Consider the following 230,686-nt stretch of genomic DNA (forward strand, 5'->3'; position numbering starts at 1 on the left):
CCGTGCGGCTGTGGGACATGACCGTGCCCCATGCCATGCACAGCATCTGTGCCATCACGGGGAACACACTCACTCGCGAAATGTGGGACAAGTTCGTGTCGGCTGAGCTGCCGTACAGTCCGCCGTGTTCCTGAGGCAGGGGTAAACCTGGCTCAACTCCAGCGGTCACGGAGCGCGAGACCGACCACGTTTGCTCGCGATCCGCGCCGACCGGGCGCGTCTGCTGGGAAGTCTTCCTGACATTGGCGTGCACCGCATTCGAACCGAAGGCGCAGGCGTGGCCGAGGGTTCTGTGGTGCTGGCGAGCGGGCTCGGTGATCCGGAAGATCGTTCGTCTCGCTCTTCCCTGATCCGCCTCGTTGCTAATGTGGCCGAATGGGAATTCTGGACCGGATGCGCCGTACCCGAACGCGATCGGCCGCGGCCGGCACCACGAGTCCGTCGCCGTCGAGTCCGGCCGAACCGTCGATCGACGACCTGTATCTGACCCTGCGGGCTCCCGTCTTCCGTGACCCTCACAGCGGCGACCCCGGCCCGCTCGACCCGCACGGCGACCTCATCAGGACCGCGGTGCTCGGGGGCGACACCGCGGCGGCTTGGCGGTTCCGGCCGGAACTCGATCTTTTCCAGCCGTGGCTGGTCTTCGAGGAACCGACCGGTGAGAACCATGTCGTCATGCCGGAACTGCTGGAGAAACTGGGCGCGGACCGGGAGACCGTGATCGAGCGGGCGCGGGCCACCACCGCCGGACTGCTCGGCGGAACCGGCGGGGCCGAGGTGAAGATCGGTGACGGCGGTCCGGCGAAGAGCTTCGCCGTGCGGTCCGTGCGAAGTTCCCGTCGCACCATTCCGCTCGTGGCCCCGGCCCTGCTGGAGCCGTGGCGGAATCGGGTGCCGGGTGAACTCCTCGTCCTGCCCGCCTGCGACGACGACATCATGATCATCGGTGCGGACGGCGAGTATCTCGAAATCATGGTGAGCAGCGCGATCGACCACTTCCGGTCTTCAGGAAACCGGCGGCTGTCTCCCGCGCCCTACGCGATCGTCGACGGCGCACTCAGCCCTTGGCGGCCACCGGAGGATTCACCGGCGTACCCGACGGTGCGCGAAGCCGAGGTGATCCAGCGGGTCGTCGCATACGCCGACTTCCTCGAATACCTCCGTGAGCACCTGCACGGTGTCGAAGCGGACGTCGCGGCGGCGCAACGGGGCGAGAACGCGAAGACCTCGCTCCCGTTCAGTTACAGCTCCACGACCCTGGTCGGCCCGACCCAGTACCTTCCGTTCGTCGAGTACGTCGGGTTCGAAAACCTGGACCCCCAGCAGGACGACTGGGCCTGGATCCCCTTCGACAGGCTTCGCGACCTTCCCGGCGCGACGATGACGCCCGCCTGGCAGTACGGCCTGCCGGTCGTCCGCTTCGAGCCACCCGCGGACCCCGGTACCCGGCGGCAGATTTCGGCCGCGCTTCGCGAGTACGCCGAAAATCCTTGGTGACGCCGGAGGTTCATGCCAGTTCGTTGATCGTTTTGCCGTCCCCGTCAAGGATCTTGATGGTCGGCCGGTCGTTCTCGTCGACCTGGAGCACGATTCTCGGACGTCCTTGTGAATCGCACAACGCCAGTTGCGCGCCGAAGGTGGTGTGGCAGCCGAAGAGCGCGCGCGGCGTGGCACGGACGCCGGGCCCGGCGTCGGGATCCGGGATGCCGTTGATGGTCAGGCCCGCGCCACCCACGCCGTCCTTCGCGGACAGGCTGAGATTGATCCCGTCCACCGCGTGCGGATAGTCGAAGGCGATGCGGCCGCCGGTGGGGTGGACGAGCAGGCCGCCTTTTTCGTCACCGGTCTCGTCGTTGAAAATCAGATAGGAGCCGTTCTCCGGCCCGGAGCGTCGCTCGGGCGGGAAGGTCTGACCGTCGATGATCAACGGCGGCTTACGGCTGTCGAGCAGGAACCGCTGACGCCCTCTCTTGTCCACCACGGTGAACGACGGGCTCACCTGCTTGCCGTTCACCGTGGACTCCGCCGCGCCCGCGGTGCCACCGGCCAGCAACGCGCCACCCGCAGATGCCGCCACCCCAAAGGCGGCCCGCCGCCCGAGATCCCCTGCCATCGTCCAGCCTCCTCAAGTCGATTTCCCGGACGCTAGCAAAGATCATCAAAGAGTGTGACAGATCGAGGTAATATGTCACTCTGCTGGAGCAGTGCGGTCTGTCTTGCGGCCAAGCGCTACACCAGTGCGAAAACTCCAGCCCGTAGCAAACGCCCTCTCATGCCGCAGAGCGGTCGTTCCTGTGAACGCCCGCTCATGACGATGAGCTGACGGCCGCCGAGCTCATGGAGCAACGTTGGTCGATGAGCTGTATCCGTCGACGTCGACGGAGGACGTTCGTGGCGAAGAGCCGTGACTCCAGGACGGGATCAGAGCCACTTAACCTTGATCCCCCTGCCTGCGCCCACGATTCTGTGTCGGTTCGGATAGGCGCGAACCGTCAGTTTGACGTCGCCCAAACCGGACAGGTCGATATCCCGCGGACCGTCGAGACCCGACAGGATCACCAGCGTCGTCAACCGGGTCAGTCGGCTGATCTGCGCCAGATGTTCTGAATTGACTGGAGTCACCATTTCGAGACGTCGGAGGCTTCTCGCAGTGGCGAGCGGAGTGAGACTTTCGACGTGACAATGACGGATCGACAGCTTCTCCAATGCAGCGAAGTGCGCGAACTGGTCAAGGTCCTCCAATGGGCGGACGTAGAGGAACCCCAACTCCCTTACTCCAGGAATGGCTGCAGCCAATTGGCGCAAGCCGCCGCGGACACCGAGCCCAGCCCCGTCCGGTGTACGTCCGATGTCCAATTCCTTAAGGTCCGCGAGGTTGCCGAGAAGCCCGAGGTCGGTGCCATCCGGGTAGCCGTAGAGGCTCAATCGAGTCAGCGCCTGCATATCGCCGAGCGGAGAAAAGTCGTCCACCTCCCCGAGCCCTTCCAGCCCCAACGAGACCAGTCCTGTCATGGATTTGAAAATCCCGAGATCCGTCACGGACACGATGCGGGGGTAGAAGAACAGATACCTCAGAGCGGGCAGACGGACCAGGACGCTCGGATCGACCGCGCCACGTGGCGCCAATAGCAACGATTCCAGTTCGGCACAGTGCGCCAGCGGAGCAAGATCTTCGAAGTCGCCAGCGAGCTGAGCACCGCGCAGACATGGAAGTCCCGTGAGGAACTCCAACTCTGTGAGATCACGGAGATCGAGTCTTAATTCGCTAAGGTTGCGCAGTCTGCTAACAGCGGGCAGGAGTGCCTGGTCATCGATGGTCGCGCGCCCGTCGAGCAGAGGCGCGTCGGCAAGCACACGTGCGGCGTACTCGTCGGGATCGAAGTACCGCCATGCCTCGATCAGCTCCTTCTGCACACCGGGTCGTGGATCTCGGCTGAACTTCTCCAGTACCGGCCAGGCTTCCGGGCCGTTGATCAGTGCAGCTGTCCGCACAGTGGCCGCCGCTGCGGCTTCCGAAAGGTTCGCGGTCTCCTGAAGACGTGGCAGCAAGAGTTCTCCACCACCGGCAAGGGACCGCGCTTCTGCTATCTGCCTTGGCGGAATCAGGGCAGCTATCGCGCGTTCCATGCGTTCAGCAAGTTCCACCGTCAGGGCGGGCGCGGACTCCATGGCCGCGGCGGCGAGCAAGTGGAGCTTTCGTCGTGTCCTCGGTTCTGCATCAGCTCGGTCGAACAGGCCCTTGAACAGCTCCTGCCGCAGTGGCGCGTTGGCCAGGCCCGCGGCCATCACCACGATGTCCCGCCACTGGTCCAGATGCGCGTTCTGTACTAGCAGGCCGATATCGCCCTGATCCGCCGCCTCCTCCGCCGTTAGAAACTCCTGGAACGTGCGGTGGACGAAATCGATCCTGCCCGTCGTCGGCTCGCGCACGATCCCGCTGCGCTGCACCAGGTGCTCGAGCAGACGCTCGGCCGTGTGATCGACTCGCGGCATTGCCGCGAGCCGCTCGACGAGGCGCCGGATTGCTTCCTCCCTGCTCAGCTCGGACCGGCCGTTCACGGACAGCCGCCACGCGAGGTGTCGGAGCAGCTGGCGGCCGTCCTGGCTGGCGAGTTTGAGCGAGTGCGGAATGCGCCGCTCAGCGTCGCGGCGTTCCAGCAGCACCGACAGCGCAGTGACGTAGAGTTCGAGCCGGTTGCGCGGGAGGAACGATGCGTGGTCGAGGTTCAATGCGCACAACATCGCACACAACAGCGGTGTCGTCGCGAGCGCTCTCAGGTGGGGGCTGCCGTCCAGACGACCGAGCAGCACACCTTCGTAGCGGGGCAGATCCTCCTCGGCACAGGGCAAACTTCCGGCATCACGTGCGGCCTTGTGCCAGTGTCGGATCAGAGCCCGCACGTCAGTCTGGGTCATGTGCTCGATCCACGCGGAGCTGAACCCTTCCACGCTTAACCACGTCTCGGCGGCTCCCGCTGGCCTGGAGGTGATGACCAGCCGAATGTCCGGAAAGGCGCGCGACAGGTCACCGAGCCAGGTCCGGACCGCGCCACGCTCGTCAACTGGGAGTTCGTCGACTCCGTCGACCAGCACGAGCGCGCGCCCCGAAGCGAGTTGGCGGTGGACATAGGCGGACGGCATCAAGGCGGTCACTGGCTGGGCTGTCCCGTCGAGGAACTCTTCTGGCGAGGGAAGCGCGCGACCGGAGTAGCTGCGCAGCTTGATAAGAAAGGGGATGTGCCCGTTGAGAGCGGTCAGCTCATCACGGAACGTCCCTCTGGCGGCGTTGACCGCAAGCCAACGCAAGAGTGTCGACTTGCCCGAGCCTGCCTCACCGCGGATCAGGATGCGACCGGATCCCGCTAACGCTCGCTCTACCCGGACGGCGCTATCCTGACTCTGCACCGAGTCTGCCCGCCACGAGAGCATCTCGTGAGCAGGTCCAGTGGAATGAACACCGGTGTGTCGGCTGCGGACTGTCAGGCTCACGTAGGCGACGCTCAGTGTCGTCCGTGGGCGGTAGCGGGTGCCCACTCCGAACAACTCGATGTCGTCCAAGGTCTCACTGACCAGACGCAGGTATTGCGAACGAAACGCCGTGTCCGATCCCGTGCCATCGGGAGCCATCAACGTCGGCGCAGGCATCCTGTTGAGCACTCGTTCAAGTTGTTCAGACAGACCGGAGACCCGACCGAGCAGTTCCGCGCTGGCCCTGGCCGCGAATGGAGTCAGGTGCACGACCAGCCGGACATAGTAGACGCAGCATTCCTCGAGGACGCGACGGTAGAACCAAGTCGCGGCATCACCAAGGCCGGCACGTTCTGGCACATCCGGCAGGTTGGCGCGCAGCCGACGAGCTAGTTTCGACGCGTCGACGTCGACCTCGAACAGATCGGCATCAGCAAGATTTGCCCGCTCGAAAGCGGACGCGACCTCCGCCAGCGCGGCCAGCCGTTCCCCCTCGTCGAGATCTGGAATCTCCTGTCGGCACAACAGCACGAGCCGCTCGGAGACCACGTCGACCAGAGCTTCGACCTCACGATCGAAGCGCCTCCGCGAGAAGCCGACGCCCATACGTGTCTGGACCAACTCCGCCAAGGAACTGTCCTGCTCGGCCGTAGCCCGGCGGTTGGTCAGCCACGATTTCACAGCGGAACTGACAACCGCCGTGCCCACCCGCAGGACTATCGGTTCCATACATGGCGAGTCGCCCCGGCACTACCGACCGTTACGGACGACAGAGGCCGGAAGTCCACCACCCAGAACGGGACTGATTCCGGAGAGACCGTGACAGCTCGGAGCGTCCGCTCATGCCGAATAGCGGACACGCCCGCGAAGAGTCATGCATCTTAGCGCACGCGATGGTGGCTGTATGGCCTCTTGTGACAGATTAAGCGGGGCTTCACGAAGATCGTCTAGGTGACGGTCACCGGGGACATCACGGACCCCCAACGGCGTGAGAAGCCGCAGCGGGCTGGATGTCTCACCGAGGCAGGCAGTACGCGGCTCGATACCTTCAAACAGATGCGGACCGCCGCGCTCCCTCAATTACCGGCTGGCGCTCATTTCAACGGGCGTTGCCGGTCTAGGGCGTTGACGATCCCGCCTGCGGGGAACGACAGCCTGCCGACCGCGACCACCCATTCCGCCCAGGCGCCGATCGGCTCAGCCAGCGGCAGGTCCCGAAGAGCTGCTTCCTTTCCGGCCGCGCGCAGACCGTCGAGCATCGCCTGCCACTGCTGCGCTCGAGGATGCTTCATCACCGGTTCCGCAGGGTTCTCCCACGCCGTCGTCCGGACCGGTCGCAGCGTGTCGAGGAACGCTGGCCACGACATGCCGGGCCGCTCGGCTGCGGTGTGATGTAGGTGTACGAGGAACGATGGACCGAGCGCCGGGTACGCGACGAGCACGGCCAGCAGCACGAGCCCCACCCGGTAGGGACGGTAGGCCACCCCGTCAATCGTCGTTTCAGCTAGGTCTGTGTGTCGGTGGTCCCGGCGGATGGCGGTCAGCAGGCCGTAGCTGTTGGCGAGCCGCTTGACGGCGCGGGGCGTTGCTACAAGCAGCGGCGGGCCGAGGATGTCCAGCAATGTCAGCTCTTCGGGCTCCAGGGTGAGCGGGTCGACGCGTTCCACCGGCCGTGCGGCGGGCAATTCCGCCACGGCGGCAGCGAGCACATCGTCGTTGTCGGCGATCTCGGTGTGCTGTGGAAAGATGCCGGTCCGGGCGGACTGCTCGGGCTCGACAGTTGCCGGCCGGTCGGCGCGCGTTCCGACGAGCGTGCGCAGGAGCCGCTGGTAGCCGGCGGTCTCCATGGGTGGCAGGGTCAGCACGACCTGGAAGATCTTCTCGAGATACTGCGCGGGCGAGGACTGCCGAAGCGCCTCGTCGTCCGAGTCGGCACCAGGCTCGTCGAGCAGGTCCCGGTAGTGGGACGTTATCGCCCGCAGTAGCCATCGGGGGTCCACAGCGACAACGACCACGAACAGGTCGACGGCGAGCAGAAGGTGAATCGCCTCCAGCATCTCCACCACGCGCTGCGGTGGGCATCGGTCGAGGTCATCGATATAGATGATGATCCGGTCGATGCGCGGCAGCGTGTCGCCCGCCTCGTCGCGGTCTGCTTCCTCGTCGTCGGCGGACTGGGTCAGAAGGGTGGCCATGCGGTGGAAGTCCTCACGGATCCGCGTCATCACCCCGAGCCTGCCGCGGTAGTCGGTGTCTTCGGCTCGATCTGTAACCAACCCGGCCAGCTGGCCTGCCGCGGTCAGGTTCTGCTCCTCCCGCGCCAGTTTGGTGACCTCGGCCGCCGCTCGATCAACCGCGGTACGCAACCGATTCTGCTGGGCCTCGGCGGCGCGCACCGCGAAGCTCCATGCCGGCGCGGCCCTGGTCTTCGCCGTCGTGCGCAGCGCCACCAGCAGGGCGACCACGGTAGACACTGCGGGCAGTCCGGCTACCACAGGCAACAGGACGAGCACGGCTGCGGTCACCAGGAGCCCGAGTACCAGCACCGCCCAGGTCACCGGCCGCAGGCTACGCAGGAACCGTTGCCACCTCTTGGTGCTATCCCCCGCGAAGGCGATGGTCCGGGCCGCGTCCCGGTACACCGACTCCGCCCGGTCACCCGCCAGGATCTGTAGCTCCGTGCGCTGCTCGTCGGACAACCCGGCCCACGACCGCTGGTCGTCGCGTTCCGCCTTGGCAAGCTGCGCTCGGAGCGCCTCGTAGCGGGCACGGGCTTCCTGGTGCCGGGCCCGCACCCCATGATCGGCCACTAACTCAGCGGCCAGCCGTGAGTGGCGACGCTGTTCCGCAGGCGCGTCACCGTCCGGCGGCGATGCCAGCTGTGCGAATAGTTCAGCCACGAGGCTCGCCCACAGGTCGGTCTCGGCGTAGTGCCAGGCGTTGAACCGGATCTGGCGTACCGCGCTGTGCGCGAGAGGGTTGCCTGACCTCGCGGTCGCGTCCACTTCCTGCCACAGCAGCGACAGGAAATGGCTCTTGCCCGCACCCCAGTCGCCGAACAAACCGACCGCGAGCGGCGGCTGCGCCGTGCGTGCGGTGATCAGCTCGGCGAGCGCGGTCGCGTCGGTGTCGCGGGACAACTCGTCTGCGGCGTGGGCGGAGTCGGACTGGTAGGCCGGGAGCCTGGGCACCGGCCGATCGGTAACGATCTCCCACAGCCGCACCGTCGGCTCGAACCCGCCCGACGCCAGCACTGGTTTCCCGTCCACCGCCTGCCAGCCCAGCCACTCTACGGCGTGGGTGTGTCCGGTGAACGGCTTCGCGATCTCGGTGTGCGTGAACGGATCCCAGAGCCGCACGGTTCCGCCGGCGTCGCCGGTGGCGAGCACGAGCCTGCCGTCAATCCGTGCCCACGCCCCGCACCGAACGGCGCTGGTGTGCCCGGACAAGGTAGCGAGGAGATCACCCGTCTCGCCCTCGATCAGCACCACCTTGCCGTCCGCGCCACCGGTAGCGAGTATCGGCAGCCCTGCGACGGTCGTCCAGGCACCCCACCACGACGAACCCTCGACAACGACCCTCGACAGCGTTGTGCCGTCCGGCCGCCACAATGTCACGGAACCGCTCTCGTCACCAACAGCGAGCACCGGCGATCCTGGTTCCGGGGCCCACACGCCCCACCGGACAGCCGCGCCAAGGTCCACAGACACGGGGTCGGAACCCGCGCCCCGGAACCACAGGCGTGCCACCTCGTTGTTCCCGCCGGTCGCGAGAACCGGCTGCCCGTCGACTCGTCCCCACGCTCCCCACCGGACACCCAAACTGTTGGTCTGCAGCGGTGTCTGCCTCGATGGCGTGGCGGGGTCCCACAGCCGCACGGATCCAGTACTGCTCCCGGTCGCCAGGAGGGCCCGGCCGTCGGCCTCGCCCCAGGCGCCCCACCAGACCTGCCCGTTGTGGCCGGTCAGTGGTGAGCCAATCGCCGTGCCTGTTACTGGGTTCCAGAGGATCACCGTGGCGTCGTGCGAACCCGTGGCCAGCACCGGCTCGCCGTCGACCTCACCCCACTCGCCCCAGGACACCCAGTCCGTGTGCCCGGAGAGGATCGTGGCTTCCCCAGTGTGGGGGTCCCACAGCCGCACCTGTTCGTCGTCTCCGCCGGTCGCCAGCACCGGGCTGCCGCCGACCACACCCCACCGGCCCCACCACACCCTGCCCTGGTGGCCAGTGAGCGGAGCACCGAGTGGCAGGCCGCGCAGGTCCGCCCACTGCGGGGCGGGCTCGGGCACGGACAGCCACGCCGTCGCCGCTCCGTTCCCGATCTCGACGGAGTCCCACGCCGACTCGTCGCGTGCCCACGGCAGTCGGAATGTAGCGGCCGACACGATCACGCTGAGCCCGCCCTCGATCGTGTGCGATTCACCTGCGGCGGACAGCCATGTCATCAACGCGTCCGCCTCATCGGTGTCTTGCTCAACGTGGACCGCGACGACTACCCCGGATCGTCTGGAGCGCGTTTCCGTGCGGTACGCCCGCGCCAGTGCCTCGGGGAGCAAGCCAACGAGCACGCCGAGATCCTCCGGCGCGGGCACCGCGATGAAACCCGGCGCGCTGCCGTTGTCCCGTACCGTGTGCAAAGGCAGCCCCGCCTCGTCGAAGGCGCGCAGCACCGCCCGCCACGAGACTCCCGGCATTGACCCGGCTCTGCGCCCGACGACGCTGACAGCAACATAGGCCGTCGAGGTTGGTGCCACGCTCGCGTTCCTCTCCTGGACCAGGCATCACCAGCGGTTGTGCGGTTGGTCTGTGGAATTGTAGAACTGGATTTCCTCGTCGGGCAGGAACGACGGTGGTGACGACTCATACCAGCCTTCACCATCCCCGGATCCTGAAACGGGTTCGAAGTACCACGTATTGCCGGAGTGGCGGACACAGACGAAGATTCCGTCGCTTTTCACCCGGGTGAATCGGGCGCCCTGCCGGACGAGTTCCGTGAGCATGCCGAGGTCCTCGCCGAGGGAGACGTTCTGGTAGCCGGCTGACCGCTGCCATGCGGATCTGGTAAACGCCAGCGTGCCGCACACCACGCTGTCAAGGTAGTTCAACCGAAGCCGGACTGCCTTGCGCCAAAACCGGCGGGCTGGCACGTCGTACAGGTAGTCCCAGAGCAGCGCCGACACCTCGGCGTCACCGCAAGCGATCGGTTCGATCTGTCGTCGTAGCCGGTGGCTGCCGTACCAGTCGTCGTCATCCCACTGCACGAGGATCTCACCACCCGCAATCTCGCAGGCGAACTGCCTTGTCCAGCCGATGCTTCTGCGGACGTCCAGCCGGTGGTACCGGACGAGATCACCGGCAGGAATCAGATCGGCGATCGGGTCTGTCCCGCTATCGACGACGATCAGCTCGCGGTTGCAGTAGTCCTGATTGAGGAAGTGGTCGATGGCACGCCGGGCGAGCTGCCGCCTGTCAGCAGTCGGCATTAAGCAGGAAACTGCCGGGAGCCGGTTCCCAGACTGGCCCGGGGCGCCTGCGGTCTGCACAGTGGTACTCCGCTCGTTCGCGCAGCGTCGACAACCGCCATCGTGGGCTCGGCATCTGGAACTTGACGGGCGCCGAGTTGTTCATGCAAACCAACCCAGTGCGGAGTTGCTTGCCGAGATTTTCGGGTCCTCGTCCGTCCTTGCCTGGACAAGCTCGGCTACTGCTTGCCCCCCTATCGATTTGAGCTGACCCGCCGCGATCTTGGCTTGGTGAATTGTCGCTTGGTGCCGCAACCTTGTTACACGCTCGGTCTACGACCGCAAACGTCCGCTCATGCCGTCGAGCGCACATTTCGGCTGGTCCACTGGCGTGCCGATGATCGAGCACATGCGAGGATCTACGTCTGTGGAGGCAGAGAGCGTTTCCCGTGCGATGGCTGCGGCGACGGCACTGGCCAGAGAGCTGCGTCTGCGGGTCGACGACGCCGTCGTGATTCATAATTCGAACAGGCTCGCCCTGCATCTGTTGCCGTGTGACGTTCTCGCCCGAGTAGCACCGGCGGAACATGAGGTAGCCGCGCTTGAGGTCGAAGTCGCTCTGCGACTCGGTGACACCGCGAGCCCCGTCGCGGCGCTGGAGCCTGGGGTTGAGCCGCGGGTCTACGAACGTGACGGTTTCGCCGTGACCTTGTGGACTTACTACGAGGTCGTGCGTCCTGACCTGGACTTCCCAGGCGCATACGCAGGCGTACTCCACCGTCTGCACACCGGCATGCGCAGCGTCGAGATCGCAACCACGCACTTCCTGGACCGGGCCGCAGAAGCTGAACGGCTGGTCATGCACCGAGACAAAACCCCGGCGCTCGCCGAGGCCGACCGGCATCTCCTCCTCAGCACGCTGCAGAGTGCTCGTGAACAGATCAGCAGCCGTGGTACTGCCGAGCAGTTGCTGCACGGCGAACCGCATCCAGGCAACCTTCTCAGCACCCGTGACGGCCTGCTGTTCATCGACTTCGAAACCTGCTGCAGCGGACCCATCGAGTTTGATGTGGCTCACGTGCCAGAGGAGGTCAGCACGCGTTACCCGGACATCGACCAAGTTCTGCTCGCGGAGTGCCGGCGGCTCGTGCTAGCGATGGTTGCCGCCTGGCGCTGGGACATCCGCGATGAATTCCCGGATGGACATCAGCACGGCCGACACATTCTGTCCTTGCTCCGCCAAGGACCGCCGTGGCCCGCACTCGGTCCTCTCATCGCCAAGTAGCGAAACGCACTCTCATGCCGCGAGGCGGTCGTTGTGCGGCGACCGGGCGCGCGGTCAACCGAGGAGCGGACGTCCGCCGTGAATCAGCTGGGCCAGCGGGCGCGGACGATTCCGTCGTCGTCCGGTCGCACGGCCACCAGCAGCGGGTTGTGGTCGTCGGTGGTGAGCGACAGGAGGCTGGCCGCGCGGGCGCCGGCGAACGCTTCGGCCAGGCCCGCCCGGTCATGGCCGTCGGCGTGGAAGCCCTGGATGCGGCCGTCCGCGTGCTCGATGACGGCCCAGCCGAGGAATTCCGGCGACATCGTGCGCAGCACTGCTGGGACATCGGTGGACAGGTCCGGCCACACGTTCAGCAGGGCGCGTGGGCCCAAGGTCGGCACGGTGCCGGCGGTGAGCCGATGCCAACGGGAATGGTTGCCGACGACCTGCTCTTCCAATAGGACCCCGCCGCGCTGCGCCACGAGTGCCGCCACCTCGGTCCAGAACGCCGCGTCCGCCGGACGCGATTCCCACGGCTCGCCGTCATCCGGGTCGTAGGGCGAGCCGTCCACCGGATCGGCGAACAAACCGTCCGCGATGGTCAGCGCGACCGCACGTCCGCACGGTTGGTCGCTTCCGATGTACATGTATTGGTCGTAGCCGACATGGACGAAGAACCGGTCTTCGGCCTCGAGCCGGCACCAGGCGCCGTTGTCACGCAGCATGGCGCGCACCAGTTCACGCCCGACGTCCAGGGTGATCTGTGCGCCGTCGTGGTAGCCGGTGAGGTCGGAGGGGAAGAGCCCGTGCAGTCCGTGGCCGTCGATGGGCGGCTCTACTCCGAAGTGGACGAATCCAGTGACCGCGGGGTCGCGGATATTTAGCAGGGTCACGCCGGTGTCCTCGGCGAAGGCCGTCACGGCGGCGAGGTAGGCGCCCTCCACCGGACCATGGTCGCTCGACACGTCCTCGGACCCGCGGTACACGCCCCGGTCGTCGCGATCGGCTGGGTCGTATTTGGTGATCCGGTGGACGTACGACGTGCTCATGATCGGCTGGGCCGTCCTTCGAAGCGCGGATGATCGATTCGGCCACGTTAGCCGCGCCACCACGCCGACAGCGACCCGATAAACAGCAAGCTCCGAGTCCTGTCGTGCCGACGAGTCACAGCCGGGTGGGAAGAAGAAACCGGCCGACGGCGAAGTGGTGGTGAAAGCTGACCGTCGACGGGAAGGATCCACATGTCAGAGGCGGACATATGACAGCGGGAACGGGCGAGCAGGTGACCGATGCCGACCTGGCCGCCCGGTTGCCTCAGGACCCGGAACTGTTCACCGAAGTGCACGATCGCTACTTCGCGGCCATCTACCGGTATGTGGCCGGCCGGCTGGACGCGCAGACGGCGGAGGACATCGCCGCGGAGACGTTCCTCGTCGCGTTCGACCGGCGCGGCACGTTCGACGCCGAACGCGGTGAGGTGCGGGTCTGGCTGTTCGGCATCGCCACGAATCTGGTGGCCAGGCACCGCCGCAGGGAGGCTCGCCACTATCGGGCGCTGGCACGGGTGAGCGTCGCACCGGTGGTCGAGGGGCACGAGAGCAGGGTGGTCGCGTCGGTGGCCGCCCGGCGGCTGCTTCCTCAGCTCGCGAACGCGCTGTCGCGGCTGTCGGCCGGGGAACGGGACGTGCTGCTGCTCGTGGCGCTCGGCCAGCTCGGGTACGAGGAAGTGGCCACGGCGCTCGGTATCTCCTCCGGCACGGTCGGTTCCCGGCTCAACCGTGCACGCAAGAAGCTCAACTTCATCCTCACTCCGGAGGCACTCGATGAATGACCTGCAGATGCTGCGCGCCGCGCTGGCCCCGGAAGAGCCGTCCCAGGACGTGGTCGACCGCAGCAGGCACCGGCTCCAGAACCGGATCAGCGGCGGCCGGGTCTCCCGGCGGCGGACCGGATGGCTGATCGCGGGGGCCGGACTCACCGCCGCCGCTGCCGCCGTGGCGATCGCGGTCATGCCGGCCGCACCGGTCGACGGTCCGCCGGTGCGAACGGTCAGTGGGCAGGAGATCCTGCTCGCGGCCGCCACCGCCGCCGAGCGTTCTCCCGAGGGGTCTGGCACCTACTGGCACGTGAAGGTGACCGGGGTGGACGGCGCCGCTGCTCCGGGTGGGTACGAGTACTGGATCAAGCCGGACGGTCAGTCGTGGACGCGGGGAGCGAAGACGGGAGGCAGGGTCTCGCCGATCGGGGCGCCTTCGGCCACCCCGTTCTCGCTGGGCGCCGTCGATCTGACCCTCGAGCAGCTGCGTGCCCTGCCGGCGGACCCGGACGCGTTGAAGGCCTGGATCGCCGAGGCCCTCGAGCGCAGCGACGCCAGGACGAGCGCGGGCAGCTTTACCGCGAGCGACCGGGAACAAGCCGGCTTCCAGTCGTTGATCTCACTGGTGTCCACCCTGCCGGCCACGCCGGAGGTCCGGGCCACGGCCTTCCGCTTGATCGCCGGCTATCCCGGTGTCCAAAACCTCGGCACGGTGCCGGGCGGGCATGGCCTGTTGCTGCCCGAGGGTGAGCGGCTCGTCGTCGATCCGGCGACCGGACGGGTGAACGGGACGTCGGTCTTCATCACCATGGACGGTGCGGCGTACGTGGTGGCCAACCCCGACGGCGCCAGGATCAACGCGGAGTGGACCGACATCCTGCCCGCGTAGCGGATCGGTGGCCGGGAGCGTGTCCCGCTCCCGGCCACTTCCGTGCCCCATATGCGAAATGAGTTTCCTCCCCGCGACGCGGTAAGTGAAAATGGTCGCTGTTGTTGTACTTTCTCATCATGGACCTCATAAAGTCGTAGGCGAAATGCCGTAGTAGAGGTTCGAGAAGTTGGCCCATCAAAGATGCTTCTCCTGTCGAAGTATGATGCGCCAGAGTGAACTTTCTCGACAGTAGACCGGCCATGACGGACAATCGGATCCGCGCGGCACCCTGCGGCAAGATCTTGTTGCGCTCAGTTCCCGCTCCCATCATTCGGCGAAAAGGAAATGTATGCATGACGATGATGAGCCGGTAGGCCGCGTGCTCGGTCGGCGGCAGGCGTTGATTCTGCTCGGCGCCGCTGGTGCGACACTCGCCGCCGCTGGATCCGCGACGGCCAGTGCCACCACCTCCACCACGGGCGCACCCGAGATCTGCACGCTGGACTGCGTGGTCAAGCCAGAGCAGATGGAGGGCCCGTACTTCGTGGACGAGCGGCTCAACCGCTCCGATATCCGCAGCGAGCCGTCCACTGGACAACTGGTTCCCGGCACCGCGCTGGCAATCAACTTCACCATTCAGCAAATTCGCCAGCAGGTGTGCACGCCACTGCCGGGAGCGATGATCGACCTCTGGCAGTGCGACGCGTTCGGGCTGTATTCGGACATTCCGTCGCAGGGGAGTTCCGGTCGTCGATTCCTGCGCGGCTACCAGAATACCGACCAATCGGGGGTTGCCCGGTTCACCACCATTCTGCCAGGCTGGTATACGGGACGTACGCTGCATATCCACGTCAAAATTCGCACCGTCGGAACCAACGGCCGGCCGTACGAGTTCACGTCGCAGCTTTACTTCACGCCCGAGTTCGGCGCGGCCTATCTGCGGACCGAACCGTACCGGCGGAAAGGTCCGGCCGACACGACCAACAGCCGCGACTCGATCTACCGCAGCGGCGGAGCTCAAATGCTGTTGCGTCCACAGCAGGTCGGAACCGGCTATACGGCGGACTTCGCGATCGGTCTCGACCTGGCGAACACCCAGGTCGGCCGTCCCGACTAGCGCAAGTCCTGCTGCTCTGCGCCTGAGAGAATGCCGTCCGCCGCGTCAGCCGGTGGCTGCGTGGCGGACGGCATCGGACGAGACTAGGCGAGGGCTGAGCGTCGCACCGGCTCGAACAAGGCGGTGACCGTCGAGGCGAGGTGGTCGACGTCGACCGCGTCCGGGTCCTCCAGCAGCAGGCGGCCGAAGTATTCACCGATCGCGACGAGGGAGTGTGCGACGACTCCCGCGTCGATCTTCGATCCGGCCTTCCGCTCGGCGACGGACATCTCGACGATGGTCTGGATCCGCTCGCGGACGAGGTTCCGGTTGCGGTCGATCCGCTCCCGGACGACCGCCGGTGCCTCCACCGAGATCAGGAAGACCGGCTTCCAGGTGAGCGGATCCGAGGTGACCATCGTGGCCAGGGCGGTGATCGTCCGGTTCAGGTAAGCGGCCGGATCGAGCAGGTCGACCTCGGTCGAGATCGTGGACAGCAGTTGCTTGACCACCCGCCGCTCTTGGCGTTCGAGCAAAGCCCTCAGCAGGGCGTCGAGCCCGTCGAACGCGTTGTAGACGACCGGCCTGGTGACGTCCAGGTCGCGTGCGATGCGGTCGATCGACACCGCCCGGTACCCCTCGCCCGCGATGATCCGCAAGGCCGCGTCGAGCACCTGCGTCCGCCGCTCTTCGATCGGCATCCGCGCCGTGTACGGCCGCCTGCCGCTCATGTGAGGGACCCGAGGATCGGTTCCGACTCGACGAGGCCGGCGTCGCTCGGCTTTTGCTTGGCGCCGAAGACCTTTTCGTGTTGCTTGGCGCGCCACTCGAGATGCGCGTCCGCGGGTTTCGGGTAGCCGTACTTCTCCCGCGCTTCCGCCGGGGTGAGCGTGACCGGGTTCAGCGGCGGGATCCCGAGCAGGACGGGGGCCGCGACGGGCACGGTGGCGGGGGAAAGCCGTTTGAGCAGCGCCACCTTCAGCCGGCGGTTGAACTGGGGGAGCCGGAAGGCGATCTTCATGACCGGGGTGATCAGCACGTCGAGCAGACGCCCTTGGCGCAGCCCTGACATCTCCCTCATCCACCCGGGCATGGTCGCGATCGTACCGATCCGCAGCGCCCGCGCCACGAGCCAGGTGATCGGCCGGAACACCGCGGGTGTCGGCGGGAGCATGACCTCCGCGTGCAGCAGATGGTCCATCGTCGACCGCGCGACGTCGGAACCGGCCAGCCGCGGCCGCATGTGGTCGAAGTACGCCTGAATCCCGGCGCGGTCACGCGGGATGTCGGCGACGTCGCAGGTCTGGAACTCCGCGGCGACAGCGCATTCCCGCCAGTACTGCTCCTCCTCGGCATCGCTGAGCCTGCCCGGCCCGTACTTCTCGTAGGCGTAGAGGATGGAATGCCAGGCCGTCAGGTGGATCCACAGCTGCGACTTCGGATCGTTGGCGTCATAGGGTTCGCCGGAGAGCGGCTCGATCCCGATCCCCTTGGAATGCACCTTCACCAGGATGTCCGCGGCCTTCATCATGTCGCGCGAACCGGCGAAGACGACCATCGCGAAGTACCGGAGGGTCCGGTCGTAGCGGGTCCGCGGCCGGTCGCGGATCGCCCGCGTTTCGTCGACCGACGCGACGAGTGCCGGATCCAGTTCCTCGATCACCACGGCACGCTGGAAGCCGACCGTCAGCGAGGTCGGATAGCCCCACACCTTCCAGGAAACCGAATCCGGACCGAAGAACCCGTAGTCCTCGTGCGGTGCGATCTCCGCCGACCCGCGCTTCCCGACCTCTTGCCCGACCGCCATCGTCGCCTCCGAGTCAATGTACAGGACTGTAGTAATCAATATACAGAGCTGTAGTAATTGGGCAAGCCCTTGCCGGAAGGCGGTTTCCGGGGCTGTCAGGGTTTGGGGGAGAGGGTGGCCAGGTGTTCGGTCAGCATTCGCCGCGACCGCCGTCGGACGTCGCCGAGCAGTTGCGGGGCGCCGCCCGCCATGAGCCCGAGCCCGCCGATCATGACCTGCATCCGGTCGCTCTCGTAGCGCGGATCGAGATCCGGCGGCAGTTCACCGGTGGCCACGGCGTCGGTGAACGCCTGGACGAGCCAACCGCTCATCGCGCCGTATCCGGCGGCGGCCCCTTCGCGGGTGACGAGCCGATGGGCTTCGTGCTGTCCCCAGAACGCGAGCCAGACCGTCCACGACTTCAGCCTGTCTTCGTCGAGCGGCAGCATCGCCTTCGCGAACTGGTCGATGGCCTTCAGCCCGCTCTTGCCCGCGGTGGCTTCGAGCACCCGGTTCGCGGCGAGCTTGTTGTTGTACCGCAGGACCGAGGCCATGACCTCGGCCTTGTCCTCGAAGTAGTGGGTCACCGAACCGGTGGTCACCCCGGCCTCGGTGGCGATGCCCCGCATGGTCGTCGCGTGCACTCCCTGCGCGGCGACGAGCCGCCAGGCCGCGGCGATGACGCGCTGGCGGCTTTCGGGGTCTCGGATCCGGCGGGCCACGAATTCATCCTAGCTTCCGTAACGCGTGTTGCGTAACCTGCGTTACGTTCACTCGTTTCTTACCGACAGGTAGGTAGCCGGACGCAGGCAAGGGGGCCGCATGACCGCACCGGCGCGGTGGCGTACCGGCTCGGTGGCCGAAATCGGGATGCTGTTCGGTTTCGCCGCCGACACCCTGGCCGCGAGCTGGTCGTCGGTGGTCCGCCGCCGGTTCAACGTCCGCGAGACCCTGAACCAGATGTGGTTCCTGGCCGGGGTCACCGCGCTGCCCGCGGTGCTGGTGATGATCCCGTTCGGTGTGGTGGTCGCCGCCCAGGTCGGCTCGCTGACCGCGCAGATCGGCGCGCAGAACTACAGCGGCGCCGTGGTCGGGCTGCTGATCGTCGGGCAGGCCGCGCCGCTGGTCTGCGCGCTGATGATCGCCGGGGTCGGTGGTTCGGCGATGTGCGCCGACCTCGGCGCCCGCACCATCCGGGAGGAGACCGACGCGCTCGAGGTGATGGGGCTGCCGGTACTCGAACGCCTGGTGGTCCCGCGGATCGCCGCCGCCGTGGTGATCACGATGCTGCTGGACAGCCTGGTGATGGCTGTCGGGATCACCGCGAGCTTCCTCTTCCAGATCGCCGTCCTGAACGTGAGCGCCGGCAGCTTCCTGACCACTCTGACCGACTTCGCGCATCTCTCGGACTTCCTGGTCTCCCAGCTCAAGTCCGCGGTGTTCGCGGTGCTGGCCGCCGGGGTCGCCTGTTTCAAGGGAATCACCGTGAAGGGTGGTCCGGCCGGGGTGGGCAACGCGGTGAACGAGGCGGTGGTGCTCGCGTTCCTGCTGGTGTTCCTGGCCAACGTCGGGATCGGCGAGCTCTACGCCCTGGTCTCTCCTCCGGACGGGGGTTTCTGATGTCCGTCCCGTTCGTCGGCTCGCTCGGCCGCAGGCTGGTGCCCTGGTGGCACCGCGGGATCGCGGGCTTCGCCGAGGCAGGCGCGCAGTTCACCTTCTGCCTCCGGGTGCTGATGGAACTGCCCGGCGCCGTGGCCAAGCATGGACGGCACATCGTCCGCCTGGTCGCCGAGATCAGCTTCGGCTCGGCCACGCTGCTCGCCGGGGGCGGCAGTGTCGGCGTCGTCTTCGCGATGAGTTTCGTGACCGGATCGCAGATCGGGTTCGAGGGTTTCCGCGGTCTCGACCTCGTCGGCCTGTCGCCGTTGTCCGGTGCGATGTCGGGGCTCGTGAACACCCGCGAGCTGGCCCCCGTCGTGGCCGGGATCGCGCTCGCCGCCAAGGTGGGCACCGGGTTCACCGCCCAGCTGGGCGCGATGCGGATCGCCGAGGAGATCGACGCGCTGGACGCGATGTCCATCCGTTCGCTGCGGTTCCTGGTGGCGACGCGGATGATCGCCGCGTTCATCGCGGTCGTCCCGCTCTATCTGGTCGGCCTGTTCGCCTCGTACGTGGCCACCCGGCTGATCGTGGTGAACGCGAACGGCCAGTCCGGCGGCAACTACGACTACTACTTCCACCTGGTGCTGCCGCCCCAGGACATCCTGCTGTCCCTGGCGAAGGCCTTGGTGCTGGCGATGATCGTGACGATGATCCACTGCTACTACGGCTACACCGCGAGCGGCGGTCCGGAAGGCGTCGGCAGGGCGGCAGGCCGCGCGCTGCGGACCAGCATCGTGCTGATCATGGTGGCCGACATCCTGCTGTCGTTCGCCTTCTGGGGTGTCTTTCCCACCCTGCCCGGCACCGGAGCGAGCCGATGACCCGCCCCGCGGTACTCGCTTGGCGCGGTGTCGCCGGTCTGGTCGCCGGGGCGGTGGTGATCGTACTCGTGATCGCTTACGGCGCCGGGACACTCAGCGGCGACCCGTCGGTGACGTCGGAGGTGCCGGGGCAGAGCGTCGGCATCATGGAACGGTCCACAGTGGAGTATCGCGGGGCGGTGGTCGGCACCGTCGAGGAGGTGCGCGGCGATCAGCACGCCACCCGGCTGACCCTCCGGATGTTCCCGGAGCAACTGGAGAACATCCCCGCCGGAGTGCGGACCCGGATCCTGCCGCGCACGCTGTTCGGCGACCAGTACGTCGACCTCGTCCCGCCCGGACATCCCGGCGGGGGACGGCTGGACACCGATCGGCCCATCCCGGCGGACACCTCCGGCGAGACCATCGAGCTGTACACGGCCTTCAAGCGGCTGTTCACCGTGCTCCAGGCCGTGCAGCCGGCGAAAATCAACGCCGCGCTGACAGCGGTGAGCCAGGCGCTCTCCGGCCGGGGACAGCAACTCGGCGAACTGATCGACCAGGCTTACGACCTCACCTCGGACGCGCCGGGACTGCTCGGCACCTTCAGCGACACCCTCGGTTTCGTCGCGAACCTCAGTCAGCAACTCGGCGATGTCGCGCCGGAAGGCATCCAGGCGCTCAAGAACGCGATCGTCCTTTCGCAGGATCTCGTGCGGCAGCGGGGGAACATCGAAGCGCTGCTGAGCGGTGGACTCGACCTGATGGGGCAGGGGCGGCAACTGCTCGGTGACAACTCCGATCGCGTCATCAGGCTCGTCGGGAGCGGGGAGAAGGTCACCGGCGCGCTGGCAGGCAACGCGAAGGGCATCACCGACCTCTACGGGAGCTTCGGCATGCTGATGAAGAACATCGCCGGGGTGGTCGGTGACGGCCGCACCCTGCCGGTGGAACTCGACGTGACCCTGGACGGGACGCGTCCCTACACCTCGGCCGACTGCCCGCGTTACGGCGAACTGGGCGGCCCCAACTGCGGCCCGGCCCCGGAACGACGGCAGGAACAGCCCGCCCCGGCGGCGGTCGTCGCCCCGCCGTCCTTCGGCGGCACTTCCGGGCCGGTGGGCAGCGACGCCGAAGCGAGTGCGCTCGACCGGTTCGCGGACGGGCTGGCGGGACAGCCCAGGCCGAACCCGGGGAGGGGCGCGGGGATCCTGGGCGTGCTCGCCGGTCCGATCCTGCGCGGCGCCGAGGTGCTGACGCGATGAGGGCGCTGCGCGGGATGACGCCGACCTTGGTCAAACTCGGCGTGTTCGTCACGGTCTGCGCGCTGTGCACCGCGCTGGTGTCGAACACCCTTCACCGTCCTTTCGGGACACCGACCGCCGGATTCGGCGCGGTCTTCACCGACGCGCTCGGTGTCAAACCCGGGAGCGACGTCCGGATCGCCGGTGTCCGGGTCGGCAAGGTCGACGCCGTCGAACTGCGTGAAGGCAAGGCGATGGTGTCCTTCGAGGTGACCACGGACCAGAAACTGCCGTCCGGCACCGGAGCCGCGGTGCGCTACGCCGATCTGCTCGGCGCGCGGTACATCGCGCTGACCACCGGCGGGGGTGGCACGCTCGCCGAGGGGGCCACGATCCCGGTCGAGCGCACGACTCCGGCCCTCGACCTCACCAAGCTGTTCAACGGCTTCAAACCGATCTTCGACGTCCTCCAGCCCGCCGACGTCAATCAGCTCGCCAAGGAGATCGTCGCGGTCTTCCAGGGCGAGGGGCCGACGATCAACGCGCTGCTGACCAGGATCGTCTCCCTGACCGACACGTTCGCCGGGCAGGACAAGGTGATCGGGCAGGTACTGGCCAACCTTCAGCCCGTGCTCGACAGCACCATCGCGCACGGGCAGGACTTCAAGGACCTCGTCGCCGGTCTCGGCGCGCTGGCGAGCGGGCTGGCGGGGAACCGCGGGCTCGTCACGGACGCGCTCGACAGCGGCGCCCGGCTGGCCGGGACCGTCGCCGACGTCGTGCGGCGAACCCAGCCCTCGATCGACCGTGACCTGCGTTCGCTGTTCGAGCTGTCCGGAAAGCTCGACGCGAACCGGAAACCGCTCGTGGAGGCGCTGCACGATCTGCCCAAGGTGCTCGGCAAGGTCGACACCATCCTCGGGTACGGCGGCTGGGTCAACATCTACTTCTGCAACCTCGGCCTCGAAATCGCCGGTCCGCCGATCGACATCGGGAACGGCCCGCATTCGGCGGTGTGCCGATGAGGAGGCGCTTCCGCGACCGCGACCCGGTCAAACTCGCCGCCGCCGGCACGGTCGTGCTGCTCGGCATGGTCGGGTTCGCGATCGGCCTGCCGCAGGTGGTGTTCTACCAGCGCACCACCGACTACGCGGTCGAACTGGCCAACGCCTCCGGGCTCCGGCCGGACGACCAGGTGTTCATCGCGGGGGTGCCGTCGGGGCGGGTGCGCACCGTCGACCTCGCCGTGGACCGGGTGCGGGTCGGGCTCCGGCTCGACCACGACCAGGCGCTGGGGGAGGAGTCGACGGCGGGGGTCAAGGTGCAGACCGTCCTCGGGAAGCGGTACCTCGACGTCCAGCCCCGGGGCGGTGGCCGGATTCCCGCCGGTGGCACGATCCCGCTCGCCCGTACCTCGGTGCCGTTCTCGCTGGACGACCTCGGCCGTTCGGCGGCCAAGACCACCGAACAACTCGACCTCGGCGCACTCAAGCAGATGATCGAAACCCTGCGGGCGAACACCCCCGACGCGAACCTGGCCGCGCAAGCGCTGCGCGGGGTCGGGGCGGCGACCAGCGTGTTCGACAAGTACAGCGAACAGCTCAAGGGGCTCCTGGAGGGGGCCCGATCGGTGACCGCGACCCTGGCGAGCCAGCAGGACAGCCTGGTCAGGCTGCTCGGGGAGACCGATCTGATCGCCAAGGCCCTCGTCGAACGCAAGGCCACGCTGGAGAAGCTCATCACCGATCTGGCCACCCTGAGCTCGCAGGTCCGGTCCTTTTCGGACACCAACCGGCCCCTGGTGAAGCCGTTGCTCGACAGGCTGCAGACGGTCGCCAAGACGTTGGCGGACAACAAGGACCAACTCGGCAAGACCCTCGACCTGCTGGCTCCGACCGGCCGGTACCTCGCGAACGCGGGAGGCAACGGGCCCTGGCTGGACGTCGTCGGCCCGGCGGGTCCGGTGCCGGACGACCTGCTCTGCCTGTTCGGCGTCGTGAAGGGGTGCAAATGAACGCCGCCGCCCGGGTGCTGTCCCTGCTCTGCGTCGCCACCCTCCTGGTGGCCGGTGCGTTCCTCGTCCTGCGCCCGGCGCCCGCCTACACCGTGGTCGCGGAATTCCCGCAGGCGGAAGGCATCTACCCCGGCAGCAAGGTCGGGGTGCTCGGCGTGCCCCTCGGCGAGGTCACCGCCGTGGAACCGATCGGCGCCAAGGTCCGGGTCAGCCTCTCGCTCCCCGAAGGCACCAAGGTGCCCGCCGACGCGCAGGCCTGGGTGATGTCGCCCGCGGTGATCAGCGACCAGTACGTCGAGCTGACCCCGCCGTACACCACGGGACCCGCCCTCGGCGACGGCGGCGTGATCCCGGTCGGGCGGGCACACGCCCCGGTGAAGTGGGACAAGCTGATGGCGTCGCTGAACACCCTGCTCACCACCTTCGGGCCGGAACCCGGGAAGACGGACGCGCCGCTCGGCGATCTGCTGAACTCGGTGGCCGATCTGCTGCACGGCAACGGTCCCGCGTTCAAGGACGCGGTCACCCGCGTGGCGCAGGCCAGCGGGTTCGTCGCCGGGGAGCTGCCGGACGTGGCCGCCTTCCTGGAGACGCTCAAAGGGCTGGTGAGCACGCTGGCGAAGAACAAGAACACGGTCGACTCGGTGACCGGTTCGGTGAACCTGGCCGCGGCCGAACTCGGGAAACAGCAGGACACCATCGCCGCCACGATGTCGGATCTCTCGGTGATCCTCACCGACGTCGCCCAGTTGGTGAAGGACAGCGGCGGCACCTTGAACACCACGTTGTCCCAGCTGAATTCCGTGGTCGCCGAGATCGCCGCGCGCGGGCCGCAGATCGCGGAAACCCTCGACACCCTGCCGTTGGGCGCGCAGAACATCAGCAGGGCGGTGTCCGAGGACGACCGCCTCCGTGTCCGGCTGGACGTGTCGACGAATCTGTCCCAGTTCGCCGCCGGGCAGAAACTGTGCGAACGGTTCCCGATCCCGTTGTGCTCGGGTGCCGGGCTGATCAACCCGGTCCGGTTCCCGCCCTCGGTGAACGATCCGCTCGGGTTTCCGACCACCGTCGTACCGAAGGGAGGCAAGTGATGCGTAAAGGAGCCGTCGCCTCGGTCCTGGCGGTGGGGCTGCTCGGCGGCTGCGGGGTGAGCCTCCAGAACCTCGACGTCGCCGGGGTCGAAGGCCCGTCCTACCGCGTCACCGCCGTCTTCACGGAGGTGTCCGGCCTGCCCGTCGGCGGCGAGGTCAAACTCGGGCCCGCCGCCGTCGGCAAGGTGGTCTCGGCGAGGTCCGAGAACTTCCAGGCCCACGTGCTGCTCGAACTCCGCGACGACGTCCGGCTGCCGAAGGGCACACGCGCCGAGCTGAAACTGAGCACGGCGCTCGGCGACCAGTACATCGACCTTCAGCCGCCCGCGCGTACGGGAGGCGAGACGCTGGCCCCCGGCGCCGTCATCCCCGCCGCGGACACCACGCGCGGACCGGATATCGAGACCACCCTCGCCCTCCTCGGCACCGTGCTGGAGAACAGCGGATTCGAGCAGGCGAGGACGATCATCACCGAGCTCGACACCATGCTCGGCGGCCGTGAGAGGAAGATCCGGGACCTGTTGTCCCGCATCGACGGCATTCTGTCCACATTGGACTCACGGACCGCCGACTTCAAGCGCACCCTGGATTCGCTCGGCAAACTGAGTAAGACCGCCGCCGACAACAAAGCGCTGCTGGACACCGCGTTCACACAGATCGGGCCCGCGGTCACCCTGCTGCGCGATCAGCAGGGCTCGCTCAACGCCATGCTCGCCGCTGTCGCTCCGCTCGCGAACGCCGCGGACGACACCCTGGGCCGTAGCAAGGACTCGATCACCCGGATGACGCGTGATCTCGGCCCGATCCTCGACGCGTTCAACGGGTTCGCCGGCGACCTCGGCCGGACCCTCGGCGCGCTGAAGACCGTCGGGGGAGTGCTGGACAGGACGATTCCGGGCGACTACCTGAACACCGACCTCGTCGTGAACGTCCCGGCGTCGCTGGCGTCGTTGTTCACCTCGTTCCTCGGCGGCCCGGCGGCGCCACCGGGTGCTCCCGTGCCGGGTGGCGCGGGCGGACCTCTGCTGGGAGGGACCCGATGAGGAACGGCCGCAGGCTACCCGTGGTGCAACTCGCGCTGTTCCTGGCGATCGGTGTCGGCTGCTCCGTCTACCTCGGCGTGACCGCGGTCGGCCCGGCCGAGTTCCGGGACGCGACGCGGGTGACCGTCCAGATGCCCGACGCCGGCGGTATCGCCCCCGGAGCCGCGGTGACCTATCTCGGGGTGCGCGCCGGGGACGTGGACGCCGTGCGGCTGCGCCCGGACGGGGCCGGAGTGGACATCGACTTCAGCTTCGACGGCCGGTTGCGGGTCCCGGCCGACACCGCGGTGGCCGTGGCACAGGACACCGCCGTCGCACTCAAACATCTGGACCTGCGCCCGGCCGCGGACAAGGCGCCCTACCTGGCCGACGGGGCGATCATCCGGTCCGGACAGACGGAGAAGGTGCTGCCGCTGCAGACGTTGCTGGTGAACCTGATGCGGCTCACCGACAGCGTCGACCTCGGCAAGGTCTCCGCGATCGCGGACGACCTGTCCGCCGGACTCGACGGGACCACCCGGCAGTTGCAAGACCTCATCGCCAGTGGTGGTCAGGTCGTCGAAGGCCTGAACGCGATGCGGCCCACCATCACCAGCCTGCTCGTCGACGCCGAGGACTTCCTCGGTCAGGGCACCTCGGCTCGGCTGCCCCAAGTGGTCAGCTCGCTCAACCGGATGACCGGCGTGCTGCGCGGTCTGGTGCCCGAGGTGACGCCGCTCTTGGAGAAGGCACCCGACCTGGCGGCACAACTGGTCCCGTTGCTGCGGACGAACCAACCGCAGATCAGCGCGCTGCTGGCCAACCTGGTGTCCCCGCTCGAAGTCACCGCCGACCGGATCCCGGCCCTGCGAGCCCTGTTCACGGCCGGGCCGGAAGGACTCGGAGACCTGGCGAGCGCCGCCAGGGACGGACATGCCGAATTCACTTTGGTGCTGGCACAGGGCGGGATCTGCTACTACCCGGTGGAGCGCCGCACGCCGACGGACACCAAGGCGCGGGAGCCGGGGCTCGACTTCCATTGCCCGGGCGGCCAGCGGGACGACTCCGGGGTGCGCGGCGCGGCGAACGCGCCCAGACCGGGCACCGGCTCAAGAGACCCCGCCGTGCCCCCGCCCACCGGCGCGCCGGATTCGTCAGCCGGTCGTGCTTCCTGGTCGTCCCTGTATCTGCAAGGAGCGCGATGATGAAGAACACGCAGGTCAAAACTGTTACCCGGCGGGTGGCGGGTCGCCCGTCCACCACCAAGAAGAGCGACCGCCTCGTTCCGTCGCCGGTGCCGAGGACGCCTCCGCCGGTCGAAGAGAAGCCCGAACCGGTCGTGGCGGCCGAAGATCCCGAGCGCCCGCGAAAAGTGGTCCTGCGTCCGCGTCGGATCCTCGCCGGAGTCTTGGTACTGCTTCTGATCGGCGCCGCCGCGTTCGCGGGCTGGCAGTGGTACCGGCACGAGCGGCTGGACAGCGCGCGGGACGAGGCTTCGGCAGCCGCGGGGAAGTACGCCGTCGAGCTGACCAGTTACGACTTCGGCAAGCTCGACGAGAACTTCAAGACCGTCGCGGGGAACTCCACCGCCGCCTTCGCCCAGCAGTACCAGGAAACCACGAACGGCATCAAACCCCTTCTCCAGCAGTACAAAGCGGTCTCGAAGAGCACCGTGCTGCAGAACGGGATCGTCGACGCGACGACCGACCGGGTGGTCGCCGTGCTGTTCGTCGACCAGACGATCACCAACACCAACAGCCCACAAGCCCGTGTCGACCGGAACCGCGTCGAACTCACCCTGGTCCACCAGGACGGCCGATGGCTCATCGACGGGCTTCAACTGCGGTGATACCGAGGTCGATCGCGGCAGAGGCCTGGAACCCCCTGACGCAGGCGTCCGGTCTGCGTGTTTTGGGACCGGGGCGTAGCGAAAGCCACTTTCGGGACGTCTGATGTCCCGAAAGTGGCTTTCACGACACGAGCGTTCAGCATCGGACGCGACGAAGGGGACCTTCGCCCGTCACCGGCCTCGCCCACGAACACGACCCGACGCGGTCTGGAGCGTCACGTGTGGACAAGCAGAGTGCGGCCGGCTTTCGCCTGCCGGTCCGATCGAGCGTGGACCGGGGCCTCGTGGGAAGGGCTGGCTCAGAACCAGTGAGCGCGGCCGCCCACCTTGCGTCCCGTGCCGCCGAGGATCGCGAGAACGACACCCACGACGGCGAGTACGGCGCCGATGGTGGTCAGCACGGGAATGCCGACGATCAGGCCGATCACGAGGATGATGACTCCGAGCACGATCATGGTGACTCTCTCTTTTCTTTGCGCGGCCGAAACGAATCTGCCGGCACGATTGGGGACCGTTGCCTACCTGTTCCCCTGCCTGTGCCGCGCCAAACATCGAAGTAGGAGGTTTCATCCGTCCGCCGATGGGTACGTGGCGAGGAGTCGTTGTGAAGGCTCGCTGGAGGAATCTTGTTGTCGTTTCGCAGGAAAGCGCTCGTACCCGTTGGTGATGTCGAGCGGGCGATCGCCGTGCTGGTCGCCCGTGGGGTCAGTCGTGGGCGGGCGGGTGCCGAGTTGAGGGAGATGGCGCGCCGGCGGCACATCTCGCTGTCACGTTGTGCGGCCTTGGTGGCGCGATCCTCGTGTGCGGTTTGAACCACTCGTCCCCGTGGTACTGAAGGAGATCATCGCTGTCTTCCTGCGGAGGGGTGCTCGTGCAGATCCAAGTCAACACCGACCACAACGTCCACGGCGGCGAACGCCTGGCCACCTACGTGAAGACGGATCTGGAGAGCAACCTGTCCAGGTTCGTAGGGTGGTTGACCCGGGTGGAGGTGCACCTCAGCGACAACGGGGGTGCGAAGTCGGAAGACAAGAAGTGCGTGATCGAAGCGCGCCCCGGGGGCAAACAACCCGTCGTGGTCACCCATCACGCGGCGACGGTGGACGACGCGTACGCCGGTGCGGCGCACAAACTGAGGAGCCTGCTGGATTCCCAGTATTCCCGCGCCCACGACCACAAGGGCAGCGAAAGCATTCGCCACATGGCCGCTCCCGAGGATCCTGAACAGGTCGGCGTGATCGAGAGCGAAACGCAGGCTACGACCACCAACTGACTTCACTGTTCACCGAGCGGGTGTGCCGGGATCCGGCGCACCCGCTCGGTCGTCCTCGGCTACCCATCTGAACCAGCCGCCCTGACGACGGCCCAGTGTCAGCGACTTCACCGATCAGAAATCCTCCGCCGCATCGTCGGTTCTGGTGGCTCTGTCACACCGGTGGAAGGATCGATGACCATGACCGACGCTGGACCGCTGGGCGCCGACGAGGCCACGTTCATCGCGGTGGCCCGCTCAGGCGATGCGGCGCGGTTCGCGCTCATCACGGAGCGCCACCGGCGTGAGCTGCAGGTGCACTGCTACCGGATGCTCGCGAACTACGAAGACGCCCAGGACATGACGCAGGAGACGTTCCTGCGAGCGTGGAACAAGCGAGAGTCGTTCAAGGGGCGCGCCGCGCTGCGGACCTGGCTGTACCGGATCGCGACGAACGTCTGTCTCGACTTCCTGGAGAAGCGCAACGACCGCACACCCGTACCGGCCGGGCTGTCGGACCCCGGCTCCGAACTGCTGTACCTGCAGCCGTACCCCGACCGGATGCTCCCCGCGGACCCGCAGGAATCGGCGGTGGCGCGGGAGACGATCGAACTGGCGTTCATCGTCGCCGTCCAGCACCTGCCGCCGCGGCAGCGGGCGGTGTTCATCCTGCGCGACGTCCTCGGCTGGCCGACGTCGAAGGCCGCCGACGCCCTCGAGCTGACCGTCGCCTCCGTGACCAGCGCCCTGCAGCGGGCGCGCGTGACGATGCGCGAACAGCTGCCCGACCGCCGCCTCGACTGGCGGAGCCCCGCCACCCACGAGCTGTCGGGTGACGAGCGCGGCGTGGTGAAGTCCTACATCGACGCCCACGAGCGCAACGACCTCGACGGGCTGATGTCCCTGCTGCGCGACGAACTGCGATTCGCGATGCTGCCCGAGTCGGGCACCGTGCTCATGACGGCCAAGGACGCGGTGGACGGCTGGGTCTCCGGTGGGCTCTTCCAGCGCGGCCACGACGACTGGCGCGGTATCGCCACGACCGTCAACCGCATGCCCGCCGCCGTGCTGTACCTGCGCACCCCCGACGAGCCGGAGCACCGGCTGTTCGCCATCGCGGTCCTGCGCATCGTCGACGGGAAGATCGCCGACCTCACCGGATTCGACGCCGCCGGCAAACCATGGCTGGGCTTGCCGCGGACACTGTGATCACCCGAGTCCTATCAGTGCCTCGTCTCGTATCGGGTCAACAGCACGCCGCCGGGAAACGTCCGGGTCTCCACCAGGTTCAGGTTCACCCAGCTGTCCAGCGCCGTGAAGAACGGCGTGCCGCCGCCCACCAAGACCGGCACGGTGACCAGCACGTACTCGTCGATCAGCCCGGCTCGCATGGCCGCCCCGGCGAGCGTCGCGCCGCCGATGTCCATCGGGCCGTCGTCCTCGGCCTTGAGCCGGGTGATCTCGGTGACCGCGTCGCCGGTGACCAGGCGGGTGTTCCCGTCGACCGTGCCGGTCGTCGAGGAGAACACCACCTTCGGCATGTCCCGCCAGCGGCGGGCGTACTCGATCACCGCCGGTGTGGCGCCGGGCTGCCGGTCGGCGGTCGGCCAGTGGGAACTCATCGCCTCCCACAGCTTGCGCCCGTACAGCGCCAGGCCCGTCGCCGCCACCCGGTCGGACCACCACCGGAACAGCTCGTCGCTCGGCGACGAGTCCGGGCCCTCACCCCCGCTCCAGCCGAGGTCGTCGCCGGGCGCGGCGATGTACCCGTCCAGGGTCACGTTCATGCCAAAGGTCAATTTCCGCATGCGTCAGCCTCCGTGAGTCGATCTCACCTGTACAGACGGGCGCGGCGCGAAAACCTGATCGGTTCTGCGGCGGAGATCCGGGAGGTGGGACTAGCGTAGAAGGCATGGCCGAGGTTCGTGTTGGTGTGGTGTTCCGTCCGCAGTTGCCGCCGGAGGAGCTGCGGGAGACCGTCGTGGCGGCCGACAAAGCCGGTATCGACGAGCTGTGGCTGTGGGAGGACTGTTTCCTCGAAGGTGGTCCCACCAGTGCCGCGGCCGCGCTGGCCTGGAGCGAGCGGCTCACCGTCGGGATCGGGCTGATGCCGGTGCCACTGCGCAACCCGGCCGTCGCCGCCATGGAGATCGCGACGCTGGCGCGGCTGTTCCCGGGCCGGTTCATCCCGGCCGTCGGGCACGGGGTGCTCGACTGGATGGCGCAGGTCGGCGCCCGGGCCGCGTCGCCGATGACGTTACTGCGCGAGCACGCCGACGCCGTCCGGCGGCTGCTGCACGGCGAGACCGTCAGCGTGACCGGGCGCTATGTGACCCTCGACGCGGTGTCACTGGACTGGCCGCCGGTGCAGGTCCCACCCCTGATCATCGGCGCGCGGGGGCCGAAGACCGTCGCGCTGGCCGGAGAGGTGGGCGACGGCGTGCTCCTCGACTCCCCGCTCGCCACTCCCGAGTACGTCGCGTCGGAGAAAGCCCGTGCCACGGAGGCGGCACGGGCCGCGGGACGGCCGGCGCCGCAGGTCGTCACCTTCGCGGAGATCGAGCAGGACGCGCCCGCCCTCGGCGACCGGGCACGCGCCCTGATCGCCGAGCTGGGCGCGGCCGGCGCCACCTCCGTCATCCTGCAAGGCACGTCGGAGCACCCCGACCCGGGCCCGCTCATCGCCGCACTGTCCCGCTGACAACCGACCCGCTGGGCGGGCGCACTCGTCGGTCACGGGTTTGCGCCGGCGGCCAACTCGCGGAGTGAGGGTGCGAGCCGCTCGGCGTAGTCCGGATCGACCTGCTGGGCCTCGGTCAGCAAAGCCTCGCACGCGGCGGTGAACGCCCGGCTCAGCTCGGCGGGGTCCAACGAGCGCACCAGCGCGTCCATGATCGGGTCGGCCGTTTCAGCAGGGAGATCGTCGATGCCCCGGCCTTGTGTGGCAGGCACGTCGTGGCGCAGACAAGCGAGATTGAACACCTCATCGCGCATTCCGCTGATCATGTGTTCCGCCTGCCGGACTCGACGCCTGGCGATGCTCGACCTGGCATGCAGCGCGTAGAGCCAAGCCCAGTCGATGAGGTCCCTCGCCACCGGCGGCCTTGTTTTCTCGACGTCATTCGCTTCACCGAAAAGCACTTCGAAGCGCGGACCGGTCGGGCCGAAGTCTTCGTCGTGCCAGAACGCGATATCGACTTGAAGAGTGCCGGGCAGCAAGAACACCCTGAACAACGTGTTTCCCGCCTGGACATCCAGATGGGTGATCGCATGGTGGTTCCGATAGAGCGATTCGGTCCATAGCGCGACGAATTCGTCGTAGTCGACGTCGGGAGCCAATCGCAGCGCCAGGTCGATGTCGGACCAGCGGTCTTCTTTGCCGTGTGCACTTGATCCGGCGAATCCCGCCGCCGTGATCCTTGGTTCGGCCTTCGCCGCCGCCACCAGCTCGTCACGGACACGGTCTCGCTCGGCTGTTGTGAACACGACACCGTACGTTACCAGTGACTTGCGAACAAACCATCCTGTCCTTGACGTGTCTTCCCTGATAACCAGAGAAAGACACGTCAAGGGTGGGATCCTGCTCGTTCAGGACTTCTTGCGGGGTAAGGGTTTCACTCCGCGACCGAACGCTATTGGCCGGTTTTCTCTTCCAGCGCACGGCGTCGAGCGGTCACCTCGTCGGGGTCGTCCCCGAGGACCAGTAGTTGCAAGGTGCTTTGCCGGATCGGATTGTCCGTGTGGCCGGTGTCATGACCGGCCACGACGAGCAGGCCACCGGCGGCCAAGGCCGGGCGTATCTCGGCGAGCAGGTCGGTGAGTGCGCCGGCGACGGTCAGCTTCACGGATTCGGCGGGGTGGTCAAGGGTGTCGGGGCGGGCGGACTGCATCGCCAGCAAAGGGATCGAGCCACTGGTGATCCGGAAGTTCAGATCGAGCACGACCTGCTGGCCGTCCCGGGTTTCGGCGCAGTCGAGGCTGCACAGGCCGCGGTAGCCGACATCGGCCGCGCGCTGGGTGATCGCCAGGCATTCGGCGAGCAGTTCGGCAGGAGGAGTGGTGACCGCACCGAATCTGCCGCCGGCATAGACCCCGATCGCGTCGACGCGTTGTTCGGTCACGGCCAGCAGGCGGGCCCGCGCGTCCGCTGCCACGTAGAACTGCAGGCCCCAGTTGCGCTGGATCTGCAGGTACTCCTCGACGACGAACTCGTTGAGAACATCGGTGAACGCCGGCAGCGTGATCTGCTCGTCGGCCTGGTGCAGATAGACATCGAGGCTGCCGCCGTGCGCGTCGTTGGTCGCGGCCTTGAGCACCCACGACTTCTCCGCCGGTGCCGCCTCCGCGAGTTGCCCGCGGGTCACGACGCTGCGGTGCGCTTGGAAACGCGGATCGACCAAGGTGGTGATGCTGGCTTTGTTGTTCAAATAGCCGACGAGTTGCGCGCTTTTGAGCGCGCGTTCGTCCGGGCACAGCGTGGTCGGCTGCGGGTATTCCATCGACATCAGCAGGCCGTCGGATATCGCTTCGGTCACGCGCGCGGCGAATTCCCTTTCGGTTCGGAACTCGCGCAGGTCGGTGCCGACAGGCAGGCCGCTGTCACGCAGGTGTGCCAGCAAATCCGGGTCCGTGCCACCGGCACTGCAGATTACGGGCATGTCGGCCGCGACAGCGATCGGTCGCGCGGAAACCACGTCGCGGGTGTGGCGGTGCCTGTTCACAGGTTCGGTGGCGGCCAGTTCGGGGCGTGCGCAGACGGCGATGCCGGGACCGTACACATCGGTGAGGGAACGAGGAGCGCTGACGGCGTACGGCAGAACGACGGGAACAGTGATGGAGGGTCTCCTGTGGAGTGAGTCGGACCGGTCAGAACCGGCTGTGGCATGCGAGGAGAACCGAAGAAGGATGACAGCGGCGGCCGATCGACCGCCGCCGCCTGATCACCATGCTACGTCTTGACCTGGTGTAGTGGGCAGGAGCGCGATGGGCACAAGTGGGGCTCGATCTGTCGAGCCGGTGTTCTCATGCCGCGGCCTTCTTGCGCAGCACGGTCAGTGCGATGGCCGCGCTGATCGCGGAGACGACGGCGCAGGCGAGGGCGATCGCGTTGAGTCCGCTGGTGTAGGCCTCCCCGGCGGCGGTCAGCAGCCCGGCGGCGGCATCGCCGGGCAGGGACTGGGCGGTCGTGACGGCGTTCTCCATGCTTTCCACGGCGGGCCCGCCGCCGGGTATCTCGACGACACCGCGGTAGACGGCGTTACCGAGGCTGCCGAACAAGGCGATGCCGAGCGCGGTGCCCAGGTCACCGCCGATGGACGAGAGGGCCGCGGCGGATCCGCCCCGCTCCGGTGGGGCGGATCCGACGACCAGGTCGGTGCCGAGCGCGCCGAGGGTGCCGACGCCGACGAAGACGATCACGAAACCGGTCACCAGCAGCGGCATCCCGCCCGGTTCGACGAAGGCGAGCAGCAGGTAGCCGACTACGCCGACGAGCAGGCCCGCCCCGAGGACGGTCCCGAGTGGATACCGCTTGGCGACGATCGGGGCCAGTTGCGCGGCGAGGATCGACGCGAGGGCCGCGGGCACCAGCCACAGGCCCGCGTCCAGCGGCGAGAGCCCTTCGACCATCTGGAGGAACCCGGTGACGAAGAGGTACGCCCCGCCGGTGCCGATCATCGTGACGACCAGGATCACCAATGCCGCGGCGAACGCGCTGATCTTGAACAGGCCCAGGTCCAGCAGCGGGTCCGCCAGTTTGCGTTGCCGCCTCACGAACACCGCGCCGAGGACGATGCCTGCGACGAGCGCGGCGACCGGTGTGGTCGCCAGGCCGTGGCGTGCCAGCTCCTTCAGCCCGTAGATGGTCAGCAGGATCGACGCCAGCGACAACACGACGCTGACCAGATCGAGTCGTTCGGCGTCGGGGTCCTTGTACTCCGGCAGCACGAGCGGGGCGACGATCAGCAGGATCACCATGACCGGCACGCCGATCAGGAACACCGAGCCCCACCAGAAGAACTCGAGCAGCGCGCCGCCGATCACCGGTCCGAGCGCGGTGCCTCCCATGAAGCATCCGGCCCAGACCGCGATGGCGCGGCCGCGCTGGGCCGGGTCGTGGAACAGGGTGCCGATCAGCGCGAGAGTGGAGGGCATCAGCGTCGCGGCGGCGATACCGAGCAGCGCGCGGGTGACGATGAGCTGCTCGGCACTGCCGGAGAAGGCGGCCAGCACCGAGGTGACGCCGACGGCCGCGGCGCCGATCATCAGCAGCTTGCGGCGGCCGACCCGGTCCCCGAGCCTGCCCATGGTGATGAGAAAGCCGGCGATCATGAAGCCGTAGATGTCCATGATCCACAGCGTCTGGGTGCCGGTGGGACGCAATCCCTCGGCGAGATGCGGCAACGCCAGGTACAGGACGCTCTGGTCAAGGGCGATCAGCAGGGTGGGCAGGGCCAGCGCGGCGAGCCCCAGCCATTCCCGGGTCCCGGCTTTCCGGATGCCGGTTTCCTCGGTGTTCGATGACATGCCCGAACGGTGCGCCGTGCCGCTCCTGAGCCGCTCTCGGTTCGCTCTCGGTCCGGGGGTTAGCCTGGCCGTATGCGTTTCGGAGTGCTCGGGCCACTCGTGGTGTGGGCGGCCGGCGGGGCGACGGTGGCGGTCCCCGGACGGAAGGTCCGTGCGCTGCTGGCCTGTCTCCTGGCGCACGCCGGACACCCGGTCTCCGCCGACCGGCTCGTCGAGTTCCTGTGGGGCGCCAAGCGGCCGGGTGATCCGCTCGCCGTGCTGCAGACCAAGGTGTGGCAGCTGCGGCGAGCGCTGGAGGACGCCGAGCCGGGCGCGCGCTCCCTGGTGGTGTCGGGGCCGCTCGGCTACGAACTGCGAGGTGGCACGGACGCGGACCACTTCCAGGAGCTGCTGACCCGGGCCCGTAAGGCCGTCGAGCCACGCGAACGGGCGGTTCTGCTCGCGGGCGCGCTGGCCGTCTGGCGCGGGCCCGCGTTCGCCGGCTTCGCCGACGAGGAGTTCGCGCGGGCCGTGGCCGCCCGGTGGGACGAGCAGCGCCTGACCGCGATCGAGGAAGCGGCCGAGACTCGGGTCGAGCTGGGCGAACACGCGCTGGTGGCCGACGAACTGGGAGACCTCGTCGCCTCGCATCCGCTGCGGGAGCGGTTGCGCGCGGTCCACGTCCGGGCGCTGTACCTGGCCGGACGGCAGAGCGCCGCGCTCGGCAGCTACACCGATCTGCGCACCCGGCTGGTCGAGGAACTGGGGGTGGACCCCGGCGTCGAACTCACCGCGCTGTACCAGGCGATCCTCACCCAGGATCCGGCGCTGGCCGCCCCGCCCGTCCCCGCGACCACCGTGGCCCGCCCGCCGGCCGCCCTGCCCGCTCCGCTGACCGGCCTCGTCGGCCGTGACGAGGCGATCGAGGAACTGCTTCCCCTGCTGAGCGCGCATCGGCTGGTGACGCTGACCGGGCCCGGCGGTGTCGGCAAGACGAGGCTGGCGCTGGCTGTCGCCGCGCGGCTCGGCACGGTGTTTCCCGGCGGCGTCCACCTGGCGGAGTTCTCCGCGCTCGATCCGTCGCCGGGGCGGACCGAGGTGACCGCGGTGGTCGACGCGGCACTCGGGGTCCGCGACGATTCCGGGAAGCCGTTGCCGTGGGCCGAACGCGTCGCACACGCCGCGGGTGACCGGCCCACCCTGCTGATCTTGGACAACTGCGAGCACGTCGCCACACCCGTCGCGGACCTCGCCGAGCAGTTGCTGAAGGTGGCGCCTGCCCTGCATTTCCTGGCCACCAGCCAGCTCCCGCTCGGTGTCGCCGGTGAACGGCTCAGTGAAGTGCCCCCGCTGGTACGACCGGCGGCCGAGGCGGGCCTGAGCGTCGAGGAAGTACGCGGGTTCAGTGCCGTGGAGCTGTTCGTGGCGCGGGCGGCCGCGGCCGCGCCACGGTTCGTCCTCGACGAGACCACCGTCGACGCCGTCGTCTCCCTCTGCCGCCGCCTCGACGGGCTTCCCCTGGCGTTGGAGATGGCCGCGACCCGGGTCCGGACCCTGGGCGTGCACGAACTGGCCGCCCGGCTGGACGACCGTTTCCGCCTGCTGGTGAGCACGCGAGGCGTCCCGGCACGCCAGCGGACGCTGCGGGCGGTCATCGACTGGACCTGGGAGCTGCTGGGCGAACCGGAGCGGGTGGTGCTGCGGCGCCTGGCCGTGCACGCCGACGGGTGCACGCTCGCCGCGGCCGAGGAGGTCTGCGCGGGGGACGGCGTGGACCGGGCGGAGGTTCTCGACCTCCTCGCCAGGCTGGTGGACTGCTCACTGGTCGTCCTGATCGACACCCACGACGGCGCCCGGTACCGGATGCTGGAGTCGGTCACCGCCTACTGCCTCGAACGGCTGACCGAAGCCGGCGAACTCGACGGGCTGCAGCTCAGGCATCGCGCGTACTACACGGAGCTGGCCGAGCGGGCCGAGCCGCGGCTGCGGGGGCACGGGCAGCACCGGTGGCTTCGCCTGCTGGACGCCGAGGCCGCGAATCTGCGGACCGCGTTGGAAGGCGCAGTGCGGGCCGAAGACGCCGGACACGCCCTGCGCCTGGTCAACGCGATGGCCTGGTACTGGTATCTGCGCGGGCGGAACGGCGAGGCCGAGCGGTCGCTGGCGCTGGCGCTGTCGGTCGGCGCCGACGCGCCGCCCGCGCTGGTGGCCGGTGCCACGGGCAGGTTGGGCGGCGTCCGGCTGCTGCTCGGCGGAAGCGCCGACCCGGTCGCGAAATGCCGCGAAGCGCTGCGGCCGTACGAGGAGATCGACGATCCGCTCGGCAAGGCCCGCGCCGAATGGTTCCTGGGGCTGAACCTGTTCGCCATCAGCGATGTGTCGCCGAGCCGGAAGCTGGCCGAATCGGCGCTCGCGACTTTCCGGTCGCTCGACGACCGATGGGGCACAGCCGCCGCGCTGAGCAGCCTGGCGTTCTACGCCATGCTGGTAGGGGACTTCGACGCGCTGCGGCGCCACGGTGAGCAGAGCTTGGAGCTCTTTCGCGAGCTGGGTGATCAGTGGGGGCAAGTGAAGGCCATGGAGCCGCTCCAGGCACTGGCCGAATCGACCGGCGACTACGAACGCGCCGCGCGGCTGTGCCGTGAGGGATTGCGCATGGCCGAGGAACTCGGGCTGTGGACGGAGGTGTCCTTCCGGCTTTCGGGGCTGGGCCGGATCGCCTTGCTCACCAGGGACTATCCGCGAGCCCGGGAGTTCCACGAGCGCGGGAGGCTGCTCGCGGTCGAGCTGTCGAACGTGGTCGCCGAGTTGTTCGCCGAGATCGGGCTCGGGATGGGGGCGCGCCGGGAAGGCGACCTCGATGCCGCGGAGACACACCTGCGGAACGTGCTCGACCTGCACCGGAAGATGGCCCACGAAACCGGTCTGCCCGCGTTGATCCTCGCCGAACTGGGATTCGTCGCCGAGCTGAGGGGTGAGGCGGCTTCCGCGCTGAAGCTCCAGCAGGAAGGCCTGTCTGTCGCTCGCAGTGCCGGGGATCCCCGCACGATCGCCCTGGCGCTGGAGGGCCTGGCCGGTGCACACGGACTGGCGGGCCACGCCGGGCAGGCGGCGAGGCTGCTCGGACAGGCCGAGGCGGCCCGGCGTTCGGTCGGGATGCCCCTGCCCGCCGGTGAACGGGACGACGTCGACCGCATCGCGGCGCGGGCGCGCGATGCCCTGGGCGAAGCCGCGTACGCCGCCGAATTCGCCCGGGGCGCCGACGAACATTCCTCGTGGTCGAGCGTGTGAGCCGATGACGTCGGCGGTTCGAACCGGCGGTAACAGGGCGCGGGCTGGGTGCGACTGGGGGAGGGGATCGTGTCGGGGAGGGGTGGCTGTGTATGGGCCTGGCTGTCGGGGGTGTCGGCGGTTGGCTGGTCCAAGCTTTGCCCGACATCTCCAGCAATCTGATCGCGGCGGCCATCGGGGGCGTCCTGGTCTGGTTGTCGACGAATGCGAGACGGCGCCTCGGCCTGGTCCGTGCGCGCAGGTTCTGGCGGGCGCTGGGTGGCCGTCATCCGTTGATCGTCCTGGGGGCTCATGACCTGGGGCAGCAACGGCGGTGGGCCAGGGCGGGTGTGGTGGGGATGGGGGATATCGGGGCGCTGGTGGAAATCGAGGCCCAGCTTCGGAAGCTGGGGTTCGCCGGCAGGATCGCGGAGTCGAGGCAGCTGTCGCCGCGTGAGCTGAGTTCGGACCTGGTCCTGATCGGCGGGCCGGTGGCGAATGCCGTGGCGAGGACGATGATGGAGAAGCTGAGCGGAGTGATCTCCTACGGTTTCGCTGAAGATCGGGACCATGAGGCGGCCGTGGTGCACGATTTGCGCACCGGCCGCGTGTTCGCGCCGCAGTACGACGAGTCAGGGTATCCGGTCAGTGACCACGCTTTGATCATCCGGACGCGAAATCCCTTGGCACCGGACACCTCGGAGATCGTCATCGTGGCGGGGTGCTGGGAACACGGCACCGCCGCTGCGGCGGAAAAGCTCGGAGACCGGAAGTTTCTTCGCACGATGAAGAAGATGGAGCACTTCGAGGTTCTTCTCGAGACCACGGTCGTGAACGGTGCCCACTACAACGCCAAGGTCGTCGAAACCCGGCGGATCCCGGCAGGGTGACGCCAGAGCCTCCGACAAAGCCGGGCCCGCCGTTGGTAGGGCCTGCACCAGTGGGATGACGGGGGTGTTCCCGATGGTCTTCGTCTCGCTCGGCCGACAGGCTGGCCGCATGTCGTTCTCTCCTTCTCGTCGCGGTTTCCTCACCATGAGCGCCACGGCCGCCATCGGTGTGGCGTCCCTGGGCATCGCGGGCACCGCGCAAGCCGCCGAGCCGGCGCGGATCAAACCGCTGCGGATCCCCACTTCTGCCGGGACCTTCGACGCGGTGGCCGCCGGTCCGCGACACGGCCGGAAAGTACTGTTATTGCACGGATTCCCGGAGTTCGGCATCGAGTGGGAGCATCAGTTGAGCGCACTCGCCGCCGCCGGTTACCGGGCGGTGGCCCCCGACCAACGGGGCTACTCGCCGGGCGTACGTCCTCTCGGGATCGAGAACTACCACCTGGATCACGCCGTCCGGGACGTCCGGGCGATGGCCGATTCCCTTGGCTGGCACCGGTTCGACCTGGTCGGACACGACTGGGGCGCGGCGGTCGCCTGGGTCGCCGCGGCGAAGTACGCACGCCGGGTGCGGTCGCTGACCGCTGTCTCCGTGCCGCACCTCGGCGCCTTCGCCGAGGCGCTGCGGACCGATCCGGTGCAGCAGGAGGCGTCCAAGTACATGGACGACTTCCGGGCGCCGACCCCGATCCCGGAGAACTGGATTCTCTCGGGCGGGCCGCCCAAGATCCCGGGCGCGTCGCCGGAGAAGTGTGCGGAGTACTTCCGTCGGCTTTCCGAGCCGGGCGCCCTGACCGCCGCGTTGAACTGGTACCGGGCCAACGATTTCACGGGGTACGAGCAGCGGGTCACGGTGCCGACGCTCTTCATCGCGAGTACGAAGGATCGCATGGTCGCCCCCTCGGGTGTGGCGGCGACCAAGAACTGGGTCACCGGGCCGTACCGCCTGGAGAATCTCGAGGGGATCGGGCACAACATCCCCGAAGAGGCAGCCGAGACCACGACGGCGCTGCTCCTCGCACATCTCGCTTCGGTGTGTTCCTAGGAAGGCCAAGGACTGCTGGCTGGATGTTCTATTGAGGGGAAGTCAAAGGTGGCGAGCCCGGTGACGGGATGAAGGTGTCCTTCGCCGCGTCCGATGCCGTGCGGCCGTGCCGCGAAAGCCACTTTCGGGACATCAGACGTCCCGAAAGTGGCTTTCGCGACACGGCCCGGAAAGACTGGTGTGGCGTTGGACTGAAGCCCGTGAAAACTCATACCGCCCGAGCACTACACTTTTGACCTTCCCCTCAATAACTCGCTTTGCCACTCACGACCCCCTTTGTGAAGCGTATAGGCATCAAGCAGACATTTAACCGTCTGGAAGTATCCCATGTGGACAGTCATGGTGTGGCCGGTTCAGATCCGCGACGCCGAAGGCTTCCTTCGCTGCATCGGACGCGATGAAGGGGCCTTCGATCCGGCACGCCCCGCCCGCGAAGCACGACACGTTCGCCCTTCTCCGCAATAGGTCAGTCGAAGTCGGCGTCGCCGTCATCGTCGAAGCCGATGTCACGGTCGGAGCGTTCGTTGCTGTCGTGCGGCCCTTCGGGGAATCCGGTGATGGCGCCGGCCACGGTCGTCAGCCCCAAGATGGTGTAGACCAGCCCGACCAGTATGCGGGTGATATCGGTGGTGGGCTCGCCCGCGCCGTTCAGGACGTCGATGTCGCCCTTCACGGTCAGCACGGCCAAGACTGTCATGCCGATACCGAACAGGGACCCGGCCACACGGCCCACCAGTCCCCAGAAGCTCAGAGCGGGCTTCTGTCCCTTGGACATGGTGACGACGCTACGTCGACTTCGACGCCTGGTGCACCGCTGACCGGAGTCCGAAACTGGGTGACCGAGTCGCGCTCATCCTGTGCTGCGCACGGCGACCGTTCGGTTTGGGGCATGATCGGTGACGCCGAACGAAGGGCGGTCATGGTTCAGAGCAAAGCAACGGCTCGAGGTCTGCGGCTCAGGGTGCTGGGGCCGTTCGAGGTCGAGACGGCCGCGGGGCCGGTGGACGTGGGCGGGCGGCAGCGGGCGTTGCTGGCATCGCTGGCGTTCTCGGCGAATCAGGTGGTCCCGCTGTGGAAGCTGATCGGTCACGTGTGGGACGAGGAGTCCCCGCTGGACGTGCGCAACGGCCTGCAGACCCTGGTGAGCAGGTTGCGGCGCACCCTCGGAGCCGATGTCATCGAGACGACCGAGGGCGGGTACCTGCTGCGTGCCACCGCCACCGAGCTCGACCTGCTCGCACTGCGCGAGCTGGTCGAGTCGGCGGCCGTCGCGGCGAGGGAAGGGGACACCGGCCGGGAATACGCGTCGCTGGCGTCGGCGGTCCGGCTGTGGCGTGGAGATCCGCTGGAGGACGTCGCGTCGCCGGGGCTGCGGGCGGAGGCGGGACCGCAGGTCGCCGAGCTGTGGTTCGCCGCCCGCGAGCGGATGCTGGACGTCGATCTGGAGCGAGGTCACGGGCAGGAGGTGATCGCCGACCTGCGGGACCTCACCGCGCGGCACCCGCTGCGCGAGTCGCTGTGGGCCAGGTTGATGCTGGCGCTGCACCGGTCGGGGCGGCGGGCCGAGGCGCTGGACGCCTATCGCCAGGTCACCGGCCTGGTGCGGGAGCAACTCGGCCTCGACGTGGGGCGCGCCGTCGCCGATCTGCATCAGGCGATCCTGCTCGACGACGAAGCGCTCGTGGTCGCGCAGCCCGCCAGGGCGCAGGTGCCTCGTCAGTTGCCGGGGGACGTGCGCGGGTTCGTGGGGCGCTGTGACGAGATGGCGGGTTTGGATCGGCTGGTGAACAAGGCCGACGGTCAACCGGTCGTGATCTCCGCCGTCGACGGGGCCGCCGGGATCGGGAAGACGAGCCTGGCCGTGCACTGGGCACATCAGGTCGTGCCGCGGTTCCCGGACGGGCAGCTGTACCTGAACCTGCGTGGTTACGGTCCCAGCGTGCCGGTCGAGCCGGCGGACGCGCTGGACATGCTTCTGCGTTCGCTCGGGGTGTCGCCGGAGCGCGTCCCGGCCGATGTCGAGGAGCGGGCGGCGCTCTGGCGCACCGAGTCCGCCGCGCGCGGGATGCTCGTCGTGCTGGACAACGCCCGTGACAGCGCCCAAGTACGGCCGTTGCTGCCCGGTGGGGGTTCGGTCGTGGTGACCAGCCGCCGCAAGTTACGCGGCCTGTCCGCCAGGGAAGGAGCGCGCCACATCACCCTGGGCCTGCTCTCCCCGGCCGAGGGGCTGGAGCTGTTCACCGATCAGGTCGGCCGGGACCGGGTGGCGGCCGAGCCGCACGCGGCGGCGGCGATCGTGGAGTTGTGCGCCCGGCTGCCGCTGGCGTTGCGGCTGGCCGCGGACCACGCGGCCCGGCATCCGGAGTGGCCGCTGTCTTCGTTGCGGGACGAGTTGGCCGACCAGCGTGGGCTCGAGGTGCTGTCGGTCGACGACGACCGCGACAGCGACCTGCGTTCACTGTTCGACTGGTCCTACGACGCGCTCGACGCGCAGGCGGCGGCGGTGTTCGACGTGCTCGGCCTGTTTCCCGGCGACAGCATCGGGAGGCACGCGGTCGCCGCATTGGCCGGGATCCCGCCGGCGGACGCGGGTGCCGCGCTGGGGCGGTTGGCGGAGGTCAGCATGCTCCAGCAGCGGCTGCCCGACCGGTTCGAGCTGCACGACCTGCTTCGGCAGTACGCGCGCGACAAGGCGGCGGTTCTGCCCGGTGCGACGGCGGCGGTCGAGAGGCTGGCGGCGCACTACGCGCACACCGCGGAACGGGCACGCGAGCAGCTCAGCGGCCTTCCGCACCGGATGCCGCTCCCCGTGGCCGGGCCCGATGTTCCGGTCGTCGACTTCGCTGACCACCATTCCGCGGTCGCCTGGTTCGACCGGGAGATCGACACGATCGCCAGGCTGGTCCTCGGCGCGGACGAGCACGGCCTGCACGCCCAAGCCGCAGCGCTGTTCCAGCTGTCCTGGCACTACCTCAACCTGCGCGGATACTGGCAACGGATAGTCGACATGGGCGAAGCCGCCGTCCTCAGCGCGACCGCCACGGGCGACCGGTTCCTCCAGGGCAAGTGCTTGAACGGCGCGAGCACCGGCTACGGCCGAGCCGCCGACCGCGACAAGCAAATCACCTACTGTCGCGCGGCGCTGGAGATCTTTCGCGAACTGGGCGACCTCGCCGAACAGGGCACGGCGCTGCTCAACCTCGGGTCGGCCCTCAACTGGCTGTGCCTGTTCGACGAGGCTGTCGAGCCGCTGCGCGAAGCGGTCCGGTTGTACGAGTCGGTCGGTGACGACCTGTCCGCGGCGATGGCACTCAACAACCTCGCGGACACGTTCGTCGGGCTCGGCCGCTACGAAGAGGCGAGCGGACCAGCCCAGCGAGCCCTCGACACCTTTCGCGACGGGACGGAACCCTCGCGGATCGTCGCCGGTTTGGAGACCATCGCCGCGGTACAGGCGGGGTCGGGTGATCATCGCAGGGCCGCCGCGACGTACCGGGAAGCCGTCGATCTCGTCGAGGAGTTCCACGTGACCAGGTTGGCAGTGCCGCTCCGGGTCGGTCTGGGGCACGCGCTACTCGCGGACGGCGACGTCGATCAAGCGCACCGAGTATGGCGGGAGGCGTACGACAGGTGCCTTCACGACGGCGATGAGACCGTCGCCGTCGAGATCCGGGCACTGCTTTCCGCGCACGGGTAGCCGGAGCCGCCTGCTCGCCCGGACGACAGCGCCGTGCAAGCGCGACGACAGAGGCCGTCGCGTTTCTCGCCTACGGTCCTGTTCGAGCGACGCGTCCCGCCCACGCAGGCGGGAGCACACGGTCGCACTTTCGCCGCTCCCGGACCGGGGAGGACGAGGACGGCGATGCGAAGAACGATCGTGCCGTTCATGGTGGCCGCGGTGGTGCCGGGTTTCGTGCAAGGGGGTGGCGCCACCGCGGCCGCGGCGCGCCCGGACCACGACGCACAAGCAGGGTTCCGGTGTCTCCGGCAAGTCCCGCGTGATCGGGAATCGTATTCCTGAATCGATTTCGACGAATTCGCCTGCCGGTTGTTTGTAGAAGCATTTCTCGCATGGTGTCGGTTAATATCCGACGCATTACCGGGTGTAGTCGATCAAGTGTCCATAGTGGTCGGAAAGTCGAGCGCGAAATGGCGCCTTGGCCGCCGATTGGGCTGGAAGACATGTGAAGCTGCAACATCTGGTCCAAGATCGGTAGGCCATCCGAACCAAATCGGAGGAATTCGTATTCCTTGGCGCGACAGGTCGCCTTAACCTTGCGTAATTCTTCACCTGAATGGTCACTGGGGAGCAAGATGAAGTCCACGCCGTTGTTGTCGCGCGCCCGAAAAACCTCGGAGCGACTGCTCGACGCCCGATGACACAAACCGGCTGCGTCAGCCGATTCGATGTGCACGCCCGGCAGTCGCCCGACCGGATCGCGGTCATCGAACACGGCACCAGGCTCACCTATGCCCGGCTCGCCGGACTCGCGGGAGGCCGCGCGCTGCGGTTGCGCGACGCCGGTGTCCTGCCGGGGGAGCGGGTCGGGCTCGTCACCGGGCACGGCAGCGCCGCGATCGCGGCGATCTTCGGCACCCTCGCCGCGGGCTGCACCTACGTCCCGCTGGACCCGACCTTCCCCCGGGAGCGTCTCGAATACCAGCTGGCCGCCGCGCGGGTGACCGCAGTGCTCGCGGACCCGGAGTACGTCGAACTGGCGGAATTCTTGTGCCGTAACGGATCCGCGCGGCTCGTGCGTTCGGGTACGGAGACCGCGCCGCTCCCGGTGCCCGAATCCGACCCGGACAGCCCGGCGTACGTGCTGTTCACCTCCGGGTCCACCGGCAGGCCGAAGGCCGTCGCGCAGACCCACCGCAACCTCCTGCACGTCGTCGACAACCAGATCGCCGCGCTCGGCATCACCGCGGCCGACCGGCTCAGCCTGCTCGCGTCGTTCGGCTTCGACGCGGCGATCCCGGACCTGTACCCGGCACTGCTCAGCGGCGCCGCGCTCGTGCCGGTCGACCTGCGCGCGCACGGTCTCGCCCACGCCGCGCGCGAGCTGGCCCGGCACGAGGTGACCGTCTACCACTCGACGCCCACGGTCTACCGGCACCTGCTCGACGTTCTCGATGAGACCGGCCTCCCGTCCGTGCGGACCGTGCTGCTCGGCGGCGAGCAGGCGACCCACGCCGACGTCCGCCGCGGCCGGTTCGCGCCGGATTGTGTGTTCGTCAACGGCTACGGCGCCACCGAGGTGACTTTCGCCGCGCAGTACCGGACGACCGCCGCCGACCTGGGCCCGGACGCCGACGGACCACTGCCGATCGGGCGCGCGCTGCCCGGGTTCACGCTCACCGTGCTGGACAGCGGCGAACTCGAAGTGCGCGGACGGCACCTCGTCGACGGCTACCTCGGCCAGCCGAGCCCGGCGTTCGGGGTGACGGCCGACGGCGGCCGTCGCTATCGGACCGGCGACCTCGGCAGGCTGCTGCCGGACGGGAACCTCGTCTGCCTCGGCAGGCTCGACCGGCAGGTCAAGGTCCGCGGTTTCCGGGTGGAGCTGACCGAGATCGAGGCCCGGCTCGCCGAACAGCCCGGCGTGGCCGAAGCCCGCGCGATCGTCCGCGACGGCGACCTGCTCGCCTACGTGACCGCGACCGGCCCCCGTCCGGACGGCCGGGTGCTGCGGGCCGCGCTGGCGGACGTCCTGCCCGGCTACTCGGTACCCGCGGCCGTCACGGTGCTGGACGGTTTTCCGCTGACCGTCACCGGAAAACTCGACGAACGGGCACTTCCGGAACCGCGGGCGGCCGCGACCGTCCCGGCCGAGCGGCTGACCCCGGCCGAGGAACGCGTGCACCGGATCTGGTGCGCGGTGCTCGGCCGTGACCGGGTCGGGCGCACCGAGGCGTTCTTCGACGCCGGCGGCGACTCGCTGCGGCTCGGCCGGGTGCAGGCGCGGCTGGCCGACGAGTTCGGGGTGGACGTCCCGCTGCTCGCCCTGTTCGAGCACACGACGATCGCCGGGCAGGCGGCCTGGTCCACGGAGTCCACTTCGGACACCCGGTCGCCTGTCACCGCGGAGGATCAGGCAGGGGATCTCATCGCCGTCGTCGGACTGGCCTGCCGGTTCCCCGGCGCGCCGGACGCCGCCTCGTTCTGGTGGAACCTCTGCGCGGGCGTCGACTCGATCCACGACTACGCCGACGACGAGCTGGCGGCGCTGGGCATCGGGCCGGGCCTGCGTGCCGATCCGGCGTACGTGCGGGCGGGTGGCCGGATCGAGGGTGTCGAGGAGTTCGACGCCGGGTTCTTCGGGTTCACCGCCGACGAGGCCGCGCGGACCGACCCGCAGCACCGGCTGTTCCTCGAAACGGCGTGGCGGGCACTCGAGGACGCCGGACGCGATCCCGCCGCCGAGACCGGGCCGGTCGGGGTCTTCACGGCCGCCTCTGTGAACCGCTACTTCCTGTTCCACCTGTTCGGCAATCCGGCGGTGACCGGCGACGTCGACCCGGACGACTGGGAGGGGCGGCTGACCGGCCGCCACCTGGCCGACCACCTGCCCGGCCAGGTCGCCTACCGGCTCGGGCTGACCGGGCCCGCGGTGGCCGTGCAGAGCGCGTGCTCCAGCTCGCTCGCGGCGGTGGCGCTGGCCGCGCAGAGTCTCATGGACTACCGGTGCGACGTCGCGCTGGCAGGCGGGGCGAACGTGACCTGGCCGCGGTACCGCTCGGGTGGGCTTGCCTCGCCGGACGGCCGGTGCCGCGCGTTCGACGTCGCCGCGGCGGGCGCCGGGTTCAGTTCGGGCGCCGGGGTCGTCGTGCTGCGGCGGCTGGCGGACGCGCTCGCTGACCGCGATCACGTCTACGCCGTGCTGCCCGGCTGGGCGATCACGAACGACGGCCCGGACCGCGCGGGCTACGCCGTGCCGGGACCGGCCGGGCAGGCGGCCGCGGTGGCCGAGGCACTGGCCGTCGCGGAGGTCGCCCCGGACGAGGTCGCGCTGCTCGAAGCCCACGGCAGCGGCACCCCGCTGGGCGACGCGATCGAGGTGGCCGCGCTCAACCGTGTCTACCGGGGCGCGCCAGCGGAAACGTGCGCGCTGGGCTCGGTGAAGACGAACATCGGGCATCTCGACGCGGCGGCAGGCGTCGCCGGGTTGATCAAGGCCGTGTTGTCCGTGCGGCACGGCGTCATCCCGCCGAGCCTGCACTTCACGTCCCCGCACCCGGAGGTCGACCTGGCGGGCGGCCCCTGGTACGTCCCGGCGAAGGCCGCCGACTGGCCCGCCCGTGAGCGGCGGGTGGCCGGGGTCAGCTCGTTCGGCCTGGGCGGCACGAACGTGCACGTGATCGTGGAGGAGGCCCCGGCCGCCCCACCACGGCAGGCGGCGAGCGGTCCGTTCGTCCTGCCGGTGTCCGCGCGTGACGCGAAAGCGTTGCGAGAGGCGGTGTCCCGGCTGCGCGAGCGGCTCGCCACGGACGCGCCGGACCTCGGGGACGCGGCGTACACGCTTTCGGTCCGGCGGGCGTTCGCGTGCCGGGCCGCCGTGGTGGCGGACTCGGTCCCGTCGGCGGTCGCCGCGCTCGATGCGCTGCTGGAGAACGGAACCGACGTCGAGGGCCCGGCCGGGGCGGTGCGGGACCTGGCTGTCCACTGGGCCGGGGGCGGCGACGTCGAGTGGGCCGCGCGGTTCGCGGGCGGTGCACCGGGCCGCGTCCCGTTGCCGGGTTATCCGTTCCAGCGGGAGCGGCACTGGATCGACCCACCGTCTCATCACACATCCGACCAGGGGAGCCTTCGGTGACCGACACCTTGCCCGTCGTGGGCGGCCATGGCCCGCCACTGTCCTATCCGGACACCACGATCACCGGGCTGATCCTCGCCCAGGCCACGCGCACCCCGGACGCCGTCGCCGTCCGGCAGGGTGACGCCCGGCTCACCTACCGCGAACTGGTCGCCGCGGCGACCGGCGTCGCCCGGCTGCTGTGGGCACGCGGCGCGGGGCCCGGCACCCGCGTCGGCATTTGCGCCGACCGGCGGCCGGAACTGATCTCGACCGTCGTGGGCGTGCTGCTGTCCGGGGCCGCCTACGTGCCGCTCGAACCCGGCGGCCCGAAAGCGAGGCTGGCCGAAATCGCCGCGGACGCCGGGCTCTCCCTCGTCGTCGGCAATTGCGCCCGGACCGAATTCGGTGCCACGGAAGGCATCGAGGCGCTCGACGTGCCCCCGCCCGCGGACGGGCCCGCCGAATGCCCCGCCGGACCGGACGACCTCGCCCACCTCCTCTACACCTCCGGCTCCACCGGCCGCCCCAAGGGCGTGCTGACCAGTCACCGCAATGTCGTCGCGTTCGTCACCGGGTTCGCCGCCGCCCTCGGGATCCGGCCCGGCACCCGGACGCTCGGCCTCTCCTCACTCGCCTTCGACGCCTTCACCATGGACGTGTTCGTCCCGCTGGCGTACGGCGGTTCGGTCCAGCTCGCCGGGGCCGCCGACCGGGCCGACCCCGAGCGGCTGCGTCGGTTCCTCGTCGAGCACGACGTCGAGTGGGGCTTCGCCACGCCGACGCTGCTGTCCATGGTGGACCCCGCGGCCGTTCCCGGCTGGCGCGTCGTCGCCTGCGGTGGTGAGCCGGTGCCCGCGGAGCTCGCCGCGCGCTGGCTGCCGGGCCGTCGCTTCTTCAACGCCTACGGCCCGACCGAGACCACCGTGGCGGTCGTCATCGACGAGGTCACCGGCATCCCCGCCGACCCACTGCCGCTCGGCCGCCCGTCGCCGAACCACCGGGCGTACATCGTGGACGCCGAGCTGCGGCCGGTCACGCCCGGCGAGATCGGCGAGCTGCTCATCGGCGGGCCGGGCCTCGCGCAGGGCTACCTCGGCAGCCCGGAGCTGACCGCCGAGAAGTTCATCGACGACCCGATCACGCCGGGGGAGCGGCTCTACCGCACCGGCGACCTGGTCCGCGAGCTGCCCGACGGCCGTCTCGGGTTCGCCGGCCGCGCAGACCGGCAGGTGAAGGTCCGCGGCCAGCGAATCGAACTGGGCGAGGTGGAGGCCGCGCTCACGGCCCACCCGGACGTCGACGCCGCGGCCGTGACGGCCGTCCCCGGGCCGGGCGGCACCCGGCTGGTGGCCTTCCTGGCACCGGCGTCCGCACCGTCCGATGTGGACGTACTCGGCCGGGACCGGCTCACCGCGGCGATGCGCCCGGCCGCGGTCCGGGTGCTCGACCGCCTGCCGGTCAATCCGGTCACCGGCAAGATCGACCGGCCCGCCCTGCGCGACCTGGCCGAAGCGACGCTCGCGGGACAGCGGGAGGACCTCGGCCCGCTCGGCACCCCGGCCGAACGCGCGGTCGCGGCCATCTGGCGGCGGGTGCTCGGCGACGGCGCGGGGACGGATTTCCTGGCCTCGGGCGGGAACTCGATCGCCGCGATGCGCCTGGTCGCGGCCCTGCGGGCGGAGCTGGCCGCGGACGTCGCCACGGAGGACGTGTTCGCGGGCGGCACGCTCGACGGGCTCACCCGGCGGGTCGCGGCCGCGCCGCCACTGACCGGACCGGGGCTGACCACCGGGCACGCGCCAGCGCTGTCCCCGCCGCAGCGGCGGCTGTGGTTCCTCGACCAGCTCGCCCCGGACGCCGCGCCGTACAACATCGCGATGGCGTTCCGGCTGTCCGGCGCGCTGGACGTCGACGCGCTGCGCCACGCGTTGCGCGCGGTCGCCGAGCGGCACGACGTGCTCCGCTGGCGCATCCGGTCCGTCGACGGCGCGCCACTGGCGGATCGCCTGCCGACGGCGGACGTTCCGCTGCCGATGGCGCCGGTGACCGAGGACGGCCTGCGGGCCCGGCTGGCCGCCGACGCCGCGACGCCCGTGCACCTCGACCGTGAGGCTCCCTGGCGCGTACGGCTCTACCGGCTCGGCGAGACGGAGCACGTTCTCGGCTTCACGCTGCATCACGCGGTGTTCGACGGCTGGTCGCAGGACCTGCTCTGCGCTGACCTCTCGGCGGCCTACCGGGGCGAGCCACTGCCGCCACAGGTGGCGTCCTACGCGGACTACGCGGTGTGGCGGGCCGGACGCGACGAACGCCGGGAGGCCGTTGATGTCGCCTGGTGGACCGGACATCTCGCCGGTGCACCCTCCACAGTGGACCTTCCGAGGGACCGGCCGCGCCCGGCCGTGCAGACCTACCGGGGCGCGAGCCTGCGCCAGTCCTTTCCGGACGGTGCCGCCGAGTCGGTCCGGGCACTGGCCGCCCGCACCGGCACGACGCGCGCCGGGGTGCTGCTCGCCGCGTTCGGCCAGCTGCTGCGGCGGCTCACCGGCGCGGCCGACCACCTGGTCGCCACGGTCGTCGCGGACCGGCAGCTCGCCGAGTTCCAGGAGGTCGCCGGGTTCTTCGTGGACATCGTGCCGGTGCGGCTGCGGGCCGACGACTCCGCAGACTTCGCGACGCACGTCCGCGGCGGCGGCGCGGAACTCCTCGCCGCGACCGCGCATCCGGCCGCGCCGGTCGAGCGGCTCGTCGAGGCGCTCGGCGTGCCCCGCGATCCCGCGCACGCCCCGCTCGTGCAGGTGATGTTCAACGTCCTGAACTTCACCGAGCCGCGGCTGGACCTGCCCGGTGTGCGGTCGGGGTGGCTGCCGGTGGACAAGCCTGGGTCGCCGTTCGACCTCACGGTGTACGTCCACGACGACGGCGTCGAACTGCTGTACAACCCGGACCTGTTCGACCACGCGCGGATGACCGGGCTCGCCGAGGACTACGTCGCCCTGCTCGCCGCGCTGACCGCGGCGCCGGACGCGCCGGTCGGGACGAGCGTGCCGGAACTGCCGCGGGCGGGCGTCCGCACCGCCGCGCCGGACGCGATGAGCCGCGCACTGCCACCGCCACCGACGGCCGCGGCCGCGGACCCGGTGGCGCTCGCCGCGACCGAGGCCGTGATCGCCCGTGCCTGGTGCGACGTCCTCGGCGTCGCCGAAGTCGGGCACACCGACAACTTCTTCGACGTCGGCGGGCATTCGCTCGCGCTGGCCAGGGTGCACGCCCAGGTCACCGCCCGGCTCGGCCGCCGGATCCCGATGGTCGACCTGCTCAGCCATCCCACCGTCCGCGCCCTCGCCGCGCACCTGCACTCCGGCGGCGGAGCCAGCCCGGAGCTGGCCCGCGCGGCCGAGCGCGTCGCCGCCCGCCGCGGCCGCACCCAGACCAGAAGACCCCGCAGCACCGCCGGCCCGGCCGGCCTCGGATAGGAGCACCACCGTGACCCACCTTCCCGAAACCGGCGCCGGCGATCCCGGAGCCGAACCGATCGCGATCGTCGGACTGGACGTGCGCGTGCCCGGCGCGCGTGACGCGCGGCAGTTCTGGCGCAACCTCGTCGACGGCGTCGAGTCGATCGTGCCCGCCACCCGCGAGGAGATGATCGCCCGCGGCGCCGAAGAGGCCACTGTGGACGATCCGAGCTGGGTGAACGCCACCACCGTGGTCGACGGCTTCGACGAGTTCGACGCGGAACTGTTCGGCATGACCAGCCGCGAGGCCGAGATCACCGACCCGCAGCATCGGCTGTTCCTGCAGTCGTGCCACGCCGCGCTGACCGACGCGGGCTACGACCCGGCCCGCTTCGACGGCGCGATCGGCGTTTACGGCGGGTCGGGGGGCACCGGCTACCTGAAGGAGAACCTGCTGCGCAACGAGCGGATTCTCGCCTCGCAGCACGGCGGTATCGGCATTTCGACCGGCAACCAGCCGAGCTACCTGACGACCTCGGTGTCGTACAAGCTCGACCTGCGCGGCCCGAGTCTCGCGGTGTTCACCGCCTGCTCGACGTCCCTGGTCGCGGTGCACCTGGCCTGTGAGGCGCTGCGCAACGGTGAGTGCGACATGGCGCTGGCGGGCGGGGTCAACCTGGAGATGCCGCACGGCATCGGCTACCTGGGCGTCGACGGTTTCACCTCGCCGGACGGCCACGTGCGCGCGTTCGACGAAGGCGCCAACGGCACGGTCTGGAGCAGTGGCGCCGGGGTCGTGCTGGTGAAGCGGCTGTCGCAGGCGATCGAGGACGGCGACCACATCCGCGGCGTCGTGCTGGGCAACGCGATCAACAACGACGGCGCCACCAAGGTCGGCTTCTCCGCGCCCAGCGTGGCCGGGCAGACCGAGGCGATCGCGCAGGCCGTCGGCATGGCCGGTGTCGACCCGCGCACCATCGGCTACGTCGAGGCGCACGGCACCGGCACCGCGCTGGGCGACCCGATGGAGATCGCCGCACTGTCCACTGTGTACGGAAACGGGGTCGCGGACACCGGCTGGTGCGCGATCGGCTCGGTGAAGTCCAACATCGGTCACCTGTCGCAGGCGGCGGGCGTGGTCTCGCTGATCAAGGCCGTGCTCGTCATGGAGCACAGGCTGATCCCGCCGACCATCAACTACCACGAACCCAACCCGGGCATCGACTTCCCGGCGAGCCCGTTCTACCCGGCGCAAGGGGTGACGAAGTGGGAGGCGGCCGCGGCACCGCGGCGGGCGGGCGTCAGCTCGTTCGGCGTCGGCGGTACCAACGCGCACGTCGTGCTGGAGGAGGCGCCCGCCCCGCAGTGGAGCAGGGCGCCGCACCCGGCGCATCTGCTGCGGGTGTCGGCCAATACCGCGGAAGCTCTCACGGCCGCCGTCGACGGGCTGGCCGAGCGGCTGGCCGGAGACGTCGATCTCGACCTCGCCGACGTGGCCCACACCCTGGCCGCCGGGCGCACCGAGTACCCGCACCGCGCGGTCGTCGTCGCCCGTGACTCCGAGGACGCGGTCGACGGGCTGCGGGATTCCCGGCGCCTCGTGTCCGCACAGGCCGGGGAGCCGAACGTGGCCTTCCTCTTCCCCGGGCAGGGTTCGCAGTACGCCGGGATGGGCGCCGAGCTGTACGAGGCCGAGCCGGTGTTCGCCGCGGCCGTCGACGAGTGCCTGCGGCTGCTCGAATCCGAGCTGCCGGAGCTGCGCGACCTGATCTTCTCATCCGGTGGCGAGCAGGCGCTGCGGGAAACCCGCGTGACCCAGCCCGCGCTGTTCGTCGTCGAGTACGCGCTGGCGAAGCTGTGGCAGAGCTGGGGTGTGCTGCCCTCGGCGATGATCGGTCACTCGGTCGGCGAGTACGTCGCCGCCACCGTCGCCGGGGTCTTCACCCTGCCGGACGCGCTGAACCTGGTCGCCACCCGCGGCCGTCTGATGCAGTCGATGCCCGCCGGGGCGATGCTCGCCGTCCAGCTCGACGAGGAGAGCGTCACCACGCGGCTGCCGGGCACCCTCGCTATCGCCGGGGTGAACGGGCCCGGCACGTGCGTCGTGGCCGGTCCGCCGGACGCCGTCGCGGACTTCGCGGCGACGCTCAAGGCCAGCGGCGTGCAGTGCCGCGAGCTGGTGACCTCGCACGCGTTCCACTCGCCGATGATGGACCCGGTACTGGCCGAGTTCACCGCCGCCGTCACCGCCGTCGTCCGTACCGCGCCCGCGCTGCCGTTCCTGTCGAACGTCACCGGCGACTGGATCACCGACGCCCAGGCCACCGACCCCGCCTACTGGGCCTCTCACCTGCGCCAGGCCGTCCGGTTCGGCGACTGTGTCAAGAATCTGTTCGCGCGCGGTGGCCGCTGGGCGCTCGTCGAATGCGGCCCCGGTCACCAGCTTGCCGGGCTGGCCCGCGGCCAGGTCCCGAAGGGCATGCCCGCGCCGCAGCCGAGCCTGCCGGGCCGGACCGAGCGCATCGGCGACGTCGAAACGCTGTACGGCGCCGCCGGTCTCTTGTGGACGAACGGGGTTTCCCTGGATTCGCGGACGTTCGGCGCGCCCGGCCACCGGGTACCGCTGCCCGGCTACCCGTATGCGCGCACGCGGTACTGGGTCGATCCGGACCCGGTCACGGACGCCCGGCCCGCGCGGCGGAGCGGCCCGCTGCCCCTGTCCGAGTGGTTCGCGGTCCCGGCGTGGCGGCAGGCGGAACCGGACCTGAGACGCGAACCCTTCGCGAACGCGCTCGTCTTCGCCGCCGAGGACGTCCTGCCGAGACTGCTGCGTGACGCGGGTGTGACGGTCACCGAAGTGCGTCCCGGCAACGGGTTCGCCGTGACGGAAACCGGATTCACCGTCCGGCCCGGGGTGCGCGAGGACTACGACGCCCTCGTGGCCGCGCTGCCCGCCCGGCCCGAGCGGGTCGTGCACGCCTGGACGCTGACCGGGGACGAGCGCGGCATGGCCGCCCAGGATCACGGGTTCTTCAGCGTGCTCAACCTCGTCCAGGCCTGGGGCGAGCCGATGCGGATCGACGTGCTGAGCGCCGGCGCCGCCGACGTCACCGGTACCGACCTGACCCGCCCCGAGCACGCGACCCTCGCGGGTATCGCCAGGGTGGTGCCGCTGGAGGTCCCGGGCACGGTGGTGCGCCGGATCGATGTCGACGCGGACCACCCGCAGGACGCCGTCGCCGAGCTGTTCCGCCCGGCCGACGCGGCGGCCGAGGTCGCGCTGCGGACAGGCCGCCGCTGGGTGCTGGACCACACCCAGATCGAACTGCCCCCGGCCGCCGAGCCGGTGCTGCGCGACGGCGGCCGGTACCTGATCACCGGCGGGACCGGCGGCATCGGCATCACGCTCGCCGAGGACCTCGCCCGCCGGGTGCGGGCGAAGCTCGTGCTGCTCGCCCGCACCGCACTGCCGCCGCGGGCGGAGTGGGACGCGCATCTCGCCGCGCACGGCGGCACCGACCGCACCGGGCGCGCGATCCTCGCCGTGCGGCGGATGGAGGCCGCGGGCGCGGTGGTACACGTCGTGGCCGCCGACGTCACCGACGCGGCGCGCCTGCGCGAGGTGCGTGAGCTGGCCGAGCGCGAGTTCGGTGGCCTCGACGGGATCGTGCACGCCGCCGGGATGCCCGGCGGGGGCGTCGCCGAGGTGAAGGAGCGGGCCGCGGCCGAGGCCGTGCTGGCCCCGAAGATCGCCGGGACGCTGGCTCTGGCCGAGGCGTTCGCCGATCTGCCGATGGACTTCGTCGCGCTGTGCTCGTCGATCACCGCGGTGGTCGGCGGCATCGGGCAGGTCGACTACTGCGCCGCCAACAACTTCCTCGACGCCTACGCGCGGGGGGACCACGGCTGGCGGGCGCGGCTGGTCTCGCATGCCTGGGGTGGCTGGGACGAGGTCGGCATGGCCGCGGAAGTGGCCGCTCCGACCACGATCCGCACCGCCCGGTCGCGGGCACTCGGCCCGGTCGAACACCCCGTGCTCACCACGCGCTCCGAAGACGGCGCGCACGGGCTCGTCTCGGCGGCCACGCACTGGCTGCTCGACGAGCACCGGATCGCCGGGGTACCGGTGGTGCCGGGTACCGGGCACCTGGAGACCGTCCGCGCGGCGGTGGCCGCGGCGCTGCCGAAGCCCGGTGACGGGCACGTCGTCGAGCTGCGGGACGTCGTGTTCCTGGAGCCGTTCGGCGTCCCGGACGGCGCCACCGCGGAGTACCGCGTGGAGTTCGACCGCGACGAATTCACCGTGACCAGCCATGTCGCCGGTGCGAGCCGGACCCACGTGCGCGGATCCGCCGGCTGGGTCGCGGCCGTGCCGACGTCCACTGTGGACATCGAGGCGGTGACCGGGCGGACCGAACCGATCGACGACGGGCACGGCTTCGGCACCGGCCGCACCAGCATGGTCACCTTCGGCCCGCGCTGGGCGGCGCTGCGCGAACACCGCATCGGCGCGCAGGAGGAGCTGGCCACGATCACGGCTCCAGACGCGGCGGCGGGTGACGTCGGTACGTGGGGGCTGCACCCGGCACTGCTGGACGTCGCGACCGCCTTCGGCCGAGGCCGGGGGAGCGGCGCCTACCTGCCGATGAGCTACGGCCGGATCGTCGTGCACGACGCGCTCCCGGCGAGTTTCCGCAGTCACCTGCGCTACCGCGACTCCGGCGGCGACCAGGTGGTGGCGGCCGACCTCGCGCTGTGCGACGAGACCGGCCGCGTGCTCGTCACGATCGAGGACTTCGTGCTGCGCCAGGTCGATCAGGACGCCGTCGGCGGCGGCCTGACTTCGACGTCCACGGGATCCCAAGTGTCCACTGTGTCCGATTCGGACAAGACGTCGACCGGGATCCGGCCGGTGGACGGCGCCGAGGCGTTCGTCCGGGCGCTGGCCCCCGGCCTCGGCGGGCAGGTGGTGATCAGCACGCTCCCGGTGCGGGAGCTGATCGAGCACCGGGTCAGCGCCGAGGAGCTGGACGAACCCGGCGAAACACTGGTGAGGGTGTCGGAGGACGACTACGTCGCCCCGCGCACCGACCTGGAGGCCGAGATCGTCCGCCAGTGGACCGAGCTGCTCGGCGTGGAGAAGATCGGCGTGCACGACGACTTCTTCGCCCTCGGCGGCAATTCGCTGGTCGCGATCCAGCTCATCGCCCAGGTACGCAAGGCCACCGGCACCCGGCTGGCGATGAAGACGCTGTTCGAAGCGTCCACAGTGGCCACTCTGGTCGAGCGGATCGAGGAGCTGCGCGACGGCAAGGCCGAGGCGACGGCCGAACCCGCCCGGACCACCATCCCGAAGCTCGAGCGCTGAGAGGCCGTGACTGCCGTCATCCACCGGCAGGGGGTCGTGAGTGGCAATGGTCGTTCTAACCCTCTTTATCACTCACGACCCCCACGCCTCCTTGACTTACCCCAGAACAGGAAATCATGAGCGACACGAAGGAATGGACGTTCCCGGCCTCGTTCGGCCAGGAACGGATCTGGCTGTCCGGCCAGCTCGACCCGGCGTCCCCGGTGTACAACCTGCATTGCCGGGCCCGGCTGGATCGCCCGCTGACCGCCGCGCAGTGGCGCACCGCGCTCAGCGTCGTCGTCGGGCGGCACGAGGCGCTGCGCACGTCGTTCCGCATGGACGGCGGCGCGCTCATGCAGGTGGTGCACACCGAGGTGCCGATCGAGCCCGAAGTACACGACCTGCGGGACCTGCCCGCCGAGACTCGCGGTGACCGGCTCGCCGAACTCGTCGGCACTGTCGTACGCGGCGCCATCCCGCTCGACTCGCCGCCGCCGTGGCGGGCACAGGTGTGCCGGATGGCCGACGACGAGTGGGTCCTCACGTTCGTCGTGCACCACACCGTGTTCGACGCCCGCTCGGTGCTGGTGCTGGAGGCGGAGCTGAGCGAGGCGTGCGACGCCGTCTTCGAGGGCCGCGAGCCGAAGCTGCCCGAGCTGGCCATCCAGTACCCGGACTACTCGGCCTGGCAGCGCGGGCAGCTCGAAACCTCCCGCGAACAGCTGGACTACTGGCGGACGCAGCTCGCCGGGCTGCCGCCGGTACACGGCCTGCCCACCGACCGGCCGCGGCCGTCGGAGCTGACGTTCGCCGGTGACCAGGTGGACTTCGCCCTCCCGGACGGACTGATCAACCGGGTCGGCGAGCTGAGCCGGGAGCTCTCGGCGTCGCCGTTCATGGTGCTGCTGGCCGGCTACGCGGCACTCGTGGCACGATTGTCCCGAGTGGACGACGTCGTCGTCGGCGTCCCGGTCGCCGGCCGCGACCTGCCGGAGCTGGCCGACCTGATCGGCATGTTCGTCAACCAGATGGCCGTACGCGTCGACTGTTCGGGCGCGCCCGCGTTCACCGAACTGGTCGGCCGGGTCCGGATCACGCTGCTGGAGGCGATCGACCACAGCCAGGTGCCGTTCCAGGTGGTCGCCGAGGCGGCCGGGGCCGAGCGCGACCCCGGCGTGCAGACGCTGTACCAGCTCGGGTTCAACTTCCTGCCCGACTCGGGGCTGGAGCCGGTCCGCTCGGCCACCGCGAAGGACGACATCGCGATCGACCTGACCGCCGTGGACGGCAGGCTCGTCTACCGCACCGACCTGTTCGACCGCGAGACCGCCGAAGCCGTGGCCGAGCGGTACCTGCGGCTGCTGACTTCGGCGCTGGCCGATCCGGCACAGTCGATCGCGGACCTGTCGCTGCTTTCGGAGGTCGAGCGTGAGCTGGTCCTGACCGAGTGGAACACGACGGAACCGTCCACAGTGTCTAATTCGGACGCCACGACCGTGCCCGCCCGGTTCGAGGACCAGGTGCGGCGGACCCCGGACGCACCCGCCGTCGACTTCGGCGGGGTTCGGCTGACCTACGCCGAGCTGAACGAGCGGGCCAACCGCGTCGCACACCGGTTGCGCGAGCTGGGCGCCGGTTCCGGCACCGTCGTCGGGGTGTGCGTGCCGAACTCGGCGGACCTGCTGACCGGTCTGCTCGGGGTGCTGAAGAGCGGCGCGGCCTACGTCCCGCTCGACCCGGCCAACCCGGCCCCGCGGCAGGCGCTGATCCTCGCCGACGCGGGTGTCCCGGTCGTGCTGGTCGCCGGGGAGTCCACTTTGGATACCAAGACGCTGGCGCTGGACGACCCGGCCGAGTGGTCCACCGCGGCCACCGGGAACCCGGAACCGGCGGCCGGGCCGGGCGACGTCGCCTACGTGATCTACACGTCGGGCTCGACCGGGCGGCCCAAGGGCGTCGAGGTCGAGCACCGGGCCGTCGACACGTACCTGGCGTGGGCGCGTGAGGCGTACCCCGGTCTGGCCGGACGGGCGCTGCTGCACACGTCGCCGTCGTTCGACCTCACCGTGACGACGCTGCTCGGCACCCTCACCGCCGGGGGCGCGGTGGTCGACGGCGGCAGGCCGACGTTCGTCAAGGCGACCCCGACACACCTCGCCGTCCTCGCCGAGGAGCTGTTCCCGACGGGTGAATTGGTGCTCGGTGGCGAAGCGCTGACCGCGGAAGCCGTTCAGCCGTGGCGGGAGCGGCACCCAGGCACGCTCGTCGTCAACGAGTACGGCCCGACCGAGGCCACGGTCGGCTGTGTCGTGCACCGGATCGAACCCGGGGACGAGCTGCCGTCGGGACCCGTCCTGATCGGCCGTCCGGTGCCTGGTACCCGCGTGTACGTCCTCGACGAGCGGCGGCAGCCGGTGCCGCCGGGTGTCCCGGGCGAGCTGTTCGTCGCCGGGCCGCAGCTCGCCCGCGGCTACCTCGGGCTGCCGGACCTGACCGCCGAAAAGTTCACCGAGGGTCCGTCCGGCCGCATGTACGCGACCGGCGACCTCGTCCGCTGGCGCCGCGACGGCACGCTCGATTACCTCGGCCGCATCGACGAGCAGGTGAAACTGCGCGGCTACCGCATCGAGCCCGGCGAGGTCGAAGCTGCGCTGCGCGAGCTGCCGGAGGTGCGGGACGCGGCGGTGGCGGTGCGCGGCGACACGCTCGTCGGCTATGTCGTCGGCAGCTCCGAGGGAGCGGCCGAGACTCTGCGCAAGACGTTGCCGGAGTACCTGGTGCCGACCCGGTTCGTGACGCTCGACGTGCTGCCGATGGCGGCCAGCGGCAAGCTCGACCGGGCCGCGCTGCCGGATCCCGATCCCGGTGAGGCGGCGGCGTACGTCGCACCCCGGACCGCGGCCGAAGAACTCGTCACCGAGGTGCTCGGCGAGCTGCTCGACATCGGTGACCTCGGCGTGCACGACGACTTCTTCGCCCGCGGCGGCAACTCGCTGCTGGCGATCCGCGCGATGTCCCGGCTCCGCAAGCAGCTCGAAGTCGACATTCCGGTGCGGGGACTGTTCTCCTTCACCACCGTCGCCGAACTCGCCGCCGAGATCGAGCGGCGGCTCGCCGAGGACCTCGACCAGCTCAGTGACGAAGAGGTCCAGCGTCAGCTGGCCGAAGGTGAGCTCTCATGACCACGATCGACGAAACCAGTGGCGCGGCCGCGCGCCGCGCCCTGCTCGAACGACGGCTGCGACGGCGCACGGAGCCTGCCGCGACCATCACGCCGCGCCCCGGCGACGCCGTCGTCCCGCTGTCCTACCAGCAGGAACGCGTCTGGTTCATGGAGCAGTTCGCACCGGGCACCGGGTCCTACCACATTCCGGTGCCGATCCGGCTGACCGGACGGCTCGACGTCACCGCGCTTCAGTCCGCTTTGGACACCCTGCCGGTGCGGCACGAGGCGCTGCGGATGCGCTTCCCGGCAGGCGACGACGGACAGCCGACCGTCCACATCGAACCCTCGGTCACGGTCGGACTGTCCATAGTGGATGCCGGAAGCGAGGAGGCGGCCCGCGCCGCCGTCGACGCCGCCGCGGCCGAGACGTTCGACCTGGCCACGGGCCCGCTGCTGCGCGCGACCCTGGCCCGGGTGTCCGACGAGGAGCACCTGCTGGTCCTGTGCACGCACCACATCGTGGGCGACGGCTGGTCGGTCGACCTGCTACTGCGTGACCTCGCCGCGCAGTACCACGCCCTGAGCTCAGGCGGCACGGCCGAGCTGCCCGCGCTGAGCATCGGGTACGGCGACTTCGCGCATTGGCAGCGCCGCACGCTCACCGGTGACGAACTCGACCGGCAGCTGGAGCACTGGCGGGCACAGCTCGCCGGGGTCGAGCCCCTGGAGCTGCCCACCGACCGGCCCCGGCCCGCCAAACAGAGCTTCGACGGCGCGATCCACGAGTTCTTCGTCGAGCGCGAACTCGCCCGGGCTCTCGGCGAGCTGAGCCGCGGGCACGGTGTCACGCTTTTCATGACCTTGCTGGCCGCCTACCAGGTGCTGCTGGCGCGGTACTCGGGCCAGGACGACTTCGCGATCGGCTCGTCGTCGGCCGGGCGCGGCCTGCCCGAGCTCGAGGGCGTGGCAGGCATGTTCATCAACATGCTGCCCCTGCGGGCCCAGCTGGAGGGTGACCCGACGTTCGTCGAGCTGCTCGACCGCACCCGGCGGCACGTGCTGGACGCGTTCGACCACGCCGACGTCCCGTTCGAGCGGCTGGTGAACGCGCTCGGCGTGCCCCGCGACGTGAGCCGTTCGCCGGTGTTCCAGGCGATGTTCGTACTGCAGAACTACGAGATGGGCCGGATGGGTGCGGCCGGGCAGTCCGCTGTGGACTTCCGCTGGCTGCCGATGGACCTGCCCGCGACCCGGTTCGACTTCGAGTTCCACGCGATCGAGATCGAGAGCGGGCTGATCGGCAAGTTCGTGCACAACACGGCGCTGTTCACCACGGACACCATCGAAGGGATGGCCGGGCGGCTGGTCACGCTGCTGCGCTCGATCGTCGCCGATCCGGACCGGAGACTGTCCGAATTGGACATTCTCGACGCCGGGCAGCGTGAACTCGTCCTGGAGCGCTGGAACGCCACGACGGCCGAGTTCCCGCAGACCACGCTGCACGCGCTCGTCGAGGAGCAGGCCGCCCGGACGCCGGACGCGCCCGCGGTGACCTTCCGCGGCGCGTCGCTGACCTACCGCGAGCTGGACGAGCGGGCCAACCGGCTCGCGCACCGGCTGCGTGGCCTCGGCGTCGGACCGGGCGTGCTCACCGGGGTGTTCGCGGAGCGGTCGTTCGAGCTGGTCGTCGCACTCCTCGGCGTGCTGAAGGCCGGTGGCGCGTACGTCCCGCTCGACCCGGAGTACCCGGCCGACCGGCTGGCGTTCATGCTGCGGGACGCGGCCGCACCCGTCGTGGTGACGCAGTCGGCATTACGCGAAACGCTGCCGCCGGGCGACGCGACCGTCATAGTGCTAGACGACCCTGCCGAGACGGCGGAGCAGCCGGGCACCCCGCCCGAGCCGCTCGCCGGACCGGAAGATCCGGCGTACGTCATCTACACCTCGGGCTCGACCGGCCAGCCGAAAGGCGTGCCCAACGGTCACCGCGGCATCGTCAACCGGCTCGACTGGATGCAGCGCGCGTACCGCCTCGACGGCACGGATTCGGTGCTGCAGAAGACCCCGGCCGGTTTCGACGTGTCGGTCTGGGAGTTCTTCTGGCCGCTGATCACCGGTGCGCGGCTCGTGCTCGCCGAACCCGGGGGCCACAAGGACGCCGCGTACCTGCGTGAACTGCTCGCGTCCGAAGGCATCACCACCGCGCACTTCGTGCCGTCGATGCTCACGCTTTTCTTGGCCGAGCAAGGCGTCGAGAGCTGCACGGCGCTGCGGCGAGTCGTGTGCAGCGGCGAGGAACTGCCGCTCGACGCCGCCCGCGAGTTCACCCGGCGGCTGCCGGACTGCGAGCTGCACAACCTCTACGGCCCGACCGAAGCCGCCATCGACGTCACCGCCTGGCACTGCACGCCCGCCGCGCTCGCCGAGGTCGCGTCGGTGCCGATCGGGGCGCCGATCCAGAACATCCGGATCTACGTCCTCGACAGCTCGGGGCGGCCCTGCCCGGTCGGCGTGCCCGGCGAACTGCACATCGCCGGGGTCGGCCTCGCCCTCGGGTACCACAACCGCACGGAGCTCACGGCCGAGCGGTTCGTGCCCGACCCGTTCCACAGTGGACGGATGTACCGCACCGGGGATCTCGCGCACTGGCGCCCGGACGGGACGATCGCGTTCCTCGGCCGGATCGACCACCAGGTCAAGCTGCGCGGCCTGCGCATCGAGCTGGGGGAGATCGAGACGACCTTGCGCGCCCAGCCGGGTGTGCGCGACGCCGCCGTGATCGTCCGCGAGGACACACCGGGGGACAAGCGGCTGGTCGGGTACGTCGTCGGTGACGTCGAGCCCGCCGCGCTGCGGACGGCGCTCAAGCAGAGCCTCCCGGACTACATGGTGCCCCCGTCGTTCGTCCCGCTCGGCGAGCTGCCGCTCACCCCGAACGGCAAGCTCGACCGCAAGGCACTGCCCGCTCCGGTCGCGTCCCGGGACGCGACCAAGGAACTGGTCGCCCCGTCGACCCCGGTCGAGATCCTGCTGGCCGGGATCTGGCGGGACGTGCTCAAGGTGGACGAACTGGGCGTCGACGACGATTTCTTCGACCTCGGCGGTCACTCGATGCTGGCCACCCAGGTGGTGGCGCGGATCGGCAAGGCGGACGCCGGTCAGGTCGGCGTCATGGACCTGTTCCAGCACCGCACGATCCGCGAGCTGGCGTCCTTCATGGACGGTGACACCGCCGACCGGCCGCGCCACCTGCTGTACGAGCTGACCAAGCCGACGGCGCAGCGGACGCTGACCTATGTCTGCTTCCCCTATGGCGGCGGCAGCGCGATCGTCTACCAACCGCTGGCCGACGCGCTCCCGGAGGGCCACTCGCTCTACTCGGTCGCCATCCCCGGCCACGACGTCGGACTGACCGAGGAGGCCCTGCCCTTCGACGATCTGGTCGAGCGGCTGGCCGACGAGATCCTCGACCGTGTCGACGGTCCGCTGGCCATCTACGGTCACTGTGGTGTCGGCAACGCGCTCGCCGTCGGTGTCGCCCGGCTGCTCGAAGAGCGCGGCCGCGAACTGGAGGTCGTCTACATCGGCGCGATCTTCCCGTTCGCCCGGATGAAGGGGCCGGTGGGCACGCTGCGCACCCGGCTGGAGAAGCTGCGCAGCAACCGGTACTACTCGAACTGGCTCAAGGGCATGGGCGTCGACACCGACGACCTCGACCCGGCGCAGGCCGACCGGATCATCACGAACATGCGCGCCGACAGCCGTGCTGCCGAGGAGTACTTCAGCGGCCTGCTCGACGCCCGCGTGGCCAAGCTGCGCGCGCCGATCGTGTCGGTGGTCGGTTCCGAGGACCCGGTCACCGACTACTACACCGAGCGGTACCAGGAGTGGGAGTTCCTCACCGACACCACCGCGCTCGTGGTGCTCGACCGGGCCGGGCACTTCTTCCTGCGCTACCGGGCCGAAGAACTCGCGGAGATCGTCACGCGCGTGCACCCGGCGCTGGACGATCCCGGCGAGCTCGACGTCCGGGCCCGCGGCGAGGACGCGGCCTGGGCGGTGCACGAGACCCATCGGGCGGAGGTGGACGACAAACCCACGGTGCGGCCGAGCATGGCCCGGTTCCTCACGATCACGGTCGGGCAGCTGGTGTCCTCGACCGGCTCGGCGCTGACGTCGTTCGCGGTGCCGATCTGGCTCTACACCCGCACGGGCTCCGTCGCCGACCTCGGCCTGCTGTGGGCGCTCGCGCTGCTGTTCGGCGTGCTCGTCCTGCCGGTGGCCGGAGCCCTGGTCGACCGCGGCGACCGGCGGCGGATCATGATCGCGGCCAGCAGTGTCGCCGGCGGGATCCAGCTGGTCCTGGCGTTGCTGCTGATCACCGGGCACGTCCAGCTGTGGCTGTTCTACGTGCTGATCCCGCTCGGGTCGGTGGCCTCTTCGTTCCAGCGCATCGCCTATCAGTCTTCGGTGGCGCAGCTGGTGCCGAAGCAGTATCTCGGTCACGCGATGGGCCTCGCGCAGCTGTCCACCGGTTTCGCCCAGCTGCTGATGCCGGTGCTCGCGGCCGGGCTGCTGGCGGCGATCCAGCTGTCCGGGATCCTGATCCTGGACATGGTGAGCTACGCGTTCGCGATCGTGGGCCTGCTGTTGGTGCGGTTCCCGGATCTGCTGGGCTGGCGCCCGCGCGAGCCGCTGCTGACGGCGATCGCGGGCGGGCTGCGGTACTCGTGGAACCACCGCGGCTTCCGCACGATGCTGCTGTACTTCGCGCTGGCGAACGTCTTCCTCGCACCCGCGCTGGTGCTGGTCTCGCCGCTCGTGCTGTCGTTCGGCTCGGTCACCGACGTCGCGCAGGTGGCGCTGGCCGAGGCCCTCGGCGCGGTGGCGGGCGGGATCGGGATGGCCCTGTGGGGCGGTCCGCGGCACCGGCGGATGGTCGGCGTGCTCGCCGGCAACGTCGGGATCGCGCTCGGCAGCCTGGTGATGGGCCTGCGGCCGTCGCTGATCGTCGTCGCGGCCGGGGTGTTCCTCCTGGCCGCCGCGATGGCCGTGTCCCAGGGCATCTACGCGACACTGGTGCAGGTCAAGGTGCCGCAGCGGTTCCACGGCCGGGTGTTCGCGATCAACCAGACGATCACGTGGTCGACGCTGCCGATCGGGTTCGCCGTGCTGGCGCCGCTGGCCGTCGGCTGGTTCTCGCCGCTGCTGGCGCCGGGCGGCGCACTGACCGGGTCGGTCGGTTCCGTGCTCGGCACCGGCGAAACACGGGGTATCGGGCTCGCTTATGTCGTCTTCGCGCTGATCCTCCTGCTGATCAACGTGGGCGGGTTCTCGCTGCGGCTGCTGCGCCGGTTCGACACCGAGGTGCCCGATTCGCTGCCCGACGACCTGGTCGGGGCGCAGGAACGGGAGCGCAAGCTCGCAGGGAAGGAGGCCGCGTGAGCACGGCGGTGCTGGTCAGGGAGGCCCGCGGGCACTGGGTCGGCGAGGTCGCGCCAGCGATGCGGGCGGCCGGGCACCGGGTGGTGCTGCTCGCCCCGCCGATGGACGCGGCCGAGCGGGCCGCGCTGGCCGGCGTGGTGGACGACGTCGTCGCGCTCGACGACGTCCACGACCCGGAAGCCGTCGCGGCGAAGGTCCGGGAGATCGACGGCGGCGCGCTGGCCGGCATCTTCACCGGTTCGGACGGCGCCATCGCGAGCACCGCCCGCGCCGCGGAGCTGCTCGGCGTGGCGCGCTGCCCGGCGTCGGTGTTCGCCTTGTGCGCGAACAAGTTCGCCGTCCGGGAGGCCCTCGCCGCGGCGGGGCTGCCCGGGCCTGCTCACGCCTTGATCTCGTCGGCCGCCGAGGCGGCGTCGGTGGCTTCGGCGGTCGGGCTCCCGGCGATCGTCAAGCCGGTCAACGGGGCGGGCAGCAACCTCGTCCGCGTGGTGTCCACTGTGGACGAACTCGCGGCCGCGTACGAGCTGCTGGCCGCGCGACTGCCCGCGTCCGCGGATCCGCGCTACCACCGTCCACTGGGGACACTGAACCCTTCGAGGTCGTTCCTCGTCGAAGGGTTCCTGCGTGGCCCGGAGTACGCGGTGGACGTGCTGGTCCGCGATGGAGTGGCCGAGCCGGTCGAGATCCTCGACAAGCCGCTGATCGACGAGCGGAAGTTCGAGCTGGCGCTGTCGTGCCCGCCCGCCGGGCTCACCGGAGACCGGGCCGGACTGGTCACCGCGGCGGCGGTCGCCGCGGTCCGCGCGCTGGGGCTCGACAACACCTGCGCCCACGTCGAGCTGATCGACGACGTCGACCGCGGTCCGACGATCGTCGAGGTCAACGCGGGCAGGCCTGCCGGGTCGATCATGCCGCTGCTGGCGAAGCTGCGCACCGGCATCGACGTGTTCGCCGAGCTGGCGGCGCTCGCGGTGGGCGCTCCGCCGCCGGTACGGGAACCCGCGAAACTGCCGATCCCGCTGGGCATGCTGATCCTCTACGCCGCCGGTTCGGGCCGGTTGACCGGGATCGGCGGACTCGACGAGATCGCCGAGTTGCCCGAGGTGATCGACGTCGTCACCACCGTCTCGCCGGGCCAGATACTCACCGACGAGCAGGAGACCTACGCGGTCAACCTCGTCGTGGCGGGGTTCGCCGATCACGACGACCTCGCCGCCCTGCACGCGGAGGCGAGCAAGCTCGTCCAGCTGGAACTGGAGGACGTGTGAACACCGTGTTCGTGGTCCGGGAGACCGCCGGGCAGTGGATCGCCGACGTCGTGGCGGCCGTGCGCGCGACCGGGCTGGGGGTCGAGCTGGTCACCCAGCCTCTGGAACCGGCCGAGCAGGCACAGCTGACGGAACTGGTGGACGGCTTCGTCGTCGTCGACGACGTCCGTGACGCCGAATCCGTGGCCGAGGCGATCCGGGCGCGGACCGCGAGTCCGGCCGGGGTGGTGACCGCCGCCGAGGGGATCATCGCGAACGTCGCCCGCGCGGCCGAGCTGCTCGGCGTGGCACGCTGCCCGGCGTCGGTGTTCACCGTGACGCACAACAAGTTCGCGGTCCGGCAGGCGCTGGCCGCGGCCGGGTTGCCAGGGCCGCGCTGTGCCCTGATCTCCGCCGAGTCCGAGGCGGCGTCGGTGGCATCGGCGGTCGGGCTCCCGGCGATCGTCAAGCCGGTCAACGGCGCGGCGAGCAATCTCGTGCGCACGGTGTCCACTGTGGACGAACTGGTGGCGGCGTACCGGCTGCTGGCCGAGCGGTTGCCGCTGTCGGAGGACGCCCGGTACCACCGGCTCATCGGTGGCGGGCCGTCGCCGATCGACCCGGTGAAGGTGTTCCTCGTGGAAGGCCTGCTGTGCGGCCCGGAGTACGCGGTCGACGTCCTGGTGCGCGACGGCGTCGCGGAGCCGGTGGCCGTGGTGGAGAAGCCGCTGATCGACGAGCGCAAGTTCGAGCTGGGCATGGTCTGCCCGCCGCTCGAACTGTCCGATGAGGACAGTGAACGGCTGTTCGCGGCGGCGACGGCCGCCGCGCTCGCACTGGGCCTGGACAACACCTGCGCGCACGTGGAGCTGATCGACGACGCCGAACTGGGCCCGGCGATCGTCGAGGTGAACGCGGGCCGCCCGGCGGGCGGCGCCCAGCCGGTGCTGCTGAAGCTCGCGACCGGCATCGACGTCATCGCCGAGGCCGTTTCGCTGGCACTGGGCACGCCACCGCCCGCGCGAGGTGCGGGGCTGCCGGTGCCGGTGGGCTACCTGATCTTCTACGCCGAGGGCACCGGGCGGCTGGTCCGCGTCGAGGGCACCGACGAGGTCGCCGACCTGCCCGAGGTCCTGGAGGTCGTCACGATCGTGCGCCCCGGCCAACTGCTCACCGACGACCAGGAGATCTACGCGGTGAACGTGCTCGCCGCGGGGTTCGCCGACACCGAAGACCTCGCCGCGCTGCACGCCGAGGCCGCCAAGCTGATCCGATTCGAACTGGAGGAGTCATGACCGCCGAACTCGCGGCGAACCTCGGTCACATCGAGGGGAACGACCACACGAAGCTCACCGTGTACGCGGCCACAGGCCTGGACTGGGTGCGCGCGCACCGCGAAGTGCTGCAGGACCGGCTGCGCGAGGACGGCGCGATCCTGCTGCGCGGGATGCCTGCCGACCTGGCGGTGTTCAACCAGGTCACCGAGGAGATCGGCGGTTCGCTGCTGACCTACACGGAACGGTCGACGCCGCGGTCGGCGGTCTCGGGCAACATCTACACCTCGACGGAGTACCCGCCGGGCGAGTCGATCCCGATGCACAATGAGAACTCCTACTCGGCGAACTGGCCGGACCGCCTGTTCTTCCTGTGCGACACGGCGGCCGAAACCGGCGGCGCGACGCCGATCGCGGACAGCCGGGCGATGTACCGCCTGCTGCCTGCGGACCTGCGCGAGCGGTTCGCGGGCGGCGTCACCTACACGCGGGCGTTCCGCGAAGGTCTCGGGCTGACCTGGCAGGAGGCGTTCCAGACCGACGACCGCCAGGCGGTGGAGGACTACTGCACCGGCAACGGGCAGACCTACGAGTGGACCGACGAGGGCCTGCGCACGCGGCACGTGCGTCCGTCCTTCGTCACGGAACCGCACACCGGCGCGACGGTGTGGTTCAACCAGGCCAACCTGTTCCACGTCTCGAGCCTGGGGGAGGAGGTCAGCGAGGCGCTGCTGGACCTGTACCCCGAGGAGGACCTGCCCCGCAACGCGTCCTTCGCCGACGGCTCGCCGATCCCGCAGGCGGACCTGAGCACGATCAAGGCGACCTACGACGAGGTCAGCTACGCGTTCCCGTGGCAACCGGGCGACATCATGGTGATCAACAACATGCTGATGGCCCACGGTCGCGAGCCGTTCACGGGCAAGCGGCGGACCCTGGTCGCGATGACGTGACCCGGCTCGAGCTCGACGACCTCGGACTCGTTTAGCCCATTGTCCGGTGAGCCTGGGGACGCTGGTGGCCTCGGTTGATCCAGCTGCGCATGATTTCGGCGGCGAGCCAGTGCCCTCGGATCTCTGCCTCCTCGACGACCGGGATGCCGTTGCGGCGCCGGAGCGGGTTGGCGCCGCGAGCAAGCAGGAACGCTGTGGTGTCGGCGTGCAGCGGTATGCCGGTCTGGACGTGACCGTCGTATTCGACGTCGATCGCGTGACGCAGAAGGGTCAAGCCGTCGCCGTTGTCGTCCTCGATGTCGTGACCGGCATCGAGGAGGTCTCGGAGCCGGGGCAGGTCTTCGAGTTCGACGGCGTGGTGAGCTGGCGTCCAGGACATGGTCTTCCTCTGCAAGATCGATGCTGGTTTGTCGCCCGGCACGGTGACCGGTGTGGATTGGTCCGCTGGAACGCGTCGTCGCCAGGTTCCAGCGCAGGCACCGTGCGAGCGAGACCTGTCTGGCCGATGACCCGTCGAGTGACTGTCTGCTGTACTGAATCATGACGCTGCGAAAGCCACGCCGAGTGCCTCGGATTCGCCTCTGGAAGAGGACATCGAGACGATCCAACCCCCGGGGCGTTAACGACTCAGGCGGGGACAATGAGAGTCAGACGGTCGAGTACTGGCGACAGCGCAACAACGAGTACTTCGCTCGTCAGCGGCAGAGCAGGACGACTCCGCCGCCCTTACCGCCATCCGACTGCTGACCTCGAGCAGCGGAAACCAGAGGGTTTGAACCGGACGATCCGAGGTACTTCCTGCTCATGGGCGATGAAGTCGGGGTATCGACGGCCGAAGCGGCGATGACCGGGGCCGTGGACGAATCACTCTGGATCAGGCGTGTTCTCCTGGCCGTCGGGGCGGGCGGGGTGGTCGCCTTGCTCGCTTGGCTGGCGCTGTGGCTGGCCATCAACCTCTGACTCAGCGTGGTCGAGCCGCTGGTGGTCAATAGCTAAGGATCCTCATCTATCGCTTCCGGCCTGGCTGAGGCACCGCTGCCCGGCAAAGCTGGGATCGTGTCGAAGCGATTCGAGGATCCCGCGACCGTTGCCACCCTCGGGCCACATTACTTACGAGACCGCATGGTGGCCGGCGTGCTTCACCGGATGGCGGGCATGGCGGATGTTGCCCCCTACCTGCGAGGGCCGTCGCGCGTGGCGGCGGTCCGGCTGACTGGCGAGGTCCTTTCGCGCTGCCTCGACGCGCTCGAGCCGGAAGGAAGGCTCAGTGGCGGTGACGACGCGCTGCGGCCTCGTGCGGGGGAACCCGCCGCGGTCAGGACAGTGCTGGCCAGGGTGCTGGGCCGGTTCGCCTGGGAACAGCTGACCGAGATCATCGGCCCGTTCGAGGTGCCGCCGCTCGCCGTGTGCCGGTCCGCGGAGGTGCTGTTCGACAGTCTCGTCGAGCTGGCCCGCCCGGCGTCGCATTAAATGAGGGCCCTTAGAGAAATCGCGAACAAGAGGTTCGCGCTTAGAGTCGTTTCATGAACGGCGCGACAGCGGATTTCGTCGCAGGGACCGCGCGGGTGATCGCCCGGTGTCCCGCCTTCGCCGTGGTCGAGGGCGAACCGGGTGCCGGGCGGACGCGGCTGCTCGACGAGCTCACCCGGCGCGAGACCGAGGACAGTGCCCTGGTCCGGGTTCGCTGCGCCCGGCGCCGGCGGCCCGTCCCGCTCGGCCCGGTGCTCGAAGCGCTGAGCGCCGATCTCCGCCGGTGGAGCACGGTCGCTCCGCTCCTGTCGCCGCTCGCCGGTGTTCTCCGGCCGTTCCTGCCGGAACTGAGCCAGGTGCTCCCCGAGGTGCCTGCCGACACGACCGGTCGTCACCTGGTGTTCCGGGCGCTGCGGGAACTGCTGACCGCGCACGACCGCACCGTGCTGCTCGTCGATGACGCCGACGAGGCCGACGAGGAAACCCAAGACTTCCTCAGATTCCTGGCGGACCACCCCTCTCCGCGGCTGGCTGTCGTCGCCACCACGACGATCCGGGCGCATCGGGCCGTGGCGGGGGAGTCCTGGTGGCCCCCGAGGTCGGGAGTGACCGCGAGACTCACGCTGGCGCCGCTGGAGCCCGACGAGGTCGTATCACTGGCAGGTTCGCGGGAGCTCGGCGAACTGGTCCATCGCCGGACCGGTGGCGTGCGCGGTGCCGTGCACGCGGTCCTCGAAGCGCCTGGCACGCCCGTGCCCCCGGCCTGGGCCGCCGCTCTCGCGGCCAGGTTCGCGAAGGCGGAGCCGGGGTGTGCCGCGATCGCCGAGGCGGCCGTGGTCTTCGGCCGCCCGGCCGGAGGCGTCGAGCTGGCCGCCGTGTCCGGTCTGGCCCCTGACGCCGTCGACGACGCGCTGCTCTCCGCTCTCGACGAGGGATTCCTGCGAGACCTGGGAAGGGGCCGGTACACCGCACGCAGCCCCCTGGTGGCGGAGGTCATCCGCACCGCCGTCCCCGGCCCCCGCCGATGCCGCCTGCACGGTCGCGCCGCACGTTTCCTTTCCGGTTCGAGGGAACCGGACGCGCCGAAGATCGCACAGCACCATCGGGCGGCCGGAGAACTCGGCGAATGGGTGCGCTGGACCTCGGAAGCGGTCGACAGAGCGGTGGCCGAGGGCAAACCGGACGAAGCCTCTCGCCTGCTCGAAACCGCGCTCGGAGACGAGGGACTTTCCCGCGCGGACCGGGAAAACTTCGCGGTCAGGCTCAGCAGGGGGACGGCCTACGAGCTGATCAAGGAACCGACGGTCCGGTTGCTCCGCACGGCGGTGCGGGAGTGGCCGATGAGCAAGACCGCCCGCGGCGAGATCCGGATCAACCTCGGCCGGGTGCTGATCAACCAAGCCGGGCAGATCGACGCCGGCCGCTCGGAGATCCAGCTCGCCGTCGCCGACCTCTCCGACCACCGCGCGCTCCTCGCGCGCGGCCTGGTCACGCTGGCGCTTCCGCACCTCGGCGCGATCCCGGTCGAAGAGAACCTGCGCTGGCTCGATCAGGCCGAGCGCGCCAGCCAAGGCCTCCGTGACGTCGAACTGCTCGCCGCGGTCACCGCGAACCGGATGTCCAGCCGGATGCAGGTCGCCGATCCCGGTGTCTGGCAGGACGTCGGCACACTTCCGGACTCGCCGCGGTCGGCCGATGTGCGCCGTCAGGTCAGCCGGACCTACATCAACCTCGCCGACGCGGCCGCGTGGAACGGCTACTACCCGGTGGCCAGGTCGTATCTCGCGACGGCACGGCGGCTGATCCAGGACGAGCACCAGCCGTACCTGGAGGCCTTGGCCGCGGGCACGGATCTGCGGCTCGACGTCGTCATGGGCCTGTGGGCGGGAGTGGACACCGAAGCCCGTGAGCTGGTCGCACGAGTGGGCGAAGACAGTTCCCTGGCGGCCGAACCGTTGCTGGCACTGGGCTGGTACCACCTCGGCCGCGGGCGGCGGGCGGCGGCACTGCGCGATTTCGACGCCGCTTTCGGCCTTTCGGCGGGCAGTGTTCCCCTCCAGGCCTCGTCGTTCGCGGGACGGGCGGCGGTCCGGTTGGCCGCCAAGGATCTCCCCGGGGCGCGTCGTCTCGTCGAGTACGGGTTGGAGAACGTCCGCCGCAAGAACAACTGGGTGTGGGCGGCGGAACTGCTTCCGCTGGCGGTCCGGATCCTGCTCGGGCAGCACGAGACCGAAGCCGCCGAAGCGTGGCTGGCCGAATACCAGGAAGGGATCGCCGGTCGCGACGCGCCGCTCGCCCACGCGGCGGACCTGTTCTGCCAAGGTCTGCTCGCCCGGCCCCGCCCCGCCGAAGCCGCCGAACTGTTCAGTCGCTCGGCCCGGTCGTATCAAGCCTTGCCGCGGCCTTACGCGGCCGCGGGCGCGGAGGAACTCGCCGGGGAGTGCTACGCCGAACTCGGCGAGCACGAACGGGTCCTGGGTGCGCTCACCCATGCCGAGACGACCTACCGGGCGCTGGACTCCCTCGTCGACGCGCAGCGATGCCGGCGGGCTCTCGCGGCTCACGATCCGGACGTGCCGCGGCGTGGCCGTCGCGGCTACGGCAAAGCGTTGTCACCCCGTGAACTCGAGGTCGTCGTCCTGGCCGCGCAGAACCTCACCAATCGTGAGATCGCCGAACGCCTTTTCCTCTCCGCGCGGACTGTCGAGGTCCATCTCGGCCGGGCGTTGTGCAAACTCGATCTGCCCTCGCGTGCCGTCCTGAGTGAAGAATTGTTGCGCGACCGGATCGCCGCGTCGAAAACCGCCTGAATTGTGTGGTTCAATCAGGCTCGGTCTTTTCATGTCCGCGCCGATTGATGAGGGCCCGTACTTTTTCGGCATACGGGTCGAATTAATTCGAGCTTGTTCGTCCTGTCGCGACTTTCGGCAAAAGCGCAGGTGGCGGGCCTGTGAATTTAATGGGTAGTCCATCGTGGACGACCACTATTGTTCTCGCCCCCCGAAAAATTCACTGTTGTCACAGCGCCGTGGTCGCCCTCGCTCTCTCCCCGCCCGGCGCCGATTCCCCACCTTCAGGAGTATGCCGATGCGTGAACGTTTCCGTCCCCGGCGGACCTTGGCCTTGGCCACGGCCCTGTCCGCCGCCGTCCTCGTCCTCCCTGCCACCGCCTCCGCGGGCGAACAGGCCGTGCTGAAAGGTGGCCCGGACGCCATCCCGGGCGCCTACCTCGTCACGTTCGAACCCGGCCGGGCCGGCGCCGCCGACGCCCACTCGCTGGCCTCCGGCTACGGCGCACAGGTCACCCGCACCTACGACGCGGCCCTGCGAGGCTTCGCCGGTCGCATGACGGAGGCACAGGCCCGCAAACTCGCGGCGGACCCGGCCGTCGCGTCGGTCGAGCAGGACTCGACGGCCCGTGCCACCGACACCCAGAACGACCCCACCTGGGGCCTGGACCGGATCGACCAGAAGGACCTGCCGCTGGACAAGAAGTACGACTACGCCAACAAGGGCGACGGTGCCACCGTCTACGTCCTGGACACCGGGACCGACTACCGGCAGTCCGAGTTCGGTGGCCGCGCGAGCAGTGGCTACGACTTCGTCGACAGCGACAACGACGCCTCCGACTGCCACGGCCACGGCACACACGTCGCGGGCACCGTCGGCAGCACGACCTATGGCGTCGCCAAGGGCGTGAAGATCGTCGCCGTCCGCGTGCTCGGCTGCAACTCCAGCGCGCCGTGGTCGACGATCGTCTCCGGTATCGACTGGGTCACCAAGAACGCCAAGAAACCCGCGGTGCTCACGATGAGCATCGGCGGCGGCGCGACGTCCACTGTGGACCAGGCGGTGCAGGGCGCGGTCCGGGCTGGGATCACCGTCACGGTCGCCGCGGGCAACGAAGGGCAGGACGCCTGCAACGTCTCGCCCGCCCGCACGCCGGAGGCGATCACGGTCGCGGCCAGCGACGCGCAGGACAAGCGGTCGATCTTCAACTCGTCCCAGTCGTCGAACTACGGGACCTGCACCGACCTGTTCGGGCCGGGCAGCAACATCACCTCCACCCGCAACGGCGGCGGCACGCAGCAGATGAGCGGCACGTCGATGGCCACCCCGCATGTCGCCGGCGCGGCCGCGCTCTACCTGACCGCGAATCCGTCGGCCACCCCGGCGCAGGTCACCAAGGCGCTGCTCGACAACACCACCCCCGGCAAGATCTCCGACGTCAAGGGCTCGCCGAACAAGCTGCTGTACACCGGTTTCCTCGGCGGCGGCACGCCGAACCCGCCGTCCTGCGCGGGTGGCAGCAGCACCGACAACGTCGCCATCCCGGACGCCGGTGACGCCGTGTCCAGCACCGTGACCATCGGCTCCTGCGATGCCAAGGGCACGTCGGGCACCTCGGTCGCCGTGGGGATCAAGCACGCGTACTCGGGTGACTTGAAGATCGACCTCGTGACGCCGAGCGGCAAGGTCGTCAACCTCAAGCAGGCCGGTGGCGAAAGCACGATCGACCTGTCCAAGACCTACACCGTCGACACGTCGGGCGAGAACCGTTCCGGCGACTGGAAGCTGCGTGTCCAGGACGTCTACCGCTTCGACGCGGGCGTCATCGACAGCTTCGGCCTGACCTTCTGATTTCCCTCCCTGTGAAAGGAACCACCGTGCAGAGAAAAAGAATCCTGGGCCTGCTGGCGCTGGGTGTGACGGCGCTGTCGATCCCCATCGCCGGCGGAACCGCCGGGGCGGCACCCCAGCGGACCGCGTCGGCGATCGCTCCGACCGGCGACGTCCGGATCCCCGACGGCGCCCACGCCCAGGGCATCGGCGGCGTGCCCGCCTCGGTGAAGGACTACCCGTTCGCCATCGCGGCCCTGCGTGAAGGCGGTTCGCGCCCCAAGGGGCAGAGCTGCAGCGGCTCGGTCGTGGCACCCCGCAAGGTGATGGTCGCCGCGCACTGCAAGGAACTGGTGGGCGAGAAGTCCGTCCTTTATGGACTCGACGACCTGAAGAGCACCGGCGGCACGCAGCTCAAGGCCGTCGACTACAAGCTCCACCCGCGGTTCACCCAGCCCTGGAACGGTTACGACGTCGCGATCATCACCACCGACGCCGACATCCCCGTCCCCGCGGGCGGCTACGCCAAGGTCGCGACCTCGGCCGACACCGGCCTGGAGACCCCGGGCAAGGACGGTTTCAGCCTGGGCTACGGCAAGAAGACCCAGAGTGACAGCCCCGCCGACGTCACCCTGCAGAAGCTGACCCTGCCGATCGTCAACGCGAACCAGTGCACCGGGGTGGAGAACGGTGTCGACCCGGCGACGATGATCTGCGCGGGCTACTCCGACGGCCGCAAGACCGTCCTGCCCGGCGACAGCGGCGGCCCGTTCATCGTCAACGGTGTCGTCGTCGGCATCACGTCGTGGAGCCGCAGCGACTTCAAGTGGTACAGCGTCTACAGCCGCCTGAACAACGAGATGGGCGACTGGGTCAAGGAACAGATCGGCGAAGCCCCCAGCGCGGACAAGTTCACCCTGGCCGCGTCGCCGGGTTCGGCGAAGGTCGACCCCGGCAAGTACGTCTCGACGTCGATCACGAGCAAGCCGGGCAAGAACGGCGCCGAGGACGTCGCGCTGACCGCGTCCGGACTGCCCGATGGCGCCAAGGCGACCTTCCAGCCGTCGACCATCAAGTCCGGTGACACGGCGAAGCTGACGATCGAGACCGCGGCGAACACGCCCGAGCGGGACTACACGATCACCGTCTCCGGCAAGGGGAACACCGACACCGCGACCACCACGCTGACGCTGACCGTCGGCAAGGGCGGCAGCGAGCCGGGCGACCTCAAGGTGACGCTCAACCCCGCGTCGGGCACCGCGCGGCCGGGTTCCATGGTCAGCACGAAGGTCTCCGCGACCGGCGGCAGCGGCTCGATCACGCTTTCGGCTTCCGGTTCCGGCCTGCCGTTCGCACCGTTCTTCAACCCGCAGACCATCTCCAGTGGCGGTACGTCGACGATGCAGGTCTTCCCGCCGTTCCAGGCCGGGACGTACCCGATCACCGTGACGGCGAAGGACGGCTCCGGCAAGACCTCGACCGCCACGTACACGCTCACCGTCCAGTGACCACCAAGACCACGGAGGTGATCCACCATGCGTAACTCTCGAAAACTCCTGCTGGCACTGGGTGCCCTGACGCCGCTGCTGGCGCTCGGCGCCGGGAACGCCGTCGCCGCGGAAGCCGAAGGTGTTGTGGTGCAGGCGAAACAGCACTACGGCGACCAGTACATCGTGGTGCTCAAGGACGGCCTCGCGACCGCGCAGGCGTCGTCCGCCTCGCTGACCCAGCGCTTCGGCGGCGAGGTCCGGTCCACCTGGTCGGCCGCGCTGAACGGTTTCTCGGTCAAGAAGATGACCGAGAAGCAGGCGCGGCGGCTCGCGGCCGATCCGTCGGTCAAGGCCGTCTACCAGGACGGCACGGCCCGCGGCACCGAAACGCAGGCCAACCCGACCTGGGGTCTGGACCGCGTCGACCAGAAATCCCTGCCACTGGACAAGAAGTACACCTACAACAACAGCGGTGAGGGCGTCACCGCGTACGACCTCGACAGCGGCATCAACCCGGCCAACCCGGAGTACGAAGGCCGGGCGAGCCTCGGCAAGGACTTCATGGGCGGCGACGGCAAGGACTGCCACGGCCACGGCAGTCACACCGCCGGCACCCTCGGCAGCAAGACCTACGGGGTCGCCAAGAAGGTCAAGATCGTCGGGCTGAAGGTGCTGGGCTGCGACAACTCCGGGCCCGACTCGGGCATCATCGACGCCGTCGACTGGGTGACGGCCAACGCGGTGAAGCCGGCCGTGGCGAACATGAGCCTCGGCATGGACGCACCGGGGGTCGGCGACGACGCGGTCAAGAAGTCGATCGCGTCGGGCGTCGTCTACGGCGTCGCGGCGGGCAACGCCTCGACCGACGCCTGCAACACCAGCCCCGCGCGGGTGCCGGAAGCCATCACGGTGAACGCGACGGACTCCAGCGACAACCGTTCGTCGTTCTCGAACTACGGAAGCTGCACGGACATCTTCGCCCCGGGCACCAACATCACCTCGTTGAGCCCGAGCAACGGCGGGTCCGCCGGGATGAGCGGGACCTCGATGGCGACACCGCACGTCGTCGGCGCGGCCGCGCTCTACCTGGCGGCCAACCCGTCCGCGACACCGAAGCAGGTCCGGGACGCGCTGGTGAACAACGCTTCCGACGGTGTCGTCAAGAACCCGGGCAGCGGTTCGCTGAACAAACTGCTCAACGTCTCGTTCATCGGCGGCGGTGGCCCGGGGCCGAAGTGCGGTGCGAAGTCGAACACCACCCCGGTCAGCATCCCGGACGCCGGTGCCGCCGTGACGAGCGCGGTGACGCAGGACGGCTGTGACGGCAGGGCGTCCTCGTCGCTGCCGGTCAAGGTGGACGTCTCGCACACCTACACCGCGGACCTGGTGCTCGACCTGATCGGACCGAGCGGGAAGGCGTACCGGCTCAAGGGCTCCGGTGGAGTCGGTGCGGCGGGCGGTGTCCACGAGACGTACACGGTGGACGCCTCCGGCGAGAACGCCAACGGCACCTGGAAGCTGAGCGCCCAGGACGTCTACCGGTTCGACACCGGCTCGATCGACGGGTTCACCGTCACGTTCTGACCCGGGGGCGAGGAAAACGAGGTGGGACCGGACTTGGCGACCGGTCCCACCTCCCTGGGCACAGCCTTACCGCTTGTTCTCGGGCTACGACGCAGGTGTCCTTTCGCGGGTAGCGCCGGGTGAGGGGAACTTTGAGGGACCCAGAGTCCCTCAAGGAGTCCTTCACGGACTCCGCGGCCCGCTGGTCACAGGGGTGAGGAAGTGGGCTCGTCACCCGTGACCGGACACGCTCCTCGAATGTCCACAGAGGACACTTCCGGCGCATCTTTGCCCGATTTGGGTGGTTCGCGGGGAGGTCGTGAGCGTTAAAGGTCGTTCTAACGCTCCTTATCACTCACGACCCCCGCGCGGAACCCGCGTGAAGCACTCAAATCGGGCATCAGGACCCGTCCTGCAGCCCCCTGCGGACGGTCGCACCCCGCCAGGCGACAACCAGCCCGCTGGAAGCGTTCGAAACCTGACACGGGCGGAAAGCCGACTTTGCCGAGACCCTGGTGCTAGGCGCAATGAAGGGGCCTTCACGTACTGAGCAGCCGCGAGATCAGAAGATGACCTCACCGCGTCAGGCGCGGCGGAAGCTGTGCACCACGAACTGGGTCTTGGCGACCTGCTTGCCAGGTCCGAGCACGAACGACGGGCCGTTGCACGAGGAGCCGTTGTACATCCGGATGCTGTAGCCGGTGCGGCTGACCGCGGAGTTGTAGTGCTTGTCCGGGTAGCAGTGGGTGTTCTTGTCGAAGTACCCCGCCGAGCTCTTCGTGCCGGTGTAGTTGAGCCCCGACCACAGGCACAGATCCGAGGTGCAACTCGGCGCGGCCATCGCGGTCGCGGGCGCGACCACCGTTCCCACGAGCGCGATGCCGGCGGCCAGCAGGGTCGTCAGGCGATACTTGCGACTCATCGTCGTCCCTCCTGAGCGGGCACTTTGCCCGGTTCGGCAGGAGCGTAGCCGCGGCATCGCCCGGCGGGGCGGCGTAGTTGCCCAACGGTGACCTTCTCGAAGTTGTCAGCCGATCCGTCCCGGTACCGGTGGGCCGGTGAAGTCCACGTCGAGGTGGGTGATCAGGCCGTCCACACCGGACAGGTAGGTGGCCCGCATCGCGACGTCGGCGGTGTCGCCCGCCCGTGCGGTGCCGGGTCCGGGAATGAAGTCCGTGTCGTCCAAGGCGACGAAGCGCACGGCGAGGTCCGCCACGGTCTCGCTGCCGTCCGGGGAGATACGAACACCCTTCGGCACCAGCACCTCGAACAGTGCCTCGTGGGCGGTCCGGAACCAGGCGAGCGATTCGGCCTTGCCGGTGAGAGTGGCCACCGGGAACCGGACACGGATGTCGTCGGCGTAGAACTCACGGTGCACCAGGTCCCAGTCCTGGCCGTTGAAAGCCGCGACATAGCGTAGATACCGGGCAAGGTCCATCATGGCCTCCAGCCACTGTCCGGGATCCGCACGGTGAACGCGCCACAGCTGAAACTCAGCCCGAAGGCGACGACCAGTCCCGTCCCCGGCTCGCGGTGGACCGGGTCGGCGAACATCAGGGGCACCGAACAACCGAGAGTGTTCCCGTAGTCGCGCAGAATCCGGTAAGAGGACGCGGCTTCCGGCCCGTCCGGGGCGACGCCGAATTCGGTGCAGAGACCGTCCAGGATGCGGCGGCTGCCGGTGTGCAGGAGCATCAGTCCCGCCTCCGACGGCGAGGAGAGCCCGCTGGAGCCTCCGGCCAGCAAAGACCGCACGGTGCTGACCGCGTAGTGCGTCCCGCGCGGGGTGACCTGCTGGCTGAGCGTGTAGAGACGCCGCCCGTGCACGACCGGGATGTCCGAGCCCCCGTCCGGCATGGTGCCGAGTTCCGCGTCGTCCGGCTGTTCGTTCGTCAGATGCGCCACCGGCCCGAACGTCGGCCCCGCACCTTCGCCGCCCAGCAGCATCGCCACCGCGGCGTCACCGAAGAGGAAGCCGTGCATCGCGTTCACCGTGTCCTGGCGGTCCGTCACCTCGCTGAAGTGCCCGTACTCCCCGGGAAGCGGAGGGGAGAGCGGGGTGATCGCGTCCATGAAGCAGACCAGGACGCGCTTGCCGGGCTCGGCGTTGAGAAACCACCGCGCGGTGTCCACCACTTTCGCCACCGCAGAACAGCCCAGGTACTCGAGGCTGAGAGCGACAGCCTCGCGGGGGATCTCCGGGACCGAAGCGAACAGGTCGCAGACCAGGCTCGGCAGCAACCTCCCAGGGCTGCTGGTGACACCGAGCACCAGGCCGATGGTGGTGGGATCGATGTCCGCTTTCGCCAGGCAGTCCCGCACCGCGCGGGTGGCCAGTCCCGACGCGGTGATCTCGAATTCGGGTTCGGCCCCGGCGAAGAGCACGTCGGGGTAGTTCGCCAGCACCGAGTGCCGGGTCCGCACACCCAGGTCGCTCAGCATCGCGACCAGCCGGGGGCTGAAACGGTCACCCGCCGAGGCCAGCAGGTCGGCCGTGGACCACCGGGAGGACGGCAGTTCGGCCGAGACGGCCAGCAGGCACGGGTCGGGCATCGGGCGCCTCCACGAACAGCGGTGGATCATGGTCGGTCTCCGGGTCATGATGGACGATCCGGACGCGAGGACACGGCGCCTCACGCGATCGGGGCACTAATGGACACGGATTTCCTGTCCGCTGGTGCCTTCGGCGCGGGGGATCCGCGGTCCCGGTGAACGTGCTTCGATGTGGGCGATGAGGCGGATGGCGGGCGACGGTGAGGGCCGGCGGCGGGCACTGACGAGCTACGTCGGCCGCGCGGCGGACGAGGACGAAGTGCGGCGGCTGCTCGGCTTGGGCCGGTTGGTCACGTTGACCGGTGCCGGCGGCGTGGGCAAGACCCGGCTGGCCGCCCAGGTGGCCAGTTCGCTCACCCGGGGCTTCCCCGACGGCGTGGCCGTCGCGGAACTGGGCGAATTGCGGGACGAACGACTGGTCGCGCGCGCCGTCGCCGACAGCCTCGGGCTGCACGACACCGCGGGCCGGACGGACCTGGAGGCCGTGGTGTCGTACCTCCGTCCCCGGCGATCGCTGGTGTTGCTGGACAACTGCGAGCATCTGCCCGCCGGTTGTGCCGACCTGGTCGCCGCGCTGCTTCGCGACTGCCGGAATCTGGTGGTCCTGGCCACCAGCCGGTGCTCGCTGGGGCTCGACGGCGAGCACATTCTGGCGATCCAGCCCCTTCCCGTTCCACCCGAGGAGGCCCGCACGCCCCAGGAGGCACTCACGTTCGACGCGGTGCGGTTGTTCGAGGAACGGGCCATGAGCGTTCTTCCCTCGTTCGAGGTCACCGAAAGCAATGCCGCGTCCGTTGTCCGACTCTGCCGTCGACTGGACGGCCTGCCGCTGGCGATCGAACTGGCCGCGGCCCGCGTTCGCGTCCTGTCGCCGTCGCAGATCGCCGACCTGGTCGACCAGGGGTCGGGGGTGCTGGTCACCGGTCTCCGGCTCCCCGTGGAGCGGCATCGGACGCTGCGTGCCACGCTCGAGTGGAGTCATTCCCTGTGCACCGCCGACGAGCGGGCCGCCTGGGCTTGCTGCTCGGTGTTCGCCGGACACTTCGATCTGTCCGCGGCCGAGGCCGTCTGCGGCCGGTCCGGGAACGAGGTACTGGACGCCGTCGCCGGTCTCGTCGACAAGTCGGTGCTGATCCGCGTCGACGGGACGGACAAGGTCCACTATCGAATGCTCCGGCTGCTTCGTGAATTCGGTGGCGGGCTGCTCGCCGAATCCGGCGAGGAGCCAGCGGTGGCCGGCAGGCATCGTGATCACTACGCCGGGTTGATCGAGCAGGCCGCCGGCGCCTGGTTCGGGCCGGGGCAGGACGAGGCGTTCGAGCGGATGACCGCGGCGCACGCCGACGTCCGGGAAGCGTTGTCGTGGTCGTTGCGAACGCCCGGCGAAGGGAACGCGGCGCTGACGATGGCGACCGCCATGATCGAGTACTGGGTCGCCCGCGGAGCCGCGTGGGAGGTACGCGACTGGATCGATCGTGCGCTCGACGTGCTCCCTCCGGAGGCCCCGGGTCGTGCCCGCGGTTTGGCGATCGCCTCTCTCTGCGCCGCGCTGCACGCGAACCTCCCGCTCGCCAAGGAGCGGCTGACCGCGGCCGAGGCGGTCGAGGACGACGAGGCGGCGCCGTACATCGCCCACGCCCGGGCGTTCGTGCTGATGCTGTCGGCCGAGCCGGATTCGAGCGTCCACGCCGCGGCCGCGGTCCGGATCTTCCGCGAGCGGGGCGACGCACGACGTCAGATGCACCCCCTGTTCATCCAGGGTGTCGCTCTGGCCTATCGCGGGGAACTGCCAGGAGCGCGGGAACTGCTGGGTTCGATGCGCAGGCAGTGCGAGGAGGCGGGGGAGGACCGCTACCGTTCGATGGCCCTGTTCGGCATCGGTGTCGCGGAGGTCTGCTTCGGCGGCGACGTCGACGAAGGCGAACGATCCATCCGCACGGCACTGGAGATCGACCTTCGCGGGTCGGACGTGCTGTCCGCGGCATACCGGGTGGACGGTCTGGCCTGGGTTTCCGCACGACGCGGGGAGTGGACCCGGGCGGCGGGCCTGTTCGGAACGGCCGCGACACTCTGGGATCGCTGCGGCGCCGAGCCCGATGTGGCCGTGTCGACGGCTCACCGGGAGTTCCGCGAAGCCACCAGGAAAGCTCTGGGGGACGACAAGTTCGACGCCGCCTTCAGTGAAGGGCGGCAGCGGAGTCCGCACGACGCGCTGAGCGGAACGAGCACGCGCCGGGACGACGGCACCGAGGACGTCCTGCCGCCGCTGACACCGCGCGAGTCGGAGATCGCGCGGCTGGTCGCGGCCGGGATGAGCAACCGGGAGATCGCGGCACGGCTGGTCATCGCCCGCCGCACCGTGGAGACGCATCTGCAGCACATCTCGAACAAACTCGACTTCGCCAACCGGACCCAGCTGGCCGTCTGGGTCGAGAACCGGGCCCGTGGCGGGCCGCGGTGACCCGGAGGCCACCGCGGCCGGGGTGCTCAGGTGAGTGGGCACGTTCCCTGGTAGGCGGCGATCTTCGGGTCGTTCGCCGGGAGGGGGCACAGGAACTGGTCGTACCTGGTGTCTTCGTCCACGAAGCGTTTCAGCCACGAAATGCTGTATTTGGCGATGGTCACGTTCGGTTTCGTCGGCACCATGTGCCCGGCGCCCGAGAGCAGCATGTACGCCTTGTTCAACGACGCGGGAAGGCTTTGGTAGAACGGGCGGGAATGCGCACCGTCCGGCGCGATGAAATCGTTCTGGGCACTGACGACGAAGGTGGGGACCTTCAGGTCGGAGAAGATCGTGTTCGGATTCCAGCCCGTCAAGGGAATGGCCGCCTTCAGGGTGGGGGCCTTCTGCGCGGCGATCAGGGAACCGCCGCCGCCCATCGAATGCCCCATGACGGCCAGCCGGTTCGGATCCACCCGGCTCCTGGCCTGGCTCTTGTCCGTGACGTAGCGCAGGGCCGCGAGCAGCTGCTCCGATCGGACGTCCGGGGTGTCCCAGGTGCTCGTGGTCGAGAACGTGATGACCACGAAGCCCTGTGACGCCAGCCGCGGGCCGTACCAGGCGACGGCGGCCTCGGTTTCGAGAAAGCCGGGTGCGATCGCGATCGCACCGAAAGTGCCTTGGCCGGTGTCGGTCGGATAATGGATCGTCCCGCCGCCGAACCCCTGCCCGGACGGGACCTTCTCGGTCGCGATCCGGAACGACCCGAGGGCCGCCTCGACAGTGGCTTTCGTCGGAGCAGGCCCTCGAGCGTAAGGACTTTCCTCGGCGGTCGCCGCCGACGCGACTCCGCCGACGGGCAGACCCGATGTTCCCGGCACGGCCACCAGCAGTGCGATCACCGCACCGGCGATCGCGGCGGTCCATTGTGGTCGACGCTTCATTGCGCATGTCCTCTCGGAAGAACCGCTCCGACGCCGGAACGGAGTTCCAGGTATAGAGGAACGCATTCGCCTGAACGTCGTGGAAAACACGTACCGGCGGAAATCGGGTTCTCACGGTGGGGAATCGCGCGTCCGAGTGACAGTCCGCCCGGGAGGAATTGGCATTCAGGCGCGGTGTCCGCCCGGGTCGTTCACCTCGCCGTTCCTGTCGCCGTGATGGACGGCAACGCGCGGTCGGTTTCGGCGACCCTGGTGAACCTCGCCATCAGGGGTGCCAGTGCCGGTGTCATGAGTGCTTTGTCGGCCGCTCTGCGCAACGTCAGGCCGAACCGGGTCCGGGGGAAGGCGAAGGGTTTGATCCAGCGGGGGAGTCCCTGGACGTCGTCGACGAGTGGCCGCATCCAGTTCTCGTAGGCCGTGAGCCCGGGGGAGAGGGAGCCGGATCCGGTGCCGGACAGGCAGGCGGCGAGGACGTAGCCGCTGACGAGCGCGAGCGAGGCGCCGCCGCCACCCATCGGGGTCACGCACCAGGCGGCGTCACCGGCCAGGCACACCCGCCCGCGGTGCCAGACCGGCATGCGGATCTGGGTGAGATGGTCGAAGTAGACGTCGTCGGAGGCGTCGAACCCGTCCAGGATCCGGGGCGCTTCCCAGCCCACGCCGGAGAAGCGGTCGCGGAGCCGGGTCAGGGCCTCGGCCCGGTCGAGCCGGGTCGGGTCTTCGGCCTCCGTGCAGGCGAGGATGGCGCGCGTGGTGCCGTGGTGGTCCGGGCGCAGGTGGACCTGCCGTCCGCCGACCGTGGTGTACCAGCGCCATCGGCTGTCGTCGCCGGTGGTGCGCGGGATGGTGCCGAAGACCATGGTGATGCCCAGCGCGCGGCGGTCGACCTGGCCCTCGAAGAGCAGGTCGCGGGTGGTGGAGCGGACCCCTTCGGCGACGACCAGCAGGTCGGCCCGCAGGACCCGGCCGGCGCTCGTGGTCACGGTGACCGCGTCGGCCTCTTCCCGGACCGAGGCGATGGGGTCGCCGTACCCGATCTCGACTCCCTCGGGCAGTTGCCGCAGGATCGTGCCGGCGAGATCGCCGCGCAGGATTTCGAGTTCGGCGGTCGCGCCGTCGGAGGGCAGTTCCACCCGCACTTCGCCGGAAGCGTCCACGAAGACGGTGCCGGTCTCGGTGGTGTTCTGCGCTTTCACCGCGTCGGTCAGGCCCATCCTGGCGAGCACCTCGCGGCCGACACCGCGGACGTCGACGTTCTGCCCGCCGTCGCGAAACGCCGTCGCCCGTTCCAGCACGGTCACCTCCCAGCCGGTGCGCCGCAGCCAGAAAGCGGCTGAGAGTCCGGCGATGCTCGCGCCGGACACCACGGCATGTCGAGTGGTCATCCGAGTTCCCCTGTCAGTAGTGGTCGTAGTAGCTTTACTGCAAAGCTACTATGGTGCAAAAGGAGGTCGCATGGCCGAGGCCGACCCGTTGACCGAGAACTGGACACTGCTCCAGATCGAGGTGATGCAGCGGCTTCGAGACTGGGCGGTCGGCTTCGGTGAGATGCACCGGCATCTCGCCGTCTGGATGCGGCTGCCCGTTTCGGACGCCAACGCACTGGGCCAGATCACCTGGGCCGCCGAAGCGGGCACACCGCTCTCGCCGGCGGAGCTGTCCCGGCGGATCGCCATGACCACCGGGGCCACCACGATTCTGCTGAACCGGCTCGAAAGCGCCGGTCACGTCCAGCGCAGCCGTGAGAGCAGCGACCGTCGCCGAGTCACCCTGCGCCCGACCCCCGCCGCGCGAGAGCACGCCCGCCGGTTCCTCGCCTTCGCCGGGACCGAGATCGCGGCCACGCTCCGCACCGCCGACCCCGAGGAACTCCGTGTCGTCACCGCGTTCCTGTCGAAGATCACCGAGGCGACGGAGAACGCCAACCGGCGATTGGGGACATGAACGAGGGCCCCGTCAAGCCGCGGTTGGCGCCGGTGTCCTTCCGCGCCGTACTGTGAAAGTGCCGTTCGACCGAAGTGAGGGGACAAGATGTTCTGGACCATCCTGGGCTGGATTCTGTTCGGCCTGATCGCCGGGTTCATCGCGCGAGCACTGGTCCCGGGCAAGGACGACATCGGCCTGCTGCGGACCATCGTGCTGGGTGTGGTCGGCTCGGTCGTGGGCGGTCTGTTGTTCGGCCTGCTGACGGTCGGCATCCGCGGTTTCCAGCCCGCCGGGTGGATCGGGTCGGTCATCGGCGCGGTGATCGTGCTGGTCATTTACAACAAGGTGACCGGCCGCAAGAGCCGTCGCTCCTGACTGTCCTTAAGGGACACTGCTCGGTGCAGGTGCCTGGTTCAGGTGCTTCAGGGGCGGGTCGTGCCGGACTGAAGGCTCCCTTAGCCGCGTACGATGTGGTGAGGGGAGCCTTCGGCGTCGCGGATCTGGACCGTCCGACGAGAGTCGGCTACATCTCGAGCGTCCACAAGGGACAGTTTCAGTCGGGTAAATGTCTGATTGATGCCCATATGCACGCTTTGTGGTCGGGGTTGTGAGTGGCGATTTGGGTTCTGGTGGTCCGGTATTTGCCTGCCCGCTGGATCCTGATGTCATCTCGGTGAGCTTGTAGAGCTTGTTCTGGATGCTGTTGTGGGCGAGTGGGGAGGATTTGGGACGTTGAACGTCTCAAATCCTCCCCACTCGGCTGTCGTTCGCCGGGGTTGCGGGGGTGGCACGGTCTTGATCGACGGAGGATCGGGGACGTTGAGTGTCCCCGGTCCTCCGTTGATCAAGTGCCAAGACCGGAGCGCCCCCCGACGATGAAGGAATCGGGACGTTCAACGTCCCCATTCCTTCATCGTCAACGCCTGGCACACGCGTGAGCGCCACCCCGTCGAGTGTGGAGGATTCAGGACGTTGAACGTCCCAAATCCTCCACACTCGAACCTGCCGCGATGAGATTCCGGTGTCATCGAACTCCGAGACCGGACCGACCCCCTCGAAAACCGCACATCCAGCCATCAACCGGACATTCAGCTACCAGAACCACGCCACCAAGGCCACCTCCCGACCTTGAAGCCAGCGAAGGGATGGCGCGGCCCGCTTTCGTCGGCCGGTCCAGGCTGGCGCGTTGCACGACCGGACACTCTTCGGTGTCCGACAGGGCACCTGGCGGCGGCGGTCGTGCCGGAAGGTCGACGGTGACCTGCGATGTCCGGAGTGGACGTACGGCCGGTGTCGAGGTTGCGCGGAAAGCGCGCCTTCGCGAAAGTTCCCGGTGTCGGTGAGAATAGGACGATCCCACCGTTCCACAAAGGACCGAGGAGAACGCACGATTAAGCTTCGTACTTCGGCCAAGTTGGTCATGCTTCCCGCGCTGGTGGCGCTCGGTGCGGTCGTCCCCGCCCCCGCCGCCTCCGCGGTGATCGGCGGTTCGGTCAGCTCCTATGCGCCATGGGCGGTCCGGATGGTGGTCGACGAGACGCCGTTCTGCACCGCGACCGCGATCAGTCGTGAGTGGATCCTCAGTGCCTCGCACTGCTTCTTCGACGCGGGACAGCAGATCGACGATTCCCGCATCAGTTTCCGGGTGGGCGATCTGGACCAGCGCAAGGGCACGACCGTGCGGCCGGTGCCCGGCAGCACCCACGGCGTCGGGATCGCGGACATGATGCTGATCAGGGTGCCGCCGATGGACGTCAAGCCCGCCCGGCTCCCCGCTCCGGATTCCGTGCGTCCTGGGCAGATCGTGCGGCAGTACGGGTGGGGCGCGACGTGTCAGGAGGACGAGACCACCTGTCAGTCCGATGTGCTCAAAGAGGCCGTTCAGCGGGTGCTTCCCCCGGGCCAAGCGCGCTGTGAACGGTTCACCCCGCCGGGCGGCGGAGACGGCCGGGACCTCTGCCTCGGCCGGGTCACCGGCATCCCCGGTGGCGGCGACTCCGGTGGCCCGATCATGGCCACCGGACCGGGGCAGCGGGACACCATCGTCGCGGTGGAGAACGATTCGGACCGCGACCGCACCGCGGGTGCGGGCAACGTCTCGCTGGTGCTGGACGAAATCCACCAGGTGATCGGCGCCTGATCCGGACCGGGGGCCGCCTATCGCCGGCTTGTTCCGTCACAGCCAGCCGGCGCGGGCGGCGTTCAAGGCGAGTTCGAAGCGGCTGGTCGAGCCCGTGGCGGCCATCAGCCGTTCGACGCTGCGGGTCACGCTGCGCCTGCTGATGCCGAGGTTCCGGGCGGCGACCTCGTCGGTGGCGCCACCGGCCAGCAGGCCGAGCAGGCGCAGGTCCTCCTCGCGCAGGCCGTCCACCTTCTCGCCGTGTTCCGACAGCAGGCTCGCGCGATCCCAGACGGAGGAGAACAGCGCGCACAACGCGGGGAGCAGGCCACACTCGCGGACGAGGATCGCGTTGCGGTGCCGGTCGGCGCTCGCGGCGGTCAGGGAGACCAGGGCCGCGCGGTCGTCGACGATCATCATCTTGGCCGGGACCGTGCCCACCACGCGCGCCTGTTCGCCGGCCGCCATGCACGGGGCGATGTTGTCACGGAAGTATCGGGCGTCCTGGACCGATGCCCGCGCGTACACCACCTGGTAGCGGACGCCTCGTCGGAGGTTCGCCAGTTCGATCGGGTTGTCGATCGTAGGTGCGCCGTAGGGCGGGGTGTCCAGGAGGCGGATCCGCTCCGCGGCGCTGTGTTCCAGTTCGCACACCTTGTCCTGCAGGATCTCGTCGGAGATGAACTCGATGGCGTCCGGGCCCGCCGGTGCGGGGGAGTGCCTGAGATAACGCTGGTAGGTCTGCAGGGTGTCCTGCCCCGCCGCCGTCAGTTCGGCTTCGCGCCGCGCGGTCAAGAGTTTGACGGCGGCGGCAGGGTCGAGGGGCGCGACGGTTTCGCTGTCCTCGCCCAGCGCGCGGGTCGTCATGCCGAGTGCGGTCAGAGAGGTGAGCGCGGCTTCGGTCTTGGCGTGGTTCAAGTCCACCTGGGACGCCAGATCGGCGATCGTGGACGGGCCGTTTCGCAGCAGCGCGCCGTAAATCCGCGCCTGAGCCTTGCGCAGTCCGAGGCTGCGCAAACGTTCGTAGAGCGGATCGGTGTTCGGCATCGTCGCCTCCTCGGACAAGGGTGCCATGCACCGTAGCCGAGGAAAGGCGTTCGTGCGCCAGTGGCGCACAAACGCCGATCCGATTCGACTTTAGTCGGTTGATCGAGGGGAAGGGTCGGCCGAAACTAGGCGAACCGCGGTGCTCATTCCTCGAAATCCCTTATGGAGAAAAGAATGAAGGCGATTCGTCGTGCCGTCACCGGCACGTTCCTGATGGTGCCCGCGCTCGCCGCGGTGGTCGTGCTCGCCCCCGTCGCGCAGGCGAAGGACACCGGGCACCCCGGCGGCGTCGAAAGTTCCAAGGTCGCGGACAACACCCACCTGAAGATCGCGAGCGGCGCGGCGAAGGACGCCGTCGCGGCCAAGCGGGTCCTGCGCTACACCCAGCTGGAACAGAAGTACGACATGTGGTGCTGGGCCGCGGACGGCGCGGGCATCGAACAGGCGCTCGGTGCTTCGATCAGCCAGGACGAGTTCTGTGCCGAGACCAAGGGAACCGCGGTCGGATACTGTCCGAACGAAACGGCCTACATGACCGAGATCGCCCAGGGCTTCCGCAACACCGGGTTCCAGGCCACCTATGTGGACAGTGCGCTGTCGTGGAACGAGGTGCGGCGCCAGATCGACGCGGGGCAGCCGATCATGGCGGACATCAACTGGTCGAACGGCGGCTACCACGCCCAGACGATCTACGGCTACGACGCCGGGAACTCCACGATCAACTACGGCGACCCGTGGCCGTCGTATCAGCGCTACCAGACCCGTACCTACAACAGCTATCTGAGCAACAGCTCGTTCAGCTGGGCCGACACCATCAGCGGCATCAGGAAGGGCTGACCCGTCATGGCCCGTCCTGTTCGAGCGATCTCCCTGTCGGCGGCGATCCTGCTCGCCGTCGTGGCGTTCTCGCCCGCCGCCGGTGCCCGAAGCGACGAAGTACCGCGTCTCGACGCGGCCCGGCTCTCGGCCGCCGTCGCCGCCGCACACACCCCGGCTGCGGCGAGCATCGCCAGAACGAACCTCGAACAGGGCGGGCTTTCCGCACCGGGAGTGCTTGGGATCGCGGGAACGGGCATACCCGCCTACGCGATCAATCCGGATTTCGTCCGGGGGATTCCCGGTGCGCCCGCCGGAAGACTCGCCTATGTCGCCGTCGTGGTCACGGCTGCCGACGGCCGGAAGGCGACGCTTCAGGTCGCGCCACAGGGCGCTGACGGTTGGACGGCCGAGGCGGCGTTGTCGGGCGAGGACGAACGCGAGCTCGCGGAGACCCTCCCGCCGGGAGCCGCGCTACTCGGTGAGCCCCAGATCAACGGCTGGTACGCCCTCGAACCGGGCAAGGTCACGTTGTTGCGGGCGAGCCTGCCGCAGAACGCCGTCGGCGAGCCCGTCCCCCTCGCCGACTACCAGCGGCAGGTCGCGAAACGGTACGGTGACCGGCTTCCCGGTGGCCCGGCCGATCGGAAGGGGGAGCTCGGGTTCGTCCGCGACGATCCGAACGAGATGCCCGTTCCCGGTGTCGTCTGGGTGGCCGCTGGCATGCTCCTGCTCTGTGCGGCCGCGGTGGTCCTGGTGCTACGACGGCGCGCACGCGAATCTGGTATCGGCCGGCCCGGCACCGAGCGGGGCGCGGCCTAGCCCCACCCTTCGATGAGCCGGGCGAGCACCAAGGTCGCGATGGGAACCGGGCAAGGGCATCCACATCATGGACTCGTAGGCGCGCAGATCGTCCGAGCAAAGCCATGGATGTCACGATGCTCGCCGTTTGGAAGGCAGGGAACGCACCGAAGGCCGATACCGGGCGTTGCTCGACAGCGCCGGTTTCACTATCGACCGGATCGTGCCGACCCCCAGCCCTTTCGTCGTCCTGGAAGCGACACGGCTGTGATACCGGTGGCTGCCGGGCGGGGCCGGCAGCCACCGGACAAGGCGGTACTCAGGCATGCGGGATCCGGGGCAGGAGCAGGTACGGCCGCTGCTTCTCGTTGCTGTGCAGCGTGGTCCGGCCGTGGAAGGCCGGCCGGTCCCGGTCGCCGGGGAGCTCGTGCCAGTAGGCGCCGCTCCCGCGGATTTCACGACCGTAGACGATCTCGTGCGGCCCGGGGAGGTGGTGTTCATAGTCTTGGCCGCGCACGGACACCCCGAGGGTGTATCCGGCCGGGACGACGATCGACAGTGGCCAGATCTCGACGTCCACTTCGTACACCTGCCCGTGGACCAGCGGGGAGATCTCGGTGTGCCGCTGCCATGGCCGATACGGTCGCGACAGGTCCGGGTCGAGTTCGCGGTGCGAGACGCGCAGCCAGCCCTGGCCGACGGGGCCGTGGGGCTCGAAGGCGGTCGGGAAAAGCACTTCGGTGCCCTCGGGGTCGAACAGGTGCACCGTGGCGAACAGGTCAGCGTCCTCGGTGGTGGACGAGACGAAGAGTTTCAGCGCCGCGGGACCGGTGTACTCCATCTTCTGGTCGGCGGGCGGCAAGGTGAACATCAGTCCTTCCGACCGTGCGACGAACTCCGAGTGCTGCGCGCCGGCCGGAGCGCGGTCGATCAAGGTACCGGCGTCGAGGTCGAGGTGCAGTTCGGTCCATTCCGTGCGCGCGAGAGGCCATTCCCACTCGTGTCGCGGGAAGAAGCCATCGGGCGTGCGCACCTGCAGCTGAACCGGCGGCTGGTCGTCCCACCCGTTGGCCTCGCCTTTGAGGAAGTGGTCGAAGAAGCGCCGCTGCACATCGAGGCCGTAGTCGGTGTAGAACTCCGTCCAGTGTTCGAGCCCGTGCACTTCCAGCCACTTCCGCTCGGACGAAACGCGTTGGTAGCCCTCGAAGTTCCCTCGCGAGTGCAGGCCCATACCGCCCCAGTTGGCGGCGGTGAGCACGGGCACGGAGATCTTCTCCAGAACCGCGGTGCGGTCCCGGTAGTAGTCGTCGATGACGGGCCGGTCGAGCAGCACCTCGGAGATCCGGATCGCGGCCGCCCGCAGTTCCTCCTCCGTGCGCACCGGTTTGCCCGACACCTTGCGGCCGGTGTTCGGATTGACCGGCGCCTCCGCGCGGCCGTGCTGGATGCGCAGCACCTGGTGCGGCGCCCAGCCGGGCATGAACTCCGAGGGGATCCCGCCGTGGTGGGTGTACTCACGGAAGAAGTCGGACGCGCCTTCCCAGGGGCAGATGGCCTTGAGGTGTGGCGGGGACAGTGCGGCGGCCTGCCACTGGTTGGTCGCGAGGTACGAGATACCGAGCATGCCGACGTTGCCGTTGCTCCACGGCTGGACGCCTGCCCATTCGATCGCTTCGTAAAGGTCCTGTGTCTCACGCGGGGAGAAGAAGTCGATCTCACCCTCGCTGCCGCCCGTACCGCGCACGTCGATCCGCACGCAGACGTAGCCATCCGGGACCCACCGTTCCGGGTCCGGGTATTCCCAGACCTGGTACGCGCTGGTCGATTTCTCCGTCACTTCGGGGTGTTCACGCACGAGAGCGGAGAACGCGGACGCGAACCCCTCCGCGAACGCGAGTCCCTTGCCGTACGGGCTGGCCGCCAGCAGCACCGGGTGCGGCTCGTCGTCGTCCGGCCGGAAGATGTCGACGGCGAGCGTCGCCCCGTCGCTCATCGTGATCCGCACATCCCAGTCGATCCGCATGCCGTCACGCACTTCACTGTAGGGCTCGTAGTGCTGTGTCATGGCTTCCTTTCTTCTTCTGTCCTTTGTGGTCAGTCGCGCGCCTTGCCCATCGCGGCCATGGCGACGAGGCCGACGACCGGGATGGCGCACAACTGGATGACCCCGGCGGTTTGCCAGCCGAAGGCGGTTTTGGTGGCCGCGAAGAAATAGCCGGAGAAACTCGCCGGGATGTACATGGCCGCGACGAACAGGCCCGTCGCCCGGCCGACCTTCGCGCTGGGCACCGAACGCTGGATGAGCGCGCTGGTGTTGGTGTAGACGACCCCGGTGAAGGCGACCCCCAGCAGCAGGGAGAACACGAGCTGCGCGGGATAGGTCGTGCCGAGGACGAAGATCCCGGCCCCGCATCCGGCGATCGCGGCGAATCCGGCCACGTTGACCAGCCGCTGGTCGAACCGGTCGGCGAAGATGCCGCAGAAGACCGCCGTGAGCGCGCCGAGCCCGAACATACCGGCGGCGAGCGCGGTCTGGTCGGACGCGTAGCCGTGCGTCTCGCGGAGATAGGTGGGATACAGCCCGAGGTAGCCGTAGATGGTGAAGCCCGCGGCGACGGTGGCGATGGTGCAGCAGACGACGCGCCGGTTGAAGAATCGGACGGCATCGCCCGGTGCCGACGTGGTGCGCGGCTCCTCGTGGCGGCCGATCTCCGTCACCGACCGCGGCACCGCGAAGATGAGGACGACGAGGATCACGAGGCCGATCGCGCCGAACACGTAGAGCGGGACGCGCCAGTCGCCCGTCGAAGACAGGAGCGCGCCGCCGAAGAGCGGACCGGCGAACGCGCCGAGCCCGAACGCGGCGTTGATCGACCCGATCGCCACCGCGCGGTTGCGGTGAAAGTACGCGCCGACAGCGGCGTATAGCGCCGCGTTCTGGGCTCCTTCGCCGACACCGGACAGGATCCGCCACACGGTCAGGTCGACGAGCCCGGCTGCCGTCGCCTGGAGCGCGCAGGTGATCGAGAACAGCAGAAGGCTCGCAATGATGATCCGTTTCCGGCCGATCCGGTCGGCCAGATAACCGGCCGGGATACCGGCCAGGCCCATGCCGAGGGTGAAGATCGTCGACAGCGTCCCGGCCTGGTTGCCGGTGAGCGCGTAGGCCTGCTTGATATCGGGCAGCAGGATGGCGAACACCTGCCGGTCCATCGCGTTGACGAGGTAGGTCAGGTCGAGGACGAGCAGGATGAGCAGGGTCCGGAAGGTCCACTTGGCGGCGCCGGACGCCGGGGTTCTGCCGGTCAGCGTGGAGCCGGCGAGATCGGGGGTGGTCATGGCGGTGCTCCTCGGAGCAGGGGAGGGGTACGGAAAGTCGACGGCACGCGGGCACGTGCGGGCTGGCGAACGGGGGTTCGCGCCGTCCTCCGGGACGGCCGGATGGTGCCGGAACGGGATTCAGTACAGGGAGAGCAGCCGCAGGCCGTGCCGCACCTGTTTGAGCCGCTGGTGACGCTCGTGGCGGGCGGTGACCGCCTGGTCGAGTGACACCGGCACGAAGTCGACCGTGTCCGGTGCCTTGAGCTGGGCGAGCACGTCGAGGTCGGCGCTCACGACCGTGCCGATCGTCGCGTAGCCGCCTCCCGTCACGGCGTCGCGCAGCAGGCAGATGGCCTCCTCGCCGTTGGGTACCTGCACCGACCCCACCGGGTAGCCCAGGTCGACCACGTTGCTGGGGTTGTCGCCCGCGCCGAACGGGGCTTCACGGTCGACGAACCGCAGTGCCGGTCCGATCAGGCGGCGACCGGTGCGGTCGGATTCGGGCGAGACGGTGAACGTCGAGGAGAAGAACTCGCGGACGCTTTCGTCGGTGAACCGGTGACGGCACAGTCCTTCGACGAGCCGGAGGCGCTGATGCCCGCCCAGGACGGGACGCAGCCGGGGATCGACGGTGCTGCCCGCGCCGGGACGGAACATCCCGGTCTCGTCGCCGACCGGCAGGACGTCGCCGGAGACGAGCGCCCGGCCGTCGTGCCCGCCGATCGCCGAACTCTGGTAGGTGGACCGGCTCCCGAGGAACGGCTCGGTCCCGATCCCGCCGCGCACCGCGAGGTAGGCGTGGCAACCGGTGCGCAGCGCGCCGATCCGCAGCACCTGGCCGGGTTCCACGAACAGCGTCCGCCAGCACGACACGGTCACGCCGTCGATGTCGACGTCGGCTTCGCCGCCGGTGACCGCCACGGTCGCCGGTTCGGTGAAGTGCACTGCCGGTCCGATCATGGTGATTTCCAGCGTCGCCGCGTTCTCGTGGTTGCCGGCGAGCAGGTTGGCGCAGCGGTGCGAGTACTGGTCGAGCGCTCCAGAAGGGGGCAGTCCGATGGCGTATTGCCCGTCGCGGCCGAGATCCTGGACGAGGGTGCGGGCGCCGGGGGAGAGGACCGTCAGCATGACAACGCCGCCTCCAAAGTGCGCGGATAGCCTGCGGGGTCGGCGAGGAACTCGGCGAGTGCGAAGCGCACTGGTGCGCGCCGATACCGGTACCGGCCTTCGCGTGAGTCGGTGCGCAACTGCTCGTACTCCTCGCCGGAGACGGGCCGGAAGCGCAGCAGCGTCGAGATCGTGGCGAGCACCTTCGATGTCTCGAACCCGGGAGTCCGCTGGGTGAGGTCGGCGACCGGGACGGGGGAGCGGCCGAGCAGCTGGTAGCCACCGACCCCCGCGGTCGGGTACACGACGGTGAACGCGCCGCCGTGCGCGACCGCCCTGGCCGGGGTTTCCGTCCTCGGGCGTAGATACTTGGGCGCCTGGATCTGCCGCTCGCGCGGCACGAGCTGGACGCATTCGGTGTTGCCCGGCTTGAAACACGGGAAGGTGACGATGAACGGCGCCGACGTGTGCGCGGCGACGAGGTCGGCCACCGAGGCCAGCCCGTTGATGCGCGCGGTGTAGGCGATGTCCGTCTCCGTCGGCGATTGGTGCCGGTCCCGGAACTTCAGGCAGGTCCGCTCGGTCTCCGGATCCGCGTACCAGACCGGGATCTCGACGATCTCCGTGTCCAGCGCCACCGAGCCCGCCTCCTCGAACCGGTCGTGCAAACGGGCCAGCGTGCGCACGAGTTCGCGCGGGTGCAGCACGTCCGGGTCGGCGCGCACGAGATAGCTCGCGTTGGCCGGGGCGACGTCGAGGACGCCGGGCAGCTCGCGCCGGGCCAGCTCCCCGGTGATCGCCTGGATCCGCAGCGCTTGCGCGAGGTCCATCCCTTCGCACACTTCGACGAACACGAACTCGTCGCCACCGAAGCTGGCTCGTGCGCCGTCGGCGAAGAACTCGTAGGCGCTCATGGCGCCTGCTCGGGGGCGCGCAGGAGGAATCCCGCCGCTTCGAGGCGCCGTCGCACGGCCGCCGCGATCGCGACCGCGTTCGGCCGGTCACCGTGCACACAGATCGAGCGCACCGGCATCGGGATCACCGTCCCGCCGGCCGTGCGGACGGTGCCGCGCGCCATGTCCAGCGCACGATCGGCGATCGCCTCCGGGTCCTTGGCCCGCGGGACCGGCTCGACGATGTTGATCCCGTCCTGGTCGAAGTCGAGGTCGGCCGCGTTCTCCGGAATGACCGGCAAGCCCGCCGCGGCGACCGCGCGCATCGCCTCGGTGGGCGCGAACATCAGCGGCACACCCGGGAGGACCGGTTGGAGCGCTCGCGCGACCCTGGTCGCCAGCTCGGGCGAACGGCAGATCCGCCCCATGAGCGCGCCGTGCGGTTTGACATGGGTGAGGGGCACGTTCTCGACCGCGGCGAGCCCGGCGAGCGCGCCGACCTGGTAGAGGATGTAGTCGACCACGTCGGAGTCGGTCGCGGGCAGCGCCCGGCGGCCGAAGCCGAGCAGGTCCGGGTAGCCGGGGTGGGCGCCCGCGGCGATCCCCGCCTCCCGTGCGCGGATCAGGGACGACCGCATGGTCGCCGGATCGCCGGCGTGATAGCCGCAGGCGATGTTGGCGGTCGTGATGTGCCGGAACAAGGCTTCGTCGTCGCCGAGCGTCCACCGGCCGAAGCTTTCGCCGGCGTCCGCGTTCAGGTCGATCGTCGGTGCGGTCATGATCACCTCAGGAGGGAAGGATTCGGGCGGCCGAATCGGCGAAGCGTTCGAGCAGCAGTGCGGCGTCGGAGGCGTCGAACACCAGCGGCGGCCGGATCTTGATGACGTTGCCGTGCGGCCCGGACGCCGACACGAGCACGAAGTGTTCACGCAGATCGTCCACAAGGGACTGGGCGAGGACCCGGTCCGGCTTCGTGCCTTCCGGTGCGGTCACCTCGATTCCGAGGAACAACCCGGCGCCGCGTACGTCGGCGAGGCGAGGGTGGTCCGAGACGATGCGGGCGAACCCCTGCTTCAGCTGTGCGCCGATCTTGTGGGCGTTGTCGATGAGACCTTCGCCTTCGATGGTGCGGAGCACTGCCGCGGCCGCGGCGATCGGTACGTTGCTGCCGCCGAAAGTGTTGAAGTAGCGCACTTTCCGGCCGAATTCCTGGCCGACCTCGTGCCGCAGCACCGTCGCGGCCACCGGGATCCCGTTGCCCATCGGCTTTCCCAAGGTCACCAGATCGGGCACGACCGCATGCCTGCCGAAACCCCACCATCCCGTTCCCGTGCGGCCGAACCCCGCTTGCACCTCGTCCGCGAAGTAGACCCCGCCCGCCGCACGGACCTCGGCGGCGAGTACGCCGAGCAGATCCGTCGGAACCGGCTGCACGCCGTCGGAGGAGAAGATGCTGTCCACCACGAGCGCGCAGACCCCGAATCCGTGCCGCCGGAGATCGTCGATGGCCGCCCGGATCTCGGTGCGCAGTTCGGCCACCACCGAGGCGCCGTGCCGCAGGGGGTCCGGCGCGCTGATGGTGCGCACGTGCGGTCCCAAAGGCGAGGTCGGGCCGAGGGACGGGGAGAACGCCGCCACCTCGGCGGTCACCCCGTGGTAGGCGTTGCGCGTGACGATGATCCCGGTGTTGCCTGTGTGCGCCCGCGCGATGCGCAGGGCGAGGTCGTTCGCTTCCGAGCCGGTGCAGGTGTAGGTGACCCGGTCGAGTTCCGCGGGGAACGTCTCGAGCAACCGTTCGGAGAAGTCGAGCAGATCGGCCTGCAGGTAGCGGGTGTTCGTGGTGAGCTTCGACAGCTGCCGGGTGACCGCCTCGACGACGGCGGGATGGCAGTGTCCGAGCGAGACGACGTTGTTGTAGGCGTCGAGGTACTCGTTGCCCACGGAGTCGTAGAGGTGCACGCCCTCGCCGCGAACGACCTCGACCGGGTTCGTGTAGAACAGCTGGTATCCCGGCCCGAGCACCTTCTCGCGCCGGACGAGGAGCTCCCGGATGTGCGGCGGCTGCGCGGCCAAGGACGCGCCGGTGAAGCCGTTGACCATTTCCGGCCCGCGCGGGCGGCTCATCGCCGCGACTCCGCGAGTACCCGTTCGGCGGCGGCGTCCAGACCGGCGAACGTCACACGGGCCGTCGTCCAATCGCGGGAGGCGTGCGAGAGCACATACGCCGCGCGTGCCGGATCCCGCCGGGCCCGCCACGACGAGATGAGCGCCCGCTGTACCAGTCGTGCCGTCGCCAGCAGCGGAAGAAGCTTGAGTTCTTCTTCGGCGACCGGCCTGATCCGGAGATAGTGGCGTAGCCACGCGAGCGGGACCGCCCACGGGTCGGCGGCGTCCACCTCGAGAAGGTTCGACAACGCGATCGCGAGGTCGAAGACCACCGCCGTGCGCACCACGTCGCCGAAATCGAGGATCCCGGTCAAGGCTCCACGAGTGCCGACAAGGAGGTTGTGCGGGCTCAAGTCGTTGTGCACCACCTGGGTGTCCAGTCCGGCGGGCCGGACATGGAGCGCGAACTCGGCGAGTACGTCGCGCGCGAGCATCCGGTCCGCACTGTCCACTGTGTCCAGTACGGGAGCGAGAGCGCCGAGATGGCGCAGATCCCAGATCAAGGTCCGTTCCTGGTTCTCACCGCGGAAGCCGGCGAGCGCGCGGACGAGCTGTGCGTGGTAGCCCCCGAAGGGTGCCGGATCGGCCTCACTCCCGCTCAGCGGTTCGCCAGGGAGGTACGACAGGACCCGCAGCAGCCTCGGCCCGCTCGCGTCCAGTGGCGCGATGTCGTGCACGTCCGCTCCGTCCACACCGGACCGGACGACCGGGATCGGCAGACCGGGCGCGGTGCGCGCGAGGTGGCGCAGCACCGCCGTCTGCAGCGTGAGATCCTCGGCCGATTCGCCCTCGCCACCCACCTTCACCAGGTGGCGGGTGTCGGCCGTGTGCAGGACGAAGGTCTCGTCCTTCTCCGAGGCGACGCGTTCGAGCCTGCCGGACAGGCCGTGCACGTCTCGCAGCGCGGCGAGCACCAGCGTTTCGTCGAGGTGCTCCGTGACGGCGTCGAGACCGCTCGCCGTCACGAGTTCGCGGAAGCCGGGCATGGCGGGGCTCCTCACGAAGCCACCCAGCCGCCGTCGATCAGCAGGCTGGAACCGTGGATGTAGGAGGCGGCGGGGGAGGCGAGGAAGGCGACCGCCGGCGCGATGTCACCGACCTCGCCGACCCGTCCGGCGGGGGTGGACTCGAGCATCTGGCGCTCGTAGTCGGAGTCTTCGAGCAGGTGTGCGTTGATGCTCGTCCGCACGTTGCCGGGAGCGACGGCGTTGACCCGGACGCCCCGCGGGGCGAACTCGGCGGTCAGTGACTTGACCAGCAGCTCCACCGCGCCTTTGGTCGCGCAGTAGGCGCTGGAGTTCGGAAACCCGACGTGCCCGCAGATGGAGGAGACGAAGATGACGCTGCTGCCGTCACCGAGATGTCCGGCGGCCGCCCTGGTCAGCCGGAACGGCGCCCGGACGTTGGTCGCCCACTGGTCGTCGAGCTGCTCGTCGGTGGTGTCGGCGAACGGCGTCGGCAGGAAGATCCCGGCAGCGTGCACGAGCACGTCGATGCCCCCGAAGCGCGCGAGCGTGCGGTCGACGACCTTCCCGGGACCGGCGCCGGTCGTGAGGTCGGCGGCGATCGGCTCGGCCTCCGCGCCCGCCGCCCTCAGCTCCGCGGCGACCGTCTCGAGACGCCGCGCGTCCCGTCCCACCAGGGCGACCCGGGCACCGGTGGCACCGAGTTCACGCGCGATCTGCGCCCCGATGCCCGAACTCGCGCCCGTGACGATGGCGACCCGGTCGCGAAGCGTCTGTGTGCTGCCAGCCATGAATACTCCCTGGGCCGCTTAATGTAAGAAAACTTACGTTAACGAGGAGTATGCGCCAGGGGAACAGCTAATGCAAGATTTCCTGCGGTAAGGCTCAGGCCGTGCGCAGCGCCCGGTCCACCAGGGCGTCCAGGTCCTGGTCAGGGGACTCATAGCCGAAGACCGCGCGCAGGTAGATAGGTGCGAGCACGACATCGAAGATGTGGGCGACCGTCGGCGGCTTGCCCCCCGCCGCCTCGACCCGGTCCAACGCCCGCTGCATCTGAGTGGTGCGCTGCCGCAGATACCGGGCGGCGTCGTCAGCGGTCGGAGCGGGCTTGCCACCGGCGAGCGGGGAAGTGGCCGCGGCGAGCGCGTGGAACAGCGCGAACCCCTCACGCGTCTTCACCTGTCCGGCGACCGCGTGTGCCCAGTCGAGCAGATCACGGCGCAGGTCGCCGCTGTCCGGGAACGGCGACTCCTCGTTGAGCTGCGTGACCGCGACGTCGAGCACCAGCGACTCGATCCGCCCCCAGCGCCGGTAGATCGTCACCTCGTGCACACCCGACCGCTCGGACACTTCCCGCACCGACGGCTGGTCATGCCCCTCGGCGAACAACTCGCGCACCGCGGTGTGCACCGCGGCGCGCGTACGGGCCGTACGGCCTCCAGGGCGAGTGTCTGCCATAGAGCCAGGCTAACGCCCGCTGGCGGGGCTGTCGTTGGAGCCACGTCGTCTCCGATTGGGCTCCGTTGCCGACGTAGAGTGGTTCAGCGGCTGCCGAGTTCTCCCTTGGTGAACCCGTGTTTGCGTGCCACGAGCACAGTGGCGAGTGCAGGGACGAGCAGTGCGAGCGCGACCCAACTCAGCCAGGACGCATCCAATCCGCCGAGGACGAGGCCTCCGATGATGCCACTGCCGGCGATTCCGATGTTCCATCCGGTGGTGAGGAGTGCTTGGGCGACATCGCCGGCGTCACCTGCCGCTTCGGCGACCGCGGTCTGCAGCAGGGTGGAGGTGCCGCCGAACGCGAGCCCCCAGAGCGCTGCGCCGGCGTAGACGAGCGTAGGCACGCCGGAGAAGATGCCGAGCAGCAGCGTGCATGTCGCGAAGAGCGCACACGCGAGGATCATGAGGAGGCGCAGGTGCCGATGGAGGAGCGCTCCGGTGATCCAGATGCTCACCAGCGACACCAGGCCGAAGGTGAGCAGCACGGCGTCGACTTGACTTGCCATGCCGAGTGGCGTGAGGAACGGGGCGATGTACGTGTAGAGGATGCTGTGGGCGAGTACGAACGTGAGGGTCACGAAAAGCACGGGCGCTACACCGGGAATGCGGAAGGTGCGGGTGAGCGGGAGCCGTGAGCCCTTCGCCTGTCCGGGAAAGTTCGGCACCGCCGCGATGACCCACACGATCAACGCGAGCGTCAGGACGGTCATGATCCCGAACGCGTATCGCCACTCGATGAGCTTGGCCAGAAGCGCCGCGGCAGGAACTCCGATGGACAGGGCGACGATCGCGCCCGACATCGCGATCGCCATTGCCTTGCCGCGCTGATGTGAGGGAACCATCCGTACCGCGTACCCGGCCAGCAGCGCCCAGAGCAACCCGCCGACGATGCCGCCGAGGAACCGGGCGGCCAGCGTAAGCGCGAAGCTCTCGGAGAACGCGGTGACGGTGTTGGCGATCGCGAATCCTGTGATCGCCACCAGCAGCAGGTGTCGGCGCGGCCAGCCGATCGTCGCCTTGGTGAGCGGGATCGCGGCGAGGATCGCCCCGATCGCGAAGACGGTCACGCTCTGCCCAGCGGCACTCTCGCTCACACCCAGGTCTCGGCTCATCGCGGGAAGCACCCCGGCGGGCATCGTCTCGGTCAGGAGCGTGATGAACCCGGTGGTGGCCAACGCCAGAAGAGCCGCCAGCGGGAGCCGGGCGTTCGTCGTCGAGTGAGTTGGCAGAGTCTGTGGTCGTGTCATGGCCCTATGGTCAATGAGTGACATTAGTGTGAAGGTCAAATGCGGTATCCGCCGAGCCACAGAGAAACCAGCCCACAGAGGCGAGGAGAGGGACATGCGGATCGGTGAGCTGTCGACGCGCACACGGACTCCGATGAGGTTGTTGCGCTACTACGAGGAGCAGGGACTGATCGAGTCAGATCGACTGCCCAACGGATACCGGGACTATGAGGAGTACGTCGTCGACCGGGTTCTCCAGGTGCGAGGCCTGCTCGACGCGGGGCTGCCCACACGGATCATCAAGCAGATCCTGCCCTGTCTGAACACCCCGCGCACGATCCACATGCCCTACGTCACGCCGGACATGGTCGCCACGCTCGAACACGAACGCGACCGCATGGCCGAAAAGATCGAATGTTTCACCAAGAACCACCGAGCCATCACCGACTACCTCGACGCCGTACGCGGCGATATCCGAGTCTCCTGACCGATATCGGGCCCCCTGGTCAACTGCGGTCAGGTTCCCTCGTCCGGAGCGCCTCGTCAGAGGTGGACGTCGTGGCGGGAGGAGACGTTCAGTTTGCGGCGAACCTTGACCACATACTCCTCGACCGTGCGACGGGACAGGAACAGGGCCTGTGCGATTTCCTGGTTGGTGTGGCCGCCTGCCAGGAGGCGGGCGACGTCCTGTTCTCGCGGAGAGAGTTCGCTGCCGTATCCGCGTCTGCCACGAGGCGATGGGGTGGCCGTGCCGGTACTGCGGGCGCGATGGCGGCAGCGGGCGGCGTCGACCGTGGCACCCAAGGCGTCGTAGGACTGGGTCAGGGCTTCGAGCACTGCGGCGTCGGTGAAGGTTTCGCCCTCGGCCTGCTCGGCGAGTTGGGTGGCCCGGTAGGACAAGCCCAGGTCCCAGTGCTGGTCGATTGCTTCCCGGTAGAGCCGGCCTGCTTCTTGATGGTCGTTCGTGGCCGCGGTCAGCCGCGCGCGGCAGGCGGTCAGTCCCGCCTGGGCCAGTGGGGCGTCGACTCCTCGTAGACCATGGGCTGTTTCCGAGACGAGCAGCCGTGCCGAGTCGACGTCGTCGACTGCCAGGTGGTAGTCGACGGCCTGGGGCAGGATGTCGCCCGACCACATCCACGCGCCCTTGCTCCGCAGCATCATCACGCCGCATCTCACGTGTTCCTCCGCTGCGGCGGTCTCGCCCCGGCTGAGGAGCATGCCGGCCATACCGCCTGCCGCCGAGATGCCCACCGGGAAGACCTGCGCCGTCGGGTGCGGACCCGTCGCCGCCTGGAAAGCTTTCTCCGCCCGCACCCACTCGCCCCGTGCCGTGGCCAGCCAGCCTCGTGTGAGGTGCAGGTCCGTGGTCAGCAGCAGGTCTTCATAGCTTTCGATCAAGCGGTCGAGGCGCTGTTCCAGTCCCTGCCATCGTCCACTGAGCCAGTCGAGCCGGGCCGCCGTGGCCTCGGCGGTGCCGACGACGTAAGAGGACCCACTCCGCTTGGCCAAGGTGATCCCGCCGCGCAGGAACTCCCGGGCCTTGGAGTAGTGCCCGATCCACGAGCAGGCATCCGCCAGGTTGCAGTGGGCCCGAGCCAGATGGTGGAGTTCGTCGGGGTCGTGCACATCCGATGGCGACGGCAGCTGGGAGATGCGCCCCCAGGTGCTCGGGTCTCCGACGATCAGCCGCCCGCCGAGCGTCGTGGCCAGCAGTGCGGTGCACAGTGCCCGGGTGGGCAGGTGGTCGAGGGTCGCCTCGACCCGGTCGAGCGACTTCCGGTGCTCGGCGATGGACGCGGACCCCAGATACGGCCCGGCCATCGCCGCCATGCCGCGCACCGTGCATTCCGGCTGGTCGCCGAGCAGGCCGAGGGCGAGGGCGATCTCCTCGGCGCCGCGGTCGAGCGACCCGGTCTCCCGCTGCAGCAACAGCCCGAACCACAAATGGACCTGGGCTCGGACGTCCGGGGCTAGGCGCGGGTCCACGAGCAGGTTTTCGACTCGCGCGGTCATCATCCCGCCGGGTAGTCCCGTCAGGGCGTAGTCACAGAGCTTGGTCGCCAGCCGGTTCGCGACCTCGGGGCTGGTCTCGGCATCGCCCAGGACCTCGACCAGCACGTCGACCGCGGTGGACACGTCGTTCGCGTCCTCCGCGACCTTGGCGGCGAGTTCGCTGTAGCGCAGCCACTCGGCTTTCATACCTGCCGCTTTGGCGTGGGCGGACAGGCGGGCGACGGGTGCGTGGTCGAGGGCGGACAGCGCCGCCAAGGCGCGTACGTGCAGCTCCCGCTTTCGCGGACCCGGCAGCGACGCGTACACCGCGCGTCTGGCGATGTCGTACCGGAAACCGTATCTGTCGGCCGTTTCCTCCACGAGCACACCGGACTCCAGCGACGCGATCAGGTGCGTCGCGGTCACCTCTCCCGCCACGGCGCCCATCACCTCGGGCGTCTCCGGGACACCCAGCACCGCGGCGGCCTCGGTGAGGGTCCGCGCGGCGTCGGGCAAGGCACCCAGCCGCTCCTCGATCGCCTCCGCCACCGAGGCAGGCACGTCCATTCCCTCGAGGACCCGCCAAGCCAAGTCACCTTCGGCGCGCACGTCCCGCACCGGGTCGCGCAGTGCCCGCACCGTTTCCTCGACCACGAAAGGGATCCCCGCCGTCTCGTGCAGGACGGCTTCGGCGAACCGACGCGACGTCACGGTGGTTCCCACCAGGGCGTCGATCATGGCGCGCACGTCCGCCGCACCGAAGGGGCGCAGGACCAGATCGAGCCCCGTCACTCCGTGCGGCAGGTGGAAGGAGTGGCCGAGTGGTGCCACTGACGGCAGATCCTCGCGACGGTAGGTGGCCACGATCGACAAGTCCGGCGGCGGGTTCGCCAGCACGAAGCGCAACACCCGGCGGGTCTTTTCGTCCGCCCACTGCAGATCCTCGAGCACGAGCACGACCGGTCCCAGCGAACGCAGGAGATCGCGCACGGCGCGGAAGACCCGGTGCCGCTCGGCGCCGGGATCATCGAGGGCGCGCGGGGCCGGTGGCAGGCGGTCGGCGAGTTCGGGCAGATGGTCCCGCAGCGCACCGGTCACCGGGCCGGGCTCGACCAGCAGGTCGCCGCACTGGCTGAGGCAGTCGAGGAGCACTCCGTACGGGAACGGGTCGGGCAGCGGCTGGCACGAGCCCGTGATCACTCGCGGGGCACCGTCGCGGGCGGCCGCGGCGGCGAACTCGGTGACCAGCCTGGACTTGCCCACCCCGGCCTGGCCTTCCACGAAAACGGCCGACGGCGGGTGCCGCACCGCGGTGAGCAGGGCGGCGAGTTCCGCGTCCCGGCCGATCATCGGCGGGGAGCGGAATCGGCCGGAGAGAGGATCCGCGCGCCCGTCGACCATGCTCGCTCCTGTCGGTGATCCGTCCGCTGAGGAATGTCCGACATGGTAGGTCGGCGGGCACCGGTGCCATAACCCCGCGAGCTACGGCACTTGCGTCCACACGGGATCAGGTACCGGTACGGGTCGCGACCACACTTGTTCCCCCGCCCGCCAGGCCGAACTCTGATTCCCCGAGCGGCTCGATGTCACAACCCCCTACGGCCGCTCGAACGCGCGATGGAGGAATCGATGCGACAAAGCAGAACGAGCTGGATGACGAACCTGTTCACCGTCGCGGTCGCCGCCGCGGCAGTGGTGACGACCGCGGGCGTGGCCGTGGCGCAGGACACGGACGCGGCTGTCGTCCAGGCCGACCGGCCTTACCCCGGGCAGTACATCGTGGTGCTCGAAAGTGGCGCCCGTGCCGCGGCAGAAGGCCAGGCCTCGACACTCACCCGGCGCTACGGCGGAGAGGTGACCGACACGTACTCGGTCACACTGAACGGGTTTTCGGTCCGAGGCCTTTCCGAGCGGCAGGCGCGGCGACTGGCCACCGACCCGTCGGTCAAGGCAGTGCACCAGGACGGCACGACCAGGGCGGAGGGGGAGCAGCCGAACCCGCCGTCGTGGGGCCTGGACCAGATCGACCAGCGAACCGCCACCCTGGACAAGAAGTACACCTTCCCGAATTCGGGCGAGGGGGTGACCGCCTATGTCATCGACTCCGGGGTGCAGGCCCAGCATCCCGAGTTCGAAGGCAGGGCGAGCCACGGCTACGACTTCCTCGACAACGACACTGACGCCGGTGACTGCTACTGGCACGGCTCGCACGTGGCGGGGACGATCGCGGGCAAAACCGTCGGTGTGGCGAAGAAGGCCAAGGTCGTGGCCGTGCGCTCACTCGACTGCAAAGGCTCCGGCCCGGACTCGGCCACGGTCAGCGCGATGGAATGGGTGGCCAAGAACGCCGTCAAACCCGCTGTAGTGAACCTGAGCCTGGGCATGGATGTGCCCGGTGTCGGTGACGAACAGGTCAAAGCCTTGGTAGCCAAGGGAATCGTCGTCGCGGTCTCCGCAGGCAACGACGGCAAGGACGCCTGCGGCGTGAGCCCGGCGCGGGTCCCGGAGGCGCTCACCGTCGGCTGGTTCAACAAGGACCGCACCCGCGGCGGGAACCACGGCCGCTGCATCGACCTCTTCGCGCCGGGCGGCAACATCCACTCCAGTGACAACACCGGAAGGTTCCGTACCGCCAGCGGTACGTCCATGGCCTCCCCGCACGTCGCCGGCGGTGCGGCGCTCTATCTCGCCGCGAACCCCGGTGCGACCCCGCAGCAGGTCAGCGACGCGCTGGTGCGCGGCGCCACCCCGGACCTGATCACCAACCCCGGGACCGACTCGCCGAACAAGGTGCTCTACGTCGGTGACCTGGGTGGCGGCACGCCGCCCAGATGCGGGATCAAGGGCAACGACCAGGATGTGGCGATCCCCGACGCGGACGCCGCGGTGGGGAGCTCCGTGAGCCAGGATTCCTGCGATGGCAAGGCATCGGCCACGCTCGCGGTGCGAGTGGACATCGATCACGGCTATACCGGGGATCTCGCCATCGACCTGGTCGGGCCGAGCGGAACGTCCTATCCGCTCAAACGCGCGGGCGGTGTCGGCGAATCGGGCGGCGTGCACCAGAGCTTCACCGTCGACGCCTCCCGTGAGGACGCGAACGGCACGTGGCGACTCTCGGTTCGCGACACCTACCGATTCGACGTCGGCACGCTCACCGGCTGGTCGATCACATTCTGACCACTGTGGACGGACAGCGCCGCCCACTTTTCGGACTTCGAAGGAGAGAACGATGAGAACATCACGCTTCGCCGTAGCCCTCACCCTCGCGCTGGCCACGGCGCCCTCGCTCATCATGAGCACGGCGGCCGCCTCGCCGGCCGGCGAGATCAGCATCGCGGCGACCCCGACCGATCAGCTCCGCACGACGGGCGCGGGAACCCGGATCGTCAACGGGGAACGCACCACGGTCAAGGAAAACCCGTCCGTCATCGCGGGCATGCGTGTCGGGGGCGGAGGCCCGCAGGGACAGTCCTGCACCGCCTCCGTGGTCGGCAAGCGCAAGATCTTGACCGCGGCACACTGCATGATCGACACCACCGGCGCCAAGAGCTACCTCTACGGCGACGACGACCTGAACACTCCTGGCGACGAGACGTTCCGCACGGCCGTCGCCTCGTTCAAGGCCCACCCCCAGTACACCGGTTCCGGCGGCTGGAGGACGGGTTACGACGTCGCGGTGGTCACCACTGTCGACGACCTCCCGGTGCCGGAAAACCAGTGGGCCAAGGTGGCGGGCTCGGGAGACAGCGCGCTCACGCAGCCGGGCAAGTCCGGCACTTCTCTCGGCTACGGCAAGACGTCGGCGAGCGGCGGCTCCGGCGAGCTCCGCAAGACCACCATGCCGGTCAACGACCCCGCGGGGTGCCAGGTCTTCGACATCCGGGTCAACGGTGATCTGATGGTGTGCACGGGCTACAACGACGGGCGCACCGCCGACTGCTCGGGTGACAGCGGCGGTCCGTTCATCGTGGACGGTGTGATCGTCGGTGTCTCGTCGTGGGGCTCCAGCGCCTGCGACCGTTACAGCATCATGGCGCGCCTGACCAACGGGATGGGCGACTGGGCCCGCGCCGAGATCGGCGGAACCCAACCCGGCGACGGGAAGTTCGGCATGGCGTTGTCACCCTCCTCCGGCAAGGCCGAGTCCGGCAAGCACGTCTCCACCAGCGTCACCACCACGGCGGGCGACCAGGGCCCGGAAAAGCTGGAGCTGAGCGCGTCCGCGCTGCCCACCGGAACGACCGCCACCTTCCAGCCCTCGTCGGCCGTCGACTCCGGGCAAGTCGCCAAACTGACCCTGCAGACCGCGGCGAGCACCCCGGCGGGCATCTACAAGGTCACCGTCGCGGCCAAGGGCGCCTCCGGATCCAAGACCGCCGAGTTCACGCTCACGGTCGGCGACGGCGGTACCGGCGACGGCCCGAAGCCGTCCGTCTCGCCCGGCACCGGGACCGTCCCGCCCGGTGGCTACGCCAACGCGACGATCACCGTCACCGGCGGTACGGGTCCCATCCGGCTCAGCGGCGCCGGACTGTCCCACCCGCCGATGTTCTCACCGCAGACCGTCAATGCCGGCGGCACTTCGCGAATGACGGTCATGGGCCCGTACCAGCGCGGTACCCACAAGGTGACCATCACCGCGACGGACAGTACCGGGAAGTCCGGAACCACGGAGTACACCCTCACCGTCCGATGATCCACGGTCCAGCGGGTCCCTGATCCGGACTCTTCCCGACCCTCTGGAGCCCGTGACCGCCGATGCGGTCGCGAGCTTCAGAGGGTCGCTCCTCATGCGAGAAGGTGGGCTGGTCACGCCGTCCTCGCGGTTCCCGTTTGCTGCTCCGCCGCCCCGGCGGCGCCAGTGGCTGAGGTGCGGAAGCTGCTGGCAGAGCTACCGGTAGCGGTTCGCGGCGTTCTGGATGGCTGTGACCGGACAAGTTTCCGCATTGGAAGACGGAGTCCGGCAGCTGACAGGATCGCCCTCAGCGAAGCACACGTACCTTTTGAAAGGGTTGGTGCGCTGCGACATCTGCGCCTGGAAGATGCAGGGTGCGGCGATTCGGAAGGGCATCTACTACCGGTGCATCGCGCGGACGATGGCGCCGGAATCGCCGGTGCTGACCGATGATCCGAAGACGGTGAACCTTCGCGAGGACGTCGTGATTCCACCGCTCAATGCTTGGCTGTGCCAGGTCTTCGACCCGGACCGCCGCCCCGAGACCGTGGCCGCGATGGTCGGGGCCCGGCCGGGTGGGTCGGGAACGGGATGCGAGGCCGTTGAGAAGCGGTTGAAGGCCGCGGAGGCGCGGTTGCGGCGGCATCAGGCGGCGATTGAGGCTGGCGTGGATCCGGCGGCGCTCGTGGATGCGATGAACCTTGCTCAGGCGGAGCGCCAGGCGGCACGAGAGGAACTGGGGAACCTGCCCGAGTCCGCCACGATCGACGCGGCAGAGGTCTACGCCATGCTCGACTCGCTGGGCGATGTCGAAAGAGCGCTCAACTAGCGGAACCCGGACCGAGTCACGCAGGTCAACCGCGATCTCGGGCTGCAAGTGCTCTACGACAACAAAAAAGAGGCGGTCGTAGTGACCGCCTCTCCGCGTGTGGATAACGTGTGTGTCCGAGGGGCGAGTTGCTCACTAACCACACGCTTGAAGTTGTGATAGGTCAGTCGCTCGAGTCCGGGCACGGTCCGCGAGGCTTCGTATGGAAACCTCGCGGAATGGAACTGCTCGTGCTAGCGCGCGAAGTGCCGCAGGAATTCGTTGGTCTCCGCGTCCACGGAGTGCAGGCAGACGCCCTGCATCCCCCTGGTCATCAGGACCTTATAGGTGTTGCGGACCAGTCGGTCGAAGAAGCTGAGGGAAGTCCTCGACAGAGCGGGGTCTTTGGTCTTCCCCTGCTGCGCGCACCAGCCGTGCTCCTTCCGGAATACGAGGTCTTCGCCGAAGATGACTCCGGCCCAGTCGTACTCGAATCCTTGAGCCGTGTAGACGCAGCCGACCTGCCCGAACCCGCGCGGGTCGGATGCCCACAGTGAGGCGGGTGGTGCGTCGGGAACCGACACGCCGGGACGCGTGTTCCACGGGCGGCGCCACTCCGGGATGTCGATGTCCGCGGTTAGCACGAGTTTCCCGTTGTGCCGCTCCGGCTGGCTCCACTTCCAGCAGTAGCCGGCCGCGATCCTCGCTGATCCGCCGAACATCGACGACCGTTGAAGCAGCCAACTCTCCAAGGAGTTGGCTGTTGGCGCGGCGTGCACCACGTACTCGTCGCGAGTGCTCGCCACCAGGTCGGACCAGCGGATCGGCTCTTCTTCGCCGGGCAGCCCGAGCAAACGCACGACCCATTCGTCGAACAGCTTCGAACCCCCACATCGAAACTGGCCTTCGAGGTTAATGGTGTGGACCACGTACCCGCGTTCTTCCGCTGCGGCTTGGATGTTCCCAGGCGTTCCCCGTTCGTCCGGGCGCACGACCTGGTGCTCGTCGAGCAGGAAGACGGGTACCTTCGCGGCATCGATCAGCGAGTTGATCTGCCGGCGTTCGTACTCCGGCAATACGCGCCCGTCCGGCAATCCGCCGCGGATGCGGTGGGCTTCGTCGCACACCAGGACGTCGAGTTCGTTCTTCCGCCCTGAGACAGTGTTGAAGTAGCCGAACATGTTGCTGATGCGCGCATCGCCTTGAGCGACCCGGTGCCGAAGGGTTTCGGTGAACGCTCTGGAGCCGGTGGCGTGGAGGACCCGCTTGTCGCGTCGGGCCAGCCGGGCGAGCAAGGTAGTCGCGAGCGCGCTCTTCCCCGATCCGGGGCCGCCCCGGACGATGACCACGGTCTTGTCCTCGGGAGCCCAGTTGTCGCCAGCCTGCTCGGCTTTTGAGACGGCGTCCAACACGAGGTTCAACGCCACTTGCTGTTCGTCGAGGAGCACAAAGTCGTCGCGACGTTCGAACGCGTCCGCTGCGGTTCTAAGCAACGTCCTCGCAGGTGCCCGCTCGGCCGCAAGCAGATCATCGGCCGCCTTCACGGCCGCTGGGCGCGCATGCGAACTCGGATCTAGCAGCGACCTGAGGTGCGCGACCAGTTCTCCTTGCTCGTCCGCAGAGTAGAGGCGTGCCAATCCGTGCGGATCGTAGTTGTACAGGCTGTCGACGTCCGAGTGCCGGGCGTTGTGGAGGTATGCGATCGCCTGCACCGGCTCCGCCCTCCTTACGAGTGAAGGGGTGAAGTCGAGCAGGTGCTGGCAGTAGCGGCGGACCTGCGCGACGGGAGGCAGCTGGGGTTTCGTGACTCCCATGACCTGCACCAGCCCGTTGCCCACGGCCTTTGCCTTGCTCCACTGCTTCAACTCGATCAGGACGTACGAAGGCTCGCCCGACTCGGGGTGGCGGCCGCACAGCAGTGCGTCGACCCGCTTCGGACTGTAGGGGAGCCGGTGCTCGAGCAGCACTTCGACGTGACCGAGTCCGGCGTTGCACAGCAGCCTAAGCAGTACCGGAAGGCTGTTGCGCCATGCCCCGACTTCGCCGTAGTCGGCATTCAGGTCGTACTTGCCGCCAACGGCAGCGGCGAGTTCTTTCAGCAACAGTCCCTGCTCGGCTTTGGCGAGCAAGTTTGTTGCGCTGCTGCGAACGTGCCGCAAATGACCCCCAGCAAGATCACTCCAACGTGACGGTAGAGGTGATGATCTTACGCAGGGGTGGGTTCGGCACGTACTGGAACTCCTAGCGCTCGCTAACGGCTTCGTCCGTGTAGGCAAGCAGCGAGTCGACCGTGGACCGCCACTTCGCTGATGACGCGCAGAGCGACCGCAGCTATCCGGATCGATGTCGGCCGCCCACACGGTGGTGGTGGCGGACGCGGGCGGGACCCTCGGCGCGGTGCCGTCGAAAGTCCCGGCCAGCCCGTGGGTCCCGCAATTAACCTCTGCTGTCGCGTGTTGACACGGTGCTGTGCTACGCGGAGCACAAGACCTTTGGCACGGCCTTCCGCTGGTGGTCGCGACGATCCGCGACGGCCAGCCCAGCGCGACCTGTATCGCGGAGCCGATGGAGGAGGTTCTGACGAAGCCGTCATACCGGCGATCGGCCGAGAGAGCGGTGGAGTCGTTCCGCACAGCGGTGCGGCGGCCGCAGAGCACCTGGAGCGGCTCGCCTTGGCAACGTCGTTCACTCTTGGCCCTGCTTGACCGACTACCTGTGGAAAGCGCATTGGACAACGGAGAACCCCAGGTGCATCACGAAGTGCGGAGCTTCCGCCTAGATTGTGCGCCAAGCGGAGGCTCAGCAGTTCGAGAGATCTGTAGCCCATTCGGCCCATGACAGTCGACCGACAGAGCGGGAAGAATCCGCCTCTGTGTGTCCAGATGATCGTAATGCGGGGGAAAGGCACCTATTCTCACCGGACGAAGTCGAGGAGCCTGGAGAGGCGTTCCTCGAGCGCCTAGGGGCGTTCATCGCGCCAGTGGCTGACAACCAAGGTGCAGTGATCAGGAACCCCGCTTTGCTTGCTTTTGCACAGGCGGTCTATGAGGTTTTCGGCGATCTTGACGGAACCGGCGAAGGGCTGACTGTCGAGCAGATCCAGGCTGGCTGCCCGACGACGGATCCCACCATGTTCGACAATCGGATCGCCTTGTTCAAGCAACTCAAACTACTCCGTCGTCCACACGGGCATGCGTACCAGCGCCGGTTGCTGTTCAATACGACGAGCGTCGCCGGATTGTTGGTGTTCGACAAGCTTCGCCGGGGCACCGGTATCCAGGAAATCCTGTTCCTGCTCGATGAGACGCGTCGAGAGATCCAGGCCGGACTGGTTACCCGTGAAGAGGTGAGCGAGCGGTTGACCACTTTACGCCGAGCACTCTCGATCAGCGCTGGCGAGTTGGTCCAGCTCCGTGATCGTCCCGTGGAGGAACTCATCCGGGAGCGGCGGAACCACCGCGCTGCGGACCGCCTACTGACAGAGGCCAAGGAACTCGTCCACGTCGTCGAGCGCAGGTTTCTCGAACTGAGCTCCGCGGGTGCGAAGCTCATCACTCAGGCGCTGCGCTATTCCGGGGCAGCCAACGACCTGGTGGACCGTCTGTTGCGAGCAGTCACCGCCGAGCGAGACTTCTCGATGCTACTGCCCGAGCAGTACCGGACAGCGGCGTTGCAGTCAGCGCCGGAAGCGTTGGCCTTGGTGTTCGCGAACATGGTCTTCGATCCGCCCGCAGCCTCCATCACCCCCGACGAGATCCTCGCGACCGTAGAACAGTATCGACCACGGGGGCCGCTTAGGCGCGCACCCCGTTCACCTGATCTGCCAGCCGATCACGATCCCCTGCGCCGGGCCCGCGAACAGCAAGATCGGCAACGGGAACGGCGGGAGGCTTCCTTGAGGTTGCACTTGCGGGGACGCTCCGAGATGGACTTGACCACGCACATCGAGTCGCTGTGCTGGCCGGAGGCGGCCAGGTTCGTGGCAGAGGTGCTCGCGGCATCGAGCGATCCGGAAATTCCCTTTACGGTGCGGCTGTCCGACGAACTGAGGGTGAATGCCGATGGTTCGGTAAGCTACGTCACCCCTGTACAGCTCATCGAGGATGGCCGGCGCGCTCGATGACTAACCCATTAATCGTTGCCCAGTTGCGGGTCTGGCGTCTGATGCGGATGCCGGAGGAGGAGACCGCTGTGGCCGCGCTACGCGCCGCCGCGACGGCAGCCGGGCGCAGATTGGTCGAAGTGCGCGGGTCAGCGGGTGTGCACGGGCTGACCCTCGCCTGGCAGCAGGAGAGCCCCTTGACGTCGAAGGACCCCGGCGGGCCACCCGGCGGTACCGAACGCGACATCATCGCCTTCGCCGCGTGCCTTCGGCTTTGCTGGCCCGACCCGGACGAACCGCTGCTGCCGGGCGTGGCCAGCACGGTGGGAGCTGTGCGAGATGCGCTGAAACCGTTGGGAGTTCAGCAGGTAGTGTCGGCAGTCAACCGCCTGAGCGCTTGGGGCTTCCTCGAGATGGACCTCGGCGACGGGACGATCAGGCTGGGACCGGCGGTGGCCACTTGGCCCGACGCGGAGATCGCGCAGCTGCGTCGGCAGCATGCCACATTGCCTGGCAACGGGGATGCGTGCCGTGAATGACGACTTGCTTGCTTCACTGCCAGCCGCGCGTCGTGGTGACGTGCTTGTGGCGATCGCTGCGGTCGAGGCTGCGAAACTCCCAGTGCCCGCGCAGGAGTTTCGCGCGCTCTTGGACCCGACCTTGCGACACGTCGTCGAGCAGGTGCTCGCTGCCGCCGGCCGGGTGTTGATCAAGGTGGGGTCCGGATACCTCACCGGGTATGCCGACGACATCCGGGGACAACTCGCCGATCTCGGCGTCGGAGTGCTCTCGCCGGAGGTGCGAGCAGTTTTGACCATGATCCTGATGTTCTCGGTCGCGATTCCCCGTGCAGAAGGACGGCTGGCCGCCCATGACTCGTGGACGGAGGGTGATCCGGTGCCGACGGCGTTACTGAAAAGTGGGCGGATCGAGCGCAAGAGCACCGTCGACGACGCCCTCAAGGAGCTGCGCCTCCATGATCTCGTCCAGCAGCGGCAAGGTGGCGTCGTACCAGGCCCGCAGTTTCTCCGGCTGACCGGGCGGGCTTGTTCCGAGCTCTTCGAGGAGCTCGTTCTGCTGGCTGAACCGCACGGCGATCTGGCGCTAGGCATCCGACGGCAACGCGAGATGACCGCGAAGAGCGAGAGTGGCCGGCACGATGACTGAACCGCCGGAAGTGCCGCGGGTGAGTAGCCGGGGGGCGATCGGCAGCAGGCACCTGATCGCTGTCCAGACGTTCGACGTCGCTCGCCTAACGACCCACCCTGTGCCGATCGTGCCGGGCACCTTCGTCGCGGTTTCCGGTGAAGGGCCGCGTGGAGACTCCAACGGATCCGGTAAGACGAGTTTTCTCGTCGCCGTCTCGATACTGCTGGGAGACCCACAGTGGCGGTTCGACACGGCGGGAGGCAAGGCTGCCGCAGGTGTCCTGTTCCGGCCCGATTCCGCCGGTGTCGACGTCAAGAAGGCCACCGCTGCCAGGAGTGGCTACATAGTCGGCGTCTTCGCCCATGAAGAACGACCACGCGAGTCAGCCATCACGGTGTGGGTTCACCTCGAAACTTCCAAGCCGTACCTCGAGGCGGTGTGGGCCGAAGGTGTTCATTTGGCTGACCATGACGACCTCGACGAGCGTGACCTGCAGGCCGATGCGATCTGGAAGTCACTCAAGCGGCGCGGCACACTGTCGGCCCGCCGCATGGCGGAGGTGCTCTATGGCGACGCACCACGTTGCCTCACTTACCTGGACACGCCGCTTCGGTCGCCTGTGCCATCGTTGCTGAGCCAGCAGATGACCGAGATGGAGCCGAAAGACATCGGTGAATCGCTCATCGCGTTGTCCGGGTCGAAGGCGCATCTCGACGCTGAACGTAAACAGCGCGGAGACGTGCTGGTGCAACGACGCCAACGAGACGATTCGCTGGAGCGGGCGGCCGTGCGTGAGCGTGAGGTGGCCGCCGAGCTCAGGGCGATCGAGCAACGCGATGCGGCGCGCGAAGCACTCACTGCGGCGGAAGCATGCTGGGACAGCTATGTCACAGCTCAGTACAAAAAGGTACTGGAGGCCGACGTCGTGGTCGCACATGAGATTCGTGTGTTAGAGGAAGACTACGAGGAAGCGAGCGGTCGCGCCAAAGCTGCGAAGGATGACCTTGACGGACTGGTCAGCGCCACGGATCTCGAGGCAGCCGAACGACGGGCTCACGAGCAGTGGCAGAAGGCACGAGAGCGAACGTCGAAGTTCCGAGAGCGGCGTGCCGCTCACAGCGCGACACAGAACGCCCTTGTCCTGGAGCGCAACGACCTGCGTCCCCGGGCGGACGGCTGGGATGGAAACAGCACTGCTACCACGTCCGACGCCGTGATCGCGGCCGAACGAGACTTACATCGGATCGAAGCTGATCGTGAAGCGGCCGACGCTGCTGTGAAATCCGGACGTGACGCTGCCGAACGGGCCGAAAAGGGCCGAGTCGGCCTCGCTGGCCTAGCTCTCGACGTCTTGGCAGATGCGGAGATCGCCGGTGCGGCGCTGTTCGACGTTCTCGAGCTGGACGAGCTCGCACGCGTTGCCTGGGAGCCCCGGATCAATCAGTACGAACACGCCGTTGTCGTCCATCACAGTCGAGTGTCCCAGGCCCGTGCTGCCTTGGCGACCCTGCCCGGGGTCGTCCTAATCGGGACGGACCAGGCGAGAACCTCTTTGCCGGAGGGCGTCCGGTGCTCGTGGGACGTCGCCTCGTTCCTTCATAAACTGGCGGAACGTCTGGAGCACCGCGCGGCCCCTGACCGCGTTCACGACTCTGCTCTGGCTGTCACGATCGTCGGCGGCTTCCCAGACCCGATTGCTGGTCGTGATGCCCTGCTCGCACAGCTGCGAAAACAACTGGCCGAGGCCGAGCGGAACGCTGCCGACGTCAGAGCCAAGCTGATGCTGGCTCAGTCCGCTGCCGCGCTCGCGACGAATCGGCACGAGTGTGCCGTCGCGGCCGAGCGACTTCGCACGGTGAACAAGCAGGAGCGCCATGTGACGGAAGAGATCTCGATGCTCGATGGGGAGATCCGCGCGGCGACCACACGGGAGGCGGAGACTCAAGGCGAATGGGAGCGCGCGCGGGACGCCGTGTCCCTGCGAGCCGGCCAGATCGAACTTCTGAAGGCTCAGTTCGCTAGATTTCGTGACACCGAACGGAGCCAGCAGGGAAAACTGAAGAACCGTAAGACGGAGCGCACGAACCTCGACGTGGAGCGATGGGGGATGCTTGCAGCCGCTTGCGTCCCAGCTGACGAAGCTGGCGAACAGACTGAGGTCCTCCAACTGAGCGGTCTCGGAGCCACACGGATCAAAGCCACCGAACACCTGGCCCACGCCATGCGGCTCTTCGGTTTCGACGAGGGGCAGGAGTCCCTGCCCAGCGAAATCCGCGAATCGATTCGTGCGCGGCAACAACTGGCTGCTGACTCAGGGAACAGTGCACCTCGGCTAGGGCTTCGCGAGATCGCCGACCCGTTGAGATCCAGGCTTGAATCGATGGCAGGACCGGATCGGGTGACCAAGAAACGGATCATCGAGGAACGCGTCGAGCAAGCCCTCATCCACGCGGGTCTTGAGGAGGAACTGCGGGATTCCGAACTGCGTCTCGAGGTGCTCCAGCACATGATCTCGCAGCGCATTGAGGGTGTCCTCGACCGGATCAGCGCCCGGTTCAGCCAGCTCGACTCCGATCGTGCAGGGAACGGTGCGGAACTGCATTTCACGCCGTCCCTTCCCCACGGAGCCGCTGAGTGGGTTTGGGACGTCACGCCGAGGTGGAAGCGGTCGCGCAGCGGTGGCATGGTGTCCTACCGGGAGATCGCCAACGGTGCGCAGGTCAAGGTTTATGCTGTGCAGCTCGTGCTGGCAGCGGTGCTGGCTGACGCGGAGACTCATGGGCGGGTGCTGATCCTGGACGAGCTGGGCAACAGCCTCGGCGAGGTCAACCGCAAGGACGTTTTGGGTGCGCTCAACCGGGTTGCCGAGAGTACGCAGGTCACCATCCTCGGAACCTGCCAGGACAGCGTGGTCGTGGATGCCGCCGATGTCTGCGGCGAGTTACTGTGGTTCGCTCATACGAGTGAGAGCGAGGCGTACAACCGGCCGACTCGAGTGTGGGGTTTCACGGAGAGCGGTGACCAAGTGGAGCTGACCGCCGACCAGATGCTGTCCGGCAGGCGGCCGCGAAGCCGTGACACATGACCGGCCGGTCGGTCGAATTTCTGTTCGGCGAGAGCGCGGGTCGCATCGAAGTGCCGCTGCCGGATCTTCCGAGCGGAGTCAAGGCTTACACGGTCCCAAAGCCACGTCCGGACGACGATCTCGAGTTCTCAGACGACATCGACCGTGTGCCACGAGACCGTCGAGGGCGAGTCAAGCCGAGGCAGGTCGACCTGCTCCCGGCGGCGCGCGCGGTCCCCTTCTGTCTACCCTCCACGCTGTCGAAGAGTGACCTGAAATGGGTTCTTCGAACCAAGAGCGGACGGTTGTGGACAGGTGTAGTCGCGCAGTTTGGCGACCGAGCCTGGGAGGCCGCAGCTGAGCTGGTGCGGAGCGGAGTCGCCGTGCTGCGGTGCAGCGTCGACGGCTTCGACTACCGGCCACACGTCCTGCGCCTCACCGAAGGATGGCAGGCAGCCCGCCTCGATCACCTGAACGAACTCACCGGCCGCCAAGATCCCGAGGTCGCCCGTGCAACCCTCGCCGAACTTCTCGAAGGTGTGCGAGAACTGTCCGACGAGTTGGGCCGCCTGAAGGACATCGAGCTCGGAGCCGCCTTACGAGCACCCGTGGGCTCCCGGACTGGAACAACCGTCTGGTCGGTGTTCGAGGACGCCGTACGAGGCGCCTGCTACTGGTACTCGCATGACGGCGCCAATACCGAGTTGACGGCGAAACAGGTCGCCAGTGAAGCCTTCCGTGACTCCAAACGATGGACACCGGAACGTGAAACGGCTTTTGCCAACCTCGTCGGCAGGTCGTTCACCGAAGCGGTGAAGGTCACCGACGTCGAGATCCTGATGCGCGGGCCGCTTCGTTGGCACGTTGGCAGCGTCATAGCCGACGCGCACTCGACCTGCCCGTGGATCGGCCTACCCGCAGGGGGAATCGAGCTTCTGGGCACCGTAGATCAGTCGGATGTTCGGGGTGTGTTCGTCATTGAGAATAAAGACGCTTTCGAGCAGGTGTGCACCAATACGGACATTTACCACCGTTGGCTGTGCGTGTGGGGTGCGGGCTATGCCAGCCGGCCACTCGTCACGTTCCTTTCCGCGTTCGACCAACTGCCGATCGCTGCGTGGTGCGACCTCGACGCCGATGGCATTGGCATCATCAACAACCTGTCGGTCCGGCTCGGCCGGGAGATTCACCCTGTCGCCATGGATGTCGAATGGTGGGCCGCTGGCCCGCATCGGCGGCAGACGCCGAGCGAACTGGAACGAGGACGGGCCAGGGCCGCTCGGCTTGCCATCGATGGGCCCGTTGCGCTGAGATCTCTGGCTGCTGCCATCGCCCCGACCGGCGACGGCCGGGAACAGGAGTCGCAGTACCGGGAGGTGCTGCCGATCTTGGGACCCGCGGTGATGAGGTGGGAGCCGTAACGCTCAACCCCGGATGCTTCACCGCACGTATTCCACCCGGAAATTCTGTAAGTGCTCGCCACCTTCTGTCATGGGATTCACTCAGCTCTTTCTGATCATTGGCTGGATGCCGCATCTCGGGCTGAGGTTGCTGGGGATGCAAATTCGGCTATGTTCATACGCGAATTGCTCAATATCTACACGTCACTTGATCATGTGACGTGTAGTGGTTGGTCGGAAGTGTCTGGGGATGAGCACTTGAGTGGCAGTGAAGGTCAAGCTAGGCCTTGACCAGGTTTTCCTCGGTTCAGGTGAAGTCAAGTCAACTTTATTGTAATTATCTTTCAATTCATGGCACTACCTTCCCTGCTGGCAGATGTTAGCATTTCCTTCGATTCTCAATCGCCTGTTTCTGTGGGAGTCCTTTCGGAAATAACGAAGATTGATGCGCCACCCGAGTTGGGCAGGTGGTATCTTACCCCTAGAGGGCTTGATGAATTAGGATCTTTCGCGCGCCGATTCATTAGTATGCGGGCGATGGGCCGTGATATTTTCGTATGCCACGGATGATCTGGTCGGGGAATCTTCCACTGCGCGCGGTAGAATCGGAACCAACGTGCGCGTTGAGGTAGAGATTTTCCGTCGGGTACTATCTGCCATCTTCGACCAATGTGGTCGACCAGGTGAACAAACTCAATCTTTATATGTGCCTCGTAATGAAGTCTTGCGTCATCCTGCGGCGGGTCCTCCAGCATGAGTCCACCTAATGGCACTGTTCGCTCCTCCTCTGCTTGAAGAAACTTCAGGTCTTGAATCCAGGAGAATCTTCGCCCGTCCCGCACTCTGAGTCGAGTAGCGGTGAGGGCCTCGTAGGCACTTCCACTCGGATCGGGAATCTGCCATAAGCAATTGGCGGAATATCCAACCTGAATAATCCGGAGATGCTTCTTTGAATCATTCTTTATGGTAACCTCAGGTTCGAGGTAATTGCCCTGTCCTGGACCTTCTTCTAAGCTTGAAATCTTTAAGGTTGCCCAAATCGAAAAGTTATCGACCTGTTCACGCTTCTTTTCGTGGTTTGCGCGAACAAATGTCACAAGCGCTAAAACTAGGGCTCCGGTAGACGCCCATGAGGGAACGTTGCCCCAATCTGGCCAACCCATGATTGATTGAGTTTCCTTTTGTCGTGTAACTGTGAATCCGATCTCGCCTTGAGGGTCAAGTCGAACTGATGGACGCTTCCGTTACAGTTGCCATGAACCGTGATCAGATTGTAACTTTCTCGGCGAGTGAGTAAGACATCGCAGTGCGTAGAAATATTGCCGGATGTGTACCTCACGTCGATCGTCGATCGCTCCTATCGCTCCTATCGCTCCTATCGCTCCTATCGGTGCTGGCCTTGCTGGCCGCGATCCGGCAGTTGTCACTGCGTGGCGCCTCTGCTGAGGTGATTCGGCCAACGGGCCGCCTGCTGCTGTTCTCGAGTCTTGTCACGCTGGCGTTGAACGTGGCTGAACCGCTCATTGCTGAAAAGATCCGTCGGGTACTGTTCGATGCAGCCAGCCCGCACCTGCTTATCGTGTGGGCAGATCTTTAGGGGGCGACATTAGCGGGGCTTTCCAAAGAGACGCGGCCTAGGTTGGGCCGTTCCCCTCCCTATGATCTGTGCCAGAGAGATCGTCCTCCCATAGGCGATAACTGCCGCCCTCGACCGAAAGATCAACTTCCCAGTCCTCAATTAAGGTCTCATCAAATTCGAACACCCCGATCGGGTCGTCCGGCGCCCAGGAGAGAACGAACGTGAACCGGCAAGCAACTGCGGCATCACCCTGGACGTACTCCAGTTCGCCGTTAAGTGGACTGTCGCGAGCGATCATGGTGCTGCCCGTGGCGTCGAACTTGCCTGTGAACTCGAATTCCAGCTGAGCTGGCGGGGTACTCTCGAACTCGATCCGGTCAATGGCGACTCTAGACCAGTCGATGCTGAAGGCGTCTACATCCGGAACTCCCATACGCTCGTTGTTCTCGAATGCATCGGCGACATCCGATGAGACGCGCCTTACCAGGTCAGATAACGGAGCGCTGAGTGCCCCACTCAGCCGCCCGCCAACCACTTTCTCAAGTACGGTCACTGCCCCTCGGCCACGCTCATTTAGCCGGAACCCGATCTTCCACAGCTCGTCGCCAACCTCGACCTCTTCGATCCTGAATGCGAAAAAGTCGGCTTTGCCTTCTCCTAGCTCGGCGAGTCTCTGGACGACCGCAGGGGCGAGCTGCTCGAAAGTATTTCGCGTTTCCGCGTCGCTGAGATCTGCCCCTGTGGCCTCAAGCAGGGCGCCCCCAAGTTTTGACGATTTACCGAACGCCATCACTTGTCGTGCCACGCCGGGGGAAAGCTTTGACGCTTTCGTAAGCGTCAATTTTACCAGTAAGGTTTCAGTGAAATCGTGATTACTCTTCATCTGGTTGCAGGGGCCGCAGATCGGAGCAAGATTGTAGAGCGCGTGTACGTCATAGTCATTGCGCAACCCAAACATTTCCTTCAAGCGAAGAAGTTCACTTTCTCCTGCGTCCTTGGGGAGAATGTGATCAATTTGTAGGTCAAGATAGCCCTTGTATTCCCGACACGAGTGACACTGCTGATCCCAGGCTCTGCATAGGATGTGCCTCAGGAACTGATTGCTTCCGTTATTCTTGTATCGTACCTCTGGCAATGCCACACTCCTTAATGTACTGCAAAACTAAGGCTAGTCGAGCACTTGTGAACAAAGTAGGGTCGTCCACTTAAATACGCTAGCCATGGTTTTGGCTCGTTCAGGATACCGGATGTCCCGAGTAGTCGCCGCACACTGACCTTAGCGTGGTCCAACGGCCTTCACTGACTTGGCAAAGCACGGCGGCTGAAGACCATAGGAGGACCAGCCATGCTCCATTGACATCCCCACATTTCGAGCCAGACGTGACGCTCGCCTATCGCCGTGCGGGCAGTATCGGCGATCCACAAGTTCGAGCTTGGGGCTTTTCCTGCGCATCACTACTACGGGAAAGGCTCTTCGTATCGCAGGGGCATAGCTTCAACGCGCACGGCACTACCGATCCACCAATGAGACACTCGCCTAGCGGGTTTGCTCGCGAGTGAAGCTTGACCTGCAATGTATTCGAGCCGCTGATGCCCGCGACTTAGTTTTTGGGGGGCTGTGGAAGTTCGTAGCGGAATCGGATGGGTTGAAGGGCGTCTTCGTTGGGTGTCCAGTTTTCGAAAATGTGAGTCTTTCCGCCGCTGGTTTCGTAGCTGTCGTTGACGATGATTTCGCTGACGACGAAGAGGTCGGTGACGTCGGGGCCGTGTGCGTGGTTGACTTCGTTGACAGTGAGCTCGACGGCGGCAGCGGCGCCGGTGGTGCCTTTGACCTCAACGTGTAGTTCTTCGCCTTTTCGTCGGCATTTGAGGTCATAGGGTTTGCCGAGTTCGGTGACGTGCCAACCGAGTTTCTCATAGTAGGTGGTCGCGGTCGTGACGGCGTGTTGCTCGACAGCTTTGCGTTTCTTGGGGTCCTGAAGTCGGCCGGGGCCCGAACTCGTAGTTGCGCGCCGGCTCTTGGCCCCAGGCTGTGGGAGGCGGGCGCCGGGAGCCCGGGCCAGTTTGATGGTGGGGTGCTGCTTCGGATCGTCGGGCAGGGTGACCGCGTCGGCGAGGTGCGCCGCGGTGAAAAGGTGGATTGGGTCGAAGTGGGCGATCTTACCGAAGCCGCGGTGTGTGCCGGAGACCTTGAGTTGCCTGCTGGCTTCGGCGGGGAGTGGCCCGTCGGGGCCAAGTGGGACGTCGGCGGCCGTGCCGAGGGGGATGATGCCGAAGTGGTAGGGGTAGATCAGCTGGTCTTGATCGAGTTCGTCGGGCCAGTGCTTGGCTTCGGTGGGGTAGAAACTGCTGGTGGCCTGGCAGATGTGCAGGTTCGCCGACCGGCTGAACCATTGCTCGTCGGTGACTCGTGGTGAGGCGCCTTCGGCGAAGACGACGAAGTCGAAGGTGGCGCCACTGAGGTCGTCGGGGAGTTCACGGAAGCCCCAGGTGCAGGTGTCGAGGCCGTGCTGGAGGTTCTCGAGACTGTCTTGCCCGACGTAGACCATGAGGACAGGACGTGTCGTTTCGACAGCGAACCCGAGACGCTCGAGGTGGCGCTTGACGGTGGCTCGTCCGCCGGTGAAGTCGCCCGGTCGCAAGGCGTGGCCGTCGATGTATCGGTGCGCCACTCCGACGATGGCTTTCGACGGGTATCGCTTGCCGTCGTGGACGAGCTCGTACTGCCTGGCCACGTCGAAGCCGTAGGTCGCGAAGAACGCGCCGGGGTCACTGTCGTACTCGGCGAGCGTCTTCAGGACGGCTTCTGTCGTGACGTCGGTGTAGGCCATGATCGAAGCTTAGGATGAGGTGCCGACAATTTTCGGCGGGATCAGCTGCTCGAGGTAGGCATGAGTGTCCGGATCGGTGGATTAGAGCCGGCAGCCCCGGCTGCCGCGGGTGAGCAGTACGCGGTAGACGTTGAGCGCCAGCTGCCGGTACCGGCCGGGGGTGACGTCGCTCATCGCGGGGTCCTTGCTGTACTCGGGATGTGCTTCCCCCTGACCGTTGCGGCGGACGAGGTCCGGACCCATGATGGCCGCGCTGTAGGGGTACTCGAGGCCCTGGAGTTGCCCCCTGGAGTCGGACACCTTGATTCCAGACACGGGTCTGGAGGGAGGATGTCCTGGTGTCCCGTAGGTCGAGGTATCCGGAGCAGCTCCGTCGCGACGCCGTCGAGCTGGTCAACTCCAGTGACCGGCCGTTGCGGCAGATCGCCCGCGAGCTAGGCGTCAACCACGAAACCCTGCGCTCGTGGGTGACTGCGGCCAAGCAGGCCGCCGACGTCGGGTCGGCGGAGGATCCGGCGGTCGCCGACGAGGTCCAACGACTGCGGAACCGGGTCGCTGAACTGCAGAAAGAGAAGGAGATCCTGCGCAAAGCAGCCGCCTATTCTGCGCGCGAGATGGATCGATGACCTACCGCTACCGATTCACCTCCGAACATCGCGCCGAGTTCGGTGTGAAGCGGTTATGCCAGGTCCTGGGGCTGCGCTGGCAAGGCTTCTACGAATGGGTCGTCGCCGAAACGGCCCGGCGGGCGGAAGTCGAGGCCGAACTAGTCGCGCTGATCACTGAGATTCATGCCGAACACCGTGGCGCCTACGGGTTCCGCGGATCACCGCCGAACTGCACCGCCGCGGCCTCGCGGTGAACCACAAGCGGGTCGAGCGGCTGATGCGTGAACACGGGCTGGCCGGGATCACCCGCCGCAAACGCCGCTCGACAACCCGGCCCGCGGCCGGGCCGGTGACACCGGCGGCGGATCTGATCCGCCGTGACTTCACCGCACCTGCGCCTGGTCGGGAACATCACCTGCCTGCCCGACTTCGAAGGCTGGCTCTATCTGGCCACGGTCATCGACCTGCACACCCGCGAAATCGTCGGGCACGCCATGGCCGAGCACATGCGGACCGACCTGGTCTGCCACGCCATCGACCTCGCCGCCGCCCGCGGCTTCATCGACGATGACGCGGTGTTTCATTCCGGCCGCGGCGTCCAGTACACCTCCGGCCAATTCCGGGCCGCGCTGGCCGAGTAGAAGACCCCGGGCGTCGGTCGGGCGGGCGGGTCGGGTCCTGCTACGACAACGCGGTCGCCGAAGCCTTCTTCGCCACACTGAAAACCGAGATCGGTACCACGATCTGGCGAACCCGCAGCGAAGCCCGCCAGGACGTGTTCACCTACCTGCACTACTACAACCACACCAGACTGCACTCCACCGTCAGCCAGAACACCCCAGCCGAAACCCGAAACAACCACTACGATCAGACCACTGCCGCCTGAAACCCCGTGTCCGCCTCACCGAGGCAACTCCAGGGCCGTTGAAGCTCTTCCGGCGGGACCGATGGCGGGCAGTTGAGTCTATGTGCGGACGTCCTTGCTCTCGCCTTCGCCACTTTCACCGCAGATCCAGAGCAGGTCATCGACGCGTCCGATGGCTGCCTGTTATCAGACGCGACAGATCCCCCGCCGCACCTTGCTAGCTTGGTCATCTAGCGTGGGCGAAGTCCCGTGGTCGTGATACGCGATCTGTCAGGTCTGAGGTGTTCGTCTAGCTGCGATTAGGCTTCGTAGAGGTGTCCTTCAGCTGTTGCAAACAACGTCTCCCTGTCCGCACAAGAGGAGCGCCACGTCGCATTGCAGCCTACTGCTGAAGAGCTAAAGCTTCCCGTAAAGCTAATGCTTCCGCAGTTCCCCACGTAAACAGCTTGATATCGCGCGTACTATGGTCGACTATGTGTCGATCGAAGGCGACCAAGCATGGCGAACGGCCTGGGAGGCGGAGCTCATAAACGCCTTCATTGCTATCCAGTCGTCTAAGCCAATCGCTAACAGCCATGTTGTTGATAACAGCCTCTGCGAGATCAGTTAGGCTCGCGCTAGGATGAAGTTCAGGGACCGACAAGGTTTCATCCTCCGCATCGGAAAGCCGCACTGCGCCGCCTGTCGCTTCTTGAACCTTGTCCCGAATGTCCCGTACTCCTGCAGCGATTGCTGCTTTCGTCTCGGATGAAGATCGGGCCATGGCCGCGGTTTTGATAGCTTGCTCGGTCGCTGCCAATACTGGCTGCGCGTCACCAACGATGTCGGTGAAATCTCCAAAGTCGCTCTTGATCGAGGTATAAATACTTTGCTCAACAGTGTCGGCATAAAAGTAATTGCTGATTGTTACAATCTCAAACTTTGCGCCGATGCGATCAACGCGACCGATACGCTGCTCGACCCGCATGAGGTTCCACGGCATGTCGTAGTTAAAGAGTCGTCCGCAGGTTTGAAGGTTCAGACCTTCGCTCATGCTGTCGGTGCCTAGTAGTATGCGGATGTCGCCATCGCGAAACCGCTGTTTCAGCTCTGCCTTTGTGATTTTTTCCCAAATTTCAGTGATAGGGTTCCATTGTTCGCCCCCGCGTCCTGAATAGCACGCAACACGCTGATAAGGGCCAGCCAGCAGGTCTCTCAGGTAATCCATCGTGTCTGTATATTGTGTGAATATGACGACACTGTCATAGCCCTCTCCTATCGCCTGAGCTAGGTCGCTATAGAGTCGGTCGGCCTTGCTGTCTTGTCCGGTGAGGGCATTAATTTCGGAGATGAACGAGTCAAGTTCAGCGATCTCTGCCGACAGCAAATCGGCACTGATCATCGCCTCCGCTGCGACTGCCTCTTCCGCAATTCCGGCGTCGTCATCCTCGGTCGCATTTTTATCGTCAGCGTCAAACAGGTCGGCGAGCGCAAGCCGACGTCCAGTTGAAAGCCCTTCTCGACGGCGTTCAAGTGAAAGTCGGACCGCTTGAAAACTGCTTGTGAGGCGGCGGCGGTAGACTGTCATAATAAAGCCAAGCGCGCGATTTGCGGAGCTATCCCCAGCTGTATCCATATAGGAGTTATAGAAGCGGCTGATGTACGCCTCTATGCGCAGGTAGAGTGTTCGCTCTGTCGGCGAAAGCTCAATGAACTCATCTCGAATGGTACGTCGCGGGATAACTAGGTCGTCGGGCAGAAGCCCTTGCTGTTGGTAGCGGCGCATTGTCCCGCGAGTGTGGCGGAAAACGCGGTCCCGCATTGGTGTGTGTGCCCTAAGCCACGCATCCGCAAGCTCATTTTGCGTAGATTTCCAGCCCATGATGCGAGAGCGTGTTGGAACTGGCGGTTGATGGAGCCTCAGTACCGTACGGGAAACGACAGGCCCAAGCTGATCGACGATCCGGGTTCTAAGCCCTTCATCAATAGGTGCCCCAGGCGCATCGAGTTGGTCTCGTAGCATCCGGGTTAGGAGGAGCCAATCACGTTCCTCTGCCGGTCGGCGAAGCTCTGAGAAGTAGCGTATGAACAGGTCTGCCGACTCTGCCCACGCTCCTTGAAGGCCAAATAGCTCAACGAGATCCCACGCTTCGTGAGGTGCCATCTGCATCGGAGTTGCGGATGCCAGGTAGAGGGACTTCCACGACCCGGACCGCTTCATTAATTGAAGCAACTCGAGAAGCGTGTTGGGGGTGCCGTTGCTTCTAAGTCCGCGTCGGCGAGCATGGTGGGCCTCGTCCACAAATACGAGGTCCCAGGGGCCCGCAGCCAGAATCTGTTCCCTGCGGTCAGCGCGTCGAGCTAAGTGCGATGAGGCAAGAATAATAGGGAAAGCGGCCCACGGATTTGCGCTTACGTCGCATTCAATCTGGTTGTTATGTCGATCCAGAAACATCCCGCCCTCGTAGCGAGGCACGTCTAAGCAAATCTTTTCATGTAGTTCTTCCTGCCACTGGGAAAGTAGGCTTGCAGGAACGAGAAGTAGAGCTGTTTCGGCTCGTCCTGAAAGGATGAGTTCCCGCAAAATTAGTCCAGCCTCTACCGTTTTTCCTAGACCGACTTCGTCGGCTAGTAAATAGCCACGGGGGAAGGTCTCGACTGCGCGGACCGCAATGAGCTGCTGATGAGGAAGCGGTTCTACGCCGGCGCTCGCTATACCCACCATCGTGCGAGTAAGGGGAGCGTTTAAAATATCCAGCAGTCGTTCTCGGTCCGCAGAGACTGCTTCCGGTGCGCAATCTAAATCGTCTGAGGGACCAACTTCGTTAGCGGCTGTTGAAACGGGACCGCCACCAAGCGGGTTATCAGGTACGTCGTAGTTGCGTAGTCGTGGATCAGGGTCTTGTGATGGAGGTGCCCAACCTGCCGGAACGATGTTGATGAGCTCATCCCGAAGCGCACTAGGTACAGGCATGACGACCCAGCCGGCGTCCGGCGTCCCGTTCCAGTGCTGCTCGAGTCGTCGGATGATGTCTTGGCCGTATAGCGGCCATACAGGTTCGTGCCAGGACATGTAAACATGGAAAGTTTCGTGGTTTCCTGTCCAGCCTGCAATCGTCTCGTTGTCACTGCCGGAGAAGGCGACTTGTCGGCCAAGAGCATCAGTGAACAGACCGTACTTCGAGTGGAAGTATCGGCGTGCTTGCTCAGGTCGAAGTGGTTTTCCGAGAGAGTCGACGGGTACGCCGACTCGTAGCTCAAGCAGACCTTCGCGAAGCATCCATGCGAGTAGGCGAAGATGCTCCCGTTGGACAATGTCCACGCCTTCAGTGAGTGGCTCGAGGCACAGACGCTCCACGACTACCTTGTCCAACGGCTCGCCCCGAATGACAGCGTCAACGTCCTCATCCGAGAGTTGCGCACCGACGACAAGCTGCATGGTGCCGCCTCGGGCAGCGAAGGGTGCGAATCCAGCCGCGGCTCTGGCGAGGATTTTAGCGCTGAAGTAACCAACTAACCGCTTGTATTCGGTGGCACGTGCAAGCAGTGGCACATAGAACCGGGTGAGCGGTTGCTCGCCGGTCGAGTAGGACACTTGTAGCGGAACTCTTTGGAAGTCGGAGTTTGGGAGCGACATTTTGGAAGGCGCGTCCTCTGGTGGCAAAGATGAAGGTGATGCCGTCACCAGTCGGCTCCATCGAACAGGTCGTGCTGCTCAGGCTTGGCAGAGTCGGTCATGTCGGGCGGGAAGGAGATCGTAGGCAGGTATGTGGTGGCTACACGGTCGAGGCTGCCAGCCAGAGGTATGATAAATGCCCCGTTTAGTCGCACTCGAGGAATCGCGTTCACCAATGCCTGAACTACGGCAATGAACCGAGAGTCTTTTGCAAGGCCAGTGCGGTCAATGAGTGCCTTCGCGTTGCCTAATCCGTCTTCGTCGGCCACGTGGCAGACCGTGTGCACGGCGTCAATGAGGTTCCCGAACGTTCCTGCCTGAGGACGTACCCCTGGAGATGTGTCCTCACCGACATGTGGTCGCAGCCGTTCGCTCGGCGCAAGCAGTCGCACTGTCCCGGCCTTCTTTTCCAGAATTTTGGATCGCTGCAACTCATCGATGTCGAGTCCGCCGACTGCGAGCGCCAGACGGCGCCCCTCGTCGAACGTGGCAACGCTGTCCTGGATGACATCCCAGAAAGCGACAGTGAAGTCCGTCAATGGATCGAACTCGATGGCATGACCAACGAGGCGCGCACGCTGGACTCTAACGATCTCGGCTCGTGCAACGCTTAGTGCTTCTTCCGGGCGAAGCAAGCGAGCGCGCCCGTTCTCGTCAGCTTCACTGACGTGTACCGGCCAATGCTGGCTGACGACGCTCAAAGTAGGGCCGTACGCAGAGAGAAGAAGGTCAACACCGTCAATCCCATCGTTCCGGAACCTGGCGACTGCTTCTCTCGCCGTCTGTCGCACCTCGCCCTCGATATCTTCCAGGTATACTCCGCGGGCAGCAGAAGAGGTACTATCGCGCTTGCGGCAGATGAGCATGATGGTACTGGCGGCCGAGTTGACGCCAGACTGATGCAGTGAATGCTCAGCTTCCGTGTTTACTGGCCACGACGCCTCAATTGTGAATCCCGCCGTAAGCAGGCCCATACCGAGGGTGTCCCATGCCTCGGCCCGCTTGTGCGTGAACATCACGGTTAGGACGCCGTTATCGCGGAGTATTCGACGAGCTTCGGTGAAGATGGCGGTCATCTTCGCTTCGTAGTCTGCATCTGCGAGTGCACGCATGCGTTTACCCATGTGTGCAAACCGTGAGGCGTTTGCAACCGCCTCATTGTCTTTGTCAGCAACATCGGCCGGAAATAGCTCAGGCGCGACCAATCCGACGGTACGCTTTTCCCAAACATAGAAGAAGTCGCTGAGCTCTGCATACATCACATTATCGTAATAGGGCGGGTCCATGCATAAATGAGTAACGCTGCCGTCATGCAGAAGCGGCATGTCGGCTGCATTCCCTTGACTGACTGTTATGTCTCGGCGAATCGATTCGCTAGTCAGAGGATCGTAGCCTGTCATTGTCATTAGATTTGAAAGACCCTTATATGCATCCAGTAGCTGGCTGAGTGCCCATGCATAAAGGGCGGTTCCTTCAAATTCAGCAAATGACCATTTGAACGAAAAATCGTGACGCGTAAAGACGTGAGCAATCTTTTGTCGCGTCTGATCCCATCCGGCGGACTTTGCGTTATAGTCGACCGCTTTGCCCTGCATAGTGCCAAGCAATGTCAGTATAGCCTTTGCGCGCTCGGCAGGCATCGACTCCTGAACTTCCGCGATCAGCTCGCGATATTCCTCAACAAAGACCCCGTGTACGAGTAGCTGCCGAGACGTGAACATCTCATCAAAGCCGCACATCCCGAACAAGCGTGGGCGCGAGCTGCGACCTCGATCGCCCTTCTCGGCTAGCTGCTCTGTCGGGAGCACATCTTTCGCTCGCCAAGCAGGTAGCGCTTCTTTCAAAGCGGCCTCCGCCTCGTCGAACGCCTGCAGGTCGAGCTCATTTGGCTCCCGGAAAGTCCGGGTTCCGTCTGCTAGTCGAACTGCGATAGCATACAACATTTGAGTCATGCGACCAGCTTGCGCCTCCTGCTTAATGTAGGCCTCGTCGATGACCTCGTCGTCCCAAGGGCTCAGGCCATCGCCGCGCTTAACCGTTCCGACCCTGGGGTCAAAATCGATCTGCCTTCCGTTGCAAATCTCGAATTCTGGCTCGGTTAGTTCTATTCCGTCTCGGCGTACGACAAGGCGAACAGCTACTTCCTTGCCCTTTTGGGACCTGAGTGTCCAGTCGGGAACGAGAGGCACTGGCTTTCCCGTTCGTGGACATGCGACGGTTTGAGCCCAGATGTACGTTGCCACTTGCTCTCCCTCGCCCGAAGGGAAGAAGGTGCTGATGCGTTTCTGGACCCGGGACGCAAGGATGCCGCCCCACTTTTCCAAATCTCCGAGAAGATCGAGTCCATACTGCGCTGGATACTGAACACCACTGCGAAGCACGGCGGCAGCGACACCATTAAGGTCGTTCGCATGTGTTCGTAAACCGAGTCGCGCCGCAGCAAAGGGGATACTGCCACCGCCAGCGGTAACATCGGCAACTAGTGGCGAAGAACCCCAGGTATGCTCCAAAATTTGCGAGAGCAACCTAAGGTCTGCACCGTCAGGATGATTTCTGAATGCCTGCTTGTAAGTGTAGGGATTCGGAATACGCACGCCACTGCTGACGGCGAGGTCGTATGCCTTACGTGCTTTGATCGGGTCGCCCCAAATCCCCGTCAAATGCTTGAGCCAGCCTCGGTAACGCTCTTCGGTGCTGACATGGCCAGCGCTGGGGAAGGCGGTTGCGAGTTCGGGGGTCCACGAAGGGAGCAACCCTGCGAGGACGACTCCCGCGGCTGCAACTAGTGGACGCCGGGCCCACCAAACGTGAAGAAATGAGAGTGGCGGCAACGCACTTGCTGCCGCCCTTTCGCGCCGAGACTCGATGCCGAGTTCGGCCATCGGAAGCCAGTCCTCAGCCAAAACTCGCGGGTTGTTCATCTTTTACTCCTCAGCCAGGAACAGTCTTAGTGCGCGCCGCACACGGTCAGCTTCGGGACCTACTGCCTTGGCGTACCAATAGTAGGTCTCTTCGGTGCTCATTGAGGCGACGCTCGCGATGATCTGTCTAATTCGCCCGGGTTTGCTGACGGGCCTCGCAGCGAGAAGCGCCAGCGCGAGCCGTACACCGGCGGCTTCCTCAAGGGGTATCGGCTTCTTTCGGGTTACAGATAGCACGCTGGCTTGGTGGCCACTCGCCCGCACGGCGCCCACGAGAGCATCAAGGACTCGGGAACACTGCAGAGGAGTGGCGGTGGCTACGACCGCCGCGAGTGTGCGCTGTCCCTGAGCGTACGCCTCTTCTAAGCGAATACCATATCGATCGCTGTCGCCCTTTCCAGGCGCCACAGGTTGCAGGATGAGTCTAAATGCCCGAATGCCTGGTTGAGGTCGGGCAGCGGCAATCGCTCCCGCACTTGCTGCGCGCCGGCTCACACCACAGTCCCTTCGACGGTCAACTCAGATGGGCCCAAGTTGCGAATGACTCCGTCGACATGCTGGAACGCAGCGCCGTCGTGCGCTACACCGTTTTCTCCGAAGTCGATCCTCAGGGTCAAAGTTCCTTGAACCTCGTCTGCTGACTTAAGAAGTGGCGCGAGCTTCGTGTTCGCCTGTTGATACCCTGATTTGTCACCTTCCAGGCGCATCTCAACGACCCCATCAAGACCTGGGAACGACGCAGCAATATCTAGCGCGACCGTCACCTGCTGCTTAGGCATCTGAGCTAAGGCCATGCCGAGAAGATCGAGGTCCTGCAAACCCAAGCCAGGCTCAGCCTGTACGGTCAGCTGCATTTCAACAAGTGGCTTGTCTTTATCGGCAAGATCATCACGGAAATTTGTTAGCGCGACGCCAGCTGGGCCAGTCTTCGCGTCTATTCGCTTAGATGCAGGCCTCGCGACAGCTGACTCGACGCCGATTCTGTCTGCCTCGGTCCTGGTTAAAATGTGAAAAGCGTCCAGGCTGCGCTCGCGGATCTCCTTAACGCCGAGTGCTTTGATTCCAGGTGCAGGAGTAGCGTCTGTGACAACGAGCTTGCCTTGTCGAAACGCCTCCGCGAGCAAGTCGGTAACCTGTGTCTTCGTCGGTTCTTTCTGGCACCGCGTCTCCAGTGCGGCTCGCAGCGTAGGTCCAGTGGTGGCGGGCGCGACACTCGCGAGCACGTCGCCGAGGGTTGGCGTCCTGCCGAAGATGCCGCGGGCAGTGGCCTCATCCGCCGTATAGAGTTCAACGGTGTCGGAGATCTGGACCGCTGGTGTCGTCGATGTGGCACTATATGCCTTTTCGGCAACAGTGTCGTAATAGACCCAGCCGTCGTTGGCAATGCCCTTCTTTATCGCGTCGGTCAACAACGTAATATCGAGCAGTAGCAGCGCTGACTGATCTCGCCAAAACCAATCGACAATCTTCTTTGTGGTGCTCGATTCTGGCTTTTCCCAGGCGCGATCACGGAGCCAATTCGTTGGAATTGGCTCCGTGCGAACTTTTCCTTCGTTTACGAGCAACTCGCGAACTGTTCGTACAACACTTTTGGCAGTGTCGCCTTTCTGTGCCGCGGGAAGCTCTCGGTGCGTCAAGTTTTTGCTACTGACGTCCTTCACTGGGTAGTACACGTGTTTATAGCAGCGAGTCACCGCGATGCGAGCATTCAGGCCGCTATCATCGTACATTGACTGGACTTTTTTCTTGACCTCGTCGGTGAATGTCGCGAGACGAGTGGAGTCCGCGATGAGTGCGGCAAGCGCGAGCTGTGCACGAACTCGATCTTTGAGATCATCGACCGCGTTGGTATCCGCGACTATGAATACAGCCGCGTTGCGATATGCGCGCAGGCTGCCTGCTGCGCCTGTCCTGTCCCGCATCTCAACAACCAGTGGAGGAGGTATCGCGGCATCTGTGCCTGTGGTTGAGATGTGGTCATAGTCAAACGCAACGACGCGCAGACGTGCCTCGTCTGGGATCTCAGCAGGGCTGCTGGGGAACACAACTGCGGTAATACCGGCGTCGCTAGTAAACGACTTGGAGATAAGAGCTTTGGTCTCCTCGGTCACCCGCGTGTTCGGAACATCTCGCTTGCCATCTTCGACGATTTTATTGACGTTTGGTTCTGTGTGGAAGCGCCACCTTGCGCCGTCATAGGTTAGATGCCAGCAAACGCGCTCAGCCTCGGATAGTGCTTCGTCAAATAGTTCCGGGTCCTCGCCGACGCGAAGTGTGCCGAGAAGATACTCACTGCGCCCCGCGCCGACGCCGGTTCGCATTTCCAATGAGTGCAAGAATACCGTCGTGGCGGTCCGGGTTGCGAATGGTGGCTTTCCGGCGAACCTTTTTGAGTCGACAGTGAAGCAATGGGCGTCGTCGCCGGCGAGGTCAACCTTTGCTACGCCGGCGAAGGCGGCCCTGTCGATCGCGACAGTCAGGTGATTAAGGATTGCCAATCGGTCGAGGTTGATGTCGGCGACATTGATAACCTCGACATCTTTTTCGCTGTCCCAAATATCGGCGACAACTTCAGCGAGTAGTTTCAATGCGCCGCGAGCGCGCTGAAAATTTGGTATACTGCCCAGTCGTTTGTCCAGTACCCGGATCACCTCTGGATGGAACGGATAGCTCGCGGCAACTGTGTCTGCGTACTGTGCCGGACTCTCAGCCCCTCCAGAAAATGTGACATTGTGACTGGCCTGCTCGTAGAGGTTTCGGTAACCGTTCGCGGCCTCTTGTGCTGCTGTCGTGTCAATGTTGCTAAACAGGCGCCGTTTGAGAATTTCGGCGATCTCATTGTCGGTCGCCGGCTGGATCACCTTGCCCGAGCGTGACAGGATGCTGGCGAGCTCTTCAGTCTCTTTAGCATAGGCGTCCCCCGCCGAAGCAAGGCTGATAATGAGCACGATGCCACGGTCGCCCATAGCGAGTTCGCAAAGGTTCTTTAGGAAAACAGGGACTTGCCCAGCTGACCTACGTACATCGTCGTTCCCTGACTCTGCGACCTGCCGCAGATACTGGGCAATTTCATCAATGATCACGATAGTGCGCTTGCCGGCGAAGGCCTTCCGAAGCGTCTCGGTCCCAGGCGCGGTGCGGTGCCGGTCGGACTCGGCGAGCACTGCGTGCGCTGCAGGTCCGAGCTGCGCCCCGATCTCACCCCAGAGAGTGAAGCTTCTGGCACCGTTAGTTTCAAGGCCGTTGACCGGGTCAAGTGCATCACCAACGACCGCTGCGATCTGGACAGGCGCGTCCGGCAGTATCGCTGGATCGAGAAAGTCACCCACGGAAGGCGGCCGAGCACCACGGGCCAGGTGGTAGACAGCCATCAAGCTGTGAGTCTTGCCTCCGCCGAATGACGTTTCAGCTCGAAGCACTCCATGGTCGCCATCATCCCCCCTAGCCTCACCGAGCCTGCCGAAGGTCTTGGCGAGGAGACTCTTAAGTCCGGAGGTGGGGTAGGTCAGCTCGAAGAACGTATCTGGGTTCGCGTACACCTCATAGCCGTCGGGGTCGCGTACGACTTTGTCTAGCTGAGCGGCGAACTGGTTGTCGCTCATACCACCAGCGAGTACATCCGGACGGGGCTCACATGTCGTCTTGATGCTCCGTAGGGCATTACCCACAGTGGTGCACTCCTCACGATACGTCCCAGGCATGTCGGAGTCTCAGCCTACCGACTCGCGAGCCCCGCCGAGATCCGGTTCACTTCGTGCGAGTCGCCGGTTCGCCGTCGATCTCCCGTGTTTCTCCTTCACTGCCGCAGCTGAGCCTCGGGCAGACTGCTTGGCCGTCGAAGAGGCGACACGCCGTGCTGCCTTCGTCACCCAGTCCGCGAGCCCTGTGACCTCGAGCAACGCGAGGCCACACTTGTTGACCGGTATCGCCAGCACTTCCGCAGCGAACGGCGCACCGTCACCCGCTTCCGCGCGCCCACCCGGCGAAGCTCCACCGCTCGACATCGACCTCTGGGGTGAAGCCACGCACGAACTCATCGCAGCAAGTGCTGCGTTACACGCGACCGGCTCCGTCTTGCCGTCGGACGACTCCTCGACTATAGCCACCTCACCGCCGCCCTCGACTTCGCTCGCCACTCGTCTGTAACGACCTCTGCCCTGCTAGTGGCACCGTGATCTACCCATGCAAGCGCGCCCATGGGTTTGTTCGCGCTTTACAGGAGGGGATCGCGGAGGCTCAAACAAGCACCTTGCTGCGCAGCAGTCGAGGTGACCGCTGACCGGGAGCCGGAACCTACTAATCAGGAACGCCGGAAACACCGATCACGGGGCAGGTACATGCTCTTCCATAGCTTGCTCGTAGGGATGGCTCAGTCGATAGCTGAGCTGCCACCCGACTTAAACTTTCGCCATGACTGACGATCGTGGGTCATGGAAGACGTTTGGTGAGCGGCTGGTCTACGACAACCGGTGGGTTCAAGTCGGGTTGACCGACGTCGAGGCGCCGAACGGTGAGCGCTGGGATCACCACGTGGTGCATCTCGCTCGGATGGCTATCGCGTTGATCGTGAACGACCAGGACGAGGCTTTGATGTTGTGGCGCTACCGGTTCGCGACGACGCAATGGGGCTATGAACTGTTGGGTGGAATGGTCGACGCTGGCGACGACTCTGTCGGGACGGCGGCGCGGGAAGCTGTTGAAGAGTCCGGCTGGCGGCCGATCGGTGAACCGGAGCATCTGGTCAGCTTCGAGCCATTGCCGGGCCAGGTCACGGCGCCGGTGGATGTGTACCTTTGGCGCAAGGCCGAGCACATTGGTGAGCCCACTGACGCGGAAGAGGTCGGTCGGGTGGAGTGGGTGCCGTTGTCGCAGGTGAATCAACTTGTGCAGCAGCAGAAGTTGCTCGGAGCGGGCACGTTGGTGCCTCTGCTCTACTACCTCAACTCACGATCGGAGTAATCGATCTGGACGAGAGATGCTCAGCTGGCGGTGCCGGTGATCAAGTTCCAACTCCAGCTCGGCCAAGTGACTCATGAGCCGTTCGCGGGTTTGTTCGCAAGTTAGGGCCTCGCAGGCGAGACGTTCAAGCTGACCTTCATAGAAGGCGACGTCATCATCGTTCTCGAGGAACAGGCTGGTTGTGGGCTGTTGGTGATGAACGAGTGGAAGGTGCTGATCGTGTCGATACAGGGTGAAACCTGTCTGGAGGCTGGCCGGAGCGAAGTGATCGGCTACGAGGTGGATGTGGTGATGAGGTAGCGACGACATGATCAGCAGGTGCAGTATCTGCTCGTGTTTTACGACGGGGTCTTCATGGTGTGCAAGCAGCGTGGTTTCGTGCAGGTAGATGGTGAAGGGCCCAGGTGTCCGGAGAGATGCTGCCTGGCTGGCGAGGCGCGTACGCACTGCCGTATCGAGAGCGGGACCGTTCGCATGCCGGTTCCTGGCGAGGGCTTCGCGGATGTACGGCTCGATCTGGAGTTGCCGTGGGATTTCGGCAGGGTTGTAGGTCGTGATGGACTGGCTGCCGCTGTCGAGCACTTTGATGAGCGGAAGGTCATCGGGGAAGCCTGCAGGGTGGCTTCTGACCTGGTAGCCGTTGTCGGGGAGGCGGTCTAGGGCCACGAGGTCGTCGAGTTCATGAGGGGTTGCCTTCGCGCGGGCGAGGTAGATGGCGACGTCGCCGGCTTGGTAGTTGCGGAGGCCACTTTCCAGGCGCGAGATGGTGGAGGCAGGCCAGCCGAGCACGCGACTCATGTCAGTTGCGAGGTAGCCGGCGCGTATGCGGATCCGCCGTAGCTCGACGCCGAGCTCCCTCTGCTTTGCGGTCGACAGCTGCTGTGTCTTCTTCGCTTTCACAGGCTCCTGCTTAAGGTCGTTACGTGAGGCAGGCCGTTCCAAGACTGCTTGTGCCGTCACGGGCGCTGTGACGGCGCGAGATAGCGGCCTACCTGCGGAAACAGCGTTTGTGACGTCTGCGTCGGCTTGCTTCGCGTCGTCACATCTGCCGTGAATCGGCCACGGGAAGGGCGGTAACGAGAGACAACGGTCAGCCGTCACGTCGGCGAACGAGGAGCGCCGTGTCGTGTGGTGACGAGTAGTGCGGCTGTGCTGGCGACCTTCTGGAGGGCCGTTACGTGTCCGGTCAGTCGGTCGAGTCCGAGCGGGGTAAGGCGCAGCTTGGCGAGGCGACCTGCGATCCGGACGGACACGTAGCCAGCCGCGGCGAGGCGCTCGACGTGGAGCGCGACAACGGTTGGCTTGACACGCAGAGCGTTCGCCAGAACCGCGTCTTCGTACCAGTGCAGGTCAGCGAGAAGACACATCATGAACAGTCGGATCGGTAAGAGGAGTAGCGGGTCGAGGTCGCGGTGAGAGGACGGAACCGCAGGGCGTGCTGGCTGCATTACCACTCGCCGTCCGCCGGTGCGGCAGAGTCAGGGTGGCAGTCGCGGAGCGCTGGGGACGATCCGCCTGGGCTTTTCGGCAGCTCAAATGTGCCTGGGACGAAGGGGTCGCCGCGGTGCGTGGCTGCGCTCTGCGGTGCGACGCCACTCCGAGGGAGCTGGCGCGCAAAATATTGGGACTCAATTGCGGGGCCGGGCTGTAGCGCGATGATCAGCTGGTCTGCCGTCGGGCGCCCTGCTGTGCATGGTGAACAGCGGGTGCGATGTGCTCCTGCGCTTGTCGATGTAGTGGTCCGGCCGTCCCGCTCGGGGGTAGCACGCGCGCGTTGACGTGGGCGCGGCTGCGGGACGGCCGGAGTCTGACGGCGGCTGAAGAGACGGCACAAGCGGTAAGCCTTCCGGCGTCGTCTGGGCTCAGCCATGGGGCTGGTGGGACGGTTGAGTGTCCGGAGTACCGCGACGCACACGACGCATGGAGGGCCAGGCGGTACGAGGCACGAGCCGATGAGGACGACGTGACCGCAGACCGCTAGGTAACAGCCCTCTTGGAGTTCAAGCCCCTGGGCGAACGCTTCATCGGTGACGGCGTGATCGAGGCTGTCGCCTGTGCAGCGGTACCAGCGAACGTAGAGGCGGGGACGCCGTGATCTGCTTATGCCGCTCATCTCGCCCGCTCCTGAGTCCGCTCGTTGTGTTGAAATCATCAAAGTGAGATCAACGGCGAGAGACCAGGGCGGAAGTGTCGGAGTTTAGTGACAGGACGGTGGCATACTTCAGCACCACCTGCATATATGACTGATATGCTGAGTTGCAAATCAAGCCACGCGAGGTGAACGATGGTCGGCGTCCGACGACGCGATGGGCTGGTTTCAGCTCGTAAGACTGCGGGGCTGAGCCAGGAGAAGCTCGCCGAGATCATGGACGTCGATCGGCGGACGGTCATCCGCTGGGAGGCGGGCGACTTCGCGCCCCTGCCGTTCCAGCGGCCGAAGTTGGCGAGAGTGTTGGGACGCTCCCAAGAAGAGTTGCGCGTGCTGATCGACGGCTCGCCGACGGCTGATCTGCCGTATGAGCTTGAGCCTGCGTTCAGCTGGCTGGATCGTCGTGTGGGTTGGAGTCCCGGCACTACGCGTGAACGGGTAGGGGCACGTGTATCGCCAGATCGGCAACCTGGACCGCGGGTCGATCGGAACCAGGCTGCCGACGCGTTGGCGAGCTATTACGGCGAGCCGCCTGCTGGCTATGCGCTCTACCAGGCGCGTTACGGAGAGAAAGACGTTCGGACCAGCATTCTGAGTCGGTCAGAGTGGCTGGACTTGAGCTGTGAGCTGACGCCGGAGAACGATCAGCTGGTTTTGCGACCTGGCCTTGAGAGCTGTTCCTTCGGCATCAACGAGAACGCGGCCGTTGGAAGACTCGCCGAAGCGGCTGAAGGCGGCGTTCGAGTGGCTGACGTGCCGATCTACCGCCTGGCGGAGTTTGATTTGGGTGGCGGCGCTCTATCCGGCAGCTTGGACGTCGTGCCCTTCGTCGAGTACGCCTTGACCTTGGATCTGCTTGAGCGCGAGTTGTCCGAGATGCTGGCGGCAGGTAGAGGACTGCGTCCTGGTCACGCGCCCCTGCGGGACAAGTACTTGCCGGACGTCGCGACGGTGCTCGACCTGGCCGACCGGTTGTGCGCGGGCGGCGTGCTCGCCTTGACCGCGATCGCTCGGCCTGCGGATCCGTATCGAGGTGGTCGCGACTACCTGCTGCTCATCCAGGAGCGGTCCAGGAACGTGCTGAACGCAGCCGGCAGCTTGGCCGTGATCCCGAAGGCGTTCCACCGACCATCGACTGATCAACGCGCGGATGCCCGGATTGGCGCAACCCTGCGGCGTGCGCTGGAGAACGAGCTGTTCGGACGGGTCGACGTCGACAACACCGCGGGCAGTCAGCGAGCAGCTGATCCGATGCACCCGCACAGGTTGTCCGCGCCGATGAGGTGGCTGACCGAACAACCGGGACGCCTGCGGATGGAGTGCACCGGGTTCGGCCTCAACCTTGTCAGCGGGAACTACGAGCTTGCCAGCTTAGTCGTCATCGACGACGAAGAATTCTGGTCCCGCTTCGGCGGCGAGGTTGAGGCCAATTGGGAGTCGACTGAGTTGCGCTCGTATTCGACACTCGATGGCGATTTGATCGACGGACTGATTGCCGATGAATCGTGGAGCAACGAAGGTTTGTTCGCGTTGCTCCAGGGGCTGCGCCGACTCGCAGAAATTAGCGGTGAGCGGTTGGCAATCCCGAGTATTGAACTATGTCGCTGAAGGCCACCGCACGGCCAATACGACAGAATCCGATATGGCTTCCCAGGAATGGTCGATACCTGGCCCCCACATGATGTAGTCGCCTTGATGTGTCATAGTTTTGCCGCCGCCAGTGACATCGACGCGAAAGTGGCCGGAGATGAGAATCACGAGCGTCGTCCGCTGGTCATCGGAGGTCCACTCCGGGCGCTTGTCGCCTGCAGGATGGTTGGCCCACTTGACTTCCACGTCTTTCGATGAGCGGACGCCATGGGAGGGGTCGATGAAGTGCCCGACTAGCCAGCTGCGGGTATCTACTGCGTCTTCATTGGCGTTTCCGGCGGTCCAGCCGTCGTTCACTTGCTTATTTCCCATTCTATCGGCGGCAACTTCACGCGCTCTCCTCCGATTTCCGCCAGCCGTCGCAGGCCCTGCATCATCGCAAAGAGTCCTTCGTTGCTCCATGCTACATCACTCAGGAGCTCGGTGACGAGCTCTGTATCGGTTGTCGAATACTGCCGAAGTGTCGCTGATTCCCAGTTCGCTTCGACCATGCCGCCGTAACGTTGCCAGAATTCTTCGTCGTCGATGACTATCAGGCTTGCAAATTCGTAGTTTCCGCTGACCAGGTTCAGGCCGAAGCCTGTGGACTCCATTCGCAAGCGATCAGGTTCCTCCGCAAGCCAACGCATCGGTTCAGAGCGGCGCGCTGGGTGCATGGGGTCCGCAGTCAGCATCTCGTCGAGTGTGTTGTCGATATCCGGCCGCCCGAACAACTCCTCTTCCAGCTCTCGTCGGAGTGTTGCGCCCACCTGGGCATCTCGGCGGACGTCGGTCAGCGGCTGATGGAAGCCCTTCGGAATCACCGCGAGTCGTCGCGCAGCGTTTAGGACGTGACCTGAACGCTCCTGTACGAGCAGGAGATAGTCCGCGTCGCCCCGGTACGGGTCAGCCGGGCGCGCGATGGCGGTGAGTGCGAGTACGCCTCCCGCGCAAAGCCGGTTGGCGACGTCGAGCACTGATCGAAGATCAGGTAGGTGTCGGTCGCGAAGTGGCATGGACGATGAGCCGGCCGCGAGGGCGTCCATGAGTTCGCCTTCGAGCAGGTCCATCGTCAGCGCGTAGTGCGCGAAGTGAGTGACGCCGAACGAGCCGCCGAGCTGGTGTTTGCGGATGTCCGTGCCGAGCAGGCGGTAGATCGGACTGTTCACGAGACGGGTGTTCATGGCCAGCGTCTCCGCCAGGCGCTGAACGGCGAGACTCGCCGCGCGTTCATCGAGCTCGAGGCTCGCGTCCGGCCGGGTACTCGTCGCCGTGAACCGCTCTTGCTCTGGCCGCAGCTCGCAGGCCACATCCAGCCAATCGACGCAGGTCAGGACGCTGGTGTTCACGGTGTCAGCGCCGATTCGTCCGCAATACAGACCGTGATTCTCGATTTGATGCCCGTAGTACTGGCGGAGAGCGTCGACGACCTCCCGCTGGCTCACCCAACTCCGTCGGGTTCCGCGGTTGTGGAGGTCTTGGACGGTCACGTCGGCGAGGCGCGCAGCGACCGCGCGGCGGGCTGTGCCGGGAATCCAGCGGGCTGAGCGGTCGAGCCATTCGAGGGCTGCGCCGATGTGCGGATCAGTCGTAAGCCGCTCGTCCTCGGTGATGCCCGATACCGCCTGAGCGGCGGGCGCTTCGCCGACCAGCTCGGCGAAGCGCGCACGCTCCGCCTCCGACGCTTGCTCAAACGCGGTGTCGAGCACCTGTTGCATCTCGGACTGCTGGACCAGGTCCGGCTTCTTGCGCCATGACGCCACGGTGCGTGCAGCGACGCCCAGCTTCTCGGCGAACCGCTCATTGCTCAATCTCAGTGCGGCTTGAAGTGCCGACGCTGATCGGCCGGTCCATTCGCTGGCCCGGCTCATTGACGCGCCAAAAAGTCGATGTGCAGCGGATTCGCAGTGGTTGTGCAGTGCCCCCGCACTGGTTGTGCATGGGATCGCGAGCTGATTCGGCCTTGAATTCTAGGTATGGAAATCACCTGGATCGCCAGCCCGAATCGCCCGCCCTCAACGCTTCGAGCGGACATGCTCGACCACAATCGCGAGGTTCGACTGAACGTCTTCGAGACGCTCGGTGAGCTCAGCCAGCCGCTGTTCGAGCGCGTCCAGTCGGGGCCAGAGATCGTGCCCATCGTCGGTCGGCTCGTCCGGGTGTGGCGGAGTACGATTTTGCAGAACTGCCAACAGATGCTGCGGGTGCCAGCCCAACGTCGTCGACAGCGCTTCGAGCGTGCGGGCGCTCCGGCGGCGCTCCACAGTGTGGTGCTGCAACTCGCGCACGATCGCCTGCGACACATGCGACCGCTCGGCCAGCTCGCGTTGCCGCCAGCCGAGTTCGTTGACGCGCATGCTGATCGCCTTCGCGACTGCCGCCCAGTCTTCCGACACGTATCCCTCCGCGCTCCGCCTCGGCGCTGAGATTAGCGGCTCATCGCGCTTTTATCGCGTCGCCTAGCGCATTAGCGGCGGCGCGTCGGACGAACGCGCCATTTGAAGCGCTGAAATCAACAGCATAGTCTTGAAATCATCAGATTGGTCTTTCTTATGAACTCGCAAATGACTTTCCACACCATTCAGCAGGCCGCCTGGATTCTGGGTGTTCCGCGCTCGGCTGTGAGCCGGGCGATCCGTACCGGACAGCTGAGGGCGATTCGCTCGCGGTCCGGTCTGCGGGTGTCGTCGACCGAACTCGTTCGGCTGCTCGGCACCACGAAGCAGGACGGAGGTGCGGCATGCACGCCGATGACCTCCGGCTGATCGGGATCGCGTGGCGGCTGGACCGCCTGCGGTGGATCCCCTCGGACGTCCTAACCGCCATCGTTACTAGCGAAGGGGTCTGCATGTGGCCATCGGCGGAGGGCGAACCGCCGCTGGCGCAGACCGATCAGCAGCTCGCCGACCGACTGTGCGGAGGATGTCCGGTCCGGGACGAGTGTCTGGAACTGGAGTTGCGCACTGCCGGGACGGAGACAGCCGGCGTCTGGGGCGGGATGACCGACGACGATCGTCGGGAGCTTCATCCGCACTGGCTTCGACGCGGTGAACGGATCGAGCGAGGTGCGCGATGAACGGCCTCACCTTGACGCCAACGCAGATACTCGCCGGAGTCGGCGTGCTGGTCGTGCTGTTCTGGGTTTGGCGGGCCGGCGCTCGCCGGGCGAAAGCCGCGGCAGAGAAGACGCGCAGCGGTGCGCGCCTGGTCTCCTTGGCTGGCCGCGTTCTTTTCAACGCTGGGTTGATCGTGGCTGTTCAGTGGGTTGTCATCTCGCATCCGAGCAGCACGTGGCTGCGGCTCGCGGTACTCGGACTACCCGCGCTGTTCGCATCTCATGCGCTGACTCGCGCTATGACCGTGACGACCGTCGACACCTCGAAGCGGGGTGGTCGCCGATGACACGAGCGCAACAGCTGGCCCAGGACGCGGCCGAGGCCGCAGAGGTACGGGCGTACGAGACCGATCCGGACGTTGTGGCGCTCCGGATAGAACGGGTACGTCGGCAGGTCGACTGGATGTGCTGGACGGGGATTGTGCTCGGGCTGGCCTTCACGATGACGAACGTTCAGACCTTCGCCTCGGCTGGGACCCGGCCGTGGTCGCTGCCGTGGCTGGCTGCGTGGGTCCTGGATCCGACGGTGTCTCTCGTACTGCTAGCGATCCTTCGCGCGGAGCAGGTGACTGCCCGGTACCAGGTTCGCACCGGTGGATGGGTTCGGCGGGCGAAGTGGTTCACGCTCGCCGCTACCTACGTCATGAACACGTGGACGTCTTATGCGAATGGAGATCCAGCGGCGATCGTCCTGCACTCGGTTCCTCCGCTGGTCGTCTTTGCCGCGGTCGAGGCGATCACTGATCTGCGCGACAAGCTGACCGATGCTGCCATCGTGGCTGCTGGTGAACGGCGAGGTGTTCAGGGCGAGCCCATGAACGCCGGGCGCCGGAAGTTGTTTGCCGATTACCTGGCCGACGCTCGGCGACGCTGGACACCCGATGTCGACGTCACGCCGGCGTGGATCCGGCAGGCGACCGGATGTTCGCGCGGGTTGTCGCCGCGGTTGGCGCGTGCGTTGCGCGCGGAGGTGGCCGATGACTGAGCCAGGCGGACTGCCAGTGAAGGCAGATCCAGTGCTGGACGGCGAGCTGATCGATGACACATTGCCGCAACCACGTCGCCGCACACGTCGCAACCGGCTGGTGATGTGGTGGCTGCACTCGCAACGCGTGCCGTTTTGGCTCAAGAGCAAACCGCAAGCGGTTCAGGCCGCGAAGGACACGGTTGTCTGGCTGGTCATGTCACCGGTGCGCTTCCTCGGGGCGGTTGTCCGCGGGGTGGTGGTCGGTGTGCGGTGGTGGCGTGGCTGGGTGACGGTGCGGGACTACCGGGCTGCTGCGGAGGAGTCCGAGAAGCTGGCGGACAAGTTCACTGAGATTCGCGGGCTAACGCTGTTCCGCTGGAAAGTCACGGGCTTGGTGCTCGTCGTCGTCGCTCTGGCGGTCGCGATGGTGGATCTCCTGTACGGCGCCGATCCACTGTGGATCGCGGGGGCTGGTACATCGGTCGCCTTGGCGATTCTCGGTCGACGTAAGGACGGGAGTCCGGGGCGGAAACCTGCGCTCGCTGGTCCGCGCACGCTGACGTGGACGATGGACCCGCAGGTGCTGGTGGACGCGTTTCGGGATGCAAAGCTCATCGGCAAGGACGAGTCGCTGAGGCTCGTCGAGCGGGCAACGCGGGTCGGTGATGGCTGGGCCGTCACAGTCGACCTTCCCGCCACCCGCAAGGCCGCGGATGTCGTGAAGAACCGGGACGCACTCGCGTCCGCCTTGGCGGTCGATGAGGTGCAGCTCATCGTGGAACGCGTCCGAGGCAACGGTGGTCACGCTGGCCGTGTCTCGATGTGGGTTGCCGACGAAGACCCGTACGCGTCGCCACCGCTACGGACGCCGCTACTAGGGGCGGCCCAGTGGGATGCGTGGCGTCCGGTTCCCTTCGGGCGAGACGCTCGGGATCGACGGATCGATCTCCCTCTGGTGTGGACGTCGTTGCTCGTGGGCGCGATTCCGCGGCAGGGCAAGACCTTCGCTGCCAGGCTCGCTGCTTCTGGACTCATCCTGGACGCGTGGGTACGGCTATACGTCGCGGACTTCAAGGCGGGCAAGGACTGGGACTCGGCCGGCAAGGTCGCGCATCGGTTCATGGCGGGCGACGAATCCGAGCATGTCCTGGCCCTCATCGGCTGGCTCGCCGAGCTGGTCGCAGAGGTTCAGGCGAGATTTCGGCGGATGCGGGATCTCGATGACCTGACGTGCCCGGAGTCGAAGGTCACGCCGGAGATGTCTCGCGACAAGGCGCTGGACATGCCGATTACGGCGATCTTCATCGACGAGGTCCAAGTCCCGCTTGAGGACCGCACATCTATTGAGGTGCAGGGGAAGAGACTGACGGCGGGCGAGTACGTCGGCGAGCTGCTGACGTGGTTGGCGAAGAAGGGGCCAGCTGCCGGGATCGTGCTCGTACTGGCGACACAGCGGCCGGACTCGAAGACGATTCCGTCCGGCCTACGCGCGGTGCTTGGCTCGCGGTTCGCGCTCCGAGTGATGGATTGGCGTGACTCGAACATCGTGCTCGGCGAGCAGATGAACACGCGCGGGTTCGATTCGTCTCGTCTGCTGCCGTCGCACAAGGGCGTGGGCATCCTGCGCCCGGACGGTGACACTGCTGCCGGCGCCGATGTGCTCGCAATGACCGTCCGGACCTATTACATGCCGAACGAGGACTGGCGGACGATCTGCGAGCAGGGACGGGCGCTGCGTGAAGCAGCCGGAACGTTGACCGGGCACGCCGCTGGCCAGGACGTGACGCCAGTGCTCGACCACGCTGCGGTAGTCAAGGAGATCGGTGCAAGTGGCGCAGGTGACGCGGTTGGCGAGTTGCCTGAACCGTTCGCATCGATCGTCGACTACTTCGGCGACGACCTTGGTCCGGAGGGTCGCGACTTCGTGCCGACTGCGGAGCTTTTGGACGCGCTGAAGATCGACCGGATGACGCTCGCGCAGCAGATGAGCGAGGCGGGATGTCGGCCGACGCGGGATCGGATCACGACCGAAAGCGGCGAGATGCGGCAGGTCCGCGGGTATCTAACAGCTGAAATCAAGAGTGCAATAGATGAGCTGACCAGGCGATATGGTAACGGCGACGAGGGCAGCCGTGCATGAGCGCAAGCCCTTCGAGTGTAGAGCCAGTTAAGGTAACTCTGCCAGGTGAGATGCTCGAAGTGACGCCAGCCGTTGCTCGTGTTCTTCTGGCGATCTTGATCGAGCTGAGCGAGGTTCAATTGCTGGACCGGACAGAGGGGGCCGAGCATGGCGGCTGATTTCATCAATGATCCGTGGGCGACACTGGACGAGATCTTGGGAGTCCAGGCTGTTGAGCCGGTCGACGACGGGATCGGCGCTGTCGCGTTCTACGGTCGATGTTCGACCGAGGACAACCAGGACCCGGAGACGTCTCTTGGCTGGCAGCTCGGTAACGCTCGAAAGTTCGTCGAGCCGATGGGCGGTCACATAGCGGCCGAGTTCTTCGACATCGGGCAGTCGCGCTCGGTGCCGTGGGAACGACGACGGGAGGCTTCGCGGCTACTCGCCGAGCTGAAGGAGCCGCGGCGCAGTTGGAACGCGGTTGTGGTCGGTGAGGGAACGCGGTGCTGGTTCGGTAACCAGTTCTCTCTGATCGCACCCCGATTCGCTGCCTACGGGGTCGAACTGTGGGTTCCTGAATTGGGTGGGAGGTTCGACCCGCGGAACCCTTCACACAAGATGCTCATGAGCGTGCTCGGAGGGATGAGCGAGTCGGAGCGACAGCACGTTCAGGCTCGTGTGAGGGCGGCGATGGACGCCCAGGTGCTCAACGAAGGGCGCCATCAGGGCGGGCGAGCGCCGTACGGATACGTCGTGACCGATGCCGGTCCGCACCCGAACCCGAGGAAGGCAGCTGAAGGCTTTCGGTTGCGAGTGTTGGTGCCGGACGAGTCGGCTGACGTTGTTCGTCGAATCTTCGAGGAGTATTTGAATGGCAAGGGGGATCGGGCGATCGCGAACGGGCTCAATCGCGATGGCGTGCCGTGTCCCTCCGCGCGGCGGCCGGATCAGAACCGTCATCGACTCGCTGACGGCTGGCAAGGAAGCACGATTCGGTCGATCCTGGAGAACCCCCGGTACACGGGATACGCGTTCTTCGGGCGATGGTCCCGGCAAGAGATGCTGTTGAACCCGGATGATGTCGCTGCGGGCAACGTGACCAGGTTCCGGAGGGCGGCACCGGATCGTGTCGTGCGTTCGCGTAAGCCGGCGCATCCCAAGATCGTCTCGGTCGAGGATTTCACTGAAGTCCAGTTGCTCAGGAGGTCACGGGCGGCGGGCGGCCTGGCTGCTCGCCGGAAGCTGGAGCGCGGACCGCGGCCCACGAAGTGGGTGTACGCGTTCCGTGGCCGGGTTCGGTGTGGGCACTGTCTGCGCAAGATGGAGGGGACGCCCCGCGAGAGCCGGATCTACTACCGGTGCGCGGCGCGGACACTCGTACCAGGCTCGTCGGCTCTCGCGGATCACCCGAAGAACGTTTACATGCCTGAGGCCGCCGTCATCGAGCCGGTCAACGGGTACATCAGCCAGGTCTTCTCTCCAGAGCAACGGAAGAAGACGGTGCTTGCGATGCTCGGGGTGGCGGGGGAGGTGGCTGTGAATCCGGAGCGATCCGAGGAAGCGCGACGGCGGCTCTCGCATGCCAAGACGCGACTCGCAAGACTTCAGGAGGCGATCGAAGCGGGTGCGGATCCTGGAGCCCTGATCGAACCGTTGAACCGGGCGAAGGAGGAGCGCGACGCTGCTGAAGAGGACTTGGCGCGTGCTCCGGTTGAAGAGTCGATCGGCAGAGCCGAACTCGAAGCGATGGTCGATGCGTTCGGTGAGCTGGGAAGGCAGGTCGGGAACGCGAGTCCAGGGAGACTTCAGGAGCTCTACGGCGAGATCGGCCTGGAGATGGTCTATAACGCAAAAGAGCGGACGGTCGATGTGACCATCCGCCCACCCCGTAGGGTTAATGCGTGTGTCCGAGGGGGGACTTGAACCCCCACGTCCGTTAAGGACACTAGCACCTCAAGCTAGCGCGTCTGCCATTCCGCCACTCGGACTTGCTGATGAGAAGAGACTATACGTCACCGGAGAGGTCCGAATCAGGGGGGTCCGTATCGTCACGGAGACGCACCTTGAGATCATGATTGGTTACCGTCCGGCAGATTCTCGACTCCGTCCTGGGTGGCCATCGCGTGTGAGTCCGCAGGTCAGTAGACATAAATGCGAGATGTGAGCAGTAGGTAACCTGGAGTGACAGTCGATGGGAGTGAGCCGTCGATACCGAGGGAATCAAACCCGGTCACTCAGCGCTTACACGTCCGTGAAGAAGATTGGTTTCCTCTCGTTCGGCCACTGGTCGGCGAGCGCGCACTCCGAGACCCGGTCCGCCGCCGACTTCCTACATCAGTCGATCGACCTGGCCGTCGCAGCCGAGGAGCTCGGCGTGGATGGCGCGTACTTCCGCGTACATCACTTCGCGCGGCAGGCCGGGAGTCCGTTCCCGTTGCTTTCGGCGATCGGTGCCCGGACCTCGAAGATCGAGATCGGTACCGGCGTGATCGACATGCGGTACGAGAACCCGATGTACATGGCCGAGGAGGCGGGCGCCGCCGACCTCATTTCCGGCGGCAGGCTCCAGCTCGGAGTCAGCCGGGGATCCCCGGAGCAGGTGATCGACGGGTGGCGGTACTTCGGGTACGGGCCGGCGGAGGGGGAGACGGCCGCGGACATGGCCCGGCAGCGCACCGAGGTCCTCCTGAAGCTGCTTGACGGGGAGGGCTTCGCGCAGCCGAATCCGCGCCCGATGTTCGCGAATCCGCCCGGGCTGCTTCGGCTCGAGCCGTACTCCGAGGGGTTGCGCGAGCGCATCTGGTGGGGTTCCAGCTCCAACGCGACCGGTGTGTGGGCGGCGAAGCTGGGCATGAACCTGCAGAGCTCCACGCTCAAGGACGACGAGACGGGTGAGCCGCTGCACGTTCAGCAGCGCAAGCAGATCGAGGCCTACCGCGAGGCTTGGAAGGAAGCCGGTCACGCCCACGAGCCGCGGGTGTCGGTCAGCCGCAGCATTTTCGCGCTGACCGACGACCGCGACCGTGCCTACTTCGGCCGCGACCGCGAATCGCGTGACCAGGTCGGCATGATCGACGAGACGACCAGGGCGATCTTCGGGCGTTCCTATGCCGCCGAGCCGGATGAGCTGGTGCGCGAACTCAAGGCCGACGAGGCGATCCAGGCCGCGGACACCCTGCTGCTGACCATCCCGAACCAGCTCGGGGTCGAGTACAACGCGCACGTGCTCGAGAGCATCCTCACGCACGTGGCGCCGGAGCTCGGCTGGCGCTGAGAATGCGCGATTCGGCCGATGGGCAGGGGTGCCGGGCCTGATTAGGATCAGGGCATCCCCTGGCCACCGGAGGGTCACATGAGACTGCTCGGCCTGGTTCTGGCCTTCTGCCTCGCTTTGCCGCCCACGGCGCAAGCAGCCGCTCCCGCCCCGCTCGGTGGCGGGAGCGTGCTGCAATCCGGCGCTTCGTCCCGGTGTACCGCCGGGTTCGCCGCGGTCTCGGGCAACGTCGGCTACCTGATCGCGAGTTCCGCTTGCGGCAGGCCCGGCGACACCATCCGCAGCGCGGGTCGCGTGGTCGGGGTGGTCGCGGCTGCCCAGATCCCGCCGACCGGCGCGATCGTCATCCGCGTGACCAATACGACCGACTGGCGGCTGGTCGCGTCGATCCCGCCCGTCGACAGCCGGGTGACGATCGGCGGCGCGGTCGAGGCGCCGGTCGGCGCCTCGGTGTGCAAGTACGGGTCGACCACCGGCTGGCGGTGCGGGACCATCCTGGCGAAGAACGTGTCGATCACCTTCCCCGAAGGTACTTTGACCGGTTTGACCCGCACCTCCGTCTGCGCCGAGCCCGGCGACAACGGCGGGCCGTTCGTCAGCGGGACGCAGGCGCAGGGGGTGCTGATCGGCGGCAGCGGCAACTGCTCTTCCGGCGGCTCCACCTACTTCCTCCCGGTTAACCGTGTCCTGTCCGCCTACCGGCTGACGATCCTCGCCGGGACCTAGAACGGCAGGATCCGCGGATACGGGGGAGGGGAGTGCCGCGCGAATCGGGCGAGATAAGCGACCGCGGCTGGATCCGCCGGTAGCCGACACCCTCGTCCAGCTCGGTTTGCGGCCCGCGCGTAACCCTGTGCCAGCAAGGAGGTCTCGGTCGCGGGTTGTGAGGTCAGGGCGATCCGGTCTGGCTCCGGATAGGCCAGCGAGTACTCGGCTAGCTGAAGATCACCGAGCGCAGAAGGAGCCTGTCGGAACCACGGCCACCGTGGGGGCGCAGCGAAAAGTAGGAGTCGCTCTTGCAGTCGTCGTCCAGGAACACCGCTGCCCGTGAATCGGTGTCGTTGCGCGGACGGAACGCGTCGACGTCCCAGTCGGCTATTTCCGGGATTTCGATGCATTCGCCGCTGGGAGGATCGACCAGGATGCCGATCTGGATCTCTTCGTCCGCGTCGTAGTAACGGTAGGTGAATTCCCCTTCGGCCGCGGAGGCCACCGCCGGAATCGAAAAACACAGGGCGACGGCACTGGCGACGGCGAGAAAAGCGGTACGGGTGCGCATGAGACGACGGTAGGGCGATGATCAAGTTCTCCGATAGATCTCCCGGCCAGGTCCACCCGAGGGAGTGGACCGATCCACGCCGGTGATCGATAGTGAGGGGCATGTACACCGGCAACCCCGACGTCCCTGACGACGTCTTCGCGGACGTCCTCGGCCAGATCAACGACTTCGTGCGCACCCGCGTGATGCCTCGTGAGCTCGAGATCATGAACACAGACGCGATCCCGGCCGACCTGCGGGCGCAGGCCGCGGAGATGGGGCTGTTCGGCTACGCGATCCCGCAGGAGTGGGGCGGCCTCGGGCTCGACCTGGTCCAGGACGTCGAGGTGGCGATGGCGCTGGGGTACACGTCCCTGGCGCTGCGGTCGATGTTCGGCACGAACAACGGCATCGCCGGGCAGGTCCTGGTCGGTTTCGGCACCGAGGAGCAGCAGGCCAGGTGGCTGCCCGGCATCGCGTCCGGTGACGTCGTGGCGTCCTTCGCGCTCACCGAGCCGGGTGCCGGCTCCAACCCGGCCGGACTGCGGACCAGCGCGAAGCCGGACGGCGACGGCTGGATCCTCGACGGCGGCAAGCAGTTCATCACCAACGCCACCGAGGCCGGGTTGTTCGTGGTGTTCGCCCGCGTCCGGCCCGCGTCCGAATCCGGGACGGGGATCGCGGTGTTCCTCGTACCCGCCGACGCGCCGGGGATCCAGGTCGGCGCGAAGGACGCGAAGATGGGGCAGGAGGGTTCGCGGACCGCGGACGTCACGTTCTCGCAGGTCCGGGTGGGTCCGGAGGCGCTGGTCGGCGGGGATGGCGACGTCGGCTACAAGGCGGCGATGACGTCGCTGGCGCGCGGCCGGATCCACATGGCGGGTCTGGCCGTCGGGGCCGCGCAGCGGGCGCTCGACGAGTCGGTTTCCTACGCGGCGACGGCGACCCAGGGCGGCACGCCGATCGGGGATTTCCAGCTGGTGCAGGCGATGCTCGCCGACCAGCAGACCGGCGTCCTCGCCGGACGTGCGCTCGCCCGTGAGGCCGCCCGGCTCTACGTGACCGGTGAGGATCGCCGGATCGCGCCGTCGGCGGCGAAGCTGTTCTGCACCGAGATGGCGGGCAAGGCCGCGGATCTCGCGGTGCAGGTCCACGGCGGCAGCGGCTATATGCGCGAGGTGCCGGTCGAGCGTATTTACCGCGATGTCCGGCTTATGCGGCTTTACGAAGGAACCAGCGAGATCCAGCGCTTGATCATCGGCGGCGGCCTGGTGCGGGCCGCGAAGAAAGCGGGCGCTCCTGGATGAACTCCAGGTTTACGATCAAGATCATGCGATTCGCCATCAAAACCTCACCGCAGGACACCGTTTGGTCCGACATGCTCGCCGTTTGGCAGGCCGCGGACGAGATCGAACTCTTCGAATCCGGATGGACCTTCGATCACTTCTATCCCATTTTTTCGGATTCGACCGGTCCGTGCCTGGAAGGGTGGGTGACCCTCACCGCGCTCGCACAGGCCACGAAACGGCTCCGGCTGGGCACGCTGGTCAGCGGGATCCATTACCGCCACCCCGCGCTGCTCGCGAACATGGCCGCGACGCTCGACATCGTTTCCGGCGGCCGCCTGGAGATCGGGATCGGCGCGGGCTGGAACGAAGAGGAATCCGGCGCGTACGGCATGGAGCTCGGCACGATCAAAGCGCGGAGCGACCGGTTCGAGGAGGGCTGCGAGGTCCTCGTCGGGCTGCTGACCCAGGAGACCACCACGTTCCAGGGTGAGCACTACCAGCTGACCGACGCCCGCTGCGAACCGAAGGGCGTGCAGAAGCCGCATCCGCCCATCTGCATCGGTGGCAGCGGCGAGAAGCGGACCCTGCGCACGGCCGCGAAGTACGCCCAGCACTGGAATTTCGTCGGTGGCACGCCGGAGGAGTTCGCGCACAAGCGCGAGGTGCTGCACCGTCACTGCGCGGACATCGGCCGGGACCCGGGCGAGATCACCTTGTCCTCGCACGTCCGCCTCGGCGCGGACGGTGACTACGCCAAGGTCGCCGCGGAAGCCGAAGCCCTCGGTGAGGCCGGGCTCGACCTGGCGATCATCTACCTGCCGCCGCCGCACACCCCCGCTGTTCTGGAGCCGCTGGCGAAGGCGCTCGAACCGCTGCGCTGACGGCCTGGGCGGCTTCTCCTCGCGGAGGGGCCGCCCTGGGCGTTGCGGAACCGGCCGGTCTCGCTATACGGTGACGGAACTAGAACAGGTTATAGTTCTGGACGGCGGGCGGACCGAGGAGCGGAAATGGCGAACAAGGCGCCGCGCGGCGACGAAGCCGACTACGTGGTCGTCGGATCGGGTAGCTCGGGGGCCGCGATCGCGGGCAGGCTGGCGGAGTCCGGTGCCAGCGTGATCGTGCTCGAGGCGGGCAAGAGCGACGAGAAGCTGCTCGTCAAGAAGCCGGGACTGGTCGGCCCGATGCACGCGGTGCCCCAGCTCAAGAAGCCCTTCGACTGGGGCTATTACTCGGTGCCACAGAAACACGTTCTCGATCGCCGGATGCCGGTGCCGCGCGGCAAGGTGGTCGGTGGCTCCAGTTCCATCAACGGGATGGTTTACGTCCGCGGCAACCGCGCCAACTTCGACTCCTGGGCGGCCGAGGGCAACAAGGGCTGGGACGCCGACAGCGTCAACGCCGCCTACAAGCGGATGGAGGACTTCGAGGACGGCGAGAGCGAGTTCCGGGGCGCGGGCGGGCCGATCCGGGTCACCCGCAACAAGATCCCGCAGGAGGGCACGCTCCAGTTCCTCGAGGCGACCGCCGGAGCGATCGGCTGCGAGATCCTCGACGACTACAACGCCGAGTCGCAAGAGGGCGTCAGCCGGATGCAGCAGAACGCCGCCGACGGCCTGCGCTACAGCGCCTCGCGCGGCTACATCCACCACCTCGCGCCCGCGACACTGCAGGTCCAGTCCGGAGTACTGGCGAAGAAGGTGCTCATCGAGAACGGCCGCGCGATCGGCGTCGAGGTCGTCGACGCCGACGGGAGCCGCCGCACCCTGCGCGCCGGCAAGGAGGTCATCCTCTCGGCGGGCTTCGTCGGCTCCGCGCAGCTGCTGATGCTGTCCGGGATCGGCCACGCCGAACACCTGAGGGAGCACGGCATCGACGTGCTCGCGGATCTGCCGGTCGGCGACAACCTGCACGACCACATGTTCCACGCGCTGACCTTCCGCGCGTCGTCGAGCAGGAACAAGGGCACACCGCCGTACTTCGCGAGCGGCCTCGTCAAGGAACTGATGCGGCCCGGCACGACGTTCCTGGCGAACTCGGTCTTCGAGGCTGTCGCCTTCCTCAAGACGTCCCAGGCCACCGAGGTCCCCGACCTCCAGCTGCATCTCCTGCCGTGGGCGTACGTGACGCCCAACCAGGACGCGCCGATCCGGCACGACGTCGACAAGCGGCCGGCGCTCACCGTGCTGACCACGCTGATCTACCCGAGGAGCCGCGGAACCCTGCGCCTCGCCTCGGCCGATCCCACGGCGGCGCCGCTCATCGACTTCCAATACCTGTCCGACCCCGCCGACCTCGAAGTGCTCGGTGAGGGGTCGGAAATGGTCCGCGAGATCTTCGCCTCGGGGGCGTTCAACGGCTCGATCAAGGAAGAGCTCCACCCGGGCAAGGGGTTGCGGGGCCAGGAGTTGCGCGACGCGATCCTGAATCGCGCGACCTCGGTGTACCACGGCGTCGGGACCTGCCGGATGGGCGTCGACGAACTCGCGGTCGTCGGTCCCGACCTCAAGGTCCGCGGGGTCGAAGGCCTGCGGGTCTGCGACGCCTCGATCATGCCGTCGATCACCGGCGGCAACACCAACGCGCCCGCGATCATGATCGGCGAGATGGGCGCGCAGCTCGTCCTCTCGGACAACTGACGGAAAGAGGGCCATGACCGTCACACCGCTCGCGCTCACCCGTCCGGCGTCGGTGACCGACGCGTTCCTGCGACGGCTCGTCGCCCGGGTGCCGGGCTCGTCCGGCGCGACCTGGAAGCTCACCGAGGTCTACACCGGCGAGGTGCTCGTCGAGCTGCCCCAGTCGTCGCCCGCCGACATCGAGCAGGCGTTCGCCACCGCACGCGCCGCGCAGGAGAAATGGGCTGCCACCCCGCTCAAGCAGCGGCTGGAGGTGTTCAAGCGGGCGCACACGCTCTTCGTCGACAAGGCGCCGATCGTCACCGATCTCATCCAGGCCGAGAGTGGCAAGAACCGCCGGATGGCGATCGAGGAGACCTGCGACCCGGCGATGGTGATGAGCCATTACCTCACGCGGGCCGCCAAACTCCTGGCGCCGACCAAACGCGGGGGACCGGTCCCGTTTCTGACGACGTCGACCGAGATCCGGCAGCCCAAAGGCGTGGTCGGCATCATCGCGCCGTGGAACTTCCCGTTCGCCACCGGCATTTCCGACGCCATCCCGGCGTTGATGGCCGGCAACGCGGTGGTGCTGAAACCCGACAACAAGACCGCGCTCTCCCCGCTCTACGGCGTCGAGATGCTGGAGGAGGCGGGGCTGCCGAAGGGCCTGTTCCAGGTGGTGTGCGGCGAGGGCCCGGACGTCGGCCCCACGCTCATCGACCAGGCGAACTACGTGATGTTCACCGGGTCCACGGCGACCGGCCGGGTGATCGGCGAACGGGCGGGCCGGAACCTCATCGGCTGCTGCCTCGAACTCGGCGGCAAGAACCCGATGATCGTGCTCGAAGACGCCGCACTGGACGAGGCCGTACAGGGCGCGATCTTCGGGGCGTTCGGCAACACCGGGCAGATCTGCATGCACATCGAGCGGATCTACCTGCCGGAGTCCCGCTACGACGAGTTCAAGAACGCGTATGTGGCCAAGACCGAGGCCCTCGACGTCCGCGCCGCCTACGACTTCGGCCCCGACATGGGCTCGCTCGTCTCCCCGGACCACCTGAGCCGGGTCAAGTCGCACGTCGACGACGCCGTGGCCAAGGGGGCGGCCGTCCTTTGTGGAGGGAAGCCGCGGCCCGACCTCGGCCCGGCGTTCTTCGAGCCGACGATCCTCGAGGGCGTCACGAAGGACATGCTCTGCGGCGTCACCGAAACCTTCGGACCCGTTGTCGCACTGCACAAGTACCGCACCGTCGACGAGGCCGTCGCGCTCGCCAACGACACCGAGTACGGTCTCAACGCCTCGGTCTGGGGCCGTGACGTCGGCGCCGCTCGCGTGGTGGCGTCGCGGATCGAATCCGGCAACGTCAACATCAACGACATCCTGGCCACCGCCTACGCCGCCAAGGGAACACCGTCGGGCGGCGTCAAGAGTTCGGGCGTCGGCGCCCGCCACGGGGACCAGGGCCTCCTCAAGTACACCGACGTCAAGAACCTGGCGGTGCTCAAGAAACAGGTCATGGGTCCCCGTGGCGGCCAGACCTACGAGAAGTACGTCGAAGGGATGCTTTCCGGACTGAAACTCATGCGGCGTCTTCGCATCCGCTAGACGTCGTCGGCGTGCTGGGGAGCGGCCAGCACACAGGCGATGCTGAGCACGCACATGCCGATCAGCAGGCCGATCGCGGGCCAGACACTGCCGGTCGCCTGGAACAGCAGCGTCGACACCAGCGGCGAGAGACCGCCGAAGAGCGCACCCGCCAGCTGGTAGGACAGCGAGATGCTGGTGTACCGGGCCCGCGGGCGGAACATCTGCGACAGGATGGCCGCGATCGGGCTGTAGGTCGCCGTCATCGCCAGGCGCATCGCCACGAACGCCGCGATGATCAGCACCGCGTTCTTCGTCGAGAGCACCAAGAACTGCGGAGCCGCGAGCAACGCGACGCCGACCAGGCCGATGACGACAACCCGCACCCGGCCGAACCGGTCGCCGAGCCAGGCCGCGCCGAAGCTCACGACCAGTTCCACGAAGGCGGCGATGGTGAGCGCGTTGAGCACGAGCGATTCGGAGACACCGACCGCGGGATCGGTCGCGTACGCCGTCGCGAAGGTGGTGACGAGGTAGTAGCCCCCGACTGCGACGGGCAGGACGCAGATGCCGAGCAGGATCGGCTTCCAGTTCGTCCGGACCGCGTACAGGAGCGGGACGCCGGTTTCCTCGGTGCTTTCCTCGAAGACCGGTGACTCTTCGACCTTCAGGCGCACGATGAGCCCGACACCGATCAGCAGCACGGAGGCGAAGAAGGGGATCCGCCAGCCCACCGTGCTCAGCCATTCGGTGCCACCGGTGCTCAGCAGACTGAACAGGCCGGTGGCCAGCAACGCGCCCGCGGGGTTCCCCGCCTGCGCGAAGGCGCCGTAGAAGGTCTTCTTGCCCGGCGGCGCGTGCTCGACGGCCATGAGCACCGCGCCGCCCCACTCGCCGCCGACGGCGAGCCCTTGGACGAATCGGAGCACAACGAGCAGGATGGGCGCCCAGGTGCCGATCTGGGCGTACCCGGGCAGGCAGCCGACCAGGAACGTCGCCGCGCCCATCATCGTGAGGGTCACCACGAGCGCCGTCTTGCGGCCGACCCGGTCGCCGATGTGCCCGAACACGATGCCGCCGAGCGGCCGGGCGAAGAAGCCGACCGCGTACGTCGCGAAGGCCGCCGCGACCCCTGTCAGCCTGTCGCCGGTTTCGGGGAAGAACACGGTGCCGAAGACCAGGCTGGCGGCCGTGGCGTAGACGTAAAAGTCATACCACTCGATGGTGGTGCCGACGAAGGCGGCGAGTCCAGCCCTCCGGGCCCGCCGGAGTGACCGGGTGTCGGTTCGGACGGTCATCGGGCCACCTCGCCGTCGATCCAGGTTTCCAGCACGCGGATTCCGGCGATCCGGCTCGGCTCGCTGGTCAGGGGATTCTCGCTCAGCAGCACGAAATCGGCGCGTTTACCGGGCGTGATGGAGCCCAGGTCGCGCTCGCGGCCGAGCACCCGGGCGCCGGCGATCGTGTGCGCGGCGACGGCCGACCGGACGTCGATCAGCAGGTCGTCGCCGCCCAGCCGGTGGCCGCGCCGGGTCATCCTGGTCACTGCGGTCTGGATGGCTTCGAGCGGATTCGGTTCCGCGACCGGGGCGTCCGAGCTGAGCGTGACCGGCACGCCCGCCGCCTGGAACTCGCCGAGGGGGTTGAACCGCTCCCCGGGGGTGCCGACGGCGTCGGTGACGCCTTCGCCCCAGTTGTAGTAGTGCTGCGGCTGGTTGACCGGGTGGACGCCGAGCGCGGCCATCCGCTCGATCTGCGCCGGGGACGGCAGCCCGCAGTGCTCGATGCGGTGCCGGGCGTCGGGCCGGGGATTCCGCCGCTGCGCTTCCTCGATGGCGTCGAGCACCATGCCGATCGCGTCGGGGGACTGGGCGTGGGTCGCGGTCTGAAGCCCGGCCTCGTGCGCCTTGCCGATCAGCGCGGAGTAGTCCTTCGGATCGTGGTAGAGCTGCCCGGTGCGGCACGGATCCCCGACGTAGCCGTCCGGGAAGTACGCGGTCCACCCGCCGAGCGTGCCGTCGGCGTAGAACTTGATCCCCGCGAAGGAAAGGCGGGGAGTGCCGAAGGCGCCGTGCAGGCCCATTTCGAGGCTCTGGTCGAGCAGGTGCGACAACAGGTACATGTGCACTCGCGTCTTGAGCCGTCCGGCTTCGTCGAGCCGCAGGTACATGTCGAACTCGCGACGGGTGACCTGGGCGTCGCCGATCGCGGTCACCCCCGCGCCGAGGAACTTGTCCTGCGCGGCGGCGAGTTGCCGTTCGTGCTCGTCCGGCTCGTCCTCGAGGTGGAAGTTCGGTCCGTGGTGGCCGACCTTCACCCCGGAGACGCCGGTGAGGATGTTGCACGCCGCGTCCGAGAGTTCCCCGGTGAGCTCGCCGTGCGCGTCCCGGAAGAACACCCCGCCGTCAGGGTCCGGGGTGTCGCGGGTGATGCCGTTGCGCCGCAACGTGTAGCTGTTCACCACGCCGCCGTGTCCGCTGGCGTTCATGAGGTAGACCTCGCGGTCTTCGGCGACGGCGTCGAGTTCTTCCTTGCGGGGATGGCGTTTCTCGGCGAGATTGCGGTGTTCGTAGCCGTAACCTCGGACAGGCCTGCCCGCCGGAGCGCTCTCGGCCGCCTCGCGCAGCAGCGCGACGATGCCGGGGATGGTCGAAGCCCGCTCGGGACCGCAGTCCACCCACGTCATCATCTGCCCGTACATCAGGGGATGCGCGTGCGGATCGACGAACCCGGGCAGGAGCGTGCCCGGCAGCCGCCGCACCTCCGGCGAGGGATGACCGAGCCCGGCCGCGCGGGCGCGGCATTCGTCCACCGAGCCGACCGCGGCGATCTCCTCGCCGAACACGAGCACCGCGGCGGCGCCTTCGGCGGCGTCGTCGACGGTCACCAGCGCTTCGGGATGCAGGATCGTCGCGGTCGCGTCGAGGACTGAACGATCTGGGGGCAACTGGCGCATCGCGGCGGACTCCTGGGATTCGGCGGTGAAGTGGGGCGAAGGTAAGCGAGGAGGGCGGCTCAACGCAATCAGATCACTCGCACACGGACCGTGCTCACGATCGATATGTCATCTCCAAAGGTCAGAACCCTTTATTCACGCTGCGCAGGAGGGCTTGAGGCGAGTGATATGTTTCCCTTTGTCGGCGGAAACTCAGCGGAGGAGAAACTGCCGTGGACGACGCCTTGGTCGCGGCTTTGCGCGCGGACGGCCGGATGAGCGTGGCCGATCTGGCCAAACGCCTCGGCGCGTCACGCTCGGCCGTCTCTGCCCGCCTGGAGCAGCTGAAGGCCGACGGTTCGCTCAACGTGGTCGCGGCGGTCCATCCCGAGTTCCTCGGCCTGACCGCGTACGCGCACCTCGCGATCCGCACGTCCGGCCGGTCCCAGGCGACGACGGACGCCATCGCGGCACTGCCTGCCGCGGCGTTCGTTTCCGCGGTGAGCGGGGAGTACCAGACCGTCGCCGAGCTGCGCCTGCCCGACTCCCCGGAGCTCTACCGCACGGTGGCGGACATCCGGGGCCTGCCGGAGGTGGAGCAGGTCAACACCCTCGTCTACGTGGACGTGGTCAAAGGCCTGTTCATGCCGGGCCGCCCGCTGCCGCCTTGGCTGCGGCTGGACGATCGCGATCTCGCGATCATGCTGCGGTTGCAGGCCGACGGGCGGGAGAGTTTCGCGCGCATGGCCGAACACGTCGGGCTGTCGGCGTCGGCCACCCGCACCCGCGTGCGGTACCTCGTCGAGCACGACGTCATCCGGATCGCGCCGGTGCTCAGCCGTGCTCGCCCGGACGCCGGCCTGGTCTGCGGGATCGGCCTGAACGTGCGGGGTGCAGGGGACGCCGTGACCGCGGCGCTCGCCGCGCGCGACGACACCGAGTTCCTCGCCAGGACCATCGGCCGGTTCGACGTCGTCGCCACCATCGCGGCGCAGTCCGCGCGAGACCTCGACCGGACGCTCGAGGAGATCAGCGGCAGGCCCGACGTGGTGACGGCGGAAACGTGGGTGCACCTCCGCATCGCCAAGGAACGCTACGAGTGGCCCTTGCCGACCGCCGAAGAACTCGCGCGGCGTTAGTCGTTGTCCAGCAAGGCTTTCCGGATCTCGGTCTTGAGCACCTTGCCGATCTTGGACCGGGGGAGATCCGGCCAGATCAGGACCTCCTTCGGGGTCTTGACGCTGCCCAGCCGTTCCTTGACCGCGGCGCGGAGCTCGTCGGCAGACGCTGTCCTGCCCGAATGGAGCTGGACCACGGCGGTGATCTGCTCGCCCCATTTCTCGTGCGGCAGGCCGATCACAGCGCAGTCCTGCACCGCCTCGTGGGCCATGAGCGCCTGTTCGACCTCGGCCGAATAGACGTTGAAGCCGCCGGTGATGATCATGTCCTTGGCGCGGTCGACGATGTAGAGGTAGTGATCCTCGTCGAGGTACCCGATATCGCCGGTGTGATGCCAGCCGTACGCGCTCGCTTCCGCTGTCGCGTCCGGATTCTTGTAGTAGCCGGGCATCACCAGTGAACCGCGGACGACGATCTCGCCGCGTTCGCCCGGCGGCAGGACCTCGCCCTTCCCGGACATGATCGCGACCCGGGTCAGCGGTGTCGGCCGTCCGGCGGAGGTGAACCGTTCCGTGGCGAGCGATCCGTCGGCGTGGACGTGGTCGGCCGGGGCGAGGGTGGAGATCATCATGGGGGCTTCACTCTGCCCGAACAACTGCCCGAAGACGGGGCCGATCCGGGTGATCGCTTCCGCGAGTTTGGTGGCCGACATCGGTGCGGCGCCGTACCAAAGGCATTGCAGCGACGAAAGATCGGCGCGGTCCAGCGCCGGATTGTCGAGCAGGAGGTAGATCAACGTCGGTGGCAGGAAGGTGTGCGTGATCCGGCGGCGTTCCACCAGGGCGGCGAACTCGCCGAGGTCGGGAGAGGGCATGACCACGATCTCCCCGCCGAGCGTCATGACCGGGAAACAGAGCACGCCCGCCGCGTGGGTGAGCGGCGCGAGCGCCAGGTAACGCGGCCGCCCGGTGAACGGGTAGCTCATCAGTGTGAGCGCCGACATCGTCTCGACGTTGGTCCCGCTGAGCATCACCGCCTTGGGGCGGCCCGTGGTGCCGCCGGTGCCGACGAGCATGACCAGGTCGTCCGGCGGTGTCTCCTCCCACGGTTCGGTGCCGGCGCCGTCGAGCCACTCGGAAAACGGGACGGCGCCGGGCATCGAGCCGTCGAGACAGACCACGGTGGTCAGCTTCGGCAGGTCGGGAAGCATCCGGGAGACGAGCGGTGCGAAGGACTCCTGCACCAGGAGGCAGGCGCAGTCGAACAGGTCGAGCAGTTCCCGGTTCTCGGCCGCCTCGTTGCGCGGGTTGACCGGGCACCACACGGCACCGGCCCGGCTGATCCCGAAAACGCAGCCGAACGACAGGGGATCGTTCCCGGACAGGATCGCCACCTTGTCGCCGGGCCCGATGCCGGACCGGGCCAGCGCCTGCCCCACCCGCCACGACAGATCCCGCACGTCGCCGTAGCTCAAGGAGTCGTCGCCCATGGTGAGGCAGGGCGCCGCCGGATCGAGTGAAGCGCCCTTGTCGAGGTACTCGGTCAATCGCACGCGCTCGTCCTTCCGGTCAGCTGTGAACGGTCATGACCGGATTCGACACCAGTCCGAAGCCGCGCAGCACACCGAGCAACTCGCGGTGGCCGAAAGCCTGGCATCCGGAGGCGAACCCGACCCGCTTCGGCGGCTGCTGAAGCAGTGAGTACGCGCCGTACGCCTGCATCAGCCCGGTCTGCTTGTAGTTACAGGTGCCGTGGATGACGCAGTGCGCGCGGCCCAGTGGCCCGGACGCGTGCACCGAATCCAACGAGGTGTTGAGCCGCTGGTTCTCCCGGGGCGGCATCTCGTCGCGGACCGCGGCCGCCTGTTCCGCCAGCACGCGGAGTTTTTCGTCCAGCGGCAGGTCTTTCACCTGTTCCAGCACGGCCGCGACGATCTGCGGCACGCCCTGCATCAGGGCGCGGTCGAAGACGCCGCCGACGGCCTTGACGTTGGCCACGCGCGCGTCGCTCTTGAACCAGACCGGATGGGACGTGCCGCCCCAGGGCAGGGCCAGCCCGGTTTCGTGATGGCCGGGCACGGTGACGTCCTGCAGGCCGCCGTCCGCGGGCCAGGGCAGGTACTCGTTCTGTTCGAGGTAGTACGCGGCCGACAGCGCGGCGTTGACCAGGATGGTCTTCGTCGAAGCGACCGTGGGATAACCCTTCCAGAACACCAGGATGTCCAAAGTGTCCAGTCCGGGGGTCTCCAGGCAGAGGTTCGCCGCGATCTCGCCGGTGGTGTACATCTGCGCGATCCCGGGGGAGAGCAGAAGGCCCTTTTCCGCCATCTGCGCGCCGTAGCGTTCCTCCGAGGAGATCAGCCAGTCCTGTTCGCCGGTGGTGTCGAGGTAGTGCGTTCCGGTACGCAGGCAGGCTTCGACGACCTCGTGGCCGTACTCACTGAACGGGCCGACGGTGTTGCACACGACCTTGGCGTCGCGGAACAGCTCGGTGAGCGCTTCGACGTCGTGCGAGACCTCGACGATCTCGTGGTCGACCGTGTCGAGGCCGGGAACGCCGTCGATCGCTTCCTGGAGGCGGGCCTTGTCCCGGCCGGCGGCGATGAACGGGACGTTGTACTCGCGCAGGTACTCGCAGATCAGCCGTCCGGTGTAGCCGGAGGCGCCGTAGACCACGACGGGTTTGGGGCTGCTCATGGTGATTCCTTTCGATTCGTCCGAGGTCACATGCCCATGCCGCCGTCGACCGGGAGTCCGGCCCCGGTGATGAAGCGAGCCGCATCGGAGGCGAGGAACACGACGGCGTCGGCCATGTCCGCGACCTCGCCGAGCCGTCCGGCCGGGGTCTGCGCGACGACCGCGCCGATGGCGTCCTCGACGCTGGGGAACAGGCCGACCTCGACGACGTCCTGGGCGAGCTGGCTCCCCATCTGGGTGGGTACGAGACCGGGGTAGACGCAGTTGACGCGGACGCCGTAGCCGAGCTTCCCGGCCTCCATCGCGGCCACCCTGGTGAGGCGGTCGACCGCCGACTTCGTCGCCGAATAGCCCGCGATACCGGGGAAGGCGATGGTCGCGGCGACCGAGGAGATGTTCACGACGGCGCCACCGCCACCCGCGGGGCCGCCGGGCCGCATCGCGCGGAAGGCGTGTTTCACGCCGAGGGCGGTGCCCAGCACGTTGACGTCGAGCATCTTGCGCACGTCGGCGGGGTCCAGCTCGGCGACGAGCCCGGTGATCTCGACACCGGCGTTGTTCACCACGATGTCCAGCCCGCCGAGCTCGTCGATGACCGAGGCGATCGCCTGTTCCCAGCTCTGTTCGTCGGTGACGTCCAGCCGGACGAAGCCCGTCGCGGCGCCTTTCTGCTTGATCTGGTCGGCGGTGGCGCGCCCGAGCTCCTCCTGGACATCGCCGATGACCACCGAGGCGCCTGCCAGGGCGAGTGCTTCGGCCATCCCGGCTCCCAGGCCCTGCGCTCCGCCCGTGACCAGGGCTTTCCGGCCCGAAAGGTCGTACGAACCCATGGACTTCTCCTCCTTGAGACGGTCCGCAGTTGCGGTGTGGGTCACATCCTGAGCCAGTTTTGGACAGTCGTCAAGATTTTCTTGGACAGTCGTCAAGAATTCCGCGAGGCTAGACTGTGGGCCCCGCGGCAGGCGCGGGCTCCCGGACCGGACAGGAACTCGTGGTGACCGAGACGAGCGAGCGGATCGCACGCCGGAGCGTGGACAAGTTCGCCCAGCGGCGGGCGGAACTGGCGGAATCCACGCTGCAGGCGCTGTCCGAGCTGGGGTACGCCAGGACGAGCCTGCGGGAGATCGCGCAGAAGTCGAACTTCTCGCACGGGGTGCTGCACTACTACTTCACCGACAAGGTGGAACTGCTGACCTACGCGGTCCGCAAATTCGAAGAAGTGTGCGTGACCCGCTACGACGAGGCTGTGGCCGCGGCGCGGTCGGCCGACGAACTCAAGCGGGGCTTCGGTGCCGCGATGGCCGGGACGTTGCGGGCCGATGCCTCGATGCACCGGCTTTGGTACGACCTGCGGAACCAGAGCTTGTTCGAGGCCGCTTTCCGCGCTGATGTGCTCGAGATCGACACTCAGCGGCAGGCGATGATCTGGCGGGTCGTGGAGCGGTATGCCGAGCTTGCCGGTGGGTCTGCGGTTGTGACGCGGCAGGTTGCTTATGCGGCTTTCGATGGGGTTTTTCAGCAGGCGTTGTTGCATCAGCTCGCGGGGGAGGAAGGTGCGAGTGATGCTCTTTCGGAGGATGCCGGGGCGCTGCTGGGGCGATTGGTGAGTGGCGGCTGAGTTCGGTCTTGAGTGGCGTTTCGGGTTAGAACCGAATCGGTATTCGGTTACCTGCGCCTGACCAGGGCGAACGGGAAATGTCAGCGGCGACATGGTGAGCGTGGAGGATTTGGGACGTTCAACGTCCCAAATCCTCCCCACTCGCTCACATCGTCATCCAGAACAAGCTCACCGAGCTGACATCAGGACCAGTAGGCAAATACGGGTCCATCAGAACCCGAATCGCCACTCACGACCAACCCGACCCACCTGCCTCACGGCTCTTACCGACCACTCAACAGAACGATCTGATTCCCCCTGACCGAACCCCTCCGCGCCTGAGCCATCAGCCCGGCCACCGCAGCCGAACCAGCCGCCGTGGGCCGCACCCCATACCGCGCCAAAAGAGCTTGCGCGGCAAGGAGTTCGTCGTCGTCCACGGCGTGCGCCGCGCCGCCGGAGCCGTCGATCGCGGCCAGCGCGTCTGGGCCGTGCAGGGCGTGCCAGTTCACCAGGGGCTCGTTGTGCTCGGTCGTGACGACGGCGTCGCGTGCCAGCACCCGGTACGGTCCCGGCCAGCTGGTCACGATCGGGTTGTTGCCTGGGGAGCCGACGCCGTGAAGGGCCACCGGCCAGCGGAGTGCGCGCAGTCGCCGATAAGCGGCGACGAGCGTCGTGCCGTTGCCGACCGGGATCCACAGGGACACCGGGGTGGGGCCGAGCTCCCGGTGCAGGGCGTCGACGACGTGACCGTGTCCTTCGAGGATCACGTCCTTGTACGGTCCGTCGACGTTGCCGTCCATCGCGCCTTTCGCGCGAGCCAGGTGGTGTGACTCGTCGACAGCGTCTTCGTAGCCGCCGGGGACGAAGTGGACGTCGGCGCCGGTCGCGGCGGCGAAGGCGCCACCGTCGCCCCAGTCGGCGGGCAGGACGACGGTGCAGCGCAGACCCGCCGTGGCGCAGGCTGTCGCCATCGCCCGTCCGTAGCTGCCGCAGGAGCCCACGACGACCCGATCGTGGCCTTCGGCGATCGCCCGGGCCACGATCGCGTGGGCGGCGGGTTCCTTGTGGCTGCCGGAGGGGTAGTGGGTCTCGTCCGCGAGGAACACGCGGATTCCCGGCAGCAGGTCGTCCGCGGGGACGAGAATGGAAGTCCGAGACAGCACGGGACCGTTCCCCTTCACCGAGTGTGGGCAGCGAGCAGTTCGTCGGCCTCGCGCTGCAGGTCGTCGCGGGTGCCGATGTTCGCGGGCGGGACGGCGTCGGGCAGCTCGTCTTCGATCAGCCGGAGCCGGGGGTTGAGCCAGCCGCGGACGGCCCACGCCAGCTGCAGCAGTCCACTGAGGACGATCAGCAGGGCGAGGCCCCGGCCCGGGGAATCCAGTAGTGGCTGGACGAACCGTTCGGCCAGCGGACCGACGACGAGGTAGCCCAGCGGCATGGTCAGCATCATCAAGGTGATGAACAGGGAGAGGACCCGACCCTGGAGTTCGAGGTTGACCTTGCCCTGGATGATCGCGATCCAGTGGCCGTCGGCGAGGGATTCGCCGAAGCCGACGAGGAACATACCGACGATGATCAGCGCGGGCGAAGTGGTGAGGCCGACGAGGATCATCGCGACGCTGCCGACGCCCATCGCGATGAGCATTCCGTGGCTGCGCCGGGTGGTCCCGCCCCAGAGACCCATCACGACGCTGCCGGTGAGCGCGCCGACGCCGCCCGCGCCCAGCGCCATGCCCAGCACCGAGGCGGGTTGCTCCACCAGCAGCATCGGCGTGATCACGGCGAAACCCAGGGTGTAGAAGACGTGGTCGACGACGAAGAACCGGAGGGCGGCGCGCAGGCCGGGACGGCGGGTGATGAACTGCCAGCCGGTCCGGATCTCGGTGCGGAAGTTCTCCTCGCGCCGCCGGAACAAGAGGTTCGGGAAGCGGACGAACAGCAGGGTGAGCGCACCGGCGGCGAAGGTGCCCATGTCGACGAGCAGGACGCCGCTGATCCCGATCGGGCCGATCAGCGCGGCGCCGAGCATGGGGGAGAACACCAGCCCGACGCCGACACCGAGTTGCCCGATTCCGCCGGCGTGACCGAGATAGCGCTTCGGGACCAGCTGGGCGACGGCCGCGAGATAGGCGGGCCGCTGGAACGCGCCGGCCACCGAAGTCACCGTCACGGCCAGATAGACGTGCCAGAGATGCAGGCCGTCCGACAGCATCAAGAAGGCCAGCGCCGCCATCGACAGCCCCGCCATGCTGTCGCTCACCAGCATGACCTTGCGCCGGTCCCACCGGTCGGCGACGGCACCGGCGAGTGGCCCGGCCACGATGCCTGGTAGCAGGCCGATCACGCTGACCAGGGCGAACGACGTGATCGAGCCGGTCTGCTGGAACACCCAGATGCTCAGCACCAGGGTGCTCAGCCCGCTGCCGACCATCGACAGGAGCTGGCCGAAGGCGACCACCGCGAACTTGCGGAGGTCGGGTTCCGCGCTGACGACCGGGGCGGGTTCCTCGGTGGCGGGCCGTTCGGAGACGAACTCGACCAGCGCTTCGGCGAGCGGTTCCGCGTGGCTCTTGAGGAAGAAGTGTCCCGCCTGTGGCAGGACGGCGAGGCCGACGTCGCCTTCGGTGAAATGCCGCCATTCCTGACGGCGTTCCTGGTAGTGCTCGGTGACGCGGTCGCGTGCGCCGACGACGGTGAGCACCGGCGCCTTCAGCGGCTCGAAGCTCCCTCGATACGCGGCGGTGAAGTACTCCTCCGCGTCGCGCGCGTCGTGGCGCACGTTGCGGAGCACGAAGGCCTTCTGCCCGTCGTCGTCGAGATCGGTGAAGCCGCCGCGAGCACGGAGATACGCGAGATACTCCCGGTCCGAGGTGAAGCGGTCCACCGGGACGTGCCGGTAGATCCAGTCGAAGAACCGCCCCGGCAGCCGCGCGGTGGGGAATCCCGCGCCGAGGGCGACTCCGGCCACGGGCAGGCCGGCGGCTTCGGCACGTCGTGCCACCTCCACGGTGAGGGCGACCCCGAGGCAGTGTCCATAAAGGAGGATCGGGCCGTCGATCGACCGCAGTTCCTCCACGATGCGGCCGGAAACGACGTCGATCGGCTCCAGCTCCTCATCGGATCTGGAGCGGTCGTGGCCGGGGAGTTCCGCCGCGTGGAGTGCCCAGCCCGCCGGGAGAGCGTCGGCGAGTGGCTGGTAGGCGACGGCGCTGCCGCCGGAGTAGGGCACCGCCACGACCGTGTGCCCACCGCGGGCCGGGTCGGCGTCCGTCGCGGTCAGCCGGTGCAGCAGCCGTCGTTCGGCGGGCTCTGCTCCCGAACGCGCGTCGAGATGCGCGGCCAGCCGCCGGATGGTGGCGTGCTGGTACAGCTCGACCAGGCTGGGGGAGGGCTCGATCCGCCGGACGACCTTGAGCGCGGCGAAGGAATCCCCGCCGAGGGCGAAAAAGCTGTCGTCGATGCCGGGATCGGTGACCCCGAGGACGTCCGACCACGCCGCGGCGATCCGCTTCTCGGTGGCGGTCCTCGCCACCGTCCCGGTGGATCGCGGGCCGCCACCGGACGGCGCGGGCAGCGCGCGCCGGTCGAGTTTCCCGTTGGGGGACAGCGGAAGAGCGGGCAGCGTCAGGATGCGGGCGGGGACCATCTGCGGCGGCAGGCCCGCCGCGAGCGTCTCGCGGTAGACGGCTTCGTCGGCGTCGGACCCGTCGCGGGTCACGACGTAGCCGACGAGCTGCGAGCCATGAGGAGCGGCGGCGCACGCCACGACCCCGGGCAGCGCGCCCAGGGCGACTTCGACCTCCCCGAGTTCGATCCGGTGGCCGTTGACCTTGACCTGATCGTCGAGCCTGCCGAGGAAATCGACCGTACCGTCGAGGTGGAACCGGGCCGAATCACCGGTGCGGTACATCCTGGCGCCGGGCGCGAACGGGTCCGGCACGAACCGGTCCGCGGTCAGCCCGGGCCGTTCGTGATAGCCGGGGACGACACCGAGACCGCCGAGGTACAGCTCGCCGACGACGCCCGCGGGCACCGGCTGGCGGTGGGCGTCCAGGACGTAGACCCGGTTGTTCGGGAAAGGCCGTCCGATGGGCAGGGGCGCGTCGTCGGCGAGATGGTCGACAGAGCCTTCGAAGCAGACGTTGTCGACGGTGACTTCGGTGACACCGTAGGAGTTGACGACACGGTTGCCCGGCCCGACGAGGCGCCTCGCGAGCCGGAATTCCTTGACGTGCCACTTCTCGCCGCCACCGATCAGCAGGTCGACGAACCCGAGATCCTGCCCGCTGCTTTCGGTGTGGTCGAGCAGCGCCCGCAGCACCGCGGGCACGAGTTCGGTGCAGTTCACCCGCTCGGTCTTCATCAGCGCGAGGAGATCGGCGGGATCGAGCAGCGTTTCGCGGGGTGCGACGACCAGACGGCCGCCGCTGAGGTGCGCCCGCAGGGTCTCGCCCACGAACATGTCGAAGGAGAAACTGGCCGCCTGCAGGTATGTCCATTCAGGACGGAGCCGGTAGGCCTGCTGCCACATCCCCGCCGCGTGCACCAGGTTTCCGTGCGTGACCACGACTCCCTTGGGCCTGCCGGTGGATCCCGAGGTGTAGATGACGTACGCCGGATCATCCGCGGTGGTGACCGGCGGCAGATCGGTACCGTCCGCGGGAGGGTCCCCGGCGAGGTAATCCGCGTCGATGACGACCGTCGGTCCGCTGTCGGTCAGCATGTACTCGAGGCGATCGGCGGGATAGGCCGGATCCAGCGGTACGTACGCGCCGCCCGCCTTGAGCACCGCCCACATCGCGGTGAAGAGCGCGGTGCCGCGGTCCAGGGTGATCGCCACCCGATGGCCGGGCCGCACACCCTCGTCGCGCAGTCGCCTTGCCAGCCGGTTCGCCCGGTGGTTGAGCTCGGCATAGCTGACGGTGTCGCGGCCGACGGTGAGCGCGGGCGCGTCGGGTGTCGCGAGGGCGTGCCGCTCGAACAGCTGGTGCACGGCGATCGCGTCCGGTATCGGAGCGACGATGTCGTTCCAGTCGTCCACGATGCGACCGCGCTCGACGTCGGTGAGCATCGGGAGCCGGGTGATCGGCGTGGTCGTGCCGGTGGTCGCCGCGTCCAGCAGGGTCAGCAGGTGGTCGAGGATCGCCTCGATTCGCGCGCCCTCGAAGAGTTCGGTGGCGTAGTCGGCGTTCAGGACCGCGCCATCGGCGGGGAAATCGAGCCCGATCGCCAGATCGACCATCGTGGCGGACGGCGGCAACTCGCCCGCGTAGCGCAGGAGCGGGTCACCGGGCGCCGGAGTGTTGTGCACCGTCAGCATGACCGGACTCAACCGCTTGGCTCCGGCCAGCGCGGTCACCAGATCGGGTAACGCCAGCTCTTGGTGGTCCAGGTCGCCCAGGACGGCGTCTCGCACTCGCGCGACGAGTTCGGCGAACGACGGCTCGCCCGTCACGTCGCCACGCAGCGGCAGGACGTTCAACGCCGGGCCGATCAGCGACGCCAGTTCGCCCGTCGACCGCCCGGCCACCGGGGACAGCACGGTGACGTCGGTGTGGCCGGTGTACCGCCGCAGAACGGTTTGCAGACCGGCCAGGACCACCATGAACAGACTCGCCCGCTGTTCACCGGCGTACGACCGCAGCCGGTCCAGCAGAGCGGGGTCGATCCGCCGGGTGACCCGTTCGGCGGCGTAGGTGCGGGCCGCCGGACGCGGCCGGTCGGCGGGGAGTTCGAGGTCGAGATCGGCACCGTCGAACCGGTCCCGCCAGTACGAGACGAGCGGCCGGTCGGCCTTCGCCAGGGCGGCACGCGCGGCGAGATCGGGCACGGGGACGACCGGCGCCGGATCGGCGCCTGAATACAGCGCGGCGAGTTCCTGGCCGAGCACGCCCGCGGACCAGCCGTCGAAGGCGAGGTGGTGCACGATCAGGACGAGTTCGTCGTCGTCGAGGAACGCGTGCGCGACCGGGCCGTGCCGGTAGTCGATGCCGTCGCGATCCGGCTCGTTGAGCGTCAGCGGAATCGTGGCCGCGGGCTCGATGACCATGCTCGGTTCGGTGCCGTCGTCGGGGAAACGCGCTCTCAGCAGCGGATGCCGCCGCGACAGTTCGGCGAGGGCGGTGGTCAGCGCGGCGACGTCGACCGCTTCGGCCCATCGGTACCGGATTCCCAAGGTGTAGACGGGAAGTTCGGCGCACAGCTGTTCGGCGATCCAGTAGTCGCGTTGCATCGGGCTCAGCGGGTGCGGGACCCCCTCGGCCAGTCCGGCGACGGCGGTTTCGGTCGCCCCTGTCGCTCCGGCGATGACTTCGGCGAGCGCGGCGACGGTCGGATCCGCGTACCACCGGGTGAGGGTCAGCTCAGCGCCGTGCCGCACACGCAGGGCGGCGATGAGCCGGACAGCGTCCAGCGAATCACCGCCGAGGGAAAGGAAATCGTCGGCCGTGCCGGTGACGGCGCCGCCGAGGATCTCTTCGAACAGCGTGGCCGCGGATCTTTCGTCCGCGGTGAGCGCGCTGTCGTGGCCGTGCTCGGACGGAACCTCCGCCGCCAGCGCGGTCTTGTCGATCTTTCCTTGCGGTGTCAGCGGAAACCGGGGATGCCGGAGCAGGACGGCCGGGATGAGATGGGCGGGCAGGACGTCGCCGAGCGCGTTCCGGACGGCCGCGAGGTCGGTCGTGCCGGTGACCAGGTGCCCGATCAGCCGGGCCCGGCCGGTCTTGTCGTCGACGAGGACGACGGCGTCGGTGACGCCGTCGAGCTGCCGGAGGGCGGCTTCCACCTCGGCCGGTTCCACCCGGTGGCCCCGGATCTTGACCTGGTCGTCGAGCCGCCCGAGGAACTCCAGCTGTCCGTCATCGGACCAGCGGACCCGGTCGCCCGTGCGGTACTCGCGGCCGTGGCCGGGTGTCGTCACGAAGCGTTCGGCGGTCAGCTCCGGCCGGTTCAGATAGCCCTCGGCCACGCCGATGCCGCCGATCAGCAGCTCGCCGTCGTCACCGATCCGGCAGGTCACGCCGGGATGCGGGACGCCGATCGGGACCACGTCGCCCGACCATTCGGTCACGTCCGTCGCCGTGGCGCCCACCGTGGTCTCGGTCGGCCCGTAGCTGTTGAACAGCCGGGTCGCGCCGCCGACCGCGGCCTGCCACCGGCGCACCGCGTCGGGTCGCGCCGTCTCCCCGCCGATGATCACGCAGCGCACGCCCGCCGGAACGGAGGTCTCGCCGCGGTCGAGCGCGGCGACCAGCTCGTGCCAATACGCCGTCGGCAGGTCCAGCACCGTGATGCCGAGCGCGTCGCAGCGCTCGAAGAACAGGTCCGGCCTGCTGATCATGTCGTCGTCGCGCAGGACGAGGGTGGCCCCGCGGATCAGCGGGCAGAAGATCTCCTCGACGCTGGTGTCGAAGCTCAGCGACGCGAACTGCAGGATCCGGTCGCCTGGGGCGAAGGCGAACCTGTCCGCGAAGGCGCCGGTGAAGTCACGCAGCGACCGGCGGCCGATCAGGACGCCCTTCGGACGGCCCGTCGAACCCGAGGTGAAGATGACGTACGCGGGATCCTGCCGCGGTACGCCGCCCTCGAGAGGGAACACCCCGTCGCCCGTGATCAGCGCGCTGGGCCGGGTCTCCTCGACCATCATGGCCAGCCGGGCTTCGGGATAGGCCGGGTCCAGCGGCACGTAGCCCGCTCCGGCCCGCAGCACCGCGAGGATGGCCACGATCGCGTCCCTGCCGCGCGGCAGCCGGATCCCGACCAGGTCGCCCGGCCGCACCCCGGCTTCGGCCAGCCTGTCCGCCGTCCCGGCGGCCATGCCGACAAGGGTTTCGTAGTCCAGCTCGCCGTCGGCGTCGGCGAGCGCCACGGCATGCGGCGTCCGGACGGCCTGCGCCGCCACGGACGACCAGACGTCGCCATCCACTGTGGACAGCGGCGGTTCGTGGGTTCGGGTCACCGGTTCTCCTCGGTATTCACATCGACCAGTGCGTGGGTTTCCGGTCCCAGCGATGGGCGCGCAGCGCGTCGATCAGCTCCGGCGGCAACGGCGCGGCTCCGGAGACCGCCAGGTTCGACCGCACGTGCCCGGGACGGCGCATCCCCGGGATCACCGCGGAGACGGCGGGGTGGTGCAGGATGAACCGCAGCGCCAGTTCCGGCATGGTCATGCCGTCGGGGACCAGGTCCCGGAGCGCGTCGACCCGGTCGATCGTGGGCGGCAGGTTCTCCGGTCCGAAGTAGACGGCCCGCCAGTCCTCGGGCGGGAAAGCGGTGCCGGCGTTCAGGTTCCCGGTCAGCGATCCTTCGTCGAACGGGACCCGCGCGATGATCGCGATGTCCTCTTCGAGGGCGCGGGGGAAGAGTTCGTCCTCGGGGGCCTGGTCGAAGATGTTGTAGATGACCTGGATCGCGTCGACCAGGCCGGTGTCGAGGGCGGCGAAACAGTTCGACGGCTCCCACCGGTTGACGCTGATGCCGAAACCGTCGATCAGGCCCTCGTCCTTGAGTCGCGTGACGACCCGCTGCCAGCCGGGTTCGGCGGCCCAGCGGTCTTCCCAGACGTGGAACTGCAGGAGGTCGATCTTGTCGACGCCGAGGTTGTCCAGGCTGCGACGGGTGTAGTCGAGGACGTGATCGACGGGGAAGACGTCTTCTAGGGTGTCCTGCGGGCGCGGCGGCCATTCGCGATTCAGCGGCGGGACCTTGGTGGCCAGCCGCATCTCGGCGTCGGGACGGCGGCGGCGCAGCTCGCCGAGCAGGCTCTCGGACTTGCCGCGCCCGTAGACCCAGGCGGTGTCGAAGAAGGTGCAGCCCAGTTCGACGGCGAGGTCGAGGGCGTCCGGCGCGATGTCGTAGTTCCAGCCGGTGAACCCGCCGGGACCACCGCCGATTCCCCACATGCCGTAGCCGACTTCGCCGACCTTCCAGCCGAGCCGTCCCATGGTGCGCTGCCGCATCCGTGTCTCATTCCTCTCAAGCACTGGCGGGTTCCTTCGGCCGGGTGGCGGAAGTGGTGAACAGTGCCGGGTTGTCCTGCAACAGGTTCTCGAGCACTTCGCGGACGGCGTCCTCCTCGGCGGCACGCCCGCCGGCGCGGTGTTCGACGATCGCCAGCAGCAGACCCAGCTCGACGTCACCGGTCGCCGCCGCGGATCGCAGACCGGCGAGGAAACGCAGGCAGGACACCCGATCCGCGCCCACGGGCAGCTCGTCGAACCGCACGCTGCCCTCGTGATAGACGTGCAAGGCGCGCCCCAGCACCGTCGGGTCCTGGACGGCCTCGACGACGATCCGCGCCACCGTGTCGACCGGGCTGTAGTCCGACCGGATCGCCGCCGCGGGCACCGTTCCGAGCCGGTCGAAGGCGGTGAGCAGCAGGTGGGTCAGCGCCGCCGGATTGGGGACGGCGACGTCCGTCGCGGGCATGACCTCGCCGAGGCGCAGCACCGTCACCGGAAGGTCGACGGCGGCGTCGACGAGCCGCTCACCCGCCCATTTGGACAGGCTGTACCCGCTCGACGGCGGGGTCACGGCGGTGATGTCGACGTCTTCGGGTACCGGACGGCCGGTGCGCAGGGCGTGGTCGTACAGCACGCCGAGCGTCGAGACGTAGTGCAGCGGGATGCCGCCCGCGGCGCGGGCGAAGCGGATCACCTCCGCCGTGCCGAGCACGTTCGGCTCGCGGTGCATGCGGTAGTCGTAGAGCAGGTTGACCAGGGCACCGGCGTGGACGACCAGGTCGCACTCTTCGGCGAGTGATCGCCACCGGGGAGCCGTCAGCCCGAAACCGGGTCTGGCGAGGTCACCGGCGACGACGGCGATCCGTGTGGCGTGGCCGTCGTGCTCCAGCTGTTGTGCGGCGAGCGCAGTCAGAAGACGTTGCCGTGCGTGGGAATCGTCGCGGCCGCGGATCAGGCAGCGCACCGTCAGATCGGTGCTCGCGAGCAGTTCGTGCAGCAGCCGGGCACCCACGAACCCCGTCGCGCCGGTCAGCAGGACCGTACGCGGCGGCCGGTCCCGCTTGTCGCGCAACGGTGTCCGCGCCGTGCTGAGGCTGGCGAGGTCGGCGGCGACCAGATCCGACGAAGCCGGAACACGGTCGCGCCGGGCGATCAGGTCACGCAGACCGGCCGCCGTGGGATGGCCTGCGAGGTCGCGCACTCCGACGTCCACTCCGAACCGGTCGCTCAGTTCGACCACGGCCGCGACGGCTTGCAGCGAGTTGCCTCCGGCGGCGAAGAAGTCGTCATCGGCGGTGAAACCGGGGTACCGCAACACGGTGCGCAGGACGGCGAGCACGGGATCGGCGCCGGTGTCGGAAGCCGGATCCGCGGGCCGCTCCGCCAGGGTCGCCAGGCGGCGACGATCGATCTTGCCCGCCGCGGTCAAGGGCATCTCGGCGACGACCACTCCGCGCCGCGGCAGGCTGCCTCGGGGCAGCTTGCCCCGCAGGTGGGAGAGGACCGCCCGGGAGCTCGCCGTCCCGGTGGTCACGAGCACGAGTTCACGGTCCACGACGAGCGCCGCCGCTTGCAGCACTCCGTCGCAGGCCAAAGCGGCCGTCTCGATCTCGCCGGGCTCGACCCGCATTCCGTCGATCTTGAGCTGGTGGTCGATGCGCCCACCGAAGTGGAACCTGCCCGCGGCGTCGACGTGTCCGAGGTCGCCGGTGCGGTACATGCGGCCGGACGTCGGGGAACTGAAGAAGCGTTCGGCGGTGCGGCCGGGTTCGCCGTGGTAGCCGATGCCGACGCACGCGCCGCCGATGACGATCTCGCCGGTGGCGCCGGGAGGCAGCGGCCGCCCGTCGACGTCGACGACGATCGCGACGCAGTTGTCGATCGGCCGCCCCAACGGCACGACATCTCCGTCGCAGGCCTCGACCTCGTGGAAGATCATGCCGATGGAGGCTTCGGACGGACCGTAGGCGTTGCTGATCCGCAGCCCCGGCAGGAGTTCCCGCAGGCGGTGGACGTCGAGTGGGTTGATCTGTTCGCCACCGACCACGAGGTGGCGCAGCGAACGCAGCCTGCCGACAGTGGACGGCCGCTGTCGCAGGAGGGTCAACAGCGCGCTGAGGACCGCGGGCACGAAGTCCGTGACGGTCACCTCGTGGGCTTCGATGAGGTCGATCGTGTGCTGCAGGTCGTGATGGTCACCGGCGGCGGGCACCACCGTCGCGCCGCCGGTGGTCAGCGGCCAGAAGAGCTGCCAGAACGCGGAATCGAACGTGTGCCGTGTGTTCTGCAGGACCACTTCGCGGACGGCGGGCGGGCCGAACCAGCGGTCCATGAACGCCAGCCGGTTCGCCAGGCCCCGGTGCAGGTTGACCGCGCACAGGGGTGTCCCGGTCGTGCCGGAGGTGTACACGCCGTAGACGACGTCGTCCGGTCCTGGGCCGGGCAGGTCATCGGGTTCTCCGGCTTCGGCGAGATCGACGGGGATCGCCCGATCGCGGTGGGCTGCGGGTATCGCCGCCACGTCGGCGCACAGCACCACGGGAGCGTCGAGCAGGTCGAGGACCTGCGCGATCCGGCCCGTGGGCCAGTGGGGGTCGACGGGCACGTACCCGATCCCGGCGATCATCGCGGCCGCCCAGGACACCGGCAGCGCCAGGCCGTCCGCGACGAGGACGGGGATCAAAGCCCCGTTTTCCTTTGTCACCGCACGGATCCGGACGGCCAGCGCGTCGGCGTGACTGAGGAATCGTTCGTAGGTCAGCGTTCCGTCGGCGGCGTACACCGCCACGGTGTCCGGCGTGGCCCGGGCGACCGAGCGGATCCGCTCCGGGACACTGAGATAGGGACCGTGGTCGACCTCGGTCCCGGCGAGCGGGCCGAGCACCGCCGCTTTCGTGGCCGCGGAGAGCCCGTCCGCTCGGCTGAGATCCACCGCCGGATCGGTCAGCACTGCGCCCAGCAGTTCGGCGTGCATCTCCGCGACGGCCGGAGCGGCGCGCTCCCAGAGGTCGCCTGGCGGGCAGCGCAGCTCGACGGACAGGAGGCCGGGGGAGCCGATCCACGCGTGCGCGACGGGTCCTGCGGAGCCGTCGGAGACGTTGTAGGCGTGGACGGCGACGCCCGTGCGGCCGAAGGTCGTGGAAGACAGGGTGAGGTCCCGGTCCAGTCGCCGGGCCACTTCGGTCAGTGCGTTGGCGGCCGCGTCCGTCAACGGGACCCCGGGTCTGAGCGGAGCGTGACGGCGGTGACTGCCCCATCCGAGGGTCATGTCACTCAACCAAGTGATCTTAGGAATCCGTTACGCGGACAGGAGACAACGCTTGTCCGAACTCGACCTGAACGATGATCGCGATGCCTGTAAGGTCACCCATTCGTTGGTCGAAGATGCAAACTTGTGGATCTCAGCGCGCGGACGAGCGCGGCGAAGGCCGCCGAGAAGTCCGGTGTCCGGATAGTGGCCTTGGAATCGATGGCGAGCGCTTTCGCTTGCGAACGGTTCCTGTGCGAGGTGTGGCGGACCGGTCCGGACCATCCGCCGATCGCCGCGGACGTCGTCAAGGCGATGGCCGACGCCGGGAGTTACGTGGTGGGCGCTTTCGATGAGGATCGCCTTCTCGGCGCTTGTATCGGCTTGTGGGGCCCGCCCGGGCGGCCCGGGATGCACAGCCACATCGCGGGCGTCCACTCCGAGGCCCGCGGCCGCGACATCGGCTTCGCCCTCAAACTGGATCAGCGGGCGCACGTCCTCGAGAACGGCGCCGACCTGATCAGCTGGACCTTCGATCCGCTCGTCGCCCGCAACGCGCACTTCAACCTGCGCAAACTCGGTGGCACGGCGGACGAGTACCTGCCCGACTACTACGGACCGCTGTCCGACGGGCTGAACAACGACGACGAGTCGGACCGCCTCATGCTGCGCTGGGACCTGCGCGGGGAACGGGCCAGAGCCGCCTGCGACGAGGACGCCCTGCCTGATTCCGGCGGACCGGTTCCGCGGGTATTGCTGGACATCGAGGACGATCGGCCGGTTCCCCGGTCGACGAGAGGGGAAACGGTCCTGATCGCCATCCCGCCGGACATCGAGCTTCTCCGCACCCGGAAGCCGTCGATCGCGCGGGACTGGCGGCTGGCGGTCCGCGACACGCTGGGCGCGCTGCTGGCGGACGGCGCCCGGCTGACCGGCTTCGACCGGGGCGCGTGCGGCTACGTTCTCAACCGAAGCGAGGGACGATGAGGATCGAACGCGTCGCACTCCGGCGCATCGCCCTGCCGCTGGTCAGCCCGTTCCGTACTTCCCTGGGCATCGAGTACGAACGTGTCGCGCTTCTGGTGCAGGTGACCACACCGGACGGCGACGGCTGGGGAGAATGCGTCGCCGGAGCCGACGCCAGCTACTCCTCGGAGTACGTCGAGGGGGCCGAAGACGTCCTTATGCGACATCTGGTGCCGCCCTTGCTGGCCGCCGGAAACGTGACCGCGCAGACCGTCGCGCCGCTCCTCGCCGGGGTCAAAGGCCATCGGATGGCGAAGGCCGCGCTGGAGATGGCGGTGCTGGACGCCGAACTCCGCGGCCATGGCCTGTCTTTCGCGGCCGGTCTGGGCGCCACCGCCACCGGTGTCCCGAGCGGCGTTTCGGTGGGGATCATGGACTCGGTGCCGGAACTGACCGACGCCGTCGCGGGTTACCTGGCGCAGGGGTACCGGCGGATCAAACTCAAGATCGAACCCGGCTGGGACGTCGCACCGGTGCGGGCGGTCCGGGAGAGATTCGGCGACGAGCTGCTTCTGCAGGTCGACGCGAACGCCGCCTACACCCGCGCCGACGTCCGCCACCTCGCCCGCCTCGACGACTTCGAGCTGCTGTTGATCGAGCAACCGCTCGACGAAGAGGACCTGCTCGGCCACGCGGCCCTCGCTCGGGGCCTCAGCACCCCGATCTGCCTCGACGAATCCGTGGTGTCGGCCCGGTCCGCCGCCGACGCCATCGCGCTGGGCGCCTGCCGGATCGTCAACGTGAAACCCGGCCGCGTCGGCGGCTACCTCGAGGCACGCCGCATCCACGACGTCTGCGCCGCGGCCGGTGTCCCGGTGTGGTGCGGCGGAATGCTCGAAACCGGGCTGGGCCGGGCGGGCAACCTCGCGCTCGCCGCGCTGCCGAACTTCACCCTCCCCGGCGACGTCTCCGCCTCGGACCGGTACTACGAAACCGACATCACCGAACCGTTCGTCCTGCGGGACGGGAACCTGCCAGTTCCGGCGGGGCCCGGTCTCGGGGTCGCGCCGATCCCGGACGTGCTGGACGCGGTCACGACGTCGGTGCGGGAACTGAGCCGCGGATGACCACCTCGGCGAGTTTCGGCGGCGCGCCTCCCGGCGTCCAGAGGAGCCGGACTCGATCGGTCACGACGTCCTGAGCGGGCAGTTCCGTGTAGCCGCCCGTCATTCTGCCGATCGTCCGCCAGCCACCCGCCGCGTCCGCGACCTGGACGTCGGCACCCGCGCCGGCTTCCGCGGCCAGGATGACGACCTCGCCCACCGGCACAGGCGTGGCGGCCGCGACGACGAGCGCGTCACCGGGTACCGGCGCCGATGCCGCCGTGTACACCGAATCCGCGTTGTTGTCCGCGGCCGCGGCGAGGTTCGATCCCGCCGGTGTCCCGGTCACGGTGTACTTCGGACTGTCCGGTGTGGACACCGTGAACTCCCGGACAACGACCCAGAAGGGCTGCGTGCCGGCTATCCGCACGCGCACGAACCGAGCCTGCGCGCCCTCGGGTAAGTCCGCCGAGAGCACGGGCTCGGTGACCGTCTTCACCGTCGTCCACTGCTTGCCGTCGGCGGAGTATTCGAGGACACCGTTGTGGACGAAGTCGTCCGGACTGGTCGGTTTGCCCATCGTGATGTCCACATGGGACACCCGCTGCGCCGTGCCGAGGTCGACGCCGATGGCGTCGCCGACGCGGGGCGCCCAGTCGCTCCAGTAGTAGGTCTCGGGGTCGCCGTCGACCATCCGGGCGGGCACGTTGTCGGTGTAGGTCCCCAGTGACGTCGTCGGCTGCGGCCGGATTCCCGGCAGGCCGAACCAGCGGTCGGCCGTGGCGAGCGCGCTGTTGAGGAACGGCACGCAGACGTCCGTGCAGGTGCTCGGGTTGCGCGGCCCCCGGGCGGTCTGGACGCGGATGTCCTGCGCCTTCTTGAGCGCGGCGACGAGCTCCCCGCGTTCCGCCCACGCCTTCGCGCCGTCACCGTCGTACTGTGCCAGCAGCATTTTCACCGCGTGCCCGCCTGCTTGACCGTAGAGACCGACCTGGTCGAGCCACGGTCCGACCTCGGCGAGGAACTTCGGATTCGACGCCATGCCGCGGCGCAGGTCGTCGGGATCGGCGGCCATCGCGGTGAGATAGCGATCCAGTTTCGCGGCGGCGTCCCAAGGATCCTTCTTCTCCAGCGCGGACCAGAACGCGGCGAGCAACGGGCGCAGTACCGGGGAATCGAGGTCCGGCTTCCCCGTGTCGAGCCGGACGAGCAGACTCGAATAGTTGTTCTCCGCGAACACCTTCAACGCCGGCGCGGACGGACCGGCGAGATCGGCGATGGCGGCGAGCCACGACTTGTCGGGGTCGTACGCCTCCGGGTTCCACAGGAAGTCGCCCGAGGTGAACTCGGCGATCTTGGACGCCTCGGCCTGCACCATCGGATTCGCGGTGATGCCCGAGAGGAACTTCGCGACCCCGGGCTCGCGGCCGATGTACGGGCCGAGCAGCAGCCGTTCGGTGATGTAGTCGTTGACCGGGTAGTTGTCCCAGATGAGGATGTCGTGTCCGAAGACCTCTTTCGCCTGCCGGGCCTGCTTCTCGGTGATCTGCCCGGCGATCACGCCGACGCCGGTCCATTCGACGATCACCGCCTTGTCGAGCTGGGTGCGCAGCGCGGTCTTGTACGGCGAGTCGGCGAGGTCGTAGTACTCGGTCGGGACGGTCTGCAACCGCTCGGCACCGGGATGGGTGGCGATGAAGTCCTGCTGCACCCGATTGAGCAGGAACGACTGCGCGGCACCCGCCGCCGCGCCGCCGGTGCCGAACTTCGCGGCGTCGGCGTCGCAGTTCCAGCGGGTGTAGGAGATGTCGTCGAGCGGGATCGCGAACGACCGCACCCCGATGTCCCACAGGGATTGGAACTTCGTGACCAGCGCGGCCTCGTCGGTGTCCGAGGAGTAGCACACCGAAAGACCGGGGGAGAGGGCATAGGTGAATTCGACGTGGTTCGCGGTGGCGCGGGCCACCAGCTGCGAGAGCACCGCGAGCTGCTCGGGCGGGTACTGGTCGCGCCAGCGGGCTCGCAGGAACGGGTCGTCCTTGGGAGAGTAGACGTAGATGTTCTGCTTGGTGCGGCCGTAGAAGTCCAGTTGCGCCAGCCTGTCGGCGTGTGACCACGGTGCGCCGTAGAAGCCTTCGATCACCCCGCGCAGCGGTGCCGCGGGCCAGTCGCGCATGCTGAAGGCGCGGCTCTTGCCGGACGCGAAAAGCTGCCGGAACGACTGCGCGGCGTAGAACGTGCCCGCAGTGTCCACACCGGACAGTGCGATCACGCCACGGTCGGCGGCGAGGACGTAACCCCCGCGAGGCAGGCCGTCCGGCCCCTGGACGCGGAGCGCGGCGAGCGCGAGGGCGGTCGCCCGGCTTTCGGTGGGGCCACCGACGAAGACGACAAGCCCGCCTTTGCCTCGCTCCCGGTCGACAGCGGCTCGGTCGTCGTCGGTGAGCTTGACGATGGTGCTCGCACCCGCGGTGCGGAGCACCTGGTCCACGACGTCGAGCGCGGACGGATCGGTGTCGCGGCCGACGACCTCGACGACGGTGCGCGGGATGGTCACCTGTCCTGGCCGCGTCGTCGTCTGCTGGGGTGTCGGCAACACCTTCGCGAGAGGCGGGGAGTCGGCCGCCGCTGTCGCCGGTGCGGGGACGGCGACCGCCACCGCGGTCGCGAGCAGCGTCACCGGAATGAGTCGGAGTACCCAACGGAAGGACATCGGCTTGCCCCCAAAGCGTCGGTTGACGACGTTCTGTGAGACAGCAAACACCCGATGTGATTACCTGGGTAGAGCGATATGGGTGATTTTCCGACAGCTGGCGCGCGTGGTGGGGGCTCACGAGACTCGGCCCGCCACGCCACTGTCTCTCTAGCTCGCCCTTGCGGTACATGAAGGCCCCCTTCCTTGCGTCTAGCGCAAGGAAGGGGGCCTTCATGTACTCGGGGAAGGTGCCCCTTCGCGCGCCGCCGTGACTGCTGGGGCTGGCGGTATCGCTGAGGCTGCGGAAGGCGATCGCGTAGTCCGTGAAGGCCTCCTTCACTACCTTCAGGGTAGGCAAGGAGGCCTTCACGGACCTGCAACCAACTCCAGTCGCAAGCAGCAGGTACCTAAGACCCCTTCGGCTCTAACCGCCCTCACCGCTCACGAGCGGTTCGCTACGCCCCATCGGCCAGCGCGGCCGCGGTCTGCGTGAGATGCCGGGTCAGCGCGTCTTCCGCCGCGTCGGCGTCGCGGGCCAGTGTCAGTTCCTCCAGCAGGCGGTGTTCGGCGTGATGGTCCCGGCCGGGCGCGCGGTGCGCCGCCCAGCGGCGAGCCAGTTCGCTCGCGGTCCACATCCGGTCGAAGGTCTCCAGCAGGACGGGGTTTCCGCAGCCCTCCAGCAGGGTGCGGTGAAAGACGCGGTGCGCTTCGGACCACGCCCCGCTGATGTACTCGCCCTCTCCCGGCACGAACGCCGGCGTGCGGCTCAGCCGGTGGTGGGCGGCCCGGACGCGGGCCTCCCAATCGAGGTCGCCCCGTTCGATGGAGAGGCGCAGCACGAGCGGTTCGATGGTCCGGCGGGCCTCGGTGATCTCCTGCCAGCGGCGATCGGAGAAGGCCGGGACGGCGAAGCCCCGGTTGGGCAGCCTGTCGGCGAGGCCGTCGCCGACCACGCGCACGAGGGCCTCACGGACGACGGCGAGGCTCACGCCCTGTTCTTTGGCGAGGTCCTGCGGTTTCAGTGCGGCGCCGGGGGCGTGGTCGCCGCGCATGATCGCGTCCCGCAGGCGGATGTACACCTGCTCGGAGAGCATCTGCTTGTCCGGCGACGGCGAAGCTGGGGGCATCGACGAAGTATAGACGAACCGGTAGATAATCGATTATCTGCGTTATGGTCGATTCATGACCACCGTCAATGACCCCTTCGCCCGCCTGCCCGAGGCGGCTTCCTTCGTCGTCACCAGTACCTCTGTCGCCGACGGTGCTTCCTGGTCGCCCGATCAGTGGGCCGGGAAAGACGTTTCACCGCAGCTGAGCTGGAGCGGTGCCCCGCTGGGCACCAAGAGCTACGCCGTCACCGTCTACGACCCCGACGCTCCCACCGGCTCCGGTTTCTGGCACTGGGCGGTCGCCGACATCCCCGCCACCGTCACCGAGTTGCCCGAAGGCGCCGGCGACGACAGCGGATCGGGGCTGCCCGAAGGTGCCTTCCAGGTGCTCAACGACGCCCGTGTCGCCCGCTTCCTCGGCGCCGCTCCGCCTGCCGGGCACGGCGTGCACCGCTACTTCGTCGTGGTGCACGCCCTCGATGTCGAAACGCTCGGCGTCCCGGCCGACGCCACGCCCGCCTTCCTCGGCTTCACGATGGCTTCGCACGTTCTCGGCCGCGCGGTCCTGATCGCCACGGCGGAAACGCCGGGTGCCGAGCGCGTCGAGGTTTCCCGGCTGATCCCCGCGTCCGCGGACGTGATCTTCGCGGTCCTGAGCGACCCGAAGGGCCACGTGGACATCGACGCCTCGGGAATGCTTCTCGATGCGGAAGGGGAGCGCGTCGAGAAGGCGGGTGACCGGTTCCGGGTCCACATGGACCGGGAAGCGCTCGGTGACGTGCCGCTCGGCAAGTACGACGTCGAGGTCGTCATCACCAAGCTCGACCCGGACGAGGAGATCGCCTGGACAGTGGAAGGCCGGATCCGCCCGCACGCCCGCCACATCTACGGCTACCGGCTGGAGCCCGTCGAGGGCGGCACTCTCGTGACGTCGTACTACGACTGGTCGGAAGTCGACGAGGAGTGGAAGGAGCGCCTCACCTTCCCCGTCGTCCCCGAGTCCGCGCTCAAGGCCACCCTCGGGATTCTCGAGCGGACGGTCCGGCGACGAAGCTGATTTCCCCCACGCGGGGACGCCGAACGCGACAGAATGTCTTCCGTGCGAATCCTTTGCGTTGCGGCTGCCCTCGTTCTGCTCGGTCTCACCGGGTGTCAGGCCGATGTTTCCGGCCATCCCGAGCCCGATGGTGACGGATTCGTGGTCAAAGACGGAACCCGGTTGCGGTTCCGGCCGGTCGTGGCCGAGCTCCCGCCGGGCCCGGCGACCGGCTCGGCGACCAACCGGCAGAGCACGGATCCCGCCGAGCAGCAGGCCGCCGCGGCGGCGCTGGACTGTGCGAAGGGGCCGGACCCCTTGGACGGCCGCGACGATCCGGCGCTTCCCCTGGTCAGCTGCGACCGCGTTCAGGGCACGAAGTACCTGCTCGGTCCGGCGTTCCTCACCGGAGCCGACCTCAGCCGGACGAACGCGCAAGTCGATCCCCGATCGGCGGGCTCGATCATCGAGCTCAGCTTCACCACCGCGGGCGCGAAGACGTGGGCCGACTGGACCGCCGCGAACGTCGGAAAACAGGTCGCGATGGTGCTCAAGAGCCGCGTTCTGACCGCGCCGACGATCCAGTCCGCCATCACCGGCGGGGAAACGCAGATCTCCGGGAAGTTCACCCTGCCCGAGGCCCGGGAGCTGGCGCGCGACATCGCCGGCGGCTGACCCCGGCGACCGCCCGGAATACGATCGGCGAGACAGACGTTTGAGCGTTCAACTACTTTGAGGAGTTGGACAATGGGTTACGAGATCCTGGGCACCCGGCAGGCGCCGTCCTTCGGCCTGGACACCTTCGGAGACGTCGAGAACGGCGCGGACGGTCAGCCGGTGAGCCAGGCCGAGGCCATCCGCCAGGTCGTGGCCGAGGGCGTGCTCGCCGACCAGGTGGGGGTGGACTACTTCGGCGTCGGCGAACACCACCGTGCGGAGATGGCGGTGTCCTCGCCGGACGTCGTGCTGGCCGCGATCGCGGGCCGGACCGAACGGATCCGGCTCGGCACCGCGGTCACGGTGCTCAGCTCGGACGACCCGGTGCGGGTGTACGAGCGGTTCGCCACGCTGGACGCCGTTTCCCGGGGCCGCGCCGAGGTCACGCTCGGCCGGGGTTCCTTCACCGAGTCGTTCCCCCTGTTCGGTTATTCGCTGGAAGACTACGAAGCGCTGTTCGCCGAGAAGCTCGACCTGTTCACCCATCTGCAAGGCGAGAAGCCGGTCGACTGGGCCGGGACGGTCCGTCCCGCGCTGGAGGGCGCGCAGGCCTTCCCGGTCACCGAATCGGGCAGTCTGCCCGCCTGGGTCGGAGTCGGTGGCACGCCGCAGTCGGTGGTCCGCGCGGCCGCGTACGGCCTGCCGCTGGTGATGGCGGTGATCGGCGGATCGCCCGAGCGGTTCGCGCCGCTGGCCGACCTGTACCGGCGTGCCTTGAAGGAGGCGGGCCACCAGGAGTTGCCGATCTCCATGCACAGCCCGGGCCACGTCGCCGAGACCGACGAACTCGCGGTGGCGCAGCACTTCCCGCATCACCAGGCCGCCTACGCCAAGATCGGCGCCGAACGGGGCTGGGGCCCGATGTCCCGTGCCGACTACGACGCGATGGCCGGACCGCACGGCGCGTTGTTCGTCGGATCCGTGGAGACCGTCGCGCAGAAGATCGCCTGGGCCGTGCGGACCCTCGGGCTGTCGCGATTCCAGCTCAAGTACGGGGCCGGCGCGCTTCCGCACGAGCACCGGATGGACTCGATCCGCCTTTACGGCGAGCAGGTCGTTCCCCGGGTGAAGCAGTTGCTCGGCTGACCTCGAAGCCCCCGGCGGCGGGACACGGATCCGTTGGCACGGAACGTATCGCGCACGCCGGGGGAGCGCGTGGTTCTTCGAGCGGTATCTCCGCCGCTTCATGCGGGACATGGCGGCGAGGCTCGCCGCCGGCTCGCCCTAGTGGTGGTGCGTCAGCTCGGCGGCTTCACGGTGGAAGCCGGCGATCATCGCTTCGGTGCTCGGCGGGTTGAAGGGCTGCCCGAGCGTGCGCATGAGCGAGTTCACGCTGGGGCGGTACATCCCGGTCTTGCAGTACCGGGAGCCTTCGAAAGCGCCGACCGTGCCGCCGTCGGGGGAGGGCTTGCCGAGCCAGGTGTGCCACTTGGCGCGGCGGTCCCGCATCTGCGTCGCCGTCAGCGCGGACGCGTTGGGCTCCCGGGGTTCGCGGGTTTCGCAGGTGCCGTAGTCGTATTCGTCGGCCAGTCCGCCGATGGAGTGCCCGAGTTCGTGGGCGACGATCTGGCTGGCCTGGAGGTTGCCGCCCGAGGAAGTCGCGACGCCGCCGCCCGCGCCACCGTATTTGGTGGTGTTCGCCAGCATGATGACCTGATCGACGTCCGGCGCGGCCGCGGCGTACTGGTTCGCCTTGGTTTCGTTGACGCACAACAGCCGTTCGATGCCACCGCACCAGAAGTAGGAGCCCAGTGCGGTGTTGCGCCGCACTCCCTGGGTCGGGTCGTTGGTGACCCCGGACTGGGCGGACACGACGTCGACCTGCCAGAGGTTGAACTGTTTGCGGTAGCTCTTGTACGGCTCGATGGCGAACAGCGCCGCGATGCTGGAGCGGACGTGCTGCGAGTACGTGCCCAGCTGCGTCGAGGTGTAGCCGTCACCGACGAAGACCAGGTCGAAGGTGGTCTCGCTGGGGCCGTTGGTTTCGATCGGCGTCACCGCCGCGGCGTTCGCGATGCGCTGTGGCGCGGCGGTTCTGTCCGAAGCCGGTCGGCTGACGTCGACCCGGGTGATGGTTCCGCCGGGTTCGAAGGCCTCCATCGACGTCGTGAATCGGGGAGCCGCCGACGCCGTCGCGGGAACGAGGCCGGTGACGAGGGTGGCGGTCAGCGCGAACATGAGACATGCGCGTCGCATGCGTACTCCTTGCGGGGAGGGAGGGGAGTAGGAAAAACGATCCCGACTTTCGACGGCTTCCGGCACATCCCAAGTGGCCATAAGGTCCGCGTGATGGATGTCGAGTTACGTCATCTGCGGGTGGTGTGCGCCGTCGCGGACGCCGGCAGCATCACGCGCGCGGCGATCGGCATCGGGAGCAGTCAGCCCGCGCTGACCGCCGCCCTGCAACGGATCGAGCGCGCGTTCGGCGGAACGTTGTTCGTCCGCAGCCGGGACGGGGTCTTCCCCACGGCGTTCGGCGAATGCGTCCTCGTGCGCGCGCGGGCCGTCCTCGCCGCGGCGGACACGATGCACCAGGACGCGGCGCGCTGGCTGGCGGACGGGGAGGAACGTCCTGTCGCGCTGGGTGGGATCGGCGGTTCGATGGTCGTCGAGCTGGCGGACCGGCTCGGTGACCCCGGCCGGGCGCAAGCGGTTTCGGTGACCACCGAGTTCTCGCCCTTGCGGCTGCTGGATCTCGTGGCGGGCGGGCAGCTCGACGCCGCCGTCGTCGCCGACTACCCCGGTCACTCCCTGCCCGCGGCACCGGGGGTGGCGCTGCGGCCGCTCGCCGCGCAACCGGTGTTCGTGGCGATCGCCGCGGACCATCCGGCCGCCCGCGGCGCCGAGATCGACCTCGCGGACCTCGCCGGGGAACGCTGGGTACTCGGGCCGTCCGACGGCGCGGGCTGGCCGGAATGCTTCGAGGAAGCCTGTGCGCTGGTGGGATTCCGGCCGCAGGTCGCGCACCGGAGCACGGAACTCCGGCCGTTGCAACGGTTGATCGCGGCGGGCCGGGCGATTTCCCCGTGCCAGGTCACCTTCCCCGCCGCACCCGGGATCGCGATCCGCTCGCTCGCGGGGGATCCGCTGTGGATGCGGTACCTGATCGCCTGGAACACCGCGGGAGCCTTCGGCGGGACCAGTGACGTCCTGATCGCCGCGGCCGAGGCCGCCTACCGCTCCGACACCGACAGCAGCCACACCTACCGGCACTGGCTCGCCCGCCGCGGCGAACCCGTCACCGGACGGCGTGCCATCGGGTGACACCTGGTCGGGGAATTCCCCTTGTCGGGCAGTGGGTCCTAGCCTCGGAACCTCACCGACGAAGGGTAAGAAATTGCGTCTGCGCGCCCTGCTGGCCGCTGCTGTCCTGACCATCACCACCGCTCCGGCCGCGCTCGCCGCGCCGGACATCGCCCACGGCACGGACGTCCCACCAGGACAATTCGGGTTCGTCGCGAAGATCGCGATGACGAAGATCCCCCGCCCGGACGGTTCGACCTACAGCAGCTACTGCACGGGCGCGCTGATCGCGCCCGGCTGGATCATCACCACCGGGCACTGCTTTCACGACGCGAACCGCAAACGTGTCTCGGGCAAGGTGCCGTATCCGACGACGGTGACGTTGGGCCTGGTCGACGAAGCGACCGAATCAGGTGTGGCCCGCAAGGCGACCGAGGTGCTGCAGGCGAAGGAGAACGACGTCGCCCTCGTCAAACTGGACACCCCGGTGAGCACGGTGGTCCCGTTGACGGTGAACCGCGTGCTCCCGAAGGTCGGCCAGCAGTTGACGCTGGCGGGCTGGGGGAGCCTGACCGCCACCAACCCCGCTCCGGCGACGCGCATGCAGCAAGGGACCGTTCAGGTGGCGACGGTCGCCCCGACGACGGTGGGCGTCCGCGGCGCGGCTCCGGCGATCACGACCAGTGCCTGCACGTACGACTCGGGCGCCCCGTACTTCGTCCCGGGAGGCAAGAGCGGTTCTTTGGTCTCGCTGGAAGCCACCGGACCGAACTGCCCGCACGCCGGGATCGAGACGACCTCCCGCGCGGACGTCATCGCGGACTGGATCTCCACCCATACGGCGTAGCGGATCGTTTCGGCCGCCGGCGGAACGGGTAGCCGCGTGATCAGGAGGTACTGCGATGACGAGTGCTCGAATGACCGCGCCGCCGGCGCCGCCGAACCCGATGCCGCCGGACCCGGGTGTGCCCGATCCCGGTATTCCCGAGCCGGTGCCGGACCCGGGCAAGCCCGAGCCGCTCCCGGACCCCGGGGTCCCCGAGCCGCTGCCCGAACCCGGGCCCGCACCTCAGCCGGGAACGGCCGGGCTCACAGGCTGAAAGCGAGCCAGAGCGCCAGCCAGGCGCAGGCCGCGACCGCTACGACGACCGCGAAAACCCGCAGGCCCGCAGCGGCGATCCGGAGCGACGCCGTGCCGTTGTGCTGTCGGTGGTTCCCCATGATGCCGCCCTCCTTTCAAGATCACCTTCCGCTTTCCCGGCGCTCGCCGCAGCGGGAGCGGTGTACCCGGGTGACCCCATCCGGGTGAGGGTGACCCGCGTCCAGTCCTCTTGTTGCGGTAGTTCGTGTCGCCAACTACCGCAACAAGAGGACTGAACGCGGGGATCAGAGCCAGCGGTTGTGGGCGGCGAAGACCCCCAGCTGGAACCGGCTGGAGACACCGGCGCGGTCCATCAGGGTTTCGAGATAGCGGAACAGCGTGCGCCTGCTGACGCCGAGTTCGGCGGCGATCTCGTCGTCCTTGCGCCCGGCGGCGAGCAGGGTCAGCAGCTCCCGTTCGATCGGCCGGATCGGCTGCTCGGTCGCCTCGCCGCTCTGATCGAGGGGGAGCGCCGCGGCCCAGGAGGTTTCGAACAGCCCCTCCAACGCGGAGAAGAGACTGCAGGGCCGCACGATGACGATCGACTGGTTGCGGTCGGCCTCGCGGATGGTCAGCGCGATGGTGGCCGCCCGGTCGTCGAACAGCGTGAGTTTCACCGGGAGTTCGGGCAACAGCCGTGCCTGCTCACCGGCCCGCAGGCACGGAAGGATGTTCCCGGTGAGATAGCCGGGGTCGCCCAAGGACGCTCCACTGTAGACACAACGGTAGGAGATCCCGCGCCGCAACTGGTCTTCTTCGAGAAGATTACGGCGGCCGCCGGTGAAATAGGGCGGAGAATCGAGACGGCGCACCTGGTGCCGCACCATGGTCGCGAGATGCTGCAAGCGGGGAACGATGGCGTCGCCGGTGACCACTTCGAGCAGATCCTGCGCGTGCGGCATCCCCGTATGCGCCCGCCGGAAGGCCCGGTACGCGGTCTGGACCGCGAGCCGCGCGTCGTGCAGCTCTGCCTGCCGTCGCGTGGTCAGCGCGGCCAGCGCCTCACCGGGGTTCGCGGGGAGGAACTCGGTCCCGTCCACTCCGGACGACACCGCGAGGCCGGCGTCGGCCAGTTCCTTCAGTGCCAGATGGACGGTCTCCACGTCGCCGTCCCGCCAGGACAGTTCCTCGGCGGTCACCGGCGCGCTTTCGAGCATCCGGCGGTAGATCCGGGCGGCGGGCTCGCCGAGGCCCAGCCTGGTCAGCTGCGCGCCGAACCCGTCCGGGGGAGTCACCGATGCCACTCTGCACCTGCCTCTCAGCGGTCCGGGAGCGGTGGCGCCACCGCTCCCGGACCGGTTCACCCGAGCTAGACGCCCGACGTGTCGCGGATCCAGGTGCGGTTCGACGCGATGCTGGTGTGCGTCGAGCTGTCCACCTTGTTGCCCGCGATGTGCACGCCGACCTGCTTGCCGCCGACGAAGACCGGTCCGCCCGAGTCGCCGCCGTTGGTCAGCCCGTTGCCCCGGCGGGCCTTGATCAGTCCATTCCCGACACTGGTCACCTTCATCTGGGCGACCTTGAGGTAGCGCTGCAGATCGCCGTCTTCGTTGTAACCCCAACCATAAACGTATTCGGTGTCTCCGGTGGCGACGGAAGTGCCGAGGGACGAGTACGTCGTGCTGACCGAGCGGTCGAGCTTGAGCAGGGCGATGTCGGCACCACTGGAGGGCGTGTGGATGGCGGTCACGACGGCATAGGTCCCGGCCCGGTGATCGACGTCGCCGACGCGGACCGAGTACTCGGCACCGGGTTCGTCGATGCAGTGCTGGGCGGTGAGTACCCAGCGGGCGCTGATGATCGAACCGGAGCACCACTGCTCGCCGTTCTGCTCGATCATGGCCGCCCATGGGCCGGACTGGGCGTATCCGCCGTCGATGATGGGGGCCGCGCCGGCGGCGGGCGTGACCGTCGTGAGCCCGGCCGCGCACAGCAGTGCGGTGAGGAGAACTCGGATGCGCATGGGTGCCTTCCACTACAGGGAACTACAGAAAGAAATGGGGAAATCGACAGGGCGCCCATTGCCGGCCGTGGCGGGATCGCCAGGGGTCACCCGGCCGGATCCGATGCCGGTTTTCCCATGCTAGGCAGGCGGATACGACCGTTGATAGCGACTAAAGACGGGAGAAGGCCGCGGTGGGCGGCGTCGATCCCGGTCTGTCGGCACGAGAGTGCCGATGGCACCGATGGGTCACGGGCCGACGGCTCCGGACGTCAGGAAAGGGGCTTTCCCGACGAGATTCGTCAGGAAAGCCCCTTCATGACACTCCCGAGGGGAGCCGCGACCAGGAGGCTAAAAGCGGCGCTTCCTCGGCGGCGCGGGGTCGAGCAGCTCTTCGGCGATGAGGATCGCCCGTTCCGACAGCGTGACGGACAACCGCTCCACCGAATCGCCGATCCTGTTTGCTTCCCGGCGCACGCCGTCGCCCACGGGCGCGCTGTGCCGATCGGCGAGACCGGCGAGCCTGCTCCCGGAGACCAGGACCAGATCGGCGAGCCGCTCGCCCAGTTCCGTCAGCCGGTTCGCCGTCCTGCCCGCCCGGCGGGCCACCAGGTCTTCGGTCTCCCGTCGCAGCTCACGGACCGCGGACCGCGACTCGACTGTCGTCCCGGTGAGTGCGGACCTCAGGGTTTTTGTCACGTCCATCAGGAATCGACCTCCACGCGGCTTGCCTGCGTTTGAGTGTACGCCCGTACTCCCGATCTATGGAATACGAGGTTCTGAGTTCCTTTGTGTCACAAGAAACCGAGAAAATTCAGTGCACAGGTATGAGCTGACTGGGGCGCGGCCTCGCCCGGTGATCGACCACAGTATGGCCGAGAGGTGCGCCTGGCGTCTCCGCCTGCGCAAGCAGTCGCAAAATTTCTGAAACGTGTCAACTTCTTGCATTTTGTCTCCGGGTTGTTGCATGCTCGTAACGCTCTGGCTCCCTCCCCGCTGTCTCAAAGAAGAGAAGACGCCATGACACGTATGCGCCTGTCCCGGCTCATCGCCGGTTGCCTGGTCACGGGGCTTTCCGTCGCCGGACTCTCCCTCGCTTCCGCCGCGAGCGGGCCACCCCCGGACCCCGCCGCCCCACCCGGACCGGCCGCGCTCGCGGAGGTGCCGTTGACCCGGACGGTGTCGGCGAGCAGCGCGCTGCCCGGTTATCCCGTCGCGAACGCCGTCGACGGAAACCAGGACAGCTACTGGGAATCGGCCAACAACGCGTTCCCTCAGTGGATTCAGGCCGACCTCGGGGCGGCCAAGACCCTCTCGCGGATCGCACTGAAACTGCCGTCGGGCTGGGAGGCCCGCACCCAGACGCTGACCGTGCGCGGAAGCGCCGACGGCACGGCGTTCACCGACCTCGCCGCGCCCAACGGCTACGCGTTCACCCCCGGCGCGAACACGGTCACCATCCCGCTCGCGACGTCGGCCCGCTACGTGCGGTTGCAGGTCACGGCCAACACGCGCTGGCCCGCCGCGCAGCTTTCCGAGTTCGAGCTGTACGGGCCGGACACCGGCGACACCCAGGCACCGAGCGCGCCCGCGAACCTCGCGCTGACCGAACCCGCCTCCGGCCAGGTCCGGCTGACCTGGTCGGCCTCGGCCGACAACGTCGCGGTCACCGGCTACACCGTCTTCCGCGACGGCACGCCGGTCACCACGATCACCGGCACCACGTTCACCGAGGCCCGGCCCACGGGGACGCGGGCCGAGTACTTCGTGCGGGCCAAGGACGCGGCGGGCAACGAATCCGGCGACAGCAACCACGTCGTGCGCTCCGGGACGAGCGCGGGCGTGAACCTGGCGGCGGGCAAGCCGATCGAGGCCACTTCGGTGGCTCACTCGTTCGTCGCCGCCAACGCCAACGACAACAACACCGCTACCTACTGGGAATCCGCCGCCGGCCACCCGAATTCCCTGACGGTGAAACTGGGGACCGACGCGGACGTCGACTCGGTCGTGGTGAAGCTCAACCCGGACGCGATCTGGGGCGCGCGGACGCAGAACTTCGAGATCCTCGGCCGTGAGCAGGGGGCCACCGCGTTCACGTCGCTGTCGGCGCGGGCGGATCATCGCTTCGATCCGGCGGCCAACCAGAACACCGTGACCATTCCGGTCAGCGGCCGCGCGTCGGACGTGCGCCTGCAGTTCTTCGCCAACTCCGGCGCCCCCGGTGGTCAGGTCGCGGAGTTCCAGGTGCTCGGCACCCCGGCACCGAACCCGGATCTCGTCGTCACCGGCACGACCTGGACGCCGTCGAACCCGACGGAGACCAGCCAGCTCGCCGTCTCGGCGACGGTCAAGAACGCGGGTACCGCGAACGCGGCCGCGACGACCGTGAACGTCAGCCTCGGCGGCACCGTCGTCGGTAACGCGACTGTCGGGGCGCTCGACGCCGGAGCGTCCACCACGGTGACCGTGAACGCGGGAACACGGCCGCAGGGCACGTACACCGTGGCCGCCACCGCCGATCCCGCGGGCACGGTGCCCGAGCAGAACGAAACCAACAACACCCACACCTCCCCGACGCCGCTGGTGATCGCGCAGTCGCCGGGACCGGACCTGGAGGTCACCGGCATCACGTCGAACCCGCCCAACCCGGCGGCCGGCGCGGCGGTGTCGTTCACCGTCGCGGTGCACAACCGCGGCACGAGTGACGCGGGTGCCTCGGTGACCCGGCTGGTCGTCGGCGGCACCACGCTGACCGGCGCCACCGGCGTGATCGCGGCGGGCGCCACCGCGAACGTCGCGATCTCGGGGACGTGGACCGCGGCCAACGGCGGGGCGACCCTCACCGCGACCGCCGACGCGAACGGCACGGTCACGGAGACCAACGAGTCCAACAACGGGCTGTCGCGGCCGATCGTGGTGGGCCGCGGCGCGGCGGTGCCGTACGCCGAGTACGAGGCGGAAGCCGCGCAGTACCAAGGACAATTGCTGGAGGCCGACCCGCTGAGGACGTTCGGGCACACGAACTTCGCGACCGAGTCCTCCGGCCGCAAGTCCGTGCGGCTGGCGAACCAGGGCCAGTATGTGGAGTTCACGTCGGCGAACCAGGCGAACTCGATCGTCGTGCGCAACTCCATCCCCGACGCCGCGGGCGGCGGCGGACAGGACGCGACGATCAGCCTGTACGTCAACGGCACCTTCGCGCAGAAGCTGACCCTGTCGTCGAAGCACAGCTGGCTCTACGGCAGCACCGACGATCCCGAGGGCTTGACGAACACCCCGCAGGCCAACGCTCGACGGTTGTTCGACGAGTCGCACGCGCTGCTGTCGCAGTCGTACCCGCCGGGCACGAAGTTCAAGCTGCAGCGCGACAGCGGGGACAACGCGGCGTTCTACATCGTCGACCTCATCGACCTCGAGCAGGTCGCTCCCGCGTCGGAGAAGCCCGGGAACTGCACGTCGATCACGGAGTACGGCGCGGTGCCGAACGACGGGAACGACGACTCGGCGGCGATCCAGCGCGCGGTCACCGACGACCAGAACGGCGTGATCGGCTGCGTCTGGATCCCGGCGGGGCAGTGGAGGCAGGAGAAGAAGATCCTGACCGACGACCCGAACGTGCCCAACGGCGGCGGCCAGTACAACCAGATCGGCATCTCCAACGTGACGATCCGCGGCGCCGGGATGTGGCATTCGCAGCTGTACTCGCTGATCGAGCCGCAGAACGCGGGCGGCATCAACCACCCGCACGAAGGCAACTTCGGCTTCGACATCGACAAGAACACCCAGATCTCCGACATCGCCATCTTCGGTTCCGGCCGGATCCGCGGCGGGGACGGCAACGCCGAGGGCGGAGTCGGTCTCAACGGCCGGTTCGGCACCGGCACGAAGATCTCGAACGTGTGGATCGAGCACGCGAACGTCGGGGTGTGGGTCGGCCGGGACTACAGCAACCTGCCGTCACTCTGGGGTCCGGGCGATGGCCTGGAGTTCAGCGGCATGCGCATCCGGAACACCTACGCCGACGGGATCAACTTCACCAACGGCACCCGGAACTCGAAGGTGTTCAACTCGTCGTTCCGCACCACCGGTGACGACTCGCTGGCGGTGTGGGCGAACCAGTACGTGAAGGACACGTCACAGGACATCGCGCACGACAACGTGTTCGCCAACAACACGATCCAGCTTCCGTGGCGTGCCAACGGGATCGCGGTCTACGGCGGCTACGGCAACAAGATCGAGAACAACATCGTCCTCGACACGATGAACTATCCGGGCATCATGCTGGCGACGGATCACGATCCGCTGCCGTTCTCCGGGCAGACCCTCATCGCGAACAACGCCCTGTACCGCTGCGGCGGGGTGTTCTGGGGCGAGCAGCAGGAGTTCGGGGCGATCACGTTCTTCGCGCAGGGCAAGGACATTCCCGGCGTGGTCCTGCGGGACACCGAGATCCACGACTCGACCTACGACGGTGTCCAGTTCAAGACCGGCGGCGGTGTCGTGACGGCGGCCGTCACAGGCGTCAAGATCGACAAGTCGAACAACGGGGCCGGCATCCTCGCGATGAGCGGCGCCCGCGGCAGCGCGACGCTGACGAACGTGACGATCACGAATTCGGCGACCGGCGACGTCGTCCGCGAGCCGGGTTCGCAGTTCGTGATCAACGGCGGGCCGGTGCCCGCGGTGGTCTCGTCGGGCCGTCGCGGCACGCGGTAACCCACGGACGCGGGACGGGGCCGGGGTGGGCGACCACTCCGGCCCCGTTCAGTTCCGCGGGCTCAACCCCGCCACCGTCAGCCGGAACAGCCGGTCCGCCCGCGCGGCCGGATCGGGATGGTGCTCGGTGGCCAGAACGATGCCGACGATGACGGCGATCAGGTCTCCGACAGTGACCTCCGGTGCCACCACGCCGTCTCCTGCGGCCCGGCGCAAGAGCGGTTCACCGGCGTTTTCCAGCGCCGACGAGCAGGAATTTTCGTGTACCGGGCCGTCATAGGCGAGGGCGGCCGCCAACCCCCGGGCGGAGACGCAGTAGGCGACGACCTCGTCGAGCCACTCCATGAGCGAGGCCCTGCTGTCGCCCTTGCCGGTCAGTTCGGCGGCGCGGGCGCACAGTGCCTCGATCCGGTGCGCGGACACCGCCTCCAGCAGGGCGCGGCGAGTGGGGAAGTGGCGGCGGACCGTCGCCGAACCGACGTTCGCGGTGCGGGCGATCTGTTCCAGTGAGGCCCCGGCGCCGTGCGCGGCGACCTCCTCCTCGGCGACCGCGAGGATGCGCGCGTAGTTGCGCCGCGCGTCGGCGCGCTGTCCGTCGGACATGCCTTCACCTCGTTGGTTGCGTAAGTGGCGGGCCCCGCCATATCGTAGCGGACGATAAGTGGCGGACCCCGCCACTTACCTTCGCGAAGGAGCGATCATGTCCGCAGAACCCGTTCTGGTCACCGGTGCCACCGGCAGGCAGGGCGGCGCGACCGCCCGTGCCCTGCTCGCGGCCGGCGTCCCCGTCCGTGCCCTGGTGCGCGATCCGGCCAGGGCCAGGTCCATCGAAGCGCTCGGCGCCGAACTCGTCGTCGGCGATCTCCACGACATCGATTCCCTGGTCCGGGCTGTCAAGGGCGCTCGCGCCGTGTTCTCCGTGCAGATGCCCGGTATGAGCGCGGAAGGCTTCGACTTCGCCGGGGAAGTGACTCAGGGGGCCAACCTCGTCGAGGCCGCGAAAGCCGCCGACGTGCCGCAGTTCGTGCACACGTCCGTTTCCGGTGCGGGTCAGCACATCGAAGCTCCCGGCTGGGCCGAGGGACGCTGGGCGTCGATGGAGCCCACGCTCGGTGCCAAGGCCGCGATCCAGGACCGGGTCCGGGCGGCGGGCTTCGCGCGGTGGACCTTGCTCAAGCCGGGGTTTTTCATGGAGAACTTCCTGCCGTCCATGAAGTTCCTGTTCCCGCGAGGCATCGACGGTGGTCTGGTGAGCGTCATCAAGCCGGAGACCCGCCTCTCGCTGGCGGCGGTGGACGACATCGGCACCGCGGCCGCGGCGGCCATCGCCGAGCCGGAGCGTTTCGACGGCGTCGAACTGGAGCTGGCGAGCGACTTCCTGTCGATGCGGGAGATCGCCGAGATCCTCTCCCGCGCTTCCGGTACGCGACTGTCCGCGCCGGACATGACGGTGGAGCAGGCGCTCGCCGCCGGAATGCCGCCGATGGGCGCTTCGCACGAGTGGCTGAACGTCGCCGGGCAGCCGGGGCGCCCGGAGTACGCGAAGGAACTGGGGCTTCCGCTCACCGGTTTCGACGAGTGGACGCGGAAATACCTGCGTCCCGGGGCCTGACCTGTGTGATCGTCGACGCATGTCCATCGAGCCTCTTCTGGATCACCTCGACCGCGAGAATCCCGGTGACGTCATCGGGTCCTATCTCTACGGTTCCGCCGTGGCCGGCGGGCTCCGGCCGGACAGCGACGTCGATCTGCTGCTGGTCACTCGCAGGTCGCTCACCGGTCCGGAGCGGGCGAGTCTGGTCTCGCTGCTGTTGGGTGTCTCGGGCTGGCGTGGTCACGCCGCACGCTTTCCCGAAGTCGCGGATCGCCGTCCGATCGAGCTGACCGTTCTGGTGGCGGGCGAACGGTTTCGTCGCGATTTCCAGTACGGCGAGTGGCTTCGCGAAGACTTCGTGGCCGGTCGTCTTCCCGGGCCCGCCGAGGATCCCGACGTCGTGATCCTCGTTGCCGCCGCTCATGCGGCACATCGGGTCCTGCGAGGTCCGGCACTCACCGAAGTACTCGAACCCGTTGCGGGCGAGGAGCTGCGACAGTCGGTCCGTGCCGTCGTCCCCGCCCTGATCGAGGAGATCGACGGCGACGAACGCAACGTCCTGCTCACCCTCGCCCGGGTCCTCGTGACCCTGGAAACCGGCGAGGTCGTTTCCAAGGATGCCGCGGCGGCCGCTGTCGCGCCGACGCTCGACGGCGTGGATCGCGAGTTGCTGGAACTCGCGCGAGCGGGCTACCTGGGTCTCGTCCGGGACGACTGGGCTGGACTAAGGACGGAGGCGGCCTCGCTCGCAGACCTTCTCGCGGGCCGGGCGAGGGGCGTTTGACAAAGCGGAACGGTGCTCCGTATGTTTGTGGAACATCGTTCCGCTTAGTCTTCCGTTAAGGACCAGTCATGAGCTTTTCGACCACCGCACCCGTCCTGTCGGTCAGCCCGGTGGTGCTGCCCACGCCGGATCGTGCCGTGGATCTGCAGGTCAAGGTCTCCGTGCCGGTGGCAAGAGACGGACTGCCGATCATCCTGCTGTCGCACGGCCAGGGGCCCTCGAACCATCTGTCGTCACTGAACGGCTATGCCCCGCTCGTGAATTTCTGGGCGGCACACGGGTTCGCAGTCCTTCAGCCCACTCATCTCAGCTCCAGGACGCTGAACCTGGACTCCGGAGACCCCGAAGCGCCGCTGTACTACCGGTCGCGTGCCGAGGACATGATCCGCATCCTCGACCGGCTCGACGAGATCGAGACGGCCGTGCCGCACCTTCGCGGACGCCTGGACCGGGGCAAGATCGCCGTGGCCGGGCACTCGATGGGCGGCCACACCGCGAGCCTGCTGCTCGGCGCGCGATACACCGAGCCCCGCGACGGAACGGAGGTGAACCTGGCCGATCCCCGTGTCTCCGCCGGAGTTCTGCTCGCCGCGCCCGGACGCGGTGGCGACGCCGTCACCGGGTTCGTGGCGGAGAACTACTCCTTCTTCCTGAGTACGGACTTCTCCGCGATGACGACGCCCGCGCTCGTGGTCGCCGGTGACAGGGACGCGTCCGCCCACCTGACGGTGCGCGGTCCGGAATGGCACGCCGATCCGTACTTCCTTTCGCCGGGGCGCAAGACCTTGCTCACCCTGTTCGGCGCGGAACACGGGCTCGGCGGGATCTCCGGCTACGACGTCGCCGAGACGACCGACGAGAATCCGGAACGGGTGGCCGCGGTGCAAAGGCTCACGTGGGCCTACCTTCGCAGTGAGCTCTACCCCGGCGATTCCGCTTGGCGGGAGGCGTCCGCCGAATTGACCGGCGGCTCCGACGCGGTCGGGCGGGTCGACGTCAAGTATTGAGGGGTAAGTCAAAGGTGGCGGGCTCGGTGGCGGGGGCAGGCTCCCCCGGGAGATCTGAGGAGCCTTGACTGTCCTTAAGGGACGAATTCACGGTGTAGTTGCCCAGTTTGGGCGCTTTGCGTGCTTCGTGAAGAGGGTCGTGAGTGACAAAGAGGGTTATTGAGGAGAAGGGCAAACGTGGCGTGTTCGCGGTCGGGTCGCGCCGAGCCTTCAGCGGCGCGGATCTGACCGTCCGACGAGAGCCGACCGCATCCTGACCGTCCACAGAGGACACCTTTGGGCGAGTTGATGTCTGATCGATGACTATTTGCACGCTTTGCGGGCGGGGTCGTGAGTGGTAAGGCGCGTTCTAACCCTCTTTGCCACTCACGACCCTCGTTGCGAAGCGCGCATATGGTCATTGATCAGGCATTTGCTCGCCTGAAGATGTCCTCTGTGGACAGTCGGAGTGCGATCGACTCTCGTCGGCCTGTCCAGATCCGCCCGGGCACGACCCGACCGCGAAACATGATGTCGCGAAAGCCACTTTCGAGACGTCAGGTGTCCCGAAAGTGGCTTTCGCGACATGGCCGCTAGGCATCGGACGCGGCGAAGGACGCTTTCATTCCGTCGCCAGCCTCGCCCACGAACAAGCCACCTTTGACTTGTCCCCAATAGATGTCAGCTCACCGCCGGTTCGACGGTGAGCGTTCCCGACTCCGTGTCCAGGACGGCGGCCGGTCCCAGGGGGAGGGAAAGCGGGTCCGGGCCATGTCCGACGTCGAGTCCGCCGAGCACCGGCACCCCCAGCGAGCCCAGTCGGTCCTTGAAGACGTCGACGAGAGTCCACTCGCGATCGATGTAGCCCTCGAAACCGGGAAACCGGCCGAGGGCGACACCCCGCACGCCTTGGAGTGAGCCGGATCGGATCAACTGGGTGAGCTGGCGATCGACGTGTCCGAGGCCGATGGTGCGCTCGGCTTCGAGGAACAGGATGGTTCCCGCCAGGGAAGGCAATCCGACGCCGACGGCGTGGGCGATGGTGCCGAGGTTGCCCCCGACAAGGTTGCCGGCGACGATGCCGGGTACTTCGGCGGCGACGGTCATGGCGCGCGGGTCGCGGTGCAAGGTGATGGATTCGCTGCTCATCAGCAACCGCCGGGTCGCGTTCGCGGACCGGGAGCCTGCCAGGAAGCCATGGATTCCGGCCAGTCCGCACTGCCGCCAGAGCGACAGGTGCAAGGCGGTGATGTCGCTGAAACCGACCATCGGCTTGGGGTCGGCCCGGACCGCGGCGAAGTCGATCTCGTCGGCGATGCGGTACGCGCCCGCGCCACCGCGGGTGGCGATCACCGCGCGGACACCGGGATCGCGGAACGCGTCGTTGAGATCGGACAGGCGGTCTTGGTCCCGGCCCGCCATGTACCCCCACTGGTCGAGCGCGTGCGCGCCGACTTCGGCCACCAGGCCCCAGCCTTCCAGGACCGCCCGGACTCGGCGAGCATCCGATGATCGTGTCAGAGCACCGGGATCTCCGCCCACACCGTTTTGTACCCGGCGCCGGTGTCCACACCCCAGGTGGTGCTGATCGCCTCGACCAGCGCCAGTCCTCGCCCGTGAGGGCTCGCCGGATCGTTCTTCGTCACGCGGCGTGGCTTCAGCCGCGGGCGGCGATCGTCGACTTCGACGCGGACCACGTCGCGGCCGGAGGGGACGGACACCCTCAGCTCGGCGACGCCGTCCGCGTGTTCGTGCGCGTTGGTGAGCAGTTCCGTGGTCAGGAGTTCGGTGTCCGCCATGGTGGTCCGCCCGACGCCGTCCAGCTGATCTCGCAGCCAGGCCCGGACCTGTCCCAGCGGCGGGGCGACGCCACTGGGGAATTCGTAAGCTTGCCTTGTTCCGGTTGTACCCACGCGTGTCTCCTTAGCGGGTTTCCCAGCTGGGCCAAGAGCATGGGCGCAGTGGGGGAGTACCCAAGGAGGACGGGGTTCACACGCGGGCGGGATCGGCGATCGCGGTGACCCGGATCTCGACTCGCATCTTCGGGGCGCCGAGGGCGGGAACGCCGATCTCCGTCCAGATCGGCGCCCGGTCGCCCATGTGCTCGCGGAACTGTTCGACCATGACCCGGTTGTGGGTCTCGCCGATGAAACCGGGGGACTCCGGGACGTGGTACGAGTTCACGGCGATGACGTCACGCCAGGTGGCGCCCGCCGTGGCGAGAGTCCGTTCGACGTTCTCGAAGGCCCGGACGATCTCGTCCTCCAGTGACTCCGGGAAGGTGAGGTCGTCGTCCCAGCCGCCCTGTCCCGAGATCTCGATGCGATCTCCGACGCGCACCGCTTGGCTGTAGCGCATCTCGGCCAGCTGCCGGTCGCCGTATCCGGGGGTGGCGAAGAACTCCGGCTCGGTCATGGTGGATCCTTTCGTTGACTTCATGCTTGAAGTCAACGTAGCACGGAATGACTTCACGTGTGAAGTTGCGCGATCCTGGGTAAGGTTTCGCCATGGCCACTTCCGACCAGGACGACGCGTTGTGGCTGAACCCTGCCGAAAAGGAGGCTTGGACCGGGCTGGTCTCGCTGGTCCTCCTGCTGCCGGGGAAGCTGGAGTCGCCACTGCAGCATGACGCGGGGCTGACGCTGTTCGAATACCTGACCCTCAGTCATATTTCGGAGGCTCCGGAACGGCGTCTGCGGATGAGCGAGCTGGCCTACCTCGCCAACGGTTCGCTCTCGCGTCTGTCCAATGTGGTCAAACGTTTCGAGCAGCGGGGGTGGGTCGAGCGCTCGCCCGATCCCGACGACGGCCGGTACACCCTCGCCGCGCTCACCGACGACGGTTACGACGTGGTGGTGGCCGCGGCGCCCACGCACGTCCGGTCCGTGCGGGACCTCGTGCTCGACCCCCTGACCGCCGAAGATCAGCAGGCGCTGGCCCGGATCGCCGCCAAGCTGCGGACGAGGCCGGTCGACCTCGCCTAGGGCCGACCCTCTTTCCAGGAGGAACGTGTGACAGCCGAACCGCGTGAAACGCCGCTACCGTCCGCTTTGACCCATGCCGTCCGGCGATGGCGGGACCACGGCGAACCGTCGCAGCCGGCTTCCCGCTGGTCCCGCGGTTCCTGGCTCAAGCGGTTCCCGGAGCATCATTCGTTCCTCGACGCCCTGCCGGAGCACATCGATCGGGCCGAAGCGACGCGGTACGCCGAGCGCGCCACCACACCGGAGGGCGCCGAAGGGGCTTTCCTGGTCGCGATGATCTGGGGATACGGATCGGTCGGCTACGGCGCCTGGCGCACCGCGCGCGTGCTGGCCGAGAACCCGCACGCGGTCGATCGGCTGACGGAGGTGGCCCTCGTCGCTCGAGATCGCGGCGGTGTCGCCGCGTTCCACGATCTGGCGGCCCGGCCGCTGCGGTATCTCGGTGTCGCCTTCGGTACCAAGTATCTCCGGTTCGTCACCACCGCACTGGCTCCCGCCGACGCCGGCGCCCCGATCCTGGACGCCGTCGTCCGTCGCTGGCTCGCCACTCACGCCGGCTTGCGCCTGGACATCGACGCGTGGCGGCCGGCCGTCTACGAAAAGTACGTCGCGTTGCTGGGGTCGTGGTCGGAGAAGCTCGACCTGACCGTGGACACGGTGGAGCAAATGATCTTCCGGTCGGCGATCAGCCAGGAAGGGTCGGCTCTGTGGGGTGAGCAATGGGCGAGCTCCGACGAGTCGGTGACGCCACCGTCGCCCATGCAGATGGCGGAAGCCGCACTCCTCGAACTCGAGAGGCTGTTCGACACCGCGGACACCGCACGCGCGCAGGAAGCCAGGTCCCACTTGGACGAACTGGCGCGGATCATCCCGAGGGGCTGGGCGCCCGAGACCCGGCAACCGCCCCGGGACGTCTAGCATCCGGACATGGACAGGGCTGGGGAAGACGACCTCGTCATCGAATTCGTGCCGCCTTTGATCGCGCTGCTGCTGGCCGCGGAGCGCTCGAAGGGAGGTCCTCTCACGGAGGAGGAGGTCCTCGAAATCCGTGACGGGGCAACATGTATCCGCTCGCCGAAGTCTCTGTCCGAGGCGATGGCGGAACAGCGCGGCTACACCGACCTCGACCCTGAGCGGTGCTGGGAGCAGTGGCGGTCCGTGCGGACCGAACTGGTGGAGTGAGCGCTTCGGCCACGGAAACAGGATGTGACCGCTTCGCCGATCAGGCACCCTTTGCCGCATGCCGGAGTGGTGGTGATGGCCTATGAGCGTCTCTCCCGTCCACACCCACCTCGTACCCGCCGACCTGGCTGACCGCGTCAGCCGGGTGTGGCGGCGCAGCGGGGAACTGCCGCCCGCGTTGCCGCAGCCGTCCGTGGACCTGCTCGTGTTCGCGGACGGGTCGCTGTGGTTGGCCGGGCCGGAGACGGAAGCCAGAACCGGGAGACTGACCGAGCCGTTGACGGGGGTGCGGCTGCGGCCGGGGACGTGTGCCTCGGTGCTGGGGATCGCCGCGGACGAGGTGCCTTTGGCGGGGATGCCGTTCCCTGGTTCGGGACTCGACGCCGGGCTACGGGCGTTGCGGGCACCGGCCCGTCCGGCCGATCCGGCGATCGGCCAGGTGCTCGACGCCATTCGCGCGGCCCCCGGCGCACCGGTGTCCCGGCACGCGGCCGCGGCCGGGTTGTCCGAGCGGCAGTTGCGGCGGCGATTCCTGGTGGCCGTCGGGTTGAGCCCCAAGGCCTACGCGCGAGTCGTCCGGTTGCATCGGGCGATGGCGCTGGCCCGGTCGTCTTCGGTCCCGGACTGGGCGGAGATCGCAGTCCGCAGCGGTTTCTACGACCAGCCGCACATGATCGCGGAGTTCCGGCGCGCGGTCGGGGCGTCGTGTGTCCGTTTCTTCCAAGCCGCGGCCGCGGGCGGATAGCACTCTGTGCGGATGTCCCTTGAGGAGATCTTCGCTTTCCACACGCAAGAGGTGGGTCCGGTGCGGTTCGCCGAGCCCTTCGGCGGCTGGGTGGTCACCCGGTACGCGGACGTGGACAGAGTGCTGACCGATCACGAGGTGTTCTCCTCCGACGAGCTGCGCTACAGCGCCCGGCCGGTCCCGCACGGCTCGAACCCGTTGTTGCGAGGACTGCAGGCGATCGATCCGCCCCGGCACCATGTGTTGCGCCGGATCGTGAGCCGGGTCTTCACTCCCCGGGCCATGTCGTCGCTGGAGCCGTCGATCACGGCGAGGGTCGACGCCCTGCTCGCTGCGGCCGGGCCGAGTTTCGACCTGCTCGGAGAGCTGGCCTACCCGTTGTCGGTGCACACGATCGCGGGTCTGCTCGGCGTGCGGCCGTCGCGGTGGCCCGATTTCGTCCGGTGGACCGAAGCCATCACGTCGTTCTTCGGCAGGTTCACCGAAGACGAGGCCCGCCGGACCGCCTTCCACGAGGCACTGACGGAAATGGGCGGCTACTTCCGAGAAGAGTTCGAACGCCCGGCCGGCATCATCGCGACCCTGATGGCGTCGGATCTCACCGAGCGCGAGCTGATCGACTTCTGCGCGTTGCTGCTGATCAACGGCCACGAGACGACCAAGACCCTGCTCGTGAACGCCGTCCTTTGCCTTGCCGCCCAACCGAAACCGGCCGACGTCCGCTCGGCCGTCGAGGAGGTCCTCCGCTACTTGCCGCCCACGGGCGGGACGGACCGGTTCGTCACCCGGCCCACCACCCTCGGCGGTCGGGAACTCCGACCGGGCCAGAGAGTCGTCGCGATGATCACGGCGGCCAACCGTGACCCCGGGGTCTTCACCGACCCGCACACCTTCGATCCCGGCCGGACACCCAACCCTCACCTGTCCTTCGGTCACGGCATCCACTTCTGCCTGGGCGCCCATCTCGCCCGGATGGAAGTCCGCATCGCCCTCGAAGCCCTGCTGGCCCGCACCTGGCGGATCGCCGACCTGGACACCCACCGCACCCCGGTCGGCATCGACGTCCTGAAAGCCACTCTGGCGATCACGTCGTGAAGCGGACATCCGGCCGAAGGTGACCGGCCGCTCACGTGCGGTTTACGCCGGGCTGTGGACAGGAGCCCCGCGGACGTGTTGGGCTGAGACCCGGCCGAACCGGGCCTGGTCGGTTGTTTTCTGCCCTGCGATGTCGAGGAGCGGCGCCCTGAGCCTGTGGGAGTACCTCCGAGAGAACTGGATCGACGTCGTGAACGACGCGATCCTGCACGTGGATCTCACCCTGGCGGCGATGGCGCTGGCCGTGCTGGTCGGCATGACGATCGGCCTGCTCACCTACCGGCGGCAGTGGCTCGGCGCGATGGCGACCACGACGACGGCGGCGTTCCTGACCATCCCGTCGATCGCGCTGCTGGGCATCCTGATCGGCCCGTTCGGGCTGGGGCTGACGAATGTCCTGTTCGCACTGGTGCTCTACGCGCTCCTGCCGATCACGCGCAACACGATCGTCGGGCTGCGTGGCGTCGACCCGGCCGTGGTGGACGCGGCACGAGGGATGGGGTTCGGCCGCACGCGGCTGCTGTTCCGCGTGCGGCTGCCGCTCGCCTGGCCGGTGATTCTGTCCGGTATCCGGGTCTCGACGCAGATCACGATCGGGATCGCGGCCATCGGCGCCTATGTCAAAGGCCCCGGCCTCGGCAACGAGATCTTCGACGGGCTCGGCCGGTTCGGCTCGGTCAACTCGCTGAACCAGGTACTCACCGGAACGCTCGGGATCATGGTGCTGGCGCTGCTGTTCGACCTGGCCTTCGTGGTGGTCGGCAAGCTGACCACCCGGCGACGTCCCCGTGCCCTGAGAGCGGCGACTTCGGCTGCGCCGGGGGGAGTGGCCGGAAAGGGCGGTGAGACGATCGAGCTGCGGGACGTCGGCAAGCTCTACCCCGGACGAGCGGTACCGGCGGTCGAAAGCCTGACGATGCGCATCCCCGCGGGCGAAATCGTCGTGCTGACCGGTCCGTCGGGGTGCGGCAAGACGACCACCATGCGGATGATCAACCGGCTCGTCGAGCCCACCGCGGGCGTCGTCACGATCGGCGGCACCGACGTGTCGGCGCTCGACCTCGACGAACACCGGCGCAACACCGGCTACGTCATCCAGCAGATCGGGCTCTTCCCGCACCTGCGAGTGGACGCCAACATCGGTGTGGTGCCACGGCTGCTCGGCTGGACTCGACGCCGCGTCTCCGACCGTGTGCGCGAGTTGCTCGACGTCGTCGGCCTGACCCGCGAGCACGGCGTCCGGTATCCGCGTGAGCTTTCCGGCGGTCAGCAGCAGCGCGTCGGGGTGGCGCGGGCGATGGCCGCGGACCCGCCGGTCATGCTGATGGACGAGCCGTTCGGCTCCACCGACCCGATCACGCGTGCCCGGCTGCAGGACGAATTCCTTCGCCTGCAAGGGGAAGTACGCAAGACGATCGTGTTCGTCACGCACGACTTCGACGAGGCGCTGAAGGTCGGCGACCGGATCGCCGTGCTGCGGCCGCGGTCGGTGATCGCTCAGTACGACACGCCCCAGGCGATCCTCGCCGCGCCGGCGGACGACTACGTCGCGAGCTTCGTCGGCTCGAAGCGGAATTTGAAGCGGCTCGCGCTGATCCGGGTGGGTGACCTGGACCTCCAGCCGTCGGCCGAGCCGGACGACCTGCCTTCTGTCCGCCCCGATGACACTCTGCGGGACGTGCTGGACGTGATGGTGCGGACCGGCAGCACCGCGGTCGTGGTCACCGAGGACGGCACCGCGCAGGGGGTGTGCGACGTGCCGCGTCTTGTCGCGGCGCTCCGGCCTACCGAAGAGGCGCCCGCGCCCGCGATCCCGGACGCGGTGGAGGCGCCCGGGCCGGACACGACGGTGCCCGCGCGGCCTCGCCGACGACGGCTCGGCCTGCTGGTGCGCCCGGTCCTGCTGGCCCTCGCCTTACTGGCGCTCTTTCTGATCGTGCGTGCGCAACCGCTCGACTCGATCGAACAGCGCTTTCTCAACCCCGGCGAGATCTTCACCGAACTGGGCGCGCACCTGCGGCTCACCCTGATCTCGACGGTGTGCACCATCGCCATCGCCCTCCCGCTCGGCATCCTGCTCACCCGCGCCGGCGCCCGCTGGGCCCGGCCCATCGGCCTGGGGCTGGGCAACCTCGGCCAGGCGATCCCGTCGATCGGGCTCGTCGTGCTGCTCGCGCTCTGGATCGGCACGGGCACCGCGACGGCGGTGGCGGCGCTCGTCGTCTACGCGACCTTGCCGGTGCTGCGCAACACGATCGTCGGGCTCGACGGCGTCGACCCGACCCTCGTCGACGCCGCGCGCGGCATGGGCATGGGCAAGGCGGCCATCCTGTGGCGGATCGAACTGCCGCTGGCCGTCCCGGTGATTCTCGCCGGTGTCCGGACCGCGCTGGTGCTCACCGTCGCGAGCGCGACGCTGGCGACGTTCATCGGCGCCGGTGGTCTCGGCGGCGGGCTCGTCGCCGGGATCGGGCTGTACCGCCCGATCCTGAGCCTGACCTTCGGCATCATCGTCGCCGCACTGGCGCTCTTCGTCGACTGGCTGGGGCTGGTCGCCGAGGAGGTCCTGCACCCGCGCGGCATGTAGCTCGACCGACTTCAAGGAGGACCAACCCATGCGGATGCTCCAGCGCACGACCGCTGCCGTGCTCGCGCTCGTCGTGACAACGGCGCTCGCGGCAGGCTGCACGATCGGCAAGGACGAGACCGGCGCCCAGGTGGGCGCGGGGTCCATCCAGAAGATCGACGCGCTGAACGGCGCCAAGATCCGCGTCAGCTCCAAGGAGTTCGACGAGCAGCTGCTGCTCGGCCAGATCGCCCTCGTCGCACTGCAGGCGGCCGGGGCGAGCCCGGAGGACAAGACCAACATCACCGGCTCGAGCAACGTCCGCCAGGCGCTCACCAGCGGCGCTGTCGACCTGTACTGGGAATACACCGGCACCGCCTGGATCAGCTACCTCAACCAGACCAAGCCGATCAGTGATCCGCAGGCGCAGTACGACGCGGTCAAACAGGCCGACACCGCCAACGGCGTCACCTGGTGGGCACGCTCGCCGGCCAACGACACCTACGCCCTCGCCGGGAACCCGGCGACAGTGGCCCGGACCGGCGTCAAGACGCTGTCCGACTACGCGGCCCTGGTGAAGCGGGACCCGGCCGCGGCCGCGACCTGCATGGGCCCGGAGTTCAAGAGCCGGGACGACGGGTTCCCCGGCCTGGCGAAGACCTACGGGTTCACCCTGCCCGACCCGCAGGTGCACCTGCTCAACGACGCCGTCGTCTACCCGAGCATCGGCAAGGGGGATCCGTGCGGCTTCGGCTCGGTCGCCTCCACCGACGGACGCGTGGCCGCGCAGAACCTCACCGTTCTCGAGGACGACAAGCACTTCTTCCCGACCTACAACCCCGCGATCACGATCGCCACGCCGATCGCTCAGAAATACCCGCAGCTGGAACAGGTCTTCACGCCGATCGCCGCGAAGCTCGACACCGCGACGCTCACGGACCTGAACAAGAAGGTCAGCGTCGACGGCCAGAAGGCCGCCACGGTCGCCCGCGACTGGCTCAAGTCGGCGGGTTTCATCAGCTGACGTTCCCGCCGGCGTGCGGAGGGCCCACCAGCGTGACGTCGCGGGGCCGGTAGCCGTCGAAGTAGGGCATCGGCGGGTGGGTGAGGATCAGCAGGATCACGGCCAGCGCACCGAATCGCGGCAGGTCGAGTTCCCGGCTGCCCAACCGGAGCCACAGTACGAGGACGAAGTTCGTGATGAGCAGGAATCCCCAGCGTGCCTCGTCCCATCCGCCGAAGGCCAGCAGCACCGGCGCCACCACCGCGGCGAGCGACAGCAGGGTCGCCGCCGAAGGCCGGTGCAGCATCAGGAAACCGGCCACCACCACCAGCAGGGTAGGCAGCAGGTAGAGCAGGACGCCGGTGATCGAGTAGAGCTGCCAGCTCTGCGCCTGGGTGCGGTCGAACAGTTCGAGCGCGTCGGCGCGGTAAGGGAAACCCGCGTTCGCCAGAACCTGCCGGAACTTCTGCACCGCACCCGCCTCGGCAGGCGGCACCGCCAGCACCACCAGCCCGGCGGCCACGGACGGCGCGAGCACCGCGCAGGCTTTCCGGAAGGGGAGCTTCCGCAGTGCCACGAAGCCGAAGACCGGAACCACCGTGAGCAACGCGATTTCGTGCGTCAGCACGGAAGCCGCCAGCAAGGCACCGGCGGACAGCGGCCGGTTGCGGTGCAGCGCCCACAAAGCGGCGAACAGCAACAGGTACACCACCTGGTCGAGGTAACCGACCTCATGGAACAGGTAGCCGCCGGTCGGCAGCAGCAGCCAGCCGATGACGAGGAATCGCCTGCTCACCGAAGAAGCGCGGAAGAACGCGACCACCAGTGCCGCCAGCACCATCAGCAGCACGGCGAAGCCCGCGACGGCGTACACCACGTAGTGGTACCCGAACAGCGCCGCGAACGGCCGCAGCACGGTGCCGACGAGGAACCGGCGGTGAAACCCGTCGGTCAGCGAAACGGATTCGAGCGTGACGGCCCAGTCCGAAGGCGATCGGAAGCCGGTGTAGCCCGCGAGCAGCAACACGACCACGAACACCGCCGTGGCCACTCGTCGTGGCCCGTTCGCGAGCGGGAGCGCCCGCGATCGTGGTAGATCGAGTGACTGCAATCGGGCGTGAGAGGGCGCCACAGGAATGGTGCTCATAAGAACAAAATCCTTGCGTGAGAAGAAAAAGATACCGAGAAAACTCAGCGATTCACGACGGTCCGGCGGTAGTCACGGATTCCGGTGACGGTCAGAGCCGCCACGACCAGCCCGGCCAGGCTGACTTGGGCGATCGTAAGCAGGTCGAAAGTGATGATCCCGCGCTTCAGCACCAGGGTCTGCGCCACCACCAGCGCGAGGCATACGGCCAGCGCCAGCGTCCACGCCGCCGCGCGCTGGTCGATGCGGCGCCGGAGAAGCAGGTATCCGGCACCCGAGAGCGCGCACAGCCAGACGAGCGGGGACAGCCCGGCGAGCCCGCTGAGGTCGTCCGCGAAGAGGTACCCGGTTGTCACGGCGGCGACCAGACTTCCGCCGATGGCCCACCACCACGGGCGTGCCGGCGGCAGTGGGGCGTCGGCATGGAAGGCCAGCAGCAACAGCACCAGGGGAAGCCACTGCGGGGCGTAGTTCACGACCAGATCCGGGCCGAGGCTGAGCGAGTACCTGGTCAGGCCCCAGAGCGCCCCGGCGGCCAGAATCGCCATTGCGGCGATCCGCGCCGCCCGGCGCCACCCGTCCACCAGCAGGGCGAGCGGGACCAGGGCGACCGCCAGCAGGACGAGATGCCTGATCAGGTCGGACCTCAGTGCGGAGTGTATGAACGGGGACAGGTCCCCGCCAGGGTGCGCGAGCACGAGCGAGAGCCGGTCGCCCGCGTAGCCCGCGGATCTGAGCACGCCCCAGAGTAGGCCGAGGAGCACGCCCACCCGCGTCAGGTCACCCAGTGCGACCGTGCGGGCGGGTGCCGCCCGGCCCGCGAGCCGCGTCCGCACACCCAACGCCAGCAGGGCCCACAGTTCGCTCCACAGTGCCGCGCGCGCCCGCTCTCCGTGCAGGTCGAGCAGGGTGCCGACCATCTCGTCGCCGCGTTCGGCGCGGTACCAGGCCGGGAGCACCCGCACCAGCGTGCGGTACTGGGTCTCGGCGCCGATCATGCCCGCAGCTCCGCCGCCTGCGGCCACTGGCCGCGGGCCCGCAACACCGTGCTGGCGGCCTCGACGTTCGCGGCCAGCCTGCGGGTCTGATCGGCCAGCGCCGCGTCGCCCGCCCCGGTCAACCGGTAGTAGCGCCGGAGCCGGCCCTGGTGGATCTCCTCCCGGTCGTGCTCGGCCCAGCCGTCGGCGACCAGCCGGTCCAGCACGCCGTAGAGCGTGCCGACCCGCAGGCGTACCCGCTCCTCGGACAGCTCCTGCACCCGCTGGACGACTCCATAGCCATGCCGCGGCTCGTCCGCCAGCGCGATCAGCACCAGGAACGTCTGCTCGGACATACTTCGATCCGCCATGAGCCCATATATATCACAAGCCGATATATAGCGGCGGGCGTTGCTTCGTCATGTGGAGCCGGTTCGCCGTCAGGTCACGACCGGCAGTCGGGCGCCAGGTCCGCGCCGTCATCCTGCTCGTCGAGCACGACCAGGCCGGAATCCGCGCTGTCGCCGGACTCGCTGACCGGGGAAAGCTCCGCGCGCACGTCTCCGGCACCTTCCCCCTGGCCGAAGGCGCCCAGGCTCACGCACTCGGAGAGACCGGCCACACCACGGGCAAACTGGTCATCACCGTGCGCTGACCCCGATGGCCCGGCCATCGCCACCATCGTTTCTTGCGCTACTAGGGTTCTGGAACACGGCGACTGTCGGCAAAGGGGTGGGGATGGCCATCAGGTGGCTGAAGCGAGAGGGCTGTCGCTGCGATCCACAGTGGCCGTCGCTGGTCACGGAGCAGTACGGCTACTCGATGCCCGCAATTCCTGATGAGCACGGCAGTCCGTGGACCCGCGCGAATGATCTTCGTGCGCGGTGCGGAGTCTGCGATGCCGCCTACTCCGGGAACTTCGTGATAGCGCCGGGGACGCCGCCGCCGTTCAAGTGGGCGAGAGAAGCAGAAAATTAGGGGCATCCACGGCTACTAGTGGGCGGTCATGCTGAAGGGCGGTGCCCCCGGCTGGGATAGTCGGCTTGTGCCGAACCTCGACTTCTACGCTGTTGGCGACGATTGGGCCGCGGTCCTTGAGACCGTCTTCGGTCTCGGTTTGTTCCGTGTCTTCGAGTCGGACTCGGAGCCGGGCCGTGAGCTGCGTGAGTTCCACGCCGCCGCGGAGGTCCCTGGCGGCCGGGCGGGACGAAGTCTGGCGTTGTTCGCCATCGGGTCGGGGCCGGGGCCCCTCGCGAAAAGGATCGAGTTCCTTCCGGGAGTGCATCCTGACGCCACTTTTCGGTACTGCTACGAGGGCTGGGGGCTCATCCAGCTCCACCACGGCGGGGTGGCCGGGACGCAGCAGTTGCGGTGGAGTCATACGAACCACAACTCGGAGAAGCGGGCTGCGGCCTGGTCCGCGACCTTGCAGCGACTCGGTGACCCCGCCGAGTGGAACTGGGCGACGGTCACCAGTGCCTCCGGCCGGCTCAACCGCGCTATTCGGCGGATGGCCGTGACCAAGATCGGCTCGCACCCGGTATTGCCGGACGCGGCGCGTTTCATCGACCACAACGGCTTGCGCTACGAGTACGGCACGGGCATCCACGCGACTCCGGCCGCCGGCATGAGACGGCTGTGACGGGCCACGTCTGCTCGTGCCGATGGGGCTATCGCCCGAACTCATGATCCGGCCGTTCTGGCAAGGCAAGGTCGGCCGCGTCGAGAACGGTGTGGACCGGGACGACTCGGAGTTGACCCAGCGCAGGACCCATCCGTGCTGCGGCCGGACATGATCCGAGCATCGCACGTCCTCGTATGCCGACAAGCGGGATGCTCAGCCTTGGCGAGCCGGTCGAATGGTCAGGTCCCCGATTTCGACGTCCTCGGGCTGGTCGATCGCGAAGGCGATCGCCCGCGCCACCGCCGTGGGGTCGATCCCGAGATCGGCCATGCTCTGCCGGACCTGTTCGCGCACAGCCGGATCCTCGACGGCGTTGTCGACGAGCTCGGTGCGGACGTAGCCCGGGGAGATCGACGTCGTCCGCAGAACGCCGTCGGTGCTCTCCTGACGCAGGCCCTCCAAGAGGGTGCGGACGGCGTTCTTCGTCCCGGCGTACACCGCTTGGGTGGGGACGATCTTCAGCCCGGAGGTCGAGACGACGGTGACGAGGTGGCCACTGCCTTGACGTCGGAACACCGGCAGGGCCGCGGCGATGCCGTGCAAGATCCCCTTGACGTTCACGTCGACCATCGCCGACCAGCCTTCGACGTCCAGGTCGGCGATCGTGCTGATCTTGCTGATCCCCGCGTTGCCCACCAAGACATCCAGGCGGCCGAAGCGCTCGACGGCGACGTCCACCAGCGCCTTGAGATCGCCGGGATCGGTGACGTCCACACGAGTGGCGGCCGCCTTGCCGCCGGCGGCTTCGATTTCGGCGGCCAGCCGGTCCAGCCGGTCGGTGCGGCGGGCGCCGAGGACGACGGCCGCGCCGAGTGAGGCGAGGTGGCGAGCTGTCGCCTCACCGATCCCGCTGCTGGCGCCGGTGATGGCCACGACCTTGCCGTGAATGGTCACGAGGGATCCTCCGCTTAGAATGGACACATGTCCGATTACCCCGGCGAGCTTAGCGGACACGTGTCCGCTTCAGTCAAGAGCGGCGGTCCGCTGCGTGCGGACGCGCAGCGCAACCGCGAACGGATCCTGCGAGCGGCGCACGAACTCGTGCGGGAGCCGGGGGAGCTGAAGCTCAACGCGGTCGCGAAGGCCTGTGGCATCGGGCAGGGCACGCTGTACCGGCATTTCCCGACCCGCGAGGACCTTCTCGTCGAGGTGTATCGCCGCGAAGTGGACGACCTGGTCGCCGCGGCTCCGCGTCTGCTGGCCGCTCACAAGCCGGTGGACGCGTTGGCGGCATGGTTCGACCGGGTAGCCGCTTATGCCAGGGTCAAGCGTGACGTGTTCGCCGCCGTCGAGGCGGCGACGTGGCGTGACCTCGCCGCCCACAGCCTCGGCCCGATCGGTGAGGCGATCGAACTGCTGCTGGCCGCCGGGCGCTCGGCGGGCAGTGTCCGCGACGACGCCGAAGCCCGCGACGTCATCGTGCTCATCAGCTGGTTGTCACGGTTGGACGACGCCGAACTCGACGCGCGAGGGCCGCGGTTGCTGTCGATCCTTGTCGGCGGTCTCCGCCCGCATCACGACCCGGGCGATGCCGCCGTCCAGTCGCGGATCGCGGCGACGAACTCCTCGGGCGCGTCGGACTCCACGTAGAGGCCCGCGCCTTCGACGATCACGGTCTTGTGCTCGGGAAAGGACGCTTGCAGGCGCTCACGTTCCTGGGTGCGGAACCCGACTTGCGCGTCACTCCACACGATGAGGGTCGGCAGGTGGGCGAGATCGGCGAGACCTGCCTCGACCTCGGTGAAGAATGCCCGGCTGCCGATGATCTGGCCGGGAAGTACGGCGGACGCCTGACGCCGCCCGGGGGTGTCCATCGCCCGGCGGTAGTGGGTCATCTCGGCCGCGGTCACCTTGCGCCTTCGGTGGCCCAGGGGGACGAACGCTTTGACCACGAGGTTGAACCGCCGTGCCAGGAAACGGATCGGAGGTCCGCCGGCGATGCGGGAGAAGGATTCGAAATGGAGGATCCCGTTGACCGGCCAGGCCCAGCTGTTGGCGAGCACCAGCCGGTCGAAGACGCCCGGCCGTCGTCGCGCGGTGGCCAGGCCGATTGGGCCGCCCCAGTCCTGCCCGACCAGGGTGACTCCGTCGAGGCCGAGTGTGTCGACGAACCCGGTGACCACGTCGGCGTGCTCCGCGGGCAGATACCGGTAGCCGGGTTTCGGCGTCGACAACCCGAAGCCCGGATAGTCGAGGGCGACACACCGGAAGTCGTCGCGCAGCGCGCTGATCACGTCGCGCCAGAGGAACGACCAGGTCGGATTGCCGTGCAGGAGCAGCAAAGTCGGACCTGAACCCTCGTCGACGTAATGCACGGTGTGCCCGTCGATATCGACGAAGCGGCTTTCGAACGGGAACAGGCTGTCGTCGACCCAGGAGGGTCGCGCGCTCTCGGCCATGGCGGCCCCCTCTTGGCTCGGCCTTCCGGTAAACTTGAGCTTGTCACGCACACTTGAGATAATCAAGCAGAGGGAACCATGCGTAGTTACGGCCAGTACTGCGGGCTCGCCCGGTCCCTCGAACTCGTCGGCGACCGGTGGAACCTGCTGATCGTCCGCCAGCTCCTCATCGCCCCCGCCCGGTACCGGGACCTGATCGACGGACTCCCCGGCATCGCGACCAATCTGCTCGCAGACCGGCTCCGCGACCTCGAGGCCGCAGGGGTGATCGAGCGGCGGCTGACAGGCGAGGGGAGTGTGGTCGAGTACGCCCTCACACCGTGGGGTGCCGAGCTGCGCGAGCCGATCGAGAGCCTGATCCGCTGGTCCACCCCGCTGATGGTCCGCGGCCCGGAAGGTGACTCCTTCCGCCCGGAGTGGCTCGCCCTCGCCGTCCCCGCCCTGCTCGACACCCGGGTCAAGGTCCGCACCTCGGCGACGATCGGCCTCGAGATCGGCGACCCGCCCTTCCAGCTCCGCGCGACACGCTCCGGCTTCGAGGTCGTCCCGCAGGACGGCCGCGCCCTCGACGCCACCGTCCGCGCCGAACCCGCCTACGTGCTCGCTCTTGCCGCCGGCGCCCTCACCCTCGGCGACGCCCGCGCCCTCGGCGTGGTCCGGATCGAGGGCGACGAGTCCGTCGTCCGTACCGTTTTCGCCGCCTGAAGGCGATTCAGGGCAAGACCACGTCGACCCGCAGACCGCCGTCCTCACCGGGAACGGCGGTCACGCGGCCGTGGTGCGCGGTGGCGATCGAGCGCACGATGGACAGTCCGAGGCCGGCTCCGTCGCGGTGGTTCGTGCGATCGGCGGTGAGGCGGCGGAAGGGCTGGAAGAGCGAGCCGACCGCTTCGGCGGGCACGTGCTCGCCGGAGTTGCGCACGCTCAGCGCGGGTTCGTCCCCGACTATCACCTCGATCCGGCCGCCCGGCCGGTTGTACTTGATCGCGTTGTGCACCAGGTTGGCGATCAGCCGTTCCAGCAGGACGGCCTCACCGGACACGGTGCGCTCGGCGATCTCGCGGCGCAGGGTGAGCTCGTGCTCGGCCAGCCGCCCGTCGAACTGCGTGAGCACCGAGTCCACCAGTTCGTCCAGCCGCACCGGCACGCTGCCGGGCAGCCCGCGGTCCGCCTCGGCCAGCACGAGCAGTCCTTCGATCAGCCGCTCGTTGCGTTCGTTGACCACCAGCAGTTGCGCCGCCAGCCGCTGGACGTCGTCGCCCCCGCCGGTGACCATCGCGACCTCGGCGAGCGTCCTCTGCACCGCGAGCGGCGTACGCAGTTCGTGCGACGCGTTCGCCGCGAATCGGCGCTGCCCCTCGAAACCGGCCGCCACCCGGTCGAGCATCCTGTTCACCGCGTCCGCCAGCGCCCGCACTTCGCCGTCGGTCTGCTCCAGCCGCATGCGCTGGCCGAGGTTCTGCGGCCCCAGCAGTTCGACGGTGGCGGTGAGCTCGGGCAACGGCCGCAGCACCCACGACGCCACCGGACGCCGTATCCAGATCAGGAGCACGGCCGTCGCGACGAGCGGCAGGCTCCACAAGAGCCCGCCCGCCACATCGGCGCAGCCGGTGTCCCGCGGGCAGAAGTCGTGGTCCGCAAAGGTCCCGAGCACCATGCCCGCAGACTTGGCGAGCGGGTAGCCCAGCAGCAGGAGCGCGAGCAGGGCACCGAGGAAAACCAGTTCGACGCGGCCTCGCACCGACGCCCGTGCTCGCCTCAGGTACCCAGCCGGTAGCCCGCGCCGGGAACCGTGTGGATCACCTGTGGTGCGCCGAGTTTCTTCCGCAACGTCATCACCGTGACCCGCACCGTGTTCGTGAACGGGTCGGCGTGTTCGTCCCATGCCTTCTCCAGCAGCTCTTCCGCGCTGACAGCCCGTCCCTCGGCCCGCAGCAACACTTCCAGGACGGCGAACTCCTTGGGAGACAACGACAAGGGCCGCCCGTCCCGGGACGCGAACCGTTTCGCCGGGTCCAGTTCGACGCCGGCCCGGTCCAGCACCGGCGGCAGCGCCGGACGGGCTCGCCGGGCCAGCGCGTGCACCCGGGCGACGAGTTCGGCGAAGGCGAACGGCTTGGTGAGGTAGTCGTCCGCGCCGAGGCCGAGCCCGTCGACACGGTCACGGATGCCCGCCGCGGCCGTGAGCATCAGCACGCGCGTCTCCCCGTCGCCTCCGGCGATCTTCCGGCAGACCTCGTCGCCGTGCACCAGCGGGAGGTCACGGTCGAGCAGCACGACGTCGTACCGGTGGACCGCGACGCGTTCGAGCGCGGCATCGCCGTCGTAGCAGACGTCCACCGCCATGCCCAGATGCCGCAGACCTTCGGTGATGGAATCCGCCAGCATCCGTTCGTCTTCGGCCACGAGTACGCGCATCAACCATTCCCCACGTGCCTCAGTAGAACGCCGGACGGATAAAGGCCCGATAAAAGTCGATCTTAACGGCCCGGGATCACCGGCTGGCTAGACCTGCCGCATGATCTTCAACGGAAGGAGCGTGGGGGCGGCCGGGTCCGTGCTGATCGCGCTCGGCGCGTTCGGGGCTGGTGCGACCTTGCGGCACGGTCCCGTGCTGTCTGGGCAAGTCCGGACTCTCGCCACCGCCGTGCTGTACCTCGGTCTCGCGCTGCTGTTGATGGCATGGGTCCGGTTAGGACACTCGACACGCGCGGGCCGGACGAGCGCTCGTGAGGTCGTGCGGACGGCCTGGCTGTGGTGCGTCCCGCTGTTGTGCGCGCCGCCGTTGTTCAGCACCGATCTGTACACCTATCTCGCGCAGGGTGCGGTGGCACACGCCGGCCTCGATCCGTACACGCACGTTCCCGCCGAGGTTCCCGGTCCGATCACCGCCAACGCCACCGGCGATTGGTCGTACATTTCGTCGCCGTACGGGCCGCTGCACCTCCTGATCGTGAAGAGCGTGCTCGCCGTGACCGGGGAGAACCTTGCCCTCGGTGCTTTCCTGACCCGGCTGGCGATGGCGGCAGGGTTGGCCTTGCTCTGTTTCGCGGTGCCTGTCCTGTGCCGGCATCTCGGTGCCCGGCCGGAAGGTGCGCTGTGGCTGACGGTGGCGAATCCGCTGCTGGTGCTTTGCGTGGTTTCGGGCGGGCACAACGACTTGCTGATGGCCGGACTGCTCGCGGCAGGCACGGCGTTCGTGCTTTCTCATACGCCGGTGGCCGGGTTCGCGGCGGTCGCGCTGGCCGCGGCGGTGAAGGTTCCCGCGGCTGTGGCGTTGCCGTTCCTGGTGTGGGTATGGGCGGCAAGGCGATCAGGCGGACCGGTTTCGCCGCGTGGGTTCTTCGCCGTGTGCGCGGCCGCGGTGTCCATTGTGGTCGTCACGTTCGGGTTGTGCACCGTCGTCGCCGGGGTCGATCTCGGCTGGATCCGGGCGCTGAGCGGGAATTCGCGGCTGGAACCCTGGCTGTCGATCCCGACCGCGTTCGGCAAGCTCGGCAGGGCGGTGCTGCCCGGCTCCGTGGACGCCGTCGCGGCGTGCCGGATCGCGGGCTGGGTCGCCCTCGCCGTTTTGGTGACGTGGCTGTGGTGGCGTTCTCGGGCGGGCGGTGCGGTGGCGGTCCGAGGAGCCGCACTGGCGCTGCTGGCGACGGTAGTGCTGGCGCCGGTGGTCTTTCCCTGGTACTTCGCCTGGCCGTTGGTGCTCGGGGCAGCGGCCGCGTGGACGGTCCCGCGTATCGCGGTCGCATCCGCCGTCTCGACGTGGCTCGTCGTGAGCACCCACCCCGACGGAGCGACTCTGCTGCCGCCTTGGGGCTTCGCGGTGCTGGCGGTGGTTTCGGCGGGCGTCGGCGTGCTGACCGCGTATGGCCCGGAGAAGCGGACACGAACTGACCGCTTCTCCTGCGATAGTTTGTCGCAACCCCTTCGACGGTGAGGAATTCGTGACCCGATGACCGTATTGGACACCCGGGCGCTCAACCGGGCGACGCTGGCCCGGCAGCTGCTGCTCGATCGCGCCGACATGCCGGTCCTCGACGCCGTCGCGCACCTGTGCGGCCTGCAAGCGCAGGAGCCGCAGGAACCGTTCGTCGGGCTCTGGTCGCGGCTGCGCGCGTTCGACCCGGCGGCGCTCTCGGACCTGCTGACCGGGCGGCGGGTGGTGCGGACCCATCTCATGCGCCGCACCGTGCACCTCCTGACCGCGGAGGACGTTCTCGCCTGGCGCGCTCGCCACGATCCCATGCTGCTTCAGCGGGTTCTCGGGGTCTATCGCCGCGAGCTCGACGGGGTGGACCTCGACGAGCTCGCGGAAGCGGGCCGCGCGGTGCTGGCCGACGGCGAGCCCCGGTCGATGGGCGAACTCGCGCGGGCGGTGGCCGAACGCTGGCCGGAGCCGGGGACGCGGGCACTGGGGGAGGTGCTGGTCGCCGCGCTCATCCCGATGGTGCAGCTGCCGCCGCGCGGACTGTGGCGGACGAAGGCGGGAGTCCGCAACGCCATGGTGTCCTCCTGGTTGGGGCGCGACGTCGATCCGGCCTCTTCGGACGATTCCGACCCGGTGGGCCAGGCGTTGGTCCGGCGTTATCTGGCCGCGTTCGGTCCCGCCGCCTCGGCCGATCTGCGTGCCTGGTGCGGCGTGGCCGGGTTGCCCGCCGCCGTGGCGGCGATGCGGGAAGAGCTGGTGTCCTTCCGCGACGAGCGCGGCCGGGAGCTGCTGGATCTGCCCGGCGCGCCACGTCCCGGCGCCGACATCCCCGCCCCGGTGCGGTTCCTGCCCGCGTTCGACAACGCGATCCTCGGCTACCACGACCGCGGCCGGATCATCGACGACGTCCACCGCGGGCTGTCGGTCGCCGGTGAACGCGTCGTCCTGGTCGACGGCCGGGTCGCCGCGAAGTGGACGGTCGTGGACGGCACCGTGGTCGTCACCCCGTTGCGGGAGCTGGCCCGCGCCGACCGCACCGCGATCGCGAAACAGGGACAGGAACTGGCGTCGTTCCTCTCCGACAAGGACAGTGACCGCGTCGAAATCGTGTCTCGCTGAGATATCGGCGGGCGGACGACATTGCGACATTCGGTGAATACTCGCCGGTGAACTCCGGACGAACGCGATTTTCGTCCGGCGAGGTGATCACGGAAAACGCAGGAACATCCGGCGCCTCTCACACCAAAGAGTGAGAGGCGCCGAAAGTCCTTCAACAGGACGGCGCAGTGCGGACATGGTCTGCGTGGCCCGCGTTCACGCCGATGACTCGTTGAGCGCCTTGACATACGGCGCTCCGGGTGACATCCGGGTCAGGCGCTAACGAAAAGCCGGGTATTCCGTCTTTCTCAGGCAACCCACAGGAATTCCGGCCGCCGCCGGTTCTCGAAAGGGAAGTCCATGACGCGAAGACCACTGCTCGTCGTTTTGACCGCCGTGACGGCGATGCTCGCCTCCACCGCGGTCGCCGCCGCGGCCCCGCCGGGGGTGGACCCGGCCACGGTCGACCTCACCCTCAACGCGGGGCAGAGCACGACCGTGACCAAGAACGTGACGACCTCGGCGGTGCCGCCGAACCCCGACCTGGTCCTGCTCGCGGACACCACGGGCAGCATGGGCGGCCCGATCGGCAACGTGCGGGCGAACGCCAACGCCATCACCGGTGACGTGCTCGCCGCACAGCCGACCGCGCAATTCGGCGTCGCCGAGTACAAGGACTTCACCGACTCGGTGCCGTTCAAGGTCAATCAGGGGATCACCGGGAACACCGCCGCGGTCCAGGCGGGCATCAACCAGTGGGCGGCGTCGGGTGGCGGCGACACACCGGAAGCGAACCTGAACGCCCTGTTCCAGCTGGCCACCGGCGCGGTCACCTTCCGGCCGGACGGCACCCGCATCATCGCGTGGTTCGGCGACGCGCCGTCGCACGATCCGAGCGGCGGGCACACCCTGGCGCAGACCATCGCGGCACTGCAGGCGGCGAAGATCCGCGTGGTCGCCGTCAACGTCGGCGGCCTCGACGCCACCGGGCAGGCCAGCGCCATCACCTCGGCCACGGGTGGTGTGCTGCTGAACAACGTCCCCGCGGGTCAGGTCTCCCAGGCCATCCTGGACGGCATCAAGTCCATCGAGGTCACGGTGACCCCGACGGTGACCAGCTGCGATCCGGAGCTCACCGTCACGAACGTCCCCAGCAGCGTCAAGGTGACCAGCGGCGACGTCGCCACGTTCACCGAGACGATCGCGGCGTCGGCGAGCGCCGCTCCCGGCACCTACCACTGTGTGGTCGACTACCAGGTCGACGGCATTTCGCGCGGGTACATCGAGACCACGACCGTGCGCGTGTTCGGCTTGAGCATCAACGACGTGACGGTCAACGAAGGCTCGGGTGGAGCGCCGGTCCCGGCGACCTTCACGGTCTCGCTGCTCGGTGGCCCGAGCCCGAACCCGGTGACGGTCCAGTACTCGACGGCCAACGGCACCGCGACCGCGCCCGCCGACTACTCGACGGCGAGTGGCACGGTGACCTTCGCGCCCGGTGAGACGACCAAACCGGTGACCGTCCAGGTCGTCCCGGACACCGTCGACGAGCCGAACGAGACGTTCACGGTGAACCTCTCGGCCCCGTCGGGCGCGGGCCTCGTCGATCCGATCGGCGTGGGCACGATCCTCGACGACGACCGTGACGGCGTCTTCTCCTGCACGGGTACCGCGGCGAACGTGCTCGGCGTGGTCGCGGCGCAGGCCAACCCGGCGAACCTGCCTTGTGCCGACGACTCCCGCACCGTCGCGGCCGCGACGCTCAACGCGGGCCTGATCAAGGTGGAAACCCAGGTGCTGACCGCGTCGACCGATCTCACGCCGGACAACCAGTCGGTGGCCCCGGCCGTGGGCGATCGCGCGCTGGCGTCGGCCAAGATCGACAAGACGGTGATCAGCACGCTCGGGCTGACCGTCGAACTCGGCGTGATCCAGTCGCAGGCCACGGCGACCTGTCAGCCGGCGCCGGGCGGTCTCGCCCCGGTCCTGGCGGGCAGTTCGAACGTCGCTTCGCTGAAGATCAACGGTCAGGCGATCACGGTGGGCTCGGCCCCGTTGACCATCCCTCTGGTCATCGGTTCGTTGAAGCTCAACGGCCAGACCGTGGCGAACGGCGTCGTGAAGCAGCAGGCCGTCGCCCTGGAAACCGTGCTCACGACGATCGTGCTCGCGGAATCCCAGGCCGACGTGCACGGCACCGCCGCACATCCGGCTGGCAACCCTTGCCGCCGCTGATCCGGTGAAGCCGGCCGGGGCGGACGGGAATCCTGTCCGCCCCGGCCGGTGTGTCAGGAAAGCGCCTTGACCGCCGCGGCCGTGGCGTCCGCGAGGAGCTTGTTGTCGATCTTGGCGTCCGCGGTGGCCCGGTCGGTCAGGACCGAGATGACGATCGGGGCCCGGTCCGGCGGCCACACGACACCGATGTCGTTGCGTGTTCCGTAGCCCGCCGTGCCGGTCTTGTCGGCGACCGGCCAGCCGGGGACCCCGGCGCGGATGTTCGTGTCGCCGGTGGTGTTGGCGCGCATGATGTCGACGAGAACCTTGCGTTTGTCCTCGGGAAGCGCGTCGCCGAGGGCGAAGGCGCGCAAGCTCACGGCGAGAGCGCGAGGAGTGCTCGTGTCCCGGAGATCACCCGGAGCGGTGTCGTTGAGCAAGGGTTCGATCCGGTCGGCGTGGCTCGTGGTGTCGCCGATCCCGCGCAACACCGCGTTGAGGCCCTCGGGGCCGCCGAGTTCGCGGAAGAGCAGGTTGCCACCGGTGTTGTCGCTGTAGCGAAGGGTGGCGTCGATGACGGCGCGCAGCGGCATTCCGGTCGCGACGTGCTTCTCGGTCACCGGCGAGTTGGAAACCAGGTCCTTTTGGCTGTAGGTGACCGTCCGGTCCAGATCGGCGAGTGGCGTCCGCTGCAGGACACCGCCCGCGGTGAACACCTTGTGCGTCGAGGCGTAGGCGAACCGCTCCTCGGAGCGGAAGGCGACCTCGCGGCCGGTCGCCGTGTCCACCGCGTACACCCCGAGCCTGGCGGTGAAGGCGCGTTCCAGCTGCTCGAAGTCGGCTCGCCCGTCCGCGGCGACCGGGGTGGCGGCGGGGGCGGCAGACGGCTGCGCGGGAGTGGGAGTGGAGCACGCGGCGAGTGGCACGACCGAGAGCGCCAGGAGCGCGGCTCGGCCTGCCCACCGGCGAGAAGTGACGGACACGGTGATTCCTTTCAAGATCGTTCGATGTCCGCAGTCTGGCCACCACCGTTCATGCCGTCCAAGACATGAATGACCTGTTCCATGCGAAAGCCGCATAGTATGTGGTCGTGGACTTGATCGGCAGCTGCCGGGCGTTCGTGAGCGTGAGTGAGGCCGGGACCTTCACCGCGGGAGCCGCGATCGCCCGCATCCCCCAACCGGTGGCGAGCCGTCGGATCGCCGCGCTGGAACGGCATTTCGGCGAGCGGCTGTTCGACCGCTCCACCCGGCGCGCCCGGCTCACCCCGTTCGGCAGGGACATGCTGCCGTCGGCGAAACGGCTGGTCACCCTGGCCGACGCCATGGAGCACGATGCGCAACGAGCCAAACTGCGCCCGCTGCGGCTCGCGATGCCGGAAACCTGCCCCACTCGCGAACTCGCCGAACTCGACGCGGCGGCGCGGGCACTGGACGTCTTCCTGGAATTCCGGCAGGCCCCGCCGCGGGAACGAGCCGAACTCGTGCGCACCCAAGAGGTCCGCGCGGCTCTCGCCGCCGTTCCCGCCGAAGAGGGCGTGTGGCGCGTCCCTCTCGGTGTCGCCGGTGGAGGCAGGCCGCGAACGGGTTCGTTCCACCTGGAAACACTGCGTGTCGGCCGGTCCGGCCGGACGCCCCGGCGGGTCTGGATCCAGCCGGAGGACGACGTCCCGCATCTCCGCGACCGCCTGTTCCGGATTCGCGACTCGGTGGGGTTGCGCCCGGCGCAGGTCGCCGTCGCCGATTCGCTCACCGCTGCCGCGGCGGCCGTGTACGGCTCGGACGATCTGCTGCTGTGTTCGACGGCCCAGGCCGTCGAACTCGGCCTGGCCTGGCAGCCCATCGGGGAGATCCGGCTCGCCCGCGGTTTCGAGATCGCGGCGGGGCCCGGCGAGGACGCGCAGCGGCTCCGTGCACGATTGTGGTCCGACATCGCCCGGTGTCTCGGCGCGGACGAAACCGAGGAGACGACATGAACGCGGAAACGCTGCTCTCGCGGTTGCGCGCCGAACTGGACGACGGCGGCCTGCGGGGCTCGTTCCTGGTACGCGACCTGCGGACCGGGTATGAGATCGGCATCGACCCCGACCTGGAGTTCCCGAGCGCCTCGCTGGTGAAGATCCCGCTCGCCGCGGCAACCCTGGAGCGGATCCGCCGGGGCGAACTCGACGGTTCGGCGCCGATCGACGTCCAGCCGGGCCGCGCCACCGCGCCCGGGCCGACCGGGCTGACCCGGTTCCGGCATCCGGCCAGGGTGGCGATCGACGACCTGCTTTACCTCAGCATGGCCATCAGTGACGAAACCGCGGCCGACACCCTCTTCGCGCTGACGCCACCCGCCGAAGTCACCAGGATGACGCGCGACTGGGGAGTTTCCGGGATCACCGCGCGGCATCCGGTCGCGGACCTCAGCGACACGCCCGCGGAACGTTTCGACCCCACCGACGTCCACCTCGCGCATGCCCTCGCGATCAACGCGGGCACCGCGGGGCAAGGACATCCCGTTCCCCAGCTCGACGTCACGCGCGCGAGTTCCGGCTCGGCCCGCGCGTTCACGAGCCTGCTCGAAGCGCTGTGGACACCGTCCAAAGTGGACGACGGGGTGGCGTCGAGGGTGCGTGAACTGATGGGGCTCAACCTGTTGCGTCAACGGCTGAGCCCCGACTTCGTCTCCGACGCCACGAAATGGTCGTCGAAGACGGGCACACTGCTGAACCTGCGGCACGAGGTCGGGGTGGTCGAACACGCCGACGGCGGGACCTACGCGATCGCCGCGCTGACCGAATCCCGGGTGCCCGCGGCGATCCAGCCGGAGGCCGAGGTGCTGATGGCCCGCGTGGCGCGGGCGCTGCGCGACCACCTGCGCGCGGGCCACGTTTGCGCGCTGCCGGACACGGGTATCAGCGGCATGTGCTCGACCCATCGCCTGATCTCGCCGCGCACTTCCCGGAACTGAGGGACCAACGCCTCGTCGTCGACTACGAGGACGCCGACGACCCGGTCCTGCGCCGCCCGGACGGCTCCCCGATCGACACGTGGCGGGAGAACTATCCGTACCCGGCACGGATGTCGCGCGAGGAATACGACGTGGTGAAACGGTCGCTGCAGATCGAACTGCTGAAGCTGCAGTACTGGATCAAGGCCACCGGCGGCCGCATGGTGATCCTGTTCGAAGGCCGGGACGCGGCGGGCAAGGGCGGCACCATCAAGCGGTTCACCGAACATCTCAACCCGCGCGGCGCGAGGGTGGTGGCACTGAGCAAACCCTCCGAGCGCGAGCAGGGCGAGTGGTATTTCCAGCGGTACGCGAACCATCTGCCCACCGAGGGCGAGATCGTGCTGTTCGACCGGTCCTGGTACAACCGCGCCGGCGTCGAACGGGTGATGGGGTACTGCGCGGACGACCAGTACGAACGGTTCATGCGGCAGGCGCCGACCTTCGAGCGGATGCTCGTCGACGACGGGATCATCCTGGTGAAACTGTGGTTCTCGGTGTCGAAATCCGAGCAGCGCACCCGGTTCCTGATCCGGCAGGTCGACCCGGTGCGCCAGTGGAAGCTGAGCGCCAACGACGTCGAATCGCTGGACCACTGGGACGCCTACACCGAGGCGAAGGTCGCGATGTTCCGTTCCACCGACACGGAGATCGCGCCGTGGACGGTGGTCAAGAGCAACGACAAGAAACGCGCGCGCGTCGAGGCGATGCGCAGCGTGCTCGCGCGCGTCGACTACGCCGACAAGGACAAGGACACCGTCGGTGAGCCGGATCTGAAGGTGGTCGGCGCCGCGGCGACCCTTCTGGAGGAGGGGGAGGACGAAGCGTCGCTCAGTCCGACCCCGATCGCGCGGCTGGAGTACCCCGATCACGGGCCGGGCCTGCATCCGGAATCGGACGAGTCTCCCTAGGTAGCGGCGTGCGTCCGGTGTGGCGTGGGTCAAGCTCCGAGACCACTCCGACCCCCGTCGACGATGAAGGAATCGGGACACTCAACGTCCCAATTCCTTCATCCTCCACGCTCGAACCTGCCGCGGTGAGATTCCGGTGTCATCGAACTCCGAGACCGGAGCGACCCCCCTCGACTACCGCACTACACCTTCGCCCTGGTCACGCGTAGGTAGGCAAACACCGGCCCGCTCCAACCCGAATCGCCACTCACGACCACCCCGACCCAGTGCCCTCCGGCGCCGCGCTGCTGTCTACGGACCACGGTCCCGACCCACGCCTCACCGGTCATCCCGCCCCGGCAAACGTGAGCAGCCCCGCCCCGCCAGCCGCGCAAGCCCTGGTCCGGACACCTCCCGCGAGCCGGTGAAAGCGAGTACCCAAGAACTGAGGAAATGCTCATAATTGTGTCATGACCTGCGAAAACATCTGGGGGCCGAAGTGATCCCACGCCTTCAGGCCCCGACCTCGCGCAAGATGATCACGCTGGAAGTGAAGGAGCGCGTCAGCCTGAGCCCGAACTTCGTGTCGGTCACCCTCGGCGGCCCGGCGTTGAAGGATCTCGTCGTGACCGGCGCGGATCAGACGGTGCGGCTGTTCTTCCCTCGCGAAGGTCAGGACCGCCTGCGGATGCCCACCTTCTCGAACGAGGCCTGGATGCCGCAGGTGATGCTGCTGCCCAAGTCGGTCCGGCCCTGGGTGCGCACCCTCACCATCCGCCGGGCGAGGCCCGCAGACGACGAGGTCGACATCGAGTTCGCCCTCCACGGCAGCTCGCCGATGAGCGATTGGGTACGGCGGGTGAGGCCAGGGGATCCGGCCGGCATCTTCGACATGGGCACGACCTACCGGCCACCGGACGACGTCGGCAGGCAGCTGATCGTCGCCGACGAGAGTGCCCTTCCCGCCGCCTTGGCGATTCTCGACGACGCCCCGGAATCCCTTGCCGCGGAAGTCTTCCTGGAAGTGCCGACCGCCGCCGACATCCGCCGGTACGACAGCACCGACCGCGTCCGCATCCATTGGCTCGGCCGGGACGATCCGGGACGGCGTCCGGGAAGTCTCGCGCTCGAGGCGGTCCAGCAGGCGTCGCTGCCGCCCGGCCGGTTCTACACGTGGGTCGCGGGGGAGTCCCGCCTCGCGACAGCGGTGCGCCGCCACCTGGTGTCCGAGCGGGGCGCGGCTAAAGCGGACATCTCCTTCGCCGGATATTGGCGACACGGCTGGTCCAGCCCCGGGTGAACCGGAGGTGTCGAGATCCTGCCATGTCGGGTATCCGCCATCCCCCGGCCGTGTAGGAAAGCTGATCACCGGTCTTTACTTCACGTACGGACGTCGGGGGCTCCTGTCGAAAGGGATCATGGTGATCAGTAGTACGAGAAAGACGCGGAGAGGCACGGTGGCGGTGATCGCCGGCGCCTTCCTGGCTTCGGGCCTGGTGCTGGCTCCCGCGGCGGGTGCGGCTCCTGCCGCCAAGGCCGACCCGGACACCGCGGCGCTCGCGGGCGCGCTGACCAAACAGGCCGTGGCCTGGGGCGAGTGCTCGTTCCCCTCGGTCGCCCCGGCGACGGAAGCCGCGCTGAAGAAGGTCAAGGGGTTGGCCTGCGCCACCGTCCAGGTGCCGCGTGACTGGCACAACCCGCAGGACGGCAACACCATCGGCGTCCGTGTCTCGAAGACCGCGACCGCGTACCCCGGCACGGGCCGTCAGGGCATCGCGCTGGTCAACCCGGGTGGACCCGGCGGCGAGGGCCTGCCGTGGGGCGCCGCGATGGCGATGCGCAGCCCGGTGCTGGCCTCGCAGTACGACTTCGTCGGCTTCGACCCGCGCGGCGTCGGTCAGAGCACCCCGCTGACCTGTACCTACACCGTCCCGGACAGCACGGATCAGAACGTGATCAGCCGGGCGAAGGTCGACGGCTGCCTGAAGAACCCGCTGACGAAGTTCATCACCACCGAGCAGACCGCGTACGACATGGACTTCATCCGTGTGCTGCTCGGCGAGAAGAAGACCAGCTACATCGGTTACTCGTACGGCACGTGGCTCGGCACCTGGTACGCCACCACGTTCCCGAGCAAGGCGCACCGGTTCCTGCTCGACTCGTCGACCGACGCGAGCCGCTCGACGCTCGAGAAGACCTGGGACCTGCAGCCGCGCAGCCGTGACCGCCAGTTCCAGGAGGCCCTGCTGCCGTACATGGCGCGCAACGACGCCAAGTACAAGACGGGCACCGACCCGCTCGAGATCCGCCGTAACTGGGAGAAGGCCGGTGGCACCCGGGAGTTCGCGGGCATGCTCTACGCCGCCTGGTTCATCATCCCGGCGATGTACGACACGACGCAGTACCCGTCGGCCGCTTCGATGGTCGCCGCGCTGGCCAAGAAGCCCGCGACCACCGGAACCGACGCGGAGAAGCTCGAGCGGGTCGTCGCCGAGGCGCTGACCACGCCCGGTCTGACCGACGCGAACAAGGCGTTCCTGAACAAGGCCAAGGGCAACGCGCTGGAGGCCATCGCGAAGAAGGACTCGGTCGAGCGCAAGGCCTCCTACCAGGGCGGCGCCGAAGTCGAAACCTGGGACGCCGCGTTCGAGGCGATCCGCTGCCAGGACGGCCAGTGGAACCAGAACCTGCACTACTGGAATTTCTGGCAGGCCGATCTGACCGTGAACGCGCCCTTCATCGCGCCGATCATGGCTCAGTCGGGCGCCCCGCTCTGCGCGTTCTGGCAGACCACCAACGCCAAGCCCGCCCCGGACGCGAAGACGTTCCCGAAGCTGCTGATCGCGCAGACCGAACTGGACGCGGCCACGCCGTACGAGGGTGCGCTCGCCACCGCGAACGGCCTGCCGGGCGCCAAGATGATCAGCGTCGACAACGAAGGCAGCCACGGGATCTTCCCGTACAACACCGACTGCGTCGACGACCCGATCGTCGCCTACTTCCAGACCGGCCTCACCCCGAAGAAGAAGTTCACCGGCTGCCAGGGCCTGCCCCTGCCGGGTGAGGACAAGACGGTCGAGGTCGGCGGCAACCTCGGGCACGACGGGAAGATCAAGATCAAGATGATCACGCCCCAGGTGCGCAAGGCGAACGAGATCGTCCGTGAACTGCTCGAAGGCACCGCCACGCCGGAGGCCGACGAGAAGGGGATGCCTGCCAACAGCTAGTCCCCGAGGGCGCTGAACGAGGCTCCCGCGAGCCGTACTGGTTCGCGGGAGTCTCTTCGGCGTGGATCTGTGATCCTTTCGTTACCGGTTCAGGCGCACGAACCCGGCGCTTTCCCCCTCAAGAACAGTGAGCGGAACAGTGGTTCCGTGAGGCTTGACATCGATGTCAAGCGGTTGAGTCCTGGGGTGGGGGAGGAGAAGCGTCATGCTCGCCGAGTCGCGGGGCCTGTCGGTGGAGGCCGAGCAGCTGTATCGGGCCTTGCTGGACGGGCGCCCGATCACGCCCGGCGCCGAGCTGGCCGAGCTTGAGCGGTTCGGCCTGGTCCGGTCCGGTGCGGCCGGGGTCGAGGTGTGCCCGCCGCGGGCGGCGCTGTCGGCGTTCGCCGCGCAGCATGAGGCCGCGGCCATCCGCGCACGGGAAGCGGCCGAGGTACTCGGCGCCGCGTACTCGTTGAGGACGGGCAGGGACGCGGACTTCGTCGAGGTGCTCCGCAGCCGGGACGAGGTGATCGCCACCTTCGAGGCCATGCAGACGCAGTCGGGCGTGGACATCGTCGCGCTGGACCCCGGGTCGTACATGAGCCCGAAACCCGAAGTGAGCACGGTGCAGCCGGGATCGATGGCGCGAGGCATCGGCTACCGCGTCGTCTACGACTCGTCCGTGCTCCAAGACGACGACGGCTTCGCCCAGGTGCAGTCGAGTATCGCCCTGGGGGAGCAGGCCCGGGTCTTCCCCCGGCTGCCCTTGAAGCTGGTGATCGCCGACAGCAACCGCGCGCTGATCGCCGTCCCGAACTCCGACGCCGGTGACGTGCTGGCGCTGCTGATCCACCCGTCGATGCTGCTGAGCGCGTTGATCGAACTGTTCGAATCCTTCTGGCGGATGGCCGTACCGGTCCGGGCGGGCGGTCCGGACGACGCGGAGGCGGCACAGGAGCCGACTCTCGCCACCCGCCGTCTGCTCGCCTTGTTGAGCGGGGGCATGACCGACGAGGCGATCGCCCGCGAGCTCGGCATCAGCGAACGCACGGTGCTCCGTCGGATCAGCCGTCTGCAGCAACTACTGGGCGCGCAGACCCGGTTCCAGCTCGGCGCGCAGGCGTCGCGTCAGCGCTGGCTCTGATCGTCCGAAGTGGACTCTTCCGGTGGGCGCGTGCCCAAGAGCTGGTGTGCCCGCAGGGTCATTTGGATTTCCAAGCGCTGCGCGGGATCCGCGAGGCGGTCGCCGAACAGGTCGCTCAGCTGGCTGACCCGGTAGCGCACCGTCTGCGGGTGGATGCCGAGCGCCTGCGCAATGTCCGGTGTGCTCCCGTTGTGCTCCAGCCAGGCCAGCAACGTCTCCGCGAGCCGGATCTGCTGTTTCACCGTCAAACCGGAGAACGGCGCGAGCACCTTGTTCGACACCTCGTCGAGCAGGAAGCGGTCGAGCAGGAGCCAATGGGTGGCGAGGTGGTCCGAAGTGCGGGTCACCGGCCGGTCTTCGAGCACACCCCGGCTCACCAGGTCGAGGGTGCTTCTGGCCCAGCGCAGCGAGTTCGCGGCGTCGGCCGGGTGGACCCGCGGGCCGACGGCGGCACGCCAGCCCGGCAGCCTGCCGTCGAGGCCGCGCAGATCGCGACCCGGATTCGGGGTGAGCAAACAGGGTTCGTTGCCCTCCAGATCGAGCAGGACGTCGTCGGGGACGCGCGGAGCGGGGATCTGGTGTTGTTCGGCGCGCGGGTCGAGCGCGACGACGCAGATCCATTCCGGCATCTCCCACTGCGCGGCCTTCGCCATCGTCGCGAT

178 protein-coding genes and 1 tRNA gene (2 of these 179 only partly in view) are annotated in these 230,686 nt (G+C 67.9%); 105 read left to right on the forward strand and 74 right to left on the reverse strand.

Translation table 11 applies throughout. From position 1 onward, the window contains the following. Together ACLJPX_RS01610 and ACLJPX_RS01615 are read left to right on the forward strand one after the other, a co-directional pair. On the forward strand, positions 1-134 hold the 3' portion of the coding sequence (locus ACLJPX_RS01610) for a hypothetical protein (protein ID WP_410598361.1). 3,976 nt of this gene lie to the left of the window's left edge; 134 of the gene's 4,110 nt are visible here — the last part of the coding sequence; the start codon falls outside the window, past its left edge; the stop codon is at positions 132-134. A 241-nt stretch (positions 135-375) separates the two neighbouring features. Then, positions 376-1,497 carry a hypothetical protein gene (locus tag ACLJPX_RS01615; protein ID WP_410598362.1) on the forward strand — a complete coding sequence of 374 codons (1,122 nt, stop codon included), beginning with the start codon at positions 376-378 and terminating at the stop codon, positions 1,495-1,497. A 10-nt stretch (positions 1,498-1,507) separates the two neighbouring features. Here ACLJPX_RS01615 and ACLJPX_RS01620 read toward each other — a convergent pair whose 3' ends face one another. The 4 genes from ACLJPX_RS01620 to ACLJPX_RS01635 all read right to left on the reverse strand — a co-directional run bounded on the left by ACLJPX_RS01620 (position 1,508) and on the right by ACLJPX_RS01635 (position 10,451). After that, complete coding sequence (locus ACLJPX_RS01620; RefSeq protein WP_410598363.1) at positions 1,508-2,113, reverse strand: hypothetical protein; 606 nt, start codon at positions 2,111-2,113, stop codon at positions 1,508-1,510. Between the two features lie 308 nt (positions 2,114-2,421). Beyond that, complete coding sequence (locus ACLJPX_RS01625; RefSeq protein WP_410598364.1) at positions 2,422-5,676, reverse strand: NACHT domain-containing protein; 3,255 nt, start codon at positions 5,674-5,676, stop codon at positions 2,422-2,424. A 386-nt stretch (positions 5,677-6,062) separates the two neighbouring features. Beyond that, a complete protein-coding gene (locus ACLJPX_RS01630; RefSeq protein ID WP_410598365.1) occupies positions 6,063-9,662 on the reverse strand; it encodes a P-loop NTPase fold protein in 3,600 nt (1,199 codons plus the stop codon). Positions 9,663-9,749: 87 nt separating this feature from the next. Continuing rightward, complete coding sequence (locus ACLJPX_RS01635) at positions 9,750-10,451, reverse strand: glycosyltransferase family 2 protein (RefSeq protein ID WP_410598366.1); 702 nt, start codon at positions 10,449-10,451, stop codon at positions 9,750-9,752. 334 nt (positions 10,452-10,785) lie between these two features. On the opposite strand from ACLJPX_RS01635, the gene ACLJPX_RS01640 reads away from it, so the two are divergent. After that, the gene (locus ACLJPX_RS01640) at positions 10,786-11,715 is read left to right on the forward strand and encodes a phosphotransferase family protein (RefSeq protein ID WP_410598367.1); all 930 of its coding nucleotides are present in this window, start codon (positions 10,786-10,788) and stop codon (positions 11,713-11,715) included. Between the two features lie 83 nt (positions 11,716-11,798). Here ACLJPX_RS01640 and ACLJPX_RS01645 read toward each other — a convergent pair whose 3' ends face one another. Then, the gene (locus ACLJPX_RS01645; RefSeq protein WP_410598368.1) at positions 11,799-12,743 is read right to left on the reverse strand and encodes an RNA-binding protein; all 945 of its coding nucleotides are present in this window, start codon (positions 12,741-12,743) and stop codon (positions 11,799-11,801) included. Between the two features lie 209 nt (positions 12,744-12,952). On the opposite strand from ACLJPX_RS01645, the gene ACLJPX_RS01650 reads away from it, so the two are divergent. The 3 genes from ACLJPX_RS01650 to ACLJPX_RS01660 all read left to right on the forward strand — a co-directional run bounded on the left by ACLJPX_RS01650 (position 12,953) and on the right by ACLJPX_RS01660 (position 15,498). Next, on the forward strand, positions 12,953-13,525 hold the full coding sequence (locus ACLJPX_RS01650) for an RNA polymerase sigma factor (RefSeq protein WP_410598369.1): 573 nt from the start codon (positions 12,953-12,955) through the stop codon (positions 13,523-13,525). Then, a complete protein-coding gene (locus ACLJPX_RS01655; protein ID WP_410598370.1) occupies positions 13,518-14,399 on the forward strand; it encodes a CU044_5270 family protein in 882 nt (293 codons plus the stop codon). The genes ACLJPX_RS01650 and ACLJPX_RS01655 overlap by 8 nt, the downstream gene beginning before the upstream one ends. Positions 14,400-14,730: 331 nt before the next feature. Beyond that, positions 14,731-15,498, forward strand: coding sequence for a twin-arginine translocation pathway signal protein (locus ACLJPX_RS01660; protein WP_410598371.1), 768 nt, complete (start codon positions 14,731-14,733; stop codon positions 15,496-15,498). A gap of 83 nt (positions 15,499-15,581) precedes the next feature. Here the strand turns inward: ACLJPX_RS01660 and ACLJPX_RS01665 are convergent, their stop codons facing one another. The 3 genes from ACLJPX_RS01665 to ACLJPX_RS01675 form a co-directional block, all read right to left on the reverse strand. Next, entirely contained in the window at positions 15,582-16,208 is a 627-nt protein-coding gene (locus ACLJPX_RS01665; RefSeq protein ID WP_410598372.1) for a TetR/AcrR family transcriptional regulator, read from the reverse strand. Beyond that, positions 16,205-17,284 carry an oxygenase MpaB family protein gene (locus ACLJPX_RS01670; protein ID WP_410598373.1) on the reverse strand — a complete coding sequence of 360 codons (1,080 nt, stop codon included), beginning with the start codon at positions 17,282-17,284 and terminating at the stop codon, positions 16,205-16,207. The genes ACLJPX_RS01665 and ACLJPX_RS01670 overlap by 4 nt, the downstream gene beginning before the upstream one ends. Before the next feature lie 95 nt (positions 17,285-17,379). After that, positions 17,380-17,985: a TetR/AcrR family transcriptional regulator gene (locus tag ACLJPX_RS01675; RefSeq protein ID WP_410598374.1), complete on the reverse strand. Its 606-nt coding sequence runs from the start codon at positions 17,983-17,985 to the stop codon at positions 17,380-17,382. A 100-nt stretch (positions 17,986-18,085) separates the two neighbouring features. Here ACLJPX_RS01675 and ACLJPX_RS01680 point away from each other — a divergent pair, with 100 nt between their 5' ends. Genes ACLJPX_RS01680 through ACLJPX_RS01720 form a run of 9 tightly spaced genes read left to right on the forward strand, consistent with a single transcriptional unit; the run spans position 18,086 to position 26,945 of the window. Continuing rightward, on the forward strand, positions 18,086-18,883 hold the full coding sequence (locus ACLJPX_RS01680) for an MlaE family ABC transporter permease (protein WP_410598375.1): 798 nt from the start codon (positions 18,086-18,088) through the stop codon (positions 18,881-18,883). After that, positions 18,883-19,746 (forward strand): MlaE family ABC transporter permease, encoded by an 864-nt coding sequence (locus ACLJPX_RS01685; RefSeq protein WP_410598376.1) that lies wholly within the window; start codon positions 18,883-18,885, stop codon positions 19,744-19,746. Before ACLJPX_RS01680 ends, ACLJPX_RS01685 begins: the two co-directional genes overlap by 1 nt. Then, on the forward strand, positions 19,743-20,990 hold the full coding sequence (locus tag ACLJPX_RS01690; RefSeq protein WP_410598377.1) for an MCE family protein: 1,248 nt from the start codon (positions 19,743-19,745) through the stop codon (positions 20,988-20,990). Before ACLJPX_RS01685 ends, ACLJPX_RS01690 begins: the two co-directional genes overlap by 4 nt. Then, positions 20,987-21,994, forward strand: coding sequence for an MCE family protein (locus ACLJPX_RS01695; protein ID WP_410598378.1), 1,008 nt, complete (start codon positions 20,987-20,989; stop codon positions 21,992-21,994). The genes ACLJPX_RS01690 and ACLJPX_RS01695 overlap by 4 nt, the downstream gene beginning before the upstream one ends. Beyond that, positions 21,991-22,983 carry an MCE family protein gene (locus ACLJPX_RS01700; RefSeq protein ID WP_410598379.1) on the forward strand — a complete coding sequence of 331 codons (993 nt, stop codon included), beginning with the start codon at positions 21,991-21,993 and terminating at the stop codon, positions 22,981-22,983. Before ACLJPX_RS01695 ends, ACLJPX_RS01700 begins: the two co-directional genes overlap by 4 nt. Continuing rightward, entirely contained in the window at positions 22,980-24,074 is a 1,095-nt protein-coding gene (locus ACLJPX_RS01705; RefSeq protein ID WP_410598380.1) for an MCE family protein, read from the forward strand. The genes ACLJPX_RS01700 and ACLJPX_RS01705 overlap by 4 nt, the downstream gene beginning before the upstream one ends. After that, entirely contained in the window at positions 24,074-25,117 is a 1,044-nt protein-coding gene (locus tag ACLJPX_RS01710) for an MCE family protein (RefSeq protein WP_410598381.1), read from the forward strand. Before ACLJPX_RS01705 ends, ACLJPX_RS01710 begins: the two co-directional genes overlap by 1 nt. Further along, complete coding sequence (locus ACLJPX_RS01715) at positions 25,114-26,301, forward strand: MCE family protein (protein ID WP_410598382.1); 1,188 nt, start codon at positions 25,114-25,116, stop codon at positions 26,299-26,301. The genes ACLJPX_RS01710 and ACLJPX_RS01715 overlap by 4 nt, the downstream gene beginning before the upstream one ends. Next, positions 26,301-26,945: a hypothetical protein gene (locus ACLJPX_RS01720; protein ID WP_410598383.1), complete on the forward strand. Its 645-nt coding sequence runs from the start codon at positions 26,301-26,303 to the stop codon at positions 26,943-26,945. Before ACLJPX_RS01715 ends, ACLJPX_RS01720 begins: the two co-directional genes overlap by 1 nt. A 299-nt stretch (positions 26,946-27,244) precedes the next feature. On the opposite strand, the gene ACLJPX_RS01725 is transcribed toward ACLJPX_RS01720, so the two are convergent. Beyond that, positions 27,245-27,400, reverse strand: coding sequence for a hypothetical protein (locus ACLJPX_RS01725; protein ID WP_101607226.1), 156 nt, complete (start codon positions 27,398-27,400; stop codon positions 27,245-27,247). Between the two features lie 410 nt (positions 27,401-27,810). On the opposite strand from ACLJPX_RS01725, the gene ACLJPX_RS01730 reads away from it, so the two are divergent. Beyond that, positions 27,811-28,218: an HPF/RaiA family ribosome-associated protein gene (locus ACLJPX_RS01730; protein WP_410598384.1), complete on the forward strand. Its 408-nt coding sequence runs from the start codon at positions 27,811-27,813 to the stop codon at positions 28,216-28,218. A 180-nt stretch (positions 28,219-28,398) separates the two neighbouring features. Continuing rightward, positions 28,399-29,406, forward strand: a complete 1,008-nt coding sequence (locus ACLJPX_RS01735) for an RNA polymerase subunit sigma-70 (protein ID WP_410598385.1) — start codon at positions 28,399-28,401, stop codon at positions 29,404-29,406. Positions 29,407-29,420: 14 nt separating this feature from the next. On the opposite strand, the gene ACLJPX_RS01740 is transcribed toward ACLJPX_RS01735, so the two are convergent. Then, positions 29,421-30,005 (reverse strand): dihydrofolate reductase family protein, encoded by a 585-nt coding sequence (locus ACLJPX_RS01740; RefSeq protein ID WP_410598386.1) that lies wholly within the window; start codon positions 30,003-30,005, stop codon positions 29,421-29,423. 104 nt (positions 30,006-30,109) lie between these two features. Between ACLJPX_RS01740 and ACLJPX_RS01745 the strand changes: the two genes are divergently transcribed. Further along, positions 30,110-30,898 carry an LLM class flavin-dependent oxidoreductase gene (locus tag ACLJPX_RS01745; protein ID WP_410598387.1) on the forward strand — a complete coding sequence of 263 codons (789 nt, stop codon included), beginning with the start codon at positions 30,110-30,112 and terminating at the stop codon, positions 30,896-30,898. A 32-nt stretch (positions 30,899-30,930) separates the two neighbouring features. Here ACLJPX_RS01745 and ACLJPX_RS01750 read toward each other — a convergent pair whose 3' ends face one another. The 3 genes from ACLJPX_RS01750 to ACLJPX_RS01760 form a co-directional block, all read right to left on the reverse strand. After that, on the reverse strand, positions 30,931-31,683 hold the full coding sequence (locus ACLJPX_RS01750; protein WP_410598388.1) for a nucleotidyltransferase domain-containing protein: 753 nt from the start codon (positions 31,681-31,683) through the stop codon (positions 30,931-30,933). Between the two features lie 146 nt (positions 31,684-31,829). Beyond that, entirely contained in the window at positions 31,830-32,975 is a 1,146-nt protein-coding gene (locus ACLJPX_RS01755) for a hypothetical protein (RefSeq protein ID WP_410598389.1), read from the reverse strand. Between the two features lie 244 nt (positions 32,976-33,219). Then, positions 33,220-34,722 (reverse strand): MFS transporter, encoded by a 1,503-nt coding sequence (locus tag ACLJPX_RS01760; RefSeq protein ID WP_101607231.1) that lies wholly within the window; start codon positions 34,720-34,722, stop codon positions 33,220-33,222. A 72-nt stretch (positions 34,723-34,794) separates the two neighbouring features. On the opposite strand from ACLJPX_RS01760, the gene ACLJPX_RS01765 reads away from it, so the two are divergent. The 3 genes from ACLJPX_RS01765 to ACLJPX_RS01775 all read left to right on the forward strand — a co-directional run bounded on the left by ACLJPX_RS01765 (position 34,795) and on the right by ACLJPX_RS01775 (position 39,906). Continuing rightward, positions 34,795-37,992, forward strand: a complete 3,198-nt coding sequence (locus ACLJPX_RS01765) for an ATP-binding protein (protein ID WP_410598390.1) — start codon at positions 34,795-34,797, stop codon at positions 37,990-37,992. 92 nt (positions 37,993-38,084) lie between these two features. Further along, positions 38,085-38,861: a hypothetical protein gene (locus tag ACLJPX_RS01770; RefSeq protein ID WP_410598391.1), complete on the forward strand. Its 777-nt coding sequence runs from the start codon at positions 38,085-38,087 to the stop codon at positions 38,859-38,861. Positions 38,862-39,006: 145 nt separating this feature from the next. Then, positions 39,007-39,906 carry an alpha/beta fold hydrolase gene (locus tag ACLJPX_RS01775; RefSeq protein ID WP_410598392.1) on the forward strand — a complete coding sequence of 300 codons (900 nt, stop codon included), beginning with the start codon at positions 39,007-39,009 and terminating at the stop codon, positions 39,904-39,906. A gap of 466 nt (positions 39,907-40,372) precedes the next feature. Here ACLJPX_RS01775 and ACLJPX_RS01780 read toward each other — a convergent pair whose 3' ends face one another. Next, the gene (locus ACLJPX_RS01780) at positions 40,373-40,681 is read right to left on the reverse strand and encodes a hypothetical protein (RefSeq protein ID WP_410598393.1); all 309 of its coding nucleotides are present in this window, start codon (positions 40,679-40,681) and stop codon (positions 40,373-40,375) included. A 144-nt stretch (positions 40,682-40,825) separates the two neighbouring features. Between ACLJPX_RS01780 and ACLJPX_RS01785 the strand changes: the two genes are divergently transcribed. From ACLJPX_RS01785 to ACLJPX_RS01825, 9 genes are all read left to right on the forward strand, one after another. Further along, a complete protein-coding gene (locus ACLJPX_RS01785; RefSeq protein WP_410598394.1) occupies positions 40,826-43,603 on the forward strand; it encodes a BTAD domain-containing putative transcriptional regulator in 2,778 nt (925 codons plus the stop codon). A 679-nt stretch (positions 43,604-44,282) separates the two neighbouring features. Then, a complete protein-coding gene (locus tag ACLJPX_RS01790; protein WP_410598395.1) occupies positions 44,283-47,720 on the forward strand; it encodes an AMP-binding protein in 3,438 nt (1,145 codons plus the stop codon). Then, positions 47,717-51,178: an amino acid adenylation domain-containing protein gene (locus ACLJPX_RS01795; RefSeq protein ID WP_410598396.1), complete on the forward strand. Its 3,462-nt coding sequence runs from the start codon at positions 47,717-47,719 to the stop codon at positions 51,176-51,178. The genes ACLJPX_RS01790 and ACLJPX_RS01795 overlap by 4 nt, the downstream gene beginning before the upstream one ends. 10 nt (positions 51,179-51,188) lie before the next feature. Next, positions 51,189-56,528, forward strand: coding sequence for an SDR family NAD(P)-dependent oxidoreductase (locus ACLJPX_RS01800; RefSeq protein ID WP_410598397.1), 5,340 nt, complete (start codon positions 51,189-51,191; stop codon positions 56,526-56,528). Between the two features lie 116 nt (positions 56,529-56,644). After that, positions 56,645-59,692, forward strand: coding sequence for a non-ribosomal peptide synthetase (locus ACLJPX_RS01805; RefSeq protein WP_410598398.1), 3,048 nt, complete (start codon positions 56,645-56,647; stop codon positions 59,690-59,692). Then, a complete protein-coding gene (locus ACLJPX_RS01810) occupies positions 59,689-65,121 on the forward strand; it encodes an amino acid adenylation domain-containing protein (protein WP_410598399.1) in 5,433 nt (1,810 codons plus the stop codon). Before ACLJPX_RS01805 ends, ACLJPX_RS01810 begins: the two co-directional genes overlap by 4 nt. Next, positions 65,118-66,389 carry an ATP-grasp domain-containing protein gene (locus ACLJPX_RS01815; RefSeq protein ID WP_410598400.1) on the forward strand — a complete coding sequence of 424 codons (1,272 nt, stop codon included), beginning with the start codon at positions 65,118-65,120 and terminating at the stop codon, positions 66,387-66,389. The genes ACLJPX_RS01810 and ACLJPX_RS01815 overlap by 4 nt, the downstream gene beginning before the upstream one ends. Next, complete coding sequence (locus tag ACLJPX_RS01820; RefSeq protein WP_410598401.1) at positions 66,386-67,663, forward strand: ATP-grasp domain-containing protein; 1,278 nt, start codon at positions 66,386-66,388, stop codon at positions 67,661-67,663. Before ACLJPX_RS01815 ends, ACLJPX_RS01820 begins: the two co-directional genes overlap by 4 nt. Further along, a complete protein-coding gene (locus ACLJPX_RS01825) occupies positions 67,660-68,595 on the forward strand; it encodes a TauD/TfdA family dioxygenase (RefSeq protein WP_410598402.1) in 936 nt (311 codons plus the stop codon). Before ACLJPX_RS01820 ends, ACLJPX_RS01825 begins: the two co-directional genes overlap by 4 nt. 31 nt (positions 68,596-68,626) lie before the next feature. On the opposite strand, the gene ACLJPX_RS01830 is transcribed toward ACLJPX_RS01825, so the two are convergent. Further along, positions 68,627-68,974 carry an ankyrin repeat domain-containing protein gene (locus tag ACLJPX_RS01830; RefSeq protein WP_410598403.1) on the reverse strand — a complete coding sequence of 116 codons (348 nt, stop codon included), beginning with the start codon at positions 68,972-68,974 and terminating at the stop codon, positions 68,627-68,629. A 425-nt stretch (positions 68,975-69,399) separates the two neighbouring features. On the opposite strand from ACLJPX_RS01830, the gene ACLJPX_RS01835 reads away from it, so the two are divergent. The 6 genes from ACLJPX_RS01835 (at position 69,400) to ACLJPX_RS01860 (ending at position 77,759) form a co-directional block, all read left to right on the forward strand. Beyond that, on the forward strand, positions 69,400-69,555 hold the full coding sequence (locus ACLJPX_RS01835) for a hypothetical protein (protein ID WP_410598404.1): 156 nt from the start codon (positions 69,400-69,402) through the stop codon (positions 69,553-69,555). Between the two features lie 195 nt (positions 69,556-69,750). Continuing rightward, positions 69,751-70,065 (forward strand): hypothetical protein, encoded by a 315-nt coding sequence (locus ACLJPX_RS01840; RefSeq protein WP_410598405.1) that lies wholly within the window; start codon positions 69,751-69,753, stop codon positions 70,063-70,065. 53 nt (positions 70,066-70,118) lie between these two features. Then, positions 70,119-72,875 (forward strand): AAA family ATPase, encoded by a 2,757-nt coding sequence (locus tag ACLJPX_RS01845; protein WP_410598406.1) that lies wholly within the window; start codon positions 70,119-70,121, stop codon positions 72,873-72,875. Positions 72,876-73,152: 277 nt separating this feature from the next. Then, complete coding sequence (locus ACLJPX_RS01850) at positions 73,153-74,706, forward strand: S8 family serine peptidase (protein WP_410598407.1); 1,554 nt, start codon at positions 73,153-73,155, stop codon at positions 74,704-74,706. 26 nt (positions 74,707-74,732) lie between these two features. Continuing rightward, positions 74,733-76,193 carry a trypsin-like serine protease gene (locus tag ACLJPX_RS01855; protein ID WP_410598408.1) on the forward strand — a complete coding sequence of 487 codons (1,461 nt, stop codon included), beginning with the start codon at positions 74,733-74,735 and terminating at the stop codon, positions 76,191-76,193. Between the two features lie 27 nt (positions 76,194-76,220). Then, entirely contained in the window at positions 76,221-77,759 is a 1,539-nt protein-coding gene (locus ACLJPX_RS01860) for a S8 family peptidase (protein WP_101607246.1), read from the forward strand. A 562-nt stretch (positions 77,760-78,321) separates the two neighbouring features. Here ACLJPX_RS01860 and ACLJPX_RS01865 read toward each other — a convergent pair. From ACLJPX_RS01865 to ACLJPX_RS01875, 3 genes are all read right to left on the reverse strand, one after another. After that, positions 78,322-78,660, reverse strand: coding sequence for a peptidase inhibitor family I36 protein (locus ACLJPX_RS01865; protein ID WP_158255812.1), 339 nt, complete (start codon positions 78,658-78,660; stop codon positions 78,322-78,324). A 105-nt stretch (positions 78,661-78,765) separates the two neighbouring features. Next, complete coding sequence (locus ACLJPX_RS01870; protein ID WP_410598409.1) at positions 78,766-79,176, reverse strand: nuclear transport factor 2 family protein; 411 nt, start codon at positions 79,174-79,176, stop codon at positions 78,766-78,768. After that, positions 79,176-80,291, reverse strand: a complete 1,116-nt coding sequence (locus tag ACLJPX_RS01875) for a 3-oxoacyl-[acyl-carrier-protein] synthase III C-terminal domain-containing protein (RefSeq protein WP_410598410.1) — start codon at positions 80,289-80,291, stop codon at positions 79,176-79,178. The genes ACLJPX_RS01870 and ACLJPX_RS01875 overlap by 1 nt, the downstream gene beginning before the upstream one ends. A 169-nt stretch (positions 80,292-80,460) precedes the next feature. Here ACLJPX_RS01875 and ACLJPX_RS01880 point away from each other — a divergent pair, with 169 nt between their 5' ends. Continuing rightward, the gene (locus ACLJPX_RS01880; protein ID WP_410598411.1) at positions 80,461-82,752 is read left to right on the forward strand and encodes a LuxR C-terminal-related transcriptional regulator; all 2,292 of its coding nucleotides are present in this window, start codon (positions 80,461-80,463) and stop codon (positions 82,750-82,752) included. Between the two features lie 26 nt (positions 82,753-82,778). Here the strand turns inward: ACLJPX_RS01880 and ACLJPX_RS01885 are convergent, their stop codons facing one another. Both ACLJPX_RS01885 and ACLJPX_RS01890 read right to left on the reverse strand, forming a co-directional pair. Next, positions 82,779-83,675: a dienelactone hydrolase family protein gene (locus tag ACLJPX_RS01885; RefSeq protein ID WP_101607251.1), complete on the reverse strand. Its 897-nt coding sequence runs from the start codon at positions 83,673-83,675 to the stop codon at positions 82,779-82,781. Between the two features lie 191 nt (positions 83,676-83,866). Further along, entirely contained in the window at positions 83,867-85,060 is a 1,194-nt protein-coding gene (locus ACLJPX_RS01890; protein ID WP_410598412.1) for an FAD-dependent oxidoreductase, read from the reverse strand. Between the two features lie 70 nt (positions 85,061-85,130). On the opposite strand from ACLJPX_RS01890, the gene ACLJPX_RS01895 reads away from it, so the two are divergent. The 3 genes from ACLJPX_RS01895 (at position 85,131) to ACLJPX_RS01905 (ending at position 87,741) form a co-directional block, all read left to right on the forward strand. After that, complete coding sequence (locus tag ACLJPX_RS01895; protein ID WP_410598413.1) at positions 85,131-85,619, forward strand: MarR family winged helix-turn-helix transcriptional regulator; 489 nt, start codon at positions 85,131-85,133, stop codon at positions 85,617-85,619. 87 nt (positions 85,620-85,706) lie between these two features. Further along, positions 85,707-85,976, forward strand: a complete 270-nt coding sequence (locus tag ACLJPX_RS01900) for a GlsB/YeaQ/YmgE family stress response membrane protein (RefSeq protein ID WP_101607254.1) — start codon at positions 85,707-85,709, stop codon at positions 85,974-85,976. A gap of 1,045 nt (positions 85,977-87,021) precedes the next feature. Continuing rightward, positions 87,022-87,741, forward strand: a complete 720-nt coding sequence (locus ACLJPX_RS01905; protein WP_410599076.1) for a trypsin-like serine protease — start codon at positions 87,022-87,024, stop codon at positions 87,739-87,741. Between the two features lie 36 nt (positions 87,742-87,777). Here the strand turns inward: ACLJPX_RS01905 and ACLJPX_RS01910 are convergent, their stop codons facing one another. Further along, on the reverse strand, positions 87,778-88,767 hold the full coding sequence (locus ACLJPX_RS01910; RefSeq protein WP_410598414.1) for a TrmB family transcriptional regulator: 990 nt from the start codon (positions 88,765-88,767) through the stop codon (positions 87,778-87,780). Between the two features lie 174 nt (positions 88,768-88,941). Here ACLJPX_RS01910 and ACLJPX_RS01915 point away from each other — a divergent pair, with 174 nt between their 5' ends. Further along, entirely contained in the window at positions 88,942-89,604 is a 663-nt protein-coding gene (locus tag ACLJPX_RS01915; protein ID WP_410598415.1) for a papain-like cysteine protease family protein, read from the forward strand. A gap of 6 nt (positions 89,605-89,610) precedes the next feature. Continuing rightward, positions 89,611-90,405: a hypothetical protein gene (locus tag ACLJPX_RS01920; RefSeq protein WP_410598416.1), complete on the forward strand. Its 795-nt coding sequence runs from the start codon at positions 89,611-89,613 to the stop codon at positions 90,403-90,405. 298 nt (positions 90,406-90,703) lie between these two features. On the opposite strand, the gene ACLJPX_RS01925 is transcribed toward ACLJPX_RS01920, so the two are convergent. From ACLJPX_RS01925 to ACLJPX_RS01970, 10 genes are all read right to left on the reverse strand, one after another. After that, a complete protein-coding gene (locus ACLJPX_RS01925) occupies positions 90,704-92,449 on the reverse strand; it encodes a CocE/NonD family hydrolase (RefSeq protein ID WP_410598417.1) in 1,746 nt (581 codons plus the stop codon). Positions 92,450-92,478: 29 nt separating this feature from the next. Next, a complete protein-coding gene (locus ACLJPX_RS01930) occupies positions 92,479-93,723 on the reverse strand; it encodes an MFS transporter (RefSeq protein WP_410598418.1) in 1,245 nt (414 codons plus the stop codon). Positions 93,724-93,843: 120 nt separating this feature from the next. Then, positions 93,844-94,833 carry a biotin-dependent carboxyltransferase family protein gene (locus tag ACLJPX_RS01935; RefSeq protein WP_410598419.1) on the reverse strand — a complete coding sequence of 330 codons (990 nt, stop codon included), beginning with the start codon at positions 94,831-94,833 and terminating at the stop codon, positions 93,844-93,846. Next, positions 94,827-95,726 (reverse strand): 5-oxoprolinase subunit B family protein, encoded by a 900-nt coding sequence (locus ACLJPX_RS01940; RefSeq protein ID WP_410598420.1) that lies wholly within the window; start codon positions 95,724-95,726, stop codon positions 94,827-94,829. The genes ACLJPX_RS01935 and ACLJPX_RS01940 overlap by 7 nt, the downstream gene beginning before the upstream one ends. Further along, positions 95,723-96,484 (reverse strand): 5-oxoprolinase subunit PxpA, encoded by a 762-nt coding sequence (locus ACLJPX_RS01945; protein ID WP_410598421.1) that lies wholly within the window; start codon positions 96,482-96,484, stop codon positions 95,723-95,725. The genes ACLJPX_RS01940 and ACLJPX_RS01945 overlap by 4 nt, the downstream gene beginning before the upstream one ends. 7 nt (positions 96,485-96,491) lie before the next feature. Next, positions 96,492-97,829, reverse strand: coding sequence for an aspartate aminotransferase family protein (locus ACLJPX_RS01950; RefSeq protein WP_410598422.1), 1,338 nt, complete (start codon positions 97,827-97,829; stop codon positions 96,492-96,494). Beyond that, the gene (locus tag ACLJPX_RS01955; protein ID WP_410598423.1) at positions 97,826-98,857 is read right to left on the reverse strand and encodes a phosphotransferase; all 1,032 of its coding nucleotides are present in this window, start codon (positions 98,855-98,857) and stop codon (positions 97,826-97,828) included. The genes ACLJPX_RS01950 and ACLJPX_RS01955 overlap by 4 nt, the downstream gene beginning before the upstream one ends. 11 nt (positions 98,858-98,868) lie before the next feature. After that, entirely contained in the window at positions 98,869-99,627 is a 759-nt protein-coding gene (locus ACLJPX_RS01960; RefSeq protein WP_101607266.1) for an SDR family NAD(P)-dependent oxidoreductase, read from the reverse strand. A 94-nt stretch (positions 99,628-99,721) separates the two neighbouring features. Next, positions 99,722-100,294: a TetR-like C-terminal domain-containing protein gene (locus ACLJPX_RS01965; protein ID WP_410598424.1), complete on the reverse strand. Its 573-nt coding sequence runs from the start codon at positions 100,292-100,294 to the stop codon at positions 99,722-99,724. Between the two features lie 83 nt (positions 100,295-100,377). Beyond that, on the reverse strand, positions 100,378-101,583 hold the full coding sequence (locus ACLJPX_RS01970; protein WP_101607268.1) for an MFS transporter: 1,206 nt from the start codon (positions 101,581-101,583) through the stop codon (positions 100,378-100,380). 94 nt (positions 101,584-101,677) lie between these two features. Here ACLJPX_RS01970 and ACLJPX_RS01975 point away from each other — a divergent pair, with 94 nt between their 5' ends. Further along, positions 101,678-102,049, forward strand: coding sequence for a MerR family transcriptional regulator (locus tag ACLJPX_RS01975; protein ID WP_410598425.1), 372 nt, complete (start codon positions 101,678-101,680; stop codon positions 102,047-102,049). 56 nt (positions 102,050-102,105) lie between these two features. On the opposite strand, the gene ACLJPX_RS01980 is transcribed toward ACLJPX_RS01975, so the two are convergent. Then, positions 102,106-104,955, reverse strand: a complete 2,850-nt coding sequence (locus tag ACLJPX_RS01980) for an ATP-binding protein (RefSeq protein WP_410598426.1) — start codon at positions 104,953-104,955, stop codon at positions 102,106-102,108. 228 nt (positions 104,956-105,183) lie between these two features. Here ACLJPX_RS01980 and ACLJPX_RS01985 point away from each other — a divergent pair, with 228 nt between their 5' ends. From ACLJPX_RS01985 to ACLJPX_RS01995, 3 genes are all read left to right on the forward strand, one after another. Further along, positions 105,184-106,734 (forward strand): S8 family serine peptidase, encoded by a 1,551-nt coding sequence (locus ACLJPX_RS01985; protein ID WP_410598427.1) that lies wholly within the window; start codon positions 105,184-105,186, stop codon positions 106,732-106,734. Between the two features lie 52 nt (positions 106,735-106,786). Beyond that, complete coding sequence (locus ACLJPX_RS01990; protein WP_410598428.1) at positions 106,787-108,253, forward strand: trypsin-like serine protease; 1,467 nt, start codon at positions 106,787-106,789, stop codon at positions 108,251-108,253. A gap of 223 nt (positions 108,254-108,476) precedes the next feature. Next, positions 108,477-109,061: a zinc ribbon domain-containing protein gene (locus ACLJPX_RS01995; protein ID WP_410598429.1), complete on the forward strand. Its 585-nt coding sequence runs from the start codon at positions 108,477-108,479 to the stop codon at positions 109,059-109,061. Between the two features lie 233 nt (positions 109,062-109,294). Here the strand turns inward: ACLJPX_RS01995 and ACLJPX_RS02000 are convergent, their stop codons facing one another. Next, positions 109,295-111,169 carry a DNA/RNA helicase domain-containing protein gene (locus ACLJPX_RS02000; RefSeq protein WP_410598430.1) on the reverse strand — a complete coding sequence of 625 codons (1,875 nt, stop codon included), beginning with the start codon at positions 111,167-111,169 and terminating at the stop codon, positions 109,295-109,297. Between the two features lie 872 nt (positions 111,170-112,041). On the opposite strand from ACLJPX_RS02000, the gene ACLJPX_RS02005 reads away from it, so the two are divergent. The 6 genes from ACLJPX_RS02005 (at position 112,042) to ACLJPX_RS02030 (ending at position 120,352) form a co-directional block, all read left to right on the forward strand. Then, on the forward strand, positions 112,042-113,163 hold the full coding sequence (locus tag ACLJPX_RS02005; protein ID WP_410598431.1) for a hypothetical protein: 1,122 nt from the start codon (positions 112,042-112,044) through the stop codon (positions 113,161-113,163). Then, on the forward strand, positions 113,160-113,681 hold the full coding sequence (locus ACLJPX_RS02010; RefSeq protein WP_410598432.1) for a hypothetical protein: 522 nt from the start codon (positions 113,160-113,162) through the stop codon (positions 113,679-113,681). Before ACLJPX_RS02005 ends, ACLJPX_RS02010 begins: the two co-directional genes overlap by 4 nt. Continuing rightward, positions 113,674-114,309 carry a hypothetical protein gene (locus tag ACLJPX_RS02015; RefSeq protein WP_410598433.1) on the forward strand — a complete coding sequence of 212 codons (636 nt, stop codon included), beginning with the start codon at positions 113,674-113,676 and terminating at the stop codon, positions 114,307-114,309. Before ACLJPX_RS02010 ends, ACLJPX_RS02015 begins: the two co-directional genes overlap by 8 nt. Next, complete coding sequence (locus ACLJPX_RS02020) at positions 114,290-117,376, forward strand: hypothetical protein (protein ID WP_410598434.1); 3,087 nt, start codon at positions 114,290-114,292, stop codon at positions 117,374-117,376. The genes ACLJPX_RS02015 and ACLJPX_RS02020 overlap by 20 nt, the downstream gene beginning before the upstream one ends. Further along, positions 117,373-118,776: a Wadjet anti-phage system protein JetD domain-containing protein gene (locus ACLJPX_RS02025; RefSeq protein ID WP_410598435.1), complete on the forward strand. Its 1,404-nt coding sequence runs from the start codon at positions 117,373-117,375 to the stop codon at positions 118,774-118,776. Before ACLJPX_RS02020 ends, ACLJPX_RS02025 begins: the two co-directional genes overlap by 4 nt. 1,369 nt (positions 118,777-120,145) lie before the next feature. Further along, complete coding sequence (locus ACLJPX_RS02030; protein ID WP_410598436.1) at positions 120,146-120,352, forward strand: hypothetical protein; 207 nt, start codon at positions 120,146-120,148, stop codon at positions 120,350-120,352. A gap of 37 nt (positions 120,353-120,389) precedes the next feature. Here ACLJPX_RS02030 and ACLJPX_RS02035 read toward each other — a convergent pair whose 3' ends face one another. The 3 genes from ACLJPX_RS02035 to ACLJPX_RS02045 all read right to left on the reverse strand — a co-directional run bounded on the left by ACLJPX_RS02035 (position 120,390) and on the right by ACLJPX_RS02045 (position 123,465). Then, complete coding sequence (locus ACLJPX_RS02035) at positions 120,390-121,475, reverse strand: HNH endonuclease (protein WP_410598437.1); 1,086 nt, start codon at positions 121,473-121,475, stop codon at positions 120,390-120,392. Positions 121,476-121,935: 460 nt separating this feature from the next. Beyond that, positions 121,936-123,165, reverse strand: coding sequence for a protein NO VEIN domain-containing protein (locus ACLJPX_RS02040; protein ID WP_410598438.1), 1,230 nt, complete (start codon positions 123,163-123,165; stop codon positions 121,936-121,938). An 81-nt stretch (positions 123,166-123,246) separates the two neighbouring features. Continuing rightward, the gene (locus ACLJPX_RS02045; protein WP_410598439.1) at positions 123,247-123,465 is read right to left on the reverse strand and encodes a DNA/RNA helicase domain-containing protein; all 219 of its coding nucleotides are present in this window, start codon (positions 123,463-123,465) and stop codon (positions 123,247-123,249) included. A gap of 38 nt (positions 123,466-123,503) precedes the next feature. Between ACLJPX_RS02045 and ACLJPX_RS02050 the strand changes: the two genes are divergently transcribed. From ACLJPX_RS02050 to ACLJPX_RS02065, 4 genes are all read left to right on the forward strand, one after another. Continuing rightward, complete coding sequence (locus ACLJPX_RS02050; protein ID WP_410598440.1) at positions 123,504-123,791, forward strand: transposase; 288 nt, start codon at positions 123,504-123,506, stop codon at positions 123,789-123,791. Continuing rightward, positions 123,788-124,027, forward strand: a complete 240-nt coding sequence (locus tag ACLJPX_RS02055) for a hypothetical protein (protein WP_410598441.1) — start codon at positions 123,788-123,790, stop codon at positions 124,025-124,027. Before ACLJPX_RS02050 ends, ACLJPX_RS02055 begins: the two co-directional genes overlap by 4 nt. 123 nt (positions 124,028-124,150) lie before the next feature. Next, positions 124,151-124,414: a DDE-type integrase/transposase/recombinase gene (locus tag ACLJPX_RS02060; protein WP_410598442.1), complete on the forward strand. Its 264-nt coding sequence runs from the start codon at positions 124,151-124,153 to the stop codon at positions 124,412-124,414. Further along, positions 124,390-124,659 carry an integrase core domain-containing protein gene (locus tag ACLJPX_RS02065; protein WP_410599077.1) on the forward strand — a complete coding sequence of 90 codons (270 nt, stop codon included), beginning with the start codon at positions 124,390-124,392 and terminating at the stop codon, positions 124,657-124,659. Before ACLJPX_RS02060 ends, ACLJPX_RS02065 begins: the two co-directional genes overlap by 25 nt. A 361-nt stretch (positions 124,660-125,020) precedes the next feature. Here ACLJPX_RS02065 and ACLJPX_RS02070 read toward each other — a convergent pair whose 3' ends face one another. The 3 genes from ACLJPX_RS02070 to ACLJPX_RS02080 all read right to left on the reverse strand — a co-directional run bounded on the left by ACLJPX_RS02070 (position 125,021) and on the right by ACLJPX_RS02080 (position 134,816). After that, positions 125,021-128,056 carry a DEAD/DEAH box helicase gene (locus ACLJPX_RS02070; protein ID WP_410598443.1) on the reverse strand — a complete coding sequence of 1,012 codons (3,036 nt, stop codon included), beginning with the start codon at positions 128,054-128,056 and terminating at the stop codon, positions 125,021-125,023. 242 nt (positions 128,057-128,298) lie between these two features. Continuing rightward, complete coding sequence (locus ACLJPX_RS02075) at positions 128,299-131,214, reverse strand: DUF1156 domain-containing protein (protein ID WP_410598444.1); 2,916 nt, start codon at positions 131,212-131,214, stop codon at positions 128,299-128,301. Between the two features lie 491 nt (positions 131,215-131,705). Beyond that, a complete protein-coding gene (locus ACLJPX_RS02080) occupies positions 131,706-134,816 on the reverse strand; it encodes an ATP-binding protein (protein ID WP_410598445.1) in 3,111 nt (1,036 codons plus the stop codon). An 808-nt stretch (positions 134,817-135,624) separates the two neighbouring features. On the opposite strand from ACLJPX_RS02080, the gene ACLJPX_RS02085 reads away from it, so the two are divergent. Next, positions 135,625-136,173, forward strand: coding sequence for an NUDIX hydrolase (locus tag ACLJPX_RS02085; protein WP_410598446.1), 549 nt, complete (start codon positions 135,625-135,627; stop codon positions 136,171-136,173). Here the strand turns inward: ACLJPX_RS02085 and ACLJPX_RS02090 are convergent. Continuing rightward, the gene (locus ACLJPX_RS02090; RefSeq protein WP_410598447.1) at positions 136,159-137,073 is read right to left on the reverse strand and encodes a helix-turn-helix domain-containing protein; all 915 of its coding nucleotides are present in this window, start codon (positions 137,071-137,073) and stop codon (positions 136,159-136,161) included. The two genes, ACLJPX_RS02085 and ACLJPX_RS02090, sit on opposite strands and share 15 nt — an antisense overlap. Positions 137,074-138,457: 1,384 nt before the next feature. Between ACLJPX_RS02090 and ACLJPX_RS02095 the strand changes: the two genes are divergently transcribed. Continuing rightward, a complete protein-coding gene (locus ACLJPX_RS02095) occupies positions 138,458-139,930 on the forward strand; it encodes a helix-turn-helix transcriptional regulator (protein WP_410598448.1) in 1,473 nt (490 codons plus the stop codon). Here the strand turns inward: ACLJPX_RS02095 and ACLJPX_RS02100 are convergent. The 3 genes from ACLJPX_RS02100 to ACLJPX_RS02110 form a co-directional block, all read right to left on the reverse strand. Then, complete coding sequence (locus tag ACLJPX_RS02100; RefSeq protein ID WP_410598449.1) at positions 139,919-140,269, reverse strand: signal peptidase I; 351 nt, start codon at positions 140,267-140,269, stop codon at positions 139,919-139,921. The genes ACLJPX_RS02095 and ACLJPX_RS02100 overlap by 12 nt on opposite strands. Beyond that, entirely contained in the window at positions 140,266-141,822 is a 1,557-nt protein-coding gene (locus tag ACLJPX_RS02105; protein WP_410598450.1) for a transcriptional regulator, read from the reverse strand. The genes ACLJPX_RS02100 and ACLJPX_RS02105 overlap by 4 nt, the downstream gene beginning before the upstream one ends. Positions 141,823-141,966: 144 nt before the next feature. Then, the gene (locus ACLJPX_RS02110; RefSeq protein WP_257487372.1) at positions 141,967-142,347 is read right to left on the reverse strand and encodes a helix-turn-helix domain-containing protein; all 381 of its coding nucleotides are present in this window, start codon (positions 142,345-142,347) and stop codon (positions 141,967-141,969) included. Positions 142,348-142,515: 168 nt separating this feature from the next. On the opposite strand from ACLJPX_RS02110, the gene ACLJPX_RS02115 reads away from it, so the two are divergent. From ACLJPX_RS02115 to ACLJPX_RS02140, 6 genes are all read left to right on the forward strand, one after another. Beyond that, a complete protein-coding gene (locus ACLJPX_RS02115; protein WP_410598451.1) occupies positions 142,516-142,716 on the forward strand; it encodes a helix-turn-helix domain-containing protein in 201 nt (66 codons plus the stop codon). Beyond that, positions 142,692-143,027, forward strand: a complete 336-nt coding sequence (locus tag ACLJPX_RS02120) for a WhiB family transcriptional regulator (RefSeq protein WP_410598452.1) — start codon at positions 142,692-142,694, stop codon at positions 143,025-143,027. Before ACLJPX_RS02115 ends, ACLJPX_RS02120 begins: the two co-directional genes overlap by 25 nt. Then, positions 143,024-143,353 carry a hypothetical protein gene (locus ACLJPX_RS02125; protein ID WP_125684821.1) on the forward strand — a complete coding sequence of 110 codons (330 nt, stop codon included), beginning with the start codon at positions 143,024-143,026 and terminating at the stop codon, positions 143,351-143,353. The genes ACLJPX_RS02120 and ACLJPX_RS02125 overlap by 4 nt, the downstream gene beginning before the upstream one ends. Next, positions 143,350-144,051, forward strand: coding sequence for a hypothetical protein (locus ACLJPX_RS02130; protein ID WP_410598453.1), 702 nt, complete (start codon positions 143,350-143,352; stop codon positions 144,049-144,051). The genes ACLJPX_RS02125 and ACLJPX_RS02130 overlap by 4 nt, the downstream gene beginning before the upstream one ends. Further along, positions 144,044-146,173 (forward strand): cell division protein FtsK, encoded by a 2,130-nt coding sequence (locus tag ACLJPX_RS02135; RefSeq protein ID WP_410598454.1) that lies wholly within the window; start codon positions 144,044-144,046, stop codon positions 146,171-146,173. Before ACLJPX_RS02130 ends, ACLJPX_RS02135 begins: the two co-directional genes overlap by 8 nt. A gap of 147 nt (positions 146,174-146,320) precedes the next feature. Continuing rightward, positions 146,321-148,078: a recombinase family protein gene (locus tag ACLJPX_RS02140; RefSeq protein WP_410598455.1), complete on the forward strand. Its 1,758-nt coding sequence runs from the start codon at positions 146,321-146,323 to the stop codon at positions 148,076-148,078. Here the strand turns inward: ACLJPX_RS02140 and ACLJPX_RS02145 are convergent. Beyond that, positions 148,060-148,143, reverse strand: a tRNA-Leu gene (locus ACLJPX_RS02145). The two genes, ACLJPX_RS02140 and ACLJPX_RS02145, sit on opposite strands and share 19 nt — an antisense overlap. A 263-nt stretch (positions 148,144-148,406) precedes the next feature. On the opposite strand from ACLJPX_RS02145, the gene ACLJPX_RS02150 reads away from it, so the two are divergent. Together ACLJPX_RS02150 and ACLJPX_RS02155 are read left to right on the forward strand one after the other, a co-directional pair. Next, on the forward strand, positions 148,407-149,429 hold the full coding sequence (locus ACLJPX_RS02150; protein ID WP_410598456.1) for an LLM class flavin-dependent oxidoreductase: 1,023 nt from the start codon (positions 148,407-148,409) through the stop codon (positions 149,427-149,429). Between the two features lie 78 nt (positions 149,430-149,507). After that, entirely contained in the window at positions 149,508-150,155 is a 648-nt protein-coding gene (locus ACLJPX_RS02155; RefSeq protein WP_410598457.1) for a S1 family peptidase, read from the forward strand. Positions 150,156-150,363: 208 nt separating this feature from the next. On the opposite strand, the gene ACLJPX_RS02160 is transcribed toward ACLJPX_RS02155, so the two are convergent. Continuing rightward, on the reverse strand, positions 150,364-150,708 hold the full coding sequence (locus ACLJPX_RS02160; RefSeq protein ID WP_410598458.1) for a hypothetical protein: 345 nt from the start codon (positions 150,706-150,708) through the stop codon (positions 150,364-150,366). Between the two features lie 101 nt (positions 150,709-150,809). On the opposite strand from ACLJPX_RS02160, the gene ACLJPX_RS02165 reads away from it, so the two are divergent. The 4 genes from ACLJPX_RS02165 (at position 150,810) to ACLJPX_RS02180 (ending at position 156,200) form a co-directional block, all read left to right on the forward strand. Beyond that, positions 150,810-151,994, forward strand: a complete 1,185-nt coding sequence (locus ACLJPX_RS02165; protein ID WP_410598459.1) for an acyl-CoA dehydrogenase family protein — start codon at positions 150,810-150,812, stop codon at positions 151,992-151,994. A 23-nt stretch (positions 151,995-152,017) separates the two neighbouring features. Then, the gene (locus ACLJPX_RS02170) at positions 152,018-152,857 is read left to right on the forward strand and encodes an LLM class F420-dependent oxidoreductase (protein ID WP_410598460.1); all 840 of its coding nucleotides are present in this window, start codon (positions 152,018-152,020) and stop codon (positions 152,855-152,857) included. 126 nt (positions 152,858-152,983) lie between these two features. Next, positions 152,984-154,612, forward strand: a complete 1,629-nt coding sequence (locus ACLJPX_RS02175; RefSeq protein WP_410598461.1) for a GMC family oxidoreductase — start codon at positions 152,984-152,986, stop codon at positions 154,610-154,612. Between the two features lie 13 nt (positions 154,613-154,625). Beyond that, positions 154,626-156,200 carry a succinic semialdehyde dehydrogenase gene (locus ACLJPX_RS02180; protein WP_410598462.1) on the forward strand — a complete coding sequence of 525 codons (1,575 nt, stop codon included), beginning with the start codon at positions 154,626-154,628 and terminating at the stop codon, positions 156,198-156,200. On the opposite strand, the gene ACLJPX_RS02185 is transcribed toward ACLJPX_RS02180, so the two are convergent. Together ACLJPX_RS02185 and ACLJPX_RS02190 are read right to left on the reverse strand one after the other, a co-directional pair. After that, positions 156,197-157,477 (reverse strand): MFS transporter, encoded by a 1,281-nt coding sequence (locus ACLJPX_RS02185; RefSeq protein ID WP_410598463.1) that lies wholly within the window; start codon positions 157,475-157,477, stop codon positions 156,197-156,199. The genes ACLJPX_RS02180 and ACLJPX_RS02185 overlap by 4 nt on opposite strands. After that, positions 157,474-159,135, reverse strand: coding sequence for an amidohydrolase (locus ACLJPX_RS02190; protein WP_410598464.1), 1,662 nt, complete (start codon positions 159,133-159,135; stop codon positions 157,474-157,476). The genes ACLJPX_RS02185 and ACLJPX_RS02190 overlap by 4 nt, the downstream gene beginning before the upstream one ends. 212 nt (positions 159,136-159,347) lie before the next feature. Here ACLJPX_RS02190 and ACLJPX_RS02195 point away from each other — a divergent pair, with 212 nt between their 5' ends. Beyond that, positions 159,348-160,253 carry an Lrp/AsnC family transcriptional regulator gene (locus tag ACLJPX_RS02195; RefSeq protein WP_101608452.1) on the forward strand — a complete coding sequence of 302 codons (906 nt, stop codon included), beginning with the start codon at positions 159,348-159,350 and terminating at the stop codon, positions 160,251-160,253. Here ACLJPX_RS02195 and ACLJPX_RS02200 read toward each other — a convergent pair. Genes ACLJPX_RS02200 through ACLJPX_RS02210 form a run of 3 tightly spaced genes read right to left on the reverse strand, consistent with a single transcriptional unit; the run spans position 160,250 to position 163,759 of the window. Next, on the reverse strand, positions 160,250-161,785 hold the full coding sequence (locus ACLJPX_RS02200; protein WP_410598465.1) for an AMP-binding protein: 1,536 nt from the start codon (positions 161,783-161,785) through the stop codon (positions 160,250-160,252). The two genes, ACLJPX_RS02195 and ACLJPX_RS02200, sit on opposite strands and share 4 nt — an antisense overlap. Positions 161,786-161,801: 16 nt before the next feature. Further along, entirely contained in the window at positions 161,802-162,929 is a 1,128-nt protein-coding gene (locus ACLJPX_RS02205) for a DUF5938 domain-containing protein (RefSeq protein ID WP_410598466.1), read from the reverse strand. Between the two features lie 26 nt (positions 162,930-162,955). Beyond that, positions 162,956-163,759, reverse strand: a complete 804-nt coding sequence (locus ACLJPX_RS02210) for an SDR family NAD(P)-dependent oxidoreductase (RefSeq protein WP_410598467.1) — start codon at positions 163,757-163,759, stop codon at positions 162,956-162,958. A gap of 164 nt (positions 163,760-163,923) precedes the next feature. Between ACLJPX_RS02210 and ACLJPX_RS02215 the strand changes: the two genes are divergently transcribed. After that, the gene (locus ACLJPX_RS02215) at positions 163,924-164,547 is read left to right on the forward strand and encodes a TetR/AcrR family transcriptional regulator (protein ID WP_410598468.1); all 624 of its coding nucleotides are present in this window, start codon (positions 163,924-163,926) and stop codon (positions 164,545-164,547) included. Between the two features lie 263 nt (positions 164,548-164,810). Here the strand turns inward: ACLJPX_RS02215 and ACLJPX_RS02220 are convergent, their stop codons facing one another. Genes ACLJPX_RS02220 through ACLJPX_RS02235 form a run of 4 tightly spaced genes read right to left on the reverse strand, consistent with a single transcriptional unit; the run spans position 164,811 to position 176,757 of the window. Further along, a complete protein-coding gene (locus ACLJPX_RS02220; protein WP_410598469.1) occupies positions 164,811-165,692 on the reverse strand; it encodes a pyridoxal-phosphate dependent enzyme in 882 nt (293 codons plus the stop codon). Between the two features lie 14 nt (positions 165,693-165,706). Continuing rightward, positions 165,707-172,486 carry an amino acid adenylation domain-containing protein gene (locus ACLJPX_RS02225; protein ID WP_410598470.1) on the reverse strand — a complete coding sequence of 2,260 codons (6,780 nt, stop codon included), beginning with the start codon at positions 172,484-172,486 and terminating at the stop codon, positions 165,707-165,709. A 16-nt stretch (positions 172,487-172,502) separates the two neighbouring features. Further along, positions 172,503-173,486, reverse strand: a complete 984-nt coding sequence (locus ACLJPX_RS02230) for an aldo/keto reductase (RefSeq protein ID WP_410598471.1) — start codon at positions 173,484-173,486, stop codon at positions 172,503-172,505. A 16-nt stretch (positions 173,487-173,502) separates the two neighbouring features. Beyond that, positions 173,503-176,757 carry a non-ribosomal peptide synthetase gene (locus ACLJPX_RS02235; RefSeq protein ID WP_410599078.1) on the reverse strand — a complete coding sequence of 1,085 codons (3,255 nt, stop codon included), beginning with the start codon at positions 176,755-176,757 and terminating at the stop codon, positions 173,503-173,505. Between the two features lie 126 nt (positions 176,758-176,883). On the opposite strand from ACLJPX_RS02235, the gene ACLJPX_RS02240 reads away from it, so the two are divergent. Both ACLJPX_RS02240 and menC read left to right on the forward strand, forming a co-directional pair. Then, on the forward strand, positions 176,884-177,723 hold the full coding sequence (locus ACLJPX_RS02240) for a hypothetical protein (protein WP_410598472.1): 840 nt from the start codon (positions 176,884-176,886) through the stop codon (positions 177,721-177,723). Continuing rightward, entirely contained in the window at positions 177,720-178,829 is a 1,110-nt protein-coding gene (menC, locus tag ACLJPX_RS02245) for an o-succinylbenzoate synthase (protein ID WP_410598473.1), read from the forward strand. The genes ACLJPX_RS02240 and menC overlap by 4 nt, the downstream gene beginning before the upstream one ends. Here the strand turns inward: menC and ACLJPX_RS02250 are convergent. Both ACLJPX_RS02250 and ACLJPX_RS02255 read right to left on the reverse strand, forming a co-directional pair. Further along, entirely contained in the window at positions 178,795-181,485 is a 2,691-nt protein-coding gene (locus ACLJPX_RS02250; protein ID WP_410598474.1) for a beta-N-acetylglucosaminidase domain-containing protein, read from the reverse strand. The two genes, menC and ACLJPX_RS02250, sit on opposite strands and share 35 nt — an antisense overlap. A gap of 470 nt (positions 181,486-181,955) precedes the next feature. Beyond that, a complete protein-coding gene (locus ACLJPX_RS02255; RefSeq protein WP_410599079.1) occupies positions 181,956-182,594 on the reverse strand; it encodes a GntR family transcriptional regulator in 639 nt (212 codons plus the stop codon). 88 nt (positions 182,595-182,682) lie between these two features. Here ACLJPX_RS02255 and ACLJPX_RS02260 point away from each other — a divergent pair, with 88 nt between their 5' ends. The 3 genes from ACLJPX_RS02260 to ACLJPX_RS02270 all read left to right on the forward strand — a co-directional run bounded on the left by ACLJPX_RS02260 (position 182,683) and on the right by ACLJPX_RS02270 (position 185,448). Further along, the gene (locus tag ACLJPX_RS02260) at positions 182,683-183,666 is read left to right on the forward strand and encodes a YbhB/YbcL family Raf kinase inhibitor-like protein (protein ID WP_410598475.1); all 984 of its coding nucleotides are present in this window, start codon (positions 182,683-182,685) and stop codon (positions 183,664-183,666) included. 141 nt (positions 183,667-183,807) lie between these two features. Beyond that, positions 183,808-184,320 carry a SecDF P1 head subdomain-containing protein gene (locus tag ACLJPX_RS02265; protein WP_410598476.1) on the forward strand — a complete coding sequence of 171 codons (513 nt, stop codon included), beginning with the start codon at positions 183,808-183,810 and terminating at the stop codon, positions 184,318-184,320. A gap of 72 nt (positions 184,321-184,392) precedes the next feature. Then, positions 184,393-185,448, forward strand: coding sequence for an LLM class flavin-dependent oxidoreductase (locus ACLJPX_RS02270; protein WP_410598477.1), 1,056 nt, complete (start codon positions 184,393-184,395; stop codon positions 185,446-185,448). Between the two features lie 138 nt (positions 185,449-185,586). On the opposite strand, the gene ACLJPX_RS02275 is transcribed toward ACLJPX_RS02270, so the two are convergent. After that, entirely contained in the window at positions 185,587-186,558 is a 972-nt protein-coding gene (locus ACLJPX_RS02275) for a M64 family metallopeptidase (protein ID WP_410598478.1), read from the reverse strand. Between the two features lie 93 nt (positions 186,559-186,651). Between ACLJPX_RS02275 and ACLJPX_RS02280 the strand changes: the two genes are divergently transcribed. From ACLJPX_RS02280 to ACLJPX_RS02290, 3 genes are all read left to right on the forward strand, one after another. After that, positions 186,652-187,626: a LysR family transcriptional regulator gene (locus ACLJPX_RS02280; protein WP_410598479.1), complete on the forward strand. Its 975-nt coding sequence runs from the start codon at positions 186,652-186,654 to the stop codon at positions 187,624-187,626. Between the two features lie 73 nt (positions 187,627-187,699). After that, positions 187,700-188,452, forward strand: a complete 753-nt coding sequence (locus tag ACLJPX_RS02285; RefSeq protein WP_410598480.1) for a S1 family peptidase — start codon at positions 187,700-187,702, stop codon at positions 188,450-188,452. A gap of 55 nt (positions 188,453-188,507) precedes the next feature. Next, positions 188,508-188,705 carry a hypothetical protein gene (locus ACLJPX_RS02290; RefSeq protein WP_410598481.1) on the forward strand — a complete coding sequence of 66 codons (198 nt, stop codon included), beginning with the start codon at positions 188,508-188,510 and terminating at the stop codon, positions 188,703-188,705. Here ACLJPX_RS02290 and ACLJPX_RS02295 read toward each other — a convergent pair. The 4 genes from ACLJPX_RS02295 to ACLJPX_RS02310 form a co-directional block, all read right to left on the reverse strand. Then, positions 188,695-188,826: a hypothetical protein gene (locus ACLJPX_RS02295; RefSeq protein ID WP_255414881.1), complete on the reverse strand. Its 132-nt coding sequence runs from the start codon at positions 188,824-188,826 to the stop codon at positions 188,695-188,697. The two genes, ACLJPX_RS02290 and ACLJPX_RS02295, sit on opposite strands and share 11 nt — an antisense overlap. Before the next feature lie 165 nt (positions 188,827-188,991). Further along, a complete protein-coding gene (locus ACLJPX_RS02300; protein WP_410598482.1) occupies positions 188,992-189,981 on the reverse strand; it encodes a helix-turn-helix transcriptional regulator in 990 nt (329 codons plus the stop codon). 74 nt (positions 189,982-190,055) lie between these two features. Next, positions 190,056-190,709, reverse strand: coding sequence for a S1 family peptidase (locus ACLJPX_RS02305; RefSeq protein WP_101608437.1), 654 nt, complete (start codon positions 190,707-190,709; stop codon positions 190,056-190,058). A gap of 330 nt (positions 190,710-191,039) precedes the next feature. Then, complete coding sequence (locus ACLJPX_RS02310) at positions 191,040-191,393, reverse strand: hypothetical protein (protein ID WP_410598483.1); 354 nt, start codon at positions 191,391-191,393, stop codon at positions 191,040-191,042. Between the two features lie 315 nt (positions 191,394-191,708). Here ACLJPX_RS02310 and ACLJPX_RS02315 point away from each other — a divergent pair, with 315 nt between their 5' ends. Next, positions 191,709-195,404, forward strand: a complete 3,696-nt coding sequence (locus tag ACLJPX_RS02315; RefSeq protein ID WP_410598484.1) for a CARDB domain-containing protein — start codon at positions 191,709-191,711, stop codon at positions 195,402-195,404. A 48-nt stretch (positions 195,405-195,452) separates the two neighbouring features. Here the strand turns inward: ACLJPX_RS02315 and ACLJPX_RS02320 are convergent, their stop codons facing one another. Next, complete coding sequence (locus ACLJPX_RS02320) at positions 195,453-196,007, reverse strand: TetR/AcrR family transcriptional regulator (protein WP_101608434.1); 555 nt, start codon at positions 196,005-196,007, stop codon at positions 195,453-195,455. 97 nt (positions 196,008-196,104) lie between these two features. Between ACLJPX_RS02320 and ACLJPX_RS02325 the strand changes: the two genes are divergently transcribed. The 3 genes from ACLJPX_RS02325 (at position 196,105) to ACLJPX_RS02335 (ending at position 198,789) form a co-directional block, all read left to right on the forward strand. Further along, a complete protein-coding gene (locus ACLJPX_RS02325; protein ID WP_410598485.1) occupies positions 196,105-197,016 on the forward strand; it encodes an NmrA family NAD(P)-binding protein in 912 nt (303 codons plus the stop codon). 19 nt (positions 197,017-197,035) lie between these two features. Further along, a complete protein-coding gene (locus tag ACLJPX_RS02330) occupies positions 197,036-197,782 on the forward strand; it encodes an aminoglycoside adenylyltransferase domain-containing protein (protein WP_410598486.1) in 747 nt (248 codons plus the stop codon). Positions 197,783-197,850: 68 nt separating this feature from the next. Continuing rightward, positions 197,851-198,789: an alpha/beta hydrolase family protein gene (locus ACLJPX_RS02335; RefSeq protein ID WP_410598487.1), complete on the forward strand. Its 939-nt coding sequence runs from the start codon at positions 197,851-197,853 to the stop codon at positions 198,787-198,789. Between the two features lie 660 nt (positions 198,790-199,449). On the opposite strand, the gene ACLJPX_RS02340 is transcribed toward ACLJPX_RS02335, so the two are convergent. The 3 genes from ACLJPX_RS02340 to ACLJPX_RS02350 all read right to left on the reverse strand — a co-directional run bounded on the left by ACLJPX_RS02340 (position 199,450) and on the right by ACLJPX_RS02350 (position 201,183). Beyond that, on the reverse strand, positions 199,450-200,310 hold the full coding sequence (locus ACLJPX_RS02340) for an LD-carboxypeptidase (RefSeq protein WP_410598488.1): 861 nt from the start codon (positions 200,308-200,310) through the stop codon (positions 199,450-199,452). Beyond that, complete coding sequence (locus ACLJPX_RS02345; protein WP_410598489.1) at positions 200,286-200,681, reverse strand: ATP-binding protein; 396 nt, start codon at positions 200,679-200,681, stop codon at positions 200,286-200,288. The genes ACLJPX_RS02340 and ACLJPX_RS02345 overlap by 25 nt, the downstream gene beginning before the upstream one ends. A 76-nt stretch (positions 200,682-200,757) precedes the next feature. Continuing rightward, positions 200,758-201,183 (reverse strand): Rid family hydrolase, encoded by a 426-nt coding sequence (locus tag ACLJPX_RS02350; RefSeq protein ID WP_410598490.1) that lies wholly within the window; start codon positions 201,181-201,183, stop codon positions 200,758-200,760. 92 nt (positions 201,184-201,275) lie between these two features. Here ACLJPX_RS02350 and ACLJPX_RS02355 point away from each other — a divergent pair, with 92 nt between their 5' ends. From ACLJPX_RS02355 to ACLJPX_RS02385, 7 genes are all read left to right on the forward strand, one after another. Next, complete coding sequence (locus ACLJPX_RS02355; protein ID WP_410598491.1) at positions 201,276-201,752, forward strand: MarR family winged helix-turn-helix transcriptional regulator; 477 nt, start codon at positions 201,276-201,278, stop codon at positions 201,750-201,752. A gap of 27 nt (positions 201,753-201,779) precedes the next feature. Next, positions 201,780-202,670, forward strand: coding sequence for a hypothetical protein (locus ACLJPX_RS02360; protein WP_410598492.1), 891 nt, complete (start codon positions 201,780-201,782; stop codon positions 202,668-202,670). Between the two features lie 9 nt (positions 202,671-202,679). After that, positions 202,680-202,934, forward strand: a complete 255-nt coding sequence (locus tag ACLJPX_RS02365) for a hypothetical protein (RefSeq protein WP_410598493.1) — start codon at positions 202,680-202,682, stop codon at positions 202,932-202,934. Between the two features lie 82 nt (positions 202,935-203,016). Next, entirely contained in the window at positions 203,017-203,679 is a 663-nt protein-coding gene (locus ACLJPX_RS02370) for a helix-turn-helix domain-containing protein (RefSeq protein WP_410598494.1), read from the forward strand. A 12-nt stretch (positions 203,680-203,691) separates the two neighbouring features. After that, on the forward strand, positions 203,692-204,774 hold the full coding sequence (locus tag ACLJPX_RS02375) for a cytochrome P450 (protein WP_410598495.1): 1,083 nt from the start codon (positions 203,692-203,694) through the stop codon (positions 204,772-204,774). Positions 204,775-204,904: 130 nt separating this feature from the next. Continuing rightward, complete coding sequence (locus tag ACLJPX_RS02380) at positions 204,905-207,361, forward strand: ABC transporter permease subunit (RefSeq protein WP_410598496.1); 2,457 nt, start codon at positions 204,905-204,907, stop codon at positions 207,359-207,361. A gap of 28 nt (positions 207,362-207,389) precedes the next feature. Further along, the gene (locus ACLJPX_RS02385; RefSeq protein WP_410598497.1) at positions 207,390-208,364 is read left to right on the forward strand and encodes a glycine betaine ABC transporter substrate-binding protein; all 975 of its coding nucleotides are present in this window, start codon (positions 207,390-207,392) and stop codon (positions 208,362-208,364) included. On the opposite strand, the gene ACLJPX_RS02390 is transcribed toward ACLJPX_RS02385, so the two are convergent. From ACLJPX_RS02390 to ACLJPX_RS02400, 3 genes are all read right to left on the reverse strand, one after another. Next, positions 208,357-209,394: a hypothetical protein gene (locus ACLJPX_RS02390; RefSeq protein WP_410598498.1), complete on the reverse strand. Its 1,038-nt coding sequence runs from the start codon at positions 209,392-209,394 to the stop codon at positions 208,357-208,359. The two genes, ACLJPX_RS02385 and ACLJPX_RS02390, sit on opposite strands and share 8 nt — an antisense overlap. A gap of 140 nt (positions 209,395-209,534) precedes the next feature. Beyond that, positions 209,535-210,488 carry a hypothetical protein gene (locus ACLJPX_RS02395; protein WP_410598499.1) on the reverse strand — a complete coding sequence of 318 codons (954 nt, stop codon included), beginning with the start codon at positions 210,486-210,488 and terminating at the stop codon, positions 209,535-209,537. Beyond that, positions 210,485-210,823, reverse strand: a complete 339-nt coding sequence (locus ACLJPX_RS02400) for a PadR family transcriptional regulator (RefSeq protein WP_410598500.1) — start codon at positions 210,821-210,823, stop codon at positions 210,485-210,487. The genes ACLJPX_RS02395 and ACLJPX_RS02400 overlap by 4 nt, the downstream gene beginning before the upstream one ends. Positions 210,824-210,888: 65 nt before the next feature. On the opposite strand from ACLJPX_RS02400, the gene ACLJPX_RS02405 reads away from it, so the two are divergent. The 3 genes from ACLJPX_RS02405 (at position 210,889) to ACLJPX_RS02415 (ending at position 212,263) form a co-directional block, all read left to right on the forward strand. Further along, a complete protein-coding gene (locus tag ACLJPX_RS02405) occupies positions 210,889-211,122 on the forward strand; it encodes a zinc-binding dehydrogenase (RefSeq protein WP_410598501.1) in 234 nt (77 codons plus the stop codon). Positions 211,123-211,512: 390 nt separating this feature from the next. Continuing rightward, entirely contained in the window at positions 211,513-212,109 is a 597-nt protein-coding gene (locus ACLJPX_RS02410) for a hypothetical protein (RefSeq protein ID WP_410598502.1), read from the forward strand. 22 nt (positions 212,110-212,131) lie between these two features. Beyond that, entirely contained in the window at positions 212,132-212,263 is a 132-nt protein-coding gene (locus tag ACLJPX_RS02415; RefSeq protein WP_410598503.1) for a hypothetical protein, read from the forward strand. A gap of 41 nt (positions 212,264-212,304) precedes the next feature. Here the strand turns inward: ACLJPX_RS02415 and ACLJPX_RS02420 are convergent, their stop codons facing one another. Beyond that, the gene (locus tag ACLJPX_RS02420) at positions 212,305-213,045 is read right to left on the reverse strand and encodes an SDR family oxidoreductase (RefSeq protein WP_410598504.1); all 741 of its coding nucleotides are present in this window, start codon (positions 213,043-213,045) and stop codon (positions 212,305-212,307) included. Positions 213,046-213,072: 27 nt separating this feature from the next. Here ACLJPX_RS02420 and ACLJPX_RS02425 point away from each other — a divergent pair, with 27 nt between their 5' ends. After that, positions 213,073-213,741 carry a TetR/AcrR family transcriptional regulator gene (locus tag ACLJPX_RS02425; protein ID WP_410598505.1) on the forward strand — a complete coding sequence of 223 codons (669 nt, stop codon included), beginning with the start codon at positions 213,073-213,075 and terminating at the stop codon, positions 213,739-213,741. Here the strand turns inward: ACLJPX_RS02425 and ACLJPX_RS02430 are convergent. Continuing rightward, positions 213,666-214,550: an alpha/beta fold hydrolase gene (locus tag ACLJPX_RS02430; protein WP_410598506.1), complete on the reverse strand. Its 885-nt coding sequence runs from the start codon at positions 214,548-214,550 to the stop codon at positions 213,666-213,668. The genes ACLJPX_RS02425 and ACLJPX_RS02430 overlap by 76 nt on opposite strands. 78 nt (positions 214,551-214,628) lie before the next feature. On the opposite strand from ACLJPX_RS02430, the gene ACLJPX_RS02435 reads away from it, so the two are divergent. After that, positions 214,629-215,255 carry a winged helix-turn-helix transcriptional regulator gene (locus ACLJPX_RS02435; protein WP_410598507.1) on the forward strand — a complete coding sequence of 209 codons (627 nt, stop codon included), beginning with the start codon at positions 214,629-214,631 and terminating at the stop codon, positions 215,253-215,255. A 7-nt stretch (positions 215,256-215,262) separates the two neighbouring features. Here the strand turns inward: ACLJPX_RS02435 and ACLJPX_RS02440 are convergent, their stop codons facing one another. Further along, positions 215,263-216,291, reverse strand: coding sequence for a sensor histidine kinase (locus tag ACLJPX_RS02440; RefSeq protein ID WP_410598508.1), 1,029 nt, complete (start codon positions 216,289-216,291; stop codon positions 215,263-215,265). A 17-nt stretch (positions 216,292-216,308) separates the two neighbouring features. After that, positions 216,309-216,968, reverse strand: a complete 660-nt coding sequence (locus ACLJPX_RS02445; protein WP_410598509.1) for a response regulator transcription factor — start codon at positions 216,966-216,968, stop codon at positions 216,309-216,311. Between the two features lie 100 nt (positions 216,969-217,068). On the opposite strand from ACLJPX_RS02445, the gene mptB reads away from it, so the two are divergent. The 3 genes from mptB to ACLJPX_RS02460 all read left to right on the forward strand — a co-directional run bounded on the left by mptB (position 217,069) and on the right by ACLJPX_RS02460 (position 221,811). After that, positions 217,069-218,487 (forward strand): polyprenol phosphomannose-dependent alpha 1,6 mannosyltransferase MptB, encoded by a 1,419-nt coding sequence (gene mptB, locus ACLJPX_RS02450; RefSeq protein ID WP_410598510.1) that lies wholly within the window; start codon positions 217,069-217,071, stop codon positions 218,485-218,487. A gap of 15 nt (positions 218,488-218,502) precedes the next feature. Then, the gene (locus ACLJPX_RS02455) at positions 218,503-219,597 is read left to right on the forward strand and encodes a winged helix DNA-binding domain-containing protein (RefSeq protein ID WP_410598511.1); all 1,095 of its coding nucleotides are present in this window, start codon (positions 218,503-218,505) and stop codon (positions 219,595-219,597) included. A gap of 339 nt (positions 219,598-219,936) precedes the next feature. Next, positions 219,937-221,811 carry a Calx-beta domain-containing protein gene (locus ACLJPX_RS02460; RefSeq protein ID WP_410598512.1) on the forward strand — a complete coding sequence of 625 codons (1,875 nt, stop codon included), beginning with the start codon at positions 219,937-219,939 and terminating at the stop codon, positions 221,809-221,811. 53 nt (positions 221,812-221,864) lie between these two features. Here the strand turns inward: ACLJPX_RS02460 and bla are convergent, their stop codons facing one another. Further along, positions 221,865-222,779 (reverse strand): class A beta-lactamase, encoded by a 915-nt coding sequence (bla, locus tag ACLJPX_RS02465; protein WP_410599080.1) that lies wholly within the window; start codon positions 222,777-222,779, stop codon positions 221,865-221,867. A gap of 95 nt (positions 222,780-222,874) precedes the next feature. On the opposite strand from bla, the gene ACLJPX_RS02470 reads away from it, so the two are divergent. From ACLJPX_RS02470 to ACLJPX_RS02495, 6 genes are all read left to right on the forward strand, one after another. After that, positions 222,875-223,765, forward strand: coding sequence for a LysR family transcriptional regulator (locus tag ACLJPX_RS02470; protein WP_410598513.1), 891 nt, complete (start codon positions 222,875-222,877; stop codon positions 223,763-223,765). Next, entirely contained in the window at positions 223,762-224,745 is a 984-nt protein-coding gene (locus ACLJPX_RS02475) for a serine hydrolase (protein WP_410598514.1), read from the forward strand. The genes ACLJPX_RS02470 and ACLJPX_RS02475 overlap by 4 nt, the downstream gene beginning before the upstream one ends. After that, a complete protein-coding gene (gene ppk2, locus ACLJPX_RS02480; protein WP_410598515.1) occupies positions 224,700-225,695 on the forward strand; it encodes a polyphosphate kinase 2 in 996 nt (331 codons plus the stop codon). The genes ACLJPX_RS02475 and ppk2 overlap by 46 nt, the downstream gene beginning before the upstream one ends. Before the next feature lie 478 nt (positions 225,696-226,173). Continuing rightward, the gene (locus ACLJPX_RS02485; RefSeq protein ID WP_410598516.1) at positions 226,174-226,974 is read left to right on the forward strand and encodes a siderophore-interacting protein; all 801 of its coding nucleotides are present in this window, start codon (positions 226,174-226,176) and stop codon (positions 226,972-226,974) included. A 157-nt stretch (positions 226,975-227,131) separates the two neighbouring features. Further along, the gene (locus ACLJPX_RS02490; RefSeq protein ID WP_410598517.1) at positions 227,132-228,901 is read left to right on the forward strand and encodes an alpha/beta hydrolase; all 1,770 of its coding nucleotides are present in this window, start codon (positions 227,132-227,134) and stop codon (positions 228,899-228,901) included. 205 nt (positions 228,902-229,106) lie between these two features. Continuing rightward, complete coding sequence (locus tag ACLJPX_RS02495; RefSeq protein WP_410598518.1) at positions 229,107-230,024, forward strand: helix-turn-helix domain-containing protein; 918 nt, start codon at positions 229,107-229,109, stop codon at positions 230,022-230,024. On the opposite strand, the gene ACLJPX_RS02500 is transcribed toward ACLJPX_RS02495, so the two are convergent. Continuing rightward, positions 230,009-230,686, reverse strand: partial view of a helix-turn-helix domain-containing protein gene (locus ACLJPX_RS02500; protein ID WP_410598519.1) — the 3' portion only. It continues 600 nt past the right edge of the window; only the last 678 of its 1,278 coding nucleotides appear in the window; its start codon lies off the right edge, out of view; its stop codon occupies positions 230,009-230,011. The two genes, ACLJPX_RS02495 and ACLJPX_RS02500, sit on opposite strands and share 16 nt — an antisense overlap.

The organism is Amycolatopsis sp. lyj-90, assembly GCF_046549035.1.
Classification (GTDB): domain Bacteria; phylum Actinomycetota; class Actinomycetes; order Mycobacteriales; family Pseudonocardiaceae; genus Amycolatopsis.

Coding starts and splice junctions, on each gene's coding strand:
- ACLJPX_RS01615 (WP_410598362.1), top strand. CDS start 376: ATGGGAATTCTGGACCGGATGCGCCGTACCCGAACGCGATCGGCCGCG.
- ACLJPX_RS01620 (WP_410598363.1), bottom strand. CDS start 2,113: ATGGCAGGGGATCTCGGGCGGCGGGCCGCCTTTGGGGTGGCGGCATCT.
- ACLJPX_RS01630 (WP_410598365.1), bottom strand. CDS start 9,662: ATGCCGGGAGTCTCGTGGCGGGCGGTGCTGCGCGCCTTCGACGAGGCG.
- ACLJPX_RS01635 (WP_410598366.1), bottom strand. CDS start 10,451: ATGCCGACTGCTGACAGGCGGCAGCTCGCCCGGCGTGCCATCGACCAC.
- ACLJPX_RS01640 (WP_410598367.1), top strand. CDS start 10,786: ATGCCGTCGAGCGCACATTTCGGCTGGTCCACTGGCGTGCCGATGATC.
- ACLJPX_RS01645 (WP_410598368.1), bottom strand. CDS start 12,743: ATGAGCACGTCGTACGTCCACCGGATCACCAAATACGACCCAGCCGAT.
- ACLJPX_RS01650 (WP_410598369.1), top strand. CDS start 12,953: ATGACAGCGGGAACGGGCGAGCAGGTGACCGATGCCGACCTGGCCGCC.
- ACLJPX_RS01655 (WP_410598370.1), top strand. CDS start 13,518: ATGAATGACCTGCAGATGCTGCGCGCCGCGCTGGCCCCGGAAGAGCCG.
- ACLJPX_RS01660 (WP_410598371.1), top strand. CDS start 14,731: ATGCATGACGATGATGAGCCGGTAGGCCGCGTGCTCGGTCGGCGGCAG.
- ACLJPX_RS01665 (WP_410598372.1), bottom strand. CDS start 16,208: ATGAGCGGCAGGCGGCCGTACACGGCGCGGATGCCGATCGAAGAGCGG.
- ACLJPX_RS01670 (WP_410598373.1), bottom strand. CDS start 17,284: ATGGCGGTCGGGCAAGAGGTCGGGAAGCGCGGGTCGGCGGAGATCGCA.
- ACLJPX_RS01680 (WP_410598375.1), top strand. CDS start 18,086: ATGACCGCACCGGCGCGGTGGCGTACCGGCTCGGTGGCCGAAATCGGG.
- ACLJPX_RS01685 (WP_410598376.1), top strand. CDS start 18,883: ATGTCCGTCCCGTTCGTCGGCTCGCTCGGCCGCAGGCTGGTGCCCTGG.
- ACLJPX_RS01690 (WP_410598377.1), top strand. CDS start 19,743: ATGACCCGCCCCGCGGTACTCGCTTGGCGCGGTGTCGCCGGTCTGGTC.
- ACLJPX_RS01695 (WP_410598378.1), top strand. CDS start 20,987: ATGAGGGCGCTGCGCGGGATGACGCCGACCTTGGTCAAACTCGGCGTG.
- ACLJPX_RS01700 (WP_410598379.1), top strand. CDS start 21,991: ATGAGGAGGCGCTTCCGCGACCGCGACCCGGTCAAACTCGCCGCCGCC.
- ACLJPX_RS01705 (WP_410598380.1), top strand. CDS start 22,980: ATGAACGCCGCCGCCCGGGTGCTGTCCCTGCTCTGCGTCGCCACCCTC.
- ACLJPX_RS01710 (WP_410598381.1), top strand. CDS start 24,074: ATGCGTAAAGGAGCCGTCGCCTCGGTCCTGGCGGTGGGGCTGCTCGGC.
- ACLJPX_RS01715 (WP_410598382.1), top strand. CDS start 25,114: ATGAGGAACGGCCGCAGGCTACCCGTGGTGCAACTCGCGCTGTTCCTG.
- ACLJPX_RS01720 (WP_410598383.1), top strand. CDS start 26,301: ATGAAGAACACGCAGGTCAAAACTGTTACCCGGCGGGTGGCGGGTCGC.
- ACLJPX_RS01725 (WP_101607226.1), bottom strand. CDS start 27,400: ATGATCGTGCTCGGAGTCATCATCCTCGTGATCGGCCTGATCGTCGGC.
- ACLJPX_RS01735 (WP_410598385.1), top strand. CDS start 28,399: ATGACCGACGCTGGACCGCTGGGCGCCGACGAGGCCACGTTCATCGCG.
- ACLJPX_RS01740 (WP_410598386.1), bottom strand. CDS start 30,005: ATGCGGAAATTGACCTTTGGCATGAACGTGACCCTGGACGGGTACATC.
- ACLJPX_RS01745 (WP_410598387.1), top strand. CDS start 30,110: ATGGCCGAGGTTCGTGTTGGTGTGGTGTTCCGTCCGCAGTTGCCGCCG.
- ACLJPX_RS01760 (WP_101607231.1), bottom strand. CDS start 34,722: ATGTCATCGAACACCGAGGAAACCGGCATCCGGAAAGCCGGGACCCGG.
- ACLJPX_RS01765 (WP_410598390.1), top strand. CDS start 34,795: ATGCGTTTCGGAGTGCTCGGGCCACTCGTGGTGTGGGCGGCCGGCGGG.
- ACLJPX_RS01770 (WP_410598391.1), top strand. CDS start 38,085: ATGGGCCTGGCTGTCGGGGGTGTCGGCGGTTGGCTGGTCCAAGCTTTG.
- ACLJPX_RS01775 (WP_410598392.1), top strand. CDS start 39,007: ATGAGCGCCACGGCCGCCATCGGTGTGGCGTCCCTGGGCATCGCGGGC.
- ACLJPX_RS01780 (WP_410598393.1), bottom strand. CDS start 40,681: ATGTCCAAGGGACAGAAGCCCGCTCTGAGCTTCTGGGGACTGGTGGGC.
- ACLJPX_RS01785 (WP_410598394.1), top strand. CDS start 40,826: ATGGTTCAGAGCAAAGCAACGGCTCGAGGTCTGCGGCTCAGGGTGCTG.
- ACLJPX_RS01790 (WP_410598395.1), top strand. CDS start 44,283: ATGACACAAACCGGCTGCGTCAGCCGATTCGATGTGCACGCCCGGCAG.
- ACLJPX_RS01805 (WP_410598398.1), top strand. CDS start 56,645: ATGAGCGACACGAAGGAATGGACGTTCCCGGCCTCGTTCGGCCAGGAA.
- ACLJPX_RS01810 (WP_410598399.1), top strand. CDS start 59,689: ATGACCACGATCGACGAAACCAGTGGCGCGGCCGCGCGCCGCGCCCTG.
- ACLJPX_RS01825 (WP_410598402.1), top strand. CDS start 67,660: ATGACCGCCGAACTCGCGGCGAACCTCGGTCACATCGAGGGGAACGAC.
- ACLJPX_RS01830 (WP_410598403.1), bottom strand. CDS start 68,974: ATGTCCTGGACGCCAGCTCACCACGCCGTCGAACTCGAAGACCTGCCC.
- ACLJPX_RS01835 (WP_410598404.1), top strand. CDS start 69,400: ATGGGCGATGAAGTCGGGGTATCGACGGCCGAAGCGGCGATGACCGGG.
- ACLJPX_RS01840 (WP_410598405.1), top strand. CDS start 69,751: ATGGCGGATGTTGCCCCCTACCTGCGAGGGCCGTCGCGCGTGGCGGCG.
- ACLJPX_RS01845 (WP_410598406.1), top strand. CDS start 70,119: ATGAACGGCGCGACAGCGGATTTCGTCGCAGGGACCGCGCGGGTGATC.
- ACLJPX_RS01850 (WP_410598407.1), top strand. CDS start 73,153: ATGCGTGAACGTTTCCGTCCCCGGCGGACCTTGGCCTTGGCCACGGCC.
- ACLJPX_RS01860 (WP_101607246.1), top strand. CDS start 76,221: ATGCGTAACTCTCGAAAACTCCTGCTGGCACTGGGTGCCCTGACGCCG.
- ACLJPX_RS01865 (WP_158255812.1), bottom strand. CDS start 78,660: ATGAGTCGCAAGTATCGCCTGACGACCCTGCTGGCCGCCGGCATCGCG.
- ACLJPX_RS01870 (WP_410598409.1), bottom strand. CDS start 79,176: ATGGACCTTGCCCGGTATCTACGCTATGTCGCGGCTTTCAACGGCCAG.
- ACLJPX_RS01875 (WP_410598410.1), bottom strand. CDS start 80,291: ATGCCCGACCCGTGCCTGCTGGCCGTCTCGGCCGAACTGCCGTCCTCC.
- ACLJPX_RS01880 (WP_410598411.1), top strand. CDS start 80,461: ATGTGGGCGATGAGGCGGATGGCGGGCGACGGTGAGGGCCGGCGGCGG.
- ACLJPX_RS01885 (WP_101607251.1), bottom strand. CDS start 83,675: ATGAAGCGTCGACCACAATGGACCGCCGCGATCGCCGGTGCGGTGATC.
- ACLJPX_RS01890 (WP_410598412.1), bottom strand. CDS start 85,060: ATGACCACTCGACATGCCGTGGTGTCCGGCGCGAGCATCGCCGGACTC.
- ACLJPX_RS01895 (WP_410598413.1), top strand. CDS start 85,131: ATGGCCGAGGCCGACCCGTTGACCGAGAACTGGACACTGCTCCAGATC.
- ACLJPX_RS01900 (WP_101607254.1), top strand. CDS start 85,707: ATGTTCTGGACCATCCTGGGCTGGATTCTGTTCGGCCTGATCGCCGGG.
- ACLJPX_RS01905 (WP_410599076.1), top strand. CDS start 87,022: ATGCTTCCCGCGCTGGTGGCGCTCGGTGCGGTCGTCCCCGCCCCCGCC.
- ACLJPX_RS01910 (WP_410598414.1), bottom strand. CDS start 88,767: ATGCCGAACACCGATCCGCTCTACGAACGTTTGCGCAGCCTCGGACTG.
- ACLJPX_RS01915 (WP_410598415.1), top strand. CDS start 88,942: ATGAAGGCGATTCGTCGTGCCGTCACCGGCACGTTCCTGATGGTGCCC.
- ACLJPX_RS01920 (WP_410598416.1), top strand. CDS start 89,611: ATGGCCCGTCCTGTTCGAGCGATCTCCCTGTCGGCGGCGATCCTGCTC.
- ACLJPX_RS01925 (WP_410598417.1), bottom strand. CDS start 92,449: ATGACACAGCACTACGAGCCCTACAGTGAAGTGCGTGACGGCATGCGG.
- ACLJPX_RS01930 (WP_410598418.1), bottom strand. CDS start 93,723: ATGACCACCCCCGATCTCGCCGGCTCCACGCTGACCGGCAGAACCCCG.
- ACLJPX_RS01935 (WP_410598419.1), bottom strand. CDS start 94,833: ATGCTGACGGTCCTCTCCCCCGGCGCCCGCACCCTCGTCCAGGATCTC.
- ACLJPX_RS01940 (WP_410598420.1), bottom strand. CDS start 95,726: ATGAGCGCCTACGAGTTCTTCGCCGACGGCGCACGAGCCAGCTTCGGT.
- ACLJPX_RS01945 (WP_410598421.1), bottom strand. CDS start 96,484: ATGACCGCACCGACGATCGACCTGAACGCGGACGCCGGCGAAAGCTTC.
- ACLJPX_RS01950 (WP_410598422.1), bottom strand. CDS start 97,829: ATGAGCCGCCCGCGCGGGCCGGAAATGGTCAACGGCTTCACCGGCGCG.
- ACLJPX_RS01955 (WP_410598423.1), bottom strand. CDS start 98,857: ATGCCCGGCTTCCGCGAACTCGTGACGGCGAGCGGTCTCGACGCCGTC.
- ACLJPX_RS01960 (WP_101607266.1), bottom strand. CDS start 99,627: ATGGCTGGCAGCACACAGACGCTTCGCGACCGGGTCGCCATCGTCACG.
- ACLJPX_RS01965 (WP_410598424.1), bottom strand. CDS start 100,294: ATGGCAGACACTCGCCCTGGAGGCCGTACGGCCCGTACGCGCGCCGCG.
- ACLJPX_RS01970 (WP_101607268.1), bottom strand. CDS start 101,583: ATGACACGACCACAGACTCTGCCAACTCACTCGACGACGAACGCCCGG.
- ACLJPX_RS01975 (WP_410598425.1), top strand. CDS start 101,678: ATGCGGATCGGTGAGCTGTCGACGCGCACACGGACTCCGATGAGGTTG.
- ACLJPX_RS01980 (WP_410598426.1), bottom strand. CDS start 104,955: ATGGTCGACGGGCGCGCGGATCCTCTCTCCGGCCGATTCCGCTCCCCG.
- ACLJPX_RS01985 (WP_410598427.1), top strand. CDS start 105,184: ATGCGACAAAGCAGAACGAGCTGGATGACGAACCTGTTCACCGTCGCG.
- ACLJPX_RS01990 (WP_410598428.1), top strand. CDS start 106,787: ATGAGAACATCACGCTTCGCCGTAGCCCTCACCCTCGCGCTGGCCACG.
- ACLJPX_RS01995 (WP_410598429.1), top strand. CDS start 108,477: ATGGCTGTGACCGGACAAGTTTCCGCATTGGAAGACGGAGTCCGGCAG.
- ACLJPX_RS02010 (WP_410598432.1), top strand. CDS start 113,160: ATGACTAACCCATTAATCGTTGCCCAGTTGCGGGTCTGGCGTCTGATG.
- ACLJPX_RS02025 (WP_410598435.1), top strand. CDS start 117,373: ATGACCGGCCGGTCGGTCGAATTTCTGTTCGGCGAGAGCGCGGGTCGC.
- ACLJPX_RS02040 (WP_410598438.1), bottom strand. CDS start 123,165: ATGGCCTACACCGACGTCACGACAGAAGCCGTCCTGAAGACGCTCGCC.
- ACLJPX_RS02055 (WP_410598441.1), top strand. CDS start 123,788: ATGACCTACCGCTACCGATTCACCTCCGAACATCGCGCCGAGTTCGGT.
- ACLJPX_RS02070 (WP_410598443.1), bottom strand. CDS start 128,056: ATGCAGCTTGTCGTCGGTGCGCAACTCTCGGATGAGGACGTTGACGCT.
- ACLJPX_RS02075 (WP_410598444.1), bottom strand. CDS start 131,214: ATGAACAACCCGCGAGTTTTGGCTGAGGACTGGCTTCCGATGGCCGAA.
- ACLJPX_RS02080 (WP_410598445.1), bottom strand. CDS start 134,816: ATGAGCGACAACCAGTTCGCCGCTCAGCTAGACAAAGTCGTACGCGAC.
- ACLJPX_RS02085 (WP_410598446.1), top strand. CDS start 135,625: ATGACTGACGATCGTGGGTCATGGAAGACGTTTGGTGAGCGGCTGGTC.
- ACLJPX_RS02095 (WP_410598448.1), top strand. CDS start 138,458: ATGGTCGGCGTCCGACGACGCGATGGGCTGGTTTCAGCTCGTAAGACT.
- ACLJPX_RS02105 (WP_410598450.1), bottom strand. CDS start 141,822: ATGAGCCGGGCCAGCGAATGGACCGGCCGATCAGCGTCGGCACTTCAA.
- ACLJPX_RS02115 (WP_410598451.1), top strand. CDS start 142,516: ATGACTTTCCACACCATTCAGCAGGCCGCCTGGATTCTGGGTGTTCCG.
- ACLJPX_RS02120 (WP_410598452.1), top strand. CDS start 142,692: ATGCACGCCGATGACCTCCGGCTGATCGGGATCGCGTGGCGGCTGGAC.
- ACLJPX_RS02125 (WP_125684821.1), top strand. CDS start 143,024: ATGAACGGCCTCACCTTGACGCCAACGCAGATACTCGCCGGAGTCGGC.
- ACLJPX_RS02130 (WP_410598453.1), top strand. CDS start 143,350: ATGACACGAGCGCAACAGCTGGCCCAGGACGCGGCCGAGGCCGCAGAG.
- ACLJPX_RS02135 (WP_410598454.1), top strand. CDS start 144,044: ATGACTGAGCCAGGCGGACTGCCAGTGAAGGCAGATCCAGTGCTGGAC.
- ACLJPX_RS02140 (WP_410598455.1), top strand. CDS start 146,321: ATGGCGGCTGATTTCATCAATGATCCGTGGGCGACACTGGACGAGATC.
- ACLJPX_RS02155 (WP_410598457.1), top strand. CDS start 149,508: ATGAGACTGCTCGGCCTGGTTCTGGCCTTCTGCCTCGCTTTGCCGCCC.
- ACLJPX_RS02160 (WP_410598458.1), bottom strand. CDS start 150,708: ATGCGCACCCGTACCGCTTTTCTCGCCGTCGCCAGTGCCGTCGCCCTG.
- ACLJPX_RS02165 (WP_410598459.1), top strand. CDS start 150,810: ATGTACACCGGCAACCCCGACGTCCCTGACGACGTCTTCGCGGACGTC.
- ACLJPX_RS02170 (WP_410598460.1), top strand. CDS start 152,018: ATGCGATTCGCCATCAAAACCTCACCGCAGGACACCGTTTGGTCCGAC.
- ACLJPX_RS02175 (WP_410598461.1), top strand. CDS start 152,984: ATGGCGAACAAGGCGCCGCGCGGCGACGAAGCCGACTACGTGGTCGTC.
- ACLJPX_RS02180 (WP_410598462.1), top strand. CDS start 154,626: ATGACCGTCACACCGCTCGCGCTCACCCGTCCGGCGTCGGTGACCGAC.
- ACLJPX_RS02185 (WP_410598463.1), bottom strand. CDS start 157,477: ATGACCGTCCGAACCGACACCCGGTCACTCCGGCGGGCCCGGAGGGCT.
- ACLJPX_RS02190 (WP_410598464.1), bottom strand. CDS start 159,135: ATGCGCCAGTTGCCCCCAGATCGTTCAGTCCTCGACGCGACCGCGACG.
- ACLJPX_RS02205 (WP_410598466.1), bottom strand. CDS start 162,929: ATGAGCAGCCCCAAACCCGTCGTGGTCTACGGCGCCTCCGGCTACACC.
- ACLJPX_RS02210 (WP_410598467.1), bottom strand. CDS start 163,759: ATGGGTTCGTACGACCTTTCGGGCCGGAAAGCCCTGGTCACGGGCGGA.
- ACLJPX_RS02230 (WP_410598471.1), bottom strand. CDS start 173,486: ATGCGGCAGCGCACCATGGGACGGCTCGGCTGGAAGGTCGGCGAAGTC.
- ACLJPX_RS02235 (WP_410599078.1), bottom strand. CDS start 176,757: ATGACCCTCGGATGGGGCAGTCACCGCCGTCACGCTCCGCTCAGACCC.
- menC (WP_410598473.1), top strand. CDS start 177,720: ATGAGGATCGAACGCGTCGCACTCCGGCGCATCGCCCTGCCGCTGGTC.
- ACLJPX_RS02255 (WP_410599079.1), bottom strand. CDS start 182,594: ATGCTCTCCGAGCAGGTGTACATCCGCCTGCGGGACGCGATCATGCGC.
- ACLJPX_RS02260 (WP_410598475.1), top strand. CDS start 182,683: ATGACCACCGTCAATGACCCCTTCGCCCGCCTGCCCGAGGCGGCTTCC.
- ACLJPX_RS02270 (WP_410598477.1), top strand. CDS start 184,393: ATGGGTTACGAGATCCTGGGCACCCGGCAGGCGCCGTCCTTCGGCCTG.
- ACLJPX_RS02275 (WP_410598478.1), bottom strand. CDS start 186,558: ATGCGACGCGCATGTCTCATGTTCGCGCTGACCGCCACCCTCGTCACC.
- ACLJPX_RS02280 (WP_410598479.1), top strand. CDS start 186,652: ATGGATGTCGAGTTACGTCATCTGCGGGTGGTGTGCGCCGTCGCGGAC.
- ACLJPX_RS02290 (WP_410598481.1), top strand. CDS start 188,508: ATGACGAGTGCTCGAATGACCGCGCCGCCGGCGCCGCCGAACCCGATG.
- ACLJPX_RS02295 (WP_255414881.1), bottom strand. CDS start 188,826: ATGGGGAACCACCGACAGCACAACGGCACGGCGTCGCTCCGGATCGCC.
- ACLJPX_RS02305 (WP_101608437.1), bottom strand. CDS start 190,709: ATGCGCATCCGAGTTCTCCTCACCGCACTGCTGTGCGCGGCCGGGCTC.
- ACLJPX_RS02310 (WP_410598483.1), bottom strand. CDS start 191,393: ATGGACGTGACAAAAACCCTGAGGTCCGCACTCACCGGGACGACAGTC.
- ACLJPX_RS02315 (WP_410598484.1), top strand. CDS start 191,709: ATGACACGTATGCGCCTGTCCCGGCTCATCGCCGGTTGCCTGGTCACG.
- ACLJPX_RS02320 (WP_101608434.1), bottom strand. CDS start 196,007: ATGTCCGACGGACAGCGCGCCGACGCGCGGCGCAACTACGCGCGCATC.
- ACLJPX_RS02325 (WP_410598485.1), top strand. CDS start 196,105: ATGTCCGCAGAACCCGTTCTGGTCACCGGTGCCACCGGCAGGCAGGGC.
- ACLJPX_RS02330 (WP_410598486.1), top strand. CDS start 197,036: ATGTCCATCGAGCCTCTTCTGGATCACCTCGACCGCGAGAATCCCGGT.
- ACLJPX_RS02335 (WP_410598487.1), top strand. CDS start 197,851: ATGAGCTTTTCGACCACCGCACCCGTCCTGTCGGTCAGCCCGGTGGTG.
- ACLJPX_RS02350 (WP_410598490.1), bottom strand. CDS start 201,183: ATGACCGAGCCGGAGTTCTTCGCCACCCCCGGATACGGCGACCGGCAG.
- ACLJPX_RS02355 (WP_410598491.1), top strand. CDS start 201,276: ATGGCCACTTCCGACCAGGACGACGCGTTGTGGCTGAACCCTGCCGAA.
- ACLJPX_RS02365 (WP_410598493.1), top strand. CDS start 202,680: ATGGACAGGGCTGGGGAAGACGACCTCGTCATCGAATTCGTGCCGCCT.
- ACLJPX_RS02370 (WP_410598494.1), top strand. CDS start 203,017: ATGAGCGTCTCTCCCGTCCACACCCACCTCGTACCCGCCGACCTGGCT.
- ACLJPX_RS02375 (WP_410598495.1), top strand. CDS start 203,692: ATGTCCCTTGAGGAGATCTTCGCTTTCCACACGCAAGAGGTGGGTCCG.
- ACLJPX_RS02380 (WP_410598496.1), top strand. CDS start 204,905: ATGTCGAGGAGCGGCGCCCTGAGCCTGTGGGAGTACCTCCGAGAGAAC.
- ACLJPX_RS02385 (WP_410598497.1), top strand. CDS start 207,390: ATGCGGATGCTCCAGCGCACGACCGCTGCCGTGCTCGCGCTCGTCGTG.
- ACLJPX_RS02395 (WP_410598499.1), bottom strand. CDS start 210,488: ATGATCGGCGCCGAGACCCAGTACCGCACGCTGGTGCGGGTGCTCCCG.
- ACLJPX_RS02400 (WP_410598500.1), bottom strand. CDS start 210,823: ATGTCCGAGCAGACGTTCCTGGTGCTGATCGCGCTGGCGGACGAGCCG.
- ACLJPX_RS02405 (WP_410598501.1), top strand. CDS start 210,889: ATGTGGAGCCGGTTCGCCGTCAGGTCACGACCGGCAGTCGGGCGCCAG.
- ACLJPX_RS02415 (WP_410598503.1), top strand. CDS start 212,132: ATGGGGCTATCGCCCGAACTCATGATCCGGCCGTTCTGGCAAGGCAAG.
- ACLJPX_RS02425 (WP_410598505.1), top strand. CDS start 213,073: ATGTCCGATTACCCCGGCGAGCTTAGCGGACACGTGTCCGCTTCAGTC.
- ACLJPX_RS02430 (WP_410598506.1), bottom strand. CDS start 214,550: ATGGCCGAGAGCGCGCGACCCTCCTGGGTCGACGACAGCCTGTTCCCG.
- ACLJPX_RS02435 (WP_410598507.1), top strand. CDS start 214,629: ATGCGTAGTTACGGCCAGTACTGCGGGCTCGCCCGGTCCCTCGAACTC.
- ACLJPX_RS02445 (WP_410598509.1), bottom strand. CDS start 216,968: ATGCGCGTACTCGTGGCCGAAGACGAACGGATGCTGGCGGATTCCATC.
- mptB (WP_410598510.1), top strand. CDS start 217,069: ATGATCTTCAACGGAAGGAGCGTGGGGGCGGCCGGGTCCGTGCTGATC.
- ACLJPX_RS02455 (WP_410598511.1), top strand. CDS start 218,503: ATGACCGTATTGGACACCCGGGCGCTCAACCGGGCGACGCTGGCCCGG.
- ACLJPX_RS02460 (WP_410598512.1), top strand. CDS start 219,937: ATGACGCGAAGACCACTGCTCGTCGTTTTGACCGCCGTGACGGCGATG.
- ACLJPX_RS02475 (WP_410598514.1), top strand. CDS start 223,762: ATGAACGCGGAAACGCTGCTCTCGCGGTTGCGCGCCGAACTGGACGAC.
- ACLJPX_RS02495 (WP_410598518.1), top strand. CDS start 229,107: ATGCTCGCCGAGTCGCGGGGCCTGTCGGTGGAGGCCGAGCAGCTGTAT.